Genomic DNA, 173,025 nt, shown 5'->3' with positions numbered 1-173,025 from the left:
TCTGGTCCTGGTCCAAAAAGAGATTTAGGTTCTGCTGATTTCATGGCATAACTGCTTTAATCCATCATAAAACTGTTAACAATATGAAAAAGTTTATCGTAGCAGCAGCGGTTTTAATAGCGACAGGGCTTACAGCTGTGTCCTTGACTCACAAAGAGGCGAAAACTGAAATTAAAGTAAAAGTTGAGAAAACTGAGTTTTCAAACCAAACTCTCAATTCACCAAAACACGACCTTGGGTCTGCAGACTAATTGGCGAATTGGTATTATGATTTTAACAACTAAAAATCATTAGCCAATAAACTAATGAACGAGTGAACCAATGAACTGACTATATTTGCTGCAAATCATAATATTATGCAGCACATAAAGCAATATGTTGAGCAAAACAAACAGCGTTTACTTGATGAGTTATTCGACCTGTTACGTTTAGCATCGGTTAGTGCCGACCCAAAATACAAACCTGAAGTATTAAAAACTGCCGATTATGTGGCAGCAAAGCTTCGCGATGCCGGAGCCGATAATGTTGAAATTTGCCAAACCGCCGGCTACCCTATAGTATACGGCGAAAAGATCATAGACGCATCGAAACCTACGGTATTGGTTTATGGTCACTATGATGTACAACCACCCGATCCGTTGGAACTGTGGAAAACCCCTCCCTTTGAACCAACTGTTCGCGACGGAAAAATATACGCCCGCGGTGCCTGCGATGACAAAGGCCAGTTTTACATGCATGTAAAAGCTTTTGAGCTGATGATGCAAACCGGCACACTTCCCTGCAACATCAAATTTATGATTGAAGGTGAAGAAGAAGTAGGCTCTTCAAACCTGGGTATCTTTGTAAAAGCCAATAAGGAAAAATTAAAAGCTGATGTTGTGTTGATCTCAGATACCTCGATGATCAGCATGGAGCACCCATCACTTGAAACTGGCTTACGAGGTCTCTCCTACCTTGAGGTTGAAGTAACCGGCCCTAACCGCGATCTGCATTCGGGTGTGTACGGTGGAGCGGTAGCCAACCCAATCACCATCCTGGCGCAAATGATTGCTACCCTGCACGATGAAAATAATCACATCACCATTCCTGGCTTTTATGATAATGTAGTGCCGCTTACCGAAGCCGAACGCAATGCCCTGAACAGCGCACCTTACGATGAAGCCGAATACAAAAAAGACCTTGACGTAGCTGAGCTTTGGGGCGAAAAAGGTTACAGCACCTTTGAGCGTACAGGCACCCGTCCAACACTCGAACTAAACGGTATCTGGGGTGGCTATATTGGCGAAGGTGCAAAAACGGTATTGCCTTCAAAAGCCAATGCTAAAATCTCTATGCGTTTGGTGCCAAACCAAACATCAGAAGCCATAACCAAACTGTTTACCGATCACTTTTTGAGTATTGCCCCTCCTTATGTTAAGGTTAAGGTAACACCACATCACGGCGGCGAACCGGCTGTAACCCCTACCGATAGCGTAGCTTACCGTGCAGCTCAAAAAGCCATAGCCGAATCATTTGGTAAAGAGCCAATCCCAACACGCGGCGGCGGCAGTATCCCTATTGTTGCTTTATTTGAAGCCGAGCTTGGTTTAAAAACAGTGTTAATGGGTTTCGGCCTTGATAGCGATGCCCTTCACTCGCCTAACGAAAAATATGATATTTATAATTATTATAAAGGCATCGAAACCATTCCGCTGTTTCACAAATATTTTGCAGAACTGTCAAACTAACGTGTAAAAGCTTTAATTTGAATTTAACGGTGGTTATTTTTTGATTTTACGTAAAACAAATAATATATTTATGATATTATCTAACTGTATAAATCAAACAACCATGGCAACTAAAGAATTGGACAAAGAAAAGACCGATGCATCAAAGCCGTTGCGCGATCACAAACCACTTAAACAGGAAAAAAACACCACCGCTAAAACTTTGAGCGACAGCAAATGGAAACGAAAGCCCCTGTTATAAGATATTTATAACACCCCACGAGCCGGCAAGTAAAAGCTTACCGGCTCGTTTTTTTTTTGCAATTACAGCCTTATCCGCATCTCGATCATCCGCTTTTCAAACCCTACCTTTTCGTAGGCTTTAATAGCACCGATATTATTGTTGTATACTTCAAGCCTGATTTCGGCAAGCCCCTGATCTGCTGCCCACTTTTTTAAGTCCTCAATAATTGCCTGGTTTACGCCCCTTCCGCGATAGGCGGGCAAAACATACATAAAACCCAGGTAAGCATATTTTTCAAAGTCATAGTACGCATCCGGGTTCTTTTTGATGCGGGCGTAACCGCTTCCGGCTATCTCTCCGTCAATTTCGGCCACCAAAACCTGTACTTCGGCCGAAGCTATAAACGCTTTTAAATCATAATAGCTGATGGGATCGGGTTTAAGCGTGCTATCAAAAGGGCGTTCGGTAGTAATTATGCCCTGCTCAAATTGCAGCAATACGGGCAGGTCATCATTGGTAGCTTTTCTGATCAGCATTTATTTAAATAGTAAATCGTTCACAATCTGCCAGGAATAACTCATCAGCATCTGCTCCTATCCCCGGCGCATCCTCAATGTTTAAATGATAGCCATCATACACTGCTCCGCCAACACAGGGATCAACCAAATGCCCTAATTTGCAGGTATCCATATCATAAAACCGGATATTAGGACAGGCATACACAAAATGTAGTTTAGCACTTAAGGCGATCCTGCTTTCCAGCATCCCGCCCATCATACACGGAATGCCATATGAAGCCGCAACATCATGAACCTGTTTAGCCTCATAAATACCTCCCGACTTGGCCATCTTTATATTAATATAATGACAAGCACCTGCGTTGATCTGTTTACGGGCATCGTGGTGGTTATATACGCTTTCATCGGCCATGATCTTAACCGGCGATAGTTCCATCAATTCGGGTAACCTATCATCATACCAGGTACGTATCGGTTGCTCGCAAAATTCAATATCATATTGTGCAATTGACTGTAAAGCAAACACTGCTTCGTTAAAAGTCCAGCCCTGGTTGGCATCTATCCGGATCTTCATAGCCGGGCCAATAGCTTCGCGGATCTGCTTAATGCGTTCTACGTCTTCAATGACATTTTTGCCCAGTTTTACCTTTAATATATTAGCTCCGGCGGCTTTAAAATCAAGTGCCTTTAAAGCCATGGTGTGATGCCCCGCTATACCTATAGTAATATCCGATTCAACGACACGCTTTTCACCGCCTAAAAACTGGTACAAAGGTAAACCGGCGCTTTTAGCAGCTATATCAAACAGGGCATTATCAAAGGCACTTTTTATGGTTGTATTACCGGCTGTGAAGCTATGCAGCTCCTGAAGCCGCGCCTCAATATCAAGCGCATCCTTCCCTTTCCATAACCGGGCAAACTCGCGTGCCATAACCAGGCAGGTGTCCTGCGTTTCGCCAACAATCATCGGGAAGGCAGAGCATTCCCCCACACCGTAAAAGCCGGCATCGGTATGTACGCGGATAAAAACATTTTGAGCATGCGCTAACGTTCCCGTAGCAATGGTAAACGGCTCCATCGGGATGCTGAAGCGGTATATATCTATATGAGTGATGGTTATTTGCTGATTTTCCAAATTGCAGATGTTTAAAAGCTAAAATAAAACAAATAATTGCAACAATTAACCAACGTAATTTGCGTATTATAAGTATTAGTTTATATTTGCATTACTTCAATACAAGTAACAATTCAATTTTAGCCTCTTTTGCCCTTCCAATCAGGGAAATTTGTCTGGCTAACTTTCAAATCTTCATAAAACACTATTAACATGGCTAAAGAAAACACGCCTGCAAATTTTGATTATAACTCAACCAGGAATAAATTGATCCTGTCTGAATATGGCCGCAACGTACAAAATATGGTTAAATATATTGTAGCGCTGCCAACTAAAGAAGAACGTAACCGCTACGCACAGGTAGTTATTGACCTGATGGGTTTCCTTAACCCTCACCTGCGTGATGTTGCCGATTTTAAGCACAAACTGTGGGATCACCTGCATATCATCTCTGATTACCAGATTGATGTAGATTCGTCGTACCCAAAACCATCACCTGATGCTGTGCATATTAAGCCAGCGCCTTTAAACTATCCTCATCAGCGTATAAAATACAAGCACTATGGCAAAACCATTGAGCTGATGATTGAAAAGGCAAAGGCCATTGAGGAGCCGGAACGCAAGCGCCACATGATCCAGGCTATCGCTAATTTTATGAAAATGGCCTATGTGCAATGGAATAAAGATTCGGTAAGTGACGAAAGCATTATTGCCGATTTATATGCATTATCGGGCGGCACGCTGAAACTTGAAGATAACGTTAATCTTAACCGTGTTGATTTCCGTCCTAACAACTTTCAGCAAAACAGTAATAATAACAACAATCGCGGCCGTAACAACAATCAAAACAACCAAAACCGCGGCGGCGGCAGTGGCGGCAGGCAAAATAATAATCAAAACCGCAACAACAACCAAAACCGCAACCGTAACAACGGCGGCGCAAAAAAATATTAAGAGTACCGAGTACTTTCCGGAGGACAAAAAAAAGCGTCATTGCGAGATACGATGCAATCCCCAATTAGCAGGTTAGCCCTGTATAGTTCGTGATTGCTTCGTACTCGCAATGACGTTTTTGTATTAATATCATTAATGATAAATCCCGTCTGCCTTTTATTTTATCTGCATTAATTTTCTAATCTTTGCCCCATATAAATTATTTGACAAAACCGATCATAGCTTTTACAGTTTATCATTGGTGATCTTATCAATTATCCGAAACTCCGCATGACTAACGCATTTGTAATAAACGGCGGCAAACCGCTAAAAGGTGAAATAACCCCACAGGGTGCAAAAAACGAAGCTTTACAGGTTATATCTGCTGTATTGCTTACCGCCGAAAAGGTAACCATCAGCAATATCCCTGATATTAAGGATGTAAACAAACTGATAGAGCTGCTTGGCGATATGGGTGTTATTGTTGAACGCATCAACGAACATACTTATACTTTCGAAGCCAAAGATATCAATCAGGACTTTTTCTTATCCGAGACATTCAAATCAAAAGGCGGCGGTTTACGGGGCTCTATCATGATAGTAGGCCCATTGCTTGCCCGCTTTGGCAAGGCTTCTATCCCGAAACCGGGTGGCGATAAAATCGGTCGCCGCAGGTTGGATACCCACTTCCTGGGTTTTGAAAAGCTGGGTGCACAATTTAACTATAATCCCGAAAATGGTTTCTTTAATGTGGATGCCTCTAACCTGCAGGGTACTTACATCCTGCTGGATGAAGCTTCGGTAACCGGAACAGCCAACGTGGTAATGGCGGCAGTATTGGCCAAAGGCACTACTACTATTTACAATGCCGCCTGCGAACCTTACCTGCAGCAGCTTTGTAAAATGCTGAGCCGTATGGGTGCTAAGATCAGCGGTATTGGCTCAAACCTGTTAACTATTGAAGGCGTTGAAAAACTGGGTGGTACAGAACACCGTTTATTGCCCGACATGATCGAGATTGGTTCGTTCATTGGCCTTGCAGCCATGACGGGCTCTGAGATCACCATTAAAGATGTTCAATACAAAGAGCTGGGTATGATCCCCGACGTTTTCAAACGTTTGGGCATTAAGCTGGAGCTTAGGGGCGATGATATCTTTATTCCTGCCCAGGAACACTACGAAATAGAAACGTTCATTGACGGCAGTATCATGACCATTGCCGACGCACCATGGCCAGGCTTCACTCCCGACTTATTAAGCATTGTACTGGTTGTTGCCATCCAGGCCAAAGGCTCGGTACTGATCCATCAGAAAATGTTTGAGAGCCGTTTATTCTTCGTAGATAAACTGCTGGATATGGGCGCACAGATCATTCTTTGTGATCCGCACCGTGCAACTGTTATCGGATTGGATAACCAGGTTAAACTACGCGGCATTTCCATGACCTCGCCGGATATCCGTGCCGGGGTTTCCTTATTAATTGCCGCACTTTCGGCCCAAGGGCAATCAACCATTTACAACATTGAACAAATTGAACGTGGCTATCAGCATATCGACACCAGGCTTAAAGCTTTGGGCGCTGATATAACAAGAATCTAAGTTTAGGTTAAAGGCGAAAAGTTAAAGGTTAAAGGTAGCTACACTTAGCGCAGCCTTTAACCTTTTTCTATTTTAGAGCTTTTCCTATTAAAATAGGATATTTAAGCTTGGAATACTGAAATAGTTGTACATAAAGGGAGCTTTGATCTTTCCTTTTTAAAAACCTTTCGCCTTTAACCTTTTACCTTTCACCTCAAAAATACTACCTTTAAAAAAACCATTCTGTAAACAATGCCTTACAAAAACCGGAAATCTACCTACGTTTATTTTGTACTGATATTTGTATTTATTAAAGTTGTTCTTAATCTTTTCGCTATATCGCATTTTGGTTTCCATCGCGATGAGTTTCTGCACCTTGTACTGGCCGATCATTTGGATTGGGGGTATAAGGAAGTACCACCATTTATAGCCATACTGGCAAAAATTTCAATTACTTGCTTTGGCGATTCGGTTTTTGCTGCGCGATTGTTCCCTACCCTGTTTGGAGGGCTTATTGTATTGCTTACTGGCCTCATAGTCATTGAATTTGGCGGAAAAAAGTTTGCCATAACCCTTGCCTGTTTGTCACTCATTTTTGCGCCTGCTTTTGCAGCAAGCGAATACCTTTTTCAGCCCGTAGTATTCGACCAATTTTGGTGGGTGATAACGGTTTGGCTATTAGTAAAATACCTTAATACTACCGATGTAAGGTACTTGTACTGGCTGGGCGCTGCAGTTGGCCTGGGTATACTCACTAAATATACTATGCTGTTTTTTGCAGCATCGCTGATTACCGGTATCCTTATCAGCAAACAACGTAAATTACTGTTCAATAAGCACATCCTTGGTGCAGCCTTGATAACAATAGTTATTGTGCTCCCTAACCTCATCTGGCAAATAACACATCACATGCCAGTATTTACACATATGAAAGCCCTGCGCGAGCAGCAGCTTGACTACATTACCCCAACAGACTTTATTAAACAGCAATTACTGGTAAACGGCGTAGCGTTATTTGTATGGCTTAATGGGCTGGCGTTCCTGATATTTTCGTTCAGGTTGCGTAATTTCCAGTTTCTGGCATTAGCTTATGCACTCATCTTCTTTTTTTTACTGATGATGGATGGCAAAAGCTACTACATCTTCGGAGCCTACCCCATGTTGTTTGCAGCAGGGGCGTTCGGTTTTGAGCGTTTATTAAAAACGAATGGTTATGTTTTGCGTACAGCCCTGGTAATATTATTTACGCTGCCCAATGCTTTGTTACTGCCCATTTTGTTGCCCATTTTGCCAATGGATCAAACCCTGGCATTTTTTCGGTTTGCCGATAAACACCTCCCCCCCGCCCGCTTTTCGATGACCTGGGAAGACGGTAAAAAACATGCAACCACGCAGGACTATGCCGATATGCTGGGATGGGATGACATGGCTGCGCTGGTTGATAAAGCCTACAAAAGCCTCAGTCCTGAAGATCAAAAACAAACCATAGTTTATGCCGATAACTACGGCGAAGCCGGTGCCCTGCACCATTATGGCAAACAATACGGCTATCCCGATGCAATTTCGCTGAACAGCAGCTTTACCCTTTGGGCACCCGACAGCCTCAAATGCAAATACATGATCTACGTAGATGACGGCGGCGGCAAAAACATTAAAGAATTTGTGGAAGGAAAAATGATCGGCAGCTTTACCAAAGTAGGTGAAGTAAGCAATCCCCTGGCACGGGAAAAAGGGACAGCCGTGTTTATTATTACACCAAATTATCGGTTAAATCAAAGGTATAGCCCGGAATTAGCGAAGAAGAGGTTGGAGTAGTTGAGGCGAAAGGCGAAAGATTAAAGGCAAAAGGTTTATTTATCATTTGTAATGTGTCAGCCTAACAACCTTTCCATCCTTAGCTGAAAGCACTATTAAAAAACAACCACCAAGCATTTTCTCAGGCAAAGTCCCGTTCAAAATCCAATAATCATTTACAAAATAAACTTCGTAGGGCCTTTCGTTGATTATTTGCTCTTTCCCGTAAATCTTAAATAAAATGGCTTCGGCAACAGCAATAGCTGTTTGCTTATCACTTATAACTTTATCGACATTTACCTGTTTGTCTTTTTTATTTGTTAGTGCTTCTTTAAGTTCATCCATGGCCACTTTAGGCCCAAGTAAAGTGCGTTTTTGCGAATGACCAAAAAGGGGCAGCAGAATCAGAAATGCAAAAGTTAAATATTTCATTACTTGAATATAACAAAAAAAGGCGTCATGCTACCCGCACAACACCTTTTGACTTTCGCCTTTAACCTTTTACCTAAATCAGGCTGATATCGCGTTTATAATATCATACTGGGTAATGATCTCAATTTTGCCATTCCCGTCTTCAACCAGCACCGCAATATTATCTTTATTGATCATGGCCGAGATCCTGTCGATTGAAGTATTCAGATCAACAAACGGGAACGGTGCAGTGGTAATGTTTTTGATCGGCTGCGATTTGATGGACGGATTTTCGATCAGCGAATCAAGGATATCGCTCTCGGTGATCTTGCCTATCACCATGCCTTTTTGTGTAACCGGAATTTGCGAGATATTAAGCGATTTGATGGTATTGATAGCCTCCAGTACACTCTTTTCACAATCAATGGTAATGATTTCCTGTACGTCTTTTTTGCTGATGATATCGCGGGCGGTTAATTTTTCGTCTTTCAGGAAACCACGATCGCGCAGCCAGTCGTCGTTGTACATTTTACCAAGGTAACGGGTGCCATGGTCGGGGAAAACGATCACAACCACATCGCCTTCTTTAAACTTATCCTTCATTTGCAATAAACCAGCCACTGCCGATCCTGTTGAATTACCAGAGAAGATACCTTCTTTACGCGCAATTTCGCGGGTCATAAGGGCAGCATCTTTATCGGTCACTTTTTCAAAGTGATCTATCAGGCTAAAATCAACATTTTGCGGCAGGAAATCTTCGCCTATACCTTCAGTGATATACGGATAGATTTCGTTTTTATCAAAAACACCTGTTTCCTTGTATTTTTTAAATACCGAACCGTAAGTATCAATACCTAACACCTGTATAGCCGGGTTCTTCTCTTTCAGATAGCGGGCAATGCCTGATATGGTACCACCGGTACCTACACCTGCAATCAGGTGTGTGATTTTACCTTCGGTTTGCTCCCAAATTTCGGGGCCTGTTGATTCATAGTGCGCCTGTGAATTGCTCAGGTTATCATACTGATTAGGCTTCCACGAGTTGGGGACTTCCCTTTCCAGGCGCGATGATACCGAATAATATGATCGTGGATCTTCCGGCTCTACATTGGTTGGACAAACAATTACCTCGGCACCAAAAGCACGCAGGGCATCAAACTTTTCTTTTGATTGTTTATCGGTGCTGGTAAAAATACACTTGTAGCCTTTTATAACCGCCGCAATAGCTAACCCCATACCGGTATTGCCCGATGTACCTTCAATAATAGTTCCTCCGGGTTTAAGCTTGCCGCTTTTTTCGGCATCCTCAATCATTTTAAGGGCCATACGGTCTTTTATGGAGTTGCCGGGGTTGGTTGTCTCTATCTTGGCTAAAACGGTAGCAGGGATGTCTTTTGCTACTTTATTCAGTTTTACCAGCGGCGTATTGCCAATGGTATCGAGTATGTTATTGTACCACATAATTTAAATCTCTACTAACCCGGTATATAAAGCAGGGTTACGCCTCAAAAATAAGTTTCTTAAATGATATTTCTTTTATGGAATAGTAAATAACATAAATAACTTACCCAAGATAAATTAAAAGCAGCAATGGAAAAAATAGCGGGAAAGCCTAAGGATATTATAGAGAGAGAATATATGTCAAAGCCCCAACAGGCCATCACACCGTAAACCTCATCCCCCGTTACAACGGTAAATACACCCTAAATCCGGCCAAAGCCGAAATGATGTATTTCCCGGTATTTTACGGCAGAGAGGGGATGAAGCGGATTGTCATTGATTAGAACCTTGATTTTCCTGATTTAAGGATTTCTTGATATCATAATCTATCAGGTAATCCTTAAATCCTAAAAATCATGGTTCCTTAGAATTTCAAATGCTTAACCGTTAACCCGTTATTGATCAACTGCTTTAACGATTCGATACCGATGTGCAGGTGCGTTTCAACAAATTGTTCGGTTACTGATGAATCACTTTCGGCGGTTTTAACACCTTCGGGGATCATCGGTTGATCTGATACAAGCAACAATGCGCCTGTAGGGATCTTGTTGGCAAAGCCTGTGGTAAATATGGTTGCTGTTTCCATATCAACAGCCATGGCGCGCAGATCTTTAAGGTATTTCTTGAATACTTTATCATGCTCCCAAACGCGGCGGTTGGTGGTGTAGCAGGTACCTGTCCAGTAATCGCGTGAGTAGTCACGAATGGTAGTCGAGATAGCTTTCTGCAGCGCGAATGAAGGCAATGCAGGCACTTCGGGCGGTAAATAATCGTTCGATGTACCTTCGCCCCTAATGGCTGCTATCGGCAGGATCAGGTCGCCTACATTGTTCTTCTTTTTCAAGCCACCACATTTACCCAAAAATATTACCGCTTTTGGGTGAATGGCGGTAAGCAGGTCCATAACTGTGGCCGCAACCGAGCTACCCATACCAAAGTTAATAATGGTAATACCATTGGCTGTAACGCTTTGCATCGGTTTATCGACCCCCATAATAGGCGCGTTATCATTCCACTGCGAAAACAGCTGGATGTACTTTGAAAAATTGGTGAGGATAATATACTCGCCAAACGCTTCAAGCGGCCGGCCGGTGTAGCGCGGCAGCCAGTTGGCTACAATTGCTTCCTTGGTTTTTAACCCTGATTTTACGGGCGATTGCACTTCCTTCACCGGCGGTGGTAAGGCATCTCCGTCTTTTTTAATGTTTAATTCTTCGTTCATATGATTTGTTTTTATACAGCAAACCCCGGTATGATAACCAGGGCCGCTTTATTTTTTAATAAATATAAGTGTTTACTTATATACTGTGCGTTAAGCTACTTTTAACTTTTTCAGATCAGATTTCTCAAATTTCTCGTGCGCGTAATCCAATGTTACGTTCAGGCGTTTCACATCTTTTTTAGATGGGAACTCAAACATAGCATCAATCATGATAGCTTCGCATATGGAGCGTAAGCCCCTTGCACCAAGTTTAAACTCCATTGCTTTATCAACAATGAACTCCAATACTTCGTCTTCAAAATCAAGCTTTACTCCTTCGTATTCAAACAGTTTTTTGTATTGTTTCAATAACGAGTTTTTAGGCTCGGTTAAGATATTGTGCAATGCTTCCCTATCAAGCGGGTTGAGGTAGGTAAGCACCGGTAAACGGCCTATCAACTCGGGGATCAAACCAAACGATTTTAAATCCTGCGGGGTGATATATTTATAGAAGTTTTTGGTGTCGATATCACCTTCGTCGTTCTTAAACTTGTAACCAACAGTTTGGGTACGCAGACGATTGGCTATCTTCCTTTCAATACCATCAAAAGCACCTCCGCAAATGAACAGGATGTTGCTGGTATTTACGGTGATCATTTTCTGATCGGGGTGTTTACGACCGCCTTGTGGTGGTACGTTAACCATGGTACCTTCCAGGATCTTTAACAAGGCCTGTTGTACACCTTCGCCGGAAACATCGCGGGTTATAGAAGCATTATCACTTTTACGCGCTATTTTATCAACCTCATCAATGTAAACGATACCTTTTTCGGCAAGGGTTACATCATAATCGGCAGATTGTAACAGGCGGGTCAGGATACTTTCAACGTCCTCCCCTACATAACCGGCTTCGGTTAATACAGTGGCATCGCAAATGCAAAACGGAACGTTAAGTACTTTTGCAAGTGTTTTGGCAAGCAGGGTTTTACCTGTACCGGTTTCACCTACCATGATGATGTTTGATTTTTCAATCTCAACCTCATCTTTATCAATACGCTGGTTTAAGCGTTTGTAATGATTATATACAGCTACAGAAAGTATCTTTTTGGCATCATCCTGACCGATAACATATTGGTCAAGGTGGGCTTTCATTTCTGACGGCTTAAGCAAGGCCGGCGCCAGAGGCGATGACTTCACTTTACGTACCTTCAACTCCTCGGCCAATATTTCATTGGCCTGGTTCACACATTTATCGCAAATGTGTGCATCAAGTCCTGCTATTAACATCAGGGAATCCTGTTTACCAGCACCGCAAAATGAACACCTGATCTCCTTGCTGTTTTTATTCATCTGATTCGTTTTCTTACTCAAAGTTAAATAATTAGTGACAGAAAAAAAAATCCTGTCCGTAAGTCGGGAAGTCAGCAAGTCCAAAAGCTGCTTAGCCTCCGGACTTACTGACTTTTCAAAACCCTAAACTTCCGGACTTTCCGACTTATCGGACTTCCGGACTCTCAGGACAAAATTATTTTCCTTTGTTACCTTTTAATATTTCGTCAACCATACCAAATTCTTTGGCTTCTTCTGCAATCATCCAGTAGTCACGGTCAGATGCATCCCAAACTTTTTGGTAAGGCGCACCACTATGATCGGCAATGATCTGGTACAATTCTTTTTTCAATTTGGTTATCTCCTGGTAAGTGATCTCAATGTCCGACTGCTGGCCCTGAGCACCGCCTGATGGCTGGTGGATCATTACCCTTGCATGCGGAAGCGCTGCTCTTTTACCTTCAGTACCTGCTACTAACAATACAGCAGCCATTGAAGCGGCCATACCTGTACAAATAGTGGCTACATCATTTGATATAAACTGCATAGTGTCATAAATACCTAAACCGGCATAAACCGAGCCACCTGGCGAGTTAATGTAGATCTGGATATCGCGTTTAGCATCAGCCGACTGCAAGAAAAGCAACTGAGCCTGGATAATGTTTGCAATATTATCATAAATAGCATCGCCAAGGAAAATGATACGGTCCATCATCAAACGTGAAAACACGTCCATGGCCTGTACATTAAGCTGGCGCTCCTCAAGAATGTATGGGGTCATACCTGTTGGTACGGTAGTGATACCAGAAGGCATGCTGCTTCTTTCAACACTTCCAATATACTTGTCTACATAAAGGCTGTTAATACGGTGATGCTTAACAGCATATTTTCTGAATTCGTTTTTATCGATATTACTGCTCATGGTTTTTGTTTGTTGTTCGTTAGGAAATGCGGGCGTCTTACCCGCGATAAATATAGTTTTTAGTTCAATAGATTTTTTGCAAGATAGTTTTTATTACGTAATTTTTTGATGAGGCCTTAATGACGAAACCGGATTTTTTTGGTCAAAACTAACAGTTGAGCTTACCGGGGAGATGTTGGTGACAACACCAACATCGGGCAGGTGACAACACCAAAATCGGGCTTAGGTGGCAACACCAGCATTGGGCGCACCATCAACATCGGGCAGGTTTTCCTACCGTCATTGCGAGGCACGAAGCAATCCCCGATAAGCAGGGCGGCCAAGCCAATTCCCCCTGTAGAGTTTGGGATTGCTTCGTACCTCGCAATGACGCTTACTTTTGAGTTGGGGATATAAAACACCAAAAGCAACCCGATGAGTTGCTTTTGGTGAATATGCTAATCTCCTGTCGGAGATAAAACTGCTTACTGTGCTGCAGTAACCAATGCACTGAAATCAGTGTAAAGGATGTCCTGCTTATCTAAAGTGATCACATTTTTGATATAGTCAAATACCTTCAATGCTTTTACCTCTTCAAATATTTTGTTAGCGTTGTCTTTGTTTTGCAGGTACTGAACGGTGTACTGGCCTAATTGCTCTTCAGGGATCGCAGTTGGGCTGTACATTCTGAACTGCTGATCTAAACGGATCTTAGCTAATTCAAACACGTCTTCGTATTTAATTTCGATACTGTTATCGGTAATTACTTTGTTTTCGATCAAAGTCCATTTCAGATTTTGAGCAAAATCATTGTAACCACCTTCTAATTCCTCGTCGCTCAGTTTTTCGTTGGTTGCTTTTAACCAGCGTTTCAGGAACTCATCAGGAAGAGCGAAATCAACTTTAGCGATAGCCAGTTTGTAAGTGTCGTCCTGCAATTTGCGGTCGGCATCCTGAACCATCATGCTTTCAAGCTCTTCAGTAATTTTAGTCCTGAATTCCTCTTCGGTAGTTACTGTACCTTCACCAAATAATTTGTCAAAGAACTCCTGGTTAAGATCACTTTCCTCTAAACGGTTAACGTTTTTAACAGTTAATTGAAAATCTGACCTTAAATCAGCTGCATCGTCTTCTTCAATTTTCAATAAACCGGCAATTTTAGCTGCGTCGTTATCAAAAGCTTTACGAATATCGAATGTTAACACATCGTCTTTTTTCAAACCGATCAATGAAGCTTTAATAGCCTCATCTTTGATCTGATCTAAACGTACAGATGCTGTATTGGTTATTCCACCCTCAAAAACACTACCATCAGCCGAAAGTTGAACCAATTCGCTGTAAAGAACGTCATCGTCTGCCGATACGTCAGGATTTGTCATTTTGCCATAGCTCCTGCGGATGTTTTTGATCCTTGAAGCCAGCGTTTCGTCATCAACTTTAATAACATATTGTGTTAATTTATCGGTTGATGAAAAGTCAATGCTGAACTGAGGAGCTAAACCTAATTCATATTTAAACTCAAAGTTATCGGCAAAATCCCAGTTATATTCTTTGTTGTCATCGATAGCCGGTAAAGGCTGACCTAATACGGCCAGTTTCTGCTCGTCGATGTAGTTATTTAAAGTATCTTGTAACAGGTTGTTGATCTCGTCAACAAGGATGCTTTTACCGTACATTTTTTTGATGTGCGCGGCAGGCACCATGCCCGGGCGAAAACCAGGAAGCTTTGCTTTTTTAGCGTTTTCCTTTATAGCTTTTTCAACACGTGGCTGGTAATCTTCAGGGTTGATGTTAATTTTAACAACTGCGTTCAGGTCATTAATTTTTTCCTGTGTAATATTCATCTTTTACCGGGTATTTAATTTAATCCTTTGAAATATAGCCTAAAACCTAATCCGTGCTATACAAAATTCGAGGCGCAAAAGTATGAATTTATTTTTAATTAGTGGTTGATTTTATATTGTTTTCAAGGAAAATGAAACTGCTTTTAAATGAATTGACCGGCAGGGCCCGCACAACAATTGCGTATAAATTTGTCTGAACCTGTGTTTATCCGAACCCGAATTAAACGATTTTTTAGAATTGATTGAAAACAAGAGGACTTGCGTATCATTTCTGGTAAATTCTTTAATTCAATAAATTGGGGGTCACTCAATATGGGCGTTGCCTGCGGCCCGGGCTTTACGCTGCAAGTCCTCGCCTTTCCTACCCGCAATCCCAACGCTCGCTGCGGGCTTTCCGCTTCAATCCCTAACGCGGCCCCCGCACTGCCCATAAAACCGGGCATTAAACCCAACTAACCTCTAATCTCCAATCTCTATTTCCCATTCCTTTCAAATTTTAAAACATGGTTACTGATGGGCTTTATCGTTTTTAAATACGCATAAATCGCTTCCAGATCTGACACCTTCATACTGCCATATCTCCACCATGGCATAATGGTTTGAAATTCGCCCGGTTTTACCGGAGTGGGCCGTACTTTGCCGTTAGCGTATTGGGTGAACCGGTTTACAAACTGCCCCTTTGTCCAGCTGCCTATGCCGGTTTCTTTATCGGGCGTAATATTGGCCGAAAATACTTTGCTGCCTCCGGGCACAACATAGCCCTGCCCACCGGCAAAAGCCATAGCTTCATTGAGCTGGCCTTTATTTGATTGCGTGTGGCACTCTTTACAGGCTGCTGCGTTTAATAAATAAGCTCCATACTTAATAGTATCTGCCGAACTGGGAATACTTCCCAATGTTGCTTTCTGAGGCATGGTATGCACAATAATATTGAGTGGAAAATCGAGCTGATGGCCCGGATAATTTTTACCAACAGGCTTCAAAGTGCGCATGTAAGCAATGATGGAATAAAGATCTTCCCTATCCATTTTTGCATAGTACGGCCATGGCATTATCGGGAATATGGCCGAGCCATCTTTTTTAACGCCGGTGGTCATCGCCCTGAATATCTCACCATCTGTCCAGCCACTCAAATTTAAAGGTGTAATATTGGGCGAATAAACCGTGCCGGGAAAACCTGCCGAAGCATCAAACTTTTCGCCTCCGGCACCCAATACTGTCGAATCGGAAGGACCTGCAAATTTATCCCAGCTCCGGGTGGAATGACAATCCAGGCAAACGGTTACGTTATTAGCAAGATACTTGCCGCGGGCTATGCGCAGTGGGGTGGCATCTACTTTAATAGCTTCGGGTTGGCCCACATTGGGTAATGCCAGGGTTATGTAGGAGATGCCGGCAACAGCGATGAGGACAAGCGCTATAACTGCATAGGCTGTCCATTTTAAAAACTTTTTCATTCAAATTTTTAATTAGTGATAGGTTGTAAAATCAAAAAGGCCGCGAATTAGTTATATCCCCGGCCTCTTCGTTAATTTTTATAAGGTCGATCAGTCAACTTTTTTGATAGATGAAGCGCCCGATTTATCGTTATTCACGGTAGATGGAGAACCTTTGTATTGAATTTCAGACGCGCCGCTGGTGTGCACGTTCAAAGTTTTAAGCACGTTAATCTTGCAATGGGCAATCCCTGATGTTTCAATATCATAATCACCTACAACAAAATCAAAGGCATCTATTTTACCGGCACCGCTCAAATCAATTTTGTGCGATGCAGCCTGGCCTGTAAGATGTACTTCTGTAGCACCACTACCATCGGTTGATACATTGGCGGCATTGAGGTCAAGATTAATTTTAGTGGCGCCGGATAAATCAAGAGAAAAATCTTTTGCATTAATTTTACCGTCCGAATTAACTTCAACTGCACCAGCTGCTTTTATTTCATCGAGATTTTTTACGCCGATATTGATCACCATCTCCCCCGGATCGCAGAAATTCTTTTTTGATTTAATATGTAACGTACCATCTTCAACCGAAGTTGAAATGTATTTGATCAGGTTGTCATCAGCTTTGATATCAATTGTTAGTGAGCTATCCTGCTTCAGGTGAACTTTAAAAGCACCGGAGATCTCAACTTTTTTAAAATCTTCGGCTTTACGCTTCTCTGTTGTTTGATTGCCCGAACCGTGTACGCACCTGTAGTTACATGATGACAATATGCCTGTAGTTATTAATAATGCGCCTGCTATAGTGATGGTAGAAAGGTATTTTTTCATAGTTTGGTTGTTATGACGCCGAACGGCGGTTTAGTGTTACATCAAAATTAAAAAAAGCTACCACATTTTAGGTGATAGCTTTTGAATATATGATGGACTTTTGCAAAAGTGAGGTATTAAAGGCCTGCAAACTCGTTCTCAACGGTGTACTTAGCAGGTGCGTTGGTTACTTTATCGGTAAAGCTTACTGCGGCAAAAGCGTTGTTGTTTACAAATGATTCGCGGGTGTGGTTCAGCGTGTAAACATCGGCAGTACCGGTAAATTCAGCTTTAGCTTTGTCGTTAACATTCACGGTTGCTACATAAGCTTCAACATTTAATTTAGCAGATGCATTGTTGTAAAGGTTAACGTTCAAATCAAGTGCGGCAAGTTTTCCGAATGATTTAACTTCGGCATTATCATAAGCATCAATAGCTTTAAGATCATTGGCGGTTACCCAAACTACCAGTTTTTCGTTTTTATATGAGGTGATACGTAGTGTACCGTTGTTGTTTTGTACAAGAGCGCTTTCTGAATAGTATTTGTTATAAACTTTAACATTTTCGTTTTCGCCGGCTGATACATATACTTCAACGTTACCGCGAACTTCGATCTTGTTGATCTTACTTACGTTGTTTAAAACTACGGCTGCGCCGTTATCTATTTTGGTTGCTGCATTAGCTGCAGTTGATACTCCAAGTGCTAAAACTAAAGAGGTTGCGATTGTTAATATTGTAGTTTTCATGATGATTAATATTTTGATTGTCAATTATTTGTGTTGTTATTTCATTTAATACACAGATAAGACGCCCCCATTTTTAAAACGTTACAGGGGTTTCGGGCAAATTAGATGTACAGCAGGTTTTAGTCGGCGAACGGCGGAATATCATCGGTAAACAGCGGAAGAATTTTTGATTATAAATGTGCAGATTTCAGATGTGCAGACGGAAGCTGGGATTACGGATGTGGAGATTTCAAATGTGCAGATGTGATTTGTCGATAAAAAACAAAAAGCGTTATTGTTCAATAACGCTTTCGATGATAGAGATTAATCTCCAGATAGGATTATATAACCACGAAAAGAATCACCCTTTGCTTACGTCTTTTAAATATTGATTCAATTTTTCGATATTCTGCTTTAATCCTTCATCTGCTTTAAATGTTTTCACTACCTGTACAAACTGCTCATGCGATTCAAAAAGCATATGCCAGCTCAGAAAGGTTTGCTCGCCTTTTGCTTCAAATTCAATAGTTGCAACAAACTTAGGGCTGCTCACATGTTCATACACTATTTTCTTGAGTGGAACAACCTCTTTAAACACACTCTTATTTTTATAATCAGTGCCGTCGGGGCCGTGCATTGTTAAATCCCACTCCCCTCCGGGTTCAAGTTCCATTTTGCTGATGGTATTGGTGAAACCGTTAGGCCCCCACCATTGGGCAATATGTTCAGGCTGGGTCCATACTTCCCATACCAAGTCCACAGGGGCATCTAAAGTTCGTGTTAAGCGTAGTTCGCGATCGGCGGTGTTACTTTGATTGTTTTCCATTTCTCTCATTTTTAAGTTGTTCTACATATTTCTCAAGACTATCCAATTTACTTTCCCAATGCTGACGATATTGGTCAACCCAGGCAGATATTTCGCCGAGCTGATCAAGCCTGGCTTCGCAGATCCGGTCACGGCCTTGTTGTTTAACATTAATCAAACCGCAGTCGGCCAGAATCTGGATATGCAGTGAAATGGCCTGTCGTGTAACATCAAAGTTTGCGGCTATGGTGTTCACATTATGTGGCTGAGAGGCAATCATATTAATGATGGCTCTTCGGGTCGGGTCGGCTATGGCCTGGTAAACGTCTCGTCTGGCTTTCATAATTGCGCAAGCATTTGCTTGCAAATATAAATGCAAGTATTTACTTGCGCAAATATTTCTCAGAAAAAATTTAACCACCAAAAAAACGCCGCCACCCTGTTAAAGGTAACGACGCTCCAGAAAACAATTGAGGTCAGTTCAATTTACCATGGAAGTTCTTCACCAAGGTGGATGAACCTGCCGTTAGGCCCATCTTCGCCTATCAGGGCAAGTTCAACACTGGTTTTGGCACCGTCAGGGACAGTCATAGGTGCGTGTTCAACACTGCCCAGTTCTGTTTGTACCCAACCCGGATGTGCAGAGTTTACTTTGATGTTGGTGCCTTTTAATTCATCAGCCAATAATACTGTGAATACGTTCAAGGCTGTTTTTGAAGCAGCATATGATAACCGTTTAAAATCAGCTATCGGACTTCCCTCAGTAGCGTGCAATGTCAATGAACCTAATATGCTTGAAAGGTTAACAATACGGCCAGCCTCGCTCTTTTTAAGCAATGGTAACAACTCATTGGTTAAGTATACTATGCTGAACAAGTTGGTATTAAAGATGTATTCAAATTCATCGGCAGTTGTAGCCGCAGTTTTTTTAACAAAGAGGTCATCTTCTTTCGGGCCAACTCCTGCGTTATTTACCAGGATATCCAGTTTACCGAATTTATCTTCGATGTAAGCAGCCACCGCTGTTCTTTCATCGGCCTTGGTAACATCCAGTTGAACGCCGTATGCTTCAATACCTTGAGCAGTTAACTGAGCGGCAGTTTCTTCGGCAGCATTTAGCTTGCGGGCGGCAACTATTACAGCCACACCTTTTTCGCCTAATTGTTTAGCAGTTTCAAATCCTATCCCGCGGTTTGCGCCTGTTATTAAGGCTATTTTTTTAGTTGACATGATATTTTCTATTTTATGAGTGAATGATGATTAATTAATTTGCAGCAACATGATCATGATCCGTACTGGTTGATACCTCAATCCATTGATCAATTTCTTTGCTTGTTTTTTCGGCGTTGGCTTTATACATGCCTACAGCATCTTTACCAATAGGCAGGTGTAGCGGAGGGTTTTCATTATGGGCGATATCAACTACCACCTGGGCCAGTTTCTTTGGATCGCCAGGCTGGTTACCATGTAACTGGTCTGCACCCACCCTCATTGGGCCAACAGTAGTTTCATAATCGGCAATGATATTTTTTGAAGCGCTGTATGATTCAGCACTCAGAAATTCGGTACTAAATAGGCCCGGCTCCACTACAGTTACTTTAATATTAAGCGGTGCAAGTTCAACTGCGAGGCCTTTTGAAATACCCTCCACCGCAAACTTGGTAGAGCCATATAAAGCCCAGCCAGGAATGGCATCAAAGCCAAATAATGAAGATACATTGATGATATGACCTGACCTTTGAGCACGCAGATGAGGCAATGCCGCACGTAACACATTCAGCAAGCCAAATACATTGGTATCATACTGCGCTTTTACTTCGGCATCGGTTGCTTCTTCAATGGCGGTTACAATGCCATAACCGGCGTTGTTAATCACTACGTCTATTTTACCAAAGCGTAGTAAACCCTCTGCTACGGCGGCTTTAACCTGTGCCTCGTTGGTTACGTCCATAGTTACCACCAACAGGTTAGGATTGTTATTTAATGAAGCGGCAAGCTGATCGACTTTGCTGCGTACAGTGGCTATAACTTTATCCCCTGCTGCTAATGCTATTTTTGCTATCTCTAAACCGAAGCCTTTTGAAGCGCCGGTTACCAATATTACTTTTTGAGTTTTCATGATGTTGTTTGTTTTATGGTGTTTGTTTTTTTAGACTTTTTAGTCTTTTTTTATTGTTAAAAAAATCCGTTTCCGGTTATTGCGCTTTCTTTTATTACGATCAATTAAAAAACGACTAAAAAGTCCATTATTAATCAAAAAAAAATTATTTTAGTTCATATTCTTTTAATTCGCTTTTAAGCATACGTACAAGGCTGTTCATATATTTACTGCTCCCTGTAACCCTCGATACCAGCATACCTCCTTCAAGCAGTGTAAACATCTTCAGTGCATAATCTGCAGCGTTTATTTCAGGCGATATCTCACCATTTGCAACACCCTTATTGATGATCTCAATAAAAACCCGCTGCCCTTCCTCAATCATTGTTTTAAGTCTTTGCTTAAGAGCAGGATTATTATCATCGGCCTCGACACCAAAATTAAGTATGGGGCAGCCACCATCTATATAGGAATCGATGGGATCTTTATAAATATCAATAAAAGCGAGGATCTTTTTTATGGCTGTTTTTTCTTTAGCCATAACAGTGGTCACTTTATCGTTTAATTTATCAAGCAGGTAATTAACCATTACATTGGCTATCTCTTCCTTGCTTTCAAAGTGGCCGTAAAGCCCTCCCTTAGCCATTTTTGTTGCTGCCAAAATATCATCAATGGTAGTACCGGCTATACCTTTTTCATTAAAGATCGGCGCTGCCGTCTCTATAATGAATTGCCTGGTTCTTTCTGCTTTGCCCATTGTTGTTTTGTTCGACGAATCAAAAATAGACTAAAAAGTCGAAAAATAAAAATTGTATTTTGTTTGATGACATTAGGATGAAAGAAGGGTTTATGAGTGTTTAAATTCGGCGACTCTGAAGGTAAAATTATATGAAGAAAAACAGGCCTGTCACCCTGAGCTTGTCGAAGGGTCGCGCGCAGAGGCCCCGCCCCATGCTTCGAGGCCCCCAGCATGACACCCGTTTTTAGTTTATGATCTCGCGCTCATTTGCAATGAGTGCGTACCCTGGATACGCGTTTACAACGTAACTGACAACAAAAAAAGCCGCCCCTTTCAGGGCGGCTACACTATATATAATTGACTCAAAAAAATGGCTGTTATAAAGTTGCAAATTGATCAACCGCTGGTTTGGTTTCTTTATTCAAAGTTTCGGTAGCGTGAGTGTAGGCCAATCCGTTGCTGTTTACGTTTGAAGTTGCGTTTCTTGTTAAGCTATACTCGTTAGTATTACCTTTAAGTTCGGCTTGGGCGTTTCCGCTTAGGGTAATCGCGGCACTGTAAGTATCCAGATTAAGCTCGGCAGATGCATTATTGTTCAATTTAACATCAAGCTCGATACCTGAAAGGCAACCGAATGATTTAATCTCGGCATTATCATAGGCGTTGATGGCGCTCAATTGGTTTACGGTTACCCAAACCACCAATTTTTCAGCTTTGTATGATGAGATACGCAATACACCTTTTTGTGATTGAACCAGCGCGTTTTCAGAATAGTAACGGTTGTAAACTTTTACCTGGTCGGCAGGGCCGCTTGATATGTAAAGTTCAACGTTGCCGTAAACTTCAATTTTGTTGATTTTGCTGATATCAGTTAAAACGACACCGGCATCATTTTTAGCAGTGTTTGCAGATGCAATGTTTGCGAAGCCAAGTACCATAAACAGTACGGTAGCGATGGCGGTTAATGTAGTTTTCATGGCTTTAATATTTTGATTGTCAAGTGATTATTATTTTATTTCATTGAATACATACATATGACGATCTCAAATAAAAAACGTTACAGCGGTTTTGCCGCAATTAGCTGGAGTGCAGGTTTTTATCGGTAAGCCGGTGGTTTTTCCCGGTGAAATGGGGGTAAAAAATTGGGGAATTTATAGATAAATTAAAACTAAGCGCGACACAATTAAAAATAGCGTCATGCCGAGGCACTCGAAGCATGGTGGGCAGGCCTCTGCGCACGACCCTTCGACAGGCTACCCATGACATGTTAAAAAAGTGCGTTTCCCGTCAGCAGGAAAGCTTCGGGTGAAAACGGACAGAACAATGGTGGCCAGGAGCGAAGGACGGGGCATAGCAAGTTTTTGCAGCAGCGTTGGGAAAGCGCGCGCGAAGCGGCGCAAAATAATTGCAGCCCGTGGTTCTGACCGTTTTGCAGGGCAAAAGCCCGCGCGACGGGCAGCGGGAAGGGCAGCGCAAAGAAGCCTCCCTGCTGACTTGATTTTTTGGGTACTTTTGTATCAAGACAAAAGTACCTGGCCCCGCGCGGCCAAGAGCGCGACGATGCAAGTTTGATACCTCTAAACGCGTTACCTGCCGGTAGGGGATTGCTTCGTTCCTCGCAATGACGTGGAGATGTCATTCCTCCTTCACAGATCTCGATTTTTTTCCTACTCAGGGTGACAGGCCCGCTTTGTTCAATGTCATTTCCCCTTCAGAATTCTCGTTTTTTCTTCGGCACGACGGAGAGTGAGAACGTCGTTATAAAATCTATCAACTTAAATAGTAAGCCTCACCATCAGTTTTGATCTTTCCTGCATCGAGAAGCAGGCGTACGGCTTCCATCTTTTCCTTTTCGGTACCAATATTGATCCCGGTTATCAGTCCTCCGATATCGGGGTTTGAACTACTGAGCAATTGTACTATTTCTGTGGTGATGTTATCAAAAATCTCATCCTGATTTACCTGGCGCTTTTCTTCAATACAAACATCACAAATGCCGCATTTACGGCCATCAGGCTCGTCGAAGTAAGCCAACAGCATCTGGCTCCGGCAGCGTTTATGAATGGCGTAGGCAAAAACAGCTTCCATTTTTTGGCGGTAAACTTCCTTGCGTTGTTCAATATACTTCCTGTCGATAATGAGATGACTACCCTGCACCCGTGGTTTTAAGTAAGTAACCTGGGGTTTATCGGTTTGCGGCATATAGCTCAGCAAGCCATACTGCTGCAACTGCAACATCCCTTCAATAACTTGCTGAACGCTTAAACCTGTACGCCTCGCAATGTCAAACTCCTTAATGCGTACATAATTTTCAAACGCTCCTCCATATGAGCGAAGCAAGGTTTTAATAAAAGGATCCCATCCGGCATTCTGGATCTGGAAATTGTATAGCTGTTCGTTAACTACCTCAAATTGAAAACGTGAGGGCAAAAACACGCTCTCATTAAAAGCAAGGTACTCGTCGCGCTCCAAAAACTTCAGGGCATTAAGGGTTTTTATAGCATCGAGCTTGTAGCGGGCGCAAAACTCACCCAAATCAAGATCAAAACTCAGCCCCTCGCCTGCCTCATAAGCCAGCTGATAATAGTTGGCCAGGTTGTGATATACCTGCTTAATTTCCTCAATAGACGGAAAATTAAGCGCATACATTTTTTCCTGTTTAAGCTTATCGGCAGGGTTATACAACAGCACGCCAAAGGCCTTATTACCATCGCGTCCGCCCCGGCCGGCTTCCTGATAGTAGGCTTCCAGACTTTCGGGGATATCCTTGTGGATCACAAACCTTACATCTGGTTTATCTATCCCCATACCAAAGGCATTGGTAGCCACGATAACCTGCACCCGGTTATTTTTCCATGCTTCCTGTTTTTCAGAACGCTGATCAACCGAAAGACCGGCATTATAATAATCGGCCCTGATGCCGTTATCGCTCAGGAATTTTGCTATCTCAAAAGTCTCCTTCCGGCTGCGTACATATACAATACCGCTTCCCTTAACGCCGCGTACAATATTCAGCATTTTACGGAACTTATCTTCCTCGTGCTGTACCACATAGCTAATATTGCGCCGCTCAAAACTTTGCTGATAAACTGCCGGATTTTTGAATTTTAGTTTTTCCTGGATATCAGCCTTCACATCGGCTGTTGCTGTTGCAGTAAGGGCAAGCACCGGCACATTGGGGTGCAGTTCCCTCAAATCAGCAATATGCAAATACGGTGGCCTGAAATCATAGCCCCATTGCGAAATACAATGCGCCTCATCAATGGCGAAAAGGTTCACTTTCATGTATTTCACCCGCTCGCGCACCAGCTCACTCAGCAAGCGCTCGGGCGACAGGTACAGAAATTTCACCGAACCATATATGCAATTATCCAGCGCCAGATCTATCTCGCGGCGCCCCATGCCCGATACTATCGAAATGGCATTGATACCTTTAACCTTCAGATTTTCAACCTGGTCTTTCATTAAGGCTATCAATGGCGATACTACTATGCACACCCCTTCTTTTGCCAATGCCGGCACCTGAAAACAAACTGATTTACCGCCGCCGGTTGGCAAAAGTGCCAATGTATCGTTCCCCAATAAAACAGATTGGATGATCTCGGCCTGCTTAGGCCTGAAAGCATCATGGTTCCAGTACTGTTTTAATATTTCTTCGATAGTCATGGGTAAACGCTGACCTCAAAACTATTAAATTTAAGGGAAATTTGGGCGGGTTATGAGTTGAATTGTCCGTCCCGTCATTGCGAGGAACGAAGGAATCCCCGATTTGCGGAGCCGCCCTGTATAGTTTGGGATTGCTTCGTCCCTCGCAATGACGCGTTGGAGATACCATTTACTTAAACCCCATCAACCATTTATAAAAGCCCGGCCAATCACCGTTCCATTGTTTTTCGTTATGCGATGCGCCTTTGATCACTGTTACCGGCGCATTGACGGCATTTATCCCTTTGGCTTTTACGATATCGGCCATTTTTTGCATATCGGCTACCATACTTTCACTTTCAGCATCGCCGCAAACAAAATAAAACCGGCTCCGTTTATTTGCTATAGCCTGTTGCGCTTGGTCATAAATCTGCGGTGCAATCCAGAACGCGGGCGAAAACACGCCTGCATTTCCAAAAACCTCCGGGTATTTAAGTACAGCATACATGGAGATAAGGCCGCCCATTGAGCTTCCGGCAATTGTTGTATGCGCAGCATCGCTTTGGGTACGGTAATGTGCATCAATGTATGGCTTAAGGCCTTTAATCAAAAACTGCACATAATCATCGCCCCTACCTTCGCCATATTTTGAGTTATACGGATCGTACTCGGTTATACGGAACTCGCCACCATTATCAATACCTACAATAATGCTTTGCTCCTGTACAGGTGTTTTGTCCATTAGCTCATCAATTCCCCATTCGCCGTATGCAGAGGAATATTCATCAAAAAGGTTTTGCCCGTCATGCATATAAATTACCGGGTATTTCTTTTTGTCAGCCTCATAGCCGGCTGGTAAGTAGATCCAAACCCGGCGTTGCCTGCCTAATTGGGGCATTTCAAAGTTTTCACTAATGATATGTACCCGGGCAGTAGCTGTATGTTTCTTTTCTGGCTGTGCAAAACTATCCTGCCAACCCGCAATATCAAGCTGAACAGCCGTATCACCTTTTATCACGACAGTTCTGTTTTCAATAGCCTTGCCTGCGGCGTCGCATTCTACTGTGTTCCAGTCGCCACGGGTTACTTTAAAATGAATAATACCGACAGGTAAATCCTTGTTCAGGGTGTAGGTTCCTTTGTGATTTTTAACCAGTTCAGAGGCCTTGTCGGCAGGGTTCCAGCCATTAAAATCCCCTGCCAGAAACAGGTGTTCCGGGGGGCTTTTCGGGGCCACAATTTTGCCGGTAAAAAAGGATATTTTCACCTGGCTAAAAAGCAAAAAATTTTGGCCAAAAAGCAAAAACGCGCAGAAAATTATTTTTTTCATCATCACAAAACGGTTAAAATCGGTAACGTTACCGGGAACGTTCCCGGAAATTGTTTGCATAAAAGTAAAATCAACTATTGTGTAAACTTGACACTTACTTATTTCACAAATATGGGTTTAAATCCAAATTTCGCATAAAAACAATAATTTTTCTCTGCGATTTCGATAAATTTTAATATTTCGTTTAAATTAAAAAAGCATTAATTAAACGCTTTAAAATTATCTTTTACATAAAATTTGCAATTGATATTTGTAAATGTAAATTAGTCGCATGCTGTTTCGGCCACAATAATAAACCAATTATAGCCGGCAAAATAAGCCTTTTTTTATTCATAAAAATCAATAAGTAAATGAGAAAAAATTACTCAAAAAAGTATGTTCTTCTTTGTGCTTTCCTGATGATGTCATTCATGGCATTTTCACAAACCGGGAGTATTAAAGGAAAGGTATCTGACGAAACTAACCTGCCCCTCCCCGGTGCTACGGTTACTATCGATGGTACTACTATTGGTTCAACTACCGACCCTAATGGTAACTACGCCATTAACAATGTTAAAGCCGGTACTTATACGCTAAGCGTAAAGTTTATCGGTTATATCACCATTAAAAAAGCAATAACCGTTAACGGCGCAACAATTGAAAACTTCAGCCTTCTGCCCGAAAGCAAAAGCCTGAGCGAGGTTGTGGTTATTGGTTACGGTACACAACGTAAAAAGGACCTTTCTGGCGCTATTACCAATGTAACCGCTAAGGATTTTCAAAAAGGTGTTATTACTACCCCCGAGCAGTTAATTGCCGGTAAGGTGGCAGGTGTATCTGTCATATCAAACAGCGGTGCACCGGGTGCAGGTAGTACTATCAGGGTACGTGCAGGTGTATCACTGGCAGCAGGTAACGATCCGCTGATCGTAATTGATGGTGTTCCTATTGACCGCCCGCGTAATGGTGACGGCACATCGAAAATACCTGGCGTTGCAGACCCGTTAAGCCTGATTAACCCCAATGATATCGAATCTTTTTCCATACTTAAAGACGCATCTGCGGCTGCTATTTATGGTAACAGAGCATCAAACGGAGTTATATTAATTACTACTAAAAAGGGTAAAAGCGGCAAGCCGGTTATAGATTTCAGCACTCAATTTTCGGTGAGTAAGCTTAGCAAGTATATTGACGTACTTACAGGCGACCAAATACGCGATTATGTGAATGCTAATGGTACAGCAATACAAAAGTCACAACTTGGCACAGCAAATACCAACTGGCAAAAAGAAATTTACCAAACAGGTATTACTACTGATAATAACATTAGTATATCGGGTGCAACCAAACAATTGCCTTATCGTGTGTCTGCCGGGTATTATGACCAGACAGGTATTTTAAAAACCAGTTCATTACAACGGTTTACCGGCGCAATCAATTTAAGTCCAAGCTTTTTCACAGACCATTTGAAAGTAACGCTAAATGCCAAAGGCTCGCAGGTTAAACAACGGTTTGCAAATGAAGGTGCAATTGGTGCTGCAGTTAGCTTTGATCCTACCCAACCTGTTTACTCAGGTAGCAACCGTTTTGGTGGTTATTATGAATGGTTAAATGATCCTACAAAACCGGCAACAAGTCCGCTTAAAGGATTAGCCACCCTTAATCCACTGGGCTTACTTGAAGAGCAGGACAATCGCAGTAATGTTTATCGTAGTATAGGTAACCTGCAATTGGATTACAAATTTCACTTTTTGCCCGAATTGCATGCAAATGTTAACTTAGGCTACGATGTATCTAAAGGCTCGGGCAGTGTTAACATCCCTGACAGTGCAGCTTCAAACTATAACGGATTTCAGGACAGCAAAGGGATCACTCACCGCGGTCAGCGAAACCCATATAAAGGCACACAATCAAATACTATATTTGAAGGCTATTTCAGCTACGCTAAAGATTTAAAAAATATAGCAAGCCATATTGATGCGGTTGCCGGTTATTCATATCAGGATTTTAGCACAAAAAATTACTTTTACGGATCGTACGCATTTGACGGAACCGAAAAACCAGGCTCTAATCCAAACTTTAATTTTGACGAACCGGAAAACAGGCTGATATCTGTTTATGGCCGTTTAAATTACATATTCGAAGACAAATATATCCTAACCGGTACTGTACGCCGCGATGGTTCATCTAAATTCAATCCCGACAGAAGATTTGGTACCTTCCCTTCGGTAGCATTTGCATGGAAATTAAAGCAGGAACAGTTGTTTAAGGGAATAACAGCATTATCTGATCTTAAATTACGTTTGGGTTATGGTGTAACAGGCCAGCAGGATGGCATTGGCAACTATGACGTTATTTCATTTTACAATCTTAGCGGTAACGCCGCCCAATATCAGTTAGGCGATATTTTGTACAACTTGTACCGTCCGGGTGGATATTACTCACAACGCACCTGGGAGCAAACAGCATCGTCAAACGCCGGGCTCGATTTCGGATTTCTTGATAACCGTATTACCGGTACGCTTGATTTTTACTACCGCAAAACGTCAAAACTTCTTAACAGCATACCACAGCCCGCAGGTACAAACTTTTCAAATACCATTGTGGCCAATATTGGCGATTTAACCAGTAAAGGTGTTGAATTAAGCCTTAATACAGATGTAATCAGATCGCAGGATATGAACTGGAGCATCGGCTTTAATGCTACCTATAATACTAACAAAATCACCAGGCTTACACTTGCTCCTGACCCAAGCTATCCTGGTGTGTTAACAGGTGGTATATCAGGTGGTACGGGTAATACGATCCAAATTAACTCAGTTAATTATCCCCGCCTTTCCTTCTATGTTTATCAACAGGTTTACGATGCCAATGGCAAACCGCTCGACGGCGTTTTTGTTGACCGCAATAAGGATGGCATCATCAATAGCAGCGACCTTTACAGGTATAAAAGCGCCGATCCAAAAGCTTACTTCGGCCTTAATTCAAACTTCAATTATAAAAAATGGTCGGTGGGCTTTTCGGCAAGGGCAAGTGTAGGTAATTATGCTTACAACAACGTAGAGGCAAGCTCAGGCACGCAATTAAGTGTATTTAACGGCATCGGAATATTAAACAACGCAACTACAAGCTTGCTTCAAACCGGCATAGTAGGTTCATCTGATAAAATGAGACTATCTGATTATTATATACAGAATGCGTCGTTTATAAAAATGGATAACATTAACCTGGGTTACAACTTTGGTAAAGTGTTTGGCAGCACCGGCAATTTACGCATAAGTGGCAACGTACAAAACGTATTTACCATTACTAAGTACAAAGGTCTTGACCCTGAAGTTAGTAGCGGTATCGATAACAACTTTTATCCAAGGCCACGTACATATGTGTTAGGTTTAAACCTTTCATTATAATTAAAGTTGATAACGAAAAAAAAATTGACATGAAAAGAAATTCATTAAAATATATATTAATGACCGGTTTAATAGCCGGAAGTTTAACATCGTGCACAAAGAAGCTTAATTTGCTTCCTACCAATGATGTGACAGCCGAGCAGGTTTACAGCACGCCTGAGGGTTACAAACAAGCATTTGCCAAGGTTTACGCCGCATACGCCCTCACCGGCAACACCGGTCCGGCAGGTAACGGTGACGTACAAGGTATTGATGAAGGTACTTCCGATTTCTTCCGTCTTTACTGGTGCGCTGAAGAATTACCTACTGATGAAGCAGTTGTAGGCTGGGGCGACGTAGGTTTGCCTGATTTTCATAGCATGACATGGTCATCAAGCAACCTGTTCCTTACAGGTTTATATTACCGTTGTATGTACCAGATTACCCTGGCTAACGATTTCATCCGCCAGTCATCAGATGCTAAACTGAGCAGCAGGGGCCTTACCGGCGCTGATGCCGATAAGGTTCGTCAATATGTTGCAGAAGCACGATTTTTAAGAGCTTATCAATATTCTATTTTGATGGACTTGTTTGCTGCCCCTCCATTTGTTACAGAGAACGATGCTTTGGGTGGTGCACTGCCAAAGCAAATAAGCCGTAAAGACTTATTTGCTTATGTAGAAAGCGAACTTAAAGCTATTGATGGGAGCCTTGCCGATGCCCGGGGCAATGAATATGGCCGCGCAGATAAAGCTGCTGCCTGGGCTTTGCTGGCGAGGATTTATCTTAATGCCGAGGTTTATACCGGTACTGCACATTACCCGGATGCTGTAACCTATTCAAAAAAGGTAATTGATGCCGGTTACACCCTGGTTTCTGATTATACCAAGTTGATGCGCGCCGATAACAACCTCAATAAAAATGAGTTTATTTTAACCATTAACTATGATGGCTTGCATACACAAAGCTATGGCGGTGCAACATTTATGACACATGCTCCTGTTGGCGGCTCGATGCCTGCTGCCGATTATGGAATTTCAGGCGGATGGGCCGGTTTACGAACCACCAAAGCGTTTGTAAACCTGTTTCCGGGAGGCGCTTCAAGTGCTGATAAACGTGCGCAGTTTTATACCGATGGCCAAAACATCGACATCAACACCATCAGCACCTTTACCGATGGCTACGCTATCAGTAAATTCAAAGATGTTAAGATTGATGGTGGTGCTCCGCAAAGTTTAGATTATGCAGATATGGACCTTCCTATTTTCCGCCTGGCCGAGCAGTACCTTATTTATGCCGAAGCTACTACACGTGGCGGTGGCGGCGATGCGGCACTTGCTTTAAGCTATGTTAACAAATTAAGGGCCCGCGCTTACCAAAGCACTACTACAGGCCAGTTAACCGCCCTGACAACCGATCTATTACTTGACGAAAGAGGCCGCGAGTTGTATTGGGAAGGCTTCCGTCGTACTGACCTTATCCGTTACAAAAAGTTTGTTGAGGATACCTACTTATGGCCGTTTAAAGGCGGTTCAAAAGATGGTAAAGGTGTTGAAAGCTTCCGCACGGTATATCCATTACCATCGGCAGATGTTACCGCTAACCCTAATCTGAAACAAAACACAGGATATTAATAATATACCGGGAGATGCCTAAGGGCATCTCCCGTAAAACCATAAAACCTAAAAAAGGATATGAAAAAAATATTTACCACGCTCCTGGCATTCGGCGGCATCGCGCTGCTGATGCTGGCATCATGTAAAAAAGATGAAGTAAAGGTTGTAGCAAACGTGGGCAATGTAGGAGCTTTATCATCATCAACAACAAGCCCCGAACTATCAAAGCCCAACGCCGCTAACGACGCTATTACGTTTAACTGGGTTGCAACCCCGGTATCGGGTTACAATGCCCCTATTACCTATACTATACAATTAGATGTAAAAGGCAATAATTTTAAAAACGCAAGGGAAGTAAGCACTGATAAACTTACCCAAACAATTAAGGTAGGTGCTCTTAACGATATGCTAACGGCGCTGAAATTATCTTATGACAACCCATCGCAGGTTGATGTGCGCATTAAATCGTCGGCTGCTCCAAACCTGGCTGCTACCTATTCAAATGTTATTACCTTAACAGTGCTGCCATACCAGGGCACAGGCTATATTTATGTTCCGGGTGCTTACCAGGGATGGGATCCGGCAACCGCCGATAGTCTTACTTCGCCAAATAATGATGGCGTTTATGATGGTTATATCGGTTACCCTGCGGGCAAACTTGAGTTTAAACTTACTCCTAAAAAGAACTGGGATGTATCATACGGCGATGCTGGCAGCGGTAAAATAAGCACTACAGGCGGCAATCTTTCGGTACCGTCAGCAGGATACTATGCGTTACATGCAGTTATTGACCAGAGCGATAAAACCAAAGGCACATTTACTGCTACTCCTGTATTTTGGAGTGTTATTGGCGACGCTACCCCGGGTGGCTGGAATACAGATACCGATATGCTTTATGATGCTACCACCAAAACCTGGAGCGTTACGGTTGCTTTAATTGCCGGCAAGGATATGAAGTTCAGGTTTAATCACAGCTGGGATTTAAACTTAGGCGGTACACCTGCAGCGCTTACAGCAGGCGGAGCTAATTATACCATAACAACCGGCGGTACCTACAAGATAGTATTAGATACCAAGGCCAATACCTTTACTATTACTAAGTTATAAGTGTAAAAATTGTAGTTGATTGATTTATTTATATGGCCCCGCATGGTGAAAACCTGCGGGGTTTCTTTTGAACCATGATTTTCTTGATTTTGGGATTACAGGATACTGTTTTATAGATGACCTGATAAGGGTGAATATAATAGCACTCTCTTTTGAAGAAGCGATCCCTTAAGCATATAATATCAAGGCAATCCTTAAATCCTAAAAATCATGGTTCAAAAAAAGCGATGAGGTCATCCCCCATCGCTTTTCTGCTTTATATTTTTTCCTATGAACTATGATCCATTAACCATGAACCAAAATGAATTTACCGTTTCGCTATATCCACATACTCTTTGCTGGTAGCACCAACATAAATTTGGCGCGGACGGCCAATAGGCTCTTTGTTTTCTTTCATTTCTTTCCACTGGGCAATCCATCCTGGTAAACGACCAAGGGCAAACAGTACAGTGAACATATCTGTTGGGAATCCTAACGCACGGTAAATGATACCCGAATAAAAATCAACGTTAGGGTAAAGTTTGCGTTCAACAAAGTATGGATCTTTTAGAGCAACCTCTTCCAGTTTCTTGGCTATTTCCAGTACCTCATCGTTGATGCCCAGTTTCTCTAAAATATCATCACATGCTTTTTTGATGATCCTGGCACGTGGGTCGAAGTTTTTATAAACACGATGACCAAAGCCCATCAAACGGAAAGGATCATTTTTGTCTTTTGCTTTGGCAATCCACTTGTCGGTATCACCACCATCTTCTTTGATCTTCTCCAGCATTTCAATCACAGCCTGGTTAGCTCCACCATGCAGCGGGCCCCATAATGCTGAAATACCGGCAGATACTGAAGCATAAATATTAGAGTCGGATGAACCTACGATACGTACAGTAGAAGCTGAACAGTTTTGCTCGTGATCAGCATGTAAGATCAATAGTTTGTTCATAGCGTCGATCACAACTGGGTCGATAGTTACCTCTTCAGTACGCTGACCAAAGGTCATATAAAGGAAGTTGGTAACGTAATCGTATTTGTTTTGCGGATAGATAACCGGGTGACCTAATGATTTTTTATAGATCCATGAAACCACAGTAGCCATTTTAGCAAGCATTTTAATAATGCTTTGATTAAGCTCTTCGGTAGTTTGTGATGGTTTTAATGATTCGGGATAAAAAGCCGATAATGCAGATACCAGCGATGACAGCTGCCCCATCGGGTGAGATTTTGACGGGAAGCCATCAAAAAACTTTTTCATATCCTCATGCACCAGTGTATGGCGGCTTAACTCATACTGAAAGGCTTTTAATTGATCAGCAGTTGGCAATTCGCCATAAATCAGCAAATAAGCAACTTCAATAAATGATGATTTTTCGGCAAGTTCTTCAATGGGGTAACCGCGATATTTGAGTATCCCCTGCTCTCCATCTAAAAAAGTAATGGCGCTTTTGGTAGCGCCTGTATTTTTATACCCGATATCAAGTGTTACATACCCGGTTTGATCGCGAAGCTTAGAAATATCGATTGCCTTTTCACCTTCAGTGCCCTCAATTACCGGGAGTTCGAATGTTTTATCACCAAGTTTTAGTTGTGCTGTTTCCGCCATAGAAAATTTGTATCTGCAACAAATGTAAATAAATCTGCGTATTAATAACCGCTAATATAATTTACTGTTTGTAAAAATTTCGGGCAAATTTATTATTTTAACACCTGTATTTATGTTTATAAAGGTTAATAATTGATTAAAAAATTACTCCAAAACATGTCGTTAAAAGGTAACTCATTGGTAATGATCCAAAACGAAGCTACCATTTACCGGCTTTTACTTATAGGTTTATTCATTGCAAGCCCCTCGTTACATTATCTATGCTCCAATAATTCTTATGATCCTTTTTGGTTAAGGTTGATAAACTGTTTTTTTTGCGCTGTTTCACTTTTTTTTTCTTTCATAAACAACAAGACTTTTTATAAAGCAGGGATTTTTGCTACCATATCATCGTTCCTGATAATAAACAACTGCATTTTACTCGGTCAAAATGGGTTCGACCGCGTCAATTTGTTCAGTGCTATTACGATCTTTATCGCCTTAACCCTTTTTTGCAAAAAGCGCAGAGAGTTTATAATTATCAGCGCAGCTAATCTTGCTGCCATTTTAGCTGCGTATTTCACGGCTCCCAGGCTTGCTATTTCGCCTGCTATGCTTATCGTGCTTTTGTTGTTTTTTACATTAATAGCCTATATTTCATTTTTAGTGGTAATGGCTTATCAATACCAGCTCAAAAGCGCGGTTGATAATGTAATGAAGCTCAATCAAAGCCTTATGGTTAACGATGCCAAGTTACGTGAAAGCCGCAGGCATCTTAATGCGCTTATTAACTCACTTAACGATATTATTTTTGAGTTTGACGAAAGTAAAACCTGCATCAACGTTTGGTTTAATGAAATAACAGAACGCGCGGTTGACCCGCGGATAGCCGTAGGGAAAACACTGGACCAGGTTGTTGGCCCGCAAAAAGCCGAAAAATATGACAAGGCATTAAACTATGTAATAGAAAACCGCAAGCCGATATCAATTGAGTTTTTGTCTGATTACGACAGCGGGCATTCATTTACAGCCAACTTTACCCCGATATTTGATAAAACAACAGGCTATACAGGGCGGATCTCGGCATCGGTAGTAGATATAACAGAGCAAAAGAAATATGAACGAGCCCTTAAAGAAAACGAAGGGTTATTATTGGAAGCTCAAAACATAGCAAAAACAGGAAACTGGTGGTATGATCATGAAAGTAAGGAAACGTTTTGGTCGGCCAACCTGAACGATCTGCTTGGGATTGAAAAAATCCCCGAAGGCATGAGCCGTTTTCAATATTATATCAGCCTGGTACATCCCGATGACAGGGAAAATGTTTATGAATACCTTTCATCCATACGCAAAACAGCTCAAAATAAAATTGAGCATAAATTTATTACACCCGCCGGCACGTTAAAATACATCAGGATCCAGCGCGGAGAAAAGAAATTAACATCAGACGTAGGTGCTCGGACATTTGGTATTATACAGGATATCACTGAAGCCCGCCTGGCCGATAAAGCGGTTAAGCTAAGCCAGCTTGAACTGATGGAAGCCCAGGCTATTGCCAAAATAGGCAACTGGAAATATGACGTAACCACAGGCAACCTCAGCTGGTCGGACGAGTTGAATAATATTTATGAGCTTGGGGAAGACACTTCACTGTACAGGAAAACATTTGTAAACCTGCTGCTCAAATACGTGCATCCCAACGACAAACTAATCATCAGGAAACTTTTACAAAGCGATGCAAACACCATGGACCCATCCCATGAATATCGTATTATAACTCCCCGGGGCACTTTAAAACACCTGAGTATTATAGCCGGTAAACGCCTTTATAATGAAGACGGAAGCGTACGTAAAATTATAGGTACCCTACAGGATATTACAGAGCGTAAACAGGCCGAACTTGATTTCAGGGAAGCTGAGAGCAAATACAGGCAGGTGTTGGAAACCGTTAACATGGTAGCTATTACAGTTAACAGCAAGGGTATTGTTACTTTTTGCAACAAATACCTGGCAAACCTGGTGGGATATAGCCAGGCCGAGATCATAGGAATGAATTGGATGGACAATTTTATTCCTGATGATTTGCGGGATTTTTTAAAGAGCTGGTTTATAAATGACAGTTTTTTACCCCACTACACTAATCCTATTATTTGCCGTAACGGCGAGCAGCGGATCATAAGCTGGCAGAATACTGTATTTTATGATGAAAACGGCGCTTTTAAAGAAACCACTGCACTTGGTGAGGATATTACGGACCAGGAAAAAGCACGTATGGACCTGATTTGGGCCAAAGAGATGGCCGAAAAATCATCAAAGTTTAAATCGGAGTTTTTATCTATCATGAGCCACGAAATTCGCACGCCTATGAATGCGGTTATTGGTACAACAAACCTTCTGCTTGACGAAAATCCGAGACCGGAGCAGATGGAATACCTTAACACCCTCAAGTTTTCGGGCGAAAACCTGTTGGCCATCATCAATGATATTTTAGATTATAACAAGATCGAGGCCGGTAAACTGGAACTAAACAATTCGAGGTTCAACATCCACCAGTTGATCCGCAGGATAAAACAATCTTTTGATGCCCGGGCTGCAGAAAAGCAATTAGTACTTGAAATGATAATCGACGATACCATTCCGGGCGATTTAACAGGCGATGCTATGCGCCTGAATCAGATACTTAATAACCTGATTAGCAATGCTATAAAATTCACACATGCCGGCAAAGTAACTATCCGACTGGATAAGGATGTGATAACTAACAACACGGTTAACATCAAATTTGCAGTTACTGATACAGGTATCGGCATTTCGCCCGAAAGCTTTAACGTTGTTTTTGATCCTTTTATGCAGGACCAGCAGGTTATTGATAATGACTATGGCGGCACCGGTTTGGGTTTGGCAATTACTAAACGATTGGTTGAACTGCATAAAGGCACAATTGCCGTTTCAAGCGAACTTGGTAAAGGTACCACATTTAGCTTCGCCATAAATTTTACCATCTCCCCTGAAGCCATTGTTGCAAAACCCCTTGTTACCCCGGTTGATACAGAAAGCAATAACCTGCAGGGCATGAACATTTTAGTTGTTGACGACAATAAAATGAACCTGATGATAGCCGGTAAATTTTTAAAACGCTGGAATGCGCACGTTCAGGAAGCGTTGAACGGTCAAATAGCTGTCGACCTGGTTAACCACAACGCTTATGACATTATTATAATGGACTTACAAATGCCTGTTATGGACGGCTTTGAAGCTACAGCAGTTATCAAACAAGCCTGGCCCAACCTCCCAATCATAGCCCTCACAGCTGATGCTATGCCGGAGACCTATCAAAAAGCCCTGGCGGCCGGCATGGTTGATTATCTTACCAAACCCTTTGTTCCCGAAGTATTATACAGTAAGCTTGCAAAGTATATCAAGCAGTCGGCGGGAATTTGATTTCGGAGGTTAGATTTAAGATTTGCCTGTTCAATCAACCCTGTCAAAATATCATGAAATCCTTCAATCACGAAAATCACGGTTCTAAAAAAAAGCGACAGGTATCACCTATCGCTTTAAAATATCATCAACGAAATCAGCGTAGTCAAAAAAAGATCGGCAGTCTTAGTTAATCTGTTCCTTCACCGTTCCGCACTCCTTCATGTGCTCGGGAAAATATGGATTTACAATAGGCTTAGTTGCTGAAAGCCAGTATCCACCTTTTCCGCCGTCCGCCATCGGGCAAAAATCAACATAAATCGGGGCTGATTTTAACTTAGCACCTTTTACCAATGCAATTACATCTTTGCTCAACACCAAAAACGCGTCGCGTTGCGCCTTAATATCAGCCGCCGTAGTTATTTGATGGGCTACAGTAGCAGTTTCAGTGCAGCCTTTAATCCCCGACAATTTGGTTTCCAGATCAGTAGCAGCTGTTTTGATACCTGCAGCGTCCGATTTAATAAATTCGTCTTTTAAAGCTATATAAGCCTTTAAAACATCGCTTGTATTTGAAGTATCAGCGGCAACCTGAGTTTCAGCAGGTTTAGCGGTGGCTGTTGTGTCTGTTTTAGTGGTTTCCTGCTGTTTTGCAGGTTGATTACATGCAGCGGCAACAGCTAAAACCGCTAAAAAACAAAATCCTTTAATAGTTTTCATATCATTATTAATTTGTACGGATGGCTTCCACCGGATCCAGTCGTGAAGCCGAATAAGCAGGAATGATACCCGCTATTACACCTATAATAATTGAATAGCTTAAACCTCTTGAAATGTTAGCAGCATCAAGTATTACCTGCACATCTAAAGCTGCCTTGACGGCAAACGTCCCCAGATACACAAAAAACAACCCGATAATCCCGCCAACAAAACAGAGGAGTACCGATTCAATTAAGAACTGCAATAATATGAAATAGTTTTTAGCGCCTAATGATTTTTGTATACCGATAATATTGGTACGTTCCTTTACCGACACAAACATGATATTGGCAATGCCAAAGCCGCCAACAAGAATGGAGAAACCACCAATAATGGCACCGGCAATATTAACAACTTTAAACAAATCGTCAAGCTGCTGAGTGATCATGGTTGTACGGTTTAATGAAAAATTATCATCAGCACCGGGTCTTAACCTCCTGATAGAACGCATCAAGCCCTTGATCTCACTCTCAACATCATCGGTAGGAATGCCTTTTTTACCCCGTACAATAATTGAGGGGCCATATTTTGAACTTTGAATATCAATTAAGTTGCGTGCAAAGTTAAGAGGCAGTAATACCTCCTTATCAGTCGAAATTCCAAGCATATCTTTACCCTGCTTTGAAAATACGCCCACAATGGTAACATAGCGTCCCATTACTTTAATCTGCTTTCCTACGGCGTCACCATCAGGAAAAAGATTTTGTGCAATATCGTAGCCGATATTAGTTATAGGTGCACCGGTTTTTGATTCCATTTCGGTAAAGTACCTGCCGCTTTCAAAATCGAAGTTCCAGGTTTTATCATGATCTGCTGATGCAGCGTCAACCTGTGCGCCTTCAACCGTGTTACTTTTATATTTTATGGTACGGTTATCAATATTTATTTCGTACGATAAAGCTTCGGCAGTTGTGATACGGCGGGAGAGCTCGTTAAAATCGCGAAGATCAGATTCGGGCCTTTGCAGGTATTTCCACCACGGAAAATCACTTCCTCCTACCCATGGCCATTTTTGCACATAGATACTGTTATTACCCAGCTTGTTAACGCTGTTCTGAAGGTTATTACGCAGCGTATCAACCGCCGATTGAACGGCTATGATGGTAAATATACCGATGGTTACCCCAAGCAATGACAGTAATGTACGTGTTTTGTTCTGCCTCAGGGCATCGCCTGCAAACAAAAAACTTTCCCTTAAAAGTTTTAAAAAAAGCATATAACTTATTTTGATCTTACTTGTTAATCATTCAATATATTGCACAGTCAGCGCGCGGAGGTAATAAAATAACGGGCCATTTTATTGCTGATATGTAAAATTGCCTGTCAATATTTTTTAGACAACAGCACTTGATTTAAGTTACAGTATTTTTCAATTAATATAACGGTAGTGTAATTAAACTGCTTCTTAAAAAAATCTGTTAAATTAACAAAAAAATTCGTACATTTGCGCCCTTGAAAATTCATAAAAACAAGCATGAAATTATCTCAATTTAAATTCAACTTACCTGAATCCCTTATCGCCCATACACCCTCTGCTACCCGCGATGAATCACGTTTAATGGTTTTACACAAAGATTCGGGCAAAATTGAGCATAAAATATTTAAAGACGTGCTGGATTACTTTCATGATAAGGATGTAATGATCCTTAATAATACCAAAGTTTTCCCTGCCCGTTTATATGGCAACAAAGAAAAAACAGGTGCTACCATCGAAGTATTTTTGCTTCGCGAATTGAATAAGGAGCTACGTTTATGGGATGTACTGGTTGATCCGGCACGTAAAATACGCGTAGGCAATAAATTATATTTTGGCGACGATGATTTACTGATTGCCGAGGTTGTGGATAACACTACTTCACGTGGTCGTACTATCCGTTTCCTGTTTGACGGTACCGACGAAGAATTCCGTCGTAACGTTGAAATTTTAGGCGAAACACCGCTTCCAAAATATATTAAACGTAAAGCTACTGCCGAAGATAAAGAGCGCTACCAAACCATTTTCGCTAAACACGAAGGTGCTGTTGCAGCTCCTACCGCAGGCTTACACTTTAGCCGCGAGTTAATGAAACGCCTTGAATTAAAAGGTGTTGATTTTGCCGAGGTTACGCTGCACGTTGGTTTAGGCACCTTCCGCCCGGTTGAGGTTGAGGATTTAACCAAGCACAAAATGGATTCAGAACAATTCATTATCGAGCAAAAACAAGCTGATATCGTAAATCGTGGTATTGAGCGTAAAGCCCGTATCTGTGCTGTTGGTACTACTTCAATGCGTACTATCGAATCTGCAGTATCTGCAAACAAAACATTGAAAGCTGCTAACGACTGGACAAGCAAGTTTATCTTCCCTCCGTACGACTTTAGCATTGCCAACTCAATGATCACTAACTTCCATACGCCCGAATCAACTTTATTGATGATGATTGCAGCATTTGGAGGTTACGAAAACGTAATGAACGCGTACGAAATAGCAGTAAAAGAGAAGTACCGCTTTTACAGCTACGGCGACGCAATGCTGATCATCTAATTTTATTTAGATTTTAGATATAAGATTTGAGATATGAGACCATGGTTTCATATCTCATTTTTTTTGTGGTAGTTTTATTAGATCTGAGATTTGAGACATACCACGAGCTTTGAGCAGGAAAATCGCTTTTAAAACACGTGGCACCTAACGGAGCCAATATATTGCGGGCAAAATACCTATAAACACGATACTCCTACGGAGTTTAAAGCAACTCATAAGACACTCCGTAGGAGTATCGTGTTTATAGGAAACAAAATGGAAACTTTAAGGCTCCGTAGGTGCCCCGTATTTACTATTGATTTTAAAAGCGATTCCCTGATACTTTCGGATCTTATTTCTTTTGCAGCCAATTTTACAAGATATTAGTCGACTTAAATCATGATGACTTCCAATCTCACATCTCATATCTCACATCTCATATCTAAAAACAAAAACTACGTTATCATAGTTGCCGGCGGCTCAGGTAGCAGGATGCAATCGACGGTACCTAAACAATTTTTACTGCTCAACCGCAAACCTGTGCTCATGCATACCATTGCAGCTTTTGAGCGGTCGGAAGCGAAACCCAACATTATCCTGGTTTTACCTTTAGCTTATCATAGCTACTGGCAACAGCTAATCCGCGAACATGCTTTTACTATTCCCCACCAATTGGTTACCGGCGGCGAAACCCGTTTCCACTCGGTTAAGAACGGGCTCGATTTAATTACAGACAACGAAGCCCTGGTTGCTGTGCATGACGCCGTACGGCCGCTTATTTCGCCCGATATTATCGACGAGGCCTATCAATATGCTGCCGAATACGGAACAGCCGTAGTGGCAGTTAAAAGCCGCGATTCGATACGCCAGGTGAAAGATGGCCGGTCGGTAAGCCTGATCAGGGATGAGATATACCTGGTACAAACCCCGCAAACGTTTAAGGCATCCTTGCTAAGGAAAGCCTATGAACAGCCCTTTGATACTAAATTTACGGATGATGCCAGCGTGGTAGAGCAATACGGTGCCGAAATAAAACTTACAGAAGGTAATCACAGCAATATCAAGATCACTTTTCCTGAGGATATTGCCATCGCCGAATTACTTTTAAGCAAAAAGCCACAGCTTTAACAGCCGTGGCTTTTTCTATTTGCAATACAAGGTTAAAATTGTTTACGCACGCCTGATCACGCCTAAAAGCAAGGCTATAATAGCTATTACCAATAAAACGTGAATCAAACCCGGTGCAGAGTATGCAAAAAATCCAATTGCCCATCCTATAACCAGGATAACAGCGATAATGTACAGTAAGCCTCTCATTTTTGTAATGTTTTTAGTTAAGTAAATGTGTATTCATCTATACTAAAATCATTCCAAAAAGTAGTGGTTAATAAAAAAACCCTCATTGCTAAGGGTTTCATTATCGTATTTTAATACTCGTCTTCGTTAAAGAAGAAGTCGTCTTTAGTCGGATAATCCGGCCAGATCTCTTCAATATTTTCGTACGGTTCACCATCGTCTTCAAGTGCCTGAAGGTTTTCGATAACCTCAACAGGAGCGCCTGAACGGATAGCGTAATCAATTAATTCGTCTTTAGTTGCGGGCCATGGTGCATCTTCCAGGTGCGATGCCAGTTCAAGTGTCCAATACATCGTTTTTATTTATATTTATAATTATCAGTAAAATTTACTTTTTCGCAAAAGTATAACATTTTCAAATTGAATATCAATATTTTTTTTCAATTTTTTAAACCCGTGGTATCCACTGATTTTCAGCTATTTTATTAACATTTGCAATTTTGCGTGCCAAAGTGAACAGGTAATCGCTCAACCTGTTCAGATAAATATTCACTTTTTCGTCAACTGTACTCTCTTCGGCAAGCTGAACGGTAATCCTTTCGGCACGGCGGCAAACGCATCTTGCAATATGGCAAAATGATATTGTATTACTACCACCAGGCAAAATAAAATGTTTTAGCGGTGGCAAATTTTCATTCATCGTATCCATTTCTGTTTCCAGCGTTTCAATATCGCTCAGGTGCAAGTCGGGAATGACCATTCTTGACCGTTCCGGGTCTGCCGCCAATGATGATCCAATAGTAAACAATCTATCCTGTATCTGCTTCAATACCTCCTTATCATGCGCATCAATATCCTGATCGCTAATGAGCCCTATATACGAGTTGAGTTCATCAACCGTACCATAGCTTTCAATGCGGATATGATGCTTGGGCACACGTGTACCACCAATTAATGAGGTAAACCCTTTATCGCCCGTTTTAGTATATATTTTCATACTTAATTTAACAATAATATCACAACAATCCGGTTACAAAAAAGCTGCTATTGATTACCAGGCAATTAAATGGTAGCCGCTTAAATCTTTTCTCTGCAATTGGTGTTATTCCAAATCTATCATCTTAAATTTTGTATTTCATAACACTTTAGTATATTTTTTGCTAATGAAGTGTAATTTTTAAAATGTTAGCTTAAACTTGCATCCGTAATATCATCAAACATAATAGCGTAAAACTCATGAAATCGATCATATTATCATCCAAACTGATCTCCTTATCATTCATTATCCTGCTTTCAACCGGCTTTAGCTGTGGCGGCAACAGTAAAAGTAGCAGTGGCAGCGACAGTAACAAGGCGGTGGCAGATAAATCAACCCCTCCTAAAGTAAGCATGGCCAGTTTATTAAGCGAAAAACAATTTAATGATCTTTTTCCGCAGCGCGATAAGTTTTACACCTACGCTGCTTTCATTAAAGCTGCCGATGAACTTGGGACGATAAAGGTAAAAGTGACCCGCCGCGCTACATCGGTTTACCAACTGGTACGTACCGATAAAAAAACAGGTAAAAGTACGGTAGTACGCCAGGATGTGGACTGGAACGAAGAATGGGCCAAAGCCAAACCCGATAGCACCTATACTATTGACTACGGCAACTTTTGCACTGAATACAGCGCCGATGTGAATAAAAAGGAGCTCGCCGCCTTTTTTGCGCACATTGCACATGAAACCCGCCACGGCATGAATGCTTCTTATACCGATGGCCTGATGTTGATTCATGAAAGCAATACCAGCTTACCATATGTTGCCGAAAATGATGAATACCCTCCCGTTGCAGGTAAAAAATATTACGGCCGCGGACCAATGCAGCTGAGCTATAACGGCAATTACGGCTATGCTTCGGATTGTATTTTGGGCGATGACAAAATATTGCTCCAAAACCCGGAATTGGTTGAAACCGACCCGGTAATAGCCTTTAAAACTGCCATTTATTTTTGGATGACCCCGCAAACCCATAAACCATCGGCGCATGATGTAATGACCGGCAAATGGCAACCTAATGCAGACGATAAAGCAGCGGGCCGCACCCCAGGCTTTGGCATGACCATCAACATCGTAAACGGCGACGTTGAATGTAATAAAGGCGAAAACATGTACAATATGAACGACAGGATTGGCTTTTACCAGTTTTTCCTGAAAAAGTTGGGTGTTAATGATGCAAACTGCGCCTGTTCATGCGGTAAAATGAAACCTTATCATTACCAATAGATTTTTGAATTTTGTTGCGAAAAAGTTATTATTGTGTTAATCTTTAATACTAAACTTTATAAAAGTGTCATCATCACTTGATACCGCACAAATCATAACACAGGCAGGAGAGGTACCTGCTGTGCTTGCAACGCTTAAGCAAAAGTTCAGAGTGGAGCAAACCGGGCATATCGATTTTCATTTAGAACAGTTTAGCATATTTAAAAATTACAGCGACGTAAGCCTGAGTAGCTCGTATGTTGTAAAAAATAAAAATAACGATAGCTATATTCTTTTCACCGAGGCTGTACCCAAACATGCCGACCATGGCAAAACCATTACTACCGAACAGCACGTTTGGGCGCTGGCATATTTAAAACATGATTTTGGCAGGGTACTCATCAGGCGGGAAACACTTGTTGATAAGATCAAAGAGCTGATACACCCCGTTGAACTTGATTTTGCCGAAGACAAGGCTTTCAGCGATACTTTTTATATGCTGGTAAGTGACCGTCAAAAAGCTATCGCCGGTACCGATCGTAATTTCCGGAATGTGATAATGGATATCAGGCTGGATGACTTTGTAATAGAGATTGTTGAGCACACCCTCATTATAGGTAATACCCATGCTATTTCTGCAGAAAAGGTTATACACCTGGCAGAATTTGTTTCGAGGCTGTGTACAACGTGCGATTAGTGCGAATGCCTGTTTCCAAACAAAATTATCCGGAAGCGGTTACAATTGCTTTTCAAACACACAGTAAATGTCGTTTCGGCCAACAGGGATAAAGTTTAATCGTTTTAAAGCGTTCAGGGCTTTTGTATTGTCGGCATTTACTTCGGTACGACATTTTTTAAATCCTTTCAGTGTCAGATCTTTCAAAGCGAATTCAACAAGCCTTCGGCCGTATCCCATCCGCCTTGTGGACGGGTCGGTAAGCACCATTGAAACAAATCCTACTTTATTGTCATAGTCGTTTGCGTAATAAGCTAAAAATCCGTGTAAAACATCCTGTTCCATAATAGTTATAATGCACGCTTTTTCCATAAGCTTATCTATATAACTATCCAAATCGTCTACTTCAAATAAACCACTCTCGTCGTTAATCATCATGTTCATTAAATCAAAAATTTTCGATTTAAGGTAAGAGCCTTGTTCAATCATAATCGGTTTAAAATTTCATTTATGGATCAAAATCATTTAAAATCGGCTATATCAGCTCAGGTAACAGCAAAATAAAGGTATGTTAATAAGCCCCGAAGGACATTAACCGGCATCAAAAATCAAACAATAATGATATAAAGTGACTGATATTTAGATTACAAAACCAAGTTATAGGTATGTTTTAAAAGAAGCAAGCAGGGGGAAATAATGGCCTTAAAATTGTATATCTCTGCATACAGGCTTTACACTATTTGTAAACCAGTTTGTTTAATCGTAAAGTAATATTTTATTGGGGGCTGGAATCATTTATAACTCTCCGGTTTAAAAACCACACTACCATCCCGTTTTATACGCCACGCCGTAACGGGGTTCATATGATAACCGCCGATATCCTTTCCGCGGGCATCAATGAGTTGTTTGAGGGTTGGCTGAGTGTAACCTGTATCGTCAGTAACACGGCTTAAAATTTCCGTTTCTGTACCATCCCAATGCCACAGGTGGCGAAAATAGGTATGCGCCTTTTCCAGTATCGGGTTTTGCAGGCGTGCTTCACTCCAGCTTTTACCGGCATCGGTGCTCACTTCTACTTTATCTACCTTTCCCCTGCCGCTCCAGGCTATGCCACGAATCTCGATCCAGCCATGTTCAACTTTTTGGGGGAAGGACGGATAGGTAATGATAGACCTGGCATCCATCTCAAAACTGAACATCCTGATCTTATCTTTTACAGGGTAGGTATATTTTGAAGTTTCCTCACGGGTAAAATATGGCGCATCCGAAATTTCTATCCTCCGCAACCATTTTACATTGGTATTCCCCTCCCATCCGGGCAACAGTAAACGGGCGGGATACCCCTGCTCGGGCCGGATTGCTTCACCGTTTTGGGCGTAAACGATCATGGCATCATCCCAGGCTTTATGAATGGGGATGCTTCGGGTAAGCACGGCTGCATCGCCTCCCTCGGCTAAAAACCAGCTGGCTTTGGGGCTAACACCCAGCTCACGAAACAAGGTTGAAAGCATTACGCCTGTCCATTCGCTTTGACTGGTGAGGCCGAGGATCTCCTGCACCGTCATATCCTCCTTACCCGTGCGGAAGTTGCCGGCACATTCAATAAAACAAGTACGTGTTACCGAGGGAAAGCGCTTCAGGTCATGCAGGCTAAATTTCATTGGCCGCTCCACCATGCCGTGTATCAGCAACTCATATTGATTTGGGTCGATTGAAGGCACACCGGCATGATGCCGTTCAAAATGCAGATCGGATGGGGTAATAGTACTGTACAGATCCTGCAGCGGCGTTCGCGATGAAATATCTGATGGCTTTTTAACCGGCGCTTCAAACGGCGAACGTGTGCCAACCTTTCCCGGCAACGGGCCAGGCTGCTTTGTAGGATCAGGCACCGCAGGCACTCCTACCTGGATATATTTTGCAAACACCGAGGTTACCGGCAAAATAGCCGTTGCCAAAGCTCCGCCCAGCAACATACGGCGACTTATTTTCTTTTCGGTTATTTTTACCGGCTTATCCTGCTGTTCCATACTCATTTTACTTCCGGGCCGCCCTTGCGGTCGTCAACAATAAAAAGTTTTTGCGCCGGCATCTCCACTTTGGGTAGCGTGCGGGCGTTCATTATTTGGTTGGCTTTAATGATCTTGTTTTCATTCAGCAACCAGGCGCAAAGGCTGTATACCTCATCATCAGTAAGCGAACCAGGCGCATTATAGGGCATTGCCCGACGTACGTAATCAAACAAAGTAGTGGCATAAGGCCAGTAATTGCCTATAGTTTTGGTTTTGCCGCCGCCCACTACCAATGGCGGCCCGGGCAGCTTCACGCCTTTAACCTCCTTACCATCAGCCCCGTGACAGGCTGCGCATTTGCTGGTGTAGATTATCGCACCATCGGCTACATTACCGCTGCCAGGCGGTAGACCTTTTCCATCGGGCCGTACATCGATATCCCATTTAGCAATATCCTGCTGGTTGGCAGTCTTACCATAACCAAATGTTTCGGGCCATTTTTGCTTATTTTGATAAGAAAGCCAAAGCCAGATCACCATCCCAATTATGGTGATCCCCCCGAAAATCAGGGCATGGCTTCGCCTTAGCTTTAACTTTTTAAGCATGATAAAAGCTGTTTAGAATAATATCAGCGCTATGACCAGCGTAATGAAAATATTAAAGGTTTGCGCAATCAAAAACGCGTATAATGGTTTCTTGCTGTTTCGGTTAAACAGATCGGCAAAGTTGGTTTCAAGGCCGATACTGGTAAACGCCAGCGCAAACCAAAGCCCCTGCAGGTTCTTCAAGCTATCCTTAACCGTAGCGGCAGCCGATGGCGGCAGGAAGAACGAGAACAGCAGCGAAGCCCCGATAAAACCCAATACAAACTTTGGAAAACGCTCCCAAATCACCTTCAGCGTAGGTTTGGTATCTTTATCCTGTGCCGATGGGTGTTTGGTGTAAGTCCAGTAAATAGAGATGGCAAAAGCAGCCAAACCAAGCAACACATTTTGCGAAAACTTAACAATAGTGCTGATCTTCAATGCAACCTCGCCAACCAGTGATCCTGAAGCAACAACTGCTCCTGTAGTGTCAATACTGCCACCCAGCCATGCACCCGTTACAGGTTCCGAAAATTTGAAATAATGCGCGATGATCGGCATAAAGATCATCATAGGAATGGCCGTGATCAATACCATCGATATTACATAGGAAAGCTTTTTTGAATCGCCTTTGATGGCGCCTGCTGTAGCTATTGCTGCAGATACGCCGCAAATAGATACTGCGCTCGATATCATCATGGCTATTTCGTCATCAACCTTAAGTTTTTTGCAAACCCAGAACGCAAAATACCAAACCGAGGTTACTACCAGTAGCGCCTGAATCAGACCCAATGAACCCGCCTTTAAAATATCCCCAAAAATAACACTGGTACCTAAAAGCACCAGGCCTATTTTAACAAACAACTCGGTTGACAGGGATGACTTAAGCCACTCGGGCAATTTAATAAAATTACTGATGAGCAAACCCAAAACAAGGCTGAAGATCACTGCCTCAAGGTTAAGTGATTTGGCCTGACTGCTACCTGCAAGCACAAGCGCCAGTATGGTAACCACATAAACCAGGGGGAAACCCAAAGCATAATTTTTAACGGACTTGCTGGTAATAAAGGCACCTATACCGCCAATGATGGCTACAAACACAAATTGTAAAAGCATTTTAACCAGGTTTGCCAAACCCAGTACAGTACCGGTTAAATCGGCACCGGTTTTCCAGCCAAAGGTTGGTACCGGTAAAAGCAGGCCTGCCAGCGACAGGATAATGATCAAAGAACCTAAAATAACTACTGCCCAGTCTTCGTGCAGGGTTAGTTTAGTAGTGGTGGTTGACATAGTTTAAATTTTATAGTGTGATAATATGTTATGATTTTATGCTGATGTTAAAAACATCTTTTAATGCACGTTTGGCCGAATGATAGCCACACATGCCATGTACCCCTCCACCCGGTGGTGTAGATGACGAACAGATATAAATACCCTTTGCCGAAGTGCGGTAAGGCGAACGCCTCAAAACCGGCCTGGTAAACAACTGACCAATATCAATTACCCCGCCGTTAATATCTCCGCCTATATAATTGGGGTTATAATTTTCCAGCTGCCGGGTATTAAATGTATGCCTGCCAATGATCCGTTCACGGAAACCCGGGGCGAAACGCTCTACTTGTTTTTCGATGATATCGGTCATATCCCTGGTTGATCCGTTAGGAACGTGGCAATAAGCCCATGCTGTATGTTTGCCTTCGGGTACCCGGGTATTATCAAAAAGGCTTTGCTGGGCCAATAACACAAACGGCTTTTCGGGATGATGTCCGTCCCAGATCTGTTGTTCGCCCATGGCAATTTCCTTTAACGTACCGCCAATATGCACTGTACCTGCTTGCTTTGCCCCTTCGGCTTTAAATGGCACAACGTCGTCAAGCGCCCAATCTATCTTAAAAACGCCCATACCGTAACGGTACCGTTCCAGTTGCCATTTATACAGTGATGAAAACTTATGCCCTGCAATTTGCAGCAGTTGCTTTGGCGTAACATCAAACAAAACTGCATTAGCCCATGGCAACTGCTCAAAAGCGGTGATATAGGTATTGGTCTCTATCTTACCTCCAATGGATATAAAATATGATGCCAGGGCATCCGCTATTTTAACCGAGCCGCCTTTAGGTACCGGCCAGCCTTTTAAATGCCCGTTAGCCATCAGCACCAAAGCAATTGCCGATGTGGCAAGATTGGTCAATGGCTGTATGCTATGCGCAGCCATGCCTGCCAAAAGCCCCTTAGCTTGCTCGGTTTTAAACCGTTTGGCCAAATGGGTTGATGAGGTCAGGGCATCCAAACCAAAAACTGCCAGATCAACCGGGTGTTTCGGAAACGTAAGCGGACCTAATACATCGGCAGCCAAACCGGGCCATGACTTTACCAGGTGCGCCATAAGCTTAATGTAGGCGTCCCTGTCCTCACCAAGCAGATCGGCCGTTTCGATGATCGACTTTTTAAGCACCGCAGCAGTTCCGTTATCAAAGGGATGCGCCGCGGCAACTTCCGGATAAATATATTCAAGGCCATGCTCATGCAGGGGCAGCGTTTCAAAGAACGGCGATCCTGCGGCCAGCGGATGAATGGCCGAGCAAACGTCATGCTTAAAACCGGGCAGGGTAAGTTCTTCTGTGCGTAAGCCGCCGCCTATTTTGTCCTTACCTTCCAGCAGTAAAACCGAAAGTCCGTGCTGCTGCAATAATATACCCGCAGCAAGGCCGTTTGGCCCCGAGCCTACTATCACTGCATCATAATCACGTTTTTCCGGTTTCATCTGGTATCTGTTTTTAGTATTTGCCCGCCACTAATTTACTATCGGTAAGTGCGTATTGACGGGTTACGCGGTCAAGCACAATATACACATCATTTTTCTTGTCGTCCTTACCGGTCAACACGATGTGCGATCCTGTTGCATCTGCATTGTAACTTAATATCATATGCGCGCGCTTGCGTTTATCTTTTAACTCTTCAGGTATACCACGTTCACGACGGGTTGAACGCGCCGCCGGATCAATAGCCGTTACCTCGTTACGGATGTTGGCTTTTGCTTCGGCAGGGATAAATGATTTGACTAATTTATTATCGCCGGCTTTATTTTCGCCGCGATTGCCACGCCTGCCTTTGCGTTTGGTAAACTCTGGCAGCTTATCCTGTAGGTAAAGCACCTTGTTCACGGTATCGGCATCATAATAAAATACCCGCTTGCCACCGGCTACTCCTGTAAGCTCGAAGTTACGGTTGATATCGCGCATAGCCGCGCCACCGCCGTTGGATAAGTCGAGATTTAATGGTTTATTAACGTTAAAGGTTAGCGACGACCATTTCTCGAACGTTACTCCCTGCCAACGCACCGAATCTAAAGGCGAGTAAGGGATATCCTGTCCGTTGAGCTTAAATTCGCTCACATTATAATTACCCCTTAACTGTTTTACACCGCTTGTAGCTGGTTGCTTGTAAGGATCATATTTAAAGTTCACATATTGCAAATAATACAGCCAAACCAGGAATATGCCGATGGTGCCTGTTTTTAAAACAACGCGCGTAACTATAAGCCATTTCTGATTAATTTCCGGGATCAAGACCGGAGGAACGGTAAAACGTTCTTTGATAAGCAGATTATAGACCGGCACAATATCGTACCATAATAAAAACGCCGAGAACAGTACAAAATATGAGGCATACACATGCACCCCGCCATCATAAGCAAAGTTTACATAAGTAATATCGCCCAAAGCACCCAACAGCAATACCGCGCCAAAAGTGGTGGTTTTGCGGAAGAAAAGCATAGTACCCGCAGCCAGTTCAACAACGCCGGCAAATACCTGGTACCAGGGCACAATGCCTACCAAAAGCCAGTAGATCTTTTGCGCGGTCAGATCGCCGAAATGCGCGTTAAGTACACCTAATGAAGGATAAGGCATTTGAACCGGGAACAGCTTTGTAAAGCCGAACCCGATTATGCCTATACCTGCCCTGTACCGCACCACCACGCGCAGCCAGTAATACAGGTTATGATATTGCTTGTTTTTGTTATCGAGCGCAGTCCATATCAGACCGCCTATAATACCAATAGCAAGCGCCTCAACCCAATCAATATAGCCTAACAGGTTATAAGCCGGGGTTTGAAATTTATAAATGCTTGGCGAAAACCGCGCTATATCATACAAATCGCGATAATGTAAATGGAACCAGTTAATGGTCACCAGGTTATTCCACCACTCGGCAGTGGTTGGGATACACATGATAATGAAAAAGATGAATGCAATACGGAAAGCCACACGTTGGGTTGCAGTCCATTCCTTCCTTACGGCCGGTGCTGCTGCAGGGGCCGGTTTACCGGGCCTGCTTTCCGGTACAGCGTTGCCAACTTGCTCTGCTTCCGGATTTATTACTGTTGTTGCCATGATAAATATCTTTAAAAGTTCAGATCTTAAAGTTTAAGTGCTTTGCTCCTGCCTTGTGCGGCTTCCTGCAACAGGTATTTCTTATTGATCCTGTCAAGCTGTACATAAACAGAATCCTTATTATGATCAACACCTGTCAGGATAATAGTACCATTTGCTGGTTGGGTATAATGCAGCGTAAACTGATCGGCCTTGTAATTGCTGTTCCTGTTTTTGAGCAGTAAAACCTGTTTTACAGTATCGGCCACATAGCTGTAATAAGCCCGGCCGGTGGTACCGTCAAGCTCATATTTGCGGTCATCGTTGTTCCTGCTGATCTCTTCGGTTGTAGAGGTATCAGCTTTATATCTTTTTAACGAACCGATACTGATGGTATTCCATTTTTCAAAAACAACATCGTTCCAGCGGGTGGTATCGGTTTGCGAGTAAGGCAACTGTTTGCTATTGATCCTGAAATCACTTACATTATATAAACCGGCAGTACCGGCTAACCCTTTAGCTTTTGGGTATTGATAGATATCATGATGATAAGCCGCATAAGTTTTATAACCATACAGGAACACAAAAAAGAAAATGAACAGGCTTTTTAATACCAACCTTGATGTACGCCATTGACCGTTAAGGGAAATTTTTACAGTATTTGGAGATGTTGGCTTACGTAGCGCAACCAGGTTATAAATACGTTGGATATCGTAAATGGTAAGGAACAAGGCAATATTGATGAGATAAAGCGCGTAAATTGCTTCGCCGCCATCATAAGCTATGTTGGAGATAAACACATTACCGGTAAATACCAGGATAATGATAGCGCCCAGCGTAGCAGTTTTCCGAAATAGCAGCAATACACCAACCACTATCTCCACCAAACCCAAAAACGATTCATAACCCGGCACTATACCCAGGCTTAATGAGAATAGTTTCCAACGATCAAAATCACCGTAAGATGTATTCAGGTTGCTAATAGATGGTAGCGGCGATTGTAATGGAAAGAATTTAATAAAACCGTAAGCGATGATACCTATGGCAAGGCGGTAACGCAAAATCACCCTTAGCCAATAGTACAGCTTGTTATAGTTTTCGCTCTTTTTATCGCGGATACTCCATACGATAGCGCCTATCAATGCGATACCGGCTATGAGTGCCCAGTCGGCAAGGGTACCTATGCCCCATGTGCCTGGAGTGCTGCTGCCTGATATAAATTGCGGTGTGTACCGGCTGATGTAAAAAATGTCGCCAAAGCCGAGGCTGCCCCACTGAATGCGGAACAGGTTGCCGAAGTACTTCCAATCAAGCGGAAGTGCCTGCAGCACAAAGTAAATGAAGAAGAACCGAAAAGCCCCCTTTTCGTATTCCTTCCATTTGATTTGGTTAGTGGTTAATGTGCTCATTGTTTTATGTTTTTAAATTGATTTAGAAGACGCCGGGGGCAGGTTCGAACTGCCGTACAAGGTTTTGCAGACCTCTACTTAGCCACTCAGTCACCCGGCTTTATGTCCTTGTTAATACCCGGGGTTCTGCGTTAACGCCGGGTCAACATTCAGCTGATCTACCGGGATAGGCAAAATGTTTTTCGTTGCGTCTGTTACGCCCAACACAGCTGCTGCCCTGCCCGTACGCACCAAATCAAACCAGCGATGGCCTTCCAAAGCAAACTCTATACGGCGCTCATTTTCAATGGCCAGCAAAATATCGGCTTGTGAAACCGCGGTTGTGGCTGTTAAGCCTGCGCGGTCGCGTACGACGTTCAGATCAACCTTGGCATCGGCAAGTTTATTAAGCTGTGCACGCGCTTCCGAGCGAATCAGGTATTCTTCTGCGATCCTGATGATATAAGCCGGATCTGTTGCCGGGCTGCGGTAATAAAGATTGCCATACCATAAGCCGGCAGATGTTTTAGCCACCAAAGCACTCCGGTTACCTCCTATGGTAGCGTCGTTTACCAATGCTAAAAACGCGGCGTTAGGTGCCCATTGGCGGGTACCACTGTTAGCCGGTGGCTGCCATTGCCCACGGTGACCATTGGTATAAGTGGCACTGTAAGCCAATTCAAAAACCGACTCCTTAGTACCTACCACATTGTTGGCAAACCATGCGCTGTAAGGTTTTAACAGCGAATAATTCTGCGTATCACCCAATACCAGGGTTGCGTAGTTTTCAGCATTAGTCCAGTCTTTTTGGTAGAGGTAATACCTTGCCTTTAAAGCATAAACTGTTTCTTTATTGGCCCTTACCGGGTTTTGCGCGGTTGGTAGCGGTAATAGCGGTTCGGCTGCATTAAGGTCGCTAAGTACCTGGGCGTAGGTTTGCTCAACCGTGCTGCGCTTAATACCATTTTTATCTGTAGCCGATATGGTTGGCGTGGTAACAATCTGTACACCACCCCAGGTGCGGGCAAGGTCAAAATAGCATAAGGCCCTGATAAAGTAAGCTTCACCTAACAGTTGGTTTCTTTCGGCTGTTGTCAGGGTAGCATCAGTAACGCCGGGCAATTTGGCAATTACATAGTTTGCCCGGTTTATGGTTGTGTAAATAGCCAGCCAGATACCTGATACCGTGGCGTTATCAGCCTTTACATTATGGTCAATAAACTGTTGCACTATAGATTGTGAGCCTGTCCATTGGATATTATCGCCTGATAAATAACCTACCGAAACAAAGTTTACACCATAGTAATTATCGGCAGATAATGCCCTGTAAATACCACGCACCGCGGTTTCGGCAGATGCACGATCAACTATGGTTTGTGAATCAGACACCGAATCTTTGGGCTGCACCTCCAGGAATTTTTTGCAGGAAGCCAGCGTCACAAGCGATAAAGCAGGAATAGTATATTTTAAAGTTTTAAGTAATTTCATGTTCGTTGCCCTCCTTATAAAGTAATATTTACACCTAACTGAACTGAGCGCGGTTGCGGTGGTGTACCCAGGTCAATGCCCTGCACATCCTGTCCGCCGCCTACGTTAGCCTCCGGATCGGGGCCTGTATATTTCGTGAACAGCAGCAGGTTACTGCCTACTACATAAATGCGCAGCGATTGGATATCAATTTTCTGCGTAAGTGCCTTTGGCAGTGTATAACCAAGGCTCAATGATTTAAGGCGAATGAACGAGCCATCTTCCAAGAAGCGGCTATTCTGCTCAAGTGTATAGTTGTTGCCATAAGCGGTTAAGCGCGGCACGTCGGTAATATCGCCGGGCTTTTGCCACCTGTTCAATTGGCTGGCAAATATTACGCGGTTAGCATCGCGGGTACCGCCACCTTCGCCGAAGAAACGGTTAAGGTTAAGCACTTTGTTCCCCTCTTCAAAGCTGAACAGGAAGCTGGCATCAAAACCTTTATAGGTGATGGTGTTGCTTAAGCCACCGAAGTATTTAGGCAGGGCGTTGCCAACTATCTGGCGATCGGCAGTGTTGATTACGCCATCTTTGTTAACGTCTTCAAATATGGCATTACCGGTTTGCGGATCGACACCCAACTGTTTATACATCCAGAAGGAGAACATAGAGTAGCCCTGCTGCATTCTGATCCAGTCGCGGCTGTACTGGTTAATAGGTACCGGCAGCGATTTAATTTTGTTAACGTTGCCTGAGATATTGAAACTGCTGCTCCAGCTAAAATCTTTTGTTTTGATGTTATTTGAGCTGATACTTACCTCATAGCCTTTATTGCTTATTTTACCTACATTGCTGTAATAAGTGCTGTAGCCGGTAATCTCCGGAACAGGTAATTGCAGCAATACATCGCTGGTTTGTTTAGAGTATAGATCGACAGACAGGTTCAGGTGATTGTTCAGCAAGCCGAGGTCGAAGCCCACGTTAGCCTGTGCGGTGCGCTCCCATTTCAGGTTTGGATTGGCCAACTGCTGTGGTGCGGTACCAGCTTTATCGCCTCCGGTTGTGTTATCAGGATAACCTGCACCGCCGCTCCATAAACCTTGTGCCGCGAAGTTGTTGATACCTGCCTGGTTACCGGTAACGCCGTAGCTTGCGCGCAGTTTAAGATCGCTGATTGAGTTTACATCTTTCAAAAAGCTCTCTTCTTTAGCACGCCATGAAGCACCTACCGATGGGAAGTATCCCCATTTGTTATTGGCACCAAACTTCGACGAACCATCGGCACGGGCACTTACTTCTAAATAGTACTTACTGGCGTAGTTGTATGATATGCGCGAGAAGTATGAAGATAAGTTAGCCTTTGTCCAGGTTTGGTTGGCTGTACGGGTTGAAGCAGATGAAATATCGGTGTAGGCATTATTGGGGAAACCGGTTCCTTGTGCCGATGTAAGCTGAATAATATTGCTTTGCAGCGTGTTACCGGCAACTACATCCAAAGTATGTTTTTCGCCAAACAGGTGGTGATAGGTCAAAGTCTGCTCGTTGATCCAGGCAGTGCTTTGGGTTATGGCCGATGTAGCCAGGCCATTGGTTGGCGATGCACCTAACTGCGTTTTATCGTTCCAGTATTCAGATTCGTTGTAGTTGTTATAATCAACACTCCAGCTTGAGCGAAATTTCAATCCTTTCAAAATCTCAATATCAGCATAAACGTTGCCGATGTAGCGCAAGCTTGTAGTATGAACATTATAGTTATCAATCAGCACCTGCAGGTTGTCAAAACCGGCGTAGCGCGCGGGTGTACCATCGGCATTGGTTTCGGGCAGATAAGTTGGCGTATGCAAAGCAGACTGGAACAAACCACCCGCCGGACCATCACCTGCGCGGGCCTGGTTGCGGTACGAACGTGAAACACTGTTACTTGTACCTACCTGTACCCTGTCGCTGATCCGTTGATCGAGGTTTACTTTAAAACCAAGGCGACTGAAATCAATTGGCTTGATATCTGCCTGTTGCTTGGTATAGCCTGCACCTATATAATATTTAGTATCCTTTGAACCTCCCTCTAACGACAGATCATAATTAGACAGGTTACCGGTACGGAACAGTTCGCTCAAACGATCATAAGTATTTTGCTGGGATGGCAAGCCTCTCGGGGCCGGGGTAGCAGTAGGGTTATCGTCAGTTGCCCGGAACGGTACATATTTGTAGGTATTGATACCTGCTGTATTGCCAGCAGCAATGGCATCGGCTTCAGAATTGCGGTAAAACTCGTTTACAATCTCAGCGTGCTGAGGGCCTGTGGTCAGCTTCCAAAGCCTGTCTTTAGGCTGCCAGGCTAAACCCTGCGAAACGTTGAAGTTAATTTTTGGTCTGCTGTTGTAATTACCGCGTTTGGTTGTAACGATAACTACACCGTTTGCACCGCGTGAACCGTAAATAGCCGTAGCGCTGGCATCTTTCAATACCTCGATATTTTCAATATCATCAGGATTAATGTCGGCAATGGGAGATGTTGCCCTGCCACCGGTACTAACAGTTTGCAAGCTGGTATTATTTAAAAACACACCATCAACAATGTATAAAGGATCATTACTGGCGTTGATTGAGGTAGTACCACGTACACGGATAAAAATGCCATCGCCGGGTACACCGGTGTTTGAATTGATCTGCACGCCCGAAGCCTTGCCCTGCAATTGAGCGTCAAAACTGGCAACCGGGGTTTTCTTTACTTCATCGGCCTTTATGGTTGATACCGAGCTGATCAGATCCTTACGGGTTTTGGTACCGTAACCTACAACCACCACGTCATTAAGTTGTTGAGGAATAGGTTTCAGATAAATTTCAACAGGGCTGCCGTTAACAACTATCTCCTGCTGATCGTAACCAATAAAACGAATAATCAATGTATAAGGAAATTTTTGACCGGTTACAAAATCAAAACGACCTTCGGCATTGGTTGAAACGGCGTGCGTTGTACCTTTAATTGATACTACCGCCCCCGGAAGTACATCCCGGGTGGCAGCATCAAATACACGTCCTTTTAAAATGGAATTAACGGTTGCAGGCGGCTCCTGCTGAGCCACTACCACAAATGGAAAAAAGAACAGAAGCAGGAAAATATATTTGGAAAGTACAGTTGTGTTTTTACGGATAAATATTTCCATATTTAACGAGGTTAAAATAAATGTTCAATGCGTTTAGTTTAGCTCAGATGCAAACCGGTGGAGTGATTGGCGTTACGTAGCCGGTTTGTCATTGCCACACCGGCAAGGCTTCCTTGCCGGTTATTTTTTAATAGGGGGTATAGTTTTAGTTCATATGCTGTGTTAAAGTACCTTACAAATTCAAATCATTTTTTTCATAGCGATGCAGGGCCGGTTTGTTAACCCGCAATAATCAATTTCACGAATAGATAGCGTTATTTACAACAACTGCACATACATGCTTTAGGAGAAGCGTGCATTCGTTCGGCTTGTTCAGGAAGTACTCTTTGTTTGGTAAAAGAAGTGTTCATCACCCTTGTTTTTTATTAGTACGGCGACAAACATAGAAATTAAAAAATAAACTACCAAATCTATAGACTATATATTTAATTTGTTACAATTGTTACATAAATCGATTTTATATCTACTGTTTGTTTCAACGATACAAACCTCACCACGCAAAAAGGCTGCCTTTGTCGTGGCAGCCTCTTCAATAAATATACTTAGAAAGTCGGGGGCAATTACTTGCCTACTCTTTTCAATAAGTGCTCGGGGTATCTTGCACCTTCAATTTTAATTTGGGAAGCTGCTTGTTCAATTTGCCTAAGGTCATCTCCGGACAACGTAATATCTACGGAACCAAGGTTTTCTTCCAGACGATGTAATTTGGTAGTTCCCGGAATAGGCACAATCCAGGACTTTTGAGCCAGCAACCAGGCCAGGGCTATTTGTGCTGGAGTTGCCTGTTTTTCCTGCGCTATTTTGGTAAGCAAATCAACCATTGCCTGGTTTGCACTCCTTGCCTCCGAGGTAAAACGAGGGACTATATTCCGAAAATCATCTTTGGCAAAAGTTGTATTTTCGTTAATGGCACCTGTAAGGAATCCTTTTCCAAGCGGACTGAAAGGCACAAAACCAATACCTAATTCTTCCAGTAAAGGCATGATCTCCTCTTCCGGTTCACGCCACCATAATGAATACTCACTTTGCAAAGCTGCCACAGGCTGCACTGCATGCGCCTTGCGGATGGATTGCACACCAGCTTCAGACATACCAAAGTGTTTTACTTTACCTTCCTGTATCAGATCTTTAACGGTTCCGGCTACGTCTTCTATCGGCACATTGGGATCAACACGGTGCTGATAAAAAAGGTCGATACGGTCTGTCTTTAATCTTTTTAAAGAGGCCTCGGCCACTTCACGGATGCGTTCCGGACGACTGTCCATACCGTCGGCGGGTTTACCCTCTTTAAAACCAAATTTCGTAGCAATAACCAGTTTATCACGATAAGGCGCCAGAGCTTCACCCAAAAGCTCTTCGTTTGTAAAAGGGCCATAGGCTTCCGCGGTATCAAAAAAGGTAACACCTTTTTCAACCGCGGCATGAAGCAATTTAACAGCTTCTTTTATTTCAGTTGCCGGACCATAAGCAAAACTCAAGCCCATACAGCCTAATCCCAGTTCGGATACTTCGAGGCCGCTGATACCTAATTTTCTTGTTTTCATATATTTAATATTGTTAACAGATGATTATTAATTTAACTGCACAAAGTTGAGGTGTATTTTGGAGGCAAACGTTATATCAATTACGGTATTGCTTACCAAAATTACTGATTGCAGACAAAAGCCCAGCCTAAACGCTTCCAGATGCCGTAACTTTGATATAGAAAAGGAAATAACAATGGAAAATATCATCCGAATTGACACCATAAGCCAGTTTAATGCGCACAACAACAACGAAACGCTGCATCCGCTGGTGAACATTGTTGATATGTCAAAAGCTGACAGACGTACAAAACGCCGTATCAATTATGGATTTTATACTGTGTTTTTAAAAGAAGTAAAATGCGGCGACCTAAAATACGGCTGCAATTATTACGACTATGAAGAAGGCACGTTGGTTTTTGTTGGCCCGGGGCAGGTAATTGGCTCAGATAATGGCGAGTATTATCAACCTAAAGGCACGGCCCTGGTTTTTCATCCGGATTTGATCAAAGGCACCTCACTTGGCCGTCATATCCAGGACTATACATTTTTTTCTTACGATGTGCATGAAGCCCTCCATCTATCTGAAAGTGAACGAAAGATCATTATCGATTGCTTTGATAAGATCAGATATGAACTTGGCCATGCGATAGACAAGCACAGCAAAACTTTAATTGTAAGCAACATTGAGTTGTTCCTGAATTATTGCCAGCGTTTTTACGATCGCCAGTTCATCACCCGAGATCTGGCTCACAAAGGCGTATTACAAAGGTTTGAAAGCTTACTTGACAGTTATTGGACTTCCGACAAACCACTTACCGTAGGTTTACCATCGGTAGGCTATTGTGCCGATCAGTTAAACCTGTCAGCCAATTATTTCGGCGACCTGATCAAAAAAGAAACCGGGAAATCAGCCCAGGACTATATCCAATCAAAAGTGATTGATGTTGCTAAGGAGAAAATATTTGATACCAGTAAATCGCTGAGCGAGATAGCTTATGGATTAGGGTTTAAATATCCGCAGCACTTTACGCGCTTATTTAAGCAGCGTGTTGGGTACTCTCCTATTGAATACCGTTCACTAAATTAAGCTGCCCAGATAAAAATCAGGCGCAAATCCTGTTGGATTTGCGCCTGATCAAAGGAACATATTACCCCTTTTTCGATAAAATCAATTCATAATCGTTTCACCCGGCTGAGCTACAATACGCAGGTAAGGTTTAACGGTTTTCCAGCCGTTGGGATATTTTTCTTTTGCTTCCTCGTCAGATACCGCAGGAACAATGATCACGTCTTCGCCATTTTTCCAATTTACCGGGGTGGCTACTTTATAGCCTGCTGTTAACTGCAGTGAATCCAGCACCCGCAGTATTTCATCAAAGTTGCGGCCGGTTGCCATTGGATAGGTAAGCATCAGCTTAATTTTTTTATCGGGGCCGATAATAAATACTGAGCGCACGGTTTGGTTGGTAGCAGCGGTACGGCCTTCCGAAGTTCCCGGTTCATCAGCCGGTAACATGTCATATAACTTTGCTATGGCCAGGTCAGGATCACCTATCATAGGATAGTTTACAGCGTATCCCTGGGTCTCTTCTATGTCTTTAGCCCACTCAGCGTGACGTCCTACGGGGTCAACACTTAAACCTATCACTTTACAGTTACGTTGCTTAAATTCGGGAGCAAGTTTAGCCATGTAGCCCAGCTCAGTAGTGCAAACCGGGGTAAAATCTTTAGGATGCGAAAAAAGGATTGCCCAGCCGTTTCCTATCCAATTATGAAAATTGATAGTGCCTTCAGTAGTTTCTGCCTGAAAATCGGGAGCTGTGTCGTTTAATCTGATACTCATGATGTTTATTGGTTAAAATGGTTAAAAAATAAATTGATCGTCTTTACAGGTCGCAAGGTTTACAGAGCCAACAAAACAGATAAGTTTTTCGAGCATACGCATACAATAGCCACCAGAGATTCTAAATCCTGTTAGTGGTTTTATATTAAAGCTTACAGTGGTCTGGAGAGTTTGTGTTTTCATGGCCTGTTGCTTTTGACATAACAAAGATGCAACAGACAACAGGGCATATTTTGTAACAAAAGATACAAACCGCTGTAACAAAAGTTACAATTCGCTTAGTAATTTAACCTGGTTATAGTAAAGAAGTAATTTATTATCTATTTCGAGCTTTTTAAGCAAACGGGATATAACCACGCGGCTGGTGCCCAGGTCGTCGCCAATTTGCTGATGAGTGAGATTAATGAGCGAAGAACCGGTTGCCTTGGCCTTTTCCTTGAGATAATTAACCAGGCGGTCAGCCAGTTTTTTAAAGGCTATATCATCAATACTTTTTAGGATTTCGGTAAACCGGTTTAATATCGTTTGCATTACAAAACGTTTCCAGGTTGGGTACTTTACCATCCACCCGTCCATGACATCCATAGGTACACAAAGCAGTTCGCTATCCTCCTCGGCTGTACCGCGGATCACACTAAAATGCGACATCATGCAGCAGGTAAATGTCATAGCGCAGCTTTCGCCTTCCTTTACATAGTACAGCAGTATTTCCTGGCCTTCATCGTTTACACGGCTTACTTTAAAAGTACCGCTAAGCAACAGCGGTACAGCCCGTATGGTTTGCCCCGGGTTAAGCATAGTATCGCCGCCTTTTACGGTCATCAGCATGGAGTTTGTTTCCAATTCGGCTAATAAAGCTGGTTCAAATACCGATTCAAATTTACTAACGGCAGCTTTAACACTAAACATGGGGTCATAGGTTTTGGAGGGCTAAAAATAATCAATTTATCAGATGTTTAAATGCCGTAATAAGATGTGTGAAGCATATTGTACAACTGAGATACACTTTATATCAATGTGTTAAGAAGCGCAACAGGTATGTCGTTCATCTTATCAATAATTTCATACCGAATAGCAATGGCATTCCCTCAAAATTGACCAGAAACAGCCACTTTCCCAACTTTTGGTATCCCTGGTCTCAAAAGGTTAAATCAGTGCCGCAACGTAATTTTAACAACGTCGCCGTTCTTACTTAGATAAGTCCGCTGCGAGGCTCCTTCAATAACCTTAATCTGCACCTTTCCGCCGGGCAATCTGGATACTTCAATATTAAAAGTACTGCCAAACGCATTGATATTATTCATGGCCATGTTATTCCAGTTTTGAGGTAGCCTGGGCGTGCAGTCAAAACTCCGGAAGCCAGTAGGTCTTATGCCGAACAAACCTTCGGTAAAGATCCGGCAATATAGGCCGCTCTCGGCAGATAGATGCCGTTGGTTACCTTCCGGATAAGCCTCAACCGGGTATGGCACATGCTCGCCCAGTAACCTGCGGACAGAATAATAATGCAAATAAGCTATTGCCTTATCGGTTAAACCAGCCTGCAGCACTCCCCTTAGGGCGTACAAAGTTGAGCGGTCCCAAAAAGTTTCCTTTCCAGCTTCAGTGGCGAGCCCGTCGGCAGTCCAAAGTTGCGGCGAAAACAGCGCTTCAACGGTGCCTTCTTTCCGGTCATAAATTCCCATGGCCAAAGGCATGCAGATCCAGGCCCGTAACGTGTTGTTGGTTTCGTAATATTTGTAGGTACGATATCCGCCAATGGTTGCCCCAAAGTATTTTTCAATTGCCGTTTTGAGCTGTGCAGCCTCTTTCTGATACCCATCAGTAATTTTAGCAGGAACATTTAGTTGTTTGCCCAACAGAGCGGCTGATATCAGCGCATCATAATACAGGCAGTTGGTAGATAGATTGGCTTTACCCGCCGGGAACCGTCCCTCCAGCTCATCGGCATCAGACGTAACTACGCCCTGCGGATTGATATGCCTGCGGCTGTATTCCAGGCACCAGCTTATCAGCGGCCATAATTTCCGGGCCGAATCTGCTTTGCCATAAGCCAGTGCAAATCGCGATGCGCCATAAGCTATCATCGCCTGATCGCCCCTGTCGCCAGCACCATCCCAAACAGCGTCGCCTTCGGCTACTATCGAACTGGGAATTGGTTTATACTGCGGGTTCATATAACTTGCAAAAAGGCGGTAACAATTCATGGCCGATAAAACGCCTATGCTATCGCCCGAAAAAGCAAAATACGGACTTACGTACTCTGCCTGATCATTTGCCCATATGGCAGCATAATATGATAAACCGCCAGGCCCGTGCATGTAACCGGCCTTTGTTTTAAAAATACTTTCTGTAGCCCTGATCTTGGCAAAAGCAAACATCGCGTTTAAAATGCTGTCGGGCGTTTGCAGTTGTAAGGGGGCCTCAATTTCCGCTATACGATGCTGCCTGGCTTTCTCTTCCAAACCGGGCATAATGGGCTGCAGTGATTGCGGATGATCAGTTGCCAGGTAACCAACAGCAAAAGTATATGACTGACCAGGCTGCAGAATTCTCCGGCCGTCGTTTACAGATTGTACAACAACGGTATGCGGTGATACTTTGCTTCTGAGTGTATCTGTTGTTACTTCACGCTTCAGATGCTCCATAAACACTGTTACCGGTTTATTGCTCACGTTGGTAAATTGATAGGTTTCAACAGCCAGAGGTTTTTCTGTTGATGGAAATAAACTATGTTCTATTTTAACCTGCTTTAACTTATCTGTACGGTATGAGATACGCATGATCCCATGCTGATTGATACTTTTGGCGGGCAAATCTACACCGCCTTTTGCTGCATCCGGCCACAATAGTTCATCATCAACATACATTCGCGGCAGGGCATTATCATCAAAAGTGTAGGCGATGTGGCTCCTGGTATCATCCGGAAGCATCCGAAATGTTGGGAAAACCACGGTACGTGACAAGTGGCACAGGCCAGCGTTGTCAACCTGGTAGGCTACCCACAAGGATACTTTCTCGCCCGACATTTCAATATGATCGGCATGAGGCAGGCGATCATTAATGTTCCAGGTGATGCTGCCATCCGGCTGTAAAGCCCATCTGTTATTCTGCTGTGGCAGCACTAATTGTTGGGCAGATGCAAAATGCAGTTGTGCAAAAAATATAAATAAAGCGAAGCAAAATTGACGCAAATAAGAATTCATTAAATATGGTTGGAATAAGGATGTTATTGATTTTTATTATTTCACGCTCACTTTTACCTGTTGCCCCGGTTTAACAACAACCTCTACAAAGGATATACGTTTTCCGCTGGTATCTGTAAATTGCTTGACAGGCGTTTGCTTTTCATTCACAAATACATGTTTATAATTGCCATAAAACATAGCTTTCCATTTCAATTGCCGTTTTCCGGCATTGGTAAGGGACGATTGTTGTGTATTTTGATGGGTAACATTAATAAGGGTACCAAGCAATGGTAAATTGCTAATGGTAGCGTTACTATTATCGGTTGTTTTATAAATAGTGCCAACGCTTAGTGAACGCGCATCAGGTGTGATACCCATCAAGCCTTGAACAACACCTTCTACTACGCCAAAGGAAACCTCCGGGTATTCTCTTCTTTCGGTGTTTTTATCCGACAGATAAAGTATATAGTCCCGGGCCTTTTGCCATGAACCATTGTTGTAAAATATCAACGGCAGGTAGGATGTATTTTCTACGTTCCAGGTTTTAGAACTGAGGTGTCCGAGTGTTTGTTTAATACGTGTGCTATCTTTCAGCGCATCAAACCAAAGCAAAAAAGTTTCACCCTCATCCCTACCAAAATGATGATCATTACTGTAGTAAGTGAAGTATAAATTCTCTTTTGCATCCCACCAGTCGGCCTCTAACTGTTGCCTGTACTTTTCGGCTTTGGCAGCATACTTTAACGCTTCTACCTGCTTACCTTTACTGGCCTGTATGGCTGAATAGGTTAACAGCCCCCTATAAAGTGCGGCTACAAGATCGGCACCGGTTTTCAGGTTAGGTACCCCTTCCGAATAGGAAGGTAAACCGCGGCAACGATGAAAAGCATCACTTTCATTAAAAGGTACCGGTGCATTTGGATGGGCGGGCCTGTTCAGCATGGAGTCGGCTGCAAGTACCCAGGCATCAATATAATCTTTAACGGTTTTTTCCTGGAAATGAACAAATGCGGGGTCATTAATATAGTACTTATCCCCAGCCCATAAATAAAGTCGCCAGCTGGCGTAAAGCACATCAAAATTGGCGGGTAGATTGTACCAGAATTCGCGATCGTTTCTGTAATCCTCCGGAGCAGGCTTGCCTGATTTGTTCATTTCCCAATAAGAACACCAGTTTTTTGAGACTGATATATTACGGGCAAATAAGGTAAGCATATTATGGTTTTCGCGCTGCAAACCCAAAATCTCGGCACCGATGCTCTGGTGTGATACATCGCGCATACAAAAAGCATCACGAGGAGGCAATGCCGATTCATACCATGGCCCTACCGGGTCGGCAGGATGCCCTTTATAGTGCAGGGCCATACTTTTGGCCCAATCAAAAGCCTGTTCTATTTTTTTATCAGATGAGGTAAATTTTACATCCTGGGCAAAAGCCGAAGATGTGAGAAACATACACAGCATTACCATGGTGGTAAATAGCCTGCATGCAAATGAAACCATAGTATTCATGTAGTTGAGTTAATTTGGTCTATTCTGGTCTATTTTATAAAAATAGATAATTTTATTTATTGTCCAAAACTTATTTTGCAAGCCCGAGTGGAGAAAATACGATAAACATCAGTATCATAAGCAGTAACAGTATGCAGCTATAGATGTGCCGGTTTTTCCATGGCTTTATATCTACCATAGTATTAAGCTGCTGTTTGTAAGGCACCGGCATAGGATAAAGCCTGCCGATAAACAACATAAGCCCACATGTTACCACAAATAATATGGCCAGGATGTGCAGAAAATGGATATGCAGATCAAAAACCAGCTGGGTAAGCGCATAGCTAACAATAAAAAACATCAACCCGATTTTGGCAGCTATGGCTGGTACCTTTTTGGTTACAAAACCGATAAACATAATGGTAAAGATGGGCACATTGAAAAAACCGTTTACCATTTGCACATAGGTATAAAAGCCATTTTTAACAAAAATGATAAAGGGAGCAATGAACATCGCCAGCAAACAGATCAGGATCTCGAACATTTTAGCCGTGCTAATCATATGTTTTTCGTCGGCCGGTTTACCTCGTTTCTCAGTCCAGGGTTTATAGATGTTCAATACAAATAAGGTACTTGAGCTATTTAGCCCCGCATTGAATGTTGTTAAAGCAGCGCCAAAAATAATTGCAGCTATGTACCCCGCTATAAAAGGTGGCGACACCAGGCTATCCAGCTTCGGAAATACTTCGGCCGGGTTATCCAGGTGCGTAAAAATATGTACTGCAATAAGCCCGGGCACATTTAGCAGCAACGGTGATATCAATTTACCTGCACAGGCAACAGCTATACCCTTTTGGCAGTTTTTAAGATCTTTTGACGCCAGCACCTGCTGAACAATATATTGCTCTGTACCCCAGTAATACAGGTTAACCAGCAGCATACCGGTAAATAATGTACCAAAAGGTATAGGGTCGGTTGCCGCTCCTATACTGTTTAAATGTTCCTGTTTGTTATGCAATAAAATGTGCAATCCCTGCATCATATTGCCCTGTCCCAGGTATCTCAGGCCGAAAAAAGGCAGCAAAAGCCCGCCTGCAAATATGCCGAAGCCCAACAAAGTATCAGAAACCGATATTGCTTTTAAACCGCCCAATAATGAATAAAGACAGCCAACCGTCCCCATCACCCAAATCAGGATCCAGATGGTTGTCCAATAATCGGCTTTCCAAATTTCTGAAAAATGGAACAAGCCATTGAAGGCAACCGCGCCACTGTATAAAACCGAGGGTAACAGATTAACAATGTAGCTAAGTAAAAAGATACAGGAAACCAACTTCCCTATTCCTGGTCCGTAACGCGCTGTCAGATAATCGGGCGTAGTGGCGATGCCCATCTTAAGGTAAAGCGGCATCAAAAACTCAGAAACCAGCAGCATTGCCAGCACCGAAGTTATGCCCCAGGCCATAACCGACATATTATGCGAATAGGCAAGCTCATTTTCGCCAATAATGGTGGCCGTATTGATATTGGTAAACAACAATCCCCCGCCTACTAATAAAAAGCTCAGGCTTCTATCGGCCAAAAAAAAGCTATTGAGCGTATTAAGCCTGCTTTTTCGCAATTTAATCCAGGACACCAAACCTACTATGCCTGTAAAAAAAAGAAAGCTGGTTAGTATAAGCCCGTTCACTTTTTCCTGATTTAGGTTAAATTTTTAAAGTGTATTCCGTTCAAACAAAATAGTCGGCACCGTTAAGGTGATCTTATCCTTATTCACTATGGCCTGCCCGGCCAGTTTCCCCATGTTTGCAAAATCAGCAGAAAATGTGGTAACACCAATGATTTCTTTTGCAGGTTCATCATTACTTGAAAGCACGCCAACATCTTTACCCGGAACCAGTTGCAGGCTTTTGCAATCGCGCATGATTTGCCATAGTGCAAAGTTGTCCAGCGTAAAGTAAACCTTCCCTTTTTCAACCGAACCATGTGTATATTCCTTAATGATACGGCCTTTGATATTGAAATCTTTCAGAAATTTTTTGAAAGACGGCACAATCTCCTTCGGATCCAGTGAAGCCGGCGAATGGTAAAATATGATCTCGTCAAATTTTTTGATCTTAGGTGCCAACTCTGCCAGGATCCTGTACGATGACTCCCCAAACTCCTGGGTAATGTGGTTAAAATCGCCCTCAAGCGGCTCATAACGGTCAAACATCAGGAATTTATTTCGTGGAATGGTCTCCAGCAGTTCCTTTGTTTTAGGATGCGGAATGGGTGCTATTACATACATCCCATATTTCCCCTTTATCTGGTTAAGGATAGTTTCAAATATCTCAATATCACCGTGATGAAAGTAAGGGTTCAAACGGATGTTAGGGCCCAGCTCATGACGGAAGTTGCGATAAAACTGCTCTTCAAAACTATCCAGATTATACATCAGCAGGGCAACATTCAGTGTTTGCTCGGCATTACTGTTGGCTACAAAATAGCCATGCCTGTTTTTTGACTCTACAATCCCCCTGCTAATCAGATCCCGGTATCCCTTGATGATCGTTTCCCTCGAAAAGCCCAGCTCCTTAATCAGCTTATTTACAGAAGGCAGCATTTCATCCTGCCCTATAACCTTTTCGTTAATGGCATTAATGATGCCCTGCACAAACCTGTCATGCTTTGAATATGAGGGAATATCTGTCAGTTTCTTAATCTCTTGAAAAATTCTATCCATTATACCGGTACATTTTAGCCAAAGTAAGAAAAAAGGCAGCAAGCTTACTGCTCTTTTTCTTTAATATCAAAAGCCAGGTTGTTTTAAATCTCTTTGGCATTTGAAAAGCTTGTTTAGCAACTACGCTGCTAAACAAGCTTTAATTTTAATTAATAACCCGGATTTTGTTTCAGGTTTTTATTGAGGTCAATCTCTGTTTGCGGTATTGGCCACAGGTAATTTTTGGCCGCATCAAATACACGCGGCGTGCCTACTTTAATGGTTGTTCCCGGTGTAAGGGTAGTTGCACCATTGGTTTGGTTTACAGTACCCAGCAAGCTGCCGGTAACTTGCCCGTTCATTACCTGGGCACCGATCTGCCAGCGCTGAATATCAAACCAGCGAAGCCCTTCAACAGCAAGCTCTACCCTACGTTCCCGGCGCAACAATGTACGCAAACTTGCCTGATCGTTGTATTTTGATTGATCAACAGCGGGCATATTTACATCCGGGCGTTTCCTTACCGAGTTGATATCATCATACACCGTAGCATCAATTTTATTGCTTTCAATCTTAGCTTCAGCATCCATCAGTTTTATTTCGGCATAACGGATCAGGATAACATCCATACCTACCTGATCCATATTAGGAAAATCGGCAATTACCGGGGTGTATTTCCGCAAACCATATGCTGAAGGACTACAGTTGTTATCGCCCCAATGATCTAAAGTTTTAGGACTGCTTGAAATTGGATCGTAGTATGATCCGTAGGGTAATTTACTGCTGTATTGTGTACCCGGATAAAATACGGTTGCGGTAAGCCTTGGGTCCCTGTTTTTGTAAGGCTGTGTTGCATCATATCCTGATGCAGCATCGTCAATAGTTTTACCGTTTGTTGTTTCATAGGCATCAACCAGGCTTTGGGTTGGCGCTATTGAGTTATATCCGCCCAATGAGTTAATGGTCATGTTTCTGGCCCATCCAAAATTGTTGTCGCTTGCTTTAAACTGAACGTCGAGGATCACCTCCTGATTATCAGCAAAAGGCTGACGGAACAAATCAACATAGCTTGGATATATAGTATAGCTATAAGGCGGCGCCATTAGTTTCTGACAATCGGCAATACACTCCGGATACATTTTATTGAATAGTTCTATCCTTGCCTTTAAAGCGATGGCTGCGCCGCTGGTTATACGGCCAACATCCGAACCAGAATATTTAACCGGAAGATCAGGTGCAATTGCAGTAAGCTCTTTCAATATATAAGCAACAACATCAGCCTTGGTTGATTGTGTTACCTTATTAGCTTCATCAGGCGTAATATTATGTTCAACCAGAGGCACTGCTCCATATAACTGGCTGAGCGTAAAATACTCATAGGCCCTTAAAAAGCGGGCTTCAGCTATCAGCCTGGCTTTTAGCGTTGCGTCCATATTGGTAGCACTAACATTGTCTAAAAACCAGTTGCAGGTTTGGATACAGCTGTAGTTCCATTTGGAATAGCCGGTATTAGTTGGTGTTGCTATACCTGCAGACAGGGACAGCCAGTTTTCCCAGGGAAACTGATCGAACGTGTTATCAGAGTTATTATCGGCAAAAACCCCGTAATAGCCGTTATTGCTGCCGCCCCATTTGGAGTAACAGCCATTTAAGGCAGCAATAGCATCATTAGAGGACTTCCAAAGTACATTATTGGTATAGGAATCTAAAGGAGCCCTGTCCAGGAAACTCTTTCGGCATCCGGATGCTGCCAGTGAGCCTAAAATAATTGTGGTTATGATTAATTTTTTCATCGACGATTTCTTTAATAATTAGAATGTTACCTCCAGGCCAAGCGTATTTGTTTTCAGCTGCGGATAAGAGCCATAGGCATTGTTTCCGGCGCTGGTTTCGGGATCCACCCATTTATAGAAACTGGTGAACGTCAGGATATTCTGTCCGCTGTAATAAATCCTTACACCTTTTACACCTAAACGTTCAAGCGATTTGGCAGGCAAATTATAGCTCACCAGTAAATTCTTTAACCTTAGGTATGATGCATTTCGCACCCAAAATGAGGATACAAAGCTTTGCGGATTATTTTGTGAATAGGTTGACCATAACCTTGGGAAGGTAGCTGATGTGTTGGATGGTGTCCAGGCATCAAGCAGGGCACTGGTTGGGTTGCCAATGTTTGCCTGCTGCAATGAACCCAATTCAAAACCCTGAACGTAGTTTTTAACACCCAAAGCCCCCTGGAAAAAGCCACTTACGTTGAAACCTTTCCAACCTGCGCCAAGCGTAAAGCCAAATGCTGTTTTAGGGAAGGGTGTACCAAGGTATACACGGTCGTTGCCATCAATAACACCATCAGGTTTACCGTTTGGTCCGCTGATATCTTTATACATCAGATCACCCGGGCCTATAACGCCGCCACTTTGTTTAGCATGCTGATCTACCTGTTGTTGTGTCTGGAAAATACCTTCAACCTGATATCCGTAAAATGCTTTGATAGGCTCACCCACAACCAGGCCGCTTGAGATAGAACCAGTACCAGCCAAGTCAGTTATCTTATTGGTGATGAATGAGGCGTTTATGGCGATATTGTAAGAAACGGCACCGATCTTGTCGCGATATGCAGCGGCAAATTCCCAGCCTTTGTTACGTACGGCACCTGCGTTTTGGTAAGGTGTAGTAAAGCCGTAAACATTACTGGCCGGTAATTGTAAAAGGATATCGTTGGTGTTTTTAACAAAGTAATCGGCAGTGAAGCTCAACTTGCTGTTCAGCAGTTCCATATCAAAGCCTACATCTGTAGTGGTTGATTTTTCCCAGGTGATAAGCGGATTTGCGCCATTATTAAGTGCAATACCCGGTGCCAGCGTTTGGTTGAACGAATAATTTTGTCCGCCCGAAATAACCGAAATAGCAGGATAAGGGCTTATGATATTTAAGCCCCCCAAACTTACCAGCGTTTGATTACCCGTGTTGGTGTTTACCAGCGTTTGATTACCCAGTTTGCCCCATGAGCCCCTTAACTTAAGCAGGGGTATTGTATTTGATAGCGATTCGAAAAAGGGCTCTTTAGATATATTCCAGCCGGCAGAGAAAGACGGGAATACACCCCATTGATGTCCCGCTGCAAAACGGGAAGAACCATCATCTCGAATATTGGCCTCCAGTAAATACTTATCATCATATGAATACCTGGCACGGCCAAAATATGAAACCAATGCCAGCTGACTGGCTGTACCGGCATTCTGTTGCCCTAACGATGGCGCCGCATTGATTTGCGACAGCGAACTGTTCAGGAAGTTTTGACGGTAGGCATATAGGTACTGATAATTGGTAAGCTCCTGCGAAGCACCCGCCAATATATCTATAGCATGCTTTCCAAAATGCCTGTCATATTCCAAAAGGCCCTGCAGGTTATAATAACTATTCACAACATTAGCGTTGGCCAATGAGCTTTGGCTGATAGTTGTCTGTACTGTTGAAGGATTTTTGGGATCGTAGTAAACATCGGCAGGCTTAAACTCCTGTGCAGGGTTTGCATTATACCGGTATGCAAATGATGGCCTGAAATGTAATCCTTTAACAAGCTCCCAATCGGCCCCTACATTGCCTGTAAAAAGCGTATTCTGATTATTGTTGTAACCCGGCGAATTGAGCCATGCAATAGGGTTACCGAACGATAAATAGTTATATACACCGTTTTTGTACTGGTTTACCACAGTGCTGTTCATGGCAGCTGTTGTTCCGATAATACCACCGATGTCGCCACCGCCTAAACCATCCGGTGCCTGGGTTGGCGCATATAAAAACGAGAGATTAGCATTAACGCTAAAATTCTTTGTTATGGCCGAATTGATATTCATACGGGTGGAATACCTTTTGAAAGTTGATTTCTGGATAATACCATCCTGTTGAAAATAGCCTAAGGAAAAAGCATATTGAGTTTTCTCGTCCCCGCCGCTGATGTTCACAGCATGGTTTTGTTGAAAACCACTGCCTTTATAAAGGAAACCCTGCCAATTGGTATTGGGGTGCGTATCAGGATCGGTTTGATTTTTAAACAGGGTGATATCCTCAGCTGTCCAGTAAGGTACCTGCCCTTCGTTTGCCAGGGCCTGATTGTACAAGGTGGCCGCCTGCCATGAGGGTAGAAAGTCGGGCAGGTTTGTTGCTTTTTGCTTACCGGCATAACCTGTATAATTTACCTGCATCTTACCACTTTTACCGCGCTTAGTGGTAATCAGTATAACACCGTTGGCAGCCCTTGAGCCATAAATTGCAGCGGAAGCCGCATCCTTCAATACCGAAACAGACTGCACATCATTAGGGTTTACATCCGATAAACTGCCGATAATTCCGTCTACTACAACCATTGGGTTACTATTGTTCAATGTCCCGATACCACGAACATTAATATTACCGGTTGTGCCGGGCTGCCCGCCGGTTGTTGTGACAGTAACGCCGGCCATGGTGCCCTGCAAGGCATCATTAAGGTTGGTAACCGGCCTGTCCTGAAGTTCCTTTGCCCCTATTGCAGCTACCGAACCGGTTAAGTTGGCTTTTTTTTGCGTGCCGTAAGCCACCACAACAACCTCGTTCAGGTCTTTCGCCTTTTTATCGGGCAACATTGATACATTTCCATTCCAGTTAGCAGTAACCTTTATAGTTTGCTTTTCATAACCGAGAAAGGAAAATAACAGCGTAGCGTTTTCGGGTACGCTGATCTTGTAAACCCCATCGGCATTGGTTGTGGTTCCTTGCGAGGTTCCTACTAAACTGACGCTTACCGATGGCATGGGTAAACCCTGTTCATCCTTTACCCGCCCCGAAATTGATTTAAGCTGTTGGGAAAATGCTTGCTGAATACTGCATAACATGACACAGCAAAACATAACAAGCCCCAGTTTTTTAGGTACTTTTCTTTTCATAATTCAATTTTGATTTTATTGGTCTATTCTGGTCTATTATTTTATAAAAGTAGAAACTTTTTAAACACAAACAAACTTTTTTAAATAATTGTCCGGATTGCCGGTGCAGCTTTCACATACAGGACTGGAAGTAGATAAGTGCCGGGGTTTTAACGCAGATGATACCGGCCATAAAGCTTTGTGTTTCATAGGGCGGTAAAAGCTTGCCCGGTAAAACAATTTACAGCCGACAGGCATTTTTGAGGTAATATTGCGGTACCGGCGATTACAGAAGTCCGTTTAATAAAAAAAGCGCCCTAAAAGAAATTTCAGGGCGCTTTTTTATTTAAATTTAAGCTATTGATTGAGAGCAATTGCTCCGGGCTTAGCTCATTTACATTTTCATCTTCATGGTATCTGCTTTCTTTTTTGCAGATTCCTTTTTAACCAGGGTCATGCCGCATTTAGGGCATTTACCGGGTTTGTCGCTTAACACTTCGGGATGCATGGTACAGGTATATTGCACTTTTGCCGGCTTAACCTTTTTGGTTTTGGCAGTATCAGGCAACATCCTGCCGCTATGGGCGGCAAACGCGCCGGTAACTGAGAAAAGGATGGCAACAGCCATTAACATTACTTTTTTCATGAGTTTGATTTGTTATGGATTTGATGATTAATTGCAAATTTTAAAGTTGAGCAGCATCTACCTTCGACAAGTAGTAATTGACACTATATTGTTTGTGTATACCATCGTAAGCCAACAGGTCCCTATCTGTTTTAAAACGGGTATCCAACACATCAAAATGAGGACTGCTGCGGTATATCTTTTTCAAATTATCCAGGGTAAGCAGGTAAACTTTGTCTGTTCCCTTTACGCTAAAATAGTGAGTAATAATCGGTTTAAAAAGATTGAGTTTATCACCCGGGCGACTGCGTTCATAAATAATGATCGGGCCGTTGTCAAGTATTTTATAATCGGATACGCGGGCATTTTTTATAGCCACCGGCAAATCCTGTACAGAAGAAATATTTTTAGCACTAAAACATTTTGCCTGAACCAATGATGCTGAAATGAACAGGCCAAACAAAACGATTAAAAATTTGATAGTTTTCATTTTCGAAAATATGTTGATGCTCATTGCCGAAAATCACCCGGCAATAAAGCAGTAAAAAAATTGATTAATGAGAAAATCGCCTGAATAATGATTGGCAAGAACCAGTCAGGCAATACGGCGGAAAATACGGGAAGGAGTCAAATTCTGTAGTTGGCGTAAAGGATATAAAGCAGCCGTTGCCTGCAGGGCGGTGCCTTGCTGTTGTAAGCATGCCAAGCACTCTGTATTACTCCTTCCGAAGAAGCGGGAAGAAAAAACACCGGGGTAACAATTGCAAAGGTATTTTTGAGCGACTGTTCTGTACGGGCTGCAACGTGGTTATCCTTTACCTTGAGCGTTGTCTTAACACTTTTACAGCAGGATAAATCGCCGGTCTTATGCTCCATTTTGCACACAGCGGCGGCAGATAGCGATACATCAGCCAGTTTACCGCAACAGTAAAGCCTGTTTATGGTAAACCCAAAAACAGATACTGAGTAAAACAGAATAAGTAAAATCGCTGATAATCGTTTCACGGCACTAAATTAGAAAAAAATGCGCATTCAAATATTTTGTTCCCTTAGGATCGTGTGAAGAATTATGTAAACTCTATCCGACAGGAGCCTCATATCTCCCTAACAAATCATATATGAATTTATTGTATTCTTCGCGCATTGGCAACTCTAAATCAACGTGCAGGACTCGCTTATCAACCAAAACATGCTCGTTGGTTTTGGGATTAAATCCTTCTTTTTTCACATCTTTCCAATAAATGCCTATTCCCCTCTTTTGCCAGGCGGGAGTATTATTGAAATTAACACCATATTGAAACAGCAATTCGTTCTTTGCCGCGATACTCATACCTTCAATCCTGGAAGTAGCTTCATTTACAGTATAATTATCTTGCCTTAAACGCCAATAGCAATGTGCATTCAACGCATTTCTATGCGCATCTTCGTTACGCCATCTGAAATAATCTTCTACCAACCTCTTGTTTGGAAGTTCAGAAATACGGCAGTCAAAAGCCCCTACACTTCCAAGAAGAGAAGAAAATTTAGCACTGGCTTCGCCTGCCAGAATAGAAATATACTTTCTGGTCTTACGACCAAATAGATTTTCTTCAGGATGAAACAACAATGATATTTCATCGCTTTCAGTATAACCGTAAATCACATTGAAACCGCAGTTCATAAGATGCTTTACCGTTTCCACCATCAGGTCGCGGAATTTTTCATCAAATGGGGCTTCAAACTGATGAACTTCTTTAGTTAGCCTGGTAAAACCCCGTCCATCTATTCTGGCTACAATGTACATTTCAGGTAAAACACAACGATCTTGCGAGGTTTCATAAACCCTCATTTTAACATCTAAATCATCAAATTTCATTTGACCATTCTTTTACGGTGAATGTATTATTTTCAGCAGTCACATAATATAGTTCGTCGAACCCCTCGTCAACAGATGGCAGGTTCAATCGTCTGTAAGTTCCTTTTATTCCAATTTCAGGAATCTTCTCTTTACCAAAACGCAGGCTATTACGTTCTAATGCGTCGGTCAATTTTGATTGAAAATAATACCCGATCACTTTAAACTTATTTGCCTTTGCAATGGCAATATATTTTGCTCTCTCTTCTTGAGAGGGGTTAGTATTGTCTATTACAAAAGGGTGAAAGGTAAGGATACAGGTTTCAATAAACTTGAGTTCTTTATTTCTGGTGTTTAACTGATCTAATGAGATACGTATATGCGTTTTAAAAAACTTCTCTTTAAAAAAAGTAGTCTTTCCAGTTGCCTGAATACCGCAAAATATTATCGCTTCCATTTGCCTAAGATAGCTCAACTTTGGTTACAAACGGGAGGCTATAACTATTTATCCTTTACTATCATTAGTAAGCGGGCATTGGAGTTTAACATGATCGCTCCGAGAACTTTGCATATTCTTTATATTGCTCTACAAAAGCTTTCGCATCCCGCATATTTTTAGGATAAGGCACGTAGTTGTTGTATTTGCCTTTAATCAATTCGCTTTTTCCAACCTGATAGATGTGCTGGCGGAGGTAAAGAGAGCCCGTTAGAACACCTAAATGAGATTCTGGCAATAATAAATTTAGAATCTTTATTTTTGATGCTTCCAAAACCTGCCTTTTCCCTCGGCTATCCATTCTAAAGCTTCACTTATTCTTTTTTGTCGTGTTTCGGCAGTTTTGGCGTCGGTTATCCAAATAATATATTCCTTACGGAAGGAGTTTGATTTGCTTTCAAAAACATCCTTTGCTTTGGGGTTAGCTACTAATGCAGCCAGCAGATAATCGGGGGTTTCCAATACCTTGGGTTTATCAGATTCCGGTTTGTCCCTTTTTATCTTGATGCCTTTTTCGTTTAACTGCATGGCTTCTTTAAGCATTGCTATAAATTCATTGTCAGGAGGCAGGTCACCTATTTTACTGATCTTCCCCAAAAATCTTTGGATCGGCTTCAAGTCCTTGTTTGCTTTCAGGCGTAAGTCTGTCATCAGTTCGGCTTTCAGAAATGTAAAGGAGCAGTGTTTTTTATAGGATGCCACTACACACATGTTATCGCCTTTATAATCAAAATGCGGAAAACTCCATTTTATCGCTTCTTCAGCACCCGGGCAATTTTCGTGAATAAGCCGGCGCCAATGCTCAAGAATGGGTTTTGCAAAGTTTTCGGAGTTAGCTATATAAGCATCCACAGCAGGATTGTAATTCATAAAGTTTGATTTTTAGATATTTACCATTTGATCAATCGAACAAAGAAACTTAGCCAGTCACAAAAGATTTGGTTTAAAACTTGGATAAACAGGTCAATTTAATTACTTGCGTTGTTTCCGGAACTCTGTGGGCGACAAGCCTACCTGCCTTTTGAAAAATTTACCAAAGTTAGCGGGGTCTGAAAAGTTGAGTTGATAGGCGATCTCGGTCACCTCTAAATCGGTGTATTGAATGAGCGACCGGGCTTCGGTGGCCAGACGTTCGGCAATAAAGGTAAGTGCATTTTTTCCCGAAGCATGTTTGACAGATTGGGAGAGGTAATTAGCGGTAACAGAAAGCATATCCGCGTATTCCTGCACGGTGCGCTTATTGATATAATGGTTATCAATTAACTGAATAAATTTACGCAACAGGATTTGTTGCGTTGTAGCCAGGCGGATATCTTCTTTCTTTTCCAGGGCAAAGTCTTCCAGATAGTAAAGCAAGCCGAGCAACTTTATCCTTGCTTCCATATGCTGTACTTTGGCCGACCTTTCATAAGCTGCAAATACGGCTTCAAAATGCGGAACCAATTGTTTAAATGTGTCCAGATCAAACTTAAACAGGTTGGTATGTAACACATCAAACAGGCGGAATTGCTGATGAAAATCTGGTTTGAAGAATGAAAAGCATTCCGGCTTAAAGTAAATCACATAACCCTCCAAAGCATTGTTATGAGCAAAGCTATACACGAGATTAGGCGAATGAAAGACAAGATAAGACTCAGGATCATGAATGGTCTGATCGCCATAGTTAACTTGAATCCTGCCGGAATTGAATAGCAGGGCAAAAAAATAGAATGAACGTTTAAAAGGTGGCCTGTATACCTGCCGCCCCTGATCGAGTGGCTTTAACCTCAAACAGTAAAAATCAGGATCAGTTGTTCGCCCCGGCCATGGAATAGAGTCCAAAAAATCGTTTATTTCTGTGTAATAAGGAATTGTAGTTTTTATTTTCTCCATGTAATACACCACATACTGGTTGTTCCTAAAATAGAAAAAGAAAATCTCTTCGCCTATTGATCATAAAAAAATAGCTGTTTGGAACCGCTGATATCGTTATGCAGTTTTTACCCTTTTTTGTGCTGTTGTCAACATATCCTTAAAATGGAAGGAGACTTGGAAAATGGCGATATGTATTGTCCATTTGATGAAACAGGAAGACCCGGCAAAAGCCGGGTCTTCCTGGGATAGCGGAGAGAATGGACTCCTATTAGAACACTTAAATGAGATTTTAGAAATAGTAAAGAAAACTATTGTCGGTCATGATTTTTTGAAAATAGAATGAAGTTTTTCTAACCATGTTAACGACTCAGGATGAGATGGACTAATATTGGCTTTTTGTTCCCAATCATATTGAATATCACGTTCAAAGATAAAATAGCTGTCACGTACATCTTTTTCCGACCCCATTTTTACGTCCACTACAGCTTTAGTCCAGTTACCGTTGTTGTCGAAAATGAAATGATAATTAGAAGTCTCATACAAGCTGCCATCAAAGCTATAATGTTGATGCGATCTTTTGAACCCTTTTTCATCATATACAATGATTTGCTTTAAATTTTGCCCACTCGTCCAAAAATTAGCCTCCCTGGTACATTTGGTCTCATTTTGCGATATGCTCTCATAAGTATAAATTCTTGTATTAAGATGCTGTATACCTTTTTCTGTATAATATATATGCTCACCGTTTTCATCTTCACCTTCATCATAACCATATTCCATGATCTTGACTATTCTACCTACTTCATCGTACTCAATAATCTCTTTAGAAAACCATTTATCACTTTCCGAGCCCTCTACAGCCATAACCAATTTATCATCTTCAAATAAATAGCTACGACCTTGAAATAAAGGGTACAAGTTGCCTTGGCTATCGTATTCAAATTGCCGTTTAAAATGATGGACCGGCTTCCCCATACAGTTTATATCAGTAATATATTCTGTTAAGCGATTTTCTTGATCATACAAAAACAATGTTCCACCAGAATAAAATTTTTCATAATAAGTAATGGGTTGTTCGACGCCTGGTTTGGCCCAATATTTTATGCCAATATATTCCCTATGCAGGTTTCTGCCTTTTATCGTTCGTATAAAATGCAGTTGTCCTAAATCGTTCAGCTTCACATTATATTGTTCGTCTGGTACTAAGAAATTTCGCCAAACCCATTCCCCTTCAAATACCATATCTTTCTTAAATACCTTATAGTCAAAGGATAACACCTTTCCGATAAAAGAATATTCTGGACTATCATATTCATTTAATGTATAAAGGCGCTTAGGGTCGAAAAATATATGTAACATATTTATACTGAGTTACCGCCGGATAATTTCCTATTAAAGGCTATTATAAATAAAAAAACCGACAGTTACTTAGTAACTATCGGTTTAAATTCCTTCTCAACTTGCGAGCCTCTTGCGAAGCGGAGAGAGAGGGATTCGAACCCTCGGTACCGTTTCCAGTACGACAGTTTAGCAAACTGTTCCTTTCGGCCTCTCAGGCATCTCTCCGGGTCTCACAACGCATAGCACCGATTTGACGCTATCATCATGACATCATAAATAAAAAAAGCCCTGTTTGGGCTTTTTGCGGAGAGGGAGGGATTCGAACCCTCGGTACCGTTTCCAGTACGACAGTTTAGCAAACTGTTCCTTTCGGCCTCTCAGGCACCTCTCCGTTTTGCTTCTTAAGCTATTGTCCCGTTTTTCAGGGACTGCAAATATAGTAATTCAAGCCTCCCGTCAAAAAAAATATTTTTTTTCTAATAATCTATCCTCACGTGGTAAATACTCATCAGCATCCGCTTAAAAATAGCCTTAATAGTTTCAATATCTTTTAAAGTTATATTACTGTCTTTCAGTTGATTTTGATCCAGCTTGTATTTTACAATGCGATCTACCAGTACACTGATCGATTCTTCATCGGGCTCTTTCAATGAGCGTGAAGCAGCCTCTACCGAGTCGGCAAGCATCAAAACTGCCCCTTCTTTGGTGAAAGGAATAGGCCCGGGATAGCGAAAAATATTCTCGTTGATGAATTTTTCGGGAAAATTTTTCAATGACGACTGGTAAAAATAATCAACCCGGGTATTACCGTGATGGGTACGGATAAAATCAATCACCACCTCGGGCAGGTTAGCTTTACGTGCCATTTCAATCCCCCTGCTTACGTGGCGGATGATGATCTGGGCACTTTCCTCATAAGGCAGCTTATCATGCGGGTTAAAGCCCGAGCTTTGGTTTTCGATAAAAAACAACGGGTTCTCCATTTTACCTATATCATGGTAAAGCGCCCCTGCCCTAACCAGCAGCGCATTGCCGCCAACAGCGTAAATAGCGTTTTCGGCCAGGTTGGCTACCTGCAATGAATGCTGAAAGGTGCCCGGAGCGTTAAAAGCCAGTTCACGCAGTAAAGGCGCATTGGTATTAGTAAGCTCGATAAGCGTAATTTCGGATGTAATAGCAAAAATCTTTTCAAACAGGTAAATAAGCGGGTAAGCCAGCAAAGTAAGCAGTACGCTCACTACAAACGGTAAAAAATCCATCCAGTCGATATTCAGAAAATCACCTTCGCGGATAAAAGTAATCCCTAAAAATGCCACGAAATAAGTAAAAATAATGATCACCGCCGAGATCAGGAATTGCTCCCTGCGTACGAGGTTTTTAATACTGTAGATGGATACCATACCCGCTGTAATCTCATAGTAGGCAAACTCAAAGCTATTGGGCACAAAAAAGCCGGCTATCAGTACAACCAACAAATGAATTTCAAGCGCCAAACGCGTATCAAACAATATGCGGATAATGATAGGTACAATACAATAAGGAATGTAGTACAGATTGGTAGGAAATTGCAACTTAATAGCCAGCGACAAAGTAGCCAGCATGGCCGTAATTACCAGCAATATCAAACTTACCAGCCTGTTATCGGCATAAATATCTTTACGGAACAAGTAAAGGAATATCATCAGTAATGATAATGCTATAGCTACCAGGAAAAACTGGCCCAACAGCACCAGATTCCGGTTACCGTTAACCCTGGCATTATCCTCAAACGCTTTTTTAAACGATTCCAGCTTTTGATAAACATCATCATTAACTACCGAGCCTTTGTAAACTATCACCTCCCCTTTTTGCACCATCCCGCGCGTTACTGAAAGACCATCAACAACCTCTTTCTCCAATCTTGAGGTAAGGTTATTATCATAAGCAAGGTTATTTTGCAGGCGGTTACTGATCAGGTCGAGCAGAAAAGCCTTGTCCAGATCGGTATGTTTGCTAAGCACTTTGTCGCAATATGCCTGCGCTTTTTCTTTAGTGAACAACTCACTCGTATTTTTATCAGTGGCAACATTTTTATCCAGGATCCTTACCGGGTAATTCTCAGAGCTTTGCTGGTACTTGGCATTGGGCTTAAAAACACCGGTCTGATAAATTTCAGTCAATAAATCGGTACCGGCAGTAATATATTTTGGTTTCAGCTTATCATTGATACCGGCATTATGCCATTTAATTTCCAGATCGGATTTAAAACCATCAATTTGCTGGTTTTGCATGGCAGCATCCAGCTGGTATATTGGCGTTATGCTTTCCAGGGCCGATTTCTGATCGGCCATGATTTCCTGAGGTGTTTTTAATATGGCGAAATTATAGGGGGATACCAGGTCTTTCTGGTTCCAGATCCTGCCTTTTTCATGCTCGTAGCTAAATTTTGCCTGCTTTGGTAAAAAGTAAACAATAAGTATGACACTGAGCAGCATCATCAAAAACTTAACATTACGGGCGTATTTGCGCAGTAAAGCCTTTTGGCGCGAAGTGGATAGTTTTGCCATTTAAATGATTAACCTGCCAAAAATAATATAAGTTTCTGTTATGTACAGTTTTTCTTGCATTTGTAAAAACAAATTTGATATCTTTATGATATCATTTTAAAATCAAACTAAATCATGAATCCTGAAAAAACTATCAACCCGCCATCCGGATTTTCCGTTTTTATTTTGGCTATTGTTTTATTAATTGCGGCCGTTTTTTGCTTAAGCAGCGGTCTGGAAGTTATCGGCTTCATATTAATTCCGGTGAGCGTTATATTTTTGCTTCCCGGCATCATTGTTGTTAATCCTAACGAATCAAAAGTGCTTACCCTTTTTGGCAAGTATGTTGGCACTGTAAAAACCGATGGCTTTTTTTGGGTTAATCCCTTTACTGTTAAAAAGAAGGTATCATTAAAGGCATTTAACCTTAACGGACAGCAATTAAAAGTAAACGACAGTATTGGTAACCCTATTGAAATTGCCGCTGTTATTGTATGGCAGATAAAAGATACTGCTGCTGCGGTATTTGCGGTTGAAAATTACATCCAGTATGTAAATATTCAAAGCGAAGCAGCGGTAAGACATTTGGCAAATTCATTCCCGTACGATAACCTGGAAGACGAAACCGCCGCCATTACCCTTCGCGGTGGTGCCGAGCAGGTAAGCGCGATGTTGGAAAAAGAACTGAACGAAAGGCTCGATCGCGCCGGCATTGAAGTATTGGAAGCCCGGATCTCGCATTTGGCATATGCGCCCGAAATTGCACATTCCATGCTGCAGGTACAGCAGGCATCGGCCATTATTGCTGCCCGTAAACTTATTGTTGAAGGCGCCGTTGGCATGGTTGAAATGGCGTTGAACAAGCTATCTGAAAAGAACATTGTTGAACTTGATGAAGAGCGCAAGGCGGCTATGGTAAGTAATCTGTTGGTTGTATTATGCGGGGATAAGGCTGTTAACCCTGTTGTTAATACCGGTACTTTATATCATTGATATAATGGATCAATTCAGAAGTTTTGACCAGCTACGGGTGACGGAATTGCCAGTATTAAGGCACGGCTTTTGGCGACCGTGGTACGAGCTTACCGATGGACAGTTCAGCTACGGCAAGCTTACATACACAGGTGCCCTAAAACGTACCTGTACACTTGAAACCAACGGCGGAAGCTGGATAGTAAAACGCAAAAGCTGGGTGGGCCGAAAACTTATAATTGAACAACCCGAAGGAGTAGAAATTGGAACAATAACACCGGAGATCTGGAGCCGGAAAATAACGATTGAGTTAAACAGCGGCCTTACGGCAACATTTTATAACAAAAAGATCCTATCGCGTACCTACACCTGGGTAAACGATCAGTTGGGCGATATTTTAAACGTAGAAGCCAAACTTTGGAGCCGTAAACAGCCTTTTGTTGTAAAAATTGATCCGAACATGATCAAAAAAGTACCAGAGCTGCCTTTATTGGCGTTACTGGGCATAAATTTAGTTTTGTTAAAACAGGCCGAAGCAGCGGCCGCAAGTTGATATGGCCGAAAAAAAAGCATTTGTATTACGTATTAACCCCGACATGCTGAAGGAGATTGAGAGCTGGGCGGCCGAAGAATTCAGGAGCACCAACGGCCAGATCGAATACCTGATGCAACAAGCCCTGCTTGCGCGTAAAAAAGGGAGTTCTAAAAAGAAAAAGGAAGATCAGTAGACAGTTGGCAGTGGACAGTGGCAGTGGGCAGTTGCCAACTGGAAGTTTTGCAGTTTGTGCAATAATACCCAACTACAGAAGCCTCAATTTTATATAATCGAAACACTGCCTACTGCCCACTACAAGCTACCAACTGATCAAAAAACTGCAAACTAATTTATTATGCATGCATAGTATTTTCTTTCATCCAAATAATTAAATTTGCCCACCAATTTTAATGAGGGACACATGAAAGAAGTAGTAATAGTAGCTGCCACACGTACGCCTATAGGCAGCTTTGGAGGCAGTTTAGCAGCCATCAGCGCCACACAACTGGGTGCAGCAGTCATCAAATCGGCCGTGGAAAAAGCAGGCTTAAGGCCCGATCAGGTGCAGGAAGTCTATATGGGCAATGTAATGTCGGCCAATGTTGGGCAGGCACCGGCAACCCAGGCCGCTATATTTGCGGGACTTCCCTATTTGCCAGCAACAACTGTTAATAAAGTTTGCGCATCGGGAATGAAAGCAATTATGCTGGCAGCCCAAAGCATTACCATAGGCCAAAATGATATTGTGGTGGCCGGCGGCATGGAAAGCATGAGCAATGTACCCTACTACCTGGATAAAGCGCGCAACGGCTACCGCTTAGGCAACGGCCAGATCATTGACGGCCTCGTAAAAGACGGGCTTTGGGATGTTTATAACGATTACCATATGGGCTCGGCAGCTGAACTTTGTGCTACTGATTGCAATATCAGCCGTGAAGAGCAGGATGCTTATGCAATTTTATCATACCACCGCGCCCAAAAAGCCCAGGAAGACGGTAAGTTTAAAGACGAGATAACCCCTGTTGGCCTTAAAGATAAAAAGGGCGACATTACCATGTTTGCCGAAGATGAGGAGCCTCAAACAGTTAAGTTTGACAAGATCCCAACCTTAAAACCCGTGTTTAAAAAGGATGGTACTGTTACTGCGGCCAATGCCTCAACCTTAAATGACGGCGCTGCCGCGGTAGTACTCATGAGCCGCGAAAAAGCCGATGAACTGGGCATAAAAGCGCTTGCTAAAATAGTTTCCTTTGCCGATGCACAGCAGGCCCCCGAATGGTTTACCACTGCGCCGTCAAAAGCTATCCCGCTCGCTTTGCACCGGGCAGGCCTCCAAACTTCCGATATCGACTTTTTTGAAATCAATGAAGCTTTTTCGGTAGTTGCCATAGCAAATAATCAAGCTCTAAATCTCGATCCCGAAAAAGTAAACGTAAACGGCGGGGCCGTTTCATTGGGGCACCCTCTTGGCGCTTCGGGTGCGCGAATCATTGTTACCCTTTTACACGTATTAAAACAAAATAACGGCAAATACGGCGCTGCAGGTATCTGTAACGGCGGCGGCGGCGCCAGCGCAATGGTTATCGAAAATTTACGTTAGTGTTTTATAAACAACATCATTATAAGCAAAATATATTTTAGTGATGTTGTGCGAGGGGCGCGTTAGGGATTGCAGTGTAAAGCCCACAGCGCTTGTTGGGTTGAGGGCAGGAAAAGCGAGGACTTGCAACGGAAAGCCCGGTCCGCCAGCTGGCGGGAACGCCCATGTTATATAAAATAGATAATAAAGATATTAATAATCAAAAACTCACAAGGAAATAGTTAATAAGACACAAAGCGACTGATCATAGGAAAGCTGATTGACATTTATAAAATCAAACTATGATTATTGATAATCCCAACTACACAGAGAGACTTGTAAAGCCACTTTGCCAATCAGGGATTACTTCGCTCCCCGCAATAAAAAAGAAATAAGCACAACCAATTAAATTAAAATAGTGACAAAAAAAGCCTTTCTGACCATCTTCTCCATACTGCTTTGCATGCAAGCTTTTGCGCAATACTATGACGAAGGTACAAGGATCAAAAAACTTAACGAATACCAGGACAGTCTCACCCGTCTGGGCAAAAAAATTGTAAATGATGAGAATGATATGGAGCGCAAAAACGCCAACTACCAGTTTATTAAAACATTGGTACAGGCGTTAAAAATCAATAATTCCTTTTTGTTTCCGTTTGATTCGGTTAAAAGCATCAGCATCGTTAACTCACCCGATAACCGTTTCAGGATCTTGAGCTGGCACGTAACAAATCTCGATGGCAGTTACCGTTTTTATGGCACGGTACAAATAAATACCGGGGGGGCGCTTAAAATGTTCCCGCTTGAGGATTATTCGCCGTTATTGAAAAACCCTGAAGATTCGGTAACCGACAACCATAAATGGTATGGCGCTCAATACTATAAGATAATGCCTGTATACGGCCCTAAACCTTACTATGTATTATTAGGATGGAAAGGCAATACCGTAAAATCCACAAAAAAGGTTATCGATGTGATTTCATTTAATAATGGCGCACCGCAGTTTGGCATGCCTGTATTTAATGGCAATGGCAAAACCCGCAATAGGGTAGTTTTTGAATATGCCCGGCAAGTATCTATGCTGTTAAGGTTTGTACCCGAACAAAACATCATTGTGTTTGACCACCTTTCGGCACCCGATGGCCGGAGTAAGGACAAGCCCGAAACCTTTGGCCCCGACCTTAGCTACGACGGCTATAAATTAAAAGAGGGCCGCTGGACTTATGTAGAAGACCTTGACATGCGCAACATTACCGATGGCACCAGTGCCGGTACCGATAGTCAATATATCGATCCAAAAAAACAAGCCGCGAAAGATCGGGCGCTGTTACCGGTGAGGCATTAAGAAATTAAATAACAACAATAACCAAAAATTAACCATTTTGTTACAGAAAGTATCTCGCTTTCAGTATTAAATTTCGGTTTGGAAGATTTATATTACCTTTAGCAAATTTTTAAGTTAACTGATGCAAGAAAAAACTGCTCCAACAAAACCAAGATTCCCCAAGAGCGTCCCTTACATTATTGGCAATGAAGCCGCTGAACGTTTTAGCTTTTACGGCATGCGTTCCATACTTACCCTTTTTTTGGTAAAACAATTCTTTAACCCGGCAGCTAACCCCGCATTAGCTCAACAGGCTGATGCCCATGCCAATAAGCTAAACCATTTATTTGTTATGGTGGCCTACGCTTTACCATTTGTAGGCGGCATGGTAGCCGACTGGTTTACCGGCAAATACAAGCTTATCCTTTATATTTCTATAGTATATTGCTTCGGGCACCTGTTGCTGGCAATGTTTGATACAAGCCTTAGTGGTTTTGAGATAGGTATGCTTGTAGTCGCCATCGGTGCGGGCGGTATCAAATCGTGTGTTTCGGCCAACGTGGGCGACCAGTTTGATGCCAGCAACCAGGATTTGCTATCGAAGGTTTATGGTTGGTTTTACTTTAGCATCAACGCAGGTTCTATGCTATCAACAGTTGCTATCCCTCTTGTTTACAAATACTACGGCCCTAAATGGGCTTTTGGTGTTCCCGGACTTTTAATGGGCCTGGCAACTGTGATATTTTTTATGGGCCGCAAAAAATATGTAAAGGTACCTCCCCAGGGTGTAAACCGAAATAACCTTGTATTTATTACATGGTATGCACTTACCCATTTAAGCAAAAAGAAACCGGGCCAATCATTGCTTGATATTGCTAAAGAAAGTTATGATCCTGAACGTGTTGAAGGGGTTAAAGCGGTATACCGTGTAATTTCGGTATTCTTTTTTGCGCTGGCGTTTTGGGCTGTTTGGGATCAGTGCCTTTCAGAATGGACGCTTTATGCTGCAAAAATGGATCGAAACATTAATCTTGGCTTTACTTCATTCCAGATAGAACCAGGTTCAATGTCTACCTTTAATACCATTTTCCTTCTATTATTTATACCACTATTTAACTATGTAATTTATCCGAATTTGGATAAGATCGGATTGAAGACAACACCTTTACGGAGGCTGGGTGCCGGTTTGGTTTTAACGGCATTATCGTTTGTCGTGATCGGTTTTACACACGTAAGTATTGATCATGGCGGCGCGCCTTCAATGTGGTGGCAGGTACTGGCCTTTTTAATATTATCAGCTGCAGAAGTATTGGTATCAATTACCGGTTTGGAATACGCTTATACCCATTCTCCAAAATCAATGAAAAGCACCATGTCGGGAATTTGGTTCCTGGTTGTTTCGTTCGGGAACCTGATCACAGCCCTTGTTAACGGCCTTATCGAAGACGGCGGCTGGTGGGCTAAAAATCTTGCGGGCGCTAATTATGAATGGTTCTTTGTAGCTTTCATCGCAGTGTTTATCATCATCTTTATGTTTGTTGCGCCGCGCCTTAAAGAAAGAAACTACATTACCGACCCCTACATGGAAAATGAGGTTATTGTCGATACTAATAACCTTTAAAATATATATTCAAAAAAACAGGATTGCGTATGCTTTCCTGTTTTTTTGTTTTGATGCCCTGTAAATGATTATTTTCGCAGCTTAAACATTTAAATACTGTTCAGTGCCTGATAGCGTTGTAATCATACCCACCTATAATGAGAAGGAAAATATCGAGCGGATGATCCGTAAGGTGTTCTCCCTGCCTCATGATTTTCATATCCTGATCATTGACGACGGATCGCCTGATGGTACGCCGCAGATAGTAAAAAGCCTGCAGGCCGAATACGATGGCAGTCTTTTTATAGAAGAACGCGCCGGCAAACAGGGATTAGGTACAGCCTATATACATGGTTTTAAATGGTGTATAGCCCGCCATTACGACTATATTTTTGAAATGGACGCCGATTTTTCGCACAATCCTGATGATTTGCTGAAACTTAGGCAAGCCTGTATTGATGGGGCCGATGCGGCGATAGGCTCACGTTATGTAACCGGCGTAAATGTAGTAAACTGGCCTATGAGCCGGGTATTGATGAGCTATTTCGCCTCGGTTTATGTACGTTTTATAACCGGCATGAAGGTACAGGACGCCACAGCGGGCTTTATGTGTTACAAACGTAAAGTATTGGAAACCGTGCAGCTCAACAAGATCAAATTTGTGGGCTATGCCTTCCAGATTGAAATGAAATATACCACCCTTAAACACGGTTTTAAGCTGGTGGAAGTACCAATCATATTTACCGACCGCACGGCCGGCACCTCCAAAATGTCAACCCGCATTTTCCGGGAAGCATTTTTGGGCGTAATCCAGATGAAGATCAACAGCATTTTCAGGAAGTACCCGGAAGGATGATCCTTTGAGGTGAAAGGATAAAGGTAAAAGGCGAAAGGTAGAAGCATTTCGCCTTTTTACATTCTTAAAAAAGAAAGAAAACCTTTCACCTTTAGCCTTTTGCCTTTGACCTAACAAAAAAAGAAACAAACCTTTTACCTTTAACCTTTCACCTTTAGCCTAAAAAATTACTAATTTCGTTGGCAATGAACGAGCATCTTGATCCTAACCGCGAACGCCTCAGCAATACCGAACGTGATATTGAAAAAGTGTTACGGCCTCAGCAATTTGAGGATTTTACCGGTCAGCATAAAATATTAGCCAACTTAAAGATCTTTGTACAGGCGGCCCGCCAGCGGGGTGAGGCGCTTGACCATGTGTTGCTACATGGCCCTCCGGGTTTGGGTAAAACCACCCTATCGCACATTATTGCCAACGAAATGGGTGTTGGCATCAAGATCACTTCAGGGCCTGTTTTGGATAAACCCGGCGATTTGGCCGGCTTGCTTACCAACCTCGAAACCGGCGACATTCTTTTTATTGACGAGATTCACCGTTTAAGTCCGCTGGTTGAGGAATACCTGTACTCGGCGATGGAAGATTTTAAGATAGATATTATGCTGGAAAGCGGCCCAAATGCCCGTTCAGTACAGATCTCGCTAAATCCGTTCACCCTGGTTGGGGCTACCACCCGTTCGGGCCTGCTTACCGCACCATTACGGGCGAGGTTCGGCATAAATTCGCGGTTGGAATATTACGATGCTAAATTGCTTACCACCATTGTGCTACGCTCTGCTTCGATATTAAAAACTCCTATTACCGATGAAGGCGCTTATGAAATTGCACGCCGCAGCCGCGGTACACCACGTATAGCCAATGCCTTACTTCGCCGCACGCGCGATTTTGCCCAGATTAAAGGCAATGGTAAAATTGATACCGAAATTGCACAGTATGCCCTCAACGCCCTCAACGTAGATAGCCACGGCCTTGATGAAATGGACAACAAAATACTCCTCACCATCATCGATAAGTTTAAAGGCGGTCCTGTAGGCTTAAAAACTGTTGCAACTGCGGTTGGCGAAGATGAAGGCACCATTGAAGAAGTTTATGAACCGTTTTTGATACAGGAAGGTTTTATCATGCGCACCGCCCGCGGGCGCGAAGTTACCGAAGCCGCCTACAAACATTTAGGAAAAATAAAGCTGGGGGGAAATCCATCCTTATTTTGATATAAACCTACATACATCGCCACCAATCATGAAGACCAAATTAAAACTACTGTTAGCTACAACTGCGTTTATTTTAAGTGGGACAACTATTATATCGGCCCAAACAACGCCGCCACCAACGGTTGCTACGCCTGCACCAGCCCAGTCCGTTACCCTGCCTGCCGACACAATTAACAAGGCAAAAAAGGATACTGTACCTGTTGTACATAAACCTGTACCTACCTTAAAAGTAGGCATTATGGGCTTAAACCATGACCATATCCACCTTATATTAAGCGAATACCGCAAAGGCAACGTAAATATTGTAGGCATTGCCGAACCCAACAAAAAACTTTGGGAAAAATTTGGTAAGGCATATAACCTGCCCGATTCCCTGTTTTTTGATGACCTGAAGAAAATGTGTACAACCCGCAAACCTGCCATTGTACTGGGTTACAACGAGGTTGGCAAACACGTGGATATTGTTGAAACATGCGCACCGCTTGGTATCTCGGTAATGGTTGAAAAACCTTTGGCAGCCACTTTAGAGCAGGCTAAACGCATGGAGTTTCTGGCTCTTAAGTATTATGTTAAAGTTTTAACTAACTACGAAACCACCTGGTACCCCTCCTTCCAAGATGCTTACAATAACGTTAAACTTGATAGCGTAGGCATGATCCGCAAAATGGTGGTGCACGACGGACATCAGGGGCCACGTGAAATTGGCTGCAGCGAAGATTTCCTGAGCTGGCTTACAGATCCTGTTTTGAATGGGGCAGGCGCGCTTAACGATTTTGGCTGCTATGGCGCCGATTTAATGACCTGGTTAATGAAAGGCCAGCGCCCCATAGCGGTAACTGCTATTGCAAGGCATTACAAACCCAATGTATATCCCAAGGTTGAAGATGACGCTACTATATTGGTTGAATATGCCAATGCCACCGGGCAGATAGAAGCCTCATGGAACTGGCCATTTGGCATTAAGGACATGGAAATTTTTGGAGCTAAAGGCTATATTCATGCTTTTGACAAGGATAGTGTTGAAATAAAAGTTAATAACCGTGTAAGAGGCTATAAAGCGGCACCGCTGGTAGCACCTGCCGATGCGCCGGTAGCCTATTTTACTTCGGCCCTTGCAAATCCGCTCAGGCACCCGGACGATCGTTCATCATTAAAATACAATATGATAGTGATGCAGATACTGGATGCAGCTAAGCGGTCAATAAAAGAAGGAAAGCGCATAGTTTTGTAGTTTGCCAAATGCTACTAATGCAAGGGTCTGCAACGTGTTTATAACAAAAAACACGTTGCAGGCCCTGCTTTTTTTATACCCGGCAAAGCTTTGAAATAAACCGTTTAAACATTAAATCGGCAATTAAATTTATTAAAATAAAAGATAGTCATGTTATATAATTATTAATTTAGCCGCCGTTAATTGAGGAATAAAACCAACCTATAATATGATAAAACAAACATTAGCCGTGCTGGCTCTTTGTGCTTTGGGTGCTGTTTCATGCCAGTCAAAGCCAACGGATAAATCAACTGCTGCCACTCCGGTTACTGAAGCTCCGGCCGCTACCAATAATGCCGCTCCACAAGGCGATGCCGCAGCTATTTTAGCCCGCAAGCAGGTACCTATTCTTTGCTACCACCAAATCCGCGACTGGAAGCCAACAGATTCAAAAAATGCTAAAGATTACATAGTACAGGTTGCTGCTTTTAAAGAGCACATCAAAATGCTGGCCGACAGTGGTTATCATACCATATTGCCCGATCAGCTTTATGCATACCTTACCAAAGGTGCGCCGCTTCCTAAAAAGCCCATCATGCTTACGTTTGATGATACCGACCTTGACCAATTCACCATCGCTAACCCTACCCTTAAAAAATATGGTTTTAAGGCAGTTTATTTTGTGATGACTGTATCATTGGGCCGTCCGCATTACATGACCAAAGAACAGGTTAAACAACTATCTGACGAAGGCAACGTTGTAGCCAGTCACACCTGGGACCACCACCGTGTTGACCGTTACTCACATACATCAACCCTTAAAATCATTGGTAAAAACGGCAAAATAACCAATCGCCCGGTTGATGATTGGGTTACCCAAATTGAAAAACCAACCAAAACTTTGGAAGAGATCACCGGTAAAAAAATGGATTACTTTGCTTATCCGTTTGGTATCTGGAATAAAGCCGCCTTGCCTGAGTTAAGGAAACGCGGTTTCAAAATGGCTTTTCAATTGGCTGATAAACGCGATCAAACTGATCCGCTGATGACCGTACGCCGCATTTTGGATAGCGGATACTGGAGCACCAAAACTTTAAGCAACAGCATCAGGAACAGCTTTTAGTTCCCCGCCCCTAAAGGGCCGGTTCCGATGATATTAAACAAAAAATGCCTTACTCTTTAGTAAGGCATTTTTTTGTCTATCGCTATATGAAGATAGGCAATATGCAAATCAAAAACTCCCCCTTTAGGGGCCGGAGGCAAACTACAAGTTCTCCCCTGCCGGCCCCTGACCTTTGTTTGATGACGGCATTTTGCTGATATCCTTTTCGTCGGGCTTTAAATGAACTATTTCGGCTATTATGGTATCGTCGCCGGTGTTTTCGCCCAACTCGTCGTTGTGCAGGTCTGAATCATCATTGTTCATCACTGCTGTTTTATCTGTAGTTTCCATAATGGTACGTTTATTTAATTCCTGTTACCCATTTTACAGCTTCGTCCAATTCTTCAAGTTTATAACCTGCAAACTTGCCGGGTAAAATATATTTAAACAGATGACTGAACTCACGCACTCCGTCCTGATCTGTTACAACGGCAACTTTGTTCCACCGGGTAAAATACTTAAATCCGAGCCTGATATTGCCACACCAGGCTCCGGCTGTAAAATTTTTAATATTAGTTTCCAGCACCAGCAAAAAATTTATCCGCCCGGTTTGCTTCACCTGTTGTTCAAGCAATGGTGTCAAGGCTTTTTCATAATCCCCAATAGTAACGTGGCCAACCGCATGCATTCCTAATACATGAGCGGGCAAGTATCTGATATGCTCGAGCATGCTATAAATCCCTATTTTTTAATCAAATACAAAAACTGCACCAATAGTTATTTTATAGCGAAACGGAGTAAACTATAATAACGAATAATACCCGTGCGCAAGTATATATCATGGTTGATTAAACCTTATTGAAGAACATCACCGTACACGCACCAATTTCAATTTATACTATCTTTGCATAAATGCAGCAAAACAAGGCCACATACAGTCAACTCATTAAAAACGAGGCACAAAAGCTTGGCTTTTTGTTTTGTGGTATTGCCAAAGCAGACTTTTTAGAAGATGAGGCCCCGCGCCTTGAAACCTGGCTTAATAAAAACATGCACGGCGAAATGGCGTACATGGAAAACCACTTTGATAAGCGCCTCGACCCTCGTTTGCTTGTGGATGGGGCAAAATCTGTTATCTCGCTTGGTGTAAATTACTATACCGATCAGCAACAGGATGACCCGTTATCTCCTAAAATCTCCAAATACGCTTATGGAATTGATTACCATACTGTAATTAAAGATAAGCTAAGGTTGTTACTGCAAATCATTAATGATAAGATAGGTGAAGTAGGCGGCCGCGCATTTGTTGATTCGGCCCCGGTACTTGATAAGGCATGGGCCCGTAAAGCAGGAATGGGCTGGATTGGCAAAAACAGTAACCTGCTTAACAAAAAGGCCGGTTCATTTTTTTTTCTGGCCGAACTGATCATTGACCTTGAGCTGGAATACGATATAGCCCCCACAGCAGATCATTGCGGTACCTGCACAAATTGTATCGACGCGTGCCCTACTGATGCTATTGTAGGACCGTATGTAGTTGATGGCAGCCGTTGCATCTCCTATTTAACCATCGAGCTTAAAAACGAGATTCCACAGGAGTTTAAAGGCAAAATGGATAACTGGATGTTTGGTTGCGACGTTTGCCAGGATGTTTGCCCCTGGAACCGTTTCTCAGTGTTGAATACAGAGCCGGCCTTTACGCCGCACCCCGATTTGCTGCATTTAAAAACCGCCGACTGGCAGGACATCACCCAGGATATATTTCAAAAAGTATTTAAAAATTCGGCCGTTAAACGCACGAAGTTTAGCGGATTGAAACGGAATATCGACTTTCTAAAGGTTAAAGGTTAAAGGTTAAAGGTTAAAGGTTAAAGGTTAAAGGTTAAAGGTTAAAGGTTAAAGGTTAAAGGTTAAAGGTTAAAGCTGAACGAATCTATACCTGTCGGGTTTCAGAATAATATCAACAAAAAAGCCCTTGCAAATTTACAAAGGCTTCGTTTTTAAAAAATCTATAAATCCATCAATTCAAAAAATTCCAGTTCTGACGTACGCGAACATGCGACCGTGAGGACACGGTCGCCGGGGAAAAGTTCATGGTAATCTTCAAACCCTAAAAATCAAGGTTCAGAAAAATTTAACCTTTTTTAAATTTCAGAGCCAACTGGGCAAGCATATCGTCATTAACCGGTTTGGCTGGTTCTTCCTTCTTTTTGAAAGGTTTGTTTTGATAGTGCTGATTTTTAGTATGATCAGGCTTAGTGTATTCTTTTTTCTGGTACTCAGGCTTAGAGCCGGCGGGCTGTTGATCTGCCGGTTTTGGCTGAGCTGCTTTATTTGCCTGACGCTCGGCTATTTTCTTAGCATTCCAGCGGGTATAAATCTCTTCGAGTTTGCGCTTGGTGTAAAGCGGGAAATCACCCTGCATCATCCATGAATAATAGCTTGGCTCCGCGTTTAATACGTCCTCAACACGTTTACCTTTATGTTTGCCAAAGTTGATCAACTCCTCGCCCTGTTCATTGTAAACCATTCTGCCGGCAAAATCAACCGGCTTGCTCAAGTTGGTAAACGAGTGCAGCGCTTCAACATCGCCCACAACAGGGATTATTTTATTACCTTTTTTATCTTCCCACTCTACATTTTCATAACGCTCAATCTGTGCCAATAAAACTTCCATGGTAGCACGGGTATCGGCTTCAGCCGAATGGGCGTTTTCAATTACTTTATTGCAATAGAATTGGTAAGCAGCCTTTAATGTGCGCTGTTCCATCTGGTGGAATATGTTCTGTACATCAACAAAATGGCGGGCATCCAGGTTAAAATCCACACCGGCACGCAAAAACTCCTCCATGATCATGGGGATATCAAACTTATTTGAATTATATCCAGCCAAATCGCTATCGCCAATAAAGTCGGCTATTTCCTGGCCAAGCTCTTTAAATTGTTTTTCGTTTTGGATATGCTCGTCATAAATGCCGTGCACCAGTGATGACTCGAGCGGAATAGGAATGCCCGGGTGAACACGCCACGTTCTCACTTCTTCGCTGCCATCAGGATTAAGCTTGATAACAGATATTTCAACTATACGGTCGGCACCAATATTAGTACCTGTTGTTTCAAGATCAAAGAAAGCCAGGGGGCGTTTTAAATTTAATTTCATTTGTCAGTATTCAGAGATGCAAAGGTCGCAAATGTCCTAAAATTAATCAGCAGAATAAATTTTTTAATTTATTTAATATACCAATTTATTATTTAATTTGATTATCCCTAATTATCACAATTTGTATGAACAAAATCACTCTTATTCTTTTGATTTTTATCGGCTTATCGTTCAAAGCTGCCGCACAGGAATTTGAAACAGGAATCACCGACCAGGAGATTGAAATGACCAAATATGATAAAGATCCGCAGGCGAATGCCGTTTTTTTAAACGAATTTGGCAATACCCGCATAGATGAGTACATGGATCATATCAGGCTCATACATACCTACCATGCCAAAATTAAAATATTTACCAAAGAAGGGCTAACTCACGGCACCATAGAAATACCTATACACAATGGCGATAACTCGGCAGAAGAGGTTAACAACGTTACCGGAATAACTTATTATAAAGATGATAACGGCATCATTCAAAAGGCCGAACTTGATTCAAAAAAGGTATTTACCGTTAAAGACTATAAATATGGCAGCACCGTAAAGTTTGCACTACCTGCATTACGGCCCGGCTGCGTTATTGAGTTTAAATACGAACTTATATCACCATACTGGGACCATTTCAGAGGGTGGACATTCCAGGACGATATTCCGAAAATAAATTCGCAATATGAAGTACATATCCCTGGCTTCTGGACATTTAATGCCTCATTACGCGGTGCGCTGAAATTAACCAAAAGCAATTCGGAAGTTGAGCGTGAATGCTTTTCATCGGGCGGCTCAAAAGCTGATTGCTCGCATATCACTTACAACATGAAGGATATTCCCGCGTTTGTTGATGAGGATTATATGACCGCGCGTAAAAACTTTTTATCAGCGATATTCTTTGAATTGGTTGAAGTTACTAATCCTTATACCGGCGTTAAAACCGTAGTAACAAAAGAATGGAGCGACGTTGATCGCCAGCTAAAGATATCCGATGAATTTGGCGTACAAATGAAACGCACAAGCCTGCTCAAAGAGCGCATTGCACCGGTAATTGCGGGTAAAACAACCGACCTTGACAAAGCAAAGGCCTTGTATGCCTGGGTCAAAAGCCAGATAAAATGGAACGATTATATCGGCATTTACAGTACCGACGGCGTTAAGAAGGCACTGGATACACATGCCGGCAGTATTGCCGATATCAACCTGACACTTATTACTGCGCTTAGTGCCGCCGGCCTTAATGCCGAAGCCGTACTACTTTCAACCCGCGACCATGGAATGGTGAACAACCTTTACCCGGTGCTTACAGACTTTAACTATGTTATAGCGAGGTTAACTATCGGCGATCAAACCTATCTGCTTGACGCTACCGATCCGCTGCTCTCCTTCGGCCTGCTTCCACTTAAATGTATAAATGATAAGGGCAGGGTGCTCAGCCTTAATAAACCATCCTATTGGATAGAGCTGAGCACTCAGCAAAAAGCGGCCACTACGCGCATGTTCGATCTGACGCTGCTTGATAATGGTAAGTTAAAAGGTACTATAACCAATTACTACAAAGGTTACGACGCCTATGAAAAGCGCAAAGCCATTAAAAAGTTTAATACAGTTGACGAATACGTTGAAGATTTTGATGAGAAACAGCCTAAGCTAAAAGTATTTAAATCAGACATTGCAAATCTCGACAGCCTTGACAATCCGTTGCGTGAAACCTTTGAGGTAGAAATAGAGGCATTTGATAATACCAATCATGATAAACTTGCCTTTAACCCTTACTTTTGGGAGAAACGCACTACCAACCCTTTCAAACTTGCCGAACGTGATTACCCTGTTGACTGGGCCTTTGCTTCAGATAAGAGATTGGTTTTGGTAATGCACCTGCCTGCGCAATATATTATTGAAACACCACCACAGGTAGTAGCATTTTCGTTACCAAACAAGGGTGGTATGTTTGCCACAACGTTTGAAAGCCAGGATAATAACACCTTTACTTTTTCAAACATTACCCAGTTTAACAAATCGGTTTATGACTCGGCCGAGTACCCTTATCTTAAGGAACTGTTTAACAAGATCATTTTAACCGAAAAAGGAGACATGATCTTCAAGAAAAAATAATGAAAGCATTTTTAACTACCTTTTTTATATTTTCGGCTGTAACCTGTGTAAAGGCACAGGATAATTATGACGTTTCGCTCATCTCAAAAGACCTTTTGCCTTATGCCAGCTCGGTGGTGCGCAATGAAGAAGTTACTATTGAGGTTAAGGACCTTGACAACACGCTTTACCATGTAAAAGAAGTAATAACCGTATTAAATAAAAATGGCGACGATGACGTTGATGTAGCTATATGGCATGACAAAAGCCGGTATATTAAGGATATAAAGGGCATAGTTTACAACCAATGGGGCAAACCCACCGGCAAGTTTTCGGAAAGTGATTTTGAGGATGACAGCAACCACGATGGCTTTTCGCTTTTTACCGACCTGAAGATAAAACACTATCAGCCCAACGTAGCTGATTACCCGTACACTGTAAGTTATGAATACGATGTAAAGTCGAAGCAATCACTTGACCTTGAAAGCTGGCGACCTATCCCTTCGGATGGTATAGCAGTTGAGAAAAGCTCGTATACATTAATTTGCAAGCCCGATTTTAAAATCAAATACAAGCAAACCAATTTGCCGGTTAAGGTAACAATTGGCATCAATAAACAAGGGCTGCAAACATATACCTGGCAAACTAACAACCTGAAAGCTTTAAAGCATGAGCCTTACAGCCCTGTTTACAGATCAATAATGCCCAGACTGGAAATAGTGCCCGAAAAATTCATTTACCGCGGTATCAGCGGCTCATTTACCAATTGGAAAGAACTTGGCCAATGGCAATATGACAAGCTTAATGCAGGCCGCCAACAGCTTTCGCCTCAAACTGTGGCAAAAATGAAAGAGCTTACAGGGTCAATAACCGATCCTAAGGCCAAAGCCCGCAAGGTTTATGAATACATGCAGGGCAAAACACACTACATTAGCATACAAGTAGGGATAGGCGGTTTACAACCCTTCCCGGCATCGGATGTTGACGCCCAAAATTATGGCGATTGCAAAGCCCTGGTTAACTACACACAGGCCTTGCTAAAAGCGGTCGACATTGAGTCATACTATTGTGTGGTATATGCCGGAGCGTCTAAAGTAAACTTTCAGCCCGACTTTGCGAGCCTGGATCAGGGCAATCACGTTATTTTATGCCTGCCTTTTAAAAATGACACTACCTTTTTAGAATGCACCAGTCAGAACATACCGTTTGGCTTTTTGGGCGATTTCACCGACGACCGTATTGTACTGGCCTGTACCCCACAGGGTGGCAAACTAATGCATACGCCAAAATACACGGCCCAGGCTAATCTTGAACAGCGCAAAGCCAATTTTACATTAAGCGCCAACGGTAATTTATCAGGTACAATGGTCACCAATTTCAAGGGCACTAATTACGAAGACCGCGATCATGTGATCTATGAGTCGAAGACAGAACAGATCAAAGACCTGAAGAAGATCTACCCCATTAACAATCTTGATATTGAAAGTGCAGACCTGAAGCAGTTTAAAGTTGAACAACCTTACACCACCGAAACACTAAAAATTTCGGCTACAGATTACGGTTCAGTATCTGACGGAAAAATAATTTTCCTGGCCAACCCGGCTAATCGCATAACTTCACCGTTGCGTGAGGTTCGTAACCGACATAACGACGTTTATATCAACCGGGGATATACTGACGAGGATGAGATCACCTATACCCTGCCTGCAGGATACAAGGTTGATATGCGCCCTAAAAAAGTAAGTATCGAAAAACCTTTCGGAAAGTTTGAATCAAGCGCAACCGTAAATGGAGACAAGCTGGTATACAGCCGCAAGCTACAGATCATAGATGGCACGTATAGTAAAGACACCTATCAGGACCTTGTTGATTTTTATCAGTCAATTGCCGATGTGGATAATGACAACGTTACCTTAGTTAAAGGTAACTAAATATTACAATGCCGAGAATGATACCGATCACCATGATCACATAAAGCATGATCTCGGTGCCGGCAAAACGCTTGTACTTAGTCCAGAAAGAGTAATCATCTTTTTTGTCGGCCATGATGGTGCAAAATTATTGAAAATTACGGCACAAACCAGCTCTAATTTTTACGAATTACACGAATACGATTTAACCGGATATTCGTGTAATTCGCAAAAATCCTTCTAAAATCCGTGTTGTTTAATTCATGCTTGTAGGTACGTTTTCAATAGAACCGGCCCTTGAGAAGTATTTGTATAAAGATGGATCGCGCAGTTTAACGATGATAACCCCGCGGCGCGAGCTGGCATGTACAACATAGCCATTCTGTAAATAAACACCAACATGGCTAAACTGCTTTCCGTCGAAATCGAAAAACACCAGGTCGCCTTCTTTGAGCTCGTCCTCATATTTGCGTTTAATAACAGTGATTTGTTTGCTGGTCATGCGCGGAATGGTGATGCCGTAAACCTGTTGCTCCAATAAAAAGGTAAGACCTGAACAGTCAACGCCGTCTTTATCAAGTCCGCCAAATTTGTAGGGCGTGCCCATCCATTGGTCAATAAAAGCATAAAGGCGCCCGTTTTGAATATCTCCCCTATCAACCCCCATAATTTCGGAGTATTTTGAAGCGATATCAGGCGATGGATTAACCACCTCACCCGGCTGGCCGCGCATAGCGGCCTTACGCGAGTGACATGAACTTAATATAAATGGGGAAAGGAAAAGTATAAACAAATAAAAACTACGACGCAGGTATATGCTCATAAAGTAAAATTAGCTTTAATGTTTATTGAGAGGATGCGGATGTTTTTAACATATTAACATGGGAGTGGATGTGCAGGTGTGCAGATTTCAGATGAGCAGATGTATCTTCATCACGTCGATTGCAAGGAACGAAACAACCGCGAACTATGCAGAGCGGCTCTGCCAATTGGGGATTGCTTCGTTCCTCGCAATGACGCTTTCTATTGAACAATCTGCACATTTGCACATCTGAAATCTGCACATCCAAAAAATCAACTCTTCACCACCCTTTGAATTTCATCCAGTTTCATGAGTGCCTCAACCGGAGTTAGTGTATTTACATCAAGGTTATTCAGCGTATCGCGGATTTTCACTAATACCGGGTCATCTATCGAAAACATCTGCATTTGTACAGCTTGCTTCTGCACTTTGCGGATACTTTCTTTGATATGTTCGCCGCCGGTACGTTCGTTTTCCAGTTTCTTCAAGATCTCGTTTGCACGGGTAAGCACTTTTGAGGGCATGCCCGCCAGTTTAGCCACGTGGATCCCAAAGCTGTGCTCGCTGCCGCCCGGTACCAGCTTACGTAAAAAGATGATCTGCTGCCCTACTTCCTTAACCGATACATTAAAGTTTTTAACGCGGTTAAATGAATTACTAAGCTCGTTAAGCTCATGATAATGCGTTGCAAACAGCGTTTTAGCCCTTGCAGTTGGGTGGTTATGCAGGTACTCAGCAATTGACCAGGCTATGGAAATACCATCGTAAGTTGATGTACCTCTACCGATCTCATCCAGCAGGATCAGGCTCCTGTCGCTGAGGTTATTGAGGATACTGGCCGTTTCGTTCATCTCAACCATGAACGTCGATTCGCCGGACGAAAGGTTATCCGAAGCTCCTACCCTGGTAAAGATCTTATCAACCAGGCCTATAGTAGCTGCCTTAGCCGGTACAAAGCAACCCATCTGAGCCATCAGCACTATCAAGCCGGTTTGCCTTAACAAAGCCGATTTACCTGCCATGTTGGGACCGGTAATGATGATGATCTGCTGGGTTTCCGAATCAAGAAACACACTGTTGGTGATATACTCCTCACCTATCGGCAAATTTTTCTCAATAACCGGGTGTCGGCCGCCTTTTATATCAAGTACCCTGCTTTCGTTTATCTCAGGCTTTACATAGTAGTTTTTAATGGAGATGGTAGCAAAGTTAAGCAGCACATCCAAACGCGCTATAAGCTGGGCGTTAAGCTGAATAGGTTTGATATACTCGGCCAGCGAGTACAGCAGGTCATTATATAATTGTGTTTCAAGCGCCAGGATCTTTTCTTCGGCACCTAAAATCTGCTCCTCGTACTCCTTAAGCTCGGGGGTAATATAACGCTCGGCATTTACCAGTGTTTGCTTGCGGATCCACTCGGTTGGTACTTTATCCCTGTGGGCATGGGTAACCTCCAGGTAGTAGCCAAACACATTATTGAAGGATACTTTAAGCGATGGGATCCCCGTTAATTCAGCTTCGCGCTTTTGAATTTCCAACAGGTATCCTTTACCGCCGAAAGCGATCTTACGCAAGCGATCAAGCTCATCATTAATTCCCTCATTCATTACCGAGCCTTTCACCAGCATTACCGGAGGCTCGGGGTTCAATTCACGTTCTATCTTTTCGCAAATAAGTGCGCAGGGATTTAGTTGCTCGCCAATGGCACGCAGGGGAGCGCTTTCCGATGATTCAGCAATCCGCTTGATCTGGGCTATAGCGGTTAATGCCTTTTTCAGCTGGCAAACCTCGCGTGGGTTAGCTTTTTGCAAGCCAATTTTGGAGATCAACCTTTCCAGGTCACCTATCTGGCGCAGGTATTGCAGCAGTTCTTCACGCAATTCTTCATTGCCTATCAGGTATTCAACTACACCTAAACGGTCATTAATGGCCTTGATCTGCTTAAGCGGCATTACAATCCAGCGGCGCAGTAATCGTGCCCCCATAGGCGAGCAGGTATGGTCAAGCACATCAACCAGTGTCATGGCATTTTCGTTGGCCGAACCTACAAGCTCCAGGTTGCGGATACTGAACCTGTCGAGCCATAAATACCTGTCTTCCTCTATCCTGCTGATGGCCGAAATATGGCCCAGGTTGCGGTGTTCCGTTTCATTCAAATAATGAATGGCTACACCGGCAGCAATGATGCCTAAATTCAGTTTATCTATACCAAAACCTTTGAGCGATTTTACACCGAAATGCTTAAGCAATGTTTCATTAGCATAATCGCCGCTGTAGGGCCATTCGTCAAGGGCATAGGTGTAAAAGCGGTCGCCATAGGTATCCTTAAAATCGCGCGTGCGGCTCTTAGGATAGATCACTTCACTGGGCGAAAAACTTTGCAGCAGCTTATCAATATAATCGCTGTTACCCTGGGCGGTCATGAACTCGCCGGTCGAGATATCAATAAGCGCAATACCAATGCTGTTTTTTTCAAAATGCAGCGAAGCAAGATAGTTGTTGCTTTTTTGATTCAGGATATTATCATTGGTAGCCACACCGGGGGTAACCAGTTCGGTTACTCCGCGCTTAACAATGGTTTTGGTAGTTTTAGGATCTTCCAGCTGATCGCAGATAGCCACACGCTGCCCGGCACGAACCAGCTTAGGCAGGTAAGTATCCAGCGAATGGTGCGGAAAACCGGCAAGCTCAATATGTGTAGCGGCGCCGTTTGCCCTGCGGGTTAGTACGATGCCTAAAATACCGGCAGCCTTAACGGCGTCTTCGCCAAATGTTTCATAAAAATCGCCCACCCTAAACAGCAGCAAAGCACCGGGGTACTTTACTTTGATAGCATTATATTGCTGCATTAAGGGGGTTTCTTTGGTAGTATCTTTAGCCAAGCGGTTACTCCTTCTGTTAATCGGGTAAAGTTAATGCATTAACAGGTGTTTTAGGGCATTGTTGAAAAGTTGGGATGGTGTGGATTATGTAGCAAATAAGTGCGCCTGCCGCACAGATTAGTCGTATCCGTTTCTATCGAATCCCTACTTCGCCACAAGCTTCCCGTTCACAATCCTATCCGTATAATCCTGTATCAGTGCCTTACAATCCTGCATGCCTTTTTGCATTTCGGCGTTTGGCTGTGCAGTCATCAGGTTTTTCTCCAGGCCTTTATCAGCCACTGCGAAAATGCCGGTGAAGTTTTTACCATCAAACAGGTAGGTGTAATTACCCTGCATAAACTGATAGATATTTCCTGTTGAATTGATCACTTTGGGCTGCTCATCGGGTTGGTTACTCACCAAACTTCTGCCCCATGACCTAAAGGGTTTGTTATAACCAATCAAATCCACCACCGTTGGGTAAATATCCATTTGCGACGCCAGATCGGTACGTACGCCTTTCAAATTATATGCGCTGTTGGCACTGTAAAACAGGATAGGCACCGCAAAGCGGTTAACCTGTTTACTATATTCAGGATAATAAGTCTGACTGGTATGATCGGCAGTGATCACAAAAATGGTATTACTAAACCATGGCTGCGTTTTAGCGTAATTGAAAAAGATCCTTAAAGAGTTATCAGTATACTGAACGCATTTATCAATAGCCAGCGGACCGCCTTTAAACCTCGCTTTATATTTTTCGGGCAGTTGATACGGATCATGCGATGACAGTGTGAACAGCGTAGCCATAAAAGGCTGCTTTTGATCTGTCAGCGCGCGTGCCATGAACGGGAAAAAATGTTCGTCCCAAATCCCCCAGATCCCGTCAAAATCTTTATCATCGTTATATTCGGTACGGCCATAATAATGCTGATAACCTAAAATACTGCCAAAGCCCTGAAAGCCCATCGATCCGTTGGCTGCCCCATGAAAGAATGAGGTTTGATACCCCATACTATCACAAACCGACACTACCGACTGGATCTTTTGCTTGGCATACGGTGATGAGGTAAAAGCATTTTGAAACGACGGGATCCCCGCTATTACCGACGATACAGCATGAATAGATTGCCGGCCGGTTGCATAAGCGTTGGTAAATATAAGGCTGCTGTTAGATAACGAATCTAAAAAAGGGGTATATGATTTAAAGCCCGGTATATTAACATCGCGGTTCATGCTACCCCAATACTCGCGGGCCATACTTTCCAGTATAATGATCACCACATTGGGCTTAGCAACCGGTTTGGTGCTATATTGTTTTATAGGTTTTATATTGGTGTTGATGTAAGCCTCGTCCACCCAATGCTGAAGCTTGTAATTATTGGTTCCCAGCGTCCGGAAAACAGCGAAAGGGGTATTCAGCACAATATCGCCCTGGTTAGGTACAGTGATGTGCTTGTAGGCATCAACCATATTGATGGGCCGCGTACTATGCGCAAAATCGCCCCGGATGCCTCCGATAACCAGTGTAAGGATCAGCAGGAAAGATACTATCGACGACAGAAAATACACTTTCTTATCTGTTACAATAGCCGGTTTTAGCTTTACGCGTTTATACAGCCAGATCCAGCAGACTGCGCACAGTATAAATATGATGATCACATACCAGTAAGCCTCAGAAAAATGGGTAAACAACAGTTTCTTGTTATTTTCATCGGCCAACACATCAAGCGTTGCCTTGGTTGAGCGTACCTGGCTAAAGCGATAATAAATGATATCAACAAAGTTGGTAGCGTAAGCAAGTAAGTTGGTAACAAAGTACAGGATAGCCATACCTTTTTGAAACGCCGGCCGCGTATTCACAGTTAAGGGCAAAACGCTGAGCAGGATAAACAAGCTGTTGATATACAGTAAAGCCGTGGTGTCAAAAGCCATACCATAATAACAAAGCTTAAGCAAAGCCCAAACGCTATCAACCGCAAACAGGTGCGTGTTGAACGCGAAGAACAAAACCCTTGCAATAAAATAGAACAAATACCCCAAAAAAAGCCTGTATAAAAGTACTTTATATTCGGCCAACCTCAATTTACTTTCCATGAAAAACACGTTGCTTTAGTTTCCCAAAAGGCTTGACCGGCAGGAATTGATCAAACCTAATTTACCCCGGGGAGCTAATAAAAAGCGAAAGTAAAAAAAATAGGATAACAATTATTTAATACTAAATCAACAACGATTTAATGACATTAGGTTAGCAAACTGGAGTTAAGAAGATTGTAGGAAGAAGAAAAGTAAAAAGTATAGCGGAGAAAGCATGGGGCCTTCCCCGCAAAACGATGATAGTTAAATGGCCTTTAATTGCCTGTACTGCCTTAAAGTAGCCTGATTATTCCTTTTGATCCTGTAAGGCAGCTTTTTCAATTTTTCCTGCAATAGCATATACGACTGAAAATCTGAATTACCCTGTAATTTTTTTACGAGTTTTTCCAATTGATCTTCAAATTTCACAATCTGTTTATAGGCTTCATTATTATCACGCAAATTGGGCAAAAACTCCCTTATGGTACTGTAAACCCAAACCTCAAATTTAGGGTTTAGCCAGCCCGCAAATTTCAATGCCAGGATCTCGCACATCCACAAACCGTCTATCTTGTTTACAAATATCATCGATTCCAGATCGGCCTGATTATCTGCATAACTGCGCTCTTCATTCGTTTCATTAAAAGGCAAGGGCAAATTTTTCAATTCTTCTATAAAATCTTTGGTTTGCTTCAACTTTAAAAACTCGGCCGGATTTTTTCCGAATATTTTGCCCATCTCTGTGGCGTTTATCATCAAATCCTTATCGCTTATATCAAACTCAATAACCTGATTATTAAATTCAAACTCAAAAACTGCGTTTACCATATCCCTGCTTAAATTAAAATACAAGTATAGCTGTTGCATTTTAAAAACTATAAAAATTAGCAATTAAGTTTTAAACAACCTAAAAAGTCCACAAAAGTTAGCAGCACAAATAAAAGCTACCTCTTCCCAGGTGATAAAAAGTTACATTCATTTGTTGCGGGCATAAAAACATTTATTAACTTTGAAATACAAAGTACTTTTACATATCCCAAATGAAATTAAATAAATCATACGCCATATTAACTTTACTACTTTTTATAATTGAAGTATTCATCGGCATGTATATGCATGATGATCTCATTCGCCCTTTTGGCGGTGATCTTTTAGTGGTTATCCTTATTTATTGCTTTGTAAAATGCTTAATTGATATACCCTGGCCTGTGGCAGCCATCGGTACACTGATCTTTTCTTACATAGTCGAAATATCCCAGCACTTTACCCTGCTTAAACATCTTGGTTTACAAAACTCAAAACTGGCTGCTATACTGCTTGGGCAATCATTTTCATGGGGAGATATGCTTTGTTATACCGCAGGCATATTTATAGTAATAATCGCCGAACTGTTTTATAATAAGGCCAAAAACAACTTATCAAAAGCTAACATTATATAGTATGGAACTTTTTGTAGATGAACATTCGATAGTGCGCAGGATTTGGGGCAAGGCAGATACCATCCTGTTCATTTTTGCAGGCGCAGCAGCTGAATTTGCTTTAAATAAGGCTGTCGACTGGCTCTATTTCACGGGAAAACTTCCGGCCGATCCTTTAGCGCGATTGTTTAGCACCGTAGCTTATTCCCGGCAGATCCTCTTTTCGGAGCGCGAAGCGGCCTTAAAGGCCATCGATAAGATAACTGCCATACACAAAAACGTTGAAACAACCCGCGGTTCCCAAATACCCGACTGGGCTTATCGTGATGTACTGTTTCTTCTGATCGATCTGTCTATCCGGTCATATGAATTATTGGAAAAACCACTCAGCATTGCTGAAAAAACTGAGGTATTTAATGTGTTTTATAACGTTGGTGATCGAATGCAGTTAAAACGCCTGCCAATAAATTATGACCACTACCTGCAGATGCGACAGGATCATCTTGAGCATAACCTTATTAACAGCGCCTTTACTGCCGATTTATATCGTCAGTACAAAAAGCACCTTGGTTTTACCCGTTACCAGATCCTGAAACAAGCGCAACTATTAACCGTCCCCACGCAGGTAAGCCAACAACTACCGCTGGGCAAAACCGCCTGGCTTTGGCCTGTATTAAAAATATATAAGGTCACAAAAAATCTCAGACCAGCAAAATTTTTTAGGGATGCCCTTCTTCCCCCACAATACAAAGTCCAGATCCAGGGAATGGATCAACCTTTTGTTTTCGGTTGATCTTAGCCCGATCAAAGAGATTTGATCACCCGGCATGGATTGCCTACAGCTACAACATTGGCCGGAATATCTTTAGTTACCACACTTCCCGCACCTATAGTAGTGTTATCGCCAATAGTAACCCCAGGGCATACAATTGCACCACCGCCCAGCCATACGTTATTGCCGATTGTGATAGGAGCTGCATACTCAGGCCCTTTGATGCGCTCGGCAGCTATTACCGGGTGATAAGCTGTATAAAGCTGCACATTAGGTGCCAGGAACACATTGTCGCCAAAAGTAACAGGGGCACAATCCAATATGATGCAGTTAAAATTCAAAAACAAATTATCGCCGGCTGTTATATTAAAGCCATAATCACAGTAAAATGGTGATTGAATATCTATATTGCCCTTAAAATCCCCTAACAATTGCCTTAGCAGTGCGGTCTTGGTTTCCTTATCATCATAGCCGGCGGCATTATATTGCGTAAATAACTGGCGGGCTTTTGAACGGGCAGCAACAAGTTCGGCATCCCCGGCATTATATAGCTCGCCGGATATCATTTTTTCAAGTTCGGTCATAGGTGGTGTATGTTGATTCATAGGTGGTGTATGTTGATGTTAGTCACAAATATAAGGGCTCGATATAAACCCGCAATAAACTACCTATTTACAAACCGGGGAACAGCATTCTTTCATGCGCCTGGCTTCAACTACGGTTAGCACTGATTTATAAATTTTAAAACTATTACGACAAATGAAAGTTATATTAATAGTTAACTTTTCATAAATAAAACGAAAAATATGAAAAATTTAAGATTAGCAGCCGCAGCTATTGCCCTGTCATTAGCCGGCTCATTTGCCTTAGCAAACGACCACAAGCCTCACAATAATGGCGCAACTGTATCACAGTATACAATGCAAACAGATACCGTACCGGGTAAAAATAAAAAGAAACCAAAAACACCGGTACCAACGCCGACGCCTACCCCTGCTCCTACGCCAACACCTACTCCTACTCCGACACCAACGGAACCAAATCGAGTACCGATGCCGGTGCCAACGCCTACACCGGCCCCGACACCAACTCCAACCCCTAACCCTTCGCCAACACCTAATACCCCTAACCCGGTACCGCAGCCAAATACACCAAACATTCCCGCGCCGGCACCAACACCAAGCCCTACACCTAATCCATCGAGCCCAACAACACCAACCAATCCGGTGCCTACCCATTAAGTACAACACCAAAACAAAACAGCCCGGTGCTTTTAAGCAACCGGGCTGTTTTATTATATCCCCTCAATTTTAATTAATTTGGCATCAGTACCGTATTAACTACGTGGATTACACCATTTTTCTGAAATACATCGGCAATAGTAATCCATGATTTGCCACCCTTCTCATCAACAAGATATAGCTTTTTGCCCTGAGCCATAACGGTAAGTGTGCCACCTGCAACTGTTTTCAATTCCGCTTTGCCTTTTCCTGCTTTAACCTTAGCCCACAGCTCTGCCGAACTTAACCTGCCCGCTACAACGTGATAAGTAAGAATTTTGGTCAGCATTTGCTTATTCTCCGGTTTCAACAGGGTTGGAACAGTCTCTTTCGGCAATTTGTCGAATGCTTCGTTGGTTGGAGCAAAAACAGTGAACGGGCCGTCGCCTTTCAAAGTTTCAACAAGCCCCGCAGCTTTAACGGCAGCTACAAGTGTGGTGTGGTCTTTTGAATTTACCGCGTTATCGATAATATCTTTAGTTGGGTACATAGCTGCGCCGCCTACCATTTTGGTTTGAGCGTTAGCTTTAGGAGCTATTGCAAAAGTTACTAATGCAATGGCTGCGATGATCATCTTTTTCATATGTTATTGCTTTAATTGTTTGGAAGAAGCTACGGAGCATAACACAAGGCAGATTTAAGCCGCGATCAACAACAATACAACAACCTCAATACCAGTATTTTAACCACACCCTGATTTAGAGTAAGGCTATTATTAAATTATATTAAACAACCTAAGTGTTTATTCGCCATATCCCCCAATCCGAAGCATTCATGATTACGTTTATCCATTAAACAACCAATCAACTTAAAGAAAAATATGCTCACTGAAAAACTTATAGCTAATAGGATCCGAGCCGTTAGGGAAGAAAAAAATTACACCCAGTTTTACGTTGCCTACAAACTCAAAGTATCGCAAAACACATTCAGCAAAATAGAGCTGGGCAACGTTAAGCTTACCCTTGCCAGGCTCATTGAAATAGCAAAGGTTTTGGATGTTGACCTTGTAGATTTTTTAAAGGAGGAACACCTGTACATTATTGCCCGTTAATACTATCCGAACTCTTTTTCCCCGATTTGTTTATATCGCTTGTAATATTTTCAAAGTATTAGTTTGATCACTAATTTTCGATAAATTCAACCCGGTTATAAACAATCATGAAAACTACAACACTTATATGCCGGGTATTACTCGGCTCACTTTACCTGATATTCGGTCTCGATTATTTTTTACATTTTATTCCTTATCAGCCGCTGCATACCGGTAAAGCAGGTGCATTCATAGCCGGGCTTAAAGGCACAGGCTATTTTTATCCGATGCAAAAGGTGATACAAATAGTGGGTGGGCTATCGTTGATGTTTAATCGTTACGCACCGTTTTCGGCAGTGGTATTGTTCCCCATCAGTTTAAATGTACTGTTGTTCCATACATTTTTGGTACCATCGGGCTGGCTTATGGGGGTTACACTTGTTGTACCTAACCTGCTGCTGGGTTATGCCTACCGCAAATATTACAGCGGCATGTTTACTATGAAGGCCGTTGGGGAATAGAGGTCGATATTCTACACGCCCTTCAAGGCCTGCGCTATCCAGATCGGGATCAGCTTCTTTCTTTCCTTTATCATCGTTGTAAATTCGGCGGCATCAAAATAGCCGGCCTCCAGTTGCCGCGGTCGTACAAGAAAGGGAAAAACGATCATTCCGGCAATATTCCACATCAGGTTAACAGGATGAAATTTCATGACGCCATCGGCTTGCAATGCGTAAAGCTGTTTGGCAAAAACAGAATCAGTTAGCGTTTTAATTTTTTCGACCATAGGCAAGGTGGTTTGCCCGGCAAGCACCTCGTTCACCATAAAAAATGGAAAATCGGGGTTTTCCAAAAGCTGGTCGATATAGTATCCTACACAAATCTCTATTTTTTCGATGGCTGAAGAAGACTCATCATTTAAAACAGGTTCAATTTTATCGAAAAGCTTTTTTATAGTTTCGTCCATGATAAACGCAAAAAGATTCTCCTTGCTGCGGAAATAATAGTTAACCGACGCCACATTGGTATTAGCCTCGGTAGCTATATCGCGTACGGTAGTTGCCAGGAAGCCTTTTTTAGTAAAGATGCGCCTGGCTGCACTCAATATTTTTTCTTCGGTTGTTGTTTCGGCGGTTATAGTCATGGATGATATATCTTTCAAATTTAGTCATTCAAAAACATATATCATCCGCGACTGATTAATGTGTATCAGCTACAGCCTTTTGCCCTTTTACAATCGGCGCTAAAAATATCAGCGGAATGGCAGCCAGCATCACCCAACCAACCACAATGTAAGCGTCATTATAACTTAGTAGTGTGCTTTGCTTGTTTACAGTACCGTCAATAGCAGCGTACGCCATTTTTGAAGCGTCAAAAAATGATTTCCCCTTAGCCATAAACCCGTGCAGCAGCGCGTTATATCTGTCGGTAAAATAATTGTTATACGGATTAATATTACTTAACAGGTTATTACGGTGCGTTGCCACGCGGATATGGATCAGCGTATTTAAACCGGCTATCCCAAACGAGCCGCCCAACTGCCGCATCATATTGTTCAGACCGGTGCCCTGCCCTATTTCAGCCCCCTTTAAACCGCCGATGGCAATGGTAGTAAGCGGTACAAAAAGAAGTGATAAACCAATACCCCTGATGGCTAAAGGCCAAAAGAAATCGCCGGTGCCCGATGCCAGTGTCGAGCCGCTCATAAACCAGGAGAAAACGAAGAACAATATCATACCGCCTACAGCCATAAATTGTGCAGGCAGCCCTTTGTTAAGCATAATCCCTACAAAAGGCATCATCATAATAGTAAACAAACCGCCGGGCAGCAGGATCTCGCCGGTTTGTTGGGCCGAAAACCCCAGCAGGTTTTGACAAAAAACCGGAAAAACAAATTGGGACCCGTACAAGCCAACTCCCAGTATAAACGAGGTAACCATCCCGGCAGAAAAACTCCGGTGCCTCATAATTTTGAAATTAACAATAGGATGGTCGGTACTTAACTCGCGCCATAAAAAAAGCAGCAAACCAATAACCGCTGTACATGTGAGTACTATAATATATGTAGTGGCAAACCAATCTTCATCCTCCCCTTTCTCCAATATGGTTTGCAAACTGCCTACCGTAATGGCCAGTAAAACAATGCCCCACCAGTCAATAGGTTTATCCCGCCCATCACGAGACGTTACTTTTACATACATCACCGTAAAGATCGAAGCCAGGATGCCTACCGGTATATTCACGTAAAAAATCCAGCGCCAGGCGGCATGGTCTGTTATGTAACCGCCAATGGTAGGCCCTATGGTTGGGCCCACAACTGCACCTAATCCAAACAATGCAGTAGCTGTACCCAACTGTTCTGCCGGCCATGTTTCAATCAGGATGGCTTGTGATGTTGAAAGTAAACCGCCACCTGCTAAGCCCTGCAAAATCCTGAAGCCAACAAGTTCGGTCAGGCTACTGGCGTTGCCGCATAAAAATGAAGCGATGGTAAACACAATGATGGAAGTTAAAAAGTAGTTTTTGCGCCCGAAAAAACTACTCAGCCAACCCGACATGGGCAAAATGATAACGTTTGCTACGCTATACCCTGTTACAACCCAGGCGGCATCAGTTATTGTAGCCCCCAGGTTACCCTGAATTTGAGGAATGGAAACGTTAACTATGGTGGTATCTATTAATTCTAACAATGAAGCAATAATTACCGTGATGGTAATTATCCACTTTTTAAATCCTGACTCGGCCATTTGATAAAAGTTTTATGTCTTAAATAATGGCACAAAATTAATCAATCGTTTGATTAAAACATTTGTTTAAAATAAATGTATAAATTATTACGATGGAGTGACAAGCCTATTTTAATTCGATGTAAAGGGAAATCAATCTATATTCTAAAACAGTTAACGCTTTGATATACCCTTTGACTGATTAGGTAAAGAAAACTGAATCCATTATTCGCCATAAAAAGCGCAGTAGTTTTAAAAAACAATGAGTTTTTAACCGATAGCCAGCAGGTGTTTTCACTGTGGAAAAATACCGTGAAAATACCCGTTTTTTTTGCTGCTATTTTATATTATCTTTATCATAAACCCTTTACTTTATAACAAAAAACACATCTGTTTTGATTTCAAAACACACATACAATTCTGAATATCAAATAATTAATTTTATTAACCCTGTGTTTATATTAATTACCAAGGGTAAATTTTCTTTCGCGAATTATATATAAGAATAAATATTAACTATGGCTTTAAAATATACAAAAATGAGACCTGTCTTATTATTTTTAATCCTGCTTTGCTTTGGCCGGATGGATACTTGGGCTCAAGATCCTGACAAAAACAACGCAACTCCGGATACAACCGCGCCAGTAACACCTGTGGCAACAGTCAACCCAACCAGCCCGGCGGCTGATGACAGGAATTATGATAAAATTCCTGTTACCTATGATATGAGTACAGGCACTTTTGACAGGGTATTACCCTTTGACAGGCCTTTTATGTTTTATTTTAAAGGAATACCTGCCAATGTATCTTATATTGAAATCGTACTAATCAAAGACAATCTAAAACCATTCAAAAAGCCAAAGCCGGGAACTTACGGCCCCAATGACCTGGACGTTTATGCAGTTAAACTAAAATCAGATAGGTGGGAACGGCCTGACGGCGCAGTAGGAGCAAATATCAACGAGTGTAAAGTACGCAGCAGGTGGAAAATGCTGCCCAACACGTCTTATTCGGTTGATATTATTACCGGGATCAAATCAACCTTAACCAGTGCTCAAAAAAGCGACTTGAAAGCAAAATTACAGGCAAGCTTGAAGGTTTCAGGATTGATCACTACTTTGGCACGCACCGGTTTAGCAGGCACGTTTGATGCCAATGCACTCATTAACCAAAAAAATACCGAAAGCCGGCAAGTGCTTAGCGAAGCCGTGAAAGATGTTAACCCTAACTATGACTTAAGTGGCCTCGATCCTGCTAAAGCTACAATAACTGTTCAGAACCTCTTAAGTAATTTTCAGCTTATGATGAATGCAACAGACAAATTGTTTGATATGACCACGGCCCCCTCATATGCTGCAACACATGCAAAAATCGTTAACCTTCAAACAGCTTTAAAAACTACCATAAACTGGGGTGTTATAACAAAAGATGATGCAGAGTATAAAACAATAGTACAATCGTTAAAAACCATTAACGATGCAATTGCTGCCGACGATGGCAACAAGGCTATTTTCACGCAAAAAACTGCTGATATCCAAAGCAAGCTTGATAATGTGCCCAATTTGAGAGATGCTATTTCCAAGCAGTTTATTGAAGATGTGATCCTGCCTAATACTTATATTTATTTACGGCAAAACGATACTTATGTAGACGATTTTCAAAAAAATGCCAAGTTGTATGTAAATCTGGATGTAGGCTATGCCTATGTAGGCCGAATGGACCGAGGGCTCGCTTATTCGGGCTTTAATATCTATTTCCGTCCGATAGACAGATCTGTGCCTTTATCGCAATATGATTCATTTGGAGATTGGCTGGCGGTACGTTCGTCTCTCCTTATCGGCATAACGCTGGCTTCGGTTGAACAGGATAACGTCAGGAAAGGTTTCATCGGTAATAAAGGACTCATGCTCGGTTACGGATTTAAGCTGATTTCATTTTTCAAAATCAATGCCGGAACTATGGTAAATTACCGCTACAACAATAATCCCCTGCTTAGCACAGACCATTATCATACTTCCCTTAGTCCATTTGTATCTTTTTCAATAGATCTGGATGCTAAATCATTATTATCAGGTATCGGAGATTCGATTTTCAAATAAATCATTAATCAAAAAAAAATTAATATTATGAGTGTTTCAATCGGTAACCTCGCTTTAGATCCGCAGCAAATTCATGCAGGGACAACTTCGGTAAATTTAACTTATGAAGGATTTGTAACCAAAGCATCCGATAACGATGTTGATCTCACCTTCAGTATTTGCCCGAATGATACCAACATTTTTATAGTCGATGATAAGGGAAAAAACGTTAAATCCATTTCATACTCGCAAACATTTAAAGTGGGTGCCCCTCCCGGAGATTTGAGCAAATCCATAAAATTTATCGTATTAAATGCGCCTGCACAACCGGTAATTTGTGTAGTTGAGCTTGTTGCTACAACTGCCAACGGAACAGATAGTGATAAAGCCTCTGGTAACATCTCATATTCCTAAAACCAAGCAAACAATGAAACGATTATTTTTATTAGCGGCATATTTACTATTGTTATGTACCTGTAAAAAAGATGATGACGCATATTCTGTCGGAAATGCCGATGGGCCGAAGCTTTCTGACATTATCAGGATCACCAGTTTAAGCACTGTAACTCCCGAAGCTGATACGGTAAGTACCAGCGTTATCGGGCTGCACATTAATGCCGAAAGCGCCTCCTCAAACCGAACCATTACCATGAGTACCACCCTTGGAAATTTTTTAAACGGGAATAAGACAATGACCGTTACGGCAGATGCCGCAGGGAATGCCCAGGCAGTTGTTCGTTCGCCACTTGCCGGAGACGCTCAGATAACCGCAACGGTCAAATCAATCAGCATTGATACCGTGATACATTTTAAGCCGGCCCTTCCCGACGATATGCTCTTAACTGCCGATAATTATAACAGCGACACTTCAACAAGTTTTAACCTTACAGCCGCTATTTCGCGAAACCCTGGCAGAGGACTACCATCTGATCCGCAAAAAATTTGGTTTACCATAACCCCAGGTGCCGGCAGTGGAGGATTGGTATATCCTGCGTTTGCAAATACAGCAGGGCATACCACTACAATAGCGGTTACCAATCCATTCAAAGTGAGCGGCACATTTAAGATTGAAGCAAAAACATTAAATGATAAAGCCGATACAATCCGCAAAAACCTTACAATCGTTATCAAATAATATACAAATACTCATGGTAGAATAATACAAAAATTGGCAACGTTTATATTAGATTCCTTTTTCAAATTCAATTTCGTATGTAAAAGACAGATAAGGACAGTAGATTTTATTGTTATAAATAGCTTAGCTTACCAGTATAAGCTTTATATCAAAGCAGGGTAATTGCCACTCCTGTTTAAATGCACTTACGCTATCCATCTCAATGAAAAACCTACGCAGTAATTTCCGCTTCATTATTACCAGCATTTGTTGCATCTGTGTGCTATGTTACCTCCCCTCCTATAGTCAAACTTTTCCGACTAAAGAACCGTCAACGCCACGGATCGTTAACATCGTCAACTTCATCCGCCTGCTTGAACCGCGGGATTCGGCTATTACTGAAGATGTGTTATACCAAACTGTGGTGAAACAGGTGGAGATCATGAAAAAGTATAAACTTGGCGGTACTTTTCTGTTGCAGTATGATGCACTGATCGATCCGCGGTATCAAAAGTTACTGAAAGCTTTACCCCGTACTTCATTCGAAATTGGCGCATGGTGGGAAATTCCTCAACCCCAGGTTGAAAAAGCCGGCCTCAAATGGCGGGGCCGTTATCCGTGGGACTGGCGCGCAAACATCGGCTTCTCTACCGGTTATACACCTAAAGAGCGTGAAAAGCTGATAGATGTTTACATGACCGACTTTAAAAAAGTATTCGGTTATTATCCCAAATCGGTTGCGTCATGGTTTATTGACAGCTACAGTCTGAAGTATATGTATCAAAAATACCACATTGTAGCATCAGCCAATTGTAAGGACCAGTACGGCACAGACGGCTATACCTTATGGGGTGGTTACTGGAACCAGGCTTACTATCCCAGCAAGATCAACTCATACATGCCCGCCCAAAATGCAGCCAACCAAATTCCGGTACCTATTTTCAGGATGCTGGGCAGCGATCCGATAAGACAGTATGATAATGGCCTCGGCACAACACGCCAGGGTGTGGTGACCTTAGAGCCTGTTTACAAATTTGGAGGCGGCGATGCCGAATGGGTAAACTGGTTTTTCAAATCGTTTACAGAGGATAAAGCACTTGGCTTCAATTATACCCAGGCTGGCCAGGAAAATTCCTTTACCTGGGATGCCATGGATAAGGGCTTCGAAATCCAGATGCCATTGATAGCCCGGTTAAGAGATGAGCACAAGATCAGGGTAGAAACCATGGAAACCTCGGGCCTCTGGTTTAAAAAACAATATAAAGTTACCCCGGCAACATCATTCACGGTAAGCCATGACCTTGGCGAAAGTAATTTAAAAACCGTATGGTTTAACAGCCGCTTTTATAGGGTTAACCTGTTATGGGAAAATGGCAATCTCCGCATCCGCGATCTTCATCTTTTTGATGAAAACTTCCCATCCGTTTATACCAAACAGGTAGCAACCTCAAATGAATGTACATTCTTCACCCTACCGGTAATAGACGGCTATATCTGGAGCAAGCCCGGTCAGATAGCAGGATTAAGGCTTAAAGCATTAGTTAACGGCAAAGAAATTCCTTTAACAGGTAAAGATCCCGTTTATACCCATCCAACAGCGGAAAGTCTTCACATATCGTGGCCACTCACATCGTTTAAAGGTACTTTTGAAATCGACCTGAATGAAAAACAGCTATCAATAAAACTGGTAAGTACGCAGGTTGATAACTGGTATTTTGATATGACCACAGCTTCCGGGGTGAAACTGCCTTTTGAAACTATCAGAAATAAACAAATTAACTGCAGTTTTGAAGGAACTCCGTACGTTTTCAAAGCCACCAAAGGGATATTCTCCCAACCGTGGAACGGAATACTATTTCGACTAAAACCGCAGGCTAATACAATTGCTTTTAACCTTTCATCAATCAAAAAGAATTAAGGCTTAGAAAATTCGCCAAAATGCCAGAGGATCCCGGACGGGTCATGCAAAAAACATTCCCTCCCCCATTGCTCTACACGGATGGGGGTTAATTTTACACCTGCATATTTTGAAGGCAGATCTAAAGCCAGCAATCCGTTCCAGTACCTGGCAACGTCATCAACTTCCAGAAACAACATCGTATTATCTACCCAATCTTTAACATAGGCGTTTTGAAGATAAAATGCAAGCTGCCCGGTCTTAAACACCGACATATTAGCATCCAATACAACTTCTTCAAAACCCAGTTCGCGATAAAAACTGCGTGAAGTTTCAAAATCCCTGGCACCGATGAATGGCCTGAGCGATACAGCTTTGTGTTGCATATTACTGGTTTTAAATTCAAACCGGTAACCTGCCTAAACGGAAGTCAGGTTACCGGTTAATTAAATACTAAGATACTTTATGTCCACTGATTCCCAAACAATCACTTCACCTTAGCCTCCCGGATCAATTTTTTTGCTGAGATAAAAAAGTAACCAGTGAAGCAAACTCATCAAATGATAATGCATTAGCAAGGCCCACAGGCATCATGGATGTTTTCAATTCCTTACGGGTAAGTATATCGCTTGATTTAATGGTAAATACATCCCCGGTGATGTTTCTCATCACTATTTTCTGGGCCGACTCGTCCGTAATAAATCCCATATAGTTTTTGTTGCCTTTAGCTGTTATCATCACAGTGGCAAATCCCTGCGAAATAGAAGCGCTCGGTTTTAAAATGGATTCGGCGATCTGCTGACGGTTCATGATCGAGCCGATCTGCCCCATAAACGGACCTTTTAGCTTTTCGCCCCGGGTAAGGCTATGGCAGGCAACACAACCTTGCCGTGTAAAGAGCGCTCTCCCTATTTTGGGATCTCCTTTAACTTTGGCCAACATCAACATCACATCCTCGATTGACGTATTGCCTATCTGTCCTTTTTTATTCAGGATTTTTGCCAAATCCACTTTAGCTTCTTTTGGCGCAGTACTTTTTTCTTCTCCTCCAAATGCTGTAATACCCATTTGATGCCGCTCGTTCAAATCAGCAAAAAACTGTTTACCTGCAGCACCTGATTTGCTTCGCTCCAGTGTCAGGAACTTTTCGATACGTGGTGAAGCATCCCAGGTGATCCCTTTGTAAATAGGGCCATGTGAATCTGGCCGGGTTCCCCACCACCATGATGCATCGTAAGGTGCTTCCTGCTTGTAAAGGCGGGCAAGTGTTACCAGTATCTGTTTTTTTGTTTTAGGATCTTTAACTTTTGGATAAGCAGCAATTAAACCATTTACTGCTTTAGTATCATACATATAACGTAATGCCCATAATGCCAATGTTGAATTGGTTGTACCGATTGCACTAACACATGCATCAACCGCATTCATACTTACAAGTGCCCTTACAGCCAGGTGAGGCAATATTATAGCCGAATTTGGAGTTGCATGCGGGCCCTCTGTATTTTTAGCGGGCGCTACAAAACTTGCAGGTACTTTGGTTTTCAGCAATTCGGAAGCCGCCTCTAAACGTCCCAGACGTCCCAGGCCTATAATTGCAGCAGCCTGCACGCGCGGCGACGGATCTTTTAAACCGCTTAAAAAAGGAGCGATCGGTACCTGTGCTATTCCCTCTTTCCTATCGGTTAACTCACGCAACGCAAATTCCCTCAAAGCGTCATCCTGAGCAAGTTGTACAAGGTTAGATATTCCACTTTCCCTGGCAATTTGAGCGTAAGTAAAAACGCCTGCTACCCTTGCGTATAATGGCGCTCCCTTGTCCGACGCTATTGCCAAAGCTGCCCTGGCGCTTTCATCTGCCGGTCTTGCAATAAGCTCTTGTGAAGCATTTAATCTTGCAACGGCACTTTCTGATTTTAACATACCGGCTAAATCAGCTACAGACATCGCTTTAACATCAGGAAAAGCTTTATATGTCCATCCGTTAGGTATCGCCCTGATAACATAGCCTTTTGACGCACTGCCTGAATATCCGGCGCCATCCCAGGCCGAAAGGTAAAGTCTTCCCGAACCATCCACGTCAAGGTCAGTAATCTGTGGTAATTCAATAAATGGTTCTTCGGCTTGTGTAAAGCTGGCTCCATCCGGTTTTACCCGGTTTATATAAAGCTCGCTTCGGCCCCAGTCGGCGGTCATGGGTACATGATTATATTGCGCCGGCCAGGTAGGTTCATCCATAAACAGCGAGCCTGTGCCCGAACCGCCCCCCAAATCAACCAGTGCAGGCAAAATCTCGTCAGTAAAATGCTGAAAAAGCAAGGGGTAACCATATTCGCCAGATTGGATGTGATGCGAAAAACGAATGTTCCAGCCACCGCCATCATTGGTATTATCACGGGTAAATACGTTCATATACGAATCAATGGCAACATCATAAATATTACGCGTACCATGCGTATAAACCTCCATTTCTTTACCATTTGGCCTCACCCTTATGATGCCGCCACCAAGCATGGTCAGTTTTTTGCCATCGCGGTCTGTTGCATCATGAAAACCAAAATCACCTACTGCTATATAGATCCATCCGTCAATGCCCATACGGATGCCATTGGTTGCGTGGTCTGTACCGCGTTCGGCCAGCATATGTGCATTGCTTAAATGTTCAATAAGTGGTTTTGGCGGGCCATCGGCTATGCCGTCATGATCTTTATCTTCAAAAACTTCGAGGATCATACCATTTGCTTTACCGGTTTCTTTTGAAAAAACGGTATGAAGCACAAAAACCTGATCGCCCATAATGAGAATGCCCCGCGGATCGTCAACATCGGCAAAATCTGTATGCTTATCTAACTTGCCATCGTTATCGCTGTCTATAAGTTTAACTATTCGCCCTTTCCCCGGGTCTTTACCCAATGAGCCAATCATATCAACCCCAACAAATACCTCACCGGTAGCAGCCACGGCCAAACAAGCCGGACTTGGTGTAAGATCAGGCCCTGCAAACCTGGTAATTGTAAAACCTGCAGGCCAATGAAGCGAATCGCTTTTAGAATGATTTAAACCTTGCCTTACAGTTGAAGCTAAAACATTGCTTTTAGCCGGCTTTGTTTCATTATTGCCGGTATTTGCAAAATATTTGAAGGTTAATAAAAAGGAGATACAGAGAAATAGGGATAGGGAAAACTTTAACATTGTTTTTTATTGGTTATAGGTCAAATTTAAAATTGCTTGGGATATTTTCATTGTTTAGGGATCCTCTTTTCGGCCGTTAGTTGCTGTATTACCGCGGCTAATTGCTGAGGATCATGTGCATATTTTTCAAGGTTAACAATTTCTACCTTTCTAAACTCAACGGGATGGCTTTCGCTCTGTAAAGAAATTGTACCGCTCTTTAACAGCGCACCCTCTTCTGCTCCGCCAACCGGATCCAATTGCGGGCGCTGATAGCGCAGCACTTCCTCGCCGTTTACGTAATGTACCACCAACGAATCGCCCAGCACTAAAGCCTCTACCCTAACCCATTGATCGCCATGAAAGGTTGCCGACTTTGAATCAAGGCAATGGCTTTTAACAACCGAGTTATCAAGCACATACTGCGTTCCGGGAGTACACACATTGGCTGTTGGCCTCTTATCTTTACCGTTACCACCCAGCAACTGCACTTCAATTGATACCGGAAAATCCTGATCGAGCCCCATTGTTTTAGGGTCCTGACCATGTATCATAACCCCGCTGTTACGGTATGCCCATCCGGGCCCGTCTTTTACCTGGTTGCCTGTAAAACGGTACTCAACACCGATAAGGTAATATGAAAAAGGTTTTTTGTAAAATAAATGTCCAAACTGTTCATCAAATTTTTCATACTGATCATAATTCACCTGGATTTTATGATCAACAACCCTAAAAGTGTTGCCAAAATTTTCATTTAACTGATGCTTCCTGATCTTAACAGTCCAGTCCTTTAAATCCTTTCCGTTAAAAAGCTGTTCCCATTTCACTTTTAATTTCGGGTCGGGGCTTTTAAGCGCCAATAACATTGGCAGGCCCGATAAAAATACAATATTCAGTATCGAAAAAAAGAGTCCACGTTTTTTCATAGCAGGTTATTTTGATATGTAACTATAAGTTTACTGTTCCAAAAAGAAAAAGGCAGGTTGATATGCAGGCCCAATTGGTTGTTAAATCAAAAATGCAATAATAGAATCAGAAAAAAGGGGGGCAAAGCCTTAAATTTAAGGGGGTAAAATAAATTGCTATTCAAACAACACAGCTACTTATCAGTTAGTATATAAACAATTAGCCTATGACCCTATACCCTTACTCTTATCAACAGCCTCACCTTGCATCAGCCCGCCCCTCCGTTTGTAACATTATCGTTCGGAGCGAAAAACACAATCCTTTTGCAGATGATTTTGATATTTTTACCTACCAATTATTAACTAATAATTCATAATGTATTGCAGGATAAATACTGTTTTAAATCCGAAAATATACTTTAGTTTCCTGTTCCTTTTTATTTATCTAAATGCTTTTAGCTTTACCACCGGCCAGCCTGTACGGTACCTTGGTATTGAAAACGGCTTATCAAATAATGCAGTCACCTCCCTGTACCAGGACCAATATGGTTTTATTTGGATGGGCACTTATGACGGCTTAAACCGCTACGATAGTAATGAATTTAAGATCTACAGAAATGAGTGGAATAACAATAAATCGCTCCCATACAATCACATCAGCGCGTTAAACGGCGTTGGCAATAAAATACTTATAGGTACCCAGCGCGGCCTTGTTTTTTACAACTACCAGGACTCCTATTTCTATCCGGAATATTTCCAGGAACACAACAGCAATATCCGGTTTAAGATAACTTCAAACATCAATGTTATTGTAACCGATAAGGAAAACAACGTGTACATCGGAACTGATGAACTTGGGTTATTGAGATATGACAAAACCAGGAAGCTATACCTTCAAACGGGTATCAATAAACAATATAATTACAGCGTTAAGGCAATATCTCCAACCCTTGCAGGTGTTTGGGTGTTTATAAAAAACCAGGGACTTGGTTTTTATGATCCAAAATCTGAACGCATAAATATCATTAATAATCAGCTCAATAGTGCCAGTTGCCTGCTTACGGATAAAGCGGGCAATGTTTGGATTGGTACAGAAAACGGTTTGTTTATATTTAACATTAAAACGCAAACCATCAACAGGTTTCATGCTCCCATTGATAAACTTACCAGCGACAACATATCCAACCTAACCCTCGACGAAAAAGGTAATATATGGATAGCCACAGACGGCGGAGGCATTGATATTTTAAATACAAATAATGGCAAACTAACTTTCATTACAAACGGTAATAAAGAAGGCTCTTTGCGGAGCGGGGCTGTTACTACCGTTTTTCATGACCGGGAATCAAGAAAATGGATTGCAACCCTTCGTGGAGGGGTTAGCGTTGTTGATTATTTTAAAAAGCCATTCGCACTGTATAACAATGATCCGTTCAACAAAAACAGTGTGATCAACAACTTCATTCTTTCCTTTTGCGAAGATGAAAAGCATAACCTTTGGATAGGTACCGATGGCGGCGGGCTTTCTTACTGGGATATTAAAAACAATGTTTTTACAGGCTATACCCATGCATCAACCGGCGGGGGCCTTAGCTCTGATTTTATTGTGAGTATCCTGAAAACATTCGACAATAAAATATGGGTAGCATCCTTTAACGGTGGTATTGATGAGTTTAATAAAGCCACCGGGCAATTTAAGCACTACAATTGCTACAACACATCAACCCAAACCACCGATAAAAACCTTTGGAAGCTTTATGAAGATTCGCGCCGTCATTTATGGGCAAGTACCACACGGGGCGGCCCGTTATATTTATACAACCGCAAAAAAGACCTATTTGAACTATTTGATGAAAAGCTGGTTAACATACACTGCGTATTTGAAGATAAGAACAGGACATTGTGGGCAGGTAATTATACCCGGCTTATAAAAATTGATACTGTCAGGAAAAAACATCGTTTTTTTGATGTTGGTTATGGTATAAGAGCAATTGCCGACGATAATTCAAATCATTTGTGGATAGGAACCGAAGGCGGCGGCTTATTGAAATTTGACATTAAGGATATGAGTTATGTGAGGTATACCAAAGCCGATGGCTTGCCGAGTAATTCAATCCTGAATATTCTCATCGACAATAAACAAAACTTATGGTGCAGTACTTATAACGGCCTAACCAGGTTTTCCCCAACCCAAAACAGGTTTACAAACTACATAGTTTCCGACGGCTTGCAAAGCCTCCAGTTTAATTACAATGCGGCTATCAGGATGCAATCGGGGAATATGGCATTTGGAGGGATCAATGGGTTTAATATTTTTAATCCCGATAGCATCGAGGTCACAGATCATCACCCTGACCTTCGCATTACGGGTTTAAAAGTTGACAATTCAGACGACGACGATTCCAGCGAGCTGTTAAAAAATCAAGCTGTTGCCGATCTTAAAACAATTAAGCTTAATTATTCGCAGGCTGCACTCACTGTCCACTACACAGCCCTTGAGTATTCATTTCCTGATAAAATTAATTATGCATACTATCTTGAGGGTTGGGACCACAGGTGGAATTACGTTGGCAAAACCCAATCGGCCAATTACACCCATTTAGACGAAGGTAGCTATACACTCAGGATCAAAGCAACTGATACAAAGGGAAACTGGATGCCGAAACAGATAAGTATCCAGGTTGTCGTGTTTCCGCCGTGGTACAGAACCTGGTGGGCATACGGGGTGTACCTGGCTGTTTTTTTCGGACTGATATACCTTTATTTCCTTTACCGCGATAAGCAAACAAAGCTTAAATTTGAGGTTAACCTGGCCAACTTAAAAGTTGAAAAGGAAAAGGAACTGAATGAAAAAAAACTCGCCTTTTTTACCAACGTTTCGCATGAGTTCAGAACCCCTCTCACCCTTATCATTAACCCCATTAAAGACTTGTTGGATAAAAACAGAAGCCATTCGGATGAGCTCAATATTGTGTACCGGAATGCCCGCCGCTTATTGGGGCTGGTTGATCACCTGCTGCTGTTTCGTAAAACTGAAACCGAAAATGCACAACTAAATATCAGCGAGATAAATTTTGCGCGCGTTTGTGAGGAGGTATTTTCATGCTTTGCTCACCAGGCTAAAATTAAAAAGCTGAACTATACAATTGAAACATCGAGCCCCAATATTGCTGCATTTGCCGATATAGAGAAAATTGAAATCTCATTATTCAACCTGATCTCCAACGCTATTAAGTTTACGCCAAATTATGGTACCATCAAAGTTTTGGTAGAGGAAGACGACACAAACATTTACTTTAAAATAACGGACAATGGCATTGGTATCAGCACTGAAACCGGCGACAAACTGTTTGATAAGTTTTACCAGGTAAAAGATAATAATTACTTTAAAAAAGGGTTCGGCATTGGTTTATACCTGGTTAAGGTGTTTACTGATTGCCACAAGGGTACAATAAATTATATAAATAATAAAAGCGGCGGAACCACTTTTACTTTAAAGCTGCTAAAGGGGCTAAAACACTTTTCGCCAGAGGAAATAAATGTTGTAGCAACTCCTGATTACAATTTTGTGAATGACCTTATAGATCATGACAGCAAAGACCTTGTGGAACCCCATAATGAACTGCAGAAACTTGAACTCTTTAGCCAGGAAAAGCACACTATTGTTGTTATTGATGATAATGAGCAGATAAGAGCATATATCAAAAAGATATTTTTTGCCGATTATATAGTCCTCGAGGCAAAAGATGGCACAATTGGTCTTGAGTTGATTAAAAAGTACATCCCCGACCTTGTCATCAGTGACATTGTTATGGATGGGATAAACGGGTTGGATTTGTGTAAAATGATTATGGAAGATACGGCCATAAAACACATCCCTGTGATTCTGCTCACCGGCGATACCACGCCCGATATCATGGTAAAAAGCCTTGAACAGGGCGCGATTGACTTTTTGCGAAAACCATTTGATAAAGAAGTGCTTACAGCCAGGGTTAAAAGCGTACTGAGGAATAAAACCAAACTTCAGCAATACTTTTATAAAGAAGTTACCAGGGAAAACATCACCATTAATATTTCGCGGGAAAATAAAGACCTGCTCAACAACTGTATTGCTGTTATTGAGCAAAATTTAAACAGCGATAATTTTGATGTTTATGCCCTGGCCGATGCCATCGGCATTAGCTACCCAACATTGTTTAAGAGGATCAAAAGTACTACTGGGCAATCTATCAATAACTTTATCAGGTTTATTCGCCTGCGTAAAGCTGCCGAACTCCTGATCCAAACTAATTGTAATATCAATGAGGCCGCAATACAGGTAGGTATCAGCGATATAAAATATTTCAGGGAGCAATTCAATAAACAATTTGGTGTCAACCCTTCCGAATTTATTAAGAAACACCGCGCTAATTTCCAGGTTTCATACCGTTTAAATGAGTTTGAAAAACCTACGGTAAATTAAATACCTGTTTTGTTATATCAGGTTGGGCGGTAAAAAGTCCGGTAGTTCATTAAAAAAAGCATCAAATGGATTAAACCAAATTTCCCCCCCTTAAATTTATAGGTTTGCCCCTGCATTGTGCTTTAAAATATACCTTATTTTGTTTCAATACTACTCAACCTCACATTTTAAACCTATAACTATTTCTTTGTTATGATCACCAAAATAATCACTGCTGCGCTGCTCATATTTGTTCCATTTGCTGGTAAATGCCAGCAGGATACAGTGGGCGGCTATAAATTGATTTGGGCAGATGAATTTAACAGCAACGGGCCACCCAATCAGGATAATTGGGGATTTGAATCCGGATTTGTACGTAATAACGAAGATCAATGGTACCAGGAACAAAATGCAGTTTGCCGCGGTGGTAAACTGGTCATTGAAGCACAGCGGGTGCATCTGCCAAATCCGGGATACGTGCCAAACAGTACCAATTGGAAGCAGAAAAGGCAATTTATAGATTACACCTCATCGAGTATTAATACCAGGAACAAGCACAGTTTTCAATATGGCCGGTTCGTTATGCGTGCCAGGATTACTACCGATGCCGGACTGTGGCCGGCTTTCTGGACTCTGGGTATCGAAAAGCCCTGGCCATCTAACGGAGAAATCGACATTATGGAATACTACCGGAACAAGCTTTTAGCCAACATTGCCTGTGGTACAGAGGTCCCCTATAAAGCCAAATGGTATAGCAACGCAAAACCGCTGAACACCTTTAAAACCAACTGGAGCAAAAAATTTCATACCTGGCGCATGGATTGGGATAAAACCTCAATTAGTTTATATGTGGACGACCTTTTACTTAACCGTGTGGACCTGAAAGATTTGGTTAACCAGGATGGCACTCAATTTAATCCGTTTATGCAGCCTCATTACATATTGCTTAACCTTGCAATAGGAGGCGACAATGGCGGCGACCCATCTGTCACAAAATTTCCTAAACGGTTTGAAGTTGATTATGTACGCGTGTATCAGAAAGAACAAAACCCTGGAGAATACTAAATTTCGTTTACTGCTGTTTAAAACTTGTCATGCCTACATTATTCCGGGACGAAAACGACAATTAAAGACAATCTTGTGTTAAACAAGTATCATTCAATGGATTTTATCCCCTTTTTTTTACAGCTTTGCCCCCTTTTTTTCCAAAAAAATAGCGCTTAATTGTGTTAACCAATTAAGGTAGACTGTTTGTTATAACCCCTGCAAATATTATAACAGCCTATTTGTACAAATTTTTTATTTATTAAAAGTCAGCCTTCTGGCGCTGTGAAATAATATAGCTTTTTAAGTTTTAAGAAACTCAGGGCTATGATTATTAACGTCGGCTTAAAACAGGAAGCTGCCACTGTTCTTTGAGATTGCTGCTCGAATTTCGCCCTTAATTTAAACTGTTGTTTTAACAATTATTACCTATTAACTCATTAAATAACCTAAACAAAAAAATAATGGCAAAACAGAAAAACTAAAAACAAAAACGGACCAGATCCACACGCATTAACTAATGCCAAGTTTTAATTTTTAATCACTCCCAATTATGCAATATTTTTTACCTGATAAAATATCTTTGAGAAGAAAACCCGGGTCAGTAGTTTTATCACTGATCCTGCTGATAGTTATGCAAACAAGCAGCTATGCAGCAACTGCCTTTAACTCATTTAGCGGAATAAAACTTAACCGATATACTACCGCCGGACCAATTAAAGGTAAAGTAATTGACAAAACCACCGGCGAAACCATTATCGGCGCATCTGTAAAGATCAAAGGAACCAGCGTAGGTGCTGTTACCGATGTAAACGGTAGCTTCACGCTGAATGCCGACCCAACAGCCGTACTTGTAGTTAGCTATATAGGCTACGAGCAGGCAGAGTTTCCACTTAACGGGCAAACCTCGGTAACCATCAGGTTGCAGGTAAACGCCAAAAATCTAAACGAGGTAATCGTTGTAGGTTACGGAACCCAAAAGAAAACATCTTCAACTGCTGCTGTATCGACCATTCAAACTACCGAAATCGCAAAAAAACCGGTGGTTAACCTAACTAACAGCCTTGTCGGCCGTGCATCCGGTTTAATTATCACACAGGGAAGCGGTGAACCCGGCTATGATGGTTCAAACATCCTCATAAGGGGTATTGGATCAACCGGTGGCAGTTCCCCCCTGCTTATTGTTGACGGTGTGCCGAGAGATTTCAGTCGCCTTGATCCTAACACTATCGAAAATATATCTGTATTAAAAGATGCTGCTGCTGTTGCTCCTTACGGTGTTGCAGGTGCAAACGGTGTAATCCTGGTTACTACGAAAAAAGGTAAATCGGGCAAACCAACGTTAACTTATAATGGGTACTATGGTATTCAGAACCCAACCAAGGTGCCAACATTTGTGGGTTCATATGAGTATGCATTGCTGCGTAATGAGGCCAATGCCAATGATGGTCAGCCACCCGCATACACTGCAGATGATATTCAAAAATTCAAAGACCATTCAGATCCTGATGGGCACCCGGATGGTCATCCTTTACAGCAAATTATTCAAAGAAACCGCCCTATAACGTATCATAACGTAACACTTTCCGGTGGTAACGATGATATTAAATACTTTGCAGCATTAGGGTACACACACCAGGCCGGTATGTGGGATCCAACCTATCTTAACAAGTACAATGGCTCGTTAAATTTGACAGCAAACGCTACGAAAACCACCTCGGTTTCATTGTCTGTAAACAGTTATGTAGAAGATCAACACTTCCCATCTCAAAGTGCCGCAACTATTATTGGGCAGGCGCAACGCCAGGCTCCTACCACCCCTATTTACTATAGCAACGGGCTTTGGTCTGGCTATATCGGCCAATCACTCATTGGCGAAATTTATCATAGCGGTTATCAATTCAATGAAAACACCGCCGTGCTTTCGCAATTTACCATTGATCAGAAACTGCCGATTAAAGGATTAAGCTTAAAAGGCGTGATCAGCTACGATAGCGGGCCAGATCCTTTATTTACAGGAAATCAAACCTCGTTCCAGCGTATTTATACAACCCCTATACCTTTCTACAATGTTGATGTAACTACCACTCCTTACACTTACAAACAAGGCATCCAGGGAAATTCAAAGGCAACCTTCAGCGAAAATTACAGCCAAAATCATACTTTAACCGTCCAGGGCTTGTTATCCTATTCCGGCTCTTTTGGTAAAAGCGATATCACCGCCTTGGGTGTATTTGAAAGTCGCCGCGTAAAATATCAAACGTTTGGAGCCACTAAATTCAACTACAATCTTGACATTGACGAACTAAACTACGGTGGCCCGGCGGCGGCCGATGCAACTAACTTTGGCTACTCAAACGGGCAAAAGCAAATTGGCTATGTTTACAGGATAGGTTATACTTACGACAAAAAATACCTTTTTGAGGCAACTGGCCGCTACGACGGAAGTTATCTATTCGCGCCCGGTCACCGTTATGGTTTCTTCCCTGCCTTTTCTGCAGGCTGGCGTTTATCCGAAGAGAAATTCATCAAAGACAATCTTTTATGGCTTGATAACTTAAAGCTGCGGGCATCATGGGGCCAATCAGGAGCTTATCCAAGATCAGGCAATTCAATTCTTACTTACCAATACCTGAGCCCGTATAACCCATATGCAAACTCCGCAGTAATAAATGGCAGCGCAACACAAGGTATCAGTGAAGCACTACAGGGCAATCCAAACATTACATGGGAAAAGGCTAACAAAACCGACATAGGTTTTGAAGCTACTTTATGGAAAGGCTTGTTGAGCATTGAAGCTGATTATTTTTATGAAAAGCGTTCTAACATGCTGGTTGGCATTGGCAATACATTACCTGGTGAGTACGGTATTGGTACTGGCCTTGTAAACGGCGGGATCATGAGCAACCATGGTATCGACCTTACCTTACAAAGTTCCCACAGCTTTTCAAAAGACCTGCGATTAGATGTTACAGGTACCTTCACCTTCGCAAGGAATAAATTATTACAAGTTTATGAAACAAGTGCAACGGCAAACAACCCTAACAGGCGTATAACAGGCAGGCCATTAAATACCATCTTTGGATACCAGGCCTTAGGCTACTTCAAAACAACAGATTTCAACGCAGATGGTTCGCTTAAAGCTGGTATACCGGTCCCATCTTTCGGGCCGGTTAAAGCAGGAGACATCGAATACGCTGACTTAAGCGGGCCAGATGGAAAACCAGATGGCAAGATAGACGCCAACGACCAAACGGTAATAGGCCATCCAAATACCCCGGAGATCATCTACGGTTTGGAGCCAAGGCTAACGTTTAAAAACTTCGATCTTGACGTTTTGTTCCAGGGCTCGGGCAACAGTAACATTGTTATTAGCAACTATTTTGCTTTTCCTTTCAACGCATCCGGTTCAGCCTCTCAATTGGTGTATGACGACCACTGGACCCCCGCTACTCCAAATGCATTATATCCAAGGGTTACAGGCACGCCAACATCAAATAATACACAAACTTCATCCTGGTTTGTCAGAAATGATTCCTATATCAGGTTAAAGAGTTTTGAGGTTGGCTACACTTTATCAAACAAGCTGCTACGGAACAAAATCCAATCTATACGGGTATATGTTGCTGGTCAGAACGTGATTAACTCTTTACCGCATGTAAAAGAAATCATCGACCCTGAAAACAGCGGCAGTAACACCAATTACTATCAGCAGCGTGTATTTTCATTAGGTTTAAATGCCACATTCTAACTAAAAATAAGAAAGCGATGAAACAGATTTTTATAAAATACAGAGAGCTTTTTTTACTTGCTTTACTTGTTGTAAGTATTAGTGGATGTAAAAAAGATGATTCTCTAAATGTAACCCCCAAAGGGTTTCTGACCGATGAGGCCACCTTTAATTCACAAAGCAATGCCGACCTTTTTGTGAATGACATTTATAATCAATTACCCGACGTTAACAATGACTACCAGTTAACAGAGCAATATGCCGATAACAGCTTTTGCGGGGCAGCCTGGGAAAACGGGCAGGCCACGGTAAGGGCAGGCTCAATAGGCCCAAGCAATGTACCAACGGGACCTGGTGGTATGTGGGATTGGGAAGGTAATTATGGAAAAATAAGAAAGTGTAATATTTTCCTGCAGCAGGCGGCTGCAAATAAAGCCAAGTATACCGACGATTGGTATAAGCAACGTGTTGCAGAAGTAACCTATATGAGGGCATACTTCTATTCCCTGTTGTTCACTGCTTACGGCGGAGTTCCAATCATTACCACCCCGCTTAATAATCAGGATGGCAGCGATATTTTTACTGCTCGTGCCACAATCGATGAAACAGTAGCTTTTATTGAAGCTGATTGCGATGCAGCAGCTGCAGTTTTACCTACAAAAGCAACAGAAACCGGCAGGGCTACCAAAGGTGCCGCATTAACGCTTAAAGGATGGGTTGAGCTTTTTGCAGCCAGTCCGTTAGTAAACACGGCCAATGACGCAGGAAAATGGAGTAAGGCCGCTGCTACCAATAAATCGGTAATGGATATGGGCACTTATAGCCTGTTCAATGCTTCTGCTACTTCTTATGCCGATCAGTTTCTATCGGCAAATAACTGGAATGTTGAAACCATTTTTGCGCGCGGTTATGCTACCGGTCCGGCTAAAGGTAGCCACCGGGAAGGTTATCTGGGCCCTGTATACGTAAATGGTGTTCAGCAATCATGGGGCAACCTTGCACCTACCCAAGGCCTGGTTGATGATTATTCTATGGATAATGGTTTGCCTATAACCGATGCCGCTTCAGGATATAATCCGCAAGCTCCTTACACCCATCGTGAGCAGCGTTTCTATCAGTCCATTTTGTACGATGGCGCGTCATGGCAGGGTGATATATTTAAATCGCGTATAGGTGGCAGTAACCAGATTGACCTTGGCTCAACAAGCGATATCACCAATACAGGTTACAATGCCCGTAAAACACTTGACGAAAGTATTACAGGACAAACCAGTATCAACCTGGCGCCAAGCTTTGCCAATTACATTATTTTCCGTTACGCCGAAGTGCTGCTAAGTTATGCCGAAGCACAAAATGAAGCAGTAGGACCTGATGCATCGGTTTATGATGCAGTTAATAAGGTAAGGGCACGTTCGGCTTTACCTGCTGTAACACCAGGTCTAACAAAAGATCAAATGCGAGTATACATCCACAGAGAACGACGCATAGAGCTGGCATTTGAAGATAAGCGATGGTTTGATATCCGCAGATGGCTGATAACGACAGGTACAAACGGCGTGCTCACTTCGCCGGAATATGGCATGAAGATAGAAGCAGCCGGCTCCGGGTTTACGTATACGCCGGTTAAGATATTTACCAATACCTTCTTCGAACGACAAAACTGGATGCCAATACCGCAAGCAGAGATTGATAAAAACAAAAAACTGGTACAAAATCCGGGATACTAAAAAATTGATACCTAAACTTTACATAACCCTGGGCAAATGCCCGGGGTTATTTATTCAAATGGATATTATCCCCCTCACTAATAAATATTTTTTAGCTTTAAGCTTTGTACATTCTGCTTTTAGCTTTTGTATACTAACCGCCTTCTAAAACATTCATGAATAATAAACCCGATAGTCACCGCCCTGCAAAAAATCGTAAAGTTGTAATTATTGGTTTAATTGTTTTGGTTATAGGCACTATGGTAGTTTATTCACTATGGCAGATCTCTGAAAACAAACAGGATAATGCCAACTCTGATTTACGTACCGACTATCCCATGGCAACCCTTCAAAGCATTGCCCAGGGGAAGATCTTGTCGCAACAATACTGTCGCTCTTGCCATATGCTGCCCGATCCGGCCCTGCTTAACAGGTTTAAGTGGAAAAATGTATTTCCGCAAATGGGGTTACGCATGGGCATTAAAGCCCACCGGGGCGAATCATACGTAGGAACAATCAAGGGCGACGATTTAATAGTGCCCGACAAGCCGGTATTAAATGAGGAGCAATGGCAGGATATTATTGATTACTACATGAACACGGCCCCCATTGCCTTACCTGCTCAAAACAGGCCTTTTGCCATTAAACGGGAACTCCCTTTTTTTAGCATCCAAAAACCAAAGCAATCATTTGAGGGCAAACAGGTACTGGGCTGCTATGTAAAAATAGACAACAGCGTTAAACCCGCCCGCATCTTTGTTGCCAACGGCCAAACAAAAAAGCTTTACCTGTTATCGGCCCAGTTAAACGTCATCGATTCGGTATCAACAACCGGACCGGTGGTTGATATACTTTTTGATCATGGTAATACCATGATTTGTACCATAGGCAACGAGCTGGGGGCAAACAGCGATAAACTGGGCACTATAACCCAACTGACAATTACCACCGAAGGTAAAATGCAATTAGCTGCCCGCCCTGTTTTTGATAAACTTGGTCGCCCGGTTCAAATACTGGCGGCCGACTTAAATAACGACGGCAAAACCGACTATGTTATTTGTGAATTTGGGAGTATAACCGGCGAGCTTTGCTGGATGGAAAACCTGGGGAATGGTGCTTTCACAAAACATGTAATAAGTGCTTTACCCGGAGCTATAAAAGCATATATCGATTACCGGGATAACAAACGGCCCGACTTGTATGTGCTTTTTGCCCAGGGAGAGGAAGGCATTTTTCATTTCGAAAATAAAGGCGGTGGTAAGTTTGAAGCAAAGGAAATTTTAAGGTTCCCTCCTATTTACGGATCATCATACTTTGAGGTGGTTGATATAAACCATGACGGTTATAAAGACATTGTTTATACCTGCGGCGATAACGGCAATGCTACACTGGTATTAAAGCCCTACCACGGGGTTTACATTTTCTTAAACGATGGCAAAGGCAGTTACAGGCAGCAATATTTTTACCCTATAAATGGGTGTTACAAAGCAATTGCCAAAGATTTTGATGGCGACGGTAATATCGATATCGCAACCATAAGTCTTTTCACCGATGCGAGGCAACCGGAAGAAGGTTTCGTATATCTAAAAAATACCGGAAACTTAAATTTTATGCCCTATGCTTTCCCTGCTGACATTAAATTTGAACGCGCAGTAACCCTTGATGCCGGTGATATAAATGGAGACGAAAAGCCCGATCTGCTAATCGGAAATGCTTTTTTTGATTTCGGCCCTTTCAAATACAATATCAGCGAGCCACTTTTTTATGCTTTGAAAAACATATCGAAGTAAAAAAGTTTGTATAAATACAGGCTTCCGTTTTATGAGATACATATTACATGTGTATTTACTATTGCAACACCGCCGGCAAAATATAATCGCGCATCATTTTATCAACCTGCGAGTGTGCGTATGGTGTGTTGTAAGCTTCAGCAGTTATGATAACCACCAGTGGCTGATCGGTAAAAATAAATATCTTGTTGCCGCCATTGCCCGAGCAATAATAGGTTTCGTAAGCTTTGTTGTTTACTTTATAGGTTTTATTCCAAAACAGGTAACCATAATAGCCCTCTCCCACAACATCTTTAGGTAAGCTGAGGTGTTTCGTAAATGAATCTTTTACCCAGCTTTGCGGCAATACCTGTTTACCATTCCACACACCGGCATTTTTATATAGCTGACCAAATTTGGCATAGTCAAGCGAGCGCATTTGCAGCCCTCCGGCCGTATTGGGGACATTTTGCGGAGTATATTGCCAACGATAATTACTTATTCCCAACGGTTTAAAAAGCTTATTGGCCGAGTATTTATCTAACCCGTCCGGTACAGATTTATTTATGATATCCCCTAATACAACTACGCCTGCTGTAAAATAATTCCATTGTTTGCCAGCAGCTTTGCTGTTATCTGTTTTAAGACCGAGCGTAAACTTTACCCAATCATCCGTAGGGTACATATTTTCCTCGTTACCCGGCGAATCGCTTTTGTTGTCATCAGCATCAAAAACCGAGCTCATGGTAAGCAGGCTTTTCAGCGTTACATTATCTTTTTGAGGCGAGTAATTACTAAACTTTTTAAGATCATAAAACTCTTTTAGGGTTTGGTTAACGCTTTTAATGTATCCATCATGAATAGCAATACCCATCATGGCCGAAGCAAATGTTTTACCTACCGAGCGCGGATTGTGCAATGAGTCGCGGGCGCTGCCGTTAAAATACTCCTCAATGAGCAGCTTGCCGTTTTTGATCACCACCACACTGGTGATCTGCTTGAACCTGTTACCTGCAATAAGTGCATTCATCTCCATGATCTTCTTTGTATCGAAGCTCTCTTTCGATACCTGCCAGCCGCTGCCCGGTTTTATGGGCTGCAGTTGGGCATCCTTTGGATCAATTGCCGGCACAGTAAACTTTATTTCTCCTTGTGCTATCAATTCCCCCACCCTCAAATCGGGCGTAGTAACATAAGGTCGTACTTCTATTTTAAGTTGATGTTTCCCTGCTGTAAGCGCCTCGTCTCCACCATGGTTCATAAACCGTCCCCATAAAAAACGGCCCCATGAATCTTCGCCCCGGTTACTGATAAATGGGACAAAAATGGTAGTCTTTGTATTTTTTATGATGGGTAAATTAGCCCCTTTATGCAAATTTTCCTGGTAAATCTGCCGGCCATCTACATAAAAAGCAAACTGAAAATTACCCTGGTTTAGCTGCTCAACACTTGCTGATGGCTGTAAACTATATTGATAATTGGTTAATGAGTTGGCCAGCAAAAGCCTCATATATAAATTATTGGCGGCGTTAGCTTCATAACCTGTTAGCAAATCGGTTTGTTGCAGTTTTTCAAGGGGAATAGTATCAGCTTCAAAAACCACTTTACCCATATTAGCTTTTTGCAAGGCCGATGTAATGGGCTCCGGTTCAATGATATTACCCGCCTGCGCAAATGTTTTACAAGCCGTTGTAAGTATAATAGAGAGGATGAGTAGATAATGTTTCATTTTAATTGTTTAGATGTTACAAATCTGCATCGATCAACACACATGAAATAGAACAGAATTAACATGGCCTCAATAAAAGCTTACGATATGCCGATGGGTTGCTGCCGCCAAATTGTTTAAAGCAGCGTAAAAAATGGCTTTGATCGGCGAACCCACAGGTAAAGGCGATATCTGTTAAGGATAACCCCTCATCCGCCAGTAACGCAAATGACTTCTCTACCCTAAGCTTTCGAATATACTCGCCTATAGTACAATTAAAATATTTTGAAAAATCACGTGATAAATGAACCGGGTGAAGCTGCACGCCCTCCGAAAGTTCGGCAAGCGTATACTTGCGGGCAGGATCATCGCCCAGTAGTTCCTTTAGCCTGTTTGCCCAGGCGGGTACTTGCCGCAATGAACCTGTATTATTCACCTGCATTTTATTGAGCGCCTGCAGTAATAATGATTCTACAGCAATTGCGGTCAAATCATCATTAACCTTCGATTCTTTAAAAATGCGATAAAAAAGAAACTTTACATCCGGGATATTAACGGCAAAACTGCCTTCCAGTTTATCCTGCTTAAACTCCAGCCCCTCAAACCAATGTTTTTGCAATTCGATATGGAAGCCCCGGGTAAAACCTTCGGGCTTTATGTTATAATGCGGATCGTGCCAGTTATGAAACAACAAACTACCCGCAGGGCAATGGTAAACTTCTTTCCTGTTGCCCTCAATAACATTACCGGCCAGTATAAAAGTAAAATAGGCATTTTCATGGTAATGCCAGTCTACCTTATCAAGAGTATATTCGGTATCGGTTATGGTAATACCCTGTAAATGGGTTATTTGATTGGTTTGCCCGTAAAAGCTGCCAGTTTGTAGTTGTTTCACGATTCACGGAGCGTAAATGAAAATATCTATAACAATTAAGCAAACGTTCTCATAGCTCCCCCTTGAGGGGCCGGGGGCTATTACACCTCCTCTACCCTGCGGTCAACAGTTTGAACGTTGGTGTTAACGTAGTCGTTCTCTATTAAACCATCGCGCATGCGTACTATGCGGTGGGCATGCAGGGCAATATCCTCTTCGTGTGTTACCAGGATAATGGTATTGCCTTTGGCGTGGATATCTTCAATAAGGCCCATGATCTCGATGGATGTTTTAGTATCGAGGTTACCGGTAGGCTCATCGGCCAGGATAATGGATGGATCATTGATCAGCGCCCTTGCTACCGCAACACGCTGCCTTTGCCCGCCGGAAAGTTCATTGGGCTTATGATCCATACGATGGCCGAGGCCTACGTTCTTCAACGCATTGCCGGCACGTTCCATGCGTTTTTCTTTGTTAATGCCGGCATAGATCAACGGTAAGGCCACGTTATCCAGGGCAGTATTACGTGGCAGCAGGTTAAACGTCTGGAATACGAAACCAATCTCCGAGTTACGCACCTCGGCAAGCTGGCTATCGGTCATGTGGCTTACATCTATCCCGTTAAGGATGTACTGCCCCTTGGTTGGGGTATCCAAACAACCTAAAATATTCATGAGCGTTGATTTGCCCGAACCTGAAGGGCCCATCAAAGCAACAAATTCGCCTTTGTTAATGGATAACGAAACAGATTTAAGTGCGTGGATAACCTCCGCACCTATTACATATTTACGCCCAATATCTTTTATTGTTATTAACGGTTTGGCAGTATTTGTTGGCTCCATGAATTATTTTTTGTTTGGACTGCACATGGGTACCTAATGTTACAGTATTAAAGTCGAAAGTCTTAAGTTTTTAGTCGAAAGTTATTTTATACTTAACTATAAGATCGTAGACTTAAGACTCTAAACTTACGACTTCGAACTTACTTCTCAATAACCTTGGCTACTAAAAAGTAATCATCATCATGTTTAGGGGCATTTTCCAAAGCTTCTTCGTGGGTAATTTGTTGTTTAACCACATCCTCACGTAGTACGTTGGCGCCGGTGGTCATATACACCAGCGGTTCAACACCCGTAGTATCCACCTCATTCAATTTAGCCATAAAATCAAGGATCTTACTCATATCCTTCATCGCATCCTGTACTTCGGTTTCGGTAAGTTCAAGGCGGGCCAGGTGGGCTACTTTTTCAACGGTTTCTTTATCAATGGTCATGCCTGTTGCAATTTTTATTTTATAATAATGTAAACCTCATCGCGCAAAGCGCAGGCATTATTTAAAGTTAAACAGGCCGTTTCAATGGGTTTATGTACAAATATATTACAAATTCCCGGTCTGCTGCATAGTGCCCGAAAATTGACTACCATAAGTAGTTGTAACTTCTCCCTGTTTTAAATGATTATTTATAATTTCAAACACCTCGTCACGCAAGGCATCAGCATTGTCGACGGTTAGATGAGCGGTTTCAACAGGCTTATGAACTTTAAATTTGCAAAAGCCGGGCCTGCTGCCATGCTTGGTGCCTGTATCCCAAAGTATTTGCCAGGTATTTGCCGATGATACAGGGATAATAGGTATTTTAAGTTCTATGGCCAGCCTGAAAGGACCGTTTTTAAACGGACAAAGCTGAGGTGGGTAGTTGTCTGAAATACCACCTTCGGGAAAGATGATAAGCGATACACCTTCCTGTAATTTTTCGGACGCTTTTTTAAACGCCCGGAACGAAGACATTTTGCTGTCCCGATTAACAGGGATATCCACCGTACGAAAAAAAAGACCGGTTACAAGGCCATTCTCAAGTTCTTGCTTACCCATAAAACAGCAATTGCTTTTCACCAGGATACACATTGCCGAAATATCAAGGTTTGAGCTATGATTGGGGCAAATGATGTATGGCTTGCTCCAGTCGATAGGTTGTTCGTATTCAAAACGGTAAAAAATCCCAACAAAGGCCGAACTAACTAATCCCCAAAGCCTTCTGAATGAATTGAGCGTACGATAACGCTCAGGGCTGCGCGAAAAATAATAGAAAAAAGGCCATAATATAAGGTAGCCAAGGGCTACGCTCACAATGTAAAGGTATACGTGCACTTTTCTCAATATCATTTTCATCATCACCAAAAATAGAAAAATTCCTTACTTTCGCCACACTATGGAGACTGTTGTTAGTGGTATCCGATCGACCGGAAACTTACACTTAGGAAATTATTACGGAGCGTTGCAAAACTTTATAAAAATGCAGCATGAATATAACTGCTTTTTCTTTATTGCCGACCTCCACTCGTTAACTACACACCCCACACCTGCCAATTTACATGGCAATGTAAAACAGGTGCTGATAGAATATTTAGCTGCCGGTATCGACCCTGAAAAGGCTACGATATACGTACAATCCGACGTTCCGGAGGTTACCGAACTATACTTGTACCTGAACATGAACGCTTATCTGGGCGAGCTGGAACGTGCCACTTCTTTTAAAGATAAAGTTCGCGCCAACCCCGAAAATGTGAACGCAGGTCTGTTAACCTATCCGGTATTAATGGCTGCCGATATCATTATCCACAAAGCCGTAAAGGTACCTGTTGGTAAAGACCAGGAGCAACACCTTGAAATGGCCCGCACTTTTGGCAACCGGTTCAACAGGCTTTATAATCACGATTATTTCCCTGAGCCTTTTGCTTTTAGCTTTGGCGAAAGTTTGGTAAAGATCCCGGGCTTAGATGGCAAAGGAAAAATGGGCAAATCGGAAGGCGAAGGCAATGCTATATTTTTGGGCGATACTCCTGAAGCTATCCGCAAAAAGGTAATGCGTGCAGTAACAGACAGCGGACCAACAGTTGAAAACCAGCAAAAACCACAGGAAATCCAAAACCTGTTTGATTTGATGAAAGTAGTATCAACGCCGGATACCGTTGCCCACTTTGACGAACTATATAATAAGATGGCTATCCGCTATGGCGATCTAAAAAAACAGCTTGCCGAAGATATGGTACTGGCAACCGCCCCTATCCGCGACAGGATCAACGCCATTGCTAATGATGCTGATTACCTGCGTAAGGTAGCCGAAATGGGAGCAGAAAAAGCCCGCGAAAGCGCATCAAAAACAATAAGAGAGGTTAGAGAGATCATCGGCTTCAGGAAATTTTGATCAGAATTTTCAGGATTTAAGAATTGTCAGAATTTAAGTGAAAACTTTTTTAATTCTGACAATTCTGTAAATTAGAAAAATTCTGATTCAGACATCAACAAAAAAATATGCACTTAGCTATTGTAGGAAATATTGGCGCCGGAAAAACTACCCTTACCGAGATGCTGACCAAAAATTACGGGTGGGACCCATTGTATGAAGCTGTAGATAACAACCCTTATTTAGAGGATTTTTACAGCGATATGAAACGCTGGAGCTTTAACCTGCAAATCTACTTCCTGAATAGCCGTTACCGCCAAATCATCGATATCCAAAAAAGCGGGCACAACATCATTCAGGACCGTACCATTTATGAGGATGCCTATATTTTTGCGGAAAACCTGCATGATATGGGTTTGATGACTACCCGCGACTACGAAAACTACGAATCAATTTTTCAGAATATAACCGAGTTTATTAAACCACCCGATCTGCTGGTTTATCTTAAGGCATCGGTACCTACCCTGGTAAGCAATATCCAGCGCCGGGGCCGTGAGTACGAAATAGGCATCCGTTTAGACTACCTTTCAAAACTGAACGAGAAGTATGATAAATGGATCAACAACTATAAATTGGGTAAACTCCTGATCCTTGATAAAGACAATCTTGATTTTGCCAACAACACCGAAGACATGGCTACCATTGTGAACCTGATTGAGAGGGAAATTAACGGGTTGTTTTAATTAGTTTTGAATGAAAATCTTAGGCATTATCCCAGCCCGCTACGCGTCGTCACGTTTTCCCGGTAAACCACTGGTTGATATCGGTGGTAAAACCATGATCCAACGTGTGTATGAGCAGGCTAAAAAGTGCCTAAGCCTGAGCGAAGTTATCGTAGCTACCGATGATGACCGGATTTTTAACCATGTAAACAGTTTTGGCGGCGTTGCTGTAATGACAGGCGCCAACCACCAAAGCGGCACCGACCGCTGTGCCGAAGTAGCCCGCCTGCATCCGGGCTATGATGTAATCATCAATATCCAGGGCGATGAGCCTTTTATAGATCCCGAACAGATCACTAAACTAACCACCTGCTTTAATGACCAGGATACACAACTGGCCACCCTTGTAAAAAGAATCCTGACCGAACAGGAACTGCATAACGCCAATTCGCCCAAGGTGGTAATCAACAAACTATCAGAAGCTATATATTTTTCCCGGGCCACCCTGCCCCACATCCGCGGCCAGGAGCCTGAAAACTGGCTGGAATTTCATGCCTTTTTTAAACACATTGGCATCTACGGTTATCGCGCAGATGTATTGCAGGAAGTTACCAAACTACCGGTATCCCCGCTTGAAAAAGCCGAAAGCCTGGAGCAACTCCGTTGGATAGATAACGGCTACCGCATTAAAGTTGCCGAAACCGAACTGGAAACCCACGCGGTTGATGTACCGGAGGATTTGGAGAAATTGAAATTTGATATATAGTTTTTACTATTTAAATATCAACCTCCTTAAATTTTTAAAGCATCGTTTGCTGCGCTTACAACCTTACTGTAACTCTTTCGTATAAGCAATCAAACGAGTAATATTAACGGCTGCTTAAACGATTGCAACATAGCTCTACTATTAAAATTAAGTTTATTTACCATAACAACAATCCGTTTAATACTTTAGTATTTTAACCAATTATTGCTTTGTAATTCATTAACTTCATGTATAGCATAGCAGTGTTATTAACCTGAAACCACTATGAGGATAAGGCAACATCACTTTGTACACAATGGTTGGGTAAACTACTTTGCCGATCCTAACTTTAATGCTGAAAAATGCCAGCTGGTACTTGCTTTTGGGGCACCACAGCTAATTACTGCTCCCCAAATTTATGATTATCTTAAAACGGGTTATCCTAATGCCAATATCGTCTTTGCCTCTACATCTGGCGAAATCATAGGCAGTGATGTATATGATGACAGCATAGTTGTAACTGCAATTGAGTTGGAAAAATCAACCATAGCCTGTACAGCTACCCATGTAAACGCACAAGCCAATAGCGCCGAAACCGGTGCTTTCCTGATGGCGCAGCTGGATAAAAAAGGCCTAAATTGTGTATTTATCATATCCGACGGTACTTTTATAAACGGCAGCGAACTGGTTGATGGTTTTAACCGCGATAATCCCGATAAGGTTCCCGTTAGCGGCGGTTTGGCCGGCGATGCGGCGCGGTTCAGCAGTACATTTACAAGCCTCAACGCCGCTCCCACACAAGGTAATGTAATAGCCATTGGTTTTTATGGCGATAACCTGCACATTAGTCATGGCTCAAGTGGCGGCTGGGAAGAGTTTGGGCCGCAACGGACAATCAGCCGGTCGGATAAAAATGTACTTTTTGAGATAGACGGAAAGAGTGCACTGGATCTTTACAAAGAATATCTGGGCGAGTATGCGAAAGAACTACCTGGCTCCGCACTGCTGTTTCCATTATCGTTAACTATTGAAGGCTCCGACAAAAAACTGGTACGGACTATTTTGAGCGTTAACGAGGAGGAAAAATCAATGACTTTTGCCGGCAACCTGCCCGAGGGCAGTAAAGTACGCCTGATGAAAGCCAATTTTGATAAACTGATAAGCGCTTCCTCATCAGCCGCAACCGACGCTGTAATTGGCCCCGAACAGGCAGACCTGGCGATATTGATTAGCTGCGTAGGCCGTAAATTAGTGCTTAACGAGCGTACAGACGAGGAATTAATGGCAGCTAAACATATTTTCGGCGATAAAACATCTATGGCTGGCTTTTATTCGTATGGAGAATTATCCCCCCTTAATAAAGGGTCAAATTGCGAGCTACACAACCAAACCATGACTATCACAACCTTTACCGAACGCTGATTTATGGAGTACCATCACTTATTGGATAAGCAGATTAAGAAATTGCTCCCGGCGCAATACCTGGAAGATGGTGCTATTTTGCAGTTTTTAGGTGCAGTAAACAATAGCTTTAAAAATTTTGAAAAGTCGATAAAACTGGCAGATCATGCCTTTAACGTAAGTGAGCGTGAATATGTAACGGTTACTGATAACCTGAGATTGCAAAACGAGATCAAACAGCGTTCTATCTCTCAGTTAAAAGAAGCTATAAAAGCGCTTAATCCTGATGCTGAACTAAACATCTCCGACTCGGACGATGACCTCATCCATATCATCAGTTTTTTACATGAGCGGATAGCAAAAGCTAAAGAACTGGAAGTTGCACTCATTAACTCAAAAGAACTTGCCGAAAAGGCGGCTATGGCCAAAGCGCAGTTCCTGAGTATCATGAGCCACGAAATCCGTACGCCGATGAACGCGGTTATCGGTTTTACGCACCTCCTCATACACCAGGATCCGAAACCGGAACAAATGGAGTTTCTGAACTTCCTCAAGTTTTCGGCCGAAAACCTATTAGTCCTCATCAACGATATATTGGATTTCAGCAAGATAGAGGCTGGTGGAGTTGAGTTTGAAAGCGTTGATTTCAGTCTCACCGATCTGATTAAAAATATCCGACTGGCCCTGCTGCAAAAGGCAAACGAAAAAAACATCCAGATAAAGCTAATGATGGATCAGGACCTGCCCAATGCTATTATTGGCGATCCGGTACGCCTGGGCCAGATTCTCACCAACCTGATGAGCAATGCTGTAAAATTTACCCATAAAGGGAAAGTAACGGTAACCGCGTCGTTAGCCAACAGCACAATTGACTCATCAACCATTGATTTTGAAATAGCCGATACAGGTATAGGCATAACGCCAGATAAAATTGATCATATTTTTGAAAGTTTTAGCCAGGCAAGCTCAGATACCACACGCAAATATGGCGGCACGGGATTAGGGCTAACTATTACCAAACGCCTGCTGCAACTGCTTGGCAGCGACATTGCCGTTGAAAGTGAATATGGAAAAGGCTCGGTATTTAACTTCAGCCTTACCTTTAAAAACAGTAAAAGACAATTGAGCAGCACAGCCGATGGCGATGAATTTTATCGCTTAAAAAGCCTCAAAGGCACAAGGCTGTTAATTGCCGAGGATAACCAGATCAACGTGATACTGGCCAAACAATTTATGAAACAATGGGAGGTTGAATGCGATGTGGCCGAAAACGGCGAAATTGCTTTAATGCTGGTGCAAACCCGTAACTATGATATGGTTTTAATGGACCTGCAAATGCCCGAAATGGATGGCTATCAGGCTACCCGTGCCATACGCGAACTACCGGGCGACAAATACAAAAAATTGCCAATAATAGCCCTCACTGCATCTGCTATGCTTGATATCCAGGATATGGCATTTACGGTTGGCATGAACGATTACGTAAGCAAACCTTTTAACCCCAACGAACTGCACCGCAAAATTGAGTTGTACAGCAGGCAAAAGGAAAGTGTTTAACACCGCCTCACTTTCGGCACACCTCCTGCAAACAAATACCTAACTTACTCTTTAAAAGAAACTTACAAACAAAACACATTAACAGTTTCCTTTTTTGAAAAACAGATACGCCGAAGCGTGAAAATTTTCGTACTTTTGTATCCCGTACAGAAACAATTGGTCGCGGTATAAAAGCCCGGTCATTTTCAAAAAAAATCATGACTAAATATATTTTTGTTACGGGCGGTGTTACCTCATCGTTAGGAAAAGGTATAATCTCTGCTTCTTTAGCCAAACTCCTTCAATCACGCGGTTATCGCGTAACCATCCAAAAGTTCGATCCCTATATCAATATCGATCCGGGAACGCTTAACCCCTATGAACACGGCGAATGCTATGTTACTGAAGATGGTGCCGAAACCGACCTTGATCTTGGCCACTACGAGCGCTTCCTGAACACCCCTACTTCAAAAGCTAATAACATCACTACCGGTCGTATTTATCAAAACGTGATCAATAAAGAACGTGAAGGTGCTTTTTTAGGAAAAACTGTACAGGTAGTACCTCACATTACCGACGAAATTAAAAGAAACTTCCGCATCCTGGGCGAAAACGGCGAATATGACATCGTGATCACCGAGCTTGGCGGTACTGTAGGCGATATTGAATCATTGCCATATATTGAGGCTGTAAGGCAATTCCGCTGGGAGATTGGCTCAAACAACTCTTTGGTTATTCACCTTACTTTGGTGCCTTTCCTTGCTGCTGCCGGCGAATTGAAAACTAAACCTACACAGCACTCGGTAAAAATGTTGCTTGAATATGGTATCCAGCCAGATGTATTGGTTTGCCGTACCGAGCATCACCTCACTAACGATATCCGTAAAAAAATTGCCCAGTTCTGTAACGTAAACATCAACGCTGTTATTGAATCAATTGACGCGCCAAGTATTTATGACGTGCCTTTGTTAATGCTGAAAGAGCAGCTTGACAAAACCGTATTGACCAAACTAAAGCTTCCGCACAAAAACGAACCAAGCCTCGAAAACTGGAAAGATTTCCTTGGGCGCCTTAAAAACCCAACAGCCGATGTACGTATTGCGTTAGTTGGTAAATATGTTGAGCTACCGGATGCTTATAAATCAATCACCGAAGCTTTTATACATGCCGGTGCTAAACAGGAATGTAAAGTACGCGTTGAATACATCCCGTCAGAACAATTAACACCTGAAAACGCTGTTGAAAAGTTGAAGGGCGTACACGGTGTATTGGTTGCCCCTGGCTTTGGTGAGCGTGGTTTTGAAGGTAAGATTCAGGCTATCCGTCATGTGCGCGAAAATAATATCCCCTTCTTTGGTATCTGTTTAGGTATGCAATGCGCTGTGGTTGAATTTGGCCGCCATGTATTAGGCCTTGAAGAAGCCAATAGTACTGAAATGAACCCTGAAACACCGCATCCGGTTATCGGCATGATGGAAGATCAGAAAAACATCACCCTGAAAGGCGGGACAATGCGTTTAGGCGCTTATCCTTGTGATATTAAAAAAGGTACAAAAGCAGCGGCTATTTACGGCAAAAACCATATTTCGGAAAGGCATCGCCACCGTTATGAGTTTAATAATGACTACCTTAAACAATATGAGGCCGCCGGCCTTACCCCATCGGGCATAAATCCTGACAATGGCCTGGTGGAGATTGTTGAGTTAAAAAACCACCCGTTTTTTGTTGGTTCGCAATTTCACCCCGAATTAAAATCAACAGTTGCTAATCCGCACCCACTTTTTATTAACTTTGTCGCCGCTTCGCTGGCTTATGCCCGCAAAAAATAAGTAATTGTACGATAATTAGATAATGGATAAAAATACGTTTACAGGATTATTCCTGATCATGGCGATCATTGCCGGCTCGATATACTTTTTAAAGCCATCGGAAGCCGACCTTAAAAAAGAGCGCGAAGTACAGCATCAGGATTCGCTGAAAAAAGCTGGTGCAGCTGTTGCCGCCGCTGCTAAAACTGCAGCTAAATTTGATACCGCCAAAACAGCCAAAGTTGATTCGGCTTTATTGAAAATGCCTTTCGGCGCCGCTTCAGTTGGCAAAGAAGAGTTTGTTACTATTGAGAATAAAGAACTGCTTATTAAATTAAGCACCCAGGGCGGTAAAGTTGCATCAGTTGAGTTAAAAAACTACAAAACTTTTGATAAAAAACCGTTAGTACTTTTCAGCGGCGACAATAACCAGTTTGGATTAAAGTTTGCTGCCGGTGTTGCCAATATCAATACCAACAATTACTATTTTACACCGAGTGCAAAAGCGCTTACAGTAGCCGAAAAAGATTCGGGTTCGGTTACTATGCGTTTAAGCTACAGCCCAACCCAGTATATTGATTATATATACAGCTTAAAAGGTGACGGTTTTAAACTTGGTTTAACCATTAAACCTACTGGCCTTGATGCTGTAATTGCCAATAGCAGTACTTATGACCTTAACTGGGCAACCAGCCTGCACAAACAGGAAAAGGACATCAAACAGGAGCGCCAATACTCAACAGTATATTACTACAATACCGATGGCGATGTTGATTACCTCAGCGAAACTAAAAACGACCAGAAAACCATCAGCGATAAAAAAATGGCGTGGGTTGGTTTCAAACAGCACTTCTTTTCAAATGTGTTGATTGCAAAGAATACCATCACCAAAACAGATGTTTCTGTTAATACCGATTTTAATGACACCACTGATGTAAAACAAATGAAGGCCGACCTGTCGCTTACCCGCGGCACTGATGGTTCTTTGCCACTGGAGTTTTACTTTGGCCCTAACCGCTTTAACACACTTAAAGATCAAGGCCATGACCTGGACAAAATGGTTAACCTGGGTTGGGGACCGTTAAAATACATCAACCGTTTTGCGGTATTGCCGGTATTTAACTTCCTTAACAAGTTTAACTGGAACTACGGTTTAATTATCCTGGTATTAACCGTTTTGCTTAAACTGGTATTATCACCGCTTACTTACAAATCATACCTTTCAATGGCTAAAATGCGTGTGCTGAAGCCCGAAATGGATGAGATCAAAGCGAAAGTTGGTGAAGATAATCCTACCCTTTTACAGCAGGAATACCTTAAACTGTACAAAAAAGCAGGTGTTAACCCATTAGGCGGCTGTTTACCATTGCTAATTCAGATGCCGATAGTTATTGCATTCTTCCGCTTTTTCCCAAGCTTATTTGAGCTAAGGGGCGAAAGTTTCCTGTGGATGCATGACCTTTCAACCTATGATTCGGTTATCAAGTTTGCTCCTGTAGCTTTCCTTGGTGGCGTTAACCACGTTAGCTTAATGTGTTTGCTGATGACCATCTCAACGTTGATCTATACTTATTTCAACAACCAGATTTCGGGTGCTACAGGACAAATGAAATACATTGGTTACATCACTCCGCTTGTGTTCCTCTTCACACTGAATAGCTACCCTGCCGGTTTGAACTACTATTACTTCCTGGCCAATATGTTCACCTTCTTACAACAATACCTGATCAAATTCATGGTTGACGATAAGAAGATCCATGCCCAGATCCAGGAAAACAAAAAGAAACCTGAAGATACCAAAAAGAAAAAATCAGGTTTTAGCGCTAAAATGGAAGAGATGATGCGCCAGCAACAACAGATTCAGGCTAACAAGAATAAAAAATCTTAAGTCTTTAGTCGGAAGTCCGCAGTCCGCAGTCCGGAAAAACAAAAGCCCCTGGGAAAATTTCCCAGGGGCTTTTGTTTTTCCGCAAGCCGTCATTGCGAGGTACGAAGCAATCTCCGATAAGCAGAGCCGCTTTGTATAGTTCGTGATTGCTTCGTACCTCGCAATGACGTTTTTTTTACATCATCCAACTAAAATAATTAGCAAAATTATATTACATTTGAAATAATGTATGCAATTGTCGATATCGAAACCACCGGGGGACATGCCAGCGCAAATGGCATTACCGAGATAGCCATATGCATACATGACGGTAAGAAGGTGGTGAAGCGATTTGAAACCCTCGTTAACCCTCAGCGTGAAATTCCTATCTACATCAGCGCATTAACCGGTATTACCAACGAAATGGTAAAAGACGCCCCTCCTTTTGAGGATGTAGCTGCTGATATTTACCACCTCATTCATGGTAAGATCTTTGTTGCCCATAACGTAAACTTCGATTTTTCTTTTGTAAGATACCATCTTGCTGCGGCAGGATATGATCTGCAAACCAATAAGCTATGTACCGTAAGGCTTGGCCGTAAGATATTGCCGGGCTTGCCTTCATACAGTTTAGGTAAGTTATGTAAGCATCTTGGTATTGATAATCAAAGCCGCCACCGGGCTATGGGTGATGCCGAAGCTACGGCCGAACTGTTTACACTGCTACTAAACAGCGATACAGATGGGCACATTAAACAGTCGCTTAAACTGGGGTCAAAAGATCAGGTACTGCCGCCTAATCTATCAAAAAAAGATATCGACCAGCTGCCTTATACACCGGGAGTATATTACTTTCATGATCAAAAAGGCAAGGTGATATATGTGGGCAAGGCCAAAAATGTTAAGAAACGCGTAAGCAGTCATTTTACGGGCAATAATCCCGGCTTTCAACGTCAGGAGTTTTTGCGTAATATTCATCAGATCAGCTATCAGGTTTGTGGCACTGAGCTCATCGCCTTTGTGTTGGAAGCCATCGAAATCAAACGCCTGTGGCCTAAATACAATCGTTCATTAAAACGTTTTGAAAATGCTTTCTGTCTCTACGCATTTGAAGACCAGCGCGGCTATATTCGCCTCGCGGTGGATAAATATCGTAAATACAGCGATCCGATATATACCTGCAACTCCCTGCTTGACGGATATAACCTGCTCAACAAACTGATAGAGACCTTTGACTTGTGCCCTAAGCTTTGCTTTATACAAAAAAACAATGAGCTATGTACCGGCGCAGCCGGAAGTAGCTGTGCCTGCGAAGGTGTTGAACCTCCGGAAAGTTATAATGCGAAGGTAAACAATGCAGTAGATCAGCTAAAACAAGCTTTGCCTACCTATGCCATCCGGGATGAAGGCCGCACCGGCGATGAACATAGCTGTATTTTAGTTGAGAAAGGCCAATTTTATGGCATGGGCTATATCTCTCATTACTTTGATGCCAATAATGTGCAGCAACTTAAAAGCTACCTCACTCCCTACCCGGGGAATGATTACATCAAAAATATTGTAGCTACTTACGCCTCTAAGTATCCGGACAGAATGGTGGTGTTTGGGTAAGCAGGCAATGTTCTAATTAATATTATTTTAATGGCGCAAGTTTTGTGTGGTGGCCCCTGGAGGGGTTTGTGACCAGGCCATGCTAATGCCTCTGTAAAGTTCGCGATTGCTTCGTACCTTATAATGACGTGATCGTAAGTTGTTGATTATTAAATATATTTTAAAAATCGATTTTATAACATGGGCGTTGCCTGCGGCCCGGGCTTTCCGTTACAAGTCCTCGCCTTTCCTACCCTCACTCCCTACACACGCTGCGGGCTTTACACTGCAATCCCTAACGCGGCCTCCGCACAACATCCCTAAAATATATTCTGCTCGTCATCACGATTTTTTCCAGAGTATCTCTGGTGGTTACTCGCAATGGCGTAACGGAAATACACCGGGGCCCACACACTACTTATAAATAAATAATTATCTATTAAGTTAAATTCACCCACACAATTGAGTTTTTAATTGGTTACCCTTATAACATTTGCCAACAAAAACTTAAAAATGGATAGTATAAATCAACAACAACCCGAGGATAACATAAAGGACCTTAACGGCCCGGAAGCTCTCGCAAAGATCAAAGAACTTGCGGAAAGCGCGAAAAGTTGCTTCTTTGTGAGCAATATTAAAACCGGCGTACCGGCTTCTGTACGACCGATGTCTGCGCAGAAAATCGACGATGAAGGTAATTTCTGGTTTCTTAGCGCTAATGACAGCCATAAAAACGATGAATTAACCAAAGATCCATTTGTTCACCTGCTTTTCCAGGGATCAGGATATTCTGATTTCTTAAATCTTTACGGGATTGCAAGCATTACCGAAGACAAAGAAAAGATCAAAGAACTATGGGAACCCACATTAAAAGTATGGTTTACCGAAGGCATTGATGACCCGCGCATCAGCATAATCAAAGTTGAACCTACCGAGGGCTACTATTGGGACAATAAACACGGCAATGCCATAGCCTTTGTTAAACGGCTCGCCGGCGCTGCCATAGGCAAAACAATTGACGATTCGGTAGAAGGAAAGCTGACTGTCTGAAATCTGAATGTCTGAACCCGAATTTGTTGAATTTCATGAATTAAAGAATTTGAAAGGCTTGAGTTAATTAGCTCAAGCCTTTCAAGTTTAATTTAAGCTTCATCAAAAAGCGCCCACTTTAGGGGGCTGGGGTGATAAATATTTATCAAACCATTCGATATACCGCTGCAACCTGTCAACCTGGTAACTGGGCACGGTAATACCGTGATACTGGCCGGGATAAAGCACCAGCTGCGTTGGTATACCTTGCGACCGCAGTGCTTCATACATTTGTTCTCCCCCACCGGTTGGCACATTAAAATCCTTTAGGCCCGACATGAATTGAGTCGGCGTTTTTATCTTATCGGCATGAAAAAAAGGATAAGATAACTTGATGTATTTATCGGCATTTTTCCATGGTGCCCCTAACTCATTGTCGTACTGCATTACCCACTGATCTGATCCGTAAATAGCCAACTGCAATGCGCTACCGGCTCCGCTTGAGGCTGCCTTAAAACGAGGATCGGTAGCTATAGTATAATCTGTAAGGATGCCGCCGTAGCTCCAACCACCAATACCAAGGCGATCTTTATCGGCTATGCCAAGCTTAACCAGTTCATCTACTGCTCCGAGCAGGTCTTTAACTTCTTTATTGCCCCAATCGGCATAAATGGCTTTGGTAAATTCTATACCGCGCCCTGTGCTGCCACGGTAATTTACGGCAGCTACAGCATACCCGGCACAAGCAAGCGTTTGCCTGATCTCATCAAACTCAAACTCATCCTGATCGGTAGGGCCACCATGGATGTAAAGGATAAATGGCATTTTTTTGGTAACCACGCTATCCGGCATATATAAAATGCCGGATACCAAAGTACCATCGCTACTAAACGACTGGAAACCTTTTACATAAGCAAGCTTAACCTCACTAAGCCATTTTTCCTGGTGAAAAGTTAAACGGCGGACCTTGCCATTTTCAATAGCTACCAATTCGTTAGGCATATATGGTGTGGTCATCCGCCCTACCCATGTTGCTAATGAATGGCCTGCTATATCAGAGAAACTACATTCATTACCTCTGTATACCAGTACCGATTTGCGGAGAAGCAAATTATACCTGTTGATATAACGGATTCTGTCGCTGCTCACTACATATTCAAGGTCTTTACCGTCCTTGCTCCAGGCAATGTTGCTAACAGGCCTGTCCAGCTGATCAGTTAACGGGCGATTATTTTTCCCGTCGGCATCCATCAGGAATAAAACATCATGCTGGTAAATGAAATAATCTGCGTCGCTTGTTGAACGGAGATAGGCAATACGCTTACCGTCCGGGCTCCAAACGGGATTAATATCATGACCGGTAAAGGTAGTAAGCTGTTTAGGTTCAGCACCCGGTTTAGCCTCTATTGTAAAAATATCAGTATTTTCATTCCTATCGGGGTCGGCAGTGTGGTTGCTTATATAGGCAATGGTTTTTCCGTCGGGGCTCCATTGCGGCGAGCCATCATCCATTTTACCACTGGTGAGGGTGTCCAGTTTTTTTGAGCCCACATCATACAGGTATAAGTGCGAATGCAAATGCTGCAGGTACCCTTCAATATCCTGTTTAAAATGATAGCGGTCTATTTTGATAGGTGGCGTAGTTTTGGGTGCTTCTTTTCCCTTGTTTTCCGGGTCTTTTATAATTAATGCCAGTTTCTTACTATCCGGCGACCAGACATATTCTTCAATCTCACCTTTAATATCGGTGAGTTTATGCCCCTCTCCTCCACGCCTGTCCATCATCCAAACCTGGCCACCATTTTTTGAATCTTTTTCGGACAGGTAAGAAATAAACTTACCATCCGGTGTCCACTTGGGGGTAGAGGCGGGCTCATCGCCATAAGTAAGCTGAATGGACTGCTTGCCATCGAAGCTTTGCATCCATAAGTGAGATATGCGCTTATCCTTAGCCGTATCCACTTCAGATAGTTCGTAAACCAACCATTTGCCGTCGGGAGATAACTGAGGAGCCATCAACGTTGGTTGTTTATATAAATCTGTGGGCTTAAGCGGCTTTTTAACAACTTGGGCACATATGGGCTTAAAAGCCAATGCAACCAAAATCAACATAACATACTTCATAAAAACACGATTAAAAAGCCCCGTCGGGACATATCAAAATGTTATTTTTTTAAATACTTATCATACCATTCAACGTAGCGCTGCAACCTGTCTACCTGGTAGCTTGGCTTAGTAAGACCATGGAATTGATTAGGATATAATATCAATTCGGTTGGGATGCCTTGTGTTCTTAACGCCTCGTACATCTGTTCGCTGCCGATGGTAGGCACATTAAAATCCCGCAGACCTGACATAAACATTACCGGTGTTTTTATTTTATCGGCATGGAAAAACGGGTATGAAATCTGGATCCACTTATCGGCATTTTTCCACGGCACACCTATCTCGCTTTCATACTGTAACACATACTGATCACTGCCGTAAACAGAAAGCTGTAACGCGCTGCCTGCACCACTGGCAGCCGCTTTAAAACGGGTATCAGATGCAATGGTATAATCGGTAAGGATACCGCCATAACTCCAACCGCCTATGCCCAGCTTGTCGGGGTTGGCTATGCCTAATTTCTCTAATTCGTCAACAGCACCAAGCAAATCCTTAACCTCTTTATTGCCCCAATCGGCATAAATGGCTTTACAGTAATCTAATCCTCGACCGTTGCTACCGCGATAATTTACCGCCGCTACGGCATAGCCGGCAGCAGCAAGCGTTTGCCGGGTAGCATCAAAACTAAATTCATCCTGCCCAACCGGGCCACCGTGAATAAACAGAATTAAGGGATACTTTTTTTCAGGAACACTATCGGGCGTTAAAACTATCCCCGACACTTTGGTACCATCAGAACTTGTTGATTCAAAACCTTTGGCATAAGCAAGTTGCACGGTATTTAGCCATTCATCATGATGAAAAGTAAGCCTGCGCAGCTTTTTATCTTCCAAAGCAAACAATTCGGCAGGGGTATACGGATCTGTTTTTTGTACTATCCAATTACCCGAAAGATTGGTAGCTATATCATTAAAAACGTAATCGCCTTTGTTTATCGTAGTGATCTTTCCGCTGTTGATATTGATATTGGCTAAATAACGCGTGCGGTCATCTGTCACAATAAATACAATATTCTTGCTGTCTTTAGCCCAGGTTTGTGCGGCAGCAGGTCGGTCAAGCTGTAGGGTAAGCGGTTTATTATTTTGGCCAACAACGTCCATAATGCATACTACGCTTTGATCATACATCATGTAATCGGCATCGCTGGTTGAACGGAGATAGGAAATATACCTCCCATCAGGGCTCCATTGCGGGTTGCTATCCCTTCCACTCCAGGTAGTAAGCTGCAACATACTGGCACCTGGGCGGGCGTCAATAGTAAAGATATCGGTATTTTGGTTTTTGTCAGGATCGGCACTTCGGTTACTGACAAAAGCGATGGTTTTGCTATCCGGCGACCATACCGGCGAACTTTCATCTTTATCGCCCCGGGTTAAAGTATCAAGCTTTTTAGTGGCAACATCAATTAAATAAAGGTGATTATGCAAGTGCTGAAGATATCCAACTACATCCTGCTTAAAATGATAACGGTCAATAACTATTGGCTTTGGCGTTTTAGGCTCTTCTTTGCCTTTGTTTTCCGGGTCGCCTATCACCATTACCAGGCGCTTACCGTCGGGGCTCCAGGCGTAGTCGCCTAAGTCGCCTTTAATATTGGTTAGCTTAGCACCCTCACCACCACGCCGGTCGATCAGCCAAACCTGTGAACCTGTTTTTGAATCACGTGAGGAGAGAAACGATAAGTATTTACCATCCGGGCTCCAGCGCGGCGATGAGGCTGCCTCATCGCCGTGAGTTAACTGGATAGATTCTTTGCCGTCAAAACTCTGCATCCATAAGTGGGATACGCGGCGGTCTTTAGCGGTATCAACATCCGATACACTGTAGGCAACCCACTTACCATCAGGCGATAATTGCGGATCACTCACTACCGGGATACGATAAACATCCGCAGGCTTCAATGGCTTTTTTTGTTGGGCGGATGCGTTAAAAACAACTGAAAGCGTGGCTATTAAAAGTAATGTTCGCTTCATAAATGATGTATTTGACAGGCATGTAATTTAGTAAAAGAACCTTGATTTGGGTATAAAAGGATTGCCATGCTTTTGTTATAAAGTTTAGTTATGTTTTTTTGTTTAAGCGATACCGCACATCAGCAAATTTCAACTCCGTTTTTACTAACCGGATAAATTGCGTTAATTAGGATCATGTCTGCAAAATTCAAGTCTTTTTTTGTTACCTCCCTTTTTCTATCTGTTCTTGGCGCCCACGCCCAAACCCCGGCCATTCGCAACAATTACCAAACCGAAGCCGGAGTACCGAGGTTAAACATCGAACGATCGATGATCTACTCGCCCGATAAAGAGTGGCTTTATAACCATCACGCATCCATCATTCATTTTAAAGACCGTTTTGTGGCCATATGGAGCAACGGAATGATTGATGAGGATTCGCCGGGGCAAAGAGTAGTGTATTCTACTTCTAAAGATTTCAAACACTGGTCGCCATTAAAAACATTAGCTACTCCGGGCAAAATCAACGATACCCTCACGGTACTCACTGCCGCCGGGCTTTATCAATACAAAGGAACCCTGGTAGCCTATTATGGCGACTACGACAAACATCGCAATAACACCCATTTATGGGCTAAAACCAGTACCGACGGTGAACATTGGAGCCAACCGCTTGATATGCATTTGCCTGTTGTACCCAACCATGGGCCTGAGGTTACAAATAGCGGCAGGTTGATCATCAGTGGTAATTTCACTTTTCCTTACACCGATGATCCCCGCGGGCTTTCGGGCTGGAAGCTAAGCAGTTTTTATCCCGATTCACTTTATAAACAGGATAACCCTGCCATGTTTTATGCCCCCGCTGCAAAATCAGGATTACCGCCACTTTGTGAAGGCTCATTTTTTGAAACTGATGACAATGTATTGCATATGCTGCTCAGGGTAACCGGTAAAGGCTGGAAAGGCCATTTATGGCTTACCGAAAGCAAGGATAACGGCAACAGCTGGTCGCGGCCGGTGGAGGCCCCTTTTTCGGATAATGACAGCAAGTTTCACCTGGGCCGGTTACCCGATAAACGTTTTTATTACGTAGGCATCCCCGATACCCTGCACCATTATGACCGCAACCCGCTGGTGCTCTCGCTATCAAAAGATGGTAAAATCTTTGATAAAAATTATATTATAGCTAATGAGCTATATCATCTTAAAAAAGAAGGCTTGTGGAAAGGCGGGCAATATGGTTACCCCCATACCATTGTTTATAATGGCTATATGTACGTGATTATTTCAAGGCAAAAAGAGGCCATTGAAACATTGAGGTTTAGCCTGAAACAACTGAAATAAATCAAGCACCCGCTTTATTAACTAACGGCGTATTTTGTATCAAAACAATCACGCCGTTTTTTTTATTTCAATTAACAGCCTTGCCTTATTATCTTTAGGCTAATTGTAATATTCATTAATTTAAACCTATCCTGCTTATGAAACCTACACGTGATACCGCTTACCTTACCATTGCTGCTTGCGCGGTTAGTATGTTGGCGCTAATACTCCTGTACGTCATGCAAGCTATTTCGTTCACAGCACTGTATGTAGTAAAACCCTGGCTTTCATTTATGCAGGTTATTTGTTTTGCCTGGCTGATGATATTCGTGATAGGTATTTTAAAATACACCAACGAAAAGTCAGCTATCGTTAACCTGTTCATCATTTATATGATCTATAGTGTAGTATCGGGTTTAGTTAATATGGCTATCGGCTTTTTTCAAATCAATAGCGAATCATTAATAATGTTTTACCAGATACATGGGGCTATCAACATGCTGGTCATAATATGCCTCGTGATCATGGCTGCTTTGTTGCGAGCTACCGTATTCAAATTGCCACTACTGCTTTTTGCGCTGAGCGAACTATTTGTTGTTGTATTTTACATGGCTGTACCGATGGCATTTTCCCTTATCGGAATATCTAACTATGTGCTTTATATCCGCTATATGGGGCTCGTATACCTCATTGTTCCGTCGGCCGGAATTTATATTGCAATAACCGCCTTAAACGCGCTTAATAGCCAGCCACTGCAAAAGCCATTTTATGATATGGAAAAGCCCGATTGGTCACAGTACGATAAACCCAACCTGTAACTTTTTTTGCTTAACTTCATCTAACAAGGCAAAACATAGATACATAAACCTTAACAAATGCTAAGCATCCGCAATATTGTTAAACAATACGCAGGTCACCGTGCACTCAGTGATGTAAGTTTAGAGGTTGAAAGCGGTCAGATTTTTGGCCTGCTTGGCCCTAATGGTGCCGGTAAAACTTCGCTTATCCGTATTGTAAACCAAATTACTGCCCCCGATTCGGGTGAGATTTATTTTAATGGCGAAAGACTTAACCAATCGCACATCGAACGGATAGGTTATCTGCCCGAAGAACGCGGCCTGTACAAAAAGATGGAGATTGGCGAACAAATGATTTACCTGGCCCGGTTAAAAGGCTTAAGCCGTGCTGAAGCGCAAAAACGTCTTAAGTTTTGGTTTGAGAAGCTGGAAATGGAAACCTGGTGGAAAAAGAAAATAGAAGAGTTATCAAAAGGCATGCAGCAAAAAGCACAATTTGTAGCAACTGTACTGCATGAACCCGATTTGATTATATTAGATGAGCCTTTCAGCGGATTTGACCCCGTAAATGCCGAACAGATTAAAGACGAAATATTGGAGCTAAATAAAAAGGGCGCCACTATTTTGTTTTCTACCCACCGCATGGAATCTGTCGAGGAACTTTGCGATGCCATAGCCCTCATCCATAAATCGCACAAGATATTGGATGGTAAGGTTAAACACATCCGCAACTCCTATCGTAACGAAACCTATTTTATTGAATACACGGGCCAACAAATAGCATTTGATGGTAACCAGCCGTTTGAACTGGTTAGCGAAACTCACGCTGATGATGGCAGTCATACCATCAAGATAAAACTTAAGGGCGAAAATAATTCAAACGATGTTTTGCAATACCTTATTCCAAAAGCAAGGGTAAATATGCTGCAGGAGGTAATACCCAGCATGCATGAAATATTTATCGAAAAAGTTAACCTAAACTCAACCGGCCATGAATAAAGTATTACTTATTATACAGCGCGAGTATCTTACACGGGTTCGCAAAAAATCATTCATCATCATGATATTTGTGGTGCCGTTGCTGCTATTTATCATGGGTGTGGTTATAAAAATGGTTGCCGAAAACAGCGATAAATTATCCTCCTTACAAACGGTTAATGTGATTGATAAAAGCGGCGATTTCGCTAATAAATTCCATGATGTTACGAATGTAAAATTCACCTATGCCCTTACTGATCTTAAATCATCAAAACAACTGCTAAAAGACAGTGAAGGGATCTCTATTTTGTATATTCCTGTAAACTATCTGCAGAAAGATTCGGTACAGATCTTTTCAAAAAAGAAAGCTTCGATCCCTCTTTCCGAAGAAATTGAGAAACAGATCAGTGATATCGCTTTTTCAAACAACCTTGTGAAACATCATATCGACACCGCGCTTTTGCGTAACATCAAAAGAGCCAACATATCAGTAAACGCTATTGAAATTTCAGACAAGGGTGATAAGAACGCCAATATCGGCCCCAATATCCTGATCGGGATTGCCTGTGCTATACTCATTTACATATCGTTGTTTATATATGGTGGCCAGGTAATGCGTGGAGTGATTGAAGAAAAAACTAACCGTATTATTGAAGTGGTAATATCATCGGTAAAACCCTTTCAGCTTATGCTGGGTAAAATCATTGGAGTTGGTTTAGTTGGTCTAACGCAATTCGGAGCCTGGATAATTTTGTCTGTCATATCAACTAAAATAGCTGGACATGCTTTTAATTCGCCGGCCAGCCCCATGACAAGTGCACTTGCTGTATTGCAAACCATTCCGTTTGGGTATATTATGGGTTGTTTTATATTTTACTTTTTAAGCGGATATCTATTATATGCGGCCCTTTTTGCGGCCGTAGGCTCGGCGGTTGACAGTGAAACCGAAACGCAGCAGTTCATGTTCCCGATAACTATGCCTTTGTTATTTACGTATATTCTGTCGGTATCGGTACTGTTCCGTGCACCCGACAGCCCGCTGGCAGTATGGCTCTCTATCATTCCATTTACAGCCCCCGTAGCCATGATGGTACGGATCCCGTTTGGCCCACCACCCTGGCAGGTTGCTTTATCTATGGGTTTAATGGTGATCGGTTTTTTATTTACCACCTATGTTGCGGCGCGAATTTACCGGGTAGGTGTGTTGATGTATGGCAAAAAAGCAAGCTATAAAGAACTCGCAAAATGGTTTTTTTATAAAGAATAATTTTTGATTTCGGATATCGGATGTTCGATTTCGGATTTACCGAATAAAATCCCCGGGAATGGAAAACATTTTCGGGGATTATTTATTTTAGCCGTATGAGTAAACGCGTTGCAGTAATGGATTTGGGTACAAATACCTTCCATTTATTGATTGCCGAAGGCGAGATCCATGACTACCATGAAGTTGTACATATTACTGAAGCCGTTAAGTTAGGCGAGGGAGGCATTAACAAAGGCCATATTTTGCCAGATGCTTTTCAGCGTGGCGTAAATACTATGCAACGTTTTCACGAACTTATCGCGGCCAACAACGTTAGCAGTGTAAGAGCGATAGCAACCTCGGCCTTACGCAGTGCCTCTAACGGAAAAGATTTCGTTAAAGAAGTTGAAAGCCGAACAGGCATCGCCATAGAAATTATTGATGGCGAACAGGAAGCCGGTTTTATCTACAACGGTGTAAAGTTAAGCGGCTGCTTATCGGCTAAAAACTCCCTGATCATGGATATTGGCGGAGGCAGCGTTGAGTTTATTTTGGGCAACACCGATAAAATATTGTGGAAACAAAGCTTTGAGGTTGGCGCTGCCCGCCTCATGGACCAGTTTCATCACACCGACCCAATCCCCCCAGCATCTATCGAGGCTATGAATTTGTATCTCGAGGATACCCTGAATGATTTGTTCATCGCCACTACAGGCATTGAAATAGATACTCTTGTTGGCTCATCGGGCTCGTTTGAAACTTTTGCTGGCTTGGTCGAAACAGAAAAGGCCCGGCCCTTTGATTTGAAAAGTATCCAGCATTATGATTTTGATGAAGAAGAGCTTTTAACCATCACCAATAAGCTGATTCTCTCAAGCCATAAAGAAAGATTGGGTAATCCGGGAATTATTCCCGTTCGGGTTGATATGATCGTAGCTGCTTCTTTGGTTACCCGTTTTATTATGCATGCGCTGGATATTCACAAGGTAAGTATGTGTACTAACTCATTAAAAGAAGGGGTTTTGGCAGGGATGTTAACCTAAATGGAGAAAACAACCCAGCATGATGAAAAACCGATCAGCAGTACTACGAGTGCGCTAAACAAAAACTCTTTTCTCAAGGCAAAAATTGCCACTATCAGGCATAATAATACATGCAAAAAAATAAAGACTGCTTCTGCTAATATAATAAGCTCTTCATTAACAATCCATCTGAAATATATGGTATAAGCTACCAGTACCAATAAATTGATACCAACAACTATCATTTTATTGTTACCGGGGGCTTTCTTCAGCGTTTCCATTTTACTTTTATATCAACTTGCGGGATACTAAATCCTTATCAGTGAAACACATGTTGAAAATCCAATTATCAAAACCAACAGGCCGCCTAAAAACCAACTCCACTTACGGAAATACAATGAAAGTATAATACAAACCACCACCTGGGCAATCATTAGCAATCCGGCGAATATAAGCCCGCCGCTGGTCAGCATACTCAGCAGTGTATAGCCAACAAATACCGCCAGATTAAGCCCTACTATCTTGATACCACTTGGCTGCTTGTTATCAGGATGTTGATTTTGTGGTTGTAATTGTTCTTCCTCTGTCATACCAAAATCTCTCCTCTTAACTGTTCAAGGTATTCCCGCTTATCATCCCTGTAAAACAGATTCATGGTTTCAAAGGGAATGATTTGCATGTCTTTATTTACGATATGCACACATGATTTTTTGATGGCACGCACATCAAAGTTTTGCGCATCTATAAATTGCATAATTATCACCCTGAACAGGTTGTCGTAGCTCAAGCTTGGCGCATCAATTTCGGGCAGGCAGCATAACAATGAGTGCAGGTGTTCTTTAGCTTTATCAACCGAGTTACCTGTGCTGAACATATTAAGCAGATGCCCTTTCAAGCGTTCATCATTTTCATAAACGATGGTGTTTTTTGAATTATCGAGCAGGTCATCCGGATTGATCATCCTGGTTAGCGGAATCACTTCACCGCCCAGTTTAAGAGCATACCCCATCACCAGGGCATCAGGATTGCAGGGCACCGGTATCAGGTCGTTTTTGTTAAATATTTTCGTTTGCTCCAATATAGCGCTGCGTACCTCAGTAAGGGTGTAACGGTCGGTTTGCTCATTAAAGTGCTCTAATCTGCCGGCCTGCTGGGTAGGCTGAAAAGTTACCCCGCGAACACAGGGCTGCTTCAATGCATATTCAATAATTGCCCCTAACTCGTCAGTATTTAAACCTTTTTGCAACGTAACTACAAGCGTTGTCGACAGATTATACTTGTTTAGATTTTCAATGGCCTTTTGCCTCACGTCGCGCAAATCCTCCCCGCGCAATTGCTCAAGCGCCTCTTTTTTAAACGAATCAAACTGCAGGTAAATCTCAAAATCGGGCATATAGGTTGCCAGCCGCTTTACAAAATTTTCATCCTTAGCAATCCGGATACCGTTAGTATTTACCATTAGATGCTTAATGGGTTTTGTTTTAGCGATATCCAGAATTTCAAAAAACTGCGGATGCACAGTGGGCTCCCCCCCGCTGATTTGCACCACATCGGGCTGACCTTCATTTGCCACTACTACATCCAGCATCTGTTCAATTTCGGCCAAAGTACGGTGCCTGCCATAAGTAGGTGATGACATGGCATAGCAAGTGGGGCAACTTAAATTACACCTGTCTGTAACCTCCACAACAGTAAGGCATGAGTGCTGCTCATGATCCTGGCAAAGGCCGCAATCATACGGGCAGCCATAATGTGTTTTGGCATTGAATTTAAGCGGCATCTCACTTCGCTTGGCATAGTTGCGGCAGTTTTTATAATATTCCACATCGGTGGCAATCAGCACCTTTTCAAAACCATGTTGCCTGCAGTTTTTAAGCATGTAAACCTTATCATCCTCAAAAACAATTTTGGCATCAACCCGACGCAAACAGGTGGAGCAAATGCTCAACGTAAAATCATAATATATATACGGGCGTTCAGGCATGGCTTATAAACAGCTTTTTAGGATATAAAAATACTTTATAATAATACAAAATGCCGGCCATAGAAACTAACTGAATTACCGATAAACCAAAACTAAAAAAGTAATCGGGCTTAATAAACTCAACCAGTAGCCGAAAAATGAGGTAGCTTACCATAAACAATTTAAACCTTGCACCATCAATAAAGCGGTGGCTTTGTTCAATGAGTTTCAGTATAAGCCAAAGCATTACCCAAAACACTATCTCATACAAGTTAGTGGGGTGCCTCCGGATCCCATCGCCAAAATCAATAGCCCATGGTAAATTGGAAGCTATGCCATAAGTGCCGTCCTCCAGGCCGGCCAAAAAACAACCGGTACGGCCAATAATCATAGCCAGGATGAGCGGATAAACCATCAAATCGCCGGATGATACGGTTACACCCAATTGCTTTTTGGTAAGTTCAACGCCTATCAATCCACCAAGCATACCGCCCACTATGGTTTTATTGCCCATGAAATAGATGATATTGAAATGCGAAAACAGCAAAGGCGGATTTTCAAAGATCCCTACAAGATGCGAACCGATAAATGCACCTGCCGCCGCGCCGATGAAAATAATAAGCCGGTGATCGGCACTGATCTTATCTGCCGAATGCTTACGCAACCATGCATAATACCGGTAGCCTAAAAAATACGACAACGTTTCACAAACAAAATGTACCGGGATGGATGACCGGCCAAAGGGTATATTTACTGGGAAGTGCAAGTTTAGCTTTTATAATAAAGCTCTAAAATATGTTTTTTTATAATAGCCATAAGCGTGTACGTTTCTTAACTTTTTCATAAAACCCAATTTTAGCGCCATCCTTTGTATATTGGGCACTTAAATACACAGCATGAAATTACGATCTATCGGCATAGGTATAATGTCGGTTTTAGCACTCAGCGCGTCGGCGCAAAAAGGAAAACTCAATCCTAACGATACTTCATCAAACTACAACGCGGCAGCGGCTTTTTCGCCTATGTTTTATACCGAAAAGGGTAACGACTTTCACTCGGCCAATGGCGCTCCCGGCCCTAAATACTGGCAAAACCGGGCCGACTATACCTTGAAAGTAAAACTTGATACTGTAAGCAAGACCATAAGCGGTACCGTAGTGATTAACTATACCAATAACAGTCCCGATGCCCTGCCGTACCTTTGGTTACAGCTTGATCAAAATACTTATAAACAGGATGCCCGTTCCAACTTTTTTACCGACCATTCGCCTGGTGCAGACCAGTATACCAGCGGTTACCAGATAGAATCTGTATCTGTTGATAACGGCGATGTTGTTAAAGCGGTACCTTTTATAATCACCGATGCCCGCATGCAGGTACGACTTGCACATCCGCTGCAAAAAGGAGCTATAAGACTGCGCATCAATTATCATTATACCATTCCTGGCGCTTTTGGAGGCCGTACTGATTATTGCGATACTAAAAATGGCAAGATCTATGAAATTGCGCAGTGGTTTCCACGCATGTGTGTTTATGATGACAGCCACGGCTGGGATACCTTGCCGTTTTTAGGCAGTGGCGAATTTTACCTCGATTATGGAGACATAGATTATTCAGTAACCGTACCATGGGACATGATCGTGGCCGGATCTGGCGAACTGCTTAACCCCAAAGAGGTATTAACGGCAAAACAAATAGCCCGCTTAGATCAAGCTCGCAACAGCGACAAAACTATCATGATCCGCGATTTGGCCGAGGTTAATGATCCTGCCAGTCGCCCGGTTAACAAAGGGACCCTTACCTGGCATTTTAAAATGCTCAACACCCGTGATGTTGCCTTTGGAGTATCAAAAGCTTACATCTGGGATGCAGCAAGGGTTAACCTGCCAGGCGGTAAAAAATCATTGGCTATGAGCGTTTACCCTGCCGAAAGCTATGGTAATGATGCATGGGGCCGGGCTACCGAATATCTTAAAAAATCGATAGAATACTTTTCAGAAAAATGGTTTGTATATCCTTACCCTGTTGCCATTAACGAAGCGGGCATTGCCGGCGGCATGGAATATCCGGGTATTGTGTTTGATGGCATTACAGACAAAGGCAGCGTGCTTTACTGGGTAACAGCGCACGAGATAGGCCATAACTGGTTCCCGATGATTGTAGGATCAAACGAGCGGCGTTATGCCTGGATGGATGAAGGCCTGAATACCTTTATAGATATATACGCTTCCGATGCCTTCAATAAGGGAGAATACGCACCAAAACGGGATAGTGAGTACGCACCCGGCGGCGGTAATCCTGCCGATGAGATCATTCCCTCACTGCTTGATCCGCAATCGCCAAGTATTATGACCACACCTGATGCCATCCCCGAAAAATATCGACATCCCCTCACCTACTATAAGCCTGCTTTTGGCCTGGTGCTGCTGCGCGAACAAATATTAGGAAAAGACAGGTTTGACTATGCCTTTAAAAATTACATCAACCAATGGGCTTTTAAACACCCACAGCCTGATGACTTTTTCAGATCAATGGAGAACGGGGCCGGCGAAGACCTTTCCTGGTTTTGGAAAGGCTGGTTTTACAATAACTGGCTGGTAGATATAGCGCTTATCGACGCAAAATATGCAGGCAAAGATGCTTCGAAGGGTATCACTATTAAAGTGGTGAACAAAGAGCAGTTGCCGATGCCGTTTACTGTCGAGGTAAAATTTAAAGATGGCAGCAAAAAACGCTTTTATCTGCCGGTTGAAACCTGGCTGCAGTCCGGGCAAATTACTTATACACTGCCTACTACTCAGGAAGCCGAATCAGTCATCATTGACCCTGATAATGCCCTGCCCGATCTAAACCGCGGCAATAACGGCCAAAAGGTTAAATAAAACAAATACACCAGGTGTTCAACTTTTTTAGGACTGAACACCTGGTGTATTTTTCAAAAAAAACAACTATTGATTATCAGGCATTTACATTATTACCCAAACAACGTATGAACACATACACATTGATAATCAAAAACTTAAAAACCCGAAGCTTTAAAAGTTGAACACCCATCTTTTGAAAGTTGAACACTCATGCCTTTCGTGTAAAAGAATTCCATAAAACACTTCGCAACCTCATCTTCAATTGAGTTATTTGGCTAAATTCTCCTGGCAGCAATCAAAAAACCTCACTCCAAACAGGAATAATTGAAAAAAACTACCGTTTTGTGCTAATTAATTACCCATCACTACAGGTTAACAACATGCTTATTGATTAAACCCAAAGGGAAAAAAATTCCCCAAACCGGGCAAATAATAATCAATAATTAAATTTCATCTATTTTTAATTTTCTTAATAAATAACTAAATAAAGTACGCTATTCGTAATATAAAAGCCATTTTAAGTTAAAATCCGTACTTTAACTACATTTTTATTAAGTCTGCATCATTATTGCAATTGTTCCTCAAAACCTAATTAACTTGAAAACACAATTACTCTGCGTTTTATTTGCCGGATACCTGCTGTGCCTGGTTAACAGAGTTGCTGCCCAGGAAACCAGTGATAACCTCACCTATTACTACAATAACTTTGAAACTTCGTCGGCCAATAATATAACATCATTAGGCGCAAGCGGTGTTGGTAATGCAACCCGCACAAGCTCGTCAATTACTATCGATGCGTCAACTACAAGTCCCCTAAATGGTTCGGTAAGCTTAAGATCGGCAGTGCCGTCAACCAATGCTATAAGTGCAATTCGCTGGGATTTTGTTGGAAGCGGCACATCTGGTAGTGTTGATATGACCCAGAATGATTTTGAATGGAATTTCATTTATAAAAACAATAGTGCAACCGGCCCTTCTGACCCAGACGTAATGGCTGTTGGCAACAATACCTGGCGTTACTGGCTTATTGCCAATGGTTATACCACCAATAATATGCAAGGCATTTATATAACCCACACCGGCACAACACTAAGCCTACGGTACAGGTATGATAGCGGCACGTCATCTGGTCATTACAATGAGCTTCTTAATGCAACGATGGCCAATGATCAGCAAACATATATGATCAAAGTACAGCGCTTAAAAGATGGCCGCTGGGCTATTTTTAAGGACGTTTTTGTAGCGGGGATGACCACAGCCAAAACGCTTGTTGCCTCAAGTACCAGCACAACGGGCAGCGGGTACAGCACTTATTATTATTCCTATCTCGAATCAACATGCACTACTGCCGGTCGTTTTCAGTGGGATAATTTTGATATGTATACCCGTGTGCTTCAGTTTACAACAACAGGCGCAAACGGAACAGCCAATAACGTAACCCAGCCCCCTTACTACGAGAGCGAAAGCGTGATCCTTTACGGCCTGAAAATAATATCAAGGGGTAACTTTATTATCAATCAGTTAGTGATGAATACCACCGGAGCAGGCTTTGAGGCATATTTTAATGGTTCCGGCAGCCTTTACCGGTCGGATGATTCATACTACTCTACTTCTTCTGATGCATTGATTGGTTCGGTAAACTATACAGGAAATGCTATACAGGATTACAGTGTAGGTGATCTTATATCAAGTTCGGGTAATACAGATGGGTCTTACTCGGTACCGGGCTATTACTTTTATACAGGTACCGTAAAAAGCCAATTGAATTATGGCGGAAGCCCTACCGGCACTATTACAGTTACCAGCATTAATACACTTATGGGCAATGGTAACAGCTCATCCATTACGTATACAGGCCCGTCATCAAATGGCAATGTCATCACGTTTGTAAACGCAATCGATTGGACGGGGGCATCAGACAATAACTGGAACAATACCGGTAACTGGAGCCCCGCAACTGTTCCAACCACAAGCAACGTTGCACGTATAGGTGTTGTTTCATTTAAAAACCAGCCCACCGTTCAAAGCAGTGTTCCTAATGTCGCCTCATTGATACTTGGCCCCACAAAAAGTACATTAACCGGATCCCCATCTATTTTATTAACTATCAATAACACCTATTCACTCACGGTAAACGGAGCCATAACGCAAAACCATAACAGCAGCACCGGCGATGTAACAACAACCATTACCGGTTCAGGAACCGGTACATTGAACTGCAACTCATTTGTAGTTGGAGATGGCACAACTCCTCCGGCACCTACATCATTCACTACTCCAACCTCAAATACAACTACGATAAACGCTACAGTTCCTGTATTCAATATCACTAATTCACTGACATTAAATACTACATCTTCGGCACTTGGCACCTATGCATTGATATTCCTGCAAAATTATTCTGTTAACAACGCAACGTTTCATTTAAACTCAGGCACGTTAACCGTAAGCAATATCTCAACCACCAATGCAAACTATGTAAACCGGAATGATGGCCTCAACACAATAACCAATGCCGCCTTAGTTGATATGGATACAGGCACCGGGGCTACTACGTTAAACCTAACGGGCAATACCCCAATAAGTGCTGCTACAGGCGGTAGTATTGATTTCACAACCGGCGGTACCGGCACCGGACTTGTAAACTATGCTGCCACTTCGGGCACACAAACAGTATATGCTACTAATGATAGTTTTATCGGGGCCACTCCTTCTAACTATGATAACCTTACTTTATCCGGAGCAGCGGCTAAAACTGTTGACGGCGGCGCATTAACTATAAGCGGAAACTGGATCACCAGCGGGGGCGCAATAAATCTAAATACTAATAATCCTACCATTACTGTTACAGGAAACTGGACCAACTCTGCCAATGTAACACAAGGATCTGGCAGCATAGCCATAACCGGCAACACTACTAACAGCTCGGTAATAACGGGAGCTTCAGGCACGCTTACCTTCACGGGCACCTATGGTAATTCATCAGGCTCCTCCATCACAACAGGATCGGGCACAGCAACTTTCACCGGTGCATATACCAATACTGCAGGTACTTTTACCTGCGGCTCAGGAAGCGTAATTTACAATAGCGATTATACCAACACGGGGACGTTTACACCCGGAACCGGTACTGTTTTCTTCAGTAAAGCAGGTGCGCAATCCCTTACCGATAACAGTACAAACGGCACAAAATTCAACAATGTTACTGTTAATGGCAGTGGTACCAAAACCATGTCGGGCACCGGTAAATTTGCAGTATCTTCTTCGGGCATACTTACCATGGGTGGTACTGCTACTTTAGCGGCCGGCGGGGTTTTAACATTAAACTCTGATGCTACAGGTTCAGCCACGGTTGCAAGTATCCCTTCCGGTACAGCAATTACCGGCAACGTAAATGTGCAACGCTATATTAATGGTGGTGCAACAAAATACAGGGGGTACCGTTTGTTGACTTCTTCTGTTAATACAGGAGCTCCTATCAAAGTATTTACACTGGCATATCTTAAAAATAACGCGTTTGTTACCGGCACAACATTAGCAGCGGGTGGTTTTGATGTTTCGCCGGGAGCCAATAACCCTTCCATTTACTTTTTTAAAGAAAGCCAGCCTGCAAGCAAAAGTTCTTTTACATCGGGCTATTTCAGAGGGGTTAACAGTTTAACATCGCCCTACTCTTTTGATGGGGAAACCGGCACCAGGTCAATCGGTGCAGGCAATGGCTTCGTATTCTTTTTCCGTGGAGATCGTACTGCTGCCGGCTCTATAGCCAACGCTATCTATACAACTTATGTTCCTCAGCCAACCACAATGACCGAAACAGGAACATTAAACCAGGGCAATATTACCGTGGCAAACTGGTATGATGGCACATCAACGTTACAATATTCAAATCCGGCTATGAACAACCTGCAAGGTTACAACCTTGTGGGCAACCCCTATGCCAGCACCATAAATTTTGAAAAGTTTAACCGCAAGGGAACATCTGGCGGTAATGCCAATGCCGCCTCTTCAATTTATATTTCCGGACAAAAAGCCCAGATTTACACAACTACCGCAGGAAATGTACCGCCGTTAGCTTTCATATGGGTGTACAATTTAACAACAAAAAATTACGAAAGCTACCAACAGAATGCAGGGCAGATAACCTCCGTTAATGATACCACCACAACCGTTAACCCTGGTGTACAAAGTGTAGTAGGCGGCGCAGCAAGCAATATGATAGCAAGCGGGCAAGGCTTTTTTGTTATCGCAAATGGCAGTGGCCAGGCTTTAACTTTCAGGGAGTCGGCCAAAGTGACTACCCAACCTTTATCAACTACGCTTACCGGAGTGTTTAGCCTACCGCAAGGCAAAACACCAATTGCGCAGGCTTTGGGTACAGGTAGTAAAGCCATCATGAGCGCCGCAAACACACCGCTTGCTGCCGCAAGTGTAAGCGAACCAGTTTCACAACCCAGCCCTGTCATGCATCTCCTGCTTGAAAAAGACGAGGCTAATTTTGATGGCGTTGCACTGGTTTTTGATAAATGGGCTACCGCAAATTTCGATAAGAATAAAGATGCTGAAGACCTTGGCGGAAACGGTGCACTGGAAAGCTTCTCGGCATTAACAAGCGACAGTGTAAAAACAAGCATCCACCATCGTCCGCTACCCGGAAAAACCCAGGTGATAATCCCGCTTTTTGCAGATGCCACAACATCGGGCACCTATAAAATTAAACTATTCGACGTTAAAGATCTTCCTGCCATTTACGAAGTATGGCTTAAAGATAATTTCACCAAAGATTCTGTCGACCTCAAACACAACAACGCTTACAGCTATAATATTGATAAAGGCACGCCTGCTACTTTTGGAGCAGACCGCTTTCAGCTAATAATGCGCCAAGATCCTGCGTTGGCCCTTAAACTGATTGATTTTAACGCTGTGAAAGTAAGTGACGGAGCCAAAACAACCTGGACTGTTGAAAATGAAGCAAACTATACGTCATTTAGCCTGCAAAGAAGTATTGATAACGGCAAAACCTGGGAAGATTTGAATGTTATACAGTCCGACGGTTTAGGTACCTATTCATATACCGACCCCGACCCGGCAAAAGGCTTAAATAAGTACCGCGTTCAGTTAACTGATCTAAACAATGATATCACCCTGTCAAAAGAGTTACCGTTGATGTATGCAAATACTCAAAGTAACATAAGCAACAGCCTGCTTACCATATATCCAAACCCTGTACACGAAACCGTAAACTTAACTATATCCCAAACCAACTCATCGGCTAACTATAATATTCAATTAACTAACAGTAGTGGTATGCTATTGAAGACAGTAAATATTACTCAATTGTATTGGAAAAACAACGTGGCCAGCTTTGTGCCCGGAACATACATTATAAGGGTTATTGACAACAAAACCAAGCAGTTGATTGGCACCGGTAAATTTGTAAAACTATAAAAAGCGATTTGTGCATATGATAAAGAAGATTTTTTTTACCAGCCTTATTTGGGTAATAGCAACCGTAAGTTGTTTTGCTCAGATAGACTTCAATTGCGATAGCGCAGATGACGACGCGTTCTGTCCGCTTGATACCTGGGTTATCGTATTAGCTGTAGCTGCGTTTGCTTTTGCTGCATTTCATTTATACCGCAAACAAAAATCCCTTCAGGCTTAAGGCCCAAAGGGATTTTTGCATTTAGTTCAATAAAATCGATCAGCAAATTTCTCATGCTTTTCTCATCGGTACCTGTGGCTGTTGTTGTACCTGGTTAAGTTCAAGCTGCTCAATAATGCCGCTAACTACTTTTGGCAATTCCTTCACAGTTCTTTGTGGATTGTGTAGTTCGCCTACGCCAAAACCACGCCATACCAGCTTACGCGACCTGGCATCCATAATATCGATGATCAACGTACCCTCTTTGTAAGGTACACGGGCATAGCCGCCGCCACCGTAGCCGTAGCCATATCCGTAAGGATATCCCCAGCCCCAGCCGCCGTAGCCATAAAACGGACGGTAGCCCCAGCCACCACCCCATCCCCAGCCAAAACCCAAGCCAAAGCCCGGATAGCCGCCGTAGTAAGCAGGATAAAATTCAGTTTTCATTCCCCGGCCGGTAACTGTTGTGTAACTCACCATCAAATCGGGGTTGTTTTCCTGAAATTTCAGACCTTTGTTTTCCAATGCCGATATCGCTGCATCCCTAACTCTTTCATCAGCCACTTCCTTTTTAACAACTGCGCCGGCTTTATTGGTCATGGTTGCAGGAGGTAGCCAGGCAAATGTTCGGTAAGCGGATAAATCTGTTTTGTTTCGGGCAGCGGTGTAATAATTGTAACTGCTGCAAGCAGACAAGGTGGCCACCAGCAAAAACACCAGCCCTGTATTAATAGTTTTTTTCATGACAAATTACTCCCTTTATTTAAAACATTAGACTATGCAGGAAACAAAGGTTTAATTTATATAATTATTTATTTAAATATGCCGGAAAAACCCGTTTTATCAAAAAGCAACGATGTTTAGCTAAAATGTTACGACGAATAAAACAAGCCGGGAAGACACGAGTCCCCTTCATACACTCGCGGCAGCACAACTCCTGCACCAGTGTATTACATATTTTTAATTAATAACAGGAAAGTTATTTGCTTAAGCTAATCAATTGTGCGTACACCTTTTCGGTGGGCAAACCAACAACATTGGTATATGAGCCTTCAATGCGTTCAATGGCTATCAGACCTATCAGCTCCTGGATACCATATGATCCGGCCTTATCAAGCGGCTGGTATTTATTTACATAATTACTGATTTCGGTATCAGAAAGCTTTCGGAAGAATACTTCTGTCAGATCGTAGAAGTTATTGTAGCGCCCCTTATAAAGCAAACATACGCCCGTAATAACCTGGTGTACACGGCCAGATAGCATTTGCAGCATTTCAATTGCATGTTCGCGGGTTTCTGGTTTACCCAATATCAGGCCATCGATACAAACTATGGTATCAGCGGTAAGCACAACCTCATCCCCTACTGTTTCATCAAATGCTTCGGCCTTTTTTCGGGCTATATGTAAAGCGACTTCGGGCGGGGTTAATCCTTCGGGATATGATTCATCAACATCTTTGAGCACCACTCTGAAATCGACATCCATGAGCCCAAGCAGTTCCTGACGTCTTGGCGATTTTGATGCGAGAATTACGGGGGGGATGTTATGCATGTTGAATTGTTATTTTTTCATGTCATTGCGAGCGATAGCGTGGCAATCGCACGCTATACAGAACCGAGCTGCAAAGTTCGCGATTGCTTCGTGCCTCGCAATGACATATCTTTTATTGTAAGCCTTACCAGCTATACGCCTGTTTGCTC

Annotated in this window: 141 protein-coding genes and 3 tRNA genes (1 of these 144 running past the window's edge); 60 read left to right on the top strand and 84 right to left on the bottom strand. The window is 42.5% G+C overall.

Features of this window, described 5'->3' with window-relative positions; genetic code table 11:
• Nucleotides 1-83: 83 nt before the first annotated feature.
• From BMX50_RS34530 to BMX50_RS34525, 3 genes are all read left to right on the top strand, one after another.
• Nucleotides 84-251 (top strand): hypothetical protein, encoded by a 168-nt coding sequence (locus BMX50_RS34530; RefSeq protein WP_167667942.1) that lies wholly within the window; start codon nt 84-86, stop codon nt 249-251.
• Nucleotides 252-356: 105 nt separating this feature from the next.
• The gene (locus tag BMX50_RS15420; protein WP_091211428.1) at nt 357-1,727 is read left to right on the top strand and encodes a dipeptidase; all 1,371 of its coding nucleotides are present in this window, start codon (nt 357-359) and stop codon (nt 1,725-1,727) included.
• A gap of 103 nt (nt 1,728-1,830) precedes the next feature.
• Nucleotides 1,831-1,968, top strand: coding sequence for a hypothetical protein (locus tag BMX50_RS34525; protein ID WP_162996922.1), 138 nt, complete (start codon nt 1,831-1,833; stop codon nt 1,966-1,968).
• A gap of 62 nt (nt 1,969-2,030) precedes the next feature.
• Here BMX50_RS34525 and BMX50_RS15415 read toward each other — a convergent pair whose 3' ends face one another.
• Nucleotides 2,031-2,486, bottom strand: a complete 456-nt coding sequence (locus BMX50_RS15415; protein ID WP_091211427.1) for a GNAT family N-acetyltransferase — start codon at nt 2,484-2,486, stop codon at nt 2,031-2,033.
• A 4-nt stretch (nt 2,487-2,490) separates the two neighbouring features.
• Nucleotides 2,491-3,588: a mandelate racemase/muconate lactonizing enzyme family protein gene (locus BMX50_RS15410; protein ID WP_091211843.1), complete on the bottom strand. Its 1,098-nt coding sequence runs from the start codon at nt 3,586-3,588 to the stop codon at nt 2,491-2,493.
• A 207-nt stretch (nt 3,589-3,795) separates the two neighbouring features.
• Here BMX50_RS15410 and BMX50_RS15405 point away from each other — a divergent pair, with 207 nt between their 5' ends.
• The 3 genes from BMX50_RS15405 (at nt 3,796) to BMX50_RS15395 (ending at nt 7,908) form a co-directional block, all read left to right on the top strand.
• The gene (locus BMX50_RS15405) at nt 3,796-4,536 is read left to right on the top strand and encodes a DUF4290 domain-containing protein (protein ID WP_091211426.1); all 741 of its coding nucleotides are present in this window, start codon (nt 3,796-3,798) and stop codon (nt 4,534-4,536) included.
• 270 nt (nt 4,537-4,806) lie between these two features.
• Nucleotides 4,807-6,114, top strand: coding sequence for a UDP-N-acetylglucosamine 1-carboxyvinyltransferase (murA, locus tag BMX50_RS15400; protein ID WP_091211425.1), 1,308 nt, complete (start codon nt 4,807-4,809; stop codon nt 6,112-6,114).
• A 231-nt stretch (nt 6,115-6,345) separates the two neighbouring features.
• The gene (locus tag BMX50_RS15395; RefSeq protein WP_091211424.1) at nt 6,346-7,908 is read left to right on the top strand and encodes an ArnT family glycosyltransferase; all 1,563 of its coding nucleotides are present in this window, start codon (nt 6,346-6,348) and stop codon (nt 7,906-7,908) included.
• A 42-nt stretch (nt 7,909-7,950) separates the two neighbouring features.
• Here the strand turns inward: BMX50_RS15395 and BMX50_RS15390 are convergent, their stop codons facing one another.
• The 5 genes from BMX50_RS15390 to BMX50_RS15370 all read right to left on the bottom strand — a co-directional run bounded on the left by BMX50_RS15390 (nt 7,951) and on the right by BMX50_RS15370 (nt 13,250).
• Nucleotides 7,951-8,319, bottom strand: a complete 369-nt coding sequence (locus BMX50_RS15390; protein ID WP_091211423.1) for a YbbC/YhhH family protein — start codon at nt 8,317-8,319, stop codon at nt 7,951-7,953.
• 78 nt (nt 8,320-8,397) lie between these two features.
• On the bottom strand, nt 8,398-9,759 hold the full coding sequence (locus BMX50_RS15385) for a pyridoxal-phosphate dependent enzyme (RefSeq protein WP_091211422.1): 1,362 nt from the start codon (nt 9,757-9,759) through the stop codon (nt 8,398-8,400).
• A gap of 403 nt (nt 9,760-10,162) precedes the next feature.
• Entirely contained in the window at nt 10,163-11,020 is an 858-nt protein-coding gene (locus tag BMX50_RS15380) for an AMP nucleosidase (protein ID WP_091211421.1), read from the bottom strand.
• Between the two features lie 90 nt (nt 11,021-11,110).
• A complete protein-coding gene (gene clpX / locus BMX50_RS15375; RefSeq protein ID WP_091211420.1) occupies nt 11,111-12,349 on the bottom strand; it encodes an ATP-dependent Clp protease ATP-binding subunit ClpX in 1,239 nt (412 codons plus the stop codon).
• Between the two features lie 175 nt (nt 12,350-12,524).
• On the bottom strand, nt 12,525-13,250 hold the full coding sequence (locus tag BMX50_RS15370) for an ATP-dependent Clp protease proteolytic subunit (RefSeq protein ID WP_091211419.1): 726 nt from the start codon (nt 13,248-13,250) through the stop codon (nt 12,525-12,527).
• Between the two features lie 201 nt (nt 13,251-13,451).
• On the opposite strand from BMX50_RS15370, the gene BMX50_RS34300 reads away from it, so the two are divergent.
• Entirely contained in the window at nt 13,452-13,646 is a 195-nt protein-coding gene (locus tag BMX50_RS34300) for a hypothetical protein (protein WP_143065188.1), read from the top strand.
• Nucleotides 13,647-13,714: 68 nt separating this feature from the next.
• On the opposite strand, the gene tig is transcribed toward BMX50_RS34300, so the two are convergent.
• The 12 genes from tig to BMX50_RS15305 form a co-directional block, all read right to left on the bottom strand.
• Nucleotides 13,715-15,073 carry a trigger factor gene (gene tig / locus BMX50_RS15365; protein WP_091211418.1) on the bottom strand — a complete coding sequence of 453 codons (1,359 nt, stop codon included), beginning with the start codon at nt 15,071-15,073 and terminating at the stop codon, nt 13,715-13,717.
• A gap of 473 nt (nt 15,074-15,546) precedes the next feature.
• Nucleotides 15,547-16,530, bottom strand: a complete 984-nt coding sequence (locus BMX50_RS15360; RefSeq protein ID WP_091211417.1) for a cytochrome C — start codon at nt 16,528-16,530, stop codon at nt 15,547-15,549.
• Between the two features lie 90 nt (nt 16,531-16,620).
• Nucleotides 16,621-17,346, bottom strand: a complete 726-nt coding sequence (locus BMX50_RS15355; protein WP_091211416.1) for a head GIN domain-containing protein — start codon at nt 17,344-17,346, stop codon at nt 16,621-16,623.
• 116 nt (nt 17,347-17,462) lie between these two features.
• Nucleotides 17,463-18,071, bottom strand: coding sequence for a GIN domain-containing protein (locus BMX50_RS15350; RefSeq protein WP_091211415.1), 609 nt, complete (start codon nt 18,069-18,071; stop codon nt 17,463-17,465).
• Nucleotides 18,072-18,411: 340 nt separating this feature from the next.
• Nucleotides 18,412-18,876 (bottom strand): SRPBCC family protein, encoded by a 465-nt coding sequence (locus BMX50_RS15345; RefSeq protein ID WP_091211414.1) that lies wholly within the window; start codon nt 18,874-18,876, stop codon nt 18,412-18,414.
• Nucleotides 18,857-19,198, bottom strand: a complete 342-nt coding sequence (locus BMX50_RS15340; protein WP_091211413.1) for an ArsR/SmtB family transcription factor — start codon at nt 19,196-19,198, stop codon at nt 18,857-18,859. Before BMX50_RS15340 ends, BMX50_RS15345 begins: the two co-directional genes overlap by 20 nt.
• 143 nt (nt 19,199-19,341) lie before the next feature.
• Nucleotides 19,342-20,085 (bottom strand): SDR family oxidoreductase, encoded by a 744-nt coding sequence (locus BMX50_RS15335; RefSeq protein WP_091211412.1) that lies wholly within the window; start codon nt 20,083-20,085, stop codon nt 19,342-19,344.
• Nucleotides 20,086-20,119: 34 nt separating this feature from the next.
• Nucleotides 20,120-20,974, bottom strand: coding sequence for an oxidoreductase (locus tag BMX50_RS15330; RefSeq protein ID WP_091211411.1), 855 nt, complete (start codon nt 20,972-20,974; stop codon nt 20,120-20,122).
• Nucleotides 20,975-21,119: 145 nt separating this feature from the next.
• Nucleotides 21,120-21,710 carry a TetR/AcrR family transcriptional regulator gene (locus BMX50_RS15325; RefSeq protein ID WP_091211410.1) on the bottom strand — a complete coding sequence of 197 codons (591 nt, stop codon included), beginning with the start codon at nt 21,708-21,710 and terminating at the stop codon, nt 21,120-21,122.
• Between the two features lie 359 nt (nt 21,711-22,069).
• A complete protein-coding gene (locus BMX50_RS15320; protein WP_091211409.1) occupies nt 22,070-22,669 on the bottom strand; it encodes a GIN domain-containing protein in 600 nt (199 codons plus the stop codon).
• 793 nt (nt 22,670-23,462) lie between these two features.
• A complete protein-coding gene (locus BMX50_RS15310; protein WP_091211407.1) occupies nt 23,463-25,358 on the bottom strand; it encodes a RecQ family ATP-dependent DNA helicase in 1,896 nt (631 codons plus the stop codon).
• A 169-nt stretch (nt 25,359-25,527) separates the two neighbouring features.
• Nucleotides 25,528-26,727, bottom strand: coding sequence for an alpha/beta hydrolase (locus BMX50_RS15305; RefSeq protein ID WP_091211406.1), 1,200 nt, complete (start codon nt 26,725-26,727; stop codon nt 25,528-25,530).
• A 290-nt stretch (nt 26,728-27,017) separates the two neighbouring features.
• Between BMX50_RS15305 and BMX50_RS15300 the strand changes: the two genes are divergently transcribed.
• The 3 genes from BMX50_RS15300 to BMX50_RS15290 are packed head-to-tail and all read left to right on the top strand — an operon-like array spanning nt 27,018 to nt 32,758.
• Entirely contained in the window at nt 27,018-30,056 is a 3,039-nt protein-coding gene (locus BMX50_RS15300; protein WP_091211405.1) for a SusC/RagA family TonB-linked outer membrane protein, read from the top strand.
• Between the two features lie 29 nt (nt 30,057-30,085).
• Nucleotides 30,086-31,669 carry a RagB/SusD family nutrient uptake outer membrane protein gene (locus tag BMX50_RS15295; RefSeq protein WP_091211404.1) on the top strand — a complete coding sequence of 528 codons (1,584 nt, stop codon included), beginning with the start codon at nt 30,086-30,088 and terminating at the stop codon, nt 31,667-31,669.
• A 60-nt stretch (nt 31,670-31,729) separates the two neighbouring features.
• Nucleotides 31,730-32,758, top strand: a complete 1,029-nt coding sequence (locus tag BMX50_RS15290; RefSeq protein WP_091211403.1) for a SusE domain-containing protein — start codon at nt 31,730-31,732, stop codon at nt 32,756-32,758.
• A gap of 307 nt (nt 32,759-33,065) precedes the next feature.
• Here BMX50_RS15290 and BMX50_RS15285 read toward each other — a convergent pair whose 3' ends face one another.
• Nucleotides 33,066-34,352, bottom strand: coding sequence for a citrate synthase (locus BMX50_RS15285; protein ID WP_091211402.1), 1,287 nt, complete (start codon nt 34,350-34,352; stop codon nt 33,066-33,068).
• A 591-nt stretch (nt 34,353-34,943) separates the two neighbouring features.
• Here BMX50_RS15285 and BMX50_RS15280 point away from each other — a divergent pair.
• Nucleotides 34,944-37,772 carry a PAS domain-containing hybrid sensor histidine kinase/response regulator gene (locus tag BMX50_RS15280; RefSeq protein WP_167667940.1) on the top strand — a complete coding sequence of 943 codons (2,829 nt, stop codon included), beginning with the start codon at nt 34,944-34,946 and terminating at the stop codon, nt 37,770-37,772.
• 165 nt (nt 37,773-37,937) lie between these two features.
• Here BMX50_RS15280 and BMX50_RS15275 read toward each other — a convergent pair whose 3' ends face one another.
• Entirely contained in the window at nt 37,938-38,471 is a 534-nt protein-coding gene (locus tag BMX50_RS15275; protein ID WP_091211400.1) for a DUF3347 domain-containing protein, read from the bottom strand.
• 7 nt (nt 38,472-38,478) lie between these two features.
• A complete protein-coding gene (locus BMX50_RS15270; RefSeq protein WP_091211399.1) occupies nt 38,479-39,726 on the bottom strand; it encodes an ABC transporter permease in 1,248 nt (415 codons plus the stop codon).
• 258 nt (nt 39,727-39,984) lie between these two features.
• On the opposite strand from BMX50_RS15270, the gene queA reads away from it, so the two are divergent.
• Entirely contained in the window at nt 39,985-41,034 is a 1,050-nt protein-coding gene (queA, locus tag BMX50_RS15265; RefSeq protein WP_091211398.1) for a tRNA preQ1(34) S-adenosylmethionine ribosyltransferase-isomerase QueA, read from the top strand.
• A 378-nt stretch (nt 41,035-41,412) separates the two neighbouring features.
• Entirely contained in the window at nt 41,413-42,141 is a 729-nt protein-coding gene (locus BMX50_RS15260; RefSeq protein WP_244281004.1) for a 2-C-methyl-D-erythritol 4-phosphate cytidylyltransferase, read from the top strand.
• 42 nt (nt 42,142-42,183) lie between these two features.
• Here the strand turns inward: BMX50_RS15260 and BMX50_RS34295 are convergent, their stop codons facing one another.
• The 3 genes from BMX50_RS34295 to BMX50_RS15250 form a co-directional block, all read right to left on the bottom strand.
• Complete coding sequence (locus BMX50_RS34295; RefSeq protein WP_114940263.1) at nt 42,184-42,330, bottom strand: lmo0937 family membrane protein; 147 nt, start codon at nt 42,328-42,330, stop codon at nt 42,184-42,186.
• A 110-nt stretch (nt 42,331-42,440) separates the two neighbouring features.
• A complete protein-coding gene (locus tag BMX50_RS15255) occupies nt 42,441-42,662 on the bottom strand; it encodes a DUF2795 domain-containing protein (RefSeq protein WP_002996718.1) in 222 nt (73 codons plus the stop codon).
• A 94-nt stretch (nt 42,663-42,756) separates the two neighbouring features.
• Nucleotides 42,757-43,305: a cob(I)yrinic acid a,c-diamide adenosyltransferase gene (locus BMX50_RS15250; protein WP_091211396.1), complete on the bottom strand. Its 549-nt coding sequence runs from the start codon at nt 43,303-43,305 to the stop codon at nt 42,757-42,759.
• A 239-nt stretch (nt 43,306-43,544) separates the two neighbouring features.
• On the opposite strand from BMX50_RS15250, the gene BMX50_RS15245 reads away from it, so the two are divergent.
• Both BMX50_RS15245 and BMX50_RS15240 read left to right on the top strand, forming a co-directional pair.
• Nucleotides 43,545-44,573, top strand: a complete 1,029-nt coding sequence (locus tag BMX50_RS15245; RefSeq protein ID WP_091211395.1) for a chitinase — start codon at nt 43,545-43,547, stop codon at nt 44,571-44,573.
• Between the two features lie 64 nt (nt 44,574-44,637).
• Nucleotides 44,638-45,249: a hypothetical protein gene (locus tag BMX50_RS15240; RefSeq protein WP_091211394.1), complete on the top strand. Its 612-nt coding sequence runs from the start codon at nt 44,638-44,640 to the stop codon at nt 45,247-45,249.
• A 39-nt stretch (nt 45,250-45,288) separates the two neighbouring features.
• Here BMX50_RS15240 and BMX50_RS15235 read toward each other — a convergent pair whose 3' ends face one another.
• The 11 genes from BMX50_RS15235 to BMX50_RS15185 all read right to left on the bottom strand — a co-directional run bounded on the left by BMX50_RS15235 (nt 45,289) and on the right by BMX50_RS15185 (nt 59,763).
• On the bottom strand, nt 45,289-45,666 hold the full coding sequence (locus BMX50_RS15235; protein WP_167667938.1) for a GNAT family N-acetyltransferase: 378 nt from the start codon (nt 45,664-45,666) through the stop codon (nt 45,289-45,291).
• A 353-nt stretch (nt 45,667-46,019) separates the two neighbouring features.
• Nucleotides 46,020-47,258 (bottom strand): sulfite dehydrogenase, encoded by a 1,239-nt coding sequence (gene soxC / locus BMX50_RS15230; RefSeq protein WP_244281003.1) that lies wholly within the window; start codon nt 47,256-47,258, stop codon nt 46,020-46,022.
• Between the two features lie 2 nt (nt 47,259-47,260).
• Nucleotides 47,261-47,845 carry a c-type cytochrome gene (locus tag BMX50_RS15225; RefSeq protein ID WP_091211391.1) on the bottom strand — a complete coding sequence of 195 codons (585 nt, stop codon included), beginning with the start codon at nt 47,843-47,845 and terminating at the stop codon, nt 47,261-47,263.
• A gap of 12 nt (nt 47,846-47,857) precedes the next feature.
• Nucleotides 47,858-49,114 carry a YeiH family protein gene (locus BMX50_RS15220; RefSeq protein WP_091211390.1) on the bottom strand — a complete coding sequence of 419 codons (1,257 nt, stop codon included), beginning with the start codon at nt 49,112-49,114 and terminating at the stop codon, nt 47,858-47,860.
• A 28-nt stretch (nt 49,115-49,142) separates the two neighbouring features.
• Complete coding sequence (locus BMX50_RS15215) at nt 49,143-50,588, bottom strand: phytoene desaturase family protein (RefSeq protein ID WP_091211389.1); 1,446 nt, start codon at nt 50,586-50,588, stop codon at nt 49,143-49,145.
• Nucleotides 50,589-50,601: 13 nt separating this feature from the next.
• On the bottom strand, nt 50,602-52,218 hold the full coding sequence (locus BMX50_RS15210; RefSeq protein WP_091211388.1) for a hypothetical protein: 1,617 nt from the start codon (nt 52,216-52,218) through the stop codon (nt 50,602-50,604).
• Nucleotides 52,219-52,244: 26 nt separating this feature from the next.
• Nucleotides 52,245-53,606 carry a hypothetical protein gene (locus BMX50_RS15205; protein WP_091211387.1) on the bottom strand — a complete coding sequence of 454 codons (1,362 nt, stop codon included), beginning with the start codon at nt 53,604-53,606 and terminating at the stop codon, nt 52,245-52,247.
• Nucleotides 53,607-53,635: 29 nt separating this feature from the next.
• Nucleotides 53,636-53,706: transfer RNA gene (locus BMX50_RS15200), tRNA-Cys, on the bottom strand.
• A gap of 11 nt (nt 53,707-53,717) precedes the next feature.
• Nucleotides 53,718-55,073, bottom strand: coding sequence for a RagB/SusD family nutrient uptake outer membrane protein (locus tag BMX50_RS15195; RefSeq protein WP_091211386.1), 1,356 nt, complete (start codon nt 55,071-55,073; stop codon nt 53,718-53,720).
• Nucleotides 55,074-55,087: 14 nt separating this feature from the next.
• Nucleotides 55,088-58,219, bottom strand: a complete 3,132-nt coding sequence (locus BMX50_RS15190) for a SusC/RagA family TonB-linked outer membrane protein (RefSeq protein WP_091211385.1) — start codon at nt 58,217-58,219, stop codon at nt 55,088-55,090.
• 560 nt (nt 58,220-58,779) lie between these two features.
• Complete coding sequence (locus tag BMX50_RS15185) at nt 58,780-59,763, bottom strand: aldo/keto reductase (protein ID WP_091211384.1); 984 nt, start codon at nt 59,761-59,763, stop codon at nt 58,780-58,782.
• A gap of 175 nt (nt 59,764-59,938) precedes the next feature.
• On the opposite strand from BMX50_RS15185, the gene BMX50_RS15180 reads away from it, so the two are divergent.
• Complete coding sequence (locus BMX50_RS15180) at nt 59,939-60,832, top strand: helix-turn-helix domain-containing protein (RefSeq protein WP_091211842.1); 894 nt, start codon at nt 59,939-59,941, stop codon at nt 60,830-60,832.
• 81 nt (nt 60,833-60,913) lie between these two features.
• Here BMX50_RS15180 and BMX50_RS15175 read toward each other — a convergent pair whose 3' ends face one another.
• The 19 genes from BMX50_RS15175 to BMX50_RS15085 form a co-directional block, all read right to left on the bottom strand.
• The gene (locus BMX50_RS15175) at nt 60,914-61,588 is read right to left on the bottom strand and encodes a peroxiredoxin (protein ID WP_091211383.1); all 675 of its coding nucleotides are present in this window, start codon (nt 61,586-61,588) and stop codon (nt 60,914-60,916) included.
• Between the two features lie 267 nt (nt 61,589-61,855).
• Nucleotides 61,856-62,497 (bottom strand): Crp/Fnr family transcriptional regulator, encoded by a 642-nt coding sequence (locus BMX50_RS15170; protein WP_091211382.1) that lies wholly within the window; start codon nt 62,495-62,497, stop codon nt 61,856-61,858.
• Nucleotides 62,498-62,739: 242 nt separating this feature from the next.
• The gene (locus BMX50_RS15165; protein ID WP_091211381.1) at nt 62,740-64,794 is read right to left on the bottom strand and encodes a hypothetical protein; all 2,055 of its coding nucleotides are present in this window, start codon (nt 64,792-64,794) and stop codon (nt 62,740-62,742) included.
• 36 nt (nt 64,795-64,830) lie between these two features.
• Nucleotides 64,831-66,288, bottom strand: coding sequence for a hypothetical protein (locus tag BMX50_RS15160; protein WP_143065186.1), 1,458 nt, complete (start codon nt 66,286-66,288; stop codon nt 64,831-64,833).
• Nucleotides 66,289-66,358: 70 nt separating this feature from the next.
• Complete coding sequence (locus BMX50_RS15155) at nt 66,359-67,957, bottom strand: solute:sodium symporter family transporter (RefSeq protein WP_091211379.1); 1,599 nt, start codon at nt 67,955-67,957, stop codon at nt 66,359-66,361.
• 24 nt (nt 67,958-67,981) lie between these two features.
• Nucleotides 67,982-68,992, bottom strand: coding sequence for a winged helix-turn-helix domain-containing protein (locus BMX50_RS15150; protein ID WP_091211378.1), 1,011 nt, complete (start codon nt 68,990-68,992; stop codon nt 67,982-67,984).
• 149 nt (nt 68,993-69,141) lie between these two features.
• Nucleotides 69,142-70,764, bottom strand: coding sequence for a RagB/SusD family nutrient uptake outer membrane protein (locus BMX50_RS15145; RefSeq protein ID WP_091211377.1), 1,623 nt, complete (start codon nt 70,762-70,764; stop codon nt 69,142-69,144).
• An 18-nt stretch (nt 70,765-70,782) separates the two neighbouring features.
• Entirely contained in the window at nt 70,783-73,893 is a 3,111-nt protein-coding gene (locus BMX50_RS15140; protein WP_091211376.1) for a SusC/RagA family TonB-linked outer membrane protein, read from the bottom strand.
• A 373-nt stretch (nt 73,894-74,266) separates the two neighbouring features.
• On the bottom strand, nt 74,267-74,518 hold the full coding sequence (locus BMX50_RS15135) for a heavy metal-binding domain-containing protein (protein ID WP_091211375.1): 252 nt from the start codon (nt 74,516-74,518) through the stop codon (nt 74,267-74,269).
• A 40-nt stretch (nt 74,519-74,558) separates the two neighbouring features.
• A complete protein-coding gene (locus BMX50_RS15130; protein WP_143065185.1) occupies nt 74,559-74,987 on the bottom strand; it encodes a hypothetical protein in 429 nt (142 codons plus the stop codon).
• Nucleotides 74,988-75,124: 137 nt separating this feature from the next.
• Nucleotides 75,125-75,502, bottom strand: coding sequence for an HYC_CC_PP family protein (locus tag BMX50_RS15125; RefSeq protein WP_091211373.1), 378 nt, complete (start codon nt 75,500-75,502; stop codon nt 75,125-75,127).
• A 73-nt stretch (nt 75,503-75,575) separates the two neighbouring features.
• Nucleotides 75,576-76,352, bottom strand: coding sequence for a tRNA(His) guanylyltransferase Thg1 family protein (locus BMX50_RS15120; protein ID WP_091211372.1), 777 nt, complete (start codon nt 76,350-76,352; stop codon nt 75,576-75,578).
• Nucleotides 76,342-76,788 (bottom strand): bifunctional polynucleotide phosphatase/kinase family protein, encoded by a 447-nt coding sequence (locus BMX50_RS15115; RefSeq protein ID WP_091211371.1) that lies wholly within the window; start codon nt 76,786-76,788, stop codon nt 76,342-76,344. Before BMX50_RS15115 ends, BMX50_RS15120 begins: the two co-directional genes overlap by 11 nt.
• Nucleotides 76,789-77,082: 294 nt before the next feature.
• Nucleotides 77,083-77,697, bottom strand: coding sequence for a YdeI/OmpD-associated family protein (locus BMX50_RS15110; protein ID WP_091211370.1), 615 nt, complete (start codon nt 77,695-77,697; stop codon nt 77,083-77,085).
• 102 nt (nt 77,698-77,799) lie between these two features.
• Nucleotides 77,800-78,699: a helix-turn-helix domain-containing protein gene (locus BMX50_RS15105; RefSeq protein ID WP_091211369.1), complete on the bottom strand. Its 900-nt coding sequence runs from the start codon at nt 78,697-78,699 to the stop codon at nt 77,800-77,802.
• Nucleotides 78,700-78,999: 300 nt separating this feature from the next.
• Nucleotides 79,000-80,040: a hypothetical protein gene (locus BMX50_RS15100; RefSeq protein WP_091211368.1), complete on the bottom strand. Its 1,041-nt coding sequence runs from the start codon at nt 80,038-80,040 to the stop codon at nt 79,000-79,002.
• Nucleotides 80,041-80,160: 120 nt separating this feature from the next.
• A tRNA-Ser gene (locus BMX50_RS15095) sits at nt 80,161-80,247 on the bottom strand.
• 79 nt (nt 80,248-80,326) lie between these two features.
• Nucleotides 80,327-80,413 (bottom strand) — tRNA-Ser (locus BMX50_RS15090).
• Between the two features lie 85 nt (nt 80,414-80,498).
• Nucleotides 80,499-82,568, bottom strand: coding sequence for an HD family phosphohydrolase (locus BMX50_RS15085; RefSeq protein WP_091211367.1), 2,070 nt, complete (start codon nt 82,566-82,568; stop codon nt 80,499-80,501).
• A 114-nt stretch (nt 82,569-82,682) separates the two neighbouring features.
• Here BMX50_RS15085 and BMX50_RS15080 point away from each other — a divergent pair, with 114 nt between their 5' ends.
• The 10 genes from BMX50_RS15080 (at nt 82,683) to BMX50_RS15035 (ending at nt 92,954) form a co-directional block, all read left to right on the top strand.
• The gene (locus tag BMX50_RS15080; RefSeq protein ID WP_091211366.1) at nt 82,683-83,540 is read left to right on the top strand and encodes an SPFH domain-containing protein; all 858 of its coding nucleotides are present in this window, start codon (nt 82,683-82,685) and stop codon (nt 83,538-83,540) included.
• Nucleotides 83,541-83,544: 4 nt separating this feature from the next.
• The gene (locus tag BMX50_RS15075; RefSeq protein ID WP_091211365.1) at nt 83,545-84,072 is read left to right on the top strand and encodes a hypothetical protein; all 528 of its coding nucleotides are present in this window, start codon (nt 83,545-83,547) and stop codon (nt 84,070-84,072) included.
• Between the two features lies 1 nt (nt 84,073).
• Nucleotides 84,074-84,247, top strand: a complete 174-nt coding sequence (locus BMX50_RS15070; RefSeq protein ID WP_091211364.1) for a type II toxin-antitoxin system antitoxin — start codon at nt 84,074-84,076, stop codon at nt 84,245-84,247.
• A 228-nt stretch (nt 84,248-84,475) separates the two neighbouring features.
• Nucleotides 84,476-85,654 (top strand): acetyl-CoA C-acyltransferase, encoded by a 1,179-nt coding sequence (locus BMX50_RS15065; RefSeq protein ID WP_091211363.1) that lies wholly within the window; start codon nt 84,476-84,478, stop codon nt 85,652-85,654.
• 397 nt (nt 85,655-86,051) lie between these two features.
• On the top strand, nt 86,052-86,978 hold the full coding sequence (locus BMX50_RS15060) for a hypothetical protein (protein WP_143065184.1): 927 nt from the start codon (nt 86,052-86,054) through the stop codon (nt 86,976-86,978).
• Between the two features lie 121 nt (nt 86,979-87,099).
• On the top strand, nt 87,100-88,578 hold the full coding sequence (locus BMX50_RS15055) for a POT-type proton-dependent oligopeptide transporter (protein ID WP_091211361.1): 1,479 nt from the start codon (nt 87,100-87,102) through the stop codon (nt 88,576-88,578).
• Between the two features lie 103 nt (nt 88,579-88,681).
• Nucleotides 88,682-89,413, top strand: a complete 732-nt coding sequence (locus BMX50_RS15050; RefSeq protein ID WP_091211360.1) for a polyprenol monophosphomannose synthase — start codon at nt 88,682-88,684, stop codon at nt 89,411-89,413.
• A gap of 185 nt (nt 89,414-89,598) precedes the next feature.
• Nucleotides 89,599-90,621 carry a Holliday junction branch migration DNA helicase RuvB gene (ruvB, locus tag BMX50_RS15045; protein WP_091211359.1) on the top strand — a complete coding sequence of 341 codons (1,023 nt, stop codon included), beginning with the start codon at nt 89,599-89,601 and terminating at the stop codon, nt 90,619-90,621.
• Nucleotides 90,622-90,649: 28 nt separating this feature from the next.
• Nucleotides 90,650-91,852, top strand: a complete 1,203-nt coding sequence (locus tag BMX50_RS15040) for a Gfo/Idh/MocA family protein (RefSeq protein ID WP_091211358.1) — start codon at nt 90,650-90,652, stop codon at nt 91,850-91,852.
• 208 nt (nt 91,853-92,060) lie between these two features.
• Nucleotides 92,061-92,954: a polysaccharide deacetylase family protein gene (locus BMX50_RS15035; protein WP_091211357.1), complete on the top strand. Its 894-nt coding sequence runs from the start codon at nt 92,061-92,063 to the stop codon at nt 92,952-92,954.
• A 141-nt stretch (nt 92,955-93,095) separates the two neighbouring features.
• Here the strand turns inward: BMX50_RS15035 and BMX50_RS15030 are convergent, their stop codons facing one another.
• Both BMX50_RS15030 and BMX50_RS15025 read right to left on the bottom strand, forming a co-directional pair.
• Complete coding sequence (locus tag BMX50_RS15030; RefSeq protein ID WP_091211356.1) at nt 93,096-93,284, bottom strand: hypothetical protein; 189 nt, start codon at nt 93,282-93,284, stop codon at nt 93,096-93,098.
• A gap of 10 nt (nt 93,285-93,294) precedes the next feature.
• Nucleotides 93,295-93,663, bottom strand: coding sequence for a SpoIIAA family protein (locus BMX50_RS15025; protein ID WP_091211355.1), 369 nt, complete (start codon nt 93,661-93,663; stop codon nt 93,295-93,297).
• Nucleotides 93,664-93,845: 182 nt separating this feature from the next.
• Between BMX50_RS15025 and queG the strand changes: the two genes are divergently transcribed.
• Nucleotides 93,846-94,784 (top strand): tRNA epoxyqueuosine(34) reductase QueG, encoded by a 939-nt coding sequence (gene queG, locus BMX50_RS15020; RefSeq protein WP_091211354.1) that lies wholly within the window; start codon nt 93,846-93,848, stop codon nt 94,782-94,784.
• Nucleotides 94,785-95,067: 283 nt separating this feature from the next.
• On the opposite strand, the gene BMX50_RS15015 is transcribed toward queG, so the two are convergent.
• Nucleotides 95,068-96,093: a 3'-5' exonuclease gene (locus BMX50_RS15015; RefSeq protein WP_091211353.1), complete on the bottom strand. Its 1,026-nt coding sequence runs from the start codon at nt 96,091-96,093 to the stop codon at nt 95,068-95,070.
• Between the two features lie 125 nt (nt 96,094-96,218).
• Between BMX50_RS15015 and BMX50_RS15010 the strand changes: the two genes are divergently transcribed.
• Nucleotides 96,219-98,192, top strand: coding sequence for a DUF3857 domain-containing protein (locus BMX50_RS15010; protein ID WP_091211352.1), 1,974 nt, complete (start codon nt 96,219-96,221; stop codon nt 98,190-98,192).
• Nucleotides 98,192-100,102 carry a DUF3857 domain-containing protein gene (locus tag BMX50_RS15005; protein ID WP_091211351.1) on the top strand — a complete coding sequence of 637 codons (1,911 nt, stop codon included), beginning with the start codon at nt 98,192-98,194 and terminating at the stop codon, nt 100,100-100,102. Before BMX50_RS15010 ends, BMX50_RS15005 begins: the two co-directional genes overlap by 1 nt.
• Here the strand turns inward: BMX50_RS15005 and BMX50_RS35055 are convergent.
• The 5 genes from BMX50_RS35055 to BMX50_RS14985 all read right to left on the bottom strand — a co-directional run bounded on the left by BMX50_RS35055 (nt 100,089) and on the right by BMX50_RS14985 (nt 106,690).
• Nucleotides 100,089-100,217 (bottom strand): hypothetical protein, encoded by a 129-nt coding sequence (locus tag BMX50_RS35055; RefSeq protein ID WP_262494037.1) that lies wholly within the window; start codon nt 100,215-100,217, stop codon nt 100,089-100,091. The genes BMX50_RS15005 and BMX50_RS35055 overlap by 14 nt on opposite strands.
• A 120-nt stretch (nt 100,218-100,337) precedes the next feature.
• The gene (locus BMX50_RS15000) at nt 100,338-100,904 is read right to left on the bottom strand and encodes a C40 family peptidase (protein WP_167667934.1); all 567 of its coding nucleotides are present in this window, start codon (nt 100,902-100,904) and stop codon (nt 100,338-100,340) included.
• A 251-nt stretch (nt 100,905-101,155) separates the two neighbouring features.
• Nucleotides 101,156-103,765: a DNA mismatch repair protein MutS gene (gene mutS / locus BMX50_RS14995; RefSeq protein WP_091211350.1), complete on the bottom strand. Its 2,610-nt coding sequence runs from the start codon at nt 103,763-103,765 to the stop codon at nt 101,156-101,158.
• A 144-nt stretch (nt 103,766-103,909) separates the two neighbouring features.
• Nucleotides 103,910-105,844: an LTA synthase family protein gene (locus BMX50_RS14990; protein ID WP_091211349.1), complete on the bottom strand. Its 1,935-nt coding sequence runs from the start codon at nt 105,842-105,844 to the stop codon at nt 103,910-103,912.
• 243 nt (nt 105,845-106,087) lie between these two features.
• A complete protein-coding gene (locus BMX50_RS14985) occupies nt 106,088-106,690 on the bottom strand; it encodes a KilA-N domain-containing protein (protein ID WP_091211348.1) in 603 nt (200 codons plus the stop codon).
• Between the two features lie 173 nt (nt 106,691-106,863).
• Here BMX50_RS14985 and BMX50_RS14980 point away from each other — a divergent pair, with 173 nt between their 5' ends.
• Both BMX50_RS14980 and BMX50_RS14975 read left to right on the top strand, forming a co-directional pair.
• Nucleotides 106,864-107,262, top strand: coding sequence for a ribosomal maturation YjgA family protein (locus tag BMX50_RS14980; RefSeq protein ID WP_091211347.1), 399 nt, complete (start codon nt 106,864-106,866; stop codon nt 107,260-107,262).
• 1 nt (nt 107,263) lies between these two features.
• Complete coding sequence (locus BMX50_RS14975) at nt 107,264-108,034, top strand: oxygenase MpaB family protein (RefSeq protein WP_091211346.1); 771 nt, start codon at nt 107,264-107,266, stop codon at nt 108,032-108,034.
• An 11-nt stretch (nt 108,035-108,045) separates the two neighbouring features.
• Here BMX50_RS14975 and BMX50_RS14970 read toward each other — a convergent pair whose 3' ends face one another.
• The gene (locus BMX50_RS14970) at nt 108,046-108,618 is read right to left on the bottom strand and encodes a sugar O-acetyltransferase (RefSeq protein WP_244281002.1); all 573 of its coding nucleotides are present in this window, start codon (nt 108,616-108,618) and stop codon (nt 108,046-108,048) included.
• Between the two features lie 201 nt (nt 108,619-108,819).
• Between BMX50_RS14970 and BMX50_RS34750 the strand changes: the two genes are divergently transcribed.
• A complete protein-coding gene (locus BMX50_RS34750; RefSeq protein ID WP_091211345.1) occupies nt 108,820-109,254 on the top strand; it encodes a hypothetical protein in 435 nt (144 codons plus the stop codon).
• 73 nt (nt 109,255-109,327) lie between these two features.
• Here the strand turns inward: BMX50_RS34750 and BMX50_RS14960 are convergent, their stop codons facing one another.
• A complete protein-coding gene (locus BMX50_RS14960) occupies nt 109,328-109,876 on the bottom strand; it encodes a fasciclin domain-containing protein (protein WP_091211344.1) in 549 nt (182 codons plus the stop codon).
• 237 nt (nt 109,877-110,113) lie between these two features.
• Between BMX50_RS14960 and BMX50_RS14955 the strand changes: the two genes are divergently transcribed.
• Together BMX50_RS14955 and BMX50_RS14950 are read left to right on the top strand one after the other, a co-directional pair.
• Nucleotides 110,114-110,344, top strand: coding sequence for a helix-turn-helix domain-containing protein (locus BMX50_RS14955; protein ID WP_091211343.1), 231 nt, complete (start codon nt 110,114-110,116; stop codon nt 110,342-110,344).
• A 107-nt stretch (nt 110,345-110,451) separates the two neighbouring features.
• Nucleotides 110,452-110,844 (top strand): DoxX family membrane protein, encoded by a 393-nt coding sequence (locus BMX50_RS14950; RefSeq protein ID WP_091211342.1) that lies wholly within the window; start codon nt 110,452-110,454, stop codon nt 110,842-110,844.
• A gap of 11 nt (nt 110,845-110,855) precedes the next feature.
• Here BMX50_RS14950 and BMX50_RS14945 read toward each other — a convergent pair whose 3' ends face one another.
• Nucleotides 110,856-111,467 (bottom strand): TetR/AcrR family transcriptional regulator, encoded by a 612-nt coding sequence (locus BMX50_RS14945; protein ID WP_091211341.1) that lies wholly within the window; start codon nt 111,465-111,467, stop codon nt 110,856-110,858.
• Nucleotides 111,468-111,522: 55 nt separating this feature from the next.
• Nucleotides 111,523-113,070, bottom strand: a complete 1,548-nt coding sequence (locus BMX50_RS14940) for a DHA2 family efflux MFS transporter permease subunit (RefSeq protein WP_091211340.1) — start codon at nt 113,068-113,070, stop codon at nt 111,523-111,525.
• A gap of 518 nt (nt 113,071-113,588) precedes the next feature.
• On the opposite strand from BMX50_RS14940, the gene BMX50_RS14935 reads away from it, so the two are divergent.
• The 4 genes from BMX50_RS14935 to BMX50_RS14920 all read left to right on the top strand — a co-directional run bounded on the left by BMX50_RS14935 (nt 113,589) and on the right by BMX50_RS14920 (nt 118,159).
• Nucleotides 113,589-115,148, top strand: coding sequence for a hypothetical protein (locus tag BMX50_RS14935; protein ID WP_143065183.1), 1,560 nt, complete (start codon nt 113,589-113,591; stop codon nt 115,146-115,148).
• 27 nt (nt 115,149-115,175) lie between these two features.
• Complete coding sequence (locus BMX50_RS14930) at nt 115,176-115,541, top strand: hypothetical protein (RefSeq protein ID WP_091211338.1); 366 nt, start codon at nt 115,176-115,178, stop codon at nt 115,539-115,541.
• 13 nt (nt 115,542-115,554) lie between these two features.
• Nucleotides 115,555-116,262: a hypothetical protein gene (locus BMX50_RS14925; protein ID WP_143065182.1), complete on the top strand. Its 708-nt coding sequence runs from the start codon at nt 115,555-115,557 to the stop codon at nt 116,260-116,262.
• A 202-nt stretch (nt 116,263-116,464) separates the two neighbouring features.
• Nucleotides 116,465-118,159, top strand: a complete 1,695-nt coding sequence (locus tag BMX50_RS14920) for a hypothetical protein (protein WP_208864718.1) — start codon at nt 116,465-116,467, stop codon at nt 118,157-118,159.
• On the opposite strand, the gene BMX50_RS14915 is transcribed toward BMX50_RS14920, so the two are convergent.
• The 3 genes from BMX50_RS14915 to BMX50_RS14905 form a co-directional block, all read right to left on the bottom strand.
• The gene (locus BMX50_RS14915) at nt 118,156-118,524 is read right to left on the bottom strand and encodes a VOC family protein (protein WP_091211336.1); all 369 of its coding nucleotides are present in this window, start codon (nt 118,522-118,524) and stop codon (nt 118,156-118,158) included. The two genes, BMX50_RS14920 and BMX50_RS14915, sit on opposite strands and share 4 nt — an antisense overlap.
• Before the next feature lie 124 nt (nt 118,525-118,648).
• Nucleotides 118,649-121,327 carry a DUF7133 domain-containing protein gene (locus BMX50_RS14910; protein ID WP_091211335.1) on the bottom strand — a complete coding sequence of 893 codons (2,679 nt, stop codon included), beginning with the start codon at nt 121,325-121,327 and terminating at the stop codon, nt 118,649-118,651.
• 47 nt (nt 121,328-121,374) lie between these two features.
• The gene (locus BMX50_RS14905; protein WP_208864717.1) at nt 121,375-122,232 is read right to left on the bottom strand and encodes a 3-keto-disaccharide hydrolase; all 858 of its coding nucleotides are present in this window, start codon (nt 122,230-122,232) and stop codon (nt 121,375-121,377) included.
• Between the two features lie 355 nt (nt 122,233-122,587).
• Here BMX50_RS14905 and BMX50_RS14900 point away from each other — a divergent pair, with 355 nt between their 5' ends.
• The 5 genes from BMX50_RS14900 (at nt 122,588) to BMX50_RS14880 (ending at nt 134,922) form a co-directional block, all read left to right on the top strand.
• Nucleotides 122,588-126,673, top strand: a complete 4,086-nt coding sequence (locus BMX50_RS14900) for a hybrid sensor histidine kinase/response regulator transcription factor (protein ID WP_091211334.1) — start codon at nt 122,588-122,590, stop codon at nt 126,671-126,673.
• A 192-nt stretch (nt 126,674-126,865) separates the two neighbouring features.
• Nucleotides 126,866-127,717, top strand: a complete 852-nt coding sequence (locus BMX50_RS14895) for a glycoside hydrolase family 16 protein (protein ID WP_091211333.1) — start codon at nt 126,866-126,868, stop codon at nt 127,715-127,717.
• 562 nt (nt 127,718-128,279) lie between these two features.
• Complete coding sequence (locus BMX50_RS14890) at nt 128,280-131,447, top strand: SusC/RagA family TonB-linked outer membrane protein (protein ID WP_208864716.1); 3,168 nt, start codon at nt 128,280-128,282, stop codon at nt 131,445-131,447.
• 17 nt (nt 131,448-131,464) lie between these two features.
• Nucleotides 131,465-133,153, top strand: coding sequence for a RagB/SusD family nutrient uptake outer membrane protein (locus BMX50_RS14885; RefSeq protein ID WP_091211332.1), 1,689 nt, complete (start codon nt 131,465-131,467; stop codon nt 133,151-133,153).
• A 155-nt stretch (nt 133,154-133,308) separates the two neighbouring features.
• The gene (locus BMX50_RS14880; protein WP_091211331.1) at nt 133,309-134,922 is read left to right on the top strand and encodes an FG-GAP repeat domain-containing protein; all 1,614 of its coding nucleotides are present in this window, start codon (nt 133,309-133,311) and stop codon (nt 134,920-134,922) included.
• Between the two features lie 58 nt (nt 134,923-134,980).
• Here the strand turns inward: BMX50_RS14880 and BMX50_RS14875 are convergent, their stop codons facing one another.
• The 5 genes from BMX50_RS14875 to BMX50_RS14855 form a co-directional block, all read right to left on the bottom strand.
• Entirely contained in the window at nt 134,981-136,630 is a 1,650-nt protein-coding gene (locus BMX50_RS14875; protein WP_091211330.1) for a serine hydrolase domain-containing protein, read from the bottom strand.
• Nucleotides 136,631-136,688: 58 nt separating this feature from the next.
• Entirely contained in the window at nt 136,689-137,504 is an 816-nt protein-coding gene (locus BMX50_RS14870; RefSeq protein WP_091211329.1) for a helix-turn-helix domain-containing protein, read from the bottom strand.
• 80 nt (nt 137,505-137,584) lie between these two features.
• Nucleotides 137,585-138,325 carry an ABC transporter ATP-binding protein gene (locus tag BMX50_RS14865; RefSeq protein ID WP_091211328.1) on the bottom strand — a complete coding sequence of 247 codons (741 nt, stop codon included), beginning with the start codon at nt 138,323-138,325 and terminating at the stop codon, nt 137,585-137,587.
• A 140-nt stretch (nt 138,326-138,465) separates the two neighbouring features.
• Nucleotides 138,466-138,756 carry an Asp-tRNA(Asn)/Glu-tRNA(Gln) amidotransferase subunit GatC gene (gene gatC, locus BMX50_RS14860; protein WP_091211327.1) on the bottom strand — a complete coding sequence of 97 codons (291 nt, stop codon included), beginning with the start codon at nt 138,754-138,756 and terminating at the stop codon, nt 138,466-138,468.
• Nucleotides 138,757-138,861: 105 nt separating this feature from the next.
• On the bottom strand, nt 138,862-139,656 hold the full coding sequence (locus BMX50_RS14855; protein ID WP_244281000.1) for a lysophospholipid acyltransferase family protein: 795 nt from the start codon (nt 139,654-139,656) through the stop codon (nt 138,862-138,864).
• Nucleotides 139,657-139,693: 37 nt separating this feature from the next.
• On the opposite strand from BMX50_RS14855, the gene trpS reads away from it, so the two are divergent.
• The 9 genes from trpS (at nt 139,694) to BMX50_RS14810 (ending at nt 151,387) form a co-directional block, all read left to right on the top strand.
• Nucleotides 139,694-140,689, top strand: coding sequence for a tryptophan--tRNA ligase (gene trpS, locus BMX50_RS14850; RefSeq protein WP_091211325.1), 996 nt, complete (start codon nt 139,694-139,696; stop codon nt 140,687-140,689).
• A 107-nt stretch (nt 140,690-140,796) separates the two neighbouring features.
• Nucleotides 140,797-141,411: a deoxynucleoside kinase gene (locus BMX50_RS14845; RefSeq protein ID WP_090524476.1), complete on the top strand. Its 615-nt coding sequence runs from the start codon at nt 140,797-140,799 to the stop codon at nt 141,409-141,411.
• A gap of 10 nt (nt 141,412-141,421) precedes the next feature.
• The gene (gene kdsB / locus BMX50_RS14840) at nt 141,422-142,156 is read left to right on the top strand and encodes a 3-deoxy-manno-octulosonate cytidylyltransferase (RefSeq protein WP_091211324.1); all 735 of its coding nucleotides are present in this window, start codon (nt 141,422-141,424) and stop codon (nt 142,154-142,156) included.
• A 264-nt stretch (nt 142,157-142,420) separates the two neighbouring features.
• Nucleotides 142,421-143,557, top strand: a complete 1,137-nt coding sequence (locus BMX50_RS14835; protein WP_091211323.1) for an FIST signal transduction protein — start codon at nt 142,421-142,423, stop codon at nt 143,555-143,557.
• A gap of 3 nt (nt 143,558-143,560) precedes the next feature.
• Nucleotides 143,561-145,093, top strand: a complete 1,533-nt coding sequence (locus BMX50_RS14830) for an ATP-binding protein (RefSeq protein WP_091211322.1) — start codon at nt 143,561-143,563, stop codon at nt 145,091-145,093.
• Nucleotides 145,094-145,290: 197 nt separating this feature from the next.
• Nucleotides 145,291-146,901, top strand: a complete 1,611-nt coding sequence (locus BMX50_RS14825; protein WP_091211321.1) for a CTP synthase — start codon at nt 145,291-145,293, stop codon at nt 146,899-146,901.
• A gap of 22 nt (nt 146,902-146,923) precedes the next feature.
• On the top strand, nt 146,924-148,768 hold the full coding sequence (gene yidC, locus BMX50_RS14820; protein WP_091211320.1) for a membrane protein insertase YidC: 1,845 nt from the start codon (nt 146,924-146,926) through the stop codon (nt 148,766-148,768).
• A 225-nt stretch (nt 148,769-148,993) separates the two neighbouring features.
• Entirely contained in the window at nt 148,994-150,358 is a 1,365-nt protein-coding gene (locus BMX50_RS14815) for an exonuclease domain-containing protein (RefSeq protein ID WP_091211319.1), read from the top strand.
• 492 nt (nt 150,359-150,850) lie between these two features.
• Nucleotides 150,851-151,387 carry a pyridoxamine 5'-phosphate oxidase family protein gene (locus BMX50_RS14810; protein ID WP_091211837.1) on the top strand — a complete coding sequence of 179 codons (537 nt, stop codon included), beginning with the start codon at nt 150,851-150,853 and terminating at the stop codon, nt 151,385-151,387.
• Between the two features lie 102 nt (nt 151,388-151,489).
• On the opposite strand, the gene BMX50_RS14805 is transcribed toward BMX50_RS14810, so the two are convergent.
• Both BMX50_RS14805 and BMX50_RS14800 read right to left on the bottom strand, forming a co-directional pair.
• Nucleotides 151,490-153,382 carry an alpha/beta hydrolase family protein gene (locus BMX50_RS14805; protein WP_208864715.1) on the bottom strand — a complete coding sequence of 631 codons (1,893 nt, stop codon included), beginning with the start codon at nt 153,380-153,382 and terminating at the stop codon, nt 151,490-151,492.
• A 149-nt stretch (nt 153,383-153,531) separates the two neighbouring features.
• Nucleotides 153,532-155,505, bottom strand: coding sequence for an alpha/beta hydrolase family protein (locus tag BMX50_RS14800; RefSeq protein ID WP_091211317.1), 1,974 nt, complete (start codon nt 155,503-155,505; stop codon nt 153,532-153,534).
• A 174-nt stretch (nt 155,506-155,679) separates the two neighbouring features.
• On the opposite strand from BMX50_RS14800, the gene BMX50_RS14795 reads away from it, so the two are divergent.
• From BMX50_RS14795 to BMX50_RS14775, 5 genes are all read left to right on the top strand, one after another.
• Nucleotides 155,680-156,828 (top strand): exo-alpha-sialidase, encoded by a 1,149-nt coding sequence (locus BMX50_RS14795; protein WP_091211316.1) that lies wholly within the window; start codon nt 155,680-155,682, stop codon nt 156,826-156,828.
• A 137-nt stretch (nt 156,829-156,965) separates the two neighbouring features.
• Entirely contained in the window at nt 156,966-157,625 is a 660-nt protein-coding gene (locus BMX50_RS14790) for a hypothetical protein (protein WP_091211315.1), read from the top strand.
• 57 nt (nt 157,626-157,682) lie between these two features.
• Nucleotides 157,683-158,603: an ABC transporter ATP-binding protein gene (locus BMX50_RS14785; protein WP_091211314.1), complete on the top strand. Its 921-nt coding sequence runs from the start codon at nt 157,683-157,685 to the stop codon at nt 158,601-158,603.
• Complete coding sequence (locus tag BMX50_RS14780; RefSeq protein WP_091211313.1) at nt 158,596-159,849, top strand: ABC transporter permease; 1,254 nt, start codon at nt 158,596-158,598, stop codon at nt 159,847-159,849. The genes BMX50_RS14785 and BMX50_RS14780 overlap by 8 nt, the downstream gene beginning before the upstream one ends.
• 95 nt (nt 159,850-159,944) lie before the next feature.
• Nucleotides 159,945-160,871: a Ppx/GppA phosphatase family protein gene (locus BMX50_RS14775; RefSeq protein WP_091211312.1), complete on the top strand. Its 927-nt coding sequence runs from the start codon at nt 159,945-159,947 to the stop codon at nt 160,869-160,871.
• On the opposite strand, the gene BMX50_RS14770 is transcribed toward BMX50_RS14775, so the two are convergent.
• From BMX50_RS14770 to BMX50_RS14755, 4 genes are read right to left on the bottom strand one after another with little or no spacing between them, the layout of a single operon-like run.
• Nucleotides 160,868-161,131 carry a hypothetical protein gene (locus tag BMX50_RS14770; protein ID WP_091211311.1) on the bottom strand — a complete coding sequence of 88 codons (264 nt, stop codon included), beginning with the start codon at nt 161,129-161,131 and terminating at the stop codon, nt 160,868-160,870. The genes BMX50_RS14775 and BMX50_RS14770 overlap by 4 nt on opposite strands.
• Before the next feature lie 27 nt (nt 161,132-161,158).
• On the bottom strand, nt 161,159-161,440 hold the full coding sequence (locus tag BMX50_RS14765) for a hypothetical protein (RefSeq protein ID WP_091211310.1): 282 nt from the start codon (nt 161,438-161,440) through the stop codon (nt 161,159-161,161).
• Nucleotides 161,437-162,834 carry a radical SAM protein gene (locus tag BMX50_RS14760; protein ID WP_091211309.1) on the bottom strand — a complete coding sequence of 466 codons (1,398 nt, stop codon included), beginning with the start codon at nt 162,832-162,834 and terminating at the stop codon, nt 161,437-161,439. Before BMX50_RS14760 ends, BMX50_RS14765 begins: the two co-directional genes overlap by 4 nt.
• Nucleotides 162,827-163,579 carry a prolipoprotein diacylglyceryl transferase gene (locus BMX50_RS14755; protein WP_091211308.1) on the bottom strand — a complete coding sequence of 251 codons (753 nt, stop codon included), beginning with the start codon at nt 163,577-163,579 and terminating at the stop codon, nt 162,827-162,829. The genes BMX50_RS14760 and BMX50_RS14755 overlap by 8 nt, the downstream gene beginning before the upstream one ends.
• Nucleotides 163,580-163,709: 130 nt before the next feature.
• On the opposite strand from BMX50_RS14755, the gene BMX50_RS14750 reads away from it, so the two are divergent.
• The 3 genes from BMX50_RS14750 to BMX50_RS14740 all read left to right on the top strand — a co-directional run bounded on the left by BMX50_RS14750 (nt 163,710) and on the right by BMX50_RS14740 (nt 171,342).
• Nucleotides 163,710-165,695, top strand: coding sequence for a M1 family metallopeptidase (locus BMX50_RS14750; protein WP_091211307.1), 1,986 nt, complete (start codon nt 163,710-163,712; stop codon nt 165,693-165,695).
• A gap of 579 nt (nt 165,696-166,274) precedes the next feature.
• Complete coding sequence (locus BMX50_RS14745; RefSeq protein WP_091211306.1) at nt 166,275-171,125, top strand: T9SS type A sorting domain-containing protein; 4,851 nt, start codon at nt 166,275-166,277, stop codon at nt 171,123-171,125.
• A gap of 16 nt (nt 171,126-171,141) precedes the next feature.
• A complete protein-coding gene (locus BMX50_RS14740) occupies nt 171,142-171,342 on the top strand; it encodes a hypothetical protein (protein WP_091211305.1) in 201 nt (66 codons plus the stop codon).
• Between the two features lie 51 nt (nt 171,343-171,393).
• Here BMX50_RS14740 and BMX50_RS14735 read toward each other — a convergent pair whose 3' ends face one another.
• The 3 genes from BMX50_RS14735 to BMX50_RS14725 form a co-directional block, all read right to left on the bottom strand.
• Nucleotides 171,394-172,068, bottom strand: coding sequence for a DUF4136 domain-containing protein (locus BMX50_RS14735; RefSeq protein WP_091211304.1), 675 nt, complete (start codon nt 172,066-172,068; stop codon nt 171,394-171,396).
• A gap of 235 nt (nt 172,069-172,303) precedes the next feature.
• The gene (locus tag BMX50_RS14730; protein ID WP_091211303.1) at nt 172,304-172,876 is read right to left on the bottom strand and encodes a Maf family protein; all 573 of its coding nucleotides are present in this window, start codon (nt 172,874-172,876) and stop codon (nt 172,304-172,306) included.
• A gap of 124 nt (nt 172,877-173,000) precedes the next feature.
• Nucleotides 173,001-173,025, bottom strand: the end of a protein-coding gene (locus tag BMX50_RS14725; RefSeq protein WP_091211302.1) for a KdsC family phosphatase. The gene runs 497 nt beyond the window's last position; 25 of the gene's 522 nt are visible here — the last part of the coding sequence; its start codon lies off the right edge, out of view; the stop codon is at nt 173,001-173,003.

It is taken from the genome of Mucilaginibacter gossypiicola (genome assembly GCF_900110105.1).
GTDB lineage: Bacteria > Bacteroidota > Bacteroidia > Sphingobacteriales > Sphingobacteriaceae > Mucilaginibacter > Mucilaginibacter gossypiicola.
Note: the sequence above shows the minus strand (reverse complement) of the source record. Positions and strands in the feature narration are given on the sequence as shown.

Excerpts from the sequence above, each read along its gene's own strand:
- BMX50_RS14830 (WP_091211322.1), top strand. The coding sequence starts at position 143,561 with ATGGAGTACCATCACTTATTGGATAAGCAGATTAAGAAATTGCTCCCG.
- BMX50_RS14915 (WP_091211336.1), bottom strand. The coding sequence starts at position 118,524 with ATGCAACACAAAGCTGTATCGCTCAGGCCATTCATCGGTGCCAGGGAT.
- BMX50_RS15395 (WP_091211424.1), top strand. The coding sequence starts at position 6,346 with ATGCCTTACAAAAACCGGAAATCTACCTACGTTTATTTTGTACTGATA.
- BMX50_RS15165 (WP_091211381.1), bottom strand. The coding sequence starts at position 64,794 with ATGAATTCTTATTTGCGTCAATTTTGCTTCGCTTTATTTATATTTTTT.
- BMX50_RS14800 (WP_091211317.1), bottom strand. The coding sequence starts at position 155,505 with ATGAAGCGAACATTACTTTTAATAGCCACGCTTTCAGTTGTTTTTAAC.
- BMX50_RS14810 (WP_091211837.1), top strand. The coding sequence starts at position 150,851 with ATGGATAGTATAAATCAACAACAACCCGAGGATAACATAAAGGACCTT.
- tig (WP_091211418.1), bottom strand. The coding sequence starts at position 15,073 with ATGAATATTACACAGGAAAAAATTAATGACCTGAACGCAGTTGTTAAA.
- BMX50_RS15225 (WP_091211391.1), bottom strand. The coding sequence starts at position 47,845 with ATGCTTAAAAAGTTAAAGCTAAGGCGAAGCCATGCCCTGATTTTCGGG.
- BMX50_RS15120 (WP_091211372.1), bottom strand. The coding sequence starts at position 76,352 with ATGAAATTTGATGATTTAGATGTTAAAATGAGGGTTTATGAAACCTCG.
- BMX50_RS14855 (WP_244281000.1), bottom strand. The coding sequence starts at position 139,656 with ATGATGAAAATGATATTGAGAAAAGTGCACGTATACCTTTACATTGTG.
- BMX50_RS15000 (WP_167667934.1), bottom strand. The coding sequence starts at position 100,904 with ATGAGCATATACCTGCGTCGTAGTTTTTATTTGTTTATACTTTTCCTT.
- BMX50_RS15255 (WP_002996718.1), bottom strand. The coding sequence starts at position 42,662 with ATGTATTGGACACTTGAACTGGCATCGCACCTGGAAGATGCACCATGG.
- BMX50_RS14835 (WP_091211323.1), top strand. The coding sequence starts at position 142,421 with ATGAGGATAAGGCAACATCACTTTGTACACAATGGTTGGGTAAACTAC.
- BMX50_RS15080 (WP_091211366.1), top strand. The coding sequence starts at position 82,683 with ATGAATCCTGAAAAAACTATCAACCCGCCATCCGGATTTTCCGTTTTT.
- BMX50_RS14955 (WP_091211343.1), top strand. The coding sequence starts at position 110,114 with ATGCTCACTGAAAAACTTATAGCTAATAGGATCCGAGCCGTTAGGGAA.
- BMX50_RS14845 (WP_090524476.1), top strand. The coding sequence starts at position 140,797 with ATGCACTTAGCTATTGTAGGAAATATTGGCGCCGGAAAAACTACCCTT.
- BMX50_RS15070 (WP_091211364.1), top strand. The coding sequence starts at position 84,074 with ATGGCCGAAAAAAAAGCATTTGTATTACGTATTAACCCCGACATGCTG.
- BMX50_RS15010 (WP_091211352.1), top strand. The coding sequence starts at position 96,219 with ATGAACAAAATCACTCTTATTCTTTTGATTTTTATCGGCTTATCGTTC.
- queA (WP_091211398.1), top strand. The coding sequence starts at position 39,985 with ATGAAATTATCTCAATTTAAATTCAACTTACCTGAATCCCTTATCGCC.
- BMX50_RS15380 (WP_091211421.1), bottom strand. The coding sequence starts at position 11,020 with ATGAACGAAGAATTAAACATTAAAAAAGACGGAGATGCCTTACCACCG.
- BMX50_RS15175 (WP_091211383.1), bottom strand. The coding sequence starts at position 61,588 with ATGAGTATCAGATTAAACGACACAGCTCCCGATTTTCAGGCAGAAACT.
- BMX50_RS14885 (WP_091211332.1), top strand. The coding sequence starts at position 131,465 with ATGAAACAGATTTTTATAAAATACAGAGAGCTTTTTTTACTTGCTTTA.
- BMX50_RS15250 (WP_091211396.1), bottom strand. The coding sequence starts at position 43,305 with ATGAAAATATATACTAAAACGGGCGATAAAGGGTTTACCTCATTAATT.
- BMX50_RS15340 (WP_091211413.1), bottom strand. The coding sequence starts at position 19,198 with ATGAAAGCCAGACGAGACGTTTACCAGGCCATAGCCGACCCGACCCGA.
- kdsB (WP_091211324.1), top strand. The coding sequence starts at position 141,422 with ATGAAAATCTTAGGCATTATCCCAGCCCGCTACGCGTCGTCACGTTTT.
- BMX50_RS14730 (WP_091211303.1), bottom strand. The coding sequence starts at position 172,876 with ATGCATAACATCCCCCCCGTAATTCTCGCATCAAAATCGCCAAGACGT.
- BMX50_RS15130 (WP_143065185.1), bottom strand. The coding sequence starts at position 74,987 with ATGAAAACTATCAAATTTTTAATCGTTTTGTTTGGCCTGTTCATTTCA.
- BMX50_RS14875 (WP_091211330.1), bottom strand. The coding sequence starts at position 136,630 with ATGAAACATTATCTACTCATCCTCTCTATTATACTTACAACGGCTTGT.
- BMX50_RS15075 (WP_091211365.1), top strand. The coding sequence starts at position 83,545 with ATGGATCAATTCAGAAGTTTTGACCAGCTACGGGTGACGGAATTGCCA.
- BMX50_RS14770 (WP_091211311.1), bottom strand. The coding sequence starts at position 161,131 with ATGGAAACGCTGAAGAAAGCCCCCGGTAACAATAAAATGATAGTTGTT.
- trpS (WP_091211325.1), top strand. The coding sequence starts at position 139,694 with ATGGAGACTGTTGTTAGTGGTATCCGATCGACCGGAAACTTACACTTA.
- BMX50_RS15295 (WP_091211404.1), top strand. The coding sequence starts at position 30,086 with ATGAAAAGAAATTCATTAAAATATATATTAATGACCGGTTTAATAGCC.
- BMX50_RS14925 (WP_143065182.1), top strand. The coding sequence starts at position 115,555 with ATGAAACGATTATTTTTATTAGCGGCATATTTACTATTGTTATGTACC.
- BMX50_RS15310 (WP_091211407.1), bottom strand. The coding sequence starts at position 25,358 with ATGACTATCGAAGAAATATTAAAACAGTACTGGAACCATGATGCTTTC.
- BMX50_RS34295 (WP_114940263.1), bottom strand. The coding sequence starts at position 42,330 with ATGAGAGGCTTACTGTACATTATCGCTGTTATCCTGGTTATAGGATGG.
- BMX50_RS14780 (WP_091211313.1), top strand. The coding sequence starts at position 158,596 with ATGAATAAAGTATTACTTATTATACAGCGCGAGTATCTTACACGGGTT.
- BMX50_RS15235 (WP_167667938.1), bottom strand. The coding sequence starts at position 45,666 with ATGATGATTAACGACGAGAGTGGTTTATTTGAAGTAGACGATTTGGAT.
- BMX50_RS14775 (WP_091211312.1), top strand. The coding sequence starts at position 159,945 with ATGAGTAAACGCGTTGCAGTAATGGATTTGGGTACAAATACCTTCCAT.
- BMX50_RS15390 (WP_091211423.1), bottom strand. The coding sequence starts at position 8,319 with ATGAAATATTTAACTTTTGCATTTCTGATTCTGCTGCCCCTTTTTGGT.
- BMX50_RS15055 (WP_091211361.1), top strand. The coding sequence starts at position 87,100 with ATGCAAGAAAAAACTGCTCCAACAAAACCAAGATTCCCCAAGAGCGTC.
- BMX50_RS14765 (WP_091211310.1), bottom strand. The coding sequence starts at position 161,440 with ATGACAGAGGAAGAACAATTACAACCACAAAATCAACATCCTGATAAC.
- BMX50_RS35055 (WP_262494037.1), bottom strand. The coding sequence starts at position 100,217 with ATGGCCGACAAAAAAGATGATTACTCTTTCTGGACTAAGTACAAGCGT.
- BMX50_RS15220 (WP_091211390.1), bottom strand. The coding sequence starts at position 49,114 with ATGTCAACCACCACTACTAAACTAACCCTGCACGAAGACTGGGCAGTA.
- BMX50_RS15085 (WP_091211367.1), bottom strand. The coding sequence starts at position 82,568 with ATGGCAAAACTATCCACTTCGCGCCAAAAGGCTTTACTGCGCAAATAC.
- ruvB (WP_091211359.1), top strand. The coding sequence starts at position 89,599 with ATGAACGAGCATCTTGATCCTAACCGCGAACGCCTCAGCAATACCGAA.
- BMX50_RS15345 (WP_091211414.1), bottom strand. The coding sequence starts at position 18,876 with ATGGAAAACAATCAAAGTAACACCGCCGATCGCGAACTACGCTTAACA.
- BMX50_RS15330 (WP_091211411.1), bottom strand. The coding sequence starts at position 20,974 with ATGAAAACTCAAAAAGTAATATTGGTAACCGGCGCTTCAAAAGGCTTC.
- BMX50_RS14985 (WP_091211348.1), bottom strand. The coding sequence starts at position 106,690 with ATGCAACAGCTATACTTGTATTTTAATTTAAGCAGGGATATGGTAAAC.
- BMX50_RS15160 (WP_143065186.1), bottom strand. The coding sequence starts at position 66,288 with ATGAATACTATGGTTTCATTTGCATGCAGGCTATTTACCACCATGGTA.
- BMX50_RS15035 (WP_091211357.1), top strand. The coding sequence starts at position 92,061 with ATGATAAAACAAACATTAGCCGTGCTGGCTCTTTGTGCTTTGGGTGCT.
- BMX50_RS15210 (WP_091211388.1), bottom strand. The coding sequence starts at position 52,218 with ATGGCAACAACAGTAATAAATCCGGAAGCAGAGCAAGTTGGCAACGCT.
- BMX50_RS15355 (WP_091211416.1), bottom strand. The coding sequence starts at position 17,346 with ATGAAAAAATACCTTTCTACCATCACTATAGCAGGCGCATTATTAATA.
- BMX50_RS15385 (WP_091211422.1), bottom strand. The coding sequence starts at position 9,759 with ATGTGGTACAATAACATACTCGATACCATTGGCAATACGCCGCTGGTA.
- BMX50_RS14950 (WP_091211342.1), top strand. The coding sequence starts at position 110,452 with ATGAAAACTACAACACTTATATGCCGGGTATTACTCGGCTCACTTTAC.
- BMX50_RS15025 (WP_091211355.1), bottom strand. The coding sequence starts at position 93,663 with ATGCTCGAGCATATCAGATACTTGCCCGCTCATGTATTAGGAATGCAT.
- BMX50_RS14895 (WP_091211333.1), top strand. The coding sequence starts at position 126,866 with ATGATCACCAAAATAATCACTGCTGCGCTGCTCATATTTGTTCCATTT.
- BMX50_RS14880 (WP_091211331.1), top strand. The coding sequence starts at position 133,309 with ATGAATAATAAACCCGATAGTCACCGCCCTGCAAAAAATCGTAAAGTT.
- BMX50_RS15170 (WP_091211382.1), bottom strand. The coding sequence starts at position 62,497 with ATGTTTAGTGTTAAAGCTGCCGTTAGTAAATTTGAATCGGTATTTGAA.
- BMX50_RS15180 (WP_091211842.1), top strand. The coding sequence starts at position 59,939 with ATGGAAAATATCATCCGAATTGACACCATAAGCCAGTTTAATGCGCAC.
- BMX50_RS15115 (WP_091211371.1), bottom strand. The coding sequence starts at position 76,788 with ATGGAAGCGATAATATTTTGCGGTATTCAGGCAACTGGAAAGACTACT.
- BMX50_RS15305 (WP_091211406.1), bottom strand. The coding sequence starts at position 26,727 with ATGCAAACAATTTCCGGGAACGTTCCCGGTAACGTTACCGATTTTAAC.
- BMX50_RS15350 (WP_091211415.1), bottom strand. The coding sequence starts at position 18,071 with ATGAAAACTACAATATTAACAATCGCAACCTCTTTAGTTTTAGCACTT.
- BMX50_RS14790 (WP_091211315.1), top strand. The coding sequence starts at position 156,966 with ATGAAACCTACACGTGATACCGCTTACCTTACCATTGCTGCTTGCGCG.
- BMX50_RS15065 (WP_091211363.1), top strand. The coding sequence starts at position 84,476 with ATGAAAGAAGTAGTAATAGTAGCTGCCACACGTACGCCTATAGGCAGC.
- BMX50_RS15325 (WP_091211410.1), bottom strand. The coding sequence starts at position 21,710 with ATGGGCAAAGCAGAAAGAACCAGGCAATTCATTATAGAGACGGCAGCG.
- BMX50_RS14825 (WP_091211321.1), top strand. The coding sequence starts at position 145,291 with ATGACTAAATATATTTTTGTTACGGGCGGTGTTACCTCATCGTTAGGA.
- soxC (WP_244281003.1), bottom strand. The coding sequence starts at position 47,258 with ATGGAACAGCAGGATAAGCCGGTAAAAATAACCGAAAAGAAAATAAGT.
- BMX50_RS15005 (WP_091211351.1), top strand. The coding sequence starts at position 98,192 with ATGAAAGCATTTTTAACTACCTTTTTTATATTTTCGGCTGTAACCTGT.
- BMX50_RS15040 (WP_091211358.1), top strand. The coding sequence starts at position 90,650 with ATGAAGACCAAATTAAAACTACTGTTAGCTACAACTGCGTTTATTTTA.
- BMX50_RS15320 (WP_091211409.1), bottom strand. The coding sequence starts at position 22,669 with ATGAAAACTACATTAACCGCCATCGCTACCGTACTGTTTATGGTACTT.
- BMX50_RS15275 (WP_091211400.1), bottom strand. The coding sequence starts at position 38,471 with ATGAAAACTATTAAAGGATTTTGTTTTTTAGCGGTTTTAGCTGTTGCC.
- BMX50_RS15270 (WP_091211399.1), bottom strand. The coding sequence starts at position 39,726 with ATGCTTTTTTTAAAACTTTTAAGGGAAAGTTTTTTGTTTGCAGGCGAT.
- murA (WP_091211425.1), top strand. The coding sequence starts at position 4,807 with ATGACTAACGCATTTGTAATAAACGGCGGCAAACCGCTAAAAGGTGAA.
- BMX50_RS14785 (WP_091211314.1), top strand. The coding sequence starts at position 157,683 with ATGCTAAGCATCCGCAATATTGTTAAACAATACGCAGGTCACCGTGCA.
- BMX50_RS14750 (WP_091211307.1), top strand. The coding sequence starts at position 163,710 with ATGAAATTACGATCTATCGGCATAGGTATAATGTCGGTTTTAGCACTC.
- BMX50_RS15370 (WP_091211419.1), bottom strand. The coding sequence starts at position 13,250 with ATGAGCAGTAATATCGATAAAAACGAATTCAGAAAATATGCTGTTAAG.
- BMX50_RS15190 (WP_091211385.1), bottom strand. The coding sequence starts at position 58,219 with ATGGAAATATTTATCCGTAAAAACACAACTGTACTTTCCAAATATATT.
- BMX50_RS14910 (WP_091211335.1), bottom strand. The coding sequence starts at position 121,327 with ATGTTAAAGTTTTCCCTATCCCTATTTCTCTGTATCTCCTTTTTATTA.
- BMX50_RS15030 (WP_091211356.1), bottom strand. The coding sequence starts at position 93,284 with ATGGAAACTACAGATAAAACAGCAGTGATGAACAATGATGATTCAGAC.
- BMX50_RS14740 (WP_091211305.1), top strand. The coding sequence starts at position 171,142 with ATGATAAAGAAGATTTTTTTTACCAGCCTTATTTGGGTAATAGCAACC.
- BMX50_RS14945 (WP_091211341.1), bottom strand. The coding sequence starts at position 111,467 with ATGACTATAACCGCCGAAACAACAACCGAAGAAAAAATATTGAGTGCA.
- BMX50_RS15110 (WP_091211370.1), bottom strand. The coding sequence starts at position 77,697 with ATGAATTACAATCCTGCTGTGGATGCTTATATAGCTAACTCCGAAAAC.
- BMX50_RS14865 (WP_091211328.1), bottom strand. The coding sequence starts at position 138,325 with ATGGAGCCAACAAATACTGCCAAACCGTTAATAACAATAAAAGATATT.
- BMX50_RS14905 (WP_208864717.1), bottom strand. The coding sequence starts at position 122,232 with ATGAAAAAACGTGGACTCTTTTTTTCGATACTGAATATTGTATTTTTA.
- BMX50_RS15145 (WP_091211377.1), bottom strand. The coding sequence starts at position 70,764 with ATGAAAAAATTAATCATAACCACAATTATTTTAGGCTCACTGGCAGCA.
- BMX50_RS15360 (WP_091211417.1), bottom strand. The coding sequence starts at position 16,530 with ATGAAAAAGTTTTTAAAATGGACAGCCTATGCAGTTATAGCGCTTGTC.
- BMX50_RS15100 (WP_091211368.1), bottom strand. The coding sequence starts at position 80,040 with ATGTTACATATATTTTTCGACCCTAAGCGCCTTTATACATTAAATGAA.
- BMX50_RS15185 (WP_091211384.1), bottom strand. The coding sequence starts at position 59,763 with ATGAAAACAAGAAAATTAGGTATCAGCGGCCTCGAAGTATCCGAACTG.
- BMX50_RS15215 (WP_091211389.1), bottom strand. The coding sequence starts at position 50,588 with ATGAAACCGGAAAAACGTGATTATGATGCAGTGATAGTAGGCTCGGGG.
- BMX50_RS14975 (WP_091211346.1), top strand. The coding sequence starts at position 107,264 with ATGGAACTTTTTGTAGATGAACATTCGATAGTGCGCAGGATTTGGGGC.
- BMX50_RS15290 (WP_091211403.1), top strand. The coding sequence starts at position 31,730 with ATGAAAAAAATATTTACCACGCTCCTGGCATTCGGCGGCATCGCGCTG.
- BMX50_RS14795 (WP_091211316.1), top strand. The coding sequence starts at position 155,680 with ATGTCTGCAAAATTCAAGTCTTTTTTTGTTACCTCCCTTTTTCTATCT.
- BMX50_RS15140 (WP_091211376.1), bottom strand. The coding sequence starts at position 73,893 with ATGAAAAGAAAAGTACCTAAAAAACTGGGGCTTGTTATGTTTTGCTGT.
- BMX50_RS15280 (WP_167667940.1), top strand. The coding sequence starts at position 34,944 with ATGCTTATCGTGCTTTTGTTGTTTTTTACATTAATAGCCTATATTTCA.
- BMX50_RS14900 (WP_091211334.1), top strand. The coding sequence starts at position 122,588 with ATGTATTGCAGGATAAATACTGTTTTAAATCCGAAAATATACTTTAGT.
- queG (WP_091211354.1), top strand. The coding sequence starts at position 93,846 with ATGCAGCAAAACAAGGCCACATACAGTCAACTCATTAAAAACGAGGCA.
- BMX50_RS14980 (WP_091211347.1), top strand. The coding sequence starts at position 106,864 with ATGAAATTAAATAAATCATACGCCATATTAACTTTACTACTTTTTATA.
- BMX50_RS14735 (WP_091211304.1), bottom strand. The coding sequence starts at position 172,068 with ATGAAAAAAACTATTAATACAGGGCTGGTGTTTTTGCTGGTGGCCACC.
- BMX50_RS14935 (WP_143065183.1), top strand. The coding sequence starts at position 113,589 with ATGAGACCTGTCTTATTATTTTTAATCCTGCTTTGCTTTGGCCGGATG.
- BMX50_RS14805 (WP_208864715.1), bottom strand. The coding sequence starts at position 153,382 with ATGGCTCCTCAGTTATCTCCCGACGGCAAATGGTTGGTTTACGAACTA.
- BMX50_RS15135 (WP_091211375.1), bottom strand. The coding sequence starts at position 74,518 with ATGAAAAAAGTAATGTTAATGGCTGTTGCCATCCTTTTCTCAGTTACC.
- BMX50_RS14970 (WP_244281002.1), bottom strand. The coding sequence starts at position 108,618 with ATGAATCAACATACACCACCTATGACCGAACTTGAAAAAATGATATCC.
- yidC (WP_091211320.1), top strand. The coding sequence starts at position 146,924 with ATGGATAAAAATACGTTTACAGGATTATTCCTGATCATGGCGATCATT.
- BMX50_RS14990 (WP_091211349.1), bottom strand. The coding sequence starts at position 105,844 with ATGGAAAGTAAATTGAGGTTGGCCGAATATAAAGTACTTTTATACAGG.
- BMX50_RS34750 (WP_091211345.1), top strand. The coding sequence starts at position 108,820 with ATGAAAAATTTAAGATTAGCAGCCGCAGCTATTGCCCTGTCATTAGCC.
- BMX50_RS34530 (WP_167667942.1), top strand. The coding sequence starts at position 84 with ATGAAAAAGTTTATCGTAGCAGCAGCGGTTTTAATAGCGACAGGGCTT.
- BMX50_RS15205 (WP_091211387.1), bottom strand. The coding sequence starts at position 53,606 with ATGAGCACATTAACCACTAACCAAATCAAATGGAAGGAATACGAAAAG.
- BMX50_RS14940 (WP_091211340.1), bottom strand. The coding sequence starts at position 113,070 with ATGGCCGAGTCAGGATTTAAAAAGTGGATAATTACCATCACGGTAATT.
- BMX50_RS15405 (WP_091211426.1), top strand. The coding sequence starts at position 3,796 with ATGGCTAAAGAAAACACGCCTGCAAATTTTGATTATAACTCAACCAGG.
- BMX50_RS14760 (WP_091211309.1), bottom strand. The coding sequence starts at position 162,834 with ATGCCTGAACGCCCGTATATATATTATGATTTTACGTTGAGCATTTGC.
- BMX50_RS15245 (WP_091211395.1), top strand. The coding sequence starts at position 43,545 with ATGAAATCGATCATATTATCATCCAAACTGATCTCCTTATCATTCATT.
- BMX50_RS15300 (WP_091211405.1), top strand. The coding sequence starts at position 27,018 with ATGAGAAAAAATTACTCAAAAAAGTATGTTCTTCTTTGTGCTTTCCTG.
- BMX50_RS15335 (WP_091211412.1), bottom strand. The coding sequence starts at position 20,085 with ATGTCAACTAAAAAAATAGCCTTAATAACAGGCGCAAACCGCGGGATA.
- BMX50_RS14920 (WP_208864718.1), top strand. The coding sequence starts at position 116,465 with ATGAAAAACCTACGCAGTAATTTCCGCTTCATTATTACCAGCATTTGT.
- BMX50_RS14930 (WP_091211338.1), top strand. The coding sequence starts at position 115,176 with ATGAGTGTTTCAATCGGTAACCTCGCTTTAGATCCGCAGCAAATTCAT.
- BMX50_RS15285 (WP_091211402.1), bottom strand. The coding sequence starts at position 34,352 with ATGGCGGAAACAGCACAACTAAAACTTGGTGATAAAACATTCGAACTC.
- BMX50_RS15105 (WP_091211369.1), bottom strand. The coding sequence starts at position 78,699 with ATGGAGAAAATAAAAACTACAATTCCTTATTACACAGAAATAAACGAT.
- clpX (WP_091211420.1), bottom strand. The coding sequence starts at position 12,349 with ATGAATAAAAACAGCAAGGAGATCAGGTGTTCATTTTGCGGTGCTGGT.
- BMX50_RS15195 (WP_091211386.1), bottom strand. The coding sequence starts at position 55,073 with ATGAAATTACTTAAAACTTTAAAATATACTATTCCTGCTTTATCGCTT.
- BMX50_RS15415 (WP_091211427.1), bottom strand. The coding sequence starts at position 2,486 with ATGCTGATCAGAAAAGCTACCAATGATGACCTGCCCGTATTGCTGCAA.
- BMX50_RS15015 (WP_091211353.1), bottom strand. The coding sequence starts at position 96,093 with ATGAAATTAAATTTAAAACGCCCCCTGGCTTTCTTTGATCTTGAAACA.
- BMX50_RS15420 (WP_091211428.1), top strand. The coding sequence starts at position 357 with ATGCAGCACATAAAGCAATATGTTGAGCAAAACAAACAGCGTTTACTT.
- BMX50_RS34525 (WP_162996922.1), top strand. The coding sequence starts at position 1,831 with ATGGCAACTAAAGAATTGGACAAAGAAAAGACCGATGCATCAAAGCCG.
- BMX50_RS15150 (WP_091211378.1), bottom strand. The coding sequence starts at position 68,992 with ATGGATAGAATTTTTCAAGAGATTAAGAAACTGACAGATATTCCCTCA.
- BMX50_RS14960 (WP_091211344.1), bottom strand. The coding sequence starts at position 109,876 with ATGAAAAAGATGATCATCGCAGCCATTGCATTAGTAACTTTTGCAATA.
- BMX50_RS15260 (WP_244281004.1), top strand. The coding sequence starts at position 41,413 with ATGATGACTTCCAATCTCACATCTCATATCTCACATCTCATATCTAAA.
- BMX50_RS14815 (WP_091211319.1), top strand. The coding sequence starts at position 148,994 with ATGTATGCAATTGTCGATATCGAAACCACCGGGGGACATGCCAGCGCA.
- gatC (WP_091211327.1), bottom strand. The coding sequence starts at position 138,756 with ATGACCATTGATAAAGAAACCGTTGAAAAAGTAGCCCACCTGGCCCGC.